This is a genomic window from Actinoallomurus iriomotensis, from assembly GCF_030269445.1.
GTDB lineage: Bacteria > Actinomycetota > Actinomycetes > Streptosporangiales > Streptosporangiaceae > Actinoallomurus > Actinoallomurus iriomotensis.
In genome coordinates, this window is the sequence record NZ_BSTJ01000005.1 from 225,067 (window position 1) to 452,331 (window position 227,265).

The following is a 227,265-nucleotide window of genomic DNA, read 5'->3' on the forward strand; positions in this document are numbered from 1 at the left end:
CGACCTTCCCCGAGGAGGAACGCGGCAAGGCGATCGGCGTGTGGACCGGCGTCGCCGGAGGCGGCGGCATCCTGGGCATGTTCCTGTCCGCCGCACTCGTGGACGTCGCCAGCTGGCGCTGCCTGTTCATCCTGCCCGTCGCGCTGGTCGCCGTCGCGCTCGCCATGGCCATGCGCGCGGTGCCCAACTCCCGCGAGCGCTCCGGCCACTCCTTCGACACCGTCGGCGCGGTGACTTCCGTCGTTGCCGTCGTCGGCCTCATCTTCGTCCTCCAGGAAGGCCCCGAACGCGGTTGGACCGCCCCCGCCACCCTGATCAGCCTCGCCGCCGGTCTCAGCGCCGCCGTCTGCTTCGTGGCCTGGGAGCTGCGTCGCCGGGACGCCTCCCTGCTGGACGTGCGCCTGTTCCGCGAGCGCGGTCTGGCCGGCGGGTCGATCACGCTGCTGACCGTCTTCGGCGTCCAGGCAGGGATCTTCGTTGTCCTCTTCCCGTTCTTCCAGGCCGTGCTGGGCTGGTCGGGCCTGCTGTCCACGCTCGCGCTGATGCCCATGGCCGTGGCGATGATGATGACCTCCGGCCTGGCCCCCAAGTCGGCCGCGCGCATCGGCTCCCGCGCCACCATGGCCGTGGGTGTCGCGCTGGCCGGTGCCGGCTTGGCGCTGATGGCCGGCATCGTGTCCGTCGACGGCGGATACCTGTCGATCCTGCCCGGCATGCTCGCCATGGGCGTCGGCATGGGCCTGTCCATGACCCCGTCCACCGAGGCCATCACCGGTTCCCTGCCGCGCGAGCGCCAGGGCGTCGCCTCCGCGCTCAACGACGTCACCCGCGAGTTCGGGACCGCCCTCGGTGTCGCCCTGCTCGGCGCGCTGGTGTCCGCCGGGTACCGCGGCTCCATCGACGGCAGGCTCGACGGCGTTCCGCAGGGCACCGCGCAGACCGCACGGGAAGGTGTCGCCAACGCCGTCGAGGCGGCCGGCGGTGCGGGTCCCCACGCCCACGAACTCGTGCGCGCCGCACGGCAGTCCTTCGTCGACGGCTGGCAGCAGGCCATGTGGGCAGGCGTTGTCGTGATGGGCGTCCTGTTCGTCTACATCCTCGCCCGCGGCCCGAAGAACACCGCCATCGGATGAAAAGACATTCCATGTCAACGTTTGAAGTCTTGACATGGAATGACATTCCACACCACTCTGAGCGCCTCGGACCCGGCCCTACGGGAGGTCGTTCATGGTTCAGCGCGATGGCTGGGCGGCGGTACGGCGGCGGGTGGCGCCGGTCATGCTGGTCACGGTGACGCTCGGAGTGTTCGTGGCGTACCGGCCCGCCACGGCGGGCGGCCAGACGCCTCCCGGCGCCGACCCCGGCAAGGCGACGAGCCTCGTACCGAACTCCGGCTTCGACGCCGGCGACCGTGCCGGCCATCCGATCGGCTGGGCCGTCGAGGGTGACGAGTCCGGTGCGAACATCGTCAACCTGTCGGCCTATCGCACCGCCGGCCTCGGCTCTCTGGAGGTCAGCGCCAGGGGCACGGCGGTCACCGTCTCCAGCGACCGGATCGTCGCCGCGGCCGGCCGGGAGTACCGGGTGTCCGCCAAGGTCAAGGGCAAGAGCGGCGAACCGGCCGCGCTCTCGCTCGACTTCACCGGGTTCGACGGCACCGACCTGGGCGACCACGCGGCCGCCCCGGAGTCGAGCACGGACTGGCGGACCGTCACCGTCTCCGGCGTCGCGCCGGCCGGCACCGCGAACGTGACCGTCCGCATCGCCGCCGGCGACGAGGGCGTGTCCTACTGGGACGAGGTGAACCTCGCCGAGGCGGCACCGGCGTACGACCCGAACCTCGGCTCGGCGCGCGAGCTGTTCCTCGACGACTACCGGATCGCCTCCTCCAAGGACGTCGGCCGGGTGGTGCATCCGGCGAGGAAGCTGCCCGAGCCGGTCATTCGCCCCGACCATCCGTGGGAGTCGTCGGCCTACACCTACGGCTCGGTGTTCAAGATCGGAGGCGTCTACCGGCTCTGGTACGACTGCAACAACGACGTCGCGCCCGGCTACTACCTGTGTTACGCCGAGAGCCGCGACGGCAGGACGTGGACCAAGCCGCTGGGCCGGGGGAGCGTCGGCTACAAGGACATCCCCGCGTCCAAGACCAACATCGTCATCGCTGGCGGTGGCACCATCGCCTACAACCCCGACGCGGCCCCGGAGCGCCGCTTCGCGCTGATGCAGTTCCACTCCGGCGTGGTCAACCAGACGCTCGGCTACTACGTGTACTTCTCCAAGGACGGCTACGACTGGACGCCGGGGGAGGACACGCCCGCGCTGCTCGACGGCGACGTGTCGCAGGTGACCTGGGATCCGCGTACGAAGCGGTACATCGCCACCATCAAGAAGCGGATGTTCACCTCGCGCACGCCCGGCATCTACGACCGGGCGGCGTTCGTCTCGACGAGCAAGGACTTCCTCACCTGGAGCACACCGCAGCTCGCGGTGGCCGGCGACCACGCCGACGACGGCGCGGCCGAGGCGCTGAACGGGCTGGAAGGGCAGATCTACGGCATGCCGGTGCTGCCGTACGAGAGCACGTACGTCGGCATCCCGTGGGTGTTCCTGACCACCGACTACGTCACCGGTTCGCAGGCGTCGGCCGGCGCCGGGCCGGTGCTGCCACAGGTCGCCTCATCGCGTGACCTGACCGACTGGAGCCGTCCGGTACGCGACCCGGTCATCCGGCCCGGTGACCCCGGGGCCTGGGACGACGGCGCGCTGTACACCTCCTCCAACGCGCTGGTGAGCGACAGGACGGTCACCATGTACTACGGCGCCTTCAACGCCGGACACGGCGGGCAGGACCAGACCGCGCCGAACCCCGACACCTATGTCGGGCAGACCGGCATGGCCACCTGGCGGCGCGACGGCTTCGTCTCCCTCACCAACGCCTCGACGCCGGGCGCCGGCGAGCCGGGGGAGCTGACCACCAAGCCGGTCGTCTTCCACGGCGACGCGCTCAAGGTGAACGCGGTCGTCCACTCCCGCGGGTCGCTGACCGTGGAGGTGCTCGACGCCGCGGACGACACTCCCGTCCCCGGTTACGCCGCGAAGGACGCGATCCCGGTCACGGGCGACCAGTACGCCGCGACGGTGCGGTGGAAGGGCGGCCGGTCGCTCGCGTCGCTGTCCGGCCGTCAGGTGCGGTTCCGCTTCCACCTCACCGGCACGGATCTGTACTCCTACTGGGTGCCGCCGGCCGGCTGACGGCGCCCTTTCGCCGGCGGATCGGCGACACGACCCGCTGATCGGCCACGATGCCCCCTTGACGTGGGGGACTCCACACCTCCATTGTGTACGTGAAATTTCGTTCCATGTCGGTGCGGATCCCCCCGGTTCCCCTGAAAACCAGACCGACTTTGCGAGGTTGCGATGGCAAGACGGTTCAAACACGGCGCTCTCGGCGCCGCCGTTCTCGCGGCCGTGTCGGCCGCCGCCTGCACCGGCCCGGCACCGGACTCCGCCTCCGGCAGCGCCTCCGGTAAGAGCGCTATCAACGTTTACCTCTATCAGGAACCGGCCGGGATCTTCAGCCCGCTGGCCCCCTCCAACGGCCCGGACAACCAGGTCATGTCGTTCCTCGACCAGGGACTGCTGGCCGTCGACCCGAACTACAAGCTCCAGCCGCAGCTCGCGCAGAGCTACGACGTCTCCTCCGACGCCAAGACCTTCACCTTCCACCTGCGCCAGGGGCTGAAGTGGAGCGACGGGCAGCCGTTCACCGCGCAGGACGTGCTGTTCAGCTACCGCCTGCTGGCCGACCCGAAGAGCACCAGCGCGACGGCCGGCAGCTTCGCCGCCGTCGAGGGCGTCAGCGACTTCGTCTCCGGCAAGGCCAAGACCATCTCCGGCTTCAGCGCCCCGGACGACCACACCTTCGTCATCAAGGCGGCCAAGCCCGACATCGGACTGCTCGCGCAGATCAGCGTCGCGTACGTCCTGCCCAAGCACGTCCTCGGGGACGTGCCGGTCGCCCAGGTCGCCAAGAACCCCTACTTCCGCGCCCCGAACGTCACGCTCGGGCCGTACAAGTTCGTGGACTACAAGACCAACCAGTACGTCCACGTCACCGCCAACCCGAGCTACCCCTCGCCGGCGAAGATCAAGGACGTCTACCTCAAGCCGATGACGTCCGACGTCGCCACCGCCCAGCTCGGCAACGGCGGCATGGACATCGCGTCCTTCTCCCCGGCCGACCTCAAGACCGTGCAGGGCTTCAAGAACATCGCCGTCCAGGAGAAGGCCGGCGCCGGATTCGTCCGCATCGCGCTCAACCAGAGCAAGTCCTACTTCAAGGACGTACGGGTGCGGCAGGCCTTCCTGTACGCCATCGACCGCAAGGCACTCGTCGCCAAGGTCCTCGGCGGCAAGGCGACCGTGCAGAACTCCGACTTCTTCGCCGGCAACACCCCGGCCGGGATCAACGAGTACGCCTACGACCCGCAGAAGGCCAAGTCGCTGCTCCAGGCGGCCGGCTGGGACTCGAACCGCACGGTCGAGCTCCAGTGGGTGCCCGGCCAGCGCGACCGGGACGCGACCACCACCATCGTGCAGAGCCAGCTCGGCGCGGTCGGCGTGAAGGTCAAGCTCAAGCAGGCCCAGGCGGCGGAGATCCCGACGACCTACGCCAAGAAGTCCTACGACATGACGCTCTACGGCGGCGGCAACTACGCGGTCGACTCCTGGAACGTCAACGTGATCACCGCCTGCGACCAGCAGTTCCCCAAGGGCGGCAACATCGTCTGGTTCTGCGACAAGAAGCTGGACGAGCAGATGGCCAAGGCCAACGGCACCGCCGACGACGGACAGCGCAAGGCGCTGTACGACCAGGCCGTGCTGGAGGAGAACGCCCAGGCCGACCTGATGTGGCTCTACGACCCGACGGGTCTGTGGGCGGTGAACAAGCGGATCAAGGGATTCCAGGCGGCCGGTTCGCAGGACAGCCCCTTCTGGAACCCGGCCGGCTGGTCTCTGTGACCCCGGCATTCCTGTCCGCCGAGACGGGCCGCGCGCCGACGACGCCGCGCGGCCCGGCCGGCCGGACCGTACGCACGAGGGGAGGACGATGGGCGCCTACATCATCCGGCGACTGCTGATCAACGTTCTGGTCTTCTTCCTCATCACCGTCGTGATCTTCTGGCTGGTGCACAAGGCGCCGGGCGACCCGATCGCGATGATGGTGCCGCCGGACCAGCTCAACGCCGGCAGCGCGGCCTTCATCGCCGCCAAGCGGCACGAGCTGGGCCTGGACCAGCCGCTGGTCGTGCAGTACTGGCACTGGCTGACCGGCGCGTTGCACGGCGACTTCGGGTACTCCCTGGTCAACGGGCGTTCGGTGACCTCGCTGCTCGGTGAGCGGTTCGGCCCGACGATCGAGCTGATGGGCACGGGCCTGCTGCTGTCGCTGGTGATCGCGTTCCCGCTGGGCATCGTCGCCGCGCTGCGGCGCAACACCCGGGTGGACTACGCGGCCACCGTGGTCAGCCTCGGCTCGGTGTCGATCCCCGCCTTCTTCATCGCGCTGATCGCCATCTACGTCTTCACGGTGAAGTTCCCGATCCTTCCCTCGTCCGGCATCTCGGACCCGAGCGCGCCGAGCCTCGTCGACTCGCTCCAGCACCTGATCCTGCCGGCGGTGATCCTCGGCTTCGCCAACTCCGGGCCGTACATGCGCTACGTCCGCAGCAGCATGATCACCGAGCTGGGCGCGGACTACGTGCGGACCGCCGAGGCCAAGGGCGCGACCCGGCGCCGGGTCGTGGTGCGGCACACACTGCGCAACTCGCTGATCCCGGTGCTCACCTACATCGCCGCGAACCTGCCGCAGCAGCTCGCCGGCGCGGTCGTCATCGAGCAGGTCTTCGCCTGGCCCGGCATGGGCCAGCTCGCGGTCAGCTCGGTCGGGCGGCACGACTACTCGGTGATCATCGGGTTCGCGTTGATCATCGCGGTGCTCGTGCTGATCTCGAGCCTGCTCGCCGACGTACTGTACACGCTGGTCGACCCGAGGGTGAGGCTGAATTGAGCGTGATCGAGCCCGCGGTGCTCGCGCCCGAGGCCGCACGCCGCTCACCCGGCCGCCGGGCCCTGCGCCGGTTCCTGCGGCACCGGATGGCCGTGGTCAGCGCCGTCGTGCTGCTGCTGATCGTGCTCGCGGCGGTGTTCGCCCGTCAGATCGCCGGCCACGACCCGAACACCACCGACCTGTTCGCGACCCGCGCCGGGCCGTCGGGCGACCACTGGCTCGGCACCGACGCCACCGGGCGTGACGTGCTGGCGCGCCTGCTGTTCGCCGGCCGGGTCTCGCTCGGCGTGGGCGTGGCCGCCGCGCTGCTCGCGGTCGTCGTCGGCACCGTGGTGGGCAGCCTGTCCGGCCTGCTCGGCGGCTGGGTGGACCAGACCGCGATGCGGCTCGCCGACGTGTTCATGTCCTTCCCCTCTCTGGTGGTCATGGTGGTGATCGCGGGCGTCATCGGGCCGAGCGTCACCGCGATGGTCATCGCCATCGGCCTGTTCCAGTGGCCCCAGTGCGGGCGGCTGGTCCGCGGCGTGACCCTGGCGGTGCGCGAGCAGGAGTACGTCCAGGCCGCGCGCGCCGCGGGCGCCGGGCCGCTGTGGCTGATCCGCCGCCACATCGTGCCCGCCGCGCTCCCTCCGGTGAGCGTGGTCGCCACCCTCGCGGTGGCCCAGGCGATCGGTCTGGAGGCCACCATGTCCTTCCTCGGCCTCGGCGTTCAGCCGCCCGCCGCGAGCTGGGGGAACATGCTCACCGACGCGCAGAGCCTGACGGTCATCTCGACCATGCCGTGGCTGTGGCTGCCGCCGGGACTGGCGGTCGCCGCGACGGTTCTCGCGGTGAACTTCATCGGCGACGGCCTGCGCGACGCCGTCGACCCCCGGCACACGTGAGAAGGAGGGCCATGACCGAGCGAAGCGAGGGAATCGAAGACGCGGCCCCCGTGGTCACTCCTCCCGACGAAGGAGGGCTCATGACCGAACGCAGTGAGGGAATCGAAGACGCGGCCCCCGTGGTCACTCCTCCCGACGAAGGAGGGCTCATGACCGAGCGAAGCGAGGGAACGAGCGAGCCCCCGCTCCTGTCGATCGAGAACCTCGTCGTGGACTTCGCCACCGACGACGGTGTCGTGCACGCCGTCGACGGTGTGAGCCTCGCCGTACGCGCCGGCGAGATCGTCGCCGTGGTCGGTGAGTCGGGCTCGGGCAAGAGCGTGACCGCCATGTCGGTCCTCGGCCTGGTCCGCACCCCGCCCGGCGTCATCCGCGAGGGCCGGATCCTGCTGCGCGGCGAGGACCTGCGCGCGGCGAGCGGCGAGCGGCTCCGCGAGATCCGTGGCGGCGAGATCGCGATGATCTTCCAGGACCCGATGACCGCGCTGAACCCGGTCATGACGGTCGGCCGTCAGATCGCCGAGGCGCTGCGGCTGCACGACCACGACCTCGGCGCGGACGACGCGCGCTCCCGGGTCGTCACGCTGCTGCGCAAGGTCGGCGTGCCCGAGGCCGAACGGCGGTACGGGCAGTACCCGCACGAGTTCTCCGGCGGCATGCGCCAGCGCGCGATGATCGCCATGGCCATCGCCAACGACCCGGACCTGCTCATCGCCGATGAGCCGACCACCGCGCTCGACGTCACGATCCAGGCCCAGGTGCTCGAACTGTTGCGCACCGCGCAGCGCGACACCGGGGCGGCCACCATCCTCATCACCCACGACCTCGGCGTCGTGGCGGAGCTGGCCGACCGGGTGATCGTGATGTACGCCGGGCGGATCGTGGAGGAGGCCGACGTCCGCTCGCTGTTCGCCCGGCCGCGGCACCCGTACACCGCGGGGCTGCTGTCGAGCGTGCCGCGCGCGGACCTGGACGGTGATCTGGTGTCCATCCCGGGCAGCCCGCCCAACATGATCGATCCGCCGGGCGGGTGCGCGTTCCATCCGCGCTGCCCGATGGCGCGCGAGCGGTGCCGCACCGACCGGCCCGAGCCGTACGACCTCGGCGACGGCCGGCGCAGCGCGTGCCACTACGCGGACGAACTGGACGAGGGCCTCGCCCTGTACGCGGCCGGAGAGGAGGCCGGGTGACGACGTCGGAGCTGCTGCGGGTCGAGGACCTGCGCAAGTACTTCCCGATCCGGGGCGGGGTGCTGCGCCGGCACCAGGGCGACATCCGCGCCGTCGACGGCGTCAGCTTCTCCCTGAACGCGGGCGAGACGCTGAGCGTGGTCGGGGAGTCCGGCTGTGGCAAGTCCACGACGGGCCGGATGATCGTACGCCTGCTGGAGCCGACCGGCGGCCGGATCCTCTACCGGGGCGAGGATCTGACCGCGGCCCGCGGCGGCCGGCTGCGCGAGCTGCGCCGCGAGATCCAGATCATGTTCCAGGACCCGCACTCCTCCCTGTCGCCGCGGATGACCGTGCACGACATCGTCGCCGAACCGCTGCGGGTGCACGGCCGCTACCGCGACGGCGGCGCGGCCCGGGTGCGGGAACTGCTCGACCTGGTCGGCCTGTCGGCGCAGTACGAGAACCGCTACGCCCATGAGTTCTCCGGCGGCCAGCGGCAACGCGTCGGCCTGGCCCGCGCGCTCGCGCTGGACCCCAAGCTGCTCGTGCTGGACGAACCGGTCAGCGCCCTGGACGTGTCGATCCGCGCCCAGGTGGTCAACCAGATGCGCCGCCTCCAGCAGACGCTCGGCCTCGCGTACGTCTTCATCTCCCACGACCTGTCGATCGTGCGGCACATCTCGCACCGGATCGCGGTGATGTACCTCGGCACGGTCGTGGAGATCGGCACCCGCGACCAGGTGTTCACCGCGCCGCGCCACCCGTACACGCGTGCGCTGCTGTCCGCCATCCCCGTGCCCGACCCGGAGCTGCGCGGCGAACGCGAGCGGATCACGCTGACCGGCGACGTCCCCGACCCGAGCGACCCGCCCTCGGGGTGCCGGTTCCGTACCCGATGCTGGAAGGCACAGGACATCTGCGCCACCGAGACGCCCGCGCTGACCGGCCGTACGGGCGATGGGCACGCCAGCGCCTGTCATTTCCCGGAGAATGACGTCGCGGCGGTCTCCTGACCGCTCGTCCCCTACGACTCTGAGACCCGAACCGCCCGTGCAGGAGGCAATTCAGGTGGCCGCAACATCGCGCCGCAAGCAGGCGCCGATCGACGAAGCGCGTCCCGCGTCGGCGAACTACCACGCCAACGCGCTGGCCCGCGGCCTCGCACTGCTCGAACAGATGGCCATGCGCCCCGAGCCGCCCACGCTCGGCGACTTCAGCGAGTCGACCGCGCTGCCCAAGAGCACCCTGGTACGCCTGCTGAGCGTGCTGTGCGAGCTGGAGTACGCCGTGCGCGTCGACGACCGGCCCTCGTACCGGCTGGGACACAAGGTGCAGCGGCTCGCGACGGCGTACGTCTCGTCGCTGGACCTGTCCGAGGTCGCCGGGCGGTACCTGCGGCCGGTGGCGGACAAGACCGGTCAGACCGCCAACCTCGGCGTGCTGGACGGCGCGCAGGTGCTGCACATCTGCGTGACCGAGCCGGACCGTCCGCTGCGGTTCATGGCGCCGCCGGGCACGCGCGACCACGCGTACTGCACCGGGCTGGGCAAGGTGCTGCTGTCCTACATCGACCCGGAACAACTGCCCGCCTCCACGCCCGACGAGCCGTTCCCGGCGTTCACCGAGGCGACGACCACGACGCTGGCCGAGCTGGCCGAAGAACTGACGATGACGCGTGAGCGCGGATACGCGCTCGACGACAACGAGCGCAGCGCCGGGCTGCGCTGCGTCGCCGTGCCGCTCCTGATCGGCGGCGAGTGCCTGGCGGCGATCAGCGTCTCCGGACCGTCGGGGGAGTTCACCGAACCGCAGCAGGATGAGTACGTCGCCGCGCTGAGAGCCGCCGCCGAGGGCCTGACCGCCGACCCGGACTTCGACGCGGCCCTGCGCATCGTGCACCGCTCCCTGCGTCCCGCCGGCTTCACCCCGGCCGGAGACCCGTGATCCGCGCCTACGTGAGGTCGTAGGGGGTCGGGTCGTGTCGCTCCCAGATCCGGCGAGATGCCTCTTCCGGGTAAGGCGAGGTCTTCGGCTCGATGTCCAGGACGCGAGTCAGTCGTCGCTCGGGCCGGTGGGCGGGCCATCCGGGGTCGCCGGTCGTGGCGAAGCGGACCCATGCCCGCCGCAGTTCCCGGGATACCGCCGAGACCTCCGGCGTCGGCCGGTCGCCGAAGAGGTGCCGGCCGGCGGGACTGTCCAACGTGCCGAACGCCAGGGGAACGTCGAGGCTGTGGCAGGCGCCCAGGACTCCGCCGGACGCGGGAGCCGCCATTCGCAGCTCGAACAGGAACGACGTGCCTCCAGCCGCTTGGTTCGCGTGGGCCAGCCGCAGTGAGGGCATCCGGAAGAGGGCATCGGAGTACACCAGTTCGAGCAGTTCTTCGGGGCTGGCCTGGGGGTAGGCGGCACGGTAGGCGTCGGCGCCGTCCGGTGGGGCGAACAGCTCCAGGGCTGTTCGAGCCTCGTCCTCAGTGAAGGTGCCCAGCCGCCCCATCATGACGCTGAACAGCCGGAACTCATCGCGGGTGTGGCCGACGAGGAGCTCGATCCCGCCCGTAAGGCCACCGGCCAGCGCCCTCCAGGGCGTTTCGGTGAGCACCACGCCGTCGAGGACCGGGCATACGGCGACACCGAGCTGCGAGAGCCGGCCCCAACGCTCGCGGTATCCGGGAAGGTCGAAACCGAGGGCGGTGAGCTCGCCGGCCAGGCGCGAGGGGTCGATACCGGACAGGGCTTCAACGTCAGGTGCCGCACCGACGCGGCCCGCGAGCGCGGCGGCGACGTCTTCCGCCAGCGCGCGGGTGCACAGCGTTCCCGGCACCGAGTGCACGATGGCCCTGCGGAACAACGCGTGCGCCCGCTTCATCGTCAGCAGGGCCGCGATCGACCCCGCCCCGGCGGACTGTCCCGCCACCGTGACCTGGTCGGGGTCTCCGCCGAAGGCGGCGATGTTGCGCTGTACCCATTCCAAGGCCGCGATCTGATCGAGAAACCCGCGGTTGGCCGGAGCGCCCTCGACGAGAACGAAACCCTCGGCCGCCACCCGGTAGTTGATGCTCACCACGACCAGGCCCGCGCTGGTCAGGGCCGCAGGGTCGTACATCGGATCGCTGGAGGCCCCCGCGATGTAGGCGCCACCGTGGATCCACACCAGCACGGGCAGCCCGGCCGACTCCAGGGCCGGGGTGCTGACGTTGAGCGTGAGCCAGTCGTTCCCGGCTGAGCTCTCGGCCGTCGGTCCCGCCTGGGGGACCACGGGGCCGAACTCGGTCGCCCGCCTCGTCCCGTCCCACCCCTTGACCGGGGCGGGCGCCTGGAAGCGCAACGGCCCGACGGGCGGCTGAGCATAGGGGATGCCACGGAACACCGCGTGCTCTCCCCGCCGGCGCCCTTCGACGAGTCCCTCCGCGGTCCGTGCCGTTGGTCGTTCGTACATGCCGCACCTTTCTCCTCGGACAGGCCCCCAGCTTTTATCGGTCACGTGTAATATGTCAACTGTATTGGAAAAGAGGAGGGTGACGATGCCCAAGCAGGTGGATCACCGCGAACGCCGCGAGACGATCGCCCGAGCGCTGTGGCGCGTAGTGGAACAACGCGGCATCGCGCACGCGAGCGTCCGTGAAGTGGCCCAGGAAGCGGGGATCTCCCACGGTGCGGTGCAGCACTACTTCGCCACCCGAGAAGAGATGCTGGTCTTCGCCATGGACTTCGCGTCCGAACAGACATCGCTACGCGTCGCCGAAGGCGTCAGAGGGCTCGGCGACCCGCCACATCCGCGTGACGTGCTCCGAGTGATGCTCACGGAGATGCTCCCGCTCCATCCCGACGCACGCGCGACGAGCCGGATGAGCGCCGCCTACGTCCTGGAGGCCCTGCACAACGCGAACATCCACGCACGCGCACGCGACGGGTTGACTCACGGCCGCGACCTCGTCGAGCAGATGGTCCGCCAGGCGATCGCCGATGGCCACATCGACCCCGACCGCGACCCGGCGACGGAGACCCACCTGCTCCTGACGCTCACCGGCTTGACCCCGCTCATCGAACTGGGTGTGATCGAGCCCCAAGAGGCCCTGACCGCCGTCGACCAGCACCTCGACCGGCTGTTCACCGGGAACGCCACCGACTCGCCCGGCAACGGCCGTTCGTCCGGCTGACGTCAGGAGCTCGTGAGGATGACGAGTTGCCGGGTCGCTCGGGTCATCGCGACGTAGCGGTCGACTGCGCCTTCGATGCCCTTGCCGAACGCGTCCGGGTCGATGAGGACGACCAGGTCGAACTCGAGCCCCTTCGACAGCTCCGGGGTCAGCGACCGGATGCGGGACGTCGTCCGGAACGTGGGATCGCCTATGACGCAGGCGATCCCGTCGGCATGTGCGGCGAGCCAGGTGTCGAGGATCGAGTTCAGATCCGCGGAGAATCCATGGACGACGGGGACGTCGCCGCTGCGGATGGAGGTCGGCACGTTGGCGTCCGGGAGCACGGCCCGGATGACCGGCTCGGCTTCCGCCATGATCTGTTCCGGCGTCCGGTAGTTGATGCTAAGGGAGGCCAGGCTGATCCGGTCGAGCCCGATCCGCTCGAGTCGCTCCTGCCACGACTCCGTGAACCCGCGCCTTGCCTGGGCGCGATCCCCGACGATGGTGAAGCTCCGTGACGGGCACCGGAACAGCAGCATCTGCCACTCCGCGTCGGTCAGCTCCTGAGCCTCGTCCACGACGATGTGCGCGAACGGGCCGGCGAGCAGGTCCGGCTCGGCGCCGGGCAGTTCGGACTCGTCGACCAGGGACACCTGGGCGTCCTGACCGCGCAGCATCGTGACCAGGCCCTCTCCATACGGGTCGGCGTCGTCGTCGGCCTCGATCAGGCTGTCGACGACCTGCGCCATGCGCTCGCGTTGGGCGGCGAGAGCCGCGGCATGGCGGCGCTTACGCAGCGACTCCTCCGGGTCGCCGAGTCGCTGCCGTGCCGCGTCCAGGAGCGGCAGGTCGGACACCGTCCAGGCCTGGGGGTCCTCGCGCTGCAGCCGCCGAACATCATCGGGACTGAGCCAGGGAGCGCACAGCCGCAGGTAGGCGGGTACCGACCACAGGTCTCCGACGAGGTCGGTCGCTTCGATCAGCGGCCACGCGCGGTTGAAGGTCGTGCGCAGCTCCCTGTTCCGTGCCAGCGACTCGCGGAGCAGTTCGGCCGAGACGTCACCGTCGTCGCCCACCGGGCCGTCGTGCTTGTCCACCAGGATCGTGAGCAGTTCATCCCAGATCTGGTCACGCGCCTCGTTGTGCGGAGTGCCAGGTTCTGGTGTTTCGAACGCCTCGGCCCAGTCCTCGGCGCTCACCCGGATGTCGGACCAGTGGGTCGTGACCGTCATCCCCTTGGTGGGCGGCTTCTCGTAGAACCTGACGGCCGGCTCGATCGCCTTCACCAGGTCCGCGGACGACTTCAGGCGGGCCACGTCCGGGTCGGTCTCGACCGTCGCCGCGGCTCCCTCCGCGACAAGGCCCCGCAGGGTGCAGGTCTGGACGCCTTCCTCCCCGAGACTGGGGAGGACGTCGGCCACGTAGGCCAGGTAGGGCTGGTGCGGACCGACGAACAGGACGCCGCCACGATGGTGGCCGAGGCGAGGGTCGGAGTAGAGGAGGTACGCGGCGCGGTGCAGAGCGACGACGGTCTTGCCCGTACCGGGACCGCCGTCGACGACGAGAGCACCGCGGGATCCCGCACGGATGATGGCGTCCTGGTCGGCCTGGATGGTGCCGAGTACGTCCCGCATCCGCGCCGACCGGTCGCTGCCGAGGCTGGCGATGAACGCGGACTGGTCGTCGAGCGCGGCGTGCCCTTCGAACCCGTCCGGGGTGAACACCTCATCCCAGTAGTCGCTGATGCGGCCGCGGGTCCAGCGATATCTGCGGCGGCTCGCCAGGCCCATCGGGTTGCCGTGGGTGGCTCCGAAGAACGGCTCGGCCGCGGGGGAGCGCCAGTCGAGCAGCAGCCGGCGGCCCGTACGGTCCGTGAGGCCGAGTCGCCCGACGTACACGGGCTCGGGGTCGTCCGTGCCGACCATGTGCCCCAGGCACAGGTCCAGACCGAAGCGTCGCAGTACGCGCAGGCGAGCGGTCAGCCGGTGGATCTCCGTGTCCCGCTCCAACGCCTGCGGACCCATGCCACCGGGCGCCTTGCGTTCGGCATCGAGGCGGTCGGACAGGTCGGCGATCGACTGCTCGATGCTCTCCGCGATGGCCGTGAAGTGTTGCTCATCGCCCGTGATCAGCGTCGGGTCGGCCTTGGCGGAGAGGCGGTCGGGAAGGTCGAACACGCTGGTGGTCATGCGGTTCACGCCTCAGCTCCGATTCGAGGTCGCTCGCGAACGTACGCGGGGGTCAGGGTTTCGCTGAACGCGGCCGACAGGGACTCGAAGTTCGGAGCCGGACCGTAGTGCGCCGTGCCGGCCCGATTACGCCGGCGGCGGGTGGTGCGGCGGCATCATGCCGGTCACCGCGAGCCCCATCACACGCATTCCGCATCCCCGATTTCCGTAGGCTCTGGCCTAGGCCGACGATTCTGCGGCACGACCCGGGTCTTGCCGCAAGCCCCCCGGTGCGCTATACGTTGGAAATGGAAGGGAGTGGGTCTCCCTTCCCTTCTTTGTTTTCGGGACGGACGACCTCCTCGCGAAGCGCCGTGGCCGGAAGCGGCGTCATCTTTCAGGTCTCACGGGCGCGTTCCGCCTTCACGGTGCGAGATTCATTTGGCGGGGCCCCCGTCCGAGGGCCCCGCCGGGCTCAGTCCCGGTCGCCGAGGTAGGCGACGGCCTCGATCTCGACGCGGACGTCGGGGTGACCGAAGTCGACCACGACGGTCGTACGGGCCGGGGGCACGGCGCCGATGCGGCGTGCGTACAACTCGTTGAACGGGGCGAACAGCGTCGCGTTCGCCAGGTAGGCGTTGACCTTCACCACGTCGGCCAGGCTCGCTCCGCCCGCACGCAGGACGGCCTCGACGTTGTCGATGGTGGCGTTCACCTCGGTGGCGAAGTCGCCGATGAACACCGAACCGTCTGCCGTCGTCGCGACCTGACCGGAGACGAACAGCAGGTCACCGGCGCGTACGCCGTGGCTCAGGGGGACGGCCGGGGCGGGGAAGTGCTCGGGGTGGATCGTGCGCATCGCGCTACCTCTCTCAGTCGGGTGCTCCGACCATACCGTTGACATGGAACGGTATTCCGTGTCGTATTCCGGGGGGATGCCGAGAGAGAGGGCACAGCCGATGTCCCGGACCACCAGACCCCTGAACCTCCTGCTCGCCTTCGTCCTCGCCGTCGCGGCGGCCGGTCTCATCGCCGGCCCGGCGACCGCCGCCGTCACGGTGCGGACCTATGAGACCGATCCGGTCGGCCAGGTGCCGTCCGGCTGCTCCACCCCGTCGGGCGCGGCGTCCGCCGTCGTCAGCTCCACCCGCGGGCGGGCCAGCGCGCGGTCGCTGCGGGTCGATGACCCCAGCACCACCACGATCACGAAGATCGCCTGTCCGCGGCCGGCGCAGCAGGGCGCGGAACTGAGCTTCTACGCCTACCCGGCCGCGCTGCCGAACGGCTTCATGGTCGACCTGCTCGGCCACCAGAAGAACGTCACCGGAGAGCAGCCGGTGTTCCACCTCGTCGTGGACGGCAACGGCCGGATCCGCTGGTACGACGCCGCCAACTGGACGCAGGTCGCGCCGGCCGGCACCGTGCCCCTCACCAAGTGGACCGCCATCGACATCCAGGTGCCCGCGGACATGAGCGCCGCGCACGTCTACGTCGGCGGCCGGTACGTCGGCGACGCCGGGCCGGTCGGCGTACGGGCCCTGGCGGACATCACCGGCTACCAGTTCTCCAGCGACGGCACGCCGACCTCGGGCGACGACGTCTACCTCGACGACGTCGGCTACGGCCCGGCGGTGAACACCCCGCCGCCCGGCTCCGCGCCGTTCACCGTCGCGCCGCCGGTCACCGTCGACCAGTCGACGACGCCGGTGCAGATGCCGAACGCCGCCGTCATCGTGCCGCACGGCACCGGCCGCAGAGTGCTGCTCGCCTACCCGGCGCACACCGACAGCTCCGCCACGAACGGCACGCGGTTCGCCTACTCCGACGACATGGGCACCACCTGGGTCGCCGACCAGGCCGCCAACCCGATGCCGGACGCGGCCTCCTACAACCTGACCCGGCTGCGGAACGGCGACGTTCTCGCCGTCTCGTACCACACGTACATGGTCGCCGGCTCGGGTGACCTCAAAGCCGAGGTCGACTCGAGCGTCTCCCACGACGGTGGGGCGACCTGGACCACCCGTACGGGCATGATGACCACCCCGACGGCGATGCGCACCATCTCCTCGGTCACCGACCGCCCCGGCTCGCCGCTCGGCGGGTTCGTGCTGGTGCACCCCGTGGTCGAGGACCCGGACGGCACGCTGTACCAGTCGGGGTACGGGTACTACGCGGACGACACCAAGTACCGGCAGATCGTGCTGAGGTCCACCGACGGCGGCCTGAACTGGACCGTCGCCGCGACCGTCGCGGTGAACCCGAACCTGACGACCGCCGCCGGGTACGAGGGCTTCTGCGAGGGCGCGCTCGAACGCGTCGCGGACGGCTCGCTGCTCATCGTCATGCGGATCGGCAGCTACCTGCCGATGTACGTCTCGCGCTCCACCGACGACGGCAGGACCTGGTCGGCGGCGACGCAGCTCGTGGCCGGCCCGGACAAGCAGTCCGTGGTGAGCGTGTACCCGTCGCTGAGCCTGCTGCCGGGCGGCCCGCTCGTGCTGATGGTCGGCCGCCCCGGCCTGGCGCTGCTCACCTCACCCGACGGCAGCGGTCGTACCTGGACCCGTCCGGTCGAGGCGGACTACCAGAACTCCGCGAACGGCGTGCTCCTGCCGACGGGCGCGAACACCATGATGGTCTTCGGCGACCGCGGCGCCAACTGGTCCCACCCGACACCGGACCCGTACTCGGTCTGGTCGCGCGTCGTGACGGTGAACCGATGAAGATCATGACGATCTACGCCCATCCGGCCGACACGATCACCAACTGCGGTGGGACGCTCGCGCGGCACGCCGCGGCCGGCGACGAGGTCGTGGCGCTGATCCTCACCCACGGCGGCCGGATCCACGCCAACCGGTACGCCGAGGAGTGGCGCAAGGACGAGCCCGACGAGTCCATCGCCGGCGCCGGCCTGGACCAGATCGTCGCGCACAAGAAGGGCGAGCTCGAACGCGCCGCCGAGATCGTCGGCATCGGCACGCTGCTGACGCTCGACCTCGACGACTCGATGGCCGTGGTGCGCGAGGAGGTCGTGGACGAGGTCGCCGCGGCGCTCGCGCGGGAGCGGCCGGACGTCGTCATCTGCGACTACCCGCAGAACCCGGCGATGACGGCCAACACGCACACCGTCGCCACGATGACCGCCCTGGCCGCCCTCGGACGCGCCGCGACCCAACTGAAGAACCTCGACGGCCGGGAGGAGACGAACGTCCGTCAGGTCTTCTTCACCTCGGTGCCGGTCGCGGTGACGGACGGGCTCAGCCTGTACGGCGTCCGCAACGACCTGTTCGTCGACATCACGCCGGTCGTGGGCACGAAGCTGGCCGCGATGGACTGCTTCGAGAGCCAGGGCTACGCCGGCCTGTTCGCCCGCAAGCTGGTCGAGTCGAGCAACGGCGAGTTCGGCCGCGCGGCGGGCGTCAACTTCGCCGAGGCGTACTCCCGCCTCTACAACGAGACCCACGAGCTGCTCCCGCTCACCGAGGCCGCCCTGCGCGCCGACCCCCTGACCCGGCACGTGGACTACTCGCGGATCGACGTACGGGCCCGCTTCCCCGCAGGCTGAGACACCTCGCCGAGCTCCTCCGCGACTGGGCGGAGGAGCTCGGCGAGGTGCGGGTGTCCCGCTCGATCAGCCGATCGGTGGTGCGAGGTATTCCAGGGCATAACCGTCGCCGGAGGGGGTTACGCGGGCGATGCCGGGTGAGTCGAGGTGGGCGCCGGCTACGAAGTGGTGTGGCCGGGTCAGTCGTTCGAGGAGCGCCGCTCGCGCGGTGCGGGCCTGGGACTGGTCGCCGTCGAGCTCCCAGGACACGTTCGGCTGATCGAATTGGAGCGTGGGAACGTGAACGGTGTCGCCCCAGGCGAGAAGGTGGTCGGTGCCGCTCCTGACCTCGTAGACGGTGTGACCGGGCGTGTGGCCCGGTGTCGGGATCGCGGTGGTCCAGTCGTTGATCGCTACCTTCTCCGACACGGATACGACCCGGTCGCGGATCGGCTCGAGCCGCCCCGTGAACACCGAGGTGTCGCCCGCGCCGATCCACACGCGCTCGAGTTCGGTGAACGCCTCTGAACCGTCCGGCGCGATCAGACCGCTGACGTGGTCTTCGTGCTTGTGGGTGATGGCCACATCGGTGACCTGCGCGCGGTCGATTCCCGCTTCGTCGAACGCGTCGTAGATCAATCCCATGGTGGGCTCGTGCCAGACGTTGGACGCGCCGGTGTCGATGAGGACCGACCGCGTGCCGTCGGTGACGAAGAAGGCGTTGACCGACAGCCGCAAGTTGTCGCCGGCCAACGGGACGGCGGCCGGCAGCTCATCGAGCGTGCGCCCATCCTCGTCGCGGAGCCGTGTCGGCGGCATGTCGATGTATCCGTCTCGCAACGAGATCACCTGCAGATCGCCGAATTCGAACGTGGCATGGTGCTGGCCACTCGAGATCAAACGCATGGAACCTCCGTCGTGGTGGGTGGACATCCCGTCTCCGATAGAAGAATCTATCTTCTTTAGGAGATCCTTACACTATGGGCCGGCGAGGTACCCATCGATCGAGGAGCATGGTGGCCAAGCAAGACGGAAACGCGGCCGAACCACAGCACGGTGACGAGCTGACCGGCGCGTTCGGCCGTAACGTGCGGCGACGCCGCGAGGAGGCGGGTCTCACGCTGGAGCAGCTGTCCACACAGTCGTCGGTCAGCCGGGCGATGCTGTCCAAGGTCGAACGCGGTGAGAAGAGCCCGACGATCGGCGTGGCGTCCAGGATCGCCCATGCGCTCAACGCGTCGCTCTCGGACCTGATCGGTGCGCCGGCCGCTGCCGCGTCTGGTGTGGCCGTTGTCATGCGCAAGAGCGATCGCCCCGTTTTCCGTGACCCGGAAACCGGCTTCGAGCGGCACATGGTGTCAGCGGCACCGGGCGCGGGAGGAGCCGAGATGATCGTCCACTACCTCCCCCCGCGGGTCTCTACCGGACTGCTGCCCGCGTATCCGCCCGGTACGGAGAAACAACTCCTGGTGCTCAAAGGCACCCTCACCGTCGCGATCGGCGGGATCGGCGAGACCCTGAACACAAGCGACTCCCTGTTCTTCCAAGCCGACACGGACCACGGCTTCGCCAACCGAACAGACGCTCCCTGCGAATACATCATGGTCATCTCGCGCAGAACCTGATTGGCCGCAGAGTCGTGTGGCTGATCGAAATAAGGTACGGGGATGGCTGAGCTGCACTCCTCGCCCACGTCGGATGAGAAGCTGATGGACGCGGCACGAGAGGGGGATCGCGGCGCGTTCGATCGCCTGGTGTCGCCCTACTATGGCGAACTCCACGCGCACTGTTATCGAATGCTGGGCGGAGTGCACGACGCCGAGGACGCGTTGCAGGACGCTCTCGTCGGAGCGTGGCGAGGCCTGGAGGGATTCGAGGGGCGCAGCTCAGTGCGGTCATGGCTCTACCGCATCGCCACCAATTCCTGCCTCAAGTTGATCAAGAAACGTCCGAAACGGCTGCTGTCGGCGGACTACCACCCGGCCAGATCCGCCACCGACGACCTTGGGCGCCCTGCGGCCGAGGAGTTCTGGATGGAGCCCTACCCCGAAAGCGCCTGGGGAGCGGAACCGGCCGATCCACAGGTCGTCTATGAACTGCGCGAGAGCGTGGAGCTGGCGTTCGTGGCTGCGCTACAGCACCTGCCGGCGACCCAGCGCGCGGTGTTGATCATGCGGGAGGTGCTGGCCTTCTCGGCGGCCGAGGTCGCCGCCGCGCTCGACACCTCGGTCGCATCGGTGAACAGCGCCCTGCAGCGTGCGCGGGGCAGCCTGGACCAGCGCGTGTCAGGCCAGAGTCAGCAGGCGACCTTGCGCGAGCTGGGCGACGAAGCATGCCGTGCGCTGGTGACAGACTTCGTCAGCGCGTGGGAGCGCGCGGATGTGCCCGCCTTGGTCGGAATGCTCGCCGAGAATGCTCGTCTCACCATGCCGCCGCTGCCCGCCTGGTTCGACGGTCCGGAAGACATCGGTACGTTCCTGGCCGAGCGAATCTTCGATCGATCCTGGCGGATGGTTCCGGCGTCGGCCAACGGTCAGCTCGCGTTCGTGGGCTATCGCGCGAGCGACGATGGTGCTCGGTTTCTGCTGGCCGGGCTCAACGTCGTCACGCTGCGCGGCGACCGAATCCTCGAGATCACCTCTTTTCTTGATCCCCGGATGATCGAGGCGTTCGGTCTGCCCGCAGAGCTGACCGACTGAAGCCCGACGGAACAGGCGCCCGGCGATGCGCCGAAACTCGTTGCCACCGGACCGATGAGTTCGGCGTTGACGCTGACTCCCTACCCATGAAAGGCGCAAAGAGCGCCTGCCGCGAGAGTAGGAGAACGTCATGCGCAAGGTCATCCTGTTCGTCAACATCACCATCGACGGTTACCTGTCCGGGCCGAACGGAGAGCTGGACTGGATGATGGTGCCCGACCCGGAGATGAACCAGACGTTCACCGACGAGCTGCGCGCCGAGGTGGACACCATCGTGTCCGGTCGCATCGCTCACCAGGCTTTGGACGCCAACTTCCGGGCCCAGGCGGCCGACACCGCCAGCCCGCCCGCGTTGGTGGACTTCGCCCACTGGATGATCAAGACACCAAAGGTGGTCTTCTCGCGGTCGCAGTCCGACGTCGGCGAGAACGCCCGCCTGGCCACCGCCGACATCCCCGAGGAGATCGCAGCGTTGAAGGCGCAGCCGGGAAAGGGCATGGTCCTGTTCGGCGGCGTCGACACCGTACAGCAGTTCGTCCAGCACGGACTCGTAGACGAGTACTGGATCAAGCTGTACCCCAGCGCGCTTGGCGAGGGACGGCCACTGTTCACCGATCTCCAGCAGCCCCTGAACTTGACCCTCGTCCACAGCAAGACCTACGACTCCGGCATCGTCACCCTCCGCTACACCCCGGCCTAACGGCGAAAGCGAATATCACGCCGGTCATCCGAAGAACACCGTATGACCGGCGTGATATTCGCCGGGGACATCAACGGCCGTCGCAGCGATCCGCTCAGTGGCGGGCGCGGATCGGCCAGCGGTCCACCACCTGGCCGTCCTCGACCACGTGCAGGCGGCTCCACATGTTCGTCGTCCCGCAGGCGTGGTTGGGGACGACGCGAAGAAGGTCGCCGGGGCGCAGCCGCGCCGTGCCCTCGCCGGTCAGGTAGCCATGCTCCTCGTTGCCGTTCGCGAAGAGCACGTCCTCCAGCGGCCGGCCCGCCACGTCGCAGACCGTGCCCAGGCTTCCGCCCGCGAGACCGTCGGAGCTCATCGCCTTGATGCCCGCGTCCACGATGGCGGTTCCCCGGCGTTGCGTGCTGACCACCCGCGTCAGCACGGTCTGGGCGCAGCGGTCCGGCGTCGCGCTGCCCAGCCGTACCTGGCCCGAGTCGTAGTAGACGTACGTGCCGGGCCGTGCCTCGGTGACGCCCTCGGCGAACGGCGCCGACGTCGCGCCCGGCGTCGAGCCGACCGACACGATCGGGCAGTCCAGCCCGGCGGCGCGCAGCTTCGCCGCGACCGAGGCCAGCAGCTCACCGGCCCGCGTGCCCGCCTCCTCCAGGGCCGTACGGTCCCCGTACGTGCCGAGATGCCCCTCGTGGGTCATGACACCGCGCAGGGCGAACCCCGGCAGCGAGGCGATCCGCGTCGCCGTCTCCACCGCGCGGTCCGGGTCGACCCCCGTACGGCCCAGACCGGTGTCGACCTCCAGCAGGAACGGCACGGCCACCCCGCCCGAGGCCAGCGGCGCGGCCACCTCCACCGAGTCCAGCCCGAGCGTCAGCCCGCCGCGCCGCAGCGCCCCGATCGCGAACGCCACCTTGGCCGGACCGACCGGCTGGTGCGCCCACAGCAGGTCGCCGACCCCCTCGTCCTGGAGCAGGCGCACCTCGGCGGGCGTGGAGCAGGTGAAGCCGATCGCGCCCTGGTCGAGCTGGCGCCGGGCCACCTCCAGGCACTTGGAGGTCTTGAAGTGCGGGCGCAGCGCGACCCCCGCGCCGCGCATGGCGGAGGCCATGGACGCCACGTTGCGGTCCAGCCGCGCCCGATCCACCAGCAGCGCGGGCGTCGCCAGCGCGTCGAGCGACGTCACGCCAGCCCCATCTCGGCCCGCGGGTCCCCGTCCAGCAGCCACTCGATCGTCGAGGACTTGATCGGCGGGAACCCGGACGGGTGGGAGGAGGCCAACGATCGCAGGCCCTCGACCGCCTCGGCCGGGGTCCACAGCGGGAAGTCCGAGCCGAACACCAGCTTGCTCACCACGTCCCACTCCTGGGCGCGGGCCAGCGCGAGGTACCCGTCCAGGGGCCGAGCCCACGAGGCGGACACGTCCGAGTAGACGCGCCGGTTCTTGCGCAGCGTCACGATCGTCTCGCGCTGCCACGGGTGGCCGAGGTGGGCGATGATCTGCACGAGGTCCGGGTGCCGCCGCGCCACCTCGTCCACGACGAGGGGGTTGCTCACCGACAGGTCGCCGGCCGGGCTGGGCGTCGCCCCCATGTGCCAGAGCACGACCAGGCCGTTGTCGGCGGCGGCGCGGTAGAAGGCGTCGTGCTTCTCGTCGCGCGGGTCGAACAGGGCCAGCACCGGGTACAGCTTGATGCCGCGCAGCCCCCGGGCCACCCCGTCGGCGAGCTGGTCGAGCACGTCCGGGTCGGTGGGGTCGAGCGCCATGAACCCGATCGTCTCGGTGGTCGTCTCGGCGCAGAACCGCTCGGTGAAGTCGTTCGGGGTGAGCACGCCGGCGGCGGTCGCCCGGATGCCGAACACGCACGCCGCGGTGACCGGGGCCATCGCCCGGTCGTACTCCTCCGGTCCGTAGTCGTGTGCCTCGTGGCCGTACACGGGTTGCCAGTGCTTCTCCCACTCACAGCCCCAGTGCTCGGGCCGGTGGCAGTGCGTGTGAAAGTCGATCAACTCAGTCTCCCTGCCCGGCGCGGAGCACCGCTCCGGGCCGTTCGCCGAGGTGGGTGCCGTCCTGGACGACGATCTTCCCGTTGACCAGTACGGCGCGGATGCCGTCGGGGTACCGCTGAGGATCGGCGTACGTGGCGCGGTCGCCGATCCGGCCGAGCTCGAACACGACGACGTCGGCGGCCTTGCCGGGGACCAGTTCGCCGCGGTCGGTCAGCCCGGCGCGGGCGGCGGCGGCGCCGGTGCACTTGCGCACCGTTTCGGCGAGGGGGAGCCGCCCGGTGCGGACGTGGTCGGCGAACAGGCGCGGGTAGCAGCCGTACGAGCGCGGGTGCGGCACGCCGGCGCCGGTCGGGCCGTCGGGGTCGAGCGCCTGACCGTCCGAGCCGATCACCGTCGCCGGATGCCGCAGGACGGCGAGCAGGTCCTCCTCGCTCCGCCCCCCGGCCACCATCATCACCGCGTTGCCGAACTCGGCGACCAGGTCCAAGGCGACGCCTGCGCCGTCGTCGGCCAGGTCCGCGACGGTCCGGCCCTCGACGCCGGGGCGGTCGGCCGGGATGCGGCTGACCGTGATGTCGGACCAGCCGTTCGGCAGGTCCCGCCACTCCTCGCGAATCCGGTCGCGTACGCCGGGATCGGCGAGCCGGTGCCGCATCGCCTCCTCGCCGCCGGCCTGGGCCCAGGCGGGCAGCAGCTGGGACAGCGGCGCGTTGCCCGCCAGGTAGGGGTACACGTCCGCCGCCACGTCGATGCCGCGGTCGCGGGCGGCGTCGATCAGCTCCAGCGCGCGGGCGACCTTGCCCCAGTTGCGCCGGCCGACCGCGATCAGGTGGGAGATCTGCGTGCGGCAACCGGTGGCCTCCGCGACGCGCAGCACCTCGCGTACCGCGTCCAGCAGGTGGTCGCCGTAGTCGCGGATGTGCCAGGAGAACAGCCGCCCGCGGGAGGCGGCGGTGCGCGCCAGCGCGGTCAGCTCCTCTTCGCGGGCGAAGGTCAGCGGGGCGTACATCAGGCCGGTGGAGACGCCGGCGGCGCCCGCGTCGAGCGCGTCGCCGAGCAGCCCGCACATCCGGTCCAGGTCGGCGGGCGCCGCCTCCCGGTCGCCGAAGCCGATCACCCCGGCGCGCAGCGGGATGTGCGCGACCAGGGAGGCGACGTTCACCGCCGGCCGCGCCGCCGCCAGCACGTCCAGGTAGCCGGGCAGGTCGGTCCAGTCCCAGCCGACCGACGGATCCAGGTCGAGGTACCCCGCCGCACCACGCAGCGCGGCGATGTCCCCGAGCACGGGCGTGACGCCGAGGCCGCAGTTGCCGATCAGCTCGGTCGTGACGCCCTGCCGGACCTTGCTGTGCGCGGAAGGGCTGGACAACAGAGTCAGGTCCGAGTGGGTGTGCACGTCGACGAACCCCGGGCACACCACGGACCCGGACGCGTCGAGGACCCGGGCGGCGGTCCGCCCGGCCAGATCGCCCACGGCCTCGATGCGCCCGCCGGATACCGCGACGTCGGCGGTACGCTCCGGCGCTCCCGTGCCGTCGGCGACGAGTCCGCCCGCGATCAGCAGGTCCGTCATCAGCGGACGGTGTTGACGAGGTCGCCCAGACCCGCGAGACGGGCGGTCATCCGGTCGCCGGCCTTGAGGAACCGGTTGGTGGCGAGACCGACGCCCGAGGGCGTCCCGGTGTAGATCAGGTCGCCGGGTTCGAGGGTCATGATGCGGGAGGCGAAGGCGATCTGCTCGGCCACGGTGAAGATCATGTCGCCGGTGCTCCCGTGCTGCATGACCTCGCCGTTGACCTCCAGCGAGATCTCCAGGTCCTGGGGGTCGGACACCTCGTCGGCGGTCAGCAGCCACGGTCCGAGCGCCGCGAACCCGTCGAGCCACTTGCCGTTCAACCAGTCGAAGAACCCCACCGCCGAGTCGTCGGTGTCGCGTTCGTAGCCGTAGTCCATGGCGCGCGCCGACACGTCGTTGCCGACCGTGTAGCCCGCGACGTGCGCGAGGGCCTCCTCGACCGGGATGTCCTTGCCTCCGCGCCCGAGGACGACGACGAGCTCGACCTCCCAGTCGATCCGGTCGCTGACCGACGGCAGCGCGATGTCCTCGCCGGGGCCGCTGATCGCGGTGGGCGGCTTGAGGAACAGGCGCGGGGAGATCCGCGACTTGTCGATCCGCTCGCCGCCGGTCTCGGTGACGTGGTCCTGGTAGTTGGCGGCGACCGCGAGGATCTTGCCCGGCCGCAGCAGCGGGGCGAGCAGCGTCACGTCCTCCAGCGGGTACCGCGGCGCGTCCGTGTCCGTGTCGGAGCGGCCCAGCAACGGCGCGACGTCGCCGGCGCCGAGGTCGGTGACGTGCGTGTCGTCGATGATCCGGCCATGGCGGACCTGGCCGTCCTTGCGGTAGGTGGCGAGCTTCACTGTCGGCCTTCCTGGGAGTCGGGGGAGAGGGGGACGGGCCGGCCGGCCTCCAGGGACCGCCGCGCCGCCTCGACCACGCGGATCGCGGCGAGCGCGTCCGCGGGTCCGACCTCGGCGGGCCGGCCGCCGGTGATCGCGGCATGTAGTTCGGTCAGCATGAGGGCCACGGTGTCCGGCCCGGTCCAGGCGCTCCGCACGCCGGTGGAGGTGCGCAGCGTGGCGCCGGGCTTGGTGGCGTCCACGTTCATCACCCCGTTCGAGCCGCTGATCCGGTAGCGGTGCACGGCCAGGCCGCCGGGCCGCAGGTCGGCCGTCCCGCTGATCCGGCCGACGGAGATCGTGCTGGTCAGTCCGCGGTCGTGGTCGAGCAGGAGCAGAGTGACATCCCCGCTCGCACGGGCGTGCACACGGCGTACGGGCTGCCCGACGAGGGCGGCGACGACGTCGATCGGGTACAGGCCGAGGTTGGTCAGCTCGCCGAGCGGGCACGGGTCGCCGCCGGCGACGAGGAAGTCCGCCTGGACGTTCCAGGGCAGGCCGACGCGCCCGGCGGCGACGGCGGCCCGCGCCGAACGGACCGCGGGAGCGAAACGCTGGTGGTGCGCCGGCATGCAGACGGTGCCGGACTCGGCGGCCGCGGCGGCGGCCGCGGCGGCCTCCTCGGCGGTCAGGGCGAGCGGCTTGTCGGCGAGCACGTGCCGGCCGGCGCGCAGCGCGGTGACGATCGCCGTGGCGCGCTGGTCCGGCGGCAGGCAGACGCTCACCACCTCGGCGGGGTCGTCCGCGAGCGCCGTGGCGAGGTCCGGATACGAGGGAACGCCGAGGTCGTCCGCGCCGACGGCGCCGACCACGGTGAAGCCGGGGTGGGCCTGGAAGGCGGGCAGGTACATGGCACGCTGGTGGTCCTGGCCACCGCCAAGGCCGCCGAAACCCGCCAGCAGGACGCGCGTCATACCCCGGCCTCCGTCAGGACGTCGTCGACGCGTACCGGCTCGCCGGTCGCGATGGACCGTTCGGCCGCCACGCCCATGGCGACGGCGAGTACGCCGTCGCCGGGTGTCATGAGCGGTTCCGCGCCGCCGATGGCGTCGAGCCACGCGCCGAGCTGGACGGCGAACCCGTTCGCGCCCGCGGGCGGGAGCAGCCCGGTGCCGGACTCGTCGGTGACGATGCTCGCCTCGGCGTCCCAGGGCAGGGTCAGCACGCCGTGCTCGCCGACGACGAGGACGTCGCGAGCCGCGTACGTGGCCGGGCGGTGGCCGCGGCTCATCTCGCACAGCGCGGTCGCGCCGCCCGCGAACCCGACCGTCATCTCCAGGTAATCGTAGATGTCCAGCTCGGCGGCGGTCTGCTTACGGCCTCGCGCGTACACCGTCTCCGGCCGGTCGCCGGTCCACCAGGTCACCAGGTCGAGCAGGTGGACGCCGTTGTGGAGCGCGTGCCCGCCGGAGCGCGCCGGGTCGAGCACCCAGGCGCGCCAGTCCGGCCAGATCCAGCCGCCGAGGATGGCCAGGCGCAGGAACTCGGGGCGGCCGAGGTCGCCGAGGCCCTCCTTGACCGCGCGTGCGTAGTCGTAGCAGCGATGGGTGTGGGCCGGCATGAGAACGCGGCCGGCGTCGGCGAACGCGGCGGCGATGCGGCGTGCGCCGGCGACGTCCGTGGCGAGGGGTTTTTCGATCAGCAGGTGCCGGCCGGCCTCGGCCACGGCCACCGCGATCGGGGCGTGGGTGTGGTTGGGCGTGCAGACGACGACCGCGTCGACCTCGGGACGGGCGAGCGCCTCGGCCAGGTCGGTCGACCAGGGGACGCCGCCGTTCGCGCGCGCCGCGGCGGCGGCGCGGCCCGCGTCGAGATCGACGATGCCGACGAGGCGTGCCCGCGGGTCGGCGTGGATCGCCGCGGTGTGCTGCTCCGCGATGAAGCCGACGCCCACGACCAGCACCCCGACTGACGCGGAATGATGTTCCATGTGAACGGATCCTGAAGTGCGGCGCGGGGGACTGTCAAGGGGCCGTCGGGCGATATGGACGAGGTCACACGCTGCGCGAACCCTTGACATGAAATGACTTTCCATGAAGGCTTCGGGCGGAACACAGCCGCATCCGGTGCCCGCCGCGACGGTGACCTCGCATGTGCCGGGCACCTCGACTTGGGGGCCTGTCCATGACTTCCGCGGACCTCACCGGCGACTCCTCGACCGGCGCCAAGCTGCTCAACACCGCCCGGGACGTGATCCCCGGCGGCGTCAACTCGGCGACGCGTCTGGTCGGCGCGCCGTACGTCCTCACCGACGCCTCCGGCGCGTACGTGACCGACGCCGACGGCCGCCGCTACCTCGACTACCACGCCGCGTTCGGCGCGATCCTGCTCGGCCACCACGCGCCCGAGGTCGACGACGCGGTGCGACGCGCCGTCGGCGACGGCATCGACCTGGCCGGCTGGGGCGTGACCGAGCCGGAGATCGAGCTGGCCCGCCTGGTCGTGGAGACGATCCCCTCCGCGGAACAGATGATCTCCGCGATGAGCGGCAGCGAGGCGGTCGCCCAGGCCGTACGGCTGGCCCGCGCGATCACCGACCGGCCGCTGATCCTCAAGTTCCAGGGCGGCTTCCACGGCTGGCAGGACGCGGTCGCGCGCAACGTGATCTCCGCGCCCGACCGGGCGTACGGGCGGGACCCGCTCTCGCGCGGCATCCTCGAGGACGCGATCGAGTCGACCGTCATCGCCGAGTTCAACGACCTGGACTCCGTACGCGAGCTGTACGAGCGGCACCCCGAACGCATCGCCGCGGTGATCCTGGAGCCGATCCCGCACAATGTGGGCGCGCTCGTACCGGAGGCCGCGTTCCTGGAGGGCCTGCGGGCGATCACCTCCGAGCAGGGGTCGCTGCTCATCTTCGACGAGGTCATCACCGGGTTCCGGCACGCGCTGGGCGGCTACCAGCAGGTCAGCGGGGTACGCCCCGACCTGACGACCTTCGGCAAGGCGATGGGCAACGGCTATCCGATCGCGGGGCTCGCCGGACCGCGCACGCTCATGGAGCGGTTCAGCTCCGCGGGCGGCGACGTGCTGCTCGCCGGTACCTTCAACGGCAACCCGGTCTCCTCGTCCGCCGCCATCGCCACCATCACGTACCTGCGTGAACACCCGGACTTCTACGAGCGCACGCACGCCCTCGGCGACCGGATCCGTACGGGCCTGGGCGCGATCACCGAGGAACTCGGCATCCCGGCGGTCCCGGCCGGCTTCGGCGGCGTTTTCGCCCTCTACTTCACCGAGGGGCCGATCCGCGGCTACCGCGACCTGCTCCGCGACAACGACGAGGCGTACGTCGCCTTCCACCGACGCATGACCGACCGCGGGTTCTTGATGCTCCCGCTGGCGCTCAAGCGCAACCACATCTCCGCCGCCCACACCGAGGACGACATCGACCGCACGCTCGAGGCCGCCCGCGACGTGCTGCGCAGCATCCGCGACGACGGCCTGCTGGGGTAAGGCTCAAGCCAGGCCACTTGCCCCAAGGGACCAACAGTCCGTCGCGGCCTCCGTGTGACATCCGTGACCGGGAGGGTGCGGCCCTGTGCCGACCGGAGCGGGGCCTATGCGGGAGAGGGCCTGCCCAGGCTGAATGTCAGAACACGATCGAGCGCCGCCTGGCCTGCGGGCCCCCATGTCGGCTTGCCGCCAGGAAGACCCCGATCCCCGTTCTGGCCCATAAGGATGAGGAAAAGGCTCTTCATGGCAGCCAATCCTCGGGCGCGCCGAACCGTCGCCTCGTCCGCATGCGCGTACACCTCGAAGAACCGTGAGCCCGCGCCCGCGGGCAGGAGCAGCCACGCGGCCGCGAGGTCCCACGCCGGATCGCCGGCGAACATGGCATCGAAATCAATCACGCCCGAGAGCGTCCCGTCCGAGACGACGACATTCGCGGGATGGAGATCACCGTGCAGCCATACCGGCGGGCCCTCCCACTCGGGGGCCGCAACAGCATCGTCCCAGACGTCCCGGACGTCCCGGACGTCGGCGGCAAAGCCGCCGGGGGCAATGGCTTGCAAGAACTTCTCGAAGCCGCCCGTGCACTTCTTGGGGTGATCGCCGCGGTCCGAACTGGCCGGTGCCTCGGCGGGCGCCTCCACGTGGAGCGCCCTGAGGAAGCCCGCCAGAGCATCGGCCGCGTGGTCGTCGCGGCTGATCGAGGCGCAGTCGAGTGGCTCGCCGGGAACCCACGTCATAATGCTCCAGGGCCTCGGGAAGCGCACGGACGGTTCGCCGATTCGCACAGGAGTCGGCACCGGGAGCGGAAGACGCGGGGCCAGGACAGGCAGCCACCGGCACTCCTTGCGCAGGAGATCCGGGGCATCTTCCGTACGCGGCATGCGTACGGCCAACTCGTCCCCAAGACGCCACATCTGGTTGCCCCAGCCGCCCACTACCTCGCGGATGGGCAGCCCCGCAAGGTCCGGATGCTGGTCCTTGAGAAGGTCGTGCACCAGATCTTCAGTGATCTCGATCGCAGCGTCGGCCATGCGAAGCCACAGTACGCAAGCCAGCAGGCGGATAGGCGACCGCGACGGCCTGGCCGCCGGCGCTGAACAGAAGCTGTCCGGCTTGCAGCAACACGAAATCGCGATCCCGGACGGTAATCAGCGGACACTTTCCGATGCGGAGGAATCAGGGGTCTTGGTAAGCGCGTCAATCTCGTGAAACTTCCTGGACAAGACCACCCGCAGCGTCATCATCAGTGCGGCCGAGCATACGATGCCTCCCGCCCAAAAGACTCCGCGGACGCCGCCCAACTCGGCCGTCGCCCCGGCGAGCGCAGCGCCCAACGGCATGGACCCCCAGCTGGCCAGCCGGCTAGCACCGCTGTATCGCCCCATCATCTCGTCAGGAACCACGAGGGCGCGCAGCGAGGAGTACGCCACGTTCCAAGCACCGCTGCCCACACCCCCCACCATCGTCGTCGCAGCAATCAAACCAGGCGAAGAGGACACCGCAGGCGTGCCCAGCAGTAATGCGTAACACGCCATCGAGCCGACGAGGACTACCCGTCGTCCCAGCCAACGACTCAGCAGCGGAGCGGCGAAGGCACCGACCACGCCACCGACCCCCAACGCCCCCATCAGCAAACCGAACGCAGACCTGGTCAGCCCCAACGGCCCGGGCGCGACCGCATAAACCACAATGACCGCGTTCCACGCCGCCCAGCACGCTCCCGCAACTCCAGCGGCCAAGAGCAGCATCCGAAGGACGCGCTCCTCCCACACGTACTTCACGCCCTCCCAGATCTCACCCCGCAGGCTCGAGCCCGCCGCCGACGGCACGCGCCCATGGGCACTGCGATAGCCACCAGTCATGATCACCAAAGCGAGGACGGCGACTGCGTAACCGATACCGCCGGCTCCCAAAGCGACCGCGGACCCCGACGCGGCCAGCACGCCACCCAGCGGCGGGCCCACGAACTCATTGGCCACGGTGTCGCTCGCGGTCAGCTTCGCGAACGCCGACTCCATGCGATTCCTCGGCACGACCATCTGAACCACTGACATCCGAGTGGTCTGCGAAAGCACCTGCCCGGTGCCGAGCAGCAACGCGGCCGCGTAGAGGCCGGCCAGCGGCAGCAGGCCGGCCAGTACACCGGCAACGAGTGCGGCAAGAATCACGACCCGAGCCAACGCCGTCATCATCATCAAACGACGCCGGTCCACGCGATCGGCAAGTGCGCCGGCCGGCAACGACAACAACAGCCATGGCAGGGTGTTCGCGAAGCTCACCCCGGTAACAAGTGCTGGTGAACGGGTCATCGAGACGGCCATGAGAGGCAAGGTCAGCTGAACTACGCCATCCGCGAGATTGGTGACCGAGCTCTCAGCCCACAAGGCCGCGAAGTTCCTTCGTCGGGCCAAAGTCGTACCGCGTGGCGCGGTGTGCCTGCGCATGGTCGGGGAGCCTGCAGCATCTGAACACGCCGGCCTAGACTTTCGATTGGAGACGAAACATGGCCGTTTTCCTGGTCGACGCCGACGTGCTGGCGCGGGCTCGCTTCGGAACGTCCCAGCTCGCCGAGACGATCGGAGCCCTGAGGATTCTCCATCGTCCGCAACCGCTGCCGTGGCACCGCGCGTGGCGGGACAGGCATGTCAAAGCCTTCAGCGACTATCTCGACAGCGACCCCACGGCGGCGGCAGTCGTAGCGCACGCGTTCTCACCCTCGTGGATGGCGGACTTCCTCACCGTGCCGCCAGAACGTCCCGGTCTGACCTTGGATGACGAGCTGGCAACGATGGAGTCATTGTCGGACGAGCGAATCCGCGCCGATCTGGAACGGGTGCGGGCGCCACTGGCCCCGGAGCTGGACAGCATTGGACTCGCGGGTCGAACGGCTAACTTGCTGCGCTGGATCTGGGAGCACACCATCGCCGAGGACTGGCCGCGTCGGCAACGGATCCTGCGCGCCGACGTCGTGTCACGAATCTCCCAGCTCGGCAAAGACGGGTGGTCAGGAGTCCTCGACGGCATGTGGCCGGGAATGCGCTGGCTCGGCGGCGGCGAACTGCAAGTCAACGAGCGGCCACACCCGCCACACGACATCCGAGGACGAGACCTCATCTTCATCGCGGCGCACTGCCGGACGGGCTGGGTCTCCTGGCGACTCCCCGACCGTTTCGGGATCATCTATCCGGTAACCGGGATCTTCGCGAGCACCGCTGTCACCACACCGGACAGTCTCGCCCGTCTACTAGGAAGCTCACGGGCCACACTCTTGCTCCATACCGCCGAACCGATCAGCACCAGTGGCCTGGCCGCCGCCACCGACATGCCACTCGGCACGGTCGGCAGCCACCTGCGCATCCTGCTGGACGCCGGCCTCCTGCAACGGCGCCGGTCCGGGCGAGAGGTGCTCTACTGGTGGACCGACTCAGCACACGCGCTCGTCTCGGGACGGCACCCGGCTGGGCAAGGACGAGTACCTGACCTCCTCCGATGAAGAGATCTCATCGACGGCACGATATCGACACCTGAGCCGCGTCCTCCGCCGCTGTAATGGCGGCCGTCGCTGAATCCGAATCGGGGCCTGCGGCTCAGGCCAACGGATACCCTCCTGCGGATCTCGGCTGACTGCACTCCCGATCTCAAGAGACCGCAACCTCCTCTCGCACACTCGGGACCGAGAGCTGCTCCGACGGGCGCATACCGCACACATCGAATACGTGCCTGGTACCAGCTCACGCACACACCAGCACCGGGCCTTCCGGCAGCACACGGCAAAGGCACGGACGACCGCTACGGCCCGGGAAACCCGGCACGCTCGCGAGCGCGGCCCCGAGCCTGTGCCACCCTTCCGGGCCGTGACGCGCGCCGCGCCTGCACGGCCGGGGCGTGCGGGCGCGGCGGGTTGTCGCCCGATGCTGTCGGCACCACCCGGCATGATGGCTGCTCGTCCGCCGCCCGGCGGGCAAAGGACACACCGAAGGGACGGACTCTGATGGCTCTGCCGACGATGACGCCGGAGCAGCGTCAGGCGGCGCTCGAGAAGGCAGCCGAAGCGCGTGCCGCACGAACCGCGATGCTCAACGAGGTCAAAGCGGGCAAGCTGAGCCTGGCCGCCGTGCTCGGTCGCGATGACGATACGGCGAAGAAGACCCGCGTCTCCCAGCTCCTTCGGGCGCTGCCCGGCGTGGGCAAGGTCAGTGCGGAAAAGGCCATGGCCGATGCCGGCATCGAGGCGAACCGCAGGGTCGGCGGGTTGGGCGCCCGGCAGCGTGAGGCGCTGAACGTGACGTTCCCCCAGCGGTAGCAGCGGGACGTGAACCGGCGGCGGCTCCACGGCTGCCGCCGGTCGGCGCGTGCGGCCGGACAGAAACGGCGGCCGCACGGCGACGCGTTCGACGTCGCCGCGGACGATGCGGATCGCACACGTCGGCGATGCGGCCGGGTCATCGGCGCTGGCGGCGGCCGCCGCGTTCGCCGATGCGCGGGTCGCCGTGCACACCGGCCGGTACGCCGACCCGGAGCGGTTGGTCGATGCCGCGCTCGCGTCGTTCCCGGAGAAGTGGTGGCTGGCCTACGCCCACGCGACCGGGGCCGAACTCGCGGTCGTGGCGGGATCACCCGACGCCGGCGAGCGGCTCGCGGCGGCCGGGTCCGCTGCCGCCGAGAACGACTGGGCGGCGGCCTGCCTGGCGCGCGCCACCGCCCGGCACACCGGTGACGTCCGGCCGGCGATCGAGTCGGTGACCCGGTGGGAACGCATCGGCGCCCGGTTCGAGCGCGCGGTCACGCTGATGCTGGTGCCGGGACGAGCCGAGCGGAACTTCGAGCGCTCAAGGCCACGGTGCCGGCTCCGTAGTGGATTCCGTGGTGGCCACGGATGTTCCCTCGGCGGCCGCTGACCAGACTCATGGTCATCCCGCTGAAGGCGGGGCGGATCCTTAGGAGGAGAGACCATGGGGAACGTTGCGTCGAGCATGTCGATGTCGCTGGACGGGTTCGTCACCGGACCGCACGACAGCCGTGAGCGGCCGCTGGGTGAGGGCGGTGAGGTTCTGCACGACTGGCTCGGGCCGGCCGGGACGCCTGCCGACCAGGCCGTGTTGCAGGAGATGGTCGATGGTGCCGGGGCGATCGTGATGGGCCGCCGCTCCTATGACTTCTGCGTCGGTGAGGGAGGCTGGGGCGAGGGCGGCCCGGCCGGTGACGTGCCGTGTTTCGTGCTCACGCATCGCGCGCCGGACCCGGCCGGTGTGCCGCCGGTGTTCACCTTCGTCACCGACGGGATCAAGAGCGCCATCGCGCAGGCGCAGGCCGCCGCGGGCGATCGTACGGTCGGCCTGCACGGTGCGACCGCGGCTCAGCAGGCGCTGGAGGCCGGCCTGCTGGATGAGATCCAGGTGCACCTGGTCCCGGTGCTGCTCGGCGGCGGGGTGCGTCTTTTCGACCTGCTCGGCGCGGGCCCGGTCGAACTCACCCGCGACCGGGTCATCGACGCCGGCAGCGGAGTCACCCACCTGCGATACCGCGTCAACCGGTAACGCCACGCCGGTCGAGCCGCCACCTCGCGGCCAGGCCGCCGACCGATGACGTCGCTCGGTCCACCCCGCCATAGGGACACTCTCGCTCGCACGAATACGAAGGAAAGCACATGAGCAACATCGGCCACGCCGCCGCTCCGTCCGCGACCGTCATGACCTCACCTCGCACCGTCCCGCTGTGGCGCACCGGCGGGCTCGCCGCCATCGCCGCCGCCCTGGCCACCACCGTCATCGCCGCCGTCGCCACGAGCGCGGGAGTGTCTCTGAAGGTCGGCGGCCAGCCGATTCCGCTGTTCGCCTTCACCCAGCTGACACTGGCGGGCGCCGTGATCGGCATAGTGCTGGCCGCGGCGCTGCGGCGCTGGGCCGCGGCGCCCAGGCGCACATTCGTGGCGGTCACCGCCGTTCTCACGGTGCTGTCGGTCGTGCCCGACCTCGTCGTCTCGGCGGCACCGTCGACCAGGGCCGTCCTCATTGCCGCCCACCTCGTGGCCGCGGCGATCGTCGTCCCGCTCGTCGCCCGCCGCCTGCCCACCCGCATCCGCTGACACCGCGAGGGAGGCACCTGATCACGCGGGCCCCACCGCCCAGCAGAGAGGTGGGGCCCGCGTCGTACTGATGCTGACGGGTTCGGCGTTCCAGTGCGCCGCGAGCGCCGCTGATCGTCCCGGGGGCTACTTCAGCGCGAGCGGGCTGATGGGGGAGCCGACCGCGCCGGCGACCTTGAGCGGTGGCGCGGTGAACAGGAACTCATACCTCCCGTCGTCCGCGCAGTCATCCGCCAGGGCCTCCAGGTCGAAGATCTCGCCGAGGGGGATGCCCACGTCGCGGAGCAGCACGCAGTGCACCGGGTTCGTGGCGGCGGGGTCCTCGCCGGGCGCGACTTCGATGCCCCAGTTGTCCATGGCCAGCGCCGCGAGGTCGTGGTCGCGGATCCACCGTACGCAGGCGAGGCCGAGTCCCGGTTCGGTGCTGATCCACCCGGCGCCGTCCCGCTCGGCGGCGAACTTCCCCCACCAGCCGGTCCGGACCAGCAGGATGTCGCCCGGACGGATCTCGGTGCCCTGCCGCTCGGCGACCGCGTCCAGGGTCTCCGGGCCGATCACGTGGCCGCCCTCCAGCCAGTCCACGCCGGAGTGGCGGGCGACGTCGAGCAGGACGCCTCGCCCGGTGACCCCGCCGGCGAGGGCGTCGATCGAACACCGGCGCGCGCCGTGCGGGCCGATCGTGTCCTCCGGGAAGCCGTTGTAGAGCATGCCGTCGTACCAGACGTGCGCGAACGCGTCCCACTGCGTGCCGGCCTGGAGCGGCATGACGACGTAGTCGTCGGACCACCTCGCGCCGCCCGGGTACTCCTGCCCCGCCCCGGTCTCGGTCATGAGGTGCAGCGGGGCGATCCGCCCGGGGAAGGCCGGCGGGCCGTCGGCGTCGAGCGGGACCCCCAGCTCGAACACCGCGCCCTTGCGCACCAGCCGGGCCGCCTCCACGATGTTCTGGGGCGTGATCAGGTTGGTGGTGCCGCGTTCGTCCTCGGCGCCCCAGCGGCCCCAGTTGCTGACCGCGGCGCCGATTCGGCGGAAGTCGGCGGGCGTCATGAGGCGGCCCTGCGCTCGTGCAGCACCGCCGCCACGGCCAGGTCCTCCCAGGCCATCCCGACGCTCTTGAACACCCGCGGTCTCCCGTCGTCGGCGACGGCCCGGCCTCGTACGAGGTCGGCCAGCTCGATCAGGTCGGCCTCGTCGACCGCCCCGTGGGCGAGGGCGTGGACCACCTCTCCGGCCTCGGTCACGGCCGCGGCCCGCGACTCGACCACCACGTGTGCGCCGGCCATGACGTCGTCGCCCAGCTCACGGGCGTCGGGGTGGTGCGAGCCCATCGCCACGACGAGGGTGCCCGGCGCCAGGAGCTCCGCCTCGAACAGTGGTTCGCGCGCGCTCGTGCAGCAGATCACGGCGTCGGCCTCGCGTACGTCGCGCGCCGTGCCGGGCCGGACGCGGAGTCCGTCGTCGGCGCAGCGGCGGATCAGCCGCTCGGTCCGCTCCGGGTCGCGCCCGACGACGACCACGTCGCGCAGGCCGTACAGCGCGTGGAAGGTCTCGATGTGCGCGCGGGCCTGCGGTCCGCTGCCGAACACGACGGCCGAGCGGACCGGGCGGGTCGCCATGTGGCGTACCGCGAGGGCCGACACGGCCGGGGTCCGCAGCAGGGTGAGCTCGGCACCGTCCATCATGGCGCGCAGCCGGAGCGTACGGGCGTCCATCAGCAGGTACAGCCCGGAGATCGTCGGGAGCCCCTCACGCGGATTGCCCGGCGCCAGGCCGAGGACCTTGACGCCGACGTAGTCGGCGCTCTCCGACGGCATCAGCAGCAGCTCGCCGTGGCTCGTCGGCCGGGAGACGCGTCCGGGTTCCGCGGAGGGCCGGATGTCGGCCAGCAGGGCCCGCTCCAGCGCGTCCACCAGGAGCCGCGCGTCGGTGAGCCGTCGCAGCCTCCGGGCCTCGATCACCTCGGTGCTCATCGGCGTCTCCCATCGTCGATCGAGATCTCGGCGTTCTCGTCCGTCGCCGACACCGTCACCATCCCCTTTCGTGGAAGCGCGTCGAAGTCCTCGGCGGACAGGACGACGATCGGCACCTCGATCGAGTACAGCTCCCGTGCGACGATCGCCGCGAGCGTCACGATCGCGTCGGGCCGCCGGAGCAGGACGGCCGCCGGCGACACACCGCGCCGCATCTGCTCGGCGAGCACGCTCGAACTCGAACTCGACCCGCGGCTCCCAGACATGACCAGCACCCGTCCGGCGGGCGAGGCTCCCCGTTGCGGGTGGTGCACGTCGGTGATCTCGCCGGTCGCCACGTCGGTGCCGCCCCAGAACGACAGCGGCTCGTCCAGGAGCAGCAGGGGAGCGGTCGCACACCCCGGGCTGAGCGGGACCCCGATCATGGCACCCGCCAGAGGCCGGGGTCGCGGACGACGCGCCCCGCGCGCGCGGACAGCACGCACTCGGGCAGCGAGGCGAACACGACGTCGATGCCGAGGTTGGTCGGGGCGTACCAGGCCCACTTCGCGGAGTTGGTCATCACCACCCGTGCAGAGGTCCGCAGGACCGGGGCGATGTAGGTACAGGTGTCGACAAGGATCCGCGCGCCGGCCCGCCGGCAGGCCGCGGCGTCGCCGTTGCGCTCGGCCTCGGCGAGGACGGCCCGGCTCGTGGAGATCCAGAACTCGATGTCCTCATCGAACGGCGGACCGTCGGCCACCAGCGCGGCGAGCGCGCGGAACTCGGCGACGGAGAAGTGCGGCGTGCCGACGCTGATCGCGTCGAGCCGCCCGTCCGGCGCCGTGGTGAGCTCGTCGCGAGCCGCGAGCAGATCCGCGGCGGTCACCTCGTGACGTCGTTCGGCTGCGCGCCCGCCGAAGGCGGTCGCGACATCGGGCGCCTCCGGAGTCAGGCCGACCGCGTGGAACAGGGCGACCCCGCCGGCCGAGGCCGCCGCGGCGCCGAACGCCTTGAGGCGGTCCTCGTCCGCGTCGCCGGGCAGGCCGGTCAGCACGGGGACGCGCGTACCCGAACGGCGGCCGACGAGATGGCCGAGCGCCGCCCAGGCGACGTCCGACGCGAACGCCCCGGCCGGCACCCGCGAGCAGTCGAACAGGACCTGGCCCGCGCGGTTCTCGTCCCGGTGCAGACCGACGTACGGCGCGGAACCGGTCACCGCGGCGCAGATGTCGGCGAAGTCGCCGTACCGGTCGGTGCGGGCGCCGAGGACCGAGTTGGCGAACACGATGGCGTTCGACTCCGCCCATGCCACGTGCCGCCCGTACGCCGGTCGTTCCCGGAGTTGGTACGGAGCGCAGGTCCACGTGGGTTCCGCGCCGAGCGCGACGTAACCGTCCATCAGCCGCCGGGCGTCCGCCCGATCGGCGGCGTCGCCGCGCACCACGCCCGGATGCAGCAGGTCCAGCGAGCCGACGTTGAGCGTCGTGGGAACGGCGACCCGGGCGCCGCCGGCGATCAGCCGCTCGACCAGGTCGATCCCCACCTGCCCGTGGAAGAGACAGCCGTCGACGTGCGCGGAGTCGACGGGGATCAGCCGGTCGGCGCCGAGCGCGCGGGCGAGCCGGACGATCACCCGCATGGCCAGCGCCGCCCCGTCGCCGCGACGGCCCGCGAGCATCTCCCGCTGCGCGGCCGTCAACTCCGGATCGCCGACGGCCTGCCTCATGCGGCCTCGCCCGCCCGTTCGCGGCTGTGGACGATCCGCCCGTCCTTGATGACCAGCCGGATCCGCGCGAGCGCGCCGATGTCGGTGCCGGGGTCGCCCTCGACCAGCAGCAGGTCGGCGAGCTTGCCGACCTCCACCGTGCCGGTGTCGTGCAGGACGTCCATGTTCTCGGCGGCGTTGCGGGTGGCCGCGCGGATCGCCTCCTGCGCGGTCAGCCCGTACTGGACCATGAGCTCCAGCTCGCGGACCAGATCCGTGTGCGGGTTGTACGGGGTGCCCGCGTCCGTACCGGCCGCGATCCGCAGACCGGACCGGACCGCCGCCACGAAGCTCTCGCGGTGCCGCTCCGCCTCGTGCACGGCCTTCTCGAACACCCAGGGCACCATGCCCGCGCTGTTCTCCGCGTTCACGATCGAGGCCACGGCGAGCAGGGTCGGCACGAGGTACGTGCCCTGCGCGACGGCGAGTTCGAGCGCCTCGTCGTCGAGGCGGATCCCGTGCTCGATCGAGTCGACGCCCGCGCGCAGGGCGTTCTTGATCCCCTGGTTGCCGATCGCGTGCACGGTGATCCGCCGTCCGGCGTTGTGCGCCTCCTGCGTCGCGACCGCCAGCTCTTCCCGCACCAGCCCGGTCTGCCCGGGATCGACGCCGGCGGTCAGGACACCGCCGGTCGCCATCGCCTTGATGAAGTCGGCACCGGCCTTGATCTCGGCCCGGGTCGCCGCCCGGACACCGTCCGCTCCGTCGGCCTCACGTCCGATGAAGTGGCCGTGGCCGCCGGTCATCGTGATCACGCGTCCGGCCGCCTTGACGCGCGGTCCGGGGATGAGGCCGTCGTCGATCGCCTTGGCCAGCTCGATCACGATCCCGTCGGCGGCGCCGCAGTCACGGACGCCGGTCACCCCGGCGCGCAGCGCCAGCTCGGCCATCTTGGCGCTCTTCAGCGTGGCGAGCGGCACCGAGTCCGACTCGATCTGCCGCGTGAAGTCCGGCCCGCCGTCGGCGGACAGGTGGACGTGCGCGTTGATCAGGCCGGGTAGCAGGCTGCATCCGGCCCCGTCGACGACCGCGTGCGGCGGAAACGACGGGGCGGAATCGGACGGGCCGATCCACTTGATCCGCCGGCCTTCGACGACGACCGCGAACCCGTGCCGACCCGGTCCGTCGTTGCCGTCGATCAGGTTCACGTCCCGGATCAGCAAGTCCGCCGCAACGTTACTCATGGGCCCTCCTCGTCCTGTATCACCGCTTTGATCGGATAGTGACAGGCGGCCCTGCGTTCGCGCGAGGGTAGAAGATCGGCCAGGATCGGCGGCTCCACCGCGCAGCGGGTCCGGTCCTCATGGGTCCTCGGCCCGTAGCGACATCGCGGGTGGAACACGCATCCGGACGGCGGATTCGCCGGATCGGCGGCGTCCTCGGTCGCGAGCCCGCCGGCCGCCGCCGGCGTCGACCGGCCGCTCGGGTCGGGCCGGCTGTCGCGCAGCAGCTCGGTGTAGGGGTGCGCGGGACGGGTGAGGACGTCGGTCGTGCCCTGCTCGATCACCGTGCCGAGATACAGGACGCTCAGGTCGGTGCACATGTACTGCGCGATCGCCAGGTCGTGGGTGATGAAGACGTAGGTCAGGCCGAGCCGTTCGCGCAGGTCGAGCAGCAGCTCCAGAATCTCGGCCTGCACCGAGGTGTCAAGCGAGGACGTCACCTCGTCCGCGATGATCACTTCCGGCCGGACCGCCAGGGCACGGGCGATGACGATGCGCTGACGCTGACCGCCGGAGAACTCGTGCGGCAGCCGCTTCGCGGCGGAGCCGTCCAGCGCCACCGATTCGAGCAGCTCGGTGATGCGTTCACGGTGGGCGCCGGCGCGAAGCCGCCCGCGCGGGTCGATCGCCTCGGCCAGCGTCCGCTCCACCGACATCCGCGGATCCAGCGAGGAGTACGGGTCCTGCGGGACCAGCTGGATCCGGCGCCTGGCCGCGAAGCGCTCCCTTCGCGACAGCCGCCGTACGTCGGTGCCGTCGAGCCGGACCACGCCTCGTATCGGGGTCAGCCGCCCGACCAGCACCTGGGCCAGCGTGGACTTGCCGGACCCGGACTCGCCGACGATGCCCATCGTGCCGCCGCGGCGGACCGCGACGTTCACGTCGTGCAGCACACTCCGCGAGCGCGGGCCGGAGCCGTAGCCGGCCGACACCCCCACGGCGCTCAGCACGCTCTCGTCGGTGTGGGTCATGACCGGACCTCCGCGGCGGCTGTCTCGACATGGCAGGCGACGGCGTTGCCCGAAGGCTCGGCGACCAGCGGCGGAACGATCTCGGTGCAGACCGGCACGGCGAGCGGGCACCGGGGCGCGAAGGAGCAGCCCGGGCCCTGGTCCTCGGCCGCCGGGGCGCGTCCGGGCAGCGGCACGAGCCGCGCTCCGTCCCGCTCCGACGCCGTGTCGGGTGAGGCGGCCAGCAGTGCTCGCGTGTAGGGATGCCGTACGTCGCGCCGGCGCAGGTCCTCGACCGACAGTTCCTCCACGACGCGTCCGGCGTACATCACGCAGATCCGGTCGCAGAGCGAGGAGACCACGCCGATGTCGTGCGAGATGAGGAGGATCGCGGTGCCGTGCGTCGTGTTGATCTGTTTCAGCAGGCGCAGCACGTCCGCCTGCACGGTGACGTCCAGCGCGGTGGTGGGCTCGTCGGCGATGATCAGTTTCGGTTCGGGCAGCATCGCCGCGGCGATCATCGCGCGCTGCCGCATGCCGCCGGAGAGCTCGTGCGGATACTGGCGCATCCGCAGCTCGGGCGAGGACACCCGGGTCTCGGCCAGCCGGGAGACCGCCAGGGCGTGGGCCTGCCGCCGGGACATCTTCGCGTGCACCCGGAGGACCTCTGTGAGCTGGGTGCCGATCCGCAGCGCGGGGTTGAAGCTGCTCGACGGGTCCTGGAAGACGATCCCCAGCTCGGTCGCCAGCCGGGCGGGCGGTGCCTTCGCCGGATCGGCCAGGTCGACGCCGTTCACGTTGAGGTGCGCCGCGGACCATTCCAGCTCGCGAGGCAGCAGCCGCGCGAGGGCGAGTGCGGTCAGGCTCTTGCCGGAACCGGACTCGCCGACGATCCCGACGATCTCGCCGGCGTCCACGGTCAGCGAGATCCCGTGGACCAGCTCCCTGCCGTCGGGCCGCCGGATCGACAGGTCGCGGACGGACGCCACCGGTGCGGCACCCCCGGCCCGGCTCGCGTCACCGGCCGTCGGCGGGTCGGCGGACCGGCGCACGGCGCGGTGCGGCCGCGACGTCCCGCGCGGGTCCATGTGCCGCACCAGGCCGTCGCCGACGAGCCCCGCGGCGAGGCCCGTGACCAGGATCGCCGCGGCGGGACCGAACGCCTCGCCGGGGTTGTCGTACAGGTTGCGCAGCCCGCTCGCCAGCAGGCTGCCCCAGTCGTAGGACGGCGGCTGGACGCTCAGTCCGAGGAAGCTGAGCCCGGAGACGGTCACCACGCTGGTCGCGAACCCCACCGAGGTGAGCACGAGCAGCGGCGGGGCGATGTTCGGCACCACGTGCCGGGTGACGACGCGGAACCGGCCCACGCCCAGCAGCCGCGCGACCGTGACATAGTCCCTCTCCTGCACCGACAGCGCGAGCCGGTTGGTCAGCCGGGCGAACTGCGGGCAGAACGCCAGGCCGATCGCGCCGACCACCGACGCGCGGCCCGGGGAGAGGATCGCGGTGAACGTCAGCGCGATGATGATCGGCGGGAACGACAGCAGCAGGTCGATGACCCGGTCGCCCAGCGTACGGACGGCCGGCCCGGCGGAAACGATCATCGCGCCCAGGAAGGTGCCGAGTGCCGCCGCGATCGCGGTCGCGGCGACCGCCATCTCGATCGTCGACCGCGTGGCGACGACGGTACGCCAGAACACGTCCCGCCCCAGCGCGTCGGTGCCCAGCCAGTGCGCGCCCGAGGGGCCCTGGCGGATGTCGCCGGTCAGCGCGTCGGCGCGCGCCTGCCACAGGATCGGCCCCGCGACGGCGACCAGAACGATGACCGCTGCCAGGACGAGGCCGACGAGCAGCATCGCCGGAAGCCGGGTACGTACGCCTCTCATGAGCGCGCCCCCGTCAGCACTCGTGGATCGAGCAATCCGAGCGTGACGTCGACGATCAGATTGATCAGCACGGCGACCAGGCCGAGCACGAGGATGATCCCCTGGACCTCCGGATAGTCGCGGCGCACGATCGCGTGCACGATCTCCGCGCCGGCGCCCGGCATGTTGAAGACGTTCTCGGCGACGACCGTTCCCCCGAGCAGCGCCACGAGGATGAGCCCGCCGAGGGTCAGCGTGCTGGTCACGACGTTGGGCACCACGTGCCGCAGCAGCAGGCGTGTGTTCGACAGCCGCTTGCTCATCGCCATCGTGATGTAGTCCTGCGACAGCACCGCCGCCGTCTCGTTGCGCACCAGACGGGTGAGGACCGCGGCCGGCGCGATCGCGATGGACAGGGCGGGCAGGATCATCGCGGTGGGTCCCGAGCCGCCCTGCACCGGCAGCCAGCGCAGGGTCAGGGCGAACACGTAGACGAGCACGGTGCCGGCGATGTACTCCGGCATGGCCCCGATGACCGAGGCGCCGACCCCGAACGACGACGTCGCGACGCGGGCCCGCCCGCGCTGCTGGGCCACCCCGACGGCGGTGCCCAGCGGTATCGCGACGACCAGCACGATGACCAGCGCGCTCATCGCCAGCTCGACCGTGAGCGGCAGACGCTGCGACAGCATCGACGACACCGGCTGGCCGGTCGTGAAGGAGGTACCGAGATCACCGTGCGCCAGGCCGCGGAGGTACGTCCCGAACTGCCGCCACAGGGGTTCGGTCAGCCCCAGCCGCTCACGGACCTGCCGCACCTGCTCCTCGCCGGCGGTCAGCCCGACGATCTGCCGGGCCGGATCGCCCGGCACCCAGCGCACGATCATGAACGTCACGACGATGAGGAAGGCGAGCACGGCGACCACACCGCCGAGCCGCCGGGCGAGGTAACCGGCCCACGGGGAGCCGGCCACCCGCCGGGCGAGTCCGCGGCGTACGGCCGGTGCGCCGGCAGCGGTCGTCGCCATCGTCAACCGCTCGCCTTGCCGACGCGGATCGACGCCGGTACCGCGAACCCGTTGAGGACGCTGCCGCTGATGCCGCCCGCGAACAGCACGTGCACCGGCGCGGTGGCCAGCGGCAGGACATCGTTGTTCCGCAGCAGCGACTGCTGGAACGTCGTCAGCGCCGCGCACTTCTCCTTGGCGGAGCTGGCCGTGGCCGCGTCGAACGCCTGCTCGGCGGCCGGGTTGTTCGTCGCGCCCAGGTTGAGCCCCTTGGGCGGCGCGCCGTGGACGAAGAACTGCCCGACCGGCAGGAAGCTCGACAGCCGGTTGCCGTACACGAAGATCGTGACGTCCCAGTCGTTCTTGCCGCTGAACAGGTCCGACACCCACGCCTGGTTGTCCATCGTGTGCACCGTCGCGGCGGCGCCCGCGGCCTGCAGGGCGGACATGATCTGGTCGTTCGCGGCACCGCCGGCCAGGATGTTCGTGCCGATGACCTGGAGCTTGACCCCCTTGAGCACCTTGGCCGCCGCGGCCGCGTCGTACTTGGGGATCTGCGCGGCCGAGCCGCCGTCGAAGCACTCGTAGGTGGATCGGCCGAGGCTGGAGATGAGCTGGCCGGCGCCGAAGCTCTGGACCTTGTTCAGCACGGAACGGTCCAACGCCTGGGAGATGGCGAGCCGGACGTTCTGCTGGGAGGTCGCGTGGCCGGCGGTCTCGTTGAAGACGAGCATCGTGTCGGACTGCGGTGACGCCTGAGCGCTGATCCCGGCGGTGGACTTGAACCGTTCCCACACGTTCGAGGTGAACGAGGCGACCTGGAGTTCACCGGTGGAGGTCAGGTTGGCCCGCGTGTTCTCGTCGTCGACGACCTTGAGCACCAGCTTCTTCGGCGGCTCGCCCGCCGCCTGGTCGGCGTACGCCGGTCCCCATGTGTGCTTCGCCCGGCGGGCCATCGTGTAGCTGGACCCGGTGACCTGCGACTCGGAGACGAAGGCGCCCGTGCCGGCGGACTTCGTCCGCAGGCTCGACGGGTCCTTCGTGCCCGCCGGGCAGACGATGCCGGCGTACGGACCGGTCATCCCGGGCACGAGGTCCGACCAGGGCTTTCCCGTGGTGATCGTCACCGAGTCGCCGGACGAGGTCGCCTTCGCCGTGTTGCCCGGGCCGATGGCCTGGCCGATGAGAGGTGCCTTGGTCGCGGGGTCGAAGAGCCGGTTCAGTGACGCCGCCACCATCGCGCCGGTGAGGGAGGTGCCGTCCGAGCAGGTGACACCGTTCTTGAGGTGGAAGGTGGCGGTCTTCTTCGTGGAACTCCACTTGTCCGCCAGGCCTGGGATCAGCTTGCCCGAGGGGTCGAAGTTGACCAGCGTGTCGTACAGGGCCGCGAGGGCGACCGCGTCCTGGAACGTGCTCGCCTGGGTCGGGTCGTAGCTGCTGACCGGACCGTCGAGCGTCATGGAGACGACGCCGTTCGTGACGTTCGGAGGCGCCTTGCCGCTGGACTTCGACGAACCGCCACAGCCCGCGACGAGCAGAGCACTTACGGTGACACTCATGACGACTGCCTGGTGCCCGGTTTTGATTCTCATGGTGGTCCTCGGGTGATCTGGCCGGATGAGAAGTGCGGCGCCCCAGAGCGGGCTCGGATCGCGTTCATCAACTGAACTCGTGTTCGGCCATGGTGACGATCTGGATATCCGATGTCAATATGTTGAACGCCAGACCGTTGGAAGCGGGCGTAACGCCCGGCGCGGGCGCGCGTCAGAAGGAGGGCGGCGTCATGGCGCCGATGAGCGCCGCGTTGTGGCCGGTGGCGTTGCGGTACCAGTGAGGCAGGTCGGAGTCGTAGGTGAGCGAGTCGCCCTCGTGGAGCGTGTACACGGTGCCGGCGACGCACACGATGAGCTCACCCTCGGTGATCATGATGCATTCCTCGCCGACGTGCTTGAACGGCGCGCTCTCGTTGCTCCACCCGGCGGCGATCTGCACCTTGATCATGCCGAGCCTGCCGTTCATGTGCGGCGTGATCAGGGTGTACTCGAGATTCTCGTCGGCCGTCAGCAGCCGCCGGTGCGCGCCGGCGCGGACCAGTGACCCCGCCTCGGCGTCGGCGAGGAAGAACCGGCCGACCGGCACGTCGAGCGCCTGCGCCAGCTTGACGAGCGTGGTGAACGACGGATTTCCCTGACCCCGCTCGAGCTGGCTCAACAGTCCGGGGCTCATACCGGCGGCCTGGGCGAGGGTGGCGATGCTCATGCCGGCGGTGCGGCGCAGCTCGCGTACGAGGTTCCCCACGACCGCCATCGTCGGCGCCGAGGCGCTCGAGTCGCCGGCCTGGGCCGCCCTGGTGTCGCGAGGCATGCGAACAGCCTGCCCGAGTGGGCAGGCGTCGTCAATATATTGAACAATCTGCCACGACGCGCGTCGTCCGCTCCGCACTCCTTGACGCCCGTCTTTTCGTAAGTATAGCTTACGCCACCTAAGCCACAGTAACGATGCGGTCGATCAATCCCACGAGCGGAAGGTCGGACTCCGTGGCCTCTACCAGCGTTTTCGACACTTCCCTCAGCGGTCTCCTCACCGGGCGGGTCGCTCTCGTCACCGGTGCCGCCGGGGCACTCGGCGAGTCGATCTGCCGCACCTTCGCGCGCGCCGGCGCCGAGGTCGTCGGCGTCGACCTGGTCGACGGCGGCGCCTGCGACTTCGTCGCGGACGTCGCCACGGCGGAGGGCAACCGGCTCATGGTGGCCGAGGCCGTTCGCCGCCACGGGCACCTCGACGTGCTGGTCCTCAACGCCGGCGTGCAGTTCGTCGCGCCGATCCCCGAGTTCCCAGAGGAGGAGTGGGACCGGCTCATGAACGTGATGGTCAAGGGCCCGTTCCTGGCCCTGAAGGCGGCCTGGGCGGAGCTGACCGGCCGGCCCGCGTCGCGCGTCCTGATCACCTCCTCGGTCTCCGGTCTGGTCGCCGAGCCGTTCAAGGCCGCGTACGTCTCGGCCAAGCACGCGGTCAACGGCCTGACCAAGGTCGCCGCGCTGGAGGGCGCGCCGCACGGCCTGACCGCCAACGCGGTCGCGCCCGGCTGGATGTCGACGCCGATGGTCGAACGCCAGCTGCCGGAGCAGATGGCCCTGCGCGGCCTCACGAGGGAACAGGTGCTGGAGCTCCTGCTCGACCGCCAACCCGTCAAACGCCTGATCGGCACGGACGAGGTCGCCGCCCTGTTCGCGTTTCTCGCCAGCGACCTGTCCTCCTCCGTGACCGGGGTCTGCCTACCGGCCGACCTCGGCACGCTCGCGTCCTGAAGCACCACCTTTACCGAAGGGATCGGTCATGTTGCGCGACAAGTACGAGCCGTGCGTCCTCACCGCGGCGGTGACGGGCGGCGACGTCCTCCCGAGCCAGAGCCCCCACATCCCGTGCGGGGCCGAGGCCATCGTCGACGAGGCGATTGCCGCCGCCGAGGCCGGAGCCACCTGCGTCCACCTTCACGCCCGCGAGCTCGACGGACGCCCGACCGGCGACCCGGCCATGTTCCGCGAGATCGTCACCGGCATCCGTGAGCGGTCCGACGTCGTCATCAACATCAGCACCGGCGGCACCCCCGGAATGCCCGAGGACCAGCGCCTCGCCGGCATCCGCGCCGGCCGGCCGGAGATCGGCACGCTGAACCTGGGGACGATGAACTATGAGGGCTTCCCGAACAGGGCGCGCTGGCCGAAGGTCCAGCACGCCTGGGAGCAGGAGGTCCTGGACAAGTCCGGGGAGGGCGTGTTCACCAACACGCTCGGCACCGTCCGCCGCTTCGCGGCGGAGTTCCGCGACCTGGGCGTCACGCCCGAGCTCGAGGCCTACGACCTGGGGCACCTGTCCATGGCCCGCTTCCTGCTCGACGAGGGGACCCTCGAGGCCCCCATCCGGATCCAGCTCGTGCTGGGCGTGCTCGGCGGGGCCGGCAACGCCCTGGACGACTTCTTCATCCTGACCCAGGCGGCCGACCGTATCCTCGGAGCCGACGCCGCGAGCATCAGCGTGGCCGCGACCGGTTTCCCGGGCGAGTTCCGCCATGTCGCGACCGCGCTGTCGTGGGGCGCCGACTGCCGGGTGGGCCTGGAGGACAATCTGCGGGTCCGTCGTGACCGGCAGGCGAAGACCAACGCGGAACTGGTGAACGTCGCGACCGAACTCGCCGACCGGCTGGCCAGGCCGATCGCGACGCCCGACGCGCTGCGCGCCGAGCTGGGTCCGTGGTACAAGGCGACATAGAGGAGTGGAAGCGAATTGGCTGCTCGCCGGCCGTCAGCGCATCAGCAGGGCGGCGACAGACGCCAGGGCCACTTCGGCGGCCCGGCCGCCGACGGCACCCGTGCCGAGGATGGCGCGCGTGCCGAGGAGGGCCCGGGCGAAGGGCCGCCACCGGTGGTCCCGGACAACGACACCGATGCCGACGCCGTCAAGGCCCTGCTCGGCCGCAACATCAACAACCTGCGGACCCAGCGCGGCATGGCGGTACGCGACCTGGCGGAGCAGGCCGGCGTCTCGGCCGCGTTCATCTCCCAGGTCGAGCACGGTACGGCGACGCCCTCAGTGCCGACGCTGGTCCGCATCGCCCAGGCGCTCCGGGCCCACATCGGTGATCTTTTCCAGGCGTCCCTGTCACGCAGCCAGATCGTCCGGCAGGACGAACGCGCGGCGTACGAGTATCCGGACCGCGGCATCACCGAGGCCCAGGTCAGCTCGGATCCCAGCGGAAGCCTGGAAGTGCTGTGGGTGAAGCTCGAGCCCGGCGGTGGAACCGGCCCGGAGCTGTTCGCGCACGGCGCGGACACCGAGTTCGTGTTCATCCTCAAGGGGCGGGTCGCCGTGACCGTCGGTTCGGAGGTCCACCGCCTCTCCGCCGGGGACAGCCTCACCTTCCCCGGCAAGGACCTGCACGGCAGCCAGAACCTGTCCCGCGGTTCCTCCGAACTGCTCTGGGTGCAGACCCCGGCCTCGTACTAGCCGGGGGTCCGCCTCACCCTGTCCCTGCGGTCGTCGGGAGACGCCGGTGAACCTTTCCGAGAAGCCGACCGGCTTCGTCACGATGCCCCAGGGCGACGTGGCCTACTGGCGCGTCGGCACGCCCGGCCGCCCACCCGTCGTGTGCCTGCACGGCGGGCCCGGCATGCCGCACTCCTACCTCGAGCCGCTCGCCCGGCTGGGCACCGACCGTGAAGTGATCTTCTACGACCAGGCGGGCTGCGGCCGGTCCGAGCGGAGGCCACCGCGGTCATCATGGTCGATCCCGTACTTCATCGAGGAACTGCGGACGGTCGTGGCCGCCCTCGGCCTGGGGGAATTCCACCTCTTCGGCAACTCCTGGGGCGGATGGCTCGCCCTGGAGTACGTGCTGGGCGACCCGCCGGCGATGCCGGTCTCGCTGCTCCTCAACAGCTCTCCGCCGAGCATCGCGAACTGGCTCGACGGGGTACACGCACTGCGCGCCCGGCTTCCCGAGGACGTGGTCCGGACGCTGGATGAGCACGAACGGGCGGGCACGGTGGGCTCACGCGAGTACCGGGACGCCTTCGCCGTCTTCAACCGCCGTCACATGTGCCGCGTACGGCCATGGCCGACGCCGCTCAAGACCGCGCTCGGCGGCTTCGGCGACGAGGTGTACGCGGCGCTGTGGGGGAGCAGCGAGTTCGGGCCGGTGACCGGGGCGTTGAAGGACTGGGACGTCACGCCACGGCTGCCGGAGGTGACCGTGCCCACCCTGGTGACCTGCGGACGGCACGACGAGGCGGTGCCGGAGCACATGGCCACGCTGGCGGACGGCGTCGACGGCGCCCGGTTCACCGTCTTCGAGCACAGCTCGCACATGGCGTTCCTCGAAGAGCCGGACGCCTTCCTCGCCGAGCTGTCGGCATTCCTCACCGGTGTCGAGACGCGGCGCCGGTCTCTCTCGACAAGGAGGGGACGATGAGCGAGCCCAAGGTCGGACGAGTAGGCCCCAAGTCGACGGCGGAGGGCCGGACCGCGGTGTGCTCCAGCGCCCATCCGCTCGTGACCGACGCGATGCTCGACATCCTGCGCGACGGCGGCAACGCCATCGACGCCGCCATCGTCGGCTGCCTGCTCAACGCGACGATCCAGCAGGACATGACCAGTCACGCCGGCACGGTGACGATGCTGTTCTGGCACGCCGAGCAGGGCCGGTGCTACGAGCTCAACAGCATGGGCACCATCGTGCCGGGGCTCGCGCCGTTCCGGCCGGTCGCCATCTCCTCCGGTCCGTACACCGCGATACCGGAGGGCCCCTGCGCGGTCATCCCCGGTTTCATGCCGGGCCTGAAGACGATGCACGAGCGGTTCGCGTCACGGCCGTGGGACCGGCTCTGCGCGCCGTCGATCCACTGGGCCGAAGAGGGGCACGAGGTCGACTCCTTCGAGCACCTCGTCCTGGGCCAGAGCGCCGAGCTGTACATGAACACCGATTCCGGGCGACGCCACTTCACCCCGGACGGCTACCTGCCGCAGGTCGGCCACCGCTGGCCGAAGCCGGAGCTGGCCCGGACGCTGACGCGGCTGGCCGCCGAGGGGCCGGACCTGTTCACCGAGGGGGAGTGGGCGCGGCTGTTCGTCGAGCGCGCGAACGAGGTCGGCTGGCCGATCGAGATGCGGCACATGCGCCAGGACGAGCCTCGATGGGGAGACGGCCTTCGCTACCGGCACCGCGACGTCGAGATCATCCAGCAGGCGCCGCCGGAGCGCCAGGCCGTCATGTCGGCGATGGTCCTCGGCATCCTCCAGGAACTGGGCGTCGCCGAGCTCGGGCACTACGCCGAGTCGGGGCGGTCGCTGTACTACATGGCGCACGCCCTGCGCCGGGCCGCGTACGAGACCGGGTTCATCAACGACCCGGAGGTGTTCGAGGACCCGAGCAGCGTGCTGATGTCGCGGGAGTACCACCGCGCGCTCGCCGCCGTGCTCCGGATGAGCCGTACCAAGGTGGACCTCACCGAGCATGTGCGGCTCACGTCGACGGCGGGTGCGCTGACCGAGGCGACCGGCAGGTCGAAGCAGTCCGTCGGAAGCTGCGAGCTCAGCGTCGTCGACGCGCAGGGCAACTGGGTCCAGCTCGTCAACACCGTGCAGGGTGGAGGAGTGCCGGGCCAGGTCATCGGCGGAGTACCGATGATCGGCAGCACCATGACGAGCAGCCTCACCGCGATGCTCGGCGGCTGGCTGACCGGCGGCGGACGCATCCGTTCGGTCATCGGCAACACGCTGGTCCTGCGTGAGGGCCGGCCGTGGCTCGCCCTCGGCACGCCCGGCATCCCGCACATCACGGTGCCGCAGGTCATGACGAGCATCCTCGAACACGGCCTGGACCCGTACGCCGCGGACGACGCGCCGCGCATGATGCCGCTCGCCGACGACTACTCGGTGACGGTCGAGAGCCGGCTGTCGCCCGAGGTCGTCGCCGAGGCCGCCCGCATGGGTGTCCTGGTCCGCCCGATGGCGCCGTACCAGTACCAGATGGGCAGCTTCCACATGACCTGGCGTGACGAGGCGGGCGCGCTGCACGCCTCCGCCGGCCCACGCCGCGCCGGACAGGCCGCCGGATTCTGACGGCCGGGTCACCGAGGGTCGCGGGTCAGGGTCGTCCAGCGCGGGTCGACGTGGCCCAGCCACAGGTCCTGGTCGTCTGCCAGCGGTCGTTTCAGCGGTAGTGGCAGGAAGCGGCAGGCGAACGTCAGTCCCACGTCGTCTCCGTCGCCGTACACGGTGTGGTTCCAGGCGTCGGCCGTGGCCGGAGGCGCCTGCAGCTGGAAGTAGGTGGTCCTGCGCGGACGGCGGGTGTCGGGATGGGGCCTGTCCTCCACGGTGACCCGCCGCACCACGGAGGCGGTGAGCAGACCGGTCTCCTCGGCGACCTCGCGCAGGACGGCGTGCTGTAGGTCCTCGCCGGAACGGACGCCGCCGGCGGGGACCTGGGTGCCGGCCTGGGGCATACCGACGTGGTCGAAGACCAGGAGCTCAGGGCCCGGCAGATGCCTGATCACATAGGCGGCGACGCGGATTCTAGGCCGGTTCACCCACGCATTCTCCGCCGCCACGGCATCACGCTCGGCGGATGCACGCGACGGCGGCGGCGAGTCGGTCATCGGATGCGGGGCTGGTCATGCTGGGACACCGGCCCGAGTTCGGCTTCGAGGCGGGAAAGGAGGCCGCCGAGCAGCGCGTTCAGCCGCGCCAGCCCGTCACGGTCGAGGGCGGCGTCGAACAGCCGCAGTTCCTCGGCGGTGCGCCGCGCCGTGGCCTCGGCCCAGTGCCGGCGGCCGCGTGCCGTCAACCGTACGGGGCGGCTGCGGCCGTCGGCGGCGGGCACCGGCTCGACGAGGCCGGCCCGCGTGAGGCGTTCGATCCGCACACTGATCGTTCCCGAGGTGAGGGCGAGCGCGTCGGCGAGCTGCTTCGGCGTGCGCTCATACGGCGGGCCCGAACGCTGCAGCACGGACAAGGCCTCCCAGTCGCCCAGCGTGATCTGCTGCTCGTCGGCGACGCGCTCCAGCAGCCGTTCGAACAACCGCGCGATCCGGCCGATCCGCTGCCGCGCGGCCTCCACATCGGGGTCGACCCTGGGAGGCATCTGATCCATCCACGTGGCGATGCCGGCGCCGACCGAGTCGATGGGTTCCACGGGTTTGGCACTTCCTTGAGTCTCAAAGTACTTTGTTTGAGTATCAAGGTAAATCTACAAGGCGCAGAGGATGTGCACCGAGCATGCCTGTCAACGGAGTCGACGAAGGCCCGCGCGTCTGGTTCATCACCGGCACCAGCACCGGACTCGGCCGCGCGATCGCGGATGCCGCCCTCGCACGCGGCGAACGTGTGGTCGCCACGGCGCGCGACCCGCGGGCGGTCAAGGACCTTGCCGACCGCGCCCCCGAGCACGTCCGCGCGTACGCCCTCGACGTCACCGACCCGGCCACGGTGACGGCCGCGGTCGCCGCCGGCATCGAGGAGTTCGGCCGGATCGACGTCCTGGTCAACAACGCCGGGCACGGTCTCGTGGGTGCGCTGGAGGAGCTGTCGGAGGAGGAGATCCACGCGGTGCTGGGCACCAACGTGCTCGGGGCCGCGACGGTGACCCGCGCCGTCCTGCCGCACATGCGGGCCCGTCGCAGCGGGCACATCGTGCAGATGTCCTCGGTCGGCGGCGTCGTCGGCAACCCCGGTCACGCGATCTACGCGACGTCCAAGTTCGCCCTGGAGGGCATGTCCGAGGCCCTGGCCGGCGAGGTCGGCCCCCTCGGCATCCGCGTCACGATCGTCGAGCCCGGCCCGTTCCGTACCGACTTCGCCGGCCGGTCGATGCGATTCGCCACCCAGATCGCCGACTACCGCGACACCCCGGCCGGCGCGATGCGCGAACGCTTCTCCGACCAGGACGGAGCACAACCGAACGACCCCGCCAAGGCCGCGCAGGCGATCCTGCGGGCGGTCGACGACGACACCTCGCCGCTGCGCCTGCCGCTGGGCCCGGAGGCCGTCACCCGCATCCGCCACAAGCTCCAGCGCCAACTGGCCGACCTGGACTCCTGGGAGGCGATCTCCCTCGACACCCGCTACCCCGACGCCTGAGCCACCTGCGCGTACGGCGCGACCGGGCTGCCCGACCCGAACTCCCTGGGCGTCGTACCGAGGGTGGTCACCCCCTCACCACGGGATGACGTCGTCCAGGGAATCGGGGCCGCGGAAGGCGCCGGTGGGGCCGTCGGAGGGGATCGTCGCGAGCAGGGCCGGGACGACCGCGCCGTCCGCCGGGGTGCGGTCGCCGCGGGGGAAGGGCGCGGCGGCGTTCTGGTCGGTCGGCACCAGGCCCGGGCCCGCGGCGTTGACCTTGATGCCCTCCGCACGGAGGGCGTTGGCGTAGATCACGGTCAGGGCGTTGAGCGCGGCCTTCGACGAGCCGTACGCGAGAGATCCCCGCGTCGACAGCGGGTTCGCCGGGTCACTCAGGAACGTCAGCGACCCGAGCCCGCTGGACATGTTGACGATCCGCGGGTTGGGGGAGCGGCGGAGCAACGGCACGCAGGCCGACGTGACAGTGACGACCCCGAACACGTTGACCTCGTAAACCTCGCGGAGCCGCGCGGCCGTGACGTCGGCGGCCCGTACGCCCCACTCGGTCATGATCCCGGCGTTGTTGACCAGTACGTCCAGCCGTCCCGCCTCGGTCTCGATCTTCTCGACGGCCGCCTCGACGGATCCGGGGTCGGTCACGTCGAGCCGTACGAACCGGACGTCCGGCCCGCCCACGGGTTCCTCGGCCGCCGCCTCCCGCGTCAGTTCCTCGACGGCCGAGTGGCCGCGCTCCGGGCTACGGGCGCCGAGGTACACGGTGAGGCCCTGCCGGGCGAGCCGGCGGACGATCTCCCGGCCGATGCCTTTGTTGCCGCCCGTGACAAGTGCTACTTCGCTCGCGTTCATGCGTCCCACCTCAGCCACCGACGCGCCGGAAGGAAAGGACCGGTCGGGTGCGGCCCCATACCCTGGCGGTATGCCGGAGCCGGAAATCCGTGAACTGCGCTATTTCTGCGCCGTCGCAGAGGACCTGAACATCACCCGCGCGGCCGAACGGCTCGGCATCGCTCAGCCGCCGCTGTCCCGGGCCATACGTCAGCTGGAGCGTCGGCTCGGGGTCGCCCTGTTCGATCGCAGCGAGCGCCGGCTGGCGCTGACCCGGGCCGGCGAGGTGCTGGTCCAGGAGGCGGCCGTCGTCCTCGGCGCTCTGGATTCGGCCGTACGCCGGACGCGGCGGGCCGGCCTTCCCGACCGCAGGCTCGTCGTCACCGCCAAACCGGGGGTGGCCACGGAGTTGCTGCACCGGGTCTGCGAGCGGTTCCGTGCGGAGCCCGACGCGCCGCAGGTCCAGGTCGTGCTGAGCGGGTTCGGCGAGCAGGCCGCCATGGTCCGCGACGGGCGCGCGGACGTGGCGATCGCCGCCTGCTTCGACGGTCACGGCCTCGACACCGAGCTGCTGAGCACCGAGCGACGCGTCGCCGCGCTCCCCTCGGGACACGCACTGGCCCGGCGCGATGTTCTCAGTACCGCCGACCTGATCGCCGAGCCGGCGCCCCGGTGGAGTGTTCCGGCGGTCGTCGACCGCGACCACTGGCTGGGCCATCCGGATCGGCCGGCCGACGGCCCGGTCGTACGGGACAGCGCGCAGTTGCTGGAGGTCGTCGCCCTGGGCCAGGCCGTGGCCCTGGTGCCCGCCTCGCTGGCCGCGAGGAACGTCCGGCCCGACGTGACCTACCGGCCGGTGCCGGACGCGGCGCCGTACCGGGCCCTGGCCCTGTGGCGGGCGGGCGGCCGCTCACCGTGGATCGCCAAGTTCGTCCAGACGGCCCTGGACGGCTCGCACTGAGGTCCCGGGCGGATCAGCGAGCGCCCGCCGTGAAGGCGGTGAGCAGGGCGCGACCGAAGTCCGATCGGCCCAGGCCACTGCCCGAGTTGGTGTGGCCCGCACGGCTCACGCCGATGCGGTCGAGTCCCCAGGCGTCGGCCAGGCGCCGCGCGGCATCGACGGTGCAGTACGGGTCGTCGTCGCTGGAGACGACCAGCCCGGGCACGCCGAGGGGCGTCGTGTCCAGGCCGGTGAACGTGCCGGCCTCGGCGGGGAAGGCGGGTCCCGCGCTGTCAGCCACGCGGTGTCACAGGCGGTCGGGGTGCGGGGTGCCCGCGCCGCGGAGCAGGGTGTCCACCACGAGCGTCGCGAGGGCGTCGGCGTCGTTCTCGTCCCGGTTCTGTGCGGCCTCGTGGATGAGGGCGTAGTAGACCCGGCGCGTCCACGCGATGTCGACGTCCGCGCGCAGAACGCCGGCGTCCCTGGCCCGGCGGAACAACCGTTCGCACGTGTCCCGTACCTCGCCGTGGACGCGCGCCACCTCCGGGTCGGCCGAGGTGGCCTGGCTCATCGCGAATCCCCAGCCGACCTTGACGCCGAGAACGTTCGCGGTCGTCTGGTAGAGGGCGACCAGCGGCGGAGCCGTGTCCGGGTGGGCGGCCTCGACCGCGGCGGCGAACCGCTGGGTGGCCCACACCGCCAGGGCGTCGACGAGCGCCTCGCGGGTGGCGAAGCGCCGGTGCACGGTGGTACGCGCGACGCCGGCGGCTTCGGCGATCTGCTCCATCGTCGCCGCGGGATCGTCGCTGAGGGTGCGTTCGGCCGCCTCCAGGATCGCCGTCATCGTCCGCTCGGCGTCCGCGCGCAGCGGCCGGGCCCCGGCGGGTGTCGACCGCCGCTGTGTCTTCATGGAGAGAGCATACGGCAGCGTCACAGTTCGCAGGCAACTTGCGTCATCAATGTTGCAACTTGTAGCGTCATCGCGTCCTTGATGATGCGCCTAGGGCGCTTTCGGAAGGTGGAACCCATGGAGTACACCCGCCTCGGCCGCAGCGGCCTTTCGGTGTCCCGGCTCGTCCTCGGCACCATGAACTTCGGGTCGCGAACGTCCGAAGAGGACAGCCACGCGATCATGGACCGAGCGCACGAGCACGGCATCAACTTCTTCGACACGGCCAACGTGTACGGCGAGCCGCAGGGTGAAGGCGCCACCGAGCAGATCCTCGGCCGGTGGTTCGCCCACGGCGGCGGCCGGCGTGACAGGACCGTCCTCGCCACCAAGGTCTACCTTCCGATGGGCGACCGGCCGGGCGACAGCGGGCTGTCCGCGCTGCACATCCGGCGCGCGTGCGAGGCGTCGCTCGAACGCTTGCAGACCGACCACATCGACCTGTACCAGATGCACCACATCGACCGGAGTACGCCGTGGGATGAGATCTGGGAGGCGTTCAGCGTTCTGCGCCAGCAGGGAAAGGTGCTCTACTTCGGCTCCTCCAACTTCGCCGGCTGGCACATCGCGCAGGCCCAGGAGGCCGCGCGGTCCCGGCACTTCCTTGGGCTGGTCAGCGAACAGTCGATCTACAACCTGATGTCGCGCTGGGTCGAACTGGAGGTCCTGCCCGCGGCGCGGGCGTACGGGCTGGGCGTGATCCCGTACTCGCCGCTGCACGGCGGTGTGCTCAGCGGTGTCCTGCGCAAGCAGCGTGAGGGGGTCGCCGCCCGCAGCGGCTCGGGCCTGTGGGCCGCCGCGTTCGCCGAGCGACGGGAGTCCGTCGAGGCGTACGAGAAGCTGTGCGCCGAGATCGGCGAGGATCCGGCCCACGTCGGACTGGCATGGCTGCTCGCGCAGGACGGAGTGACCGGGCCGATCGTCGGGCCGCGGACGGTCGAGCAGCTCGACGGCTCGCTGCGCGCGCTGCGGATCACGCTCGACGACGGCACGCTCGCCAAGCTGGACGAGCTCTTCCCGCCGCCCGCGCCCAACGGAGCCAAGCCCGCGCCCGAGGCGTACGCCTGGTGACCACTGGTCGGTGTGCTGTCGGGCCAGGAGGTCAGGTCGGGTTGGTGGCGAGCACGCAGGCGACGGGCGGGTCCAGGTCGAGGGTCCTGACCTGCGGGTCGGCGAAGCCGGCCCGGGTGAGCAGGTCCTGGAGCTCCTGGGCGGCTCGGACCGTGGTGTCTCGGGTGGCGCCGGGGCAGCGGGGCTGGCTGACGAGCGCGATGCGTCCTGCCGGGCGGAGCAGGCGGCGCAGTTCGCGCAGCCGCTCCACCGCATCGGGCCAGAACCCCACGGTGTTGACGGCGAGGACGGCGTCGAGCGGTTCGTCGAAGCTCGGCAGCCGCTCGACTGAGGCGTGCGTGAGGTGCACCCGACGGGCACGGACGGCGGCGGCGTTGCGGCGGGATGCCTGCCGGACCATGGCCTGGGAGTGGTCGATGCCGTAGACGTGGCCCCGGGTGGCGCGGCCGGCGAGTTCGGCGATGGCGACGCCGGGACCGAAGCCGATCTCGAGCACCCGGTCGGTCGGTTGTACGTCCAGCACCGAGACCGCCCAGATGTTGCGCTGCCGGTTGGAGGGGCGGTGTGCGAACATCCTGCCGGTCGCCCACCCGACGACGCCCCGGGGCTGATGGGCCTGTCGCACCAGATATCTGATCGCGCGTCGCTTGAGAGAGGTATCTGCCGTATGCATGATCACCAGCCAACGGCTTCAAGTACGCTTGAAGTCAAATGGGCGAGCAGCTGACGATCGGTGAATTGGCGAGCCGTACGGGTGTCGCCACCTCTGCTCTGCGCTACTGGGAGGAGCTCGGCCTGCTCCCGGCGCCGGCCCGGGTCTCGGGCCAGCGGCGTTATCCGCCCTCGGCGGTCGGGCTGGTCGGGATCGTGTTGTTGCTGCGGGACGTCGGTTTCACGTTGCGGGAGGTCAAGGCCTTCCTCGCGGCTCGTACGCCGGCCGGCGACGGCTGGCGGGAGCTGTACCAGCGCAAGCTCACCGAGCTGGACCAACGGATCGCCCAGGCTCAGGTGGCACGTACCGCCATCGCCCATGGCCTGGCCTGCCCGCACGACGACATCCTCGAGTGCTCCAACTTCACCGGCGGGGTCGCGGCGTTCCTGGCGGGATCCTCTCTCGAAGAGGCGCACGAGCAGGTTCACTCGCACTGACCCCCCGCGGCGTCTACTCGATCTCCGTGTCCTCGGGAGCACTTCTGGCGAGTGCGGCGAGCGTGGCCAGCGCCCGGGCGAGCGTGTCGGGCGGTGGTGCCGACAGGGCGAGACGAACGGCGTTGGGCGCGTGGGCCGCGACCACGGTGAAGGCCGCGCCGGGGGTGACCGCGATGCCGCGCCGGGCGGCGGCCGCGACGAACGTGTCGGCCCGCCACGGGGCGGGCAGCCGCCACCAGCAGTGGAACGCCTGCGGATCGGCCTCGACGGCGAACTCCGCGAGGTGTTCACGTACGAGCCGCTGACGTGCCGCCGCGTCGCGGCGCTTGATTTCCTGAAGGGCCGCGACCGTGCCGTCGGTGAGCCATCGCGTCGCGGCCTCGACCGCGAATCGCGGAGCGGTCCAGCCGCCCGAGCGCAGCGCCGAGGCGACCCGGTCGCCGACCGCCTCCGGTGCCACCGCGAAGCCGACGGTCAGCCCCGGGGCCACGCGTTTGGACAGGCTGTCGGCGACGATGACCTGGTCCGGCGCGAACGCGGCCAGCGGCGGCGGGCCGTCGCGCAGGAACGCGTAGATGCCGTCCTCGACCGCGTGGATCCCCAGATCCCGCAGGGCGGCGGCGACTTCGGAGCGCCGCCGTTCGGGCATGGTCACGCCGAGCGGATTGTGCAGTGTCGGCTGGAGGTAGACGGCGCGCAGCGGCCCGGCCGATCGGATGGCCTCCGGGAGCACCCCGCACTCGTCCATGGCGAGCGGGACCAGCGTGAGGCCGAGGCGGGCGGCGATGCCCTTGACCAGGGGATAGGTCAACTCTTCGACGCCGACCCGTTCACCGGCCGGGACGAGGGCCGCGAGCGCGGCGGCGATCGCCTGCCGGCCGTTGCCCGCCAGCAGCAGCCGCCCCGGATCGGGACTCCAGCCCGGACGGGACAGCATCGCGGCCGCGCCCTCCCGTACCGCCCGGGTGCCCGCCGCGCCCATGGGCGTGAGCGCGTCCGCCAGCACGTCCGGACGCAGCATTCCGCCCAGGCTTCGCGCGAGGAGCGCGGGCTGCTCCGGGGGTAGGGAGAAGTTCAGCTCCAGGTCCACCCGTGCGCGGGCCGGCTCGGCGAGCGCGGGTTCGCTTGACGGCGCGGCGGCGCGGACGAACGTGCCGCGCCCGACCTCGCCGACCGCGAGGCCGCGGCGGACCAGCTCGCCGTACACCCGCGCCGCGGTGGACCCGGCGATGCCGTGCCTGCGTGCGAACTGCCGCTGCGGCGGCAGCCGGTCTCCGGGCCTGAGCCGGCCGGTGGCGATCTCCGCCGCGAGCGCATCCGCGATCCGCCGATAGTCGTCCAATCCCGCCCTCGCTTCGACATTGCTTCGAGAGCAATTTTGCCATTGCACCGAGATATTGCTCTCAATAGCATCGAGTCGTCAAGCCGAGCAGGAGGGGCACACGGTGGGCACTTTCACCAACGGGCAGATCGCCATCGCCTATGACGACCACAACCCCGAGGGCGCCGAGCCGCCGCTCGTGCTCGTTCACGGCCACCCCTTCGACCGCTCGATGTGGGCGCCCCAGGTCCGGCACGTCGCGCGGGACGGGCGCCGGGTGATCGTCCCTGATCTGCGGGGCTACGGCCGGAGCGGTGTCGTCCCGGGCAAGACGCCGCTGCGGACCTTCGCCCAGGACATCGCCGGCCTGCTCGACCACCTCGGCGTCGCGGAGATCGTCCTCGGCGGCCTGTCCATGGGCGGCCAGATCGTCATGGAGTTCCACCGCCTGTTCCCGGACCGGCTGCGCGGACTCGTGCTCGCCGACACCACGCCGCAGGCGGAGACCGACGAGGGCAGACGGGTCCGCGACGCCATGGCCGACCGGCTGCTCCGGGAGGGCATGGGCGGCTACGCGGACGAGGTGCTGGCCAAGATGGTGGCGCCCGCCAGCATCCGGCGGTTCCCCGCGGTGGCCGAGCACGTCCTGGCCATGATGCGGGCGACGTCCCCGGACGGCGCGGCCGCCGCGCTGCGCGGCCGGGCCGAGCGCCCCGACTATGTGGCGTCGCTGGCGCGCGTCCGCGTCCCCACGCTCATCGTCGTCGGCGGTGATGACGAGTTCACACCGATCGGCGACGCGCGGCTCATGCATCGGATCATCCCCGGCTCCACGCTCGCCGTCATCGAAGGCGCCGCGCACATGCCCAACCTGGAAAGGCCGGCCGAGTTCAACGAGGCGCTGGGCAAGTTCCTCGCCTCGATCACCGGGATGGGATGAGGGCGCGGGCGAGGAGGCGCTGCAGTACGTCCTGTTCCTCCGATGACAGGGGCGCCAGGGGAGAGTCCTGGGACAGCAGGCCGAGGAGGCGTTCGCGGAGTTCGGCGCCCTCGGGCGTCAGGATGAGGTGTTTCGCGCGGCGGTTGCCGGGGTGCGGGTGGCGTTCGAGGTAGCCCTGATCTTCGAGGCGGTCGGCGACGAAGGTCGCGTTGGAGGGCTCGCAGCTCATCCGGTCGGCGAGTTCGCGCAGGGTCATGGGGCGGGTCAGCTCCCGCAGCGCGACGCCCTGCGAGGCGGTCAGCCCGAGGGTGGCCGCGCGGACGCGAAGGTGGGCTTCGATCTGTTTGGCCAGGCCGTTGACCAGCCCGCACAGCTGGCGATCGGCCTCGGTTCGGGTCTCGGGCTCCGCGGTCACGGCGTAAGTCTACTGCAACTCGAATGATTGCAATTAGAACGATTAGAGTTGTAACGTTCCGGTCGTGCCGCCACCCGGCGGCAGCCCCGAGCGTGAGGCAGGACCATGGCCACGGCCGTTTTCGACCCCGCGCGGTTGAGCCGCGCACCGCACCGTCGTTCGCTCCGCCTGGGCGACCTGACGATCAGCTACGTTCCCGACGGGCTCGTCCGGCTCAAGCCGCGCGGCTGGCTGCCCGCCGCCGACTGGGCCGCCTACCCGGACCACCTCGACGCCGACGGCTTCCTCGTCGCCGGCATCGGCGGGCTGCTGGTCGAGCGAGGCGACCGGGCGCTGCTGATCGACACCGGGTTCGGGCCGGAGTCCCACGAGGACGACCCGGCCGACCCGCTGCTGGGCAGGGTGTACGGCGGCGAACTGCCCGACGGCCTGCGACGGCTGGGCCGCGAGCCGCGCCGGATCGAGGCCGTCGCCATCACCCACCTGCACACCGACCATCTGGGCTGGACCTGGAGTGTCGAGCCCGGCGCCGGCGCCCCTCCCTTCGCGCACGCCACCCACTTCGTCGCGGCGCCCGAGTGGCACCGGCGCGAGTTGGCCGCCGAGGGCGGGGCGACCGGGGAACGCCTGGCCGCCTTCGCGCCGCGCGTCCACGCGGTCGAGGACGGCGAGGAGATCTTCCCCGGCGTACGGGCCTCGTTCGCGGCCGGGCACACCGTCGGCCACACCACCTACACCATCACCGGTGGCGGCCGGCGGCTCCTCGCCTTCGGCGACGCACTGCACTCGCCGGTCCAGGTCGCCCACCCCGAATGGTCGTGCGGGATAGACCACGACCCCGCGGAGTCGGCCGAGCACCGCCGCCGCCTGGTCGAGGAGCTGAGCCGCCCCGACACCATCGGCTACGGCGGCCACTTCGCCGACGTGGTCTTCGGGCGCGCCGAGCGCCGCCCCGACGGCCGGTTCACCTGGATTCCCGTCGCCTGAAACATTCAGGCATTTGCCTAAAAGTCTTAGGCATGCGCATAATGCCTGTCGGCAGACGGGAGGTTCGTTATGGTTCGAGCGGGGCTGAGCGCGGAACGCCTGACGCGTGCGGGGGCGGAGCTGGCCGACGAGGTCGGCTTCGACCAGGTGACCGTCTCGGCGCTCGCCCGGCGGTTCGACGTCAAGGTCGCGAGCCTGTACTCGCACCTGAAGAACTCCCACGACCTCAAGACCCGCATCGCCCTGTTCGCCCTGGAGGAGCTCGCCGACCGGGTCTCCGCCGCGCTGGCCGGGCGGGCCGGCAAGGACGCCCTCGCCGCCTTCGCGGACGCCTACCGCGACTACGCACGGGAGCACCCCGGCCGCTACACCGCCGCCCGGTTCAGGCTCGACCCCGAGACGGCGGCCTCCAGCGCGGGTGTCAGGCACGCGCAGATGACGCGGGCGATCCTGCGCGGCTACGACCTGGGCGAACCGGACCAGACGCACGCGGTCCGGATGCTGGGCAGCGTCTTCCACGGCTACGTCAGCCTGGAGGCGAGCGGAGGCTTCAGCCACACCGCCGTCGATCCGCAGGAGTCCTGGTCCTGGATCGTGGACTCCCTCGACGCCCTGCTGCGGAACCGGACCACCCCCTGACCTGCCGTACGGCACCGAACACTCGATCAGCAAGGCCAAGACGATGAACACCGAACACCCCTGGGTCACCACACCCATCCGCGAAGACCTCCTGCGCGGCGCCCTCGACGTGGAGCACACGGCGTACGGGCTGCTGCCGCACCGGCTGCCCGCCCGGGCCCGCCGCCAGATCCCCGACGAACAGCTGGCCATGGCCGAGGCCCAGCCTTCCGGCGTACGGCTGGCGTTCCGTACCCGGGCCACCACCGTCGAACTGGACACGCTGCCCACCAAGCGGGCCTACCGCGGGCTCCCGGTCCCGGCGGACGGTGTGTACGACCTGCTGGTCGACGGGCGGCTCGCCGCCCAGGCCACGGTCGGCGGCGGCCGGGTCCGCATGATCGACATGGCCACCCAGTCGGCCGAGCTGCACGAGGGGTCTCCCGGCACCGCCCGCTTCACCGATCTGCCCGCGCGCGACAAGGACGTCGAGATCTGGCTTCCGCACACGGAGATCACCGAGCTGATCGCCCTGCGCACCGACGCCCCGGTCGAACCCGCGCCGGACCGCGGGCGCCGGGTGTGGCTGCACCACGGCAGTTCCATCAGCCACGGCTCGAACGCGGCCAACCCCACCGCCACCTGGCCGGCCCTGGCCGCCGCGCAGGGCGGAGTGGAACTGGTCAACCTGGGGTTCTCCGGCAGCGCGCTGCTCGACCCGTTCACCGCCCGCGCGATGCGGGACACCCCCGCGGACCTGATCAGCGTCAAGATCGGCATCAACGTCGTCAACGCCGACGCGATGCGCCTGCGCGCCTTCGTCCCCGCGGTCCACGGTTTCCTCGACACCATCCGTGAGGGACATCCGGCCACGCCGCTGCTGGTCGTCTCCGCCATCCTGTGCCCGGTCCAGGAGGACACGCCCGGCCCTCTCGCGCCCGACTTCGACGGCGGGACGGTGCGGTTCAAGGCCACGGGCGACCCAGCCGAACGCGCCGCCGGACGGCTGACGCTCAACGTCATCCGCGACGCGCTCGCACAGATCGTCGAACAGCGCGCGGCCGACGACCCGGACCTGCACTACCTCGACGGCCGGGACCTTTACGGCGAGGCGGACCACGCCGAGCTGCCGCTGCCCGACGCGGTCCACCCCGACCCCGCCGGACACCGCCGCATCGGCGAGAACTTCGCCCGGCTCGCGTTCGGCGCCGGCGGCCCCTTCGCCGCCCCGGAGACGAGCTCGGCCATGCGGTAGTTTCCTGTCGCGCGAGCGGGAGAGAGGTGGTCGGTGATGTCGGAGAGCGTCGAACTCCTGTCGTCCTCTTCGCCGCCGGAGCTGCGCGGCACCGCGCCGGCGCGGACGCCTCACGAGCTGGCGAGCCTGCTACGGGCGTCCGGGATGGCCGAGGCCGGGCTGCGCGCGACCGCCATGTGGCTGGTCTCGGGCCGGCGCGAGTCGCCGCACACCCGTACCGCCTACATCCGGGACGTGAGCTGGTGGGTGCGGTGGTGCGCGGAGCAGGGCGGGACGCCCGCCGAGGCGTCGACCTCGATGGCGGACCTGTACATGGCGGCGCTGAAGGCGTCGGGGCTGGCGCGGGCCACCATCGGCCGGCGGGTGGCGGCCGTGTCCTCCTGGTACACCTATCTGATCCGCGAGCGGTGCGCGGCCCTCAACCCCTTCGAGGGCGCCGAGCGGCCACGGCTGAACACCGCCGACTCCGGCACCCGAGGGCTGTCCCGCGAGCAGATCACCTCGATCCTGAGCCACTCGGCCGCGCACGAGTCCGCCCGCACCTACGCGCTGCTGTGGCTGATGTTCGCCACGGCGGGCCGGATCAGTTCGGTGCTGGACGCGCGGATCGAGGACCTCAGCCAGGACCGTCACCATCAGGTTCTGGACCTCCAGGTCAAGGGCGGGCGGACCAAGAGGTTCGCCATCCCCCCGGCGGCGCTGGCGGCGATCCACGACTACCTCGCCGAACGCGGCCACCCGGACAACGGGCTGATCTTCGTGTCGCGGAACGACCGCCGGCTGGTGCAGTCCTACGTGTGGAAGCTGGTCAACCGGGTGGCCCGCGCCGCCGGGGTCTCGTACGGCATCTCGCCGCACTCGTTCCGGCATTCGGCCATCACCATCGCGCTCAGCGACGGCCGGCCCCTGCACGTCGTCCAGGACTTCGCCGGCCACGCCGACCCCCGTACGACGCGCCGCTACGACCGGGCCCGCGAATCCCTCGACCGCTCACCCGCGTACGGCCTCGCCACGTCCGTCGCTCCGGAGATGTAGCCGCGAGGCCGCGTCAGTCCGGTCAGGACCAGTGCCGCATCGGGCAACGTTCGCCCTGATGCGGCGCTAGAGGGTGAGTACGATCTTTCCCCGGGCGTGGCCGGTCTCGCTCAACCGGTGTGCCGCGGCCGTGTTCTCGATGGTGAAGGCGGCCGCGACCGGCACGGTGAAGCGGCCCTGCTCGGCGAGAGCGGCGGCCACGGCAAGTCCTTCGATCGCCTGCGGGTCCGCTCCCGGGCCCGCCGAGCGTGTTCGGTGGACTCCGTACTCCGCGGCGTTCATGTCGGCGATGGTCACCACTCGGTCCGGGCTTCCGGTGAGGTCCACCAGATCGGGCAGCGAGCCGGATCCGGCGCAGTCCAGGACGACGTCGACTCCGTCTGGTGCCAAGCGCGTCCGGCTTCAGCGCCCAGGCCGCCAAGACGGCGTACTCGGCGTTCGCGCCGCCGAGCTCCGCGACGTCGACGATGCCGAAGACCTCGTCGCCCGGCCGGATACCGGTTACCCCTGTGCCGACCTCGCCGACCACACCCGCGGCATCCATGCCGAGCACGTGGGGCAGGCGGAGCGGTGCCATTTCGCGGAACCGGCCCGCACGGAGGTGGCAGTCGGCGGGCGTGAGGCCCGATGCCCGCACGCCCACCCGGATGTGGCCTGGTCCCGCGTGTGGTTCCGGTACGTCGGCGACTTCCAGCACGCTCGCGGGACCGTACTCGGAGAATGTCAGCGCTCTCATGGCGTCGGACACGACGTCGCGGCACAGGCACGGCACGGCCTCGATCGATCGCCCGGGATGGCGTGAGGCGATGCCGTGGGTTCCGAAGCCCTGTTAGAGCACGGTCCGCACAGGCCCTAGTCCAGGCAGAACTCGTTGCCCTCGGGGTCGGTCATCACGATGAAGCCGGCGCTCATCGGGGGAGCGGGCTCGTGGCGCCGTACCCGCGTCGCCCCCAGCGCGACGAGCCGGTCGCACTCGGCCTCCAGTGCCGCCATCCGCTCCTGTCCCCGCAGGCCGGGGGCCGCGCGGACGTCGAGGTGGACGCGGTTCTTGGCGGTCTTGTCCTCGGGCACCTGCTGGAAGAACAGCCGCGGGCCGTGCCCGGCGGGGTCCTCGATGGCCGATCTCGTGTCGCGCTGCTCCGGTGGCACGCCGGCCCGCGCGAGGAAGTCCTCCCACGCGGCCAGCGGGTCGGCGCCCGCGGGCAGGTCGACTCCCGGCGGGCCCGGGTGGACGTAACCCAGTACCTCGCGCCAGAAGGACGACAGCGCCCGTGGGTCGTGGGCGTCGAAGGTGATCTGAATGTGGCGGCTCACTCGGGCTCCTCGTCTCATGACGGATGTCGGTTGGAGCCACCCTGGCACCTCTGGCGGACGGTATCGGTCCGCTATCTGGCAGGGTGTACGCGATGGACGGTGCGGAGCGGGGCACGACGGAACGGGTGTTCGCCCTGCTCGGGCTGTTGCAGCAGCGCCGGTCCTGGACCGGCCCCGAGCTCGCCGGCCGGCTCGGGGTCACCACGCGCACGGTACGGCGTGACGTCGAGCGGCTGCGCGCGCTCGGCTATCGCGTCCACGCCGGGCAGGGCGTCGGCGGCGGCTACCGGCTCGGCCCGGGCCAGGACCTGCCGCCGCTGCTCCTCGACGACGAGGAGGCGATCGCCACCGTGGTCTCGCTGCTCGCCGGCGCGGGTGGCGCGGCCGCGGGCGACGCCGCGCTCCGGGCGCTGACCAAGCTCGACCAGGTGCTGCCCGTCCGGTTGCGGCACGAGGTGCGCGCGCTCTCCGGCTCGGTGGAGTCCTTCGGCGCGGGCCGCGCGCCGGTGGACCCCGAGGTGCTCATGACCCTGGCGAGGGCCTGCCGCGACGAGGTCGAGGCCGGCTTCGGCTACCCGTCCGGGAACGAGGTGCGACGGCGGCGGGTCGAGCCGTACCGCCTGGTCGCCTCCGACCGGCGCTGGTACCTGTTCGCCTACGACCTCGACCGTGACGGCTGGCGCACCTTCCGCGTCGACCGGATGACCGAGGTGTCCGCGCGGACCTGGCGCTTCCGCCCGCGCGCGGCGCCCGACGCGGCGGCGTACGTGCAGGAGGGCGTGGCGAGCCGGGTCTACCCGCACCGGGCGCGCTTTCTCGTGTACGCGCCGGCCGGCACGGTGCGCGCGCAGATCCCGGCGTCGGCGGCCGTCGTACGAGAGCGGGAGGGCGAGCGGTGCGAGGTCGTCAGCGGCGCCGGCAGCCTGGACTCCGTGCTCATGCACGTGCTCCTGCTGGGGCACGCCTTCACGGTGCTCGACCCGCCGGAGCTGCGGGCACGCTGTCGCGTGCTGGCGGAGCGGCTGCGGTCGGCCGGTGCGGCGCCGGTGCCGGACCTGGAGAGGCCAACAGCCGCGGGAGAGGACGTGTGACGATGAGCGAGCCGTATCCGCCGATCGAGCCGTACGACCAGGGGATGCTCGAGGTGGGGGACGGCAACCTCGTGTACTGGGAGACCTGCGGGAACCCTGCGGGCAAACCCGCGCTCGTCGTGCACGGCGGACCCGGATCGGGCCGCGGCACCTGGACGCGCACCTACTTCGACCCGGAGCGCTACCGCGTCATCCTGTTCGACCAGCGTGGCTGCGGCCGCAGCACCCCGCACGCCGCAGATCCCGCGACCGACATGCGGCACAACACCACCGGGCATCTCCTCACCGACATGGAGCGGCTCCGGCGGCACCTGGGCGTCGACCGGTGGCTGCTGTACGGCGGCTCGTGGGGTTCCACGCTCATCCTCGCCTACGCCGAACGGCATCCCGAACGTGTGTCGGAGATCGTCATCTCCAGTGTCACCACCACCCGGCGCTCGGAGATCGACTGGCTGTACCGCGGGGTCGGCCGGTTCTTTCCCGAGCAGTGGGAACGCTTCCTCGCCGGCGCCCCGGGCACGCCCCGCGACGGGGACGTCGTCGCGGCGTACGCGCGGCTGATGGAACACCCCGACGCCGCCGTACGCGAGCGGGCGACGGCCGACTGGTGCGCCTGGGAGGACACGGTGCTGTCCGGCGAGACGAAGGGCGCCTCCCGCCCCTACGGCGACCGGCCCGCCTCGGCCCGGGTGGCGCTGGTGCGCATCTGCTCGCACTACTTCTCCCATGGGGCGTGGCTGGAGGAGGGCGCCCTGCTGCGCGACGCGCACCGGCTGGCCGGGATCCCGGGCGTCCTGGTCCACGGCCGGCTCGACCTGGGCGGCCCGCTCGACACGGCCTGGGAGCTGGCCCGCGCCTGGCCCGACGCCGAGCTGGTCGTCGTGGAGGACGCGGGCCATCTGGGCGGCGCCGCGACACGCGGTCACGTCCTGGCGGCCCTCGACCGGTTCGCCGCCCCGTGAGACCCGGTGTGCTCAGAAACCGGTGAGGGTGATCTTGCCGACGGCGGTTCCCGACTCCATGATCCGGTGGGCCTCCCGCAGATGGGCGGCGTTGATCACGCCCAGGTCCCGTGTGGCCGTGGTGACCAGGAGGCCCCGGTCCACCAGCCGCGCGATCTGGGTGAGGATGCGGTGCTGCGCCGCCATGTCCGGAGTCTGGAAGAGCGAGCGAGTGTACATGAACTCCCAGTGGAAGGAGATGCTCTTGGCCTTGAGCACGCCGATCGGCAGGGACTCGTAGTCGTCGATGGCGACGATGTGCCCGAACGGTTTGAGCAGATCGGCGTAGGCGGTGAGGTTGCGTTCGGTGCCGGTGGTGCTGAAGACGTGGTCCAGGCCGTACGGCGCCGGTCCGGCCAGCTGCTCCTTCAACGGCTTGTGGTGGTCGACGACGTGGTGGGCGCCCATGCGCCGGGCGAAGTCGACGGTCTCCGGCCGGGACGCGGTGCCGATCACGGTGAGGCCGGTGAGGGTGCGGACCAGCTGCGTCACCATGGCTCCGACGCCGCCGGCCGCGGCGGTCACCAGCAGCGTTCCGGTCTGGTCCAGGGCGCCGAGGCGCAGGCCGAGGCGTTCGAAGAGTCCCTCCCAGGCGGTGAGGGAGGTCAGCGGGAGCGCGGCCGCCTCGGTGAAGGAGAGGGTGGCGGGTTTGCGGGCGACGATGCGCTCGTCGACGAGGTGGTAGCGGGAGTCGGCGCCGGGCCGGTCGATCGCGCCGGCGTAGTAGACCTCCTCGCCGACCGTGAACAGCTCTACCTGGTCGCCGACCGCGACGACGGTGCCCGCCGCGTCCCAGCCGAGCACCTTCGGCTCGCCGCCGGGGTCGTTGTTCTGACGCACCTTGTAGTCGACCGGGTTGACGGCGACGGCCTCGACCCGGACGAGCAGGTCGCGCGGCCCGGGGCGGGGGACGGGCAGCTCGACGTCCACCAGGCTCTCCTCGTCGTCGACCGGCAGGCTCTCGCGGTAGGCGACGGCGGGCATCGTCGTCTCGATCGTGCTCACGGTGGGCGGGCTCCTCGTTCTGGTTCGGGCGGTACGGGACTCGGCGCTGCACGGACTCGCGCAGGTCGGTAAACCTATTCGTGCGGTAGTGGTTACCCGCAAGGGCCACAGGTACCCATTGGGTACCGTGGGCCGATGACGACGCGCCCCTCGGCTTCCTGCACCGACCCCAAGGACGTCTATGCCGCCGCCTGCCCCTGCCGCGACATGCTGGACCTGCTCGCCAACAAGTGGAGCGCCCTCGCCCTGGGAGCATTGGAGGGCGGTGCGCAGCGCTTCGGCGCACTGCGCACCCGCCTTCAGGGCGTGAGCCCGAAGGTGCTCACCCAGACTCTGCGCCGCCTGGAGGACCATGGCCTGGTCCACCGGGAGGTCTACGCCGAGGTACCGGTCCGCGTGGAGTACAGCCTGACTCCGCTCGGCGCCGACGCCTGCGTTCCCCTCGCCCACCTGCGTTCCTGGGTGGAGCAGAACATCGACCGCTTTCCCCTGGAGTCGTGATCTGGCGGCCGCAAAAAGGGTTGGACGGGTGATGCTCGGGCTTGTAGCGTGCCGTTGACCGTGACACCGCCCGAGGAGGTGAGACCCATGAACGCTGTAGCGATGTGGGTGCTCCCCCTTCCCGTCACGGCCGGGCGACTGACGTAGGTGTCGCCGGGAGCGCCTCACCAACAAGGCACTCCCGAAAGGCGACACCATGCACTCTCAACAGGTCACCACCGACACCTTCGACGTGATCATTGCTGGATGCGGGCCGACCGGTGCGATGCTGGCCGCCGAACTGCGGCTGCACGACCTGCGGGTACTCGTTCTGGAGAAGGAAACCGAGCCCAAGTCGTTCGTCCGCATCGTCAGCCTGCACATTCGCAGCATCGAGCTGATGGCGATGCGCGGACTGCTGGATCGCATTCTCGAACACGGAAGGCGGCGTCCGGTCGGCGGATTCTTCGCCGCCATCGCCAAACCCGCGCCCAAGGATCTGGATTCCGCGCACGCCTATCTACTGGGCATCCCGCAGCCGGTCCTCGAACGCCTGCTCGAAGAGCATGCGATCGAACTGGGTGTGCAGGTCCGGCACGGTTGCGCGGTGGCCGGTCTCGAGCAGGACGACGAGGGTGTGACCGTCGAGCTGGCCGACGGGGAACGGCTGCGTTCGCGCTATCTCGTCGGCTGTGACGGTGGGCGCAGTACGGTGCGCAAACTGCTCGGTGTCGGTTTCCCCGGCGAGCCCTCGCGAACCGAGACGCTGATGGGCGAGATGAAAGTGGGGGCGCCGCAGGAGGAGATCGCCGCCAAGGTGGCCGAAACCCATCGGCGATTCCAGCTCCGGCCCTTCGGCGAAGGGGTCTACAGCGTCGTGGTCCCGGCCGCGGGAGTCAGCGACCGTGCGGAACCGCCCACCCTCGAGGATTTCAAACGCCAGTTGCGCGCCATCGCCGGAACCGATTTCGGCGTGCACTCCCCGCGCTGGTTGTCTCGCTTCGGGGATGCCACCCGGCTGGCCGAACGGTATCGGGTCGGGCGGGTGCTGCTGGCCGGCGATGCGGCACACATCCATCCGCCCACCGGCGGACAGGGCCTCAACGTGGGCCTTCAGGACGCGTTCAACCTCGGCTGGAAGCTGGCCGCACAGATCCGCGGCTGGGCGCCGGAGACGCTGCTGGACACCTACCAGGCCGAACGCCGGCCGGTCGCCGAGGACGTGCTGGACAACACCCGCGCCCAGATGGAGCTGCACTCCACCGAACCGGGCCCACAGGCCGTGCGCAGGCTGCTCACCGAGCTGATGGACTTCGACGAGGTGAACCGCCATCTGATCGAGAAGATCACCGCGATCGGCGTCCGCTACGACCTCGGCGAAGGCCCCGACCTGCTCGGCCGCCGCCTGCGCGACATCGACGTGAAACAGGGCCGCCTTTACGATCTGCTGCATCGCGGCCGCGGCCTGCTGCTGGACCGCACCGAACGCCTGACCGTCGGCGGCTGGTCGGACCGGGTCGATCACCTCGCGGATGCCACTGCGGGACTGGATGCTCCGTGCGTCCTGCTACGCCCCGACGGCCACGTCGCCTGGATCGGCGACGATCAGCAGGACCTGGACGACCACCTCTCCCGCTGGTTCGGCGAGCCCGCCGGCTGATCCTGCCGCCGTTCACCCCCACCGGTGCGGCCCGCTTTGACCTTTAAGCCGGTTGAAGGCCGACAATCTCGCTCATGGACGACTCCGAGGGGTTCGTGAGCATCGGTGCCTTCGCGCACCGGGTGGGGCTGGCGCCGAGCGCGCTGCGGTTCTACGACGACTGCGGCGTGCTGCGGCCGGCGTTCGTGGACGAGGCGACCGGCTACCGCTACTACCACCCCGACCAGGAGCCCCGCGCCGTCCTCGTACGGCGGCTGCGGAAGGCCGGGCTGCCGCTGACCGAGGCGACGCTGGTGCTGGACGGCCCCCGGGCGCAGGCCCGCGCCGTGCTGGAGGAACACCTGGAACGGGCGCGGGAGACGGCCGCGGCGGCGCGGTCGGCGATCGAGTCGATCCTGCGCGACCTGGCGCCGGGCGAGCCGGTGTGCGGGGCGCGGGTGGGCGGCGCGGAGTTGGCGAGCGCCGTTCGCCAGGTCGCGCCCGCCGTGGCCGACCCGGCGGTCGCCGGGGAGTTTCCCGTGCTCGGCGGGGTGCTGGTCGAGCTCGACGGGCAGGAGCTCCGCCTGGTCGCCACCGACCGTTACCGCCTGGCGGTGCGCACGCTGCGGGCGGAGCTCGTCGAGGGCGGCCCGGGCCGGGTCGTCGCCGACGCCACGGCGATGAAGGGGGTCGCCGCCTGGGCCGTACGCCACGAGCAGGTCGAGGTGGAGCTCGACGGCTCCGGGGCGCGGGTCCGGGGCGGCGGCCGGGTACGGACGCTGCCGGCGGTCGAGGGGACGTTCCCCGACTACCGGATGCTCCTGGAGGACCGGCCCGCCGTACGGCACCGGCTGATCGCCGACCGGGCGGCGCTGCGGGACCGGCTCGCCGAGGCCGGTGAGACCGTCACCCTGCACGCCGAGGACCACCGCGTCCGCGTCGTCGGCGGCGAACCGCCCGAGGCCGCGGTGCCGGCGATCCGCATCGGCCCGCCGCTGTCGGTCGCCTTCGACCCGGTCGTGCTGGTCGCGGCCCTGGACGCCGGCGTGGGACCCGACGTCCTGCTGGAGGTCTGCGACCCGAGGTCGCCCGTTGTCGTGCGCTCCGCCGACCAGGGCAGCTTCACCACCTTGGTCATGCCGGTCCTGCCCCGGCCCGAACGACAGGCGTGAGGAGAGACACCGATGGATCCGCAGAACCCCGTCGTAGGGCTGTGCGCGGAGGGCATGCGCGCCGAGACCGAGGGCCGCGCCGCCGACGCACGCGCGCTGTTCGAGCAGGCGTGGCGTACCGCCGCCGACGACTACGAGGCCTGTGTCGCCGCGCACTACCTGGCCCGGCACCAGCCGACGCCGCAGGAGACGCTCCGCTGGAACCAGGAGTGCCTGGAGCTGGCGAACCGGGTCGGCGACGAGCGGGTCACCGGCTTCTACGCCTCCCTGCACCTGAACCTGGCCAAGGCCCACCGGGACCTGGACGAACCCCAGGAGGCACGGCGGCACTTCACGGCCGCGACCGCGCACGTGAACGACGCGCCGCCGGGCCCCTACGCCGACGGGCTCCGCTTCGCGATCGCCGAAGGGCTGCGCGAGGACGGCGCCGCCGAACGGGCGGACGACGACGCGCTGCGGGACCTGCTGCTGCGGCTGTGCGCGCGGCGGGACCTGCGGGCGCTCGGGCTGGTCCTGCCCGCCTACCTGGGTGACCTGGGGAGCGAGGAGGACCGGGCCCGGCTGGCCGGCGCCCTGCACACGCTGCACGCGACGCGGTGGCTGCCCGAGCAGGAGCAGGAGGCCCTGGGCCGGGTCATCGGCTCACTCACCACGGCCTGACGTCCGGCCCGGCGTTCAGGTCCGTCTGCGTGCGGTGGCGGCCAGGGAACCCAGAAGCCGGAGCGCCTGGCTGCTCGGGGAGGCCGGTTCGGCGTGGTAGACGACGAGTTCCTGCCCGGGGCTGGAGCGGACGTCGAAGGTCTGCATCGTCAACGTCAGCGTTCCGACGTCGTGGTGGTGGAAGCGTTTGCGTTCGAGTGCCTTGCCGCGGGCGTCGTGGTGGGCCCACAGTTCGGCGAACTCGGGGCTTTGGTCGAGCAGTTCGGACAGCACCCGCCGGATGCGCGGGTCGTGCGGTGCCTTGCCGTAGCCGAGCCGGAAGCCGGCCACGGAGTTGCGTGCGACGTCGTGCCAGTCACGGTAGAAGGCACGCGCGGCCGGGTCGGTGAACACGATGTGCATGAGGTTGCGCGAGTGCGACCAGTCGTGGAAGAGCGCGTCGGCGATGGCGTTCGAGGCGAGCACGTCGTAGGCGCGGTTGTAGACGATCGCGGGGTTGTCCGGCCAGGCGGCCATCAGCTGGAGGAGGCTCGGATCGACGCGGTCGGGTACGGCGGCGACCCGGGCGCGCGGGCTGAGCCCGGCCAGGCGGTACAGGTGCTCGCGGCCGTCCTCGTCGAGGCGCAGGGCGGCGGTCAGGGCGTCGATCACCTGCGCTGAGGGCGTGCGTTCGCGGCCTTGCTCGAGCCGGATGTAGTAGTCGACGCTGACACCGGCCAGCAACGCGACCTCCTCACGTCGCAGGCCGGGGACTCGCCGGTGGCCGACGCTGGGCAGATCGGCCTCGCCCGGCGTGACCTGGGCCCGCCGGGCGCGCAGGTAGGCGCCGAGGTCGGAGGGTGTCATACCGACATCGTATGAGCGCGGGCCGGCCGGTTCCTGGGTGCGTTGCTCCCAGGAAGAGGGCGTCCTCCCGCATCGGCTCGGCGGGGCCCAGTGTTGAGGTCATGCCGACGAACCAGACACAGGAACGCCGGGCGGCCGACGGCAAGGTCGTTCTCGTCACCGGGGCCAGCAGTGGCATCGGCGCGGCCGTCGCCGCCCGGCTCGTACGCGAAGGACACCAGGTGGTCGCCGGGGCGCGGCGGACCGACCGGTTGCGGGCGCTCGTCGAGGACACCGCGGAGACGGCGGCCCGCTCCGGCGGGTCCCTGCATCCGGTGCGGCTCGACGTGACGGACCGCCGCGACGTCGCCGCCTTCACCGAGGCCGCCCGGGAACGCTTCGGGCGGGTCGACGTCTTCGTCAACAACGCCGGGGTCATGCCGCTGTCACGGCTCGACTCCCTGCTGGTCGATGAGTGGGACCGGATGGTCGAGGTGAACGTCCGCGGGCTGCTGCACGGGATCGCCGCGGTCCTGCCTCACTTCACCGCGCAGGGTTCGGGGCACTTCGTGACGGTCGCGAGCATCGGCGCGCACCAGGTCGTGCCGACCGGCGCCGTCTACTCCGGCACCAAGTACGCCGCCTGGGCGATCACCGAGGGACTGCGGCAGGAGAGCGATCCGGCGATCAGGGTCACGACCATCTCCCCGGGAGTGGTCACCTCCGAACTCGCCGACTCCATCACCGAGGAGGGAGCCGCGGAGGCCATGCGCGCCTACCGGACGCACGCGATCGGACCGGACGCCGTCGCCGGGGCCGTCTCCTACGCCCTCGCCCAGCCGGCCGACGTGGACGTCAACGAGATCGTCCTGCGGCCCGCCCGGCAACGCTGACACCCCTACCGACGATCGAGCAGAGGAAACATGACCACCAACCAGAACCTCCCGGCTTCCTGGGACCTCGGCGGAAGGGCCGCCGTCGTCACGGGCGCCGCGCGCGGCATCGGGCACGCCACGGCCACGCTGCTGCGGGAGCGCGGCGCCCGCCTGGTCGTCACCGACCGTTCCCCGGCCGTCCGGGAACTCGCCGCGAGCGACCCGGGCGACGTGACCGCGCTCGTCGGTGACGTGGCCGACGAGGAGTTCGCGCGGTCGACCATGCGCGCGGCCACCGACCGGTTCGGCCGGCTCGACATCCTGGTCAACAACGCGGGCCGTACGCTGAACAAGCCGATCACCGAGACCAGCGTCGAGGACTTCGAGGGCATCCTGCGGGTCAACGCCGGCGGCAACTTCGTCCAGGCGCGCGAGGCCTTCCGGGTGATGGAGGCCGCCGGCGGCGGCGCGATCGTCTCGATCGCCTCGGTCTCGTCGGTCGTCGCGTTCGCCACGCAGACGGCCTACGCCGCCTCCAAGGGCGCCCTGGCCCAGATCACGCGGGTGCTGGCCATCGAGGGCGGCCCCAAGGGCATCCGCTCCAACGCCGTGCTCCCCGGAGTCATCGACACCGACATCATGGACGGCGTCGTGGACGACGGCCGGGCGATGCTCGCCTCGTTCGGCGACGCTCACCCGATCGGCCGGATCGGGCGTCCCGAGGAGGTCGCCGAGACCGTCGCCTTCCTCGTGTCCGACGCCGCGAGCTTCGTCACCGGCGCGCTCGTGGCCGTCGACGGCGGATGGACCGCCCAGTGAGCGGCCGCACCGGCGGCGGGGCCGTGTTCGTCGTCGGCGCGGGACCGGGCATCGGCGCCTCGGTGGCCCGCCGCTTCGCCCGTGAGGGCCACCCGGTCGGGCTCGTCGCCCGCGACCGGGCCCGCGTCGAGGGCATCGCCGATGACCTGCGAGGCGGCGGACACCGCGCCGCCGCGGCAACGGGCGACATCACCGACCCCGGCGACATCGCCCGGGCGCTCGGCGAGCTGACCTCGGCCCTCGGGCTCCCCGAGGTCGTCTGTTTCAGCCCGCTCCCGGACGTCCGCCTCATCCGGCCCGTCCTGGACACGACCGCCGAAGACGTCGCAGGCGCCCTGGCGCTGACGGTCGTGGGCGCCACCGCCGTCGTCCAGGCCGTCCTGCCGGGGATGCTGGAGCGCGGCTCGGGCACGCTGCTGTTCACCACCGGCGGCGCGGCCGTACGGCCCAGCCCGGAGCGCGCCGTCAGCGCGGTCGTCTACGCCGGGCTGAGCAGTTACGTCGACCTGCTCGCGCAGGCGCTGCCACCACGGGGGATCAACGTCGGCCGCGTCACCATCGTCGGCGCCGTGGGGCCGGGGCTCACCCACGAACCCGACGACGTCGCGGAACACCTGTGGCGCCGGCACGCCTCGCCGGCGGAGACGGTGACCGTACTGACCTGAGGTCAGCCCGCCTCGTCCGGCACGCCCACCGGCTGCTGGGAGCGGTGGCTCACGAGCCCCCGCTCGTTCAGGTCCTGCCCGCCGGCGGTCCCGAGCGGCGGGAACTGGAGGACATCGCCCGGCTGGGCCGGGAGAAAGGCGCGATGCGCGCGTTCGCCGCGTTCGGCGCGATGACGATGCCTCGCCCGCCGTGGATCTTCCGTTCCGCGGGGGGACAGGCGGCGCTCGTCCTCGCCGATCGGCTCGGTGTGTCCTGTGAGCGGTTCCCCGGAGGTCACACGGCTTACCAGCAGGGCCCGGAGGAGTTCGCGACTCGGCTCACCGCGATTCTGGCCGCCGACGTCACCGAACCCGACGACCACTTCGAACTCGGCCTGGCCGCGATGCTGGACGGCTTGCAGTCAGCGCAGGCCGCCAACACCGGATGAAGGCTCACGGCCGACGCGGGTTCTCGTTCCCTTGAGCAACCCAGCGATCGAACCGTCACGAGGTCCCGGCCGTCCGGTGCTGCTCAAGGGCCGCGTCACCGGCGGTGGTGTAGCGGGTGAGGGCGGGCACGGCGAGGCGGAGCAGGCCGGCGCCCAGCAGGACGGTGAGGCCACCGCCGACCGCGCTGACGGCCGGGGAGGTCAGCGAGGCGAGGGCACCGGCGCGGAAGTTGCCGACCTGGGGCCCGGCGGCGCCGATGACGAAATCGACGCCGGTGACCCGCCCGCGGAACCCGTCGGGCGTGGCGAGTTGCACGATCGTGGAGCGGACGATGACGCTGATCGTGTCGGCCGCGCCCGCGATGACCAGCAGCGGCAGGCCGAGCCACAGCGTGCGGGCCAGACCGAACCCGGCGATGGCGGCGCCCCAGACCGTCACGCTCGCCAGCAGGGCCCGGCCGGGCCGGGCGATGTGCCCGACCGCGCCGGACAGCGCCGATCCGGCCAGCCCGCCGACGCCGGGCGCGGCGGTGATGAGGCCCAGGGTGGAGGCGGCGCCGCCGAAGTGGGCGGCGTTCAGGGCGGGGAACAGCGCGAACGGCATGCCCAGGACCATCGCGTCGATGTCGGCGAGGAAGACGCCGGCCAGGATCGGCCGCCGGCGGATGAACCGCAGTCCGTCGGCGACGGCGGCGATGCCCGGCCGGGCCGGGCCGCCCTGCGGCGGCATGGCGGGCAGGCGTGCCAGCGCGTACAGGGTGCCGGTGAAGCTGACGACGTCGGTCAGGTAGCACAGCCGCAGGCCACCGGCGGAGGCGACGACCCCGGCCAGCGCCGGGCCGGCCATGAGGCCGACCTGGAAGGACAGCTGGGTCAGCGCGACCCCGGCCGCGACCTGGCCGGCGGGCAGCAGCCGCGGCACGAAGGTGCGGCGCGCGGGCGCACCGACCGTCCCGAGCAGCGCCTGGACGGCCACGAGTGTGTACAGCGGCCACAGCGCCCGGAGACCGGCGAACGCCTGGGCGGCCAGGAGCGTGGAGACCACGATGGAGCCGATGTTGGTGACCAGGACGAGACGGCGGCGGTCGACCGCGTCGGCGAAGGATCCGCCGAACAGCCCGAGCAGGATCATCGGCAGGCCCGAGGCCAGCCCGACCGCGCCGACGGCGGCCGAGGAGTGCGTCGTGCGGTAGATCTGCAGGGTCACCGCGAAGGTCGTCATCTGCCCGCCGACGACCGACAGGGACGATCCGACCCACAGGCGGCGGAAGTCCGCCGACCCGCGCAGCGGGCGGATGTCCAGTACCAAGCGGCGATGCCCGGCCACGTCTCATCCCCTCGATCCGCGTACGGTGGGTGCGACATGCGCACGATCACGCACTCCGGCGAGTACGAGCTGGACGTCCGGCGTTCGCGGTTCGTCTGCGCGCTCGCCCGCGTCACCACCGAGGCGGAGGCGCAGGAGTTCATCGCCGGGCGCCGCAGGACCCACCACGACGCGACCCACAACTGCACCGCCTATGTCCTCGGTGAGCATGGCGACCTTACCCGCAGCAACGACGACGGGGAACCGGCCGGCACGGCGGGGCGGCCGATGCTGGAGGTCCTGACGCGCCGTGAGCTGACCGGGACGGTCGCCGTCGTCAGCCGGTACTTCGGCGGCGTGAAGCTGGGCGCGGGCGGCCTGGTCCGCGCGTACGGGCAGGTGGTGGGCGCCACGATCGACCGGGTGGGGATGGTCGAGCGGCAGGCGGTGGTGACGGTGACGGTGGTGGCCGACCATGCTCTCGCCGGGCGGCTGAGCCGTGACCTGCACGCCTCGGCCTACACCCCGGCCGGGTCCCGGTACGGGGCGCGGGCCGAGCTGGACGTGCTGGTGCCGGAGGAGGAGCTGGCGGCGTTCGACGCGTGGGTGGCCGCGGCCGCCGGCGGACGGGTGCGGACCCGCCGCGGCCCGGTCGGACACGTGGACGTGCCGATCATCTGATGATCGTCGGATTGTTGCCAGAAGTTGTCAGGTACGGGCGGCAGGATCGAGGCGTTCCACCGACGAAGGGAAGACATCGATGACCGCCATAGCCTCGCTCGCCATGATCAACCTCGATTGCGCCGACCCGCGCGCGCTCGCGGAGTTCTACCACGGCGTCTTCGGCTGGGAGATCACGCACAGCGAGGATGAGTACGCCATGGTCTCCGACGGGCAGACCTCGATCGGGTTCGGCCGCGTCGAGGGGTTCGCCCCGGCGGACTGGCCGGCCGAGTCCACGCCCAAGCGTTACCACCTCGACCTGTACGTCGACGATCTGGACAAGGCGGTTGCGGCCTGCCAGGAGCTCGGCGCGACGCTGCCGGACACCCAGCCGGGCGGTGACCGCTGGCGCGTGCTGCTGGACGTCGCCGGGCACCCGTTCTGCCTGTGCCCGCGCGCCTCGTAGGCACGATGGTCACGTACGCGCCGTGTCCGGTTCGGGCCGGGCACGGCGCAGCGGGAGCAGCAGGGCGGGCAGCAGGGTCAGGGCGGTGAAGGCCAGCACCCACCGGAAGGCGGCGTCGAACGCCGCGGACGGCGCGCCGCGGTGGTGGGCCAGCCGGTGTTGCAGGATCGCGGTGAGCACGGCCGCGCCGACGGACGCGCCGACCGTCTGCACCGTGGTGATGGCGCTGGTCGCGCCGGGGATCTGGGCGGGCGCGAGCCCTTCGTAGGCGGCGGCCGAGACCGGGACGGCGACGGCCGCGACGCCCATGCCCCACACCAGCAGCACCGCGCCGAGCGCGACGCCGCCGGTGTGCGGGCCCACCCGGGTGAAGGCCAGGGTGCCGAGGGTGGTGATCGCGATGCCGGCCAGGACGACGGGCCGGGCGCCGATCCGGTCGGTGAGCCGGCCGGTGACGGGCAGGGCGAGCATGGTGCCCAGGCTCTGCGGGGCCAGCAGCAGCCCGGCGGTCAGCGCGCCGTGGCCGCGTACCTGCTGGTAGTACAGCGGCATCAGGATCATCACCCCGAAGACCGACAGCCGGGACAGGAAGTTCAGCGTCGAGGCGGCCGCGAAGGGCCGGTGGGCGAACAGGCGCAGGTCCAGCAGCGGGGCGACCCGCCGCCGGCGCAGCCCGTGGACGGTGAACGCGGCCAGCAGTACGACGCCGGCGGCCAGCAGCGGGATCCGGGCGGTACGGGCGGACACCCCGTACAGGGTCAGGGCGAGCGCGGGCGCCAGCAGCGCCAGGCCGGTCAGGTCCAGCCACCGCGCGCCGGGTTCGCGCGGCGGGGCGGCCGGGATGCCGCGCCGGGCGAGCAGCAGGGCGAGCAGGCCGATGGGGATGTTGACGTAGAAGATCCAGCGCCAGTTACCGGCGTCGATGATCAGGCCGCCGACCAGCGGGCCCAGGATGGGCGCCAGCTGCCCGGGCACGGCCACCAGGGCCATGACGCGCCCGCGCCGGTCGGGGCCTGCCGCCTGGGCGAGGATCATCATGCTCAGCGGCACGATCATGCCGCCGCCGACGCCCTGCAGGGCGCGGAAGGCGATGAGGGCGCCGGCGGACCAGGCCAGGCCGCACAGCGCCGAGCCGATGAGGAAGCCCGCCAGCGCGAACCGCCACATGGCGCGGGCGCCGAAGCGTTCGGCCAGCCGACCGGTGACGGGGATGACCGTCGCGATGGCCAGCAGGTAGGCGGTGCTGACCCACTGGATCGTGGTGACCGAGGTGTGGAACGTGCGGGTGAGGCCGGCCAGGGCGACCGCGACCATCGTCATGTCGAGCATCGCGGTGACGGTGCCGACGATGACGGTGATCCCGAGCCGGAGGAGGGCGGGATCGAGGCGGGCGGGCGGTGTGCGGGACGTAGTGTCGACCATGGAGGCGACACTACACCGTGCAGTGTAGAAGAGCTACACTCCACGGTGTAGCCGAGGAGAGGGGACCCGTGCCCGACACGACCGCCCTGCGTCCGGGGTCGCCCGCCAAGCGCGCCGCGATCATCCGCGCGGCGCTTGAGGTGTTCGTCCGCGAGGGGTACGCGCGCGCCAGCGTCGACGCGATCGCCGAGGCCGCCGGGGTCTCCAAGCGCACGATCTATGACTATTACGGCGGCAAGGAGACCCTGTTCCTGTCGGCGGTGCGCGAGACGGCGGCGGCGCAGGCGGCGGCCTTCGGCGGCCTGCTGGACCGTACGCTGGGCGAGGTCACGGACGTGGCGGCGGCGCTGACGGCGTTCGGCCGCGCGTTCGCCACGGAGATGGCCCGCTCGGCCGAACGCGCCGCGGTGATGCGCCTGGTGATCGCCGAGGCGTCCCACTTCCCGGACCTGATCCACGCCGAGCCGCGGGACCGCCCGGTCCAGAGCGCGCTGGCCGCCCGGCTGGCCGAACTGGGCGAGCAGGGCCTGCTGGAGATCGACGACCCGCTGGAGGCGGCCGAGTTCCTGGGCGTGCTGGTCACCGGCCCGGTCAACAACCGGTCCTGGTACGGCACGGTGCATCTGGACCAGGAGGAGATCGACCGCCTGGCCGCCGCGGGTGTCCGCGTCTTCCTGCGCGCCTACGGCCGCTGACCCTCGCGCGGCGCCCATCATCGGCGAACCATTCGCCGCCATTGCTCCCGACGTCAATGGTCTGTGCACTCAGCGTAAATGACGCCCGGGCGACTCCCGGTGCACAATCGGACTCATCTCACCGAACGCACCGCGGAGAAAACCGAAATGGGGGGTCACGCTCGACTTGATCCGCACTGACCACCGCTGAACACGTCCACATCTCGCCACGAGGGGAGAATTCGTTGTTCAAGATCCACGCTCTTGCCATCGCGACGATATTCGCGGCGGTATGCACCGCCATCGGGCCGGGAGCCATGGCGGCGAGCGACAACTCGCCCGTCACTCGAACGCCAAGTCCGGCCGAAGACGGCATACCGGAGACTTTCGCCGCACACCGCATGTCACCGGAAGAATGTGCGCACCTCCATAATGCGCACCCAGGTACGCCCTGTGGCACGCTCTCCGAGAAGACCGTCACCGAGTACGGCGTCACGATGCGGGCCGAAGATGAGCACGGCGTGGTCCTGGGCAGTCAGACGATCATCAGCGACCACCCGATCGGCGACGATGACCAGGCCGTCGAACCCGATCCCGTGTGCCGGAAAAGCGATGCGATGTGCGCCGATGGCGCCGGGTGGAAGGGCTGGAAGGCCTCCTCGGGCTGCCGCTCGGCCTACGCCTGGATCCAGGAGAAGAGCTCGATGTTCAGGACGGTCTTGTACCGGTACGAGCACGACATGTACTACTGCTTCAAAAAGAAGCGGATCACGTCGCACTCCGAAGACTCCAAGATCACCAAGAACGACGGCCAGTCCTACCTTCGTGGCACCAAGTACTTCCGCTACTTCTACAACTTCGCCAACATGGGAAGCAGAAGCGGCTATGCCAGCAAGGGCACCGGCTCCATCGAGCGGTGCTGGGTTCACTATGGTTGCGTCGGTGTCCACTATCCGCATGTGGACCTGTACGCCCATGCGGACGGAACCTGGTACTGGAGCACCCAGGTCTAGAATGTGATCGCAGAGCGGACGCAACCCGAACAACGCAGCAGGAGGTTCCCGCGCGAATAGGCGGGAGCCTCCGCAATCCGTGCGGAGCAATCGTGCGCATCCTCAAGACAGCAATCGCCTTCCTCGCCGTCCTCGTCCTGCCCGTCGCTCTCCTTCCTTTCAGCATCGGGCCCGGCGAAATCGCCATAATCGGCATTCTTGCCATACTCGCTGGATACATCACATACCAACGTTCTGCGCCGAAAACAGAACGACCCGGAGGAGAAGGCAACACCTCCGCGTAGCCCGGCGCGCGTGTACGGCGGTCAGGGCAGTACGACGACCTTCCCGGCGGCCTGGTCGTTCTCCATGTGGCGGTGGGCCGCGACGATGTCGTCCAGGCCGAAGACCCGGTCGAGGTTGGGCCGGTAGACGCCGGCCTCGACCTGCTGGACGATCCGCCGCAACAGGGTCGCGCCCGCGCCGCCCTTGAGATCGTCGCTGTGGAAGGCCGTGAGCCTGGTCCCGGACGGGATCATCGCGATCGGTTCGAAGTCCGGGATCAGCCAGCCGCTGAGCGAGCCCGCCACGCACACCGTCCCGCCGCAGCGGACCAGGCGCAGCGAGTCCGCCGCCGTGCTCGCCCCGACCAGGTCCAGCACGTGGTCCGGGCCGTCGGGCCAGATCGCGTGCACGTCGTCCGTCAGTGATCCGCCGGTGTCGAGGAGCGCGTGGTCGACGCCGGCCGCGGTGAGCGCGTCGGTCTTGTCCTGCCGCCGGGTCGTGGCCGCGGTCTCGACGCCGTAGCCGGCCGCGATCGACGCGGCCGCCATCCCCACCGAGGAGGTGCCGCCGCGGATCAGCAACCGTCCCCGGTCGCCCGGCGTGATTCCCAGCGCGTCCAGCGCGCCCTGCGCGGTCAGGTACGTCTCGGGCAGCGCCGCCAGGACGTCCCAGGGCAGCGTGGTGGCGACCGGCATGAGCAGCACGTTCGGCAACAAGGCGTACTCCGCGTAGCCGCCGTCGAACTCCCGGCCCATCTCGCCCATCACCGCCGCGACGGTCGTCCCGGCCGGCAACGCGGGGTCGGTGGAGACCGCGACGACTCCCACGCATTCGATCCCGAGGATCCGCGGGAACCTCACGTTCGGGGAGTGCCCCTGCCGGGTCCTCAGCTCCGACCGGTTCAGGCCCGCGCCCTTCACCCGCACCAGGCTCCAGCCCGCCCGGACCGCCGGGACCGGCACCTCACGGATCCGCAACACCTCCGGGCCGCCCGCCTGGACGCAGACCGCCGCTCGCATGGTCGTACCGCCTGAGTAAAGATCATCGTGCATGCGTCCACTGTCGCCGGACGGCACGGTGACCGGCCACCGGTAAAGTGCCAACTTATGCCCGTTGGCCGCCAACCTGCCCGACCTGGTCCGACGTCGCGGCTGTGGCCCTCCGGAGGGGCGCACCTGTGGCCGTCGGGGGGCACCAGCTCGGCGCACTCCCATCCACGCGGCCACCTGGTGTACGCGGCGCGTGGCGTCCTGTCGGTGTACACCGAGCGCGGCACGTCGATCGTCCCGGCCAATCGCGTGGGCTGGATCCCGTCCGGGTTCGCGCACTACCACCGCGCGCACGGCGACACCGACATGCGGATCCTGTTCCTGCCCGCGTCCCTGGCCCGGCTCATGCCCGGGCATCCGGCCGTGTTCCTGGTCTCGGACCTGGCCCGCGAGATCCTGCTCACCCTCACGGGGCCGCGCAATTACGACCGCGCGGCGGGCGGGTACGACCGGGCGGCGCGCGCTCGCCTCCGCCGCGTCCTCGTCGACGAACTCCCCGAGGCGCAGGAGCAGCCGCTCCAGCTGCCCGAACCCCGCGATGACCGGCTCCGGGCCCTCGCCCGGATCCTGTACGAAGAGCCGGCGGACAACACCTCTCTGGCCGAACTCGGGCGCAGGGCCGGTGCCAGCGCCCGCACGCTCAGCCGGTTGTTCCAGGGCGAACTCGGCATGACCTTCTATCAGTGGCGCACCCAGCTACGCGTCTACCACGCGCTCGTCCTTCTCGCCGACGGCCACGACACGACCCGCGTCGCCCACGCCTGCGGCTGGGCGAACCCCAGCGGCTTCATCGCCGCGTTCACCGACGTCATCGGCACCACGCCGGGCCGTTACCGGCGCCGCACCCCCTGATCGTCCGGGTTCTCACGTCGCCGGTGTGTCCGGTGTGGGGCGGATGTAACCGGGCGCGGCGTCCGGCGTCACACGCGAGAAACGGGCGTTTCGTACGTTCGGCGGCGCTGTCGGATGTGACGAGGGGGCCGTTCGTTGACCGTGAGGGACCCGCGGGCCATCGCCAAGGTGCGGACGGTCTGCTCGTACTGCGGGGTCGGCTGCGGGATGGTCCTGGACGTCGCGACGGGCCCGGACGGGCGCCGTACGGTGGTCAAGGCCGCCGGGGACAAGGCGCATCCGGCGAACTTCGGCCGCCTGTGCACCAAAGGGGCCACGACCGCGGACGTGCTGGCCGCGCCCGGAAGGCTCACCGCGGCGCTGGTGCGTCCCGAGCGCGGCGCCGAGCCGGCGCCGACGGGGGTGGACGCGGCGATCGCCGCCACGGCCGGGCGGCTGCGGGAGATCATCGACCGGCACGGCCCGGACGCGGTCGCGCTGTACGTGTCGGGGCAGCTGAGCCTGGAGGCGCAGTACCTGGCGAACAAGCTCGCCAAGGGTTTCATCGGCACGAACCAGATCGAGTCGAACTCGCGGCTGTGCATGGCCAGCGCGGGCACCGGCTACAAGCTGTCGCTGGGCGCCGACGGGCCGCCCGGCTCCTACCAGGACTTCGACGAGGCCGACGTGTTCCTCGTCATCGGCTCCAACATGGCCGACTGCCACCCGATCTTGTTCCTGCGGATGATGGAGCGGGTGAAGGCGGGCGCCAAGCTGATCGTCGTCGATCCGCGGCGCACCGTGACCGCCGACAAGGCCGACCTGTTCCTGCGGATCAGGCCGGGTACGGACCTGGCACTGCTGAACGGCCTGCTGCACCTGCTCGCCGAGGGCGGGCACCTGGACGAGGCCTTCATCGCCGACCGTACCGAGGGCTGGGAGGCGATGGCGGAGCTGCTGGCCGACTACCCGCCCGCCGCCGTCGCCGAGATCACCGGCATCCCCGAGCAGGACCTTCGTACCGCGGCCGAGTGGATCGGGTCCGCCGGGGAGTGGATGAGCTGCTGGACGATGGGGCTCAACCAGAGCACCCACGGCACCTGGAACACCAACGCCCTGATCAACCTGCACCTGGCCACCGGCGCGATCTGCCGGCCGGGCAGCGGCCCGTTCTCCCTGACGGGCCAGCCCAACGCCATGGGCGGCCGGGAGATGGGCTACATGGGTCCCGGCCTGCCCGGCCAGCGTTCGGTGCTGGTGGAAGCCGACCGCGCGTTCACCGAACGGCTGTGGGGCCTGGCGCCGGGCGCCATCCGCGAGGACGGCGCCGGCAAGGGAACCGTCGAGATGTTCCAGCGGATGGCCGGCGGCGACATCAAGGCCTGCTGGATCATCTGCACCAACCCCGTCGCCTCGGTCGCCAACCGCAGGACCGTCATCGACGGGCTGGAGGCGGCCGAGTTCGTGGTGACCCAGGACGTCTTCGCCGACACCGAGACCAACGCCTACGCCGACGTGGTCCTGCCCGCCGCCCTGTGGACCGAGACCGAGGGCGTGCTGGTCAACAGCGAACGCGACGTCACGCTCGCCCGGCCGGCCGCCGACCCGCCCGGTGAGGCACTGCCGGACTGGCTGATCATCGCCCGGGTGGCCTGCGCGATGGGCTATGCGGACGCCTTCTCCTACGCGAGTGCGGAGGAGGTCTTCGAGGAGCTCAAGGGCGCCTGGAACCCGGCGACCGGCTATGACCTGCGCGGCGTGACCTACCAGCGGCTGCGGGCCACCCCCGTGCAGTGGCCCGCCCCGGACCCGGGCGGCCCCGACCGCAACCCGATCCGGTACCTGGACGGGGACGGGCCGGTCTTCCCGACCGCGAGCGGCCGGGCGGTGTTCTTCGCCCGCCCGCACGTGCCCGCCGCCGAGATGCCCGACGACGCCTTCCCGTTCGTCCTCAACACCGGACGCCTGCAGCACCAGTGGCACACCCTCACCAAGACCGGCAAGGTCGCCAAGCTCAACCGGCTCAACCCGGCCCCGTTCATCGAGGTGCATCCGCGGGACGCGCGGGAACTGGGCATCGGCGAGGGCGACCAGGTGGAGGTCGCCTCCCGGCGCGGCCGGGCCGTGCTGCCGGCGGTGGTGACCGAACGCGTGCGGCCCGGCTGCTGCTTCGCGCCGTTCCACTGGAACGACCTGTTCGGGGAGTACCTGAGCATCAACGCGGTGACCAGCGACGCGGTCGATCCGCTGTCTTTTCAGCCGGAGTTGAAGGTGTGCGCGGTGTCGCTGGCCAAGGTCGCCGCGCCGTCCCCTGGTGGCATCCGGACGCTCGTGCCGGCCGGGGCGGCTTCGGCGGCGGCCGTCTTCGGGGTGCGGGACGTGGCCCCGCCGGTACTGACCGAGCCCGAACGCCGCTACCTCGCCGGGTTCCTGGAGGGGCTGGAGTCGGGGGCGCCGGGCGTTCCCGTGCTGCCGCCCACGGCGCCGTTCAGCCGGGACACCGCCCTGTGGGTGAACGGTGTCCTGGCCGGCCTGCGCTCGCGGGTCCCGTGGTCCGCGGACGAACCCGCGGCGGACGCGAAGGGCGCCGGCCGTGAGGTCGCGGTGCTGTGGGCGTCCCAGACGGGCACCGCCGAGGAGTTCGCCGCGATCGCCGCCGAACGGCTCACCGGCGCCGGGCACCGGGTCACCGTCCGTTGCATGGACGACGCCGAGCCGCGGTCGCTGCCGTCCGCCGACCTGCTGCTGATCAGCAGCACGTTCGGCGACGGGGACGCACCGGACAACGGCTCGGGTTTCTGGGACGCCCTGGCCTCCGAGGACCTGCCGCGCCTGGACGGGGCCCGCTATGCCGTCCTGGCCTTCGGCGACTCCTCCTATGACGACTTCTGCGGGCACGGGCGCCGCCTGGACCGGCGTCTGGAGGAGCTGGGCGCCGTACGGCTGGCCCCGCGTACCGACTGCGAACCGGACTATGAGGCCTCCGCCCAGGCCTGGCTGGAACAGGTCCTGTCCGCCCTGGGGGCTCCTTCACCGGCCGTGACCGTCCCGGGGCCCGCGCCCGCCGCCCGGCCCGCCGGATCGGGTGTCACGACGGCCCGGCTCACCGGCAACCGGCTGCTCAGCGGCCCGGGGTCGGGCAAGGAGGTCCGGCGGTTCACCTTCGACCTGCGCGACGGCGACGTCCCGCCGGTCTACCAGGCCGGTGACGCGCTGGGGGTGCGCCCGGTCAACTGCCCGGACCTGGTGGCCGAGTGGCTGGCCGTCACCGGACTGGACTCCGGCACCGCCGTCGAGCTCGACCGCGTCGGCGAGGTCCCGCTCGGGGAGGCCCTCCACCGGCACCTGGACATCACCAGGATCACCCCGGACCTGCTGCGTTTCATCACCGAACGCACCGGCGACCGCGAGCTGAAGAGGCTGCTGCGCCCGGACAACAAGGGCCAGCTCGCCCAGTGGTCCTGGGGACGTCAGGCCGTCGACGTGCTCGCCGAGCATCCGGTCCGCGCCACCGCCGGGGAATGGGCGCAGGTCCTGGGCCGCCTGCGTCCCCGCCTGTACTCGATCTCCTCCAGCCCGCTCACCCAGCCGCACGAGGTCGCGCTGACGGTCTCGGTCGTCCGGTACGGCAACCCCCGCGGCCGCGCCCGCAAGGGCGTCTGCTCGACCTTCCTCGCCGACGCCGCCCCCGGCTCCCCGATACCGGTCCACGTCCAGCGTTCCGCCCACTTCCGGCCCCCGTCCGATCCGGCCACCCCCATGGTGATGGTCGGCCCGGGCACGGGGATCGCGCCGTTCATCGGCTTCCTGCATGAGCGGCGCGCCCGTGGTCACCGCGCCCCCAACTGGCTGTTCTTCGGTGAGCAGCACCGCGCCGGCGACTTCTACTACCAGGAGGAGCTGACCGCCCTGCGGGACGAGGGCTACCTGGACCGGATCGACACCGCCTTCTCCCGTGACCAGCGCGCCCGGATCTACGTCCAGGACCGCATGCGCGAGCAGGGGCACCGGCTGTGGTCCTGGCTCCAGGACGGCGCCCACCTGTACGTATGCGGCGACGCCTCACGCATGGCCAGGGACGTGGACCGGGCGCTGCACGACATCGCCGTCACCCACGGCGGGCTGAGCGCCGACGGCGCCGCCGGGTACCTCAAGCAGCTCACCGCCGCCCGGCGCTACGTCCGCGACGTGTACTGACCGGGTGGTGCCTCAGGCCGGGTGGGCGGCATTGAGCCGGCCGGCTTCGCCGGCCCGGCCGAGCCGTTCGAGGGCGCGGGCGAGCGCGTGCGTCGCGGAGACACGCAGCGGCGATTCGGGCGGGGCGGAGTCGAACGCGGCTCGCAGCACCGGCTCGGCGAGGTCGGGCCGGTCGGCGTCGAGGAGGACGCCGCCGTGCAGCAGATCCATCTCCGCCGCCTCGGCCGGCCGGCCGAGTCGCCGGAACGCCGCCGCCGCGCGCGCGGCCCGGTCCGTGGCCTCCTGGGTACGGCCGGCGCCGGCCAGGATGTGCGCGGCGCTGCGGAAGGTCAGCGCCCAGCCGTTGGCCAGCTGCGCGGCGGGTTCGGGCGGCAGCGCGCGGGTGGCCTGTTCGGCCTGGGCCAAGGCGGTGAGGGCCTGCTGTCCCTCGCCGGCCCAGTGCAGGGACAGCGCCTCGGCCGCGCGGCACAGGGCGGTCAGGTGCGGGTTGCCGAGCCGGGCGGCGACGTCACCGGCCGTACGGTAGGTCTGTGCCGCCTTGGCGTCCTGGTCGAGCAGGTCGTGGATCTGCGCGGTGGGGATGAGGGCGTTGACGAGCAGCAGCGGGTCGTCCCGCGTGCGGGCGTCGCCCGCCAGCTTGTCGTACTCCTCCAGGGCGAGGGTGTGGTCGCCGAGCATGCGGTAGCCCTCGGCGAGCAGGAGGCGGTTGTCGTCAGCGATCCGCGGCCGGTCCAGCCGGCCGAGTTCGCGCAGCCGGTCCAGCCACGCGGCGACGTCGTCGGCCGCCTGCACGGCGTCCTCGATGCGACCGGCCGCGCGGTAGGCGACGGCGAGTTCGTATCCCTGCTCGGCGGTGTCGTCGTCGCGGGACCGGGCCTCGCCGACCGCGTCGATGAGGTCCTCCAGCGCGTCGGCCGGCCGTCCGGCGCCGATGAGCGCGAGGCCGCGGCGGTACCGCAGGTAGCCGCGGAGCCGCGGAGGCGCGGCCGAGGGGAGCGCGGCGAGTTCTCGTTCGACCATGGCGAGGAAGAGTCCCGGGGTGCCCGCCCGGTCGTGCGCCTTGCGCGTGGCCTCATGGGCGGCGACCAACTGGCCGGGGGAGCCGGCGGCGGTGAAGGCGCCCCGCGCGACGTCGGCCAGGGCCATCACCTGCGCGGGCGCGGCGTTGTCGAACTCGCGCCAGCGTGCCTCGGTGAGGGCCAGCGAGCCGATGAGGACCGCGTCGCCGGCGAGCCGGGCGTGGTGGGCGCCGCGGGCCAGCGCGCGGTAGGCGTCGTTGTCCTGCCGGGCCTGGACGAGCGAGCGGGCGTGCAGCAGCTCACCGTAGGCGATCATCTGGTGGTCGCCGGTGCGGTGGAGTTCCCTGACGGCCCGCGCGACCGTCTTCACCCCTTTCCTGGGCTGGTCGTGGCGGCTCAGCCAGTGACCGAGCCGGCACAGGCACACCAGGTGGCGCAGGTGGTCCCCGGCCTGGCGGTGGGCGTCGGCGGCCCACTGGAACCGGTTCTCGGCCTCGGCGTCGTCGTCGGCGGCGAGCAGTGCGGTGAGTTCGGTGTGCCGCGCGGCCAGGTGCGGCGGAGGCGTGCCGACGGCGTCCAGGCAGCGGCGTGCCTCGGTGTGCTCTTCTCGCTGCTCGTGCCATTCGGCCTGGTTCAGCAGCGTCTCGGGCGGTGTTCCGGGCGGGATCGGCGCGGGCCGGGGCGTTTTGCGGGCGGTCGGGGTGAGCGGCAGGAAGTCGGTGACGGGTGCGGCGGCCAGCCGCGCGCGGATCCGGTCGCCCTGGTGGGTGGTGCCGTTGCGCCGGTCGAAGCGGGCGGCCAGCTCCCGCGCGGTGGTCTCCATCTCCTGGTGCAGCTCCGCCAGGGTCCAGGTGAGGTCCGATCCGGACCCGCGGACGGTCTCGGCGCCCCGGCCCGCCTCGACGAGCCGCCGCAGCAGGACCGCCCCGGCGGTGGCGAACTCCATCTTGCCGTTCGGCCGGTTCAGCGTGGGGTAGCCGCCGAGGTGTTCCCGCAGCGCGGACAGGCCGGTCTCCTCGTTGCCGGTCAGCGCGCAGAACTCCACTTTCATGCCGCCGTACTCGAACCGGTAGACGTCCTGGTACATCGCCCGGCGGGCCCGGTGGAAGGCCGTGGCGGCCTCCTCGAAGCGGCCGGCGCGGGCCAGCGGCAGCAGCATCAGGCACTGGATGGGCGCGGGCGGCTCGGTGAAGGTGACCTGCCCGGACAGCACCGGCCCGGCCAGGGCCAGCGCCCGTTCGACCGAGGCGTCGTCGCCGCGTAGGACGAGCCGTTCGACCTCGGCCTCGAAGTCCCACACCGAGTCGGGGTCCGGTCCGCCGGCGGTCTTCCACGCCCGGTGGCAGCGTTCCTCCTCAGGCCAGTCACGGGCGAGCTGGGCGACCCAGCGGCGGGCGTCGTGGACTCGGCGCAGGCTGTGGCCGCCGGCGCGGAAGCGGCGTTCCATGTCCTCGAAGGCGCCGTAGATCTGGGCCAGGCTGATCTCGGGGAACTCGGCCATCGACTGGGCGATGTGGGCGTACCAGTTGCGCAGCGCGTAGTCCGCCTCCGGCCCGAACTCGCCCGGGCGCGCGTCGTACTCGCTCAGGCAGCGGGAGAACAGCGGGAACGCCTTGTCCCACTGCCGGCCGACGCTGTAGGCGTTGGCCAGGTCGCGGCGCGAGGCGAAGGCCAGCCGGTGCAGGCCGCCGGCGTCGGCGTGCCGTACGACGTCCTCCATCAGCGCGGTCTTCGCCTCGCCGTACCGCATCTGCCGGGCCTGGTCGAGCATGGCGGCCAGTTCGGCCTCGGTCCGGCTCATCGGGTGCCTCCGGCGGCCATCGCCCACTCGAGCAGGCCGAGGAACGAGTGGTTGAGCAGCGCGCTGTCCTGCGGCCGCAGCGGGTGGTGGCCCGACAGCAGCGCCTGGCCGTACAGGGCCTGGACGCCCAGGGCGGCCAGTGACGGGTCGGCGGCTTCGGCGACCCGCCGTACGACGGGGTTGCGCAGGTTGAGGATCAGCTGCGGCCGTTCGCCGGCACCGGTGGCGTCCACGGCGCCGAGGACGCCGGCCCACAGTTCGTTCGCGGCCGACCGGGCCGACCGCATCTCCTCGGCCTGGGCCGCGGCGCGGCTCAGCACGTACAGGGCGGGCAGCGACGGCGGGTCGAAGGAACGTGGCGCCACGTCGCAGCCGAGCGTGTGGAGGGTGTCGGCGGCGAGCCGCAGGAACGGTCGCAGCCGGGCCTCCAGGGCCGGGTCCGGCGGTTCGAAGTAGGTCGTCAGCTCGGCGGGTTCCAGGCGCCGTACGGTGATCGCCGGGTCCAGCAGCGGCAGCCGCCGCATGATCTCGATGTCGTAGGCGTATCCGCCGTTGACCAGGCCGAAGTTCTGCGCGCCGGCGACCGCGGCCAGCTCACGGAACTCATCGGCCGTCGCGGTGTAGCGCACGACCGGGTGGCGCCGGCGGAACTCGGCGAGGGTCATCGGCCCGGCCGCGGTCTCCATCGGCCACCAGCGGTCCACCACGCGCAGCATCTCCACGTCGTGCAGCGCGAGCGCCTTGACGCCCAGGTGGTGCACGGACAGGAACCGCTGGAGCCGGTCCGGCGCGGTGGCGGCGAGACGTACCAGCCAGTCGCGTACCTGTGCGCCCAGCGCCTCGCGGGTGTCGGCGAGCAGGTCGTCCTCATACAGCGCCTCGCGGCCGGCGGTCGGCCGCAGCTCGCCGGTGTCGACGACGCAGCGGACGAAGAACGCCCATTCGGGCAGCAGCTTGTCCACGCTGTCGGACAGCAGCATCCGGCGCAGGTACACCCGGTGTCCCGATCGGGCGGCCGGGTTGGCGGCCATCGGCAGCACGAACGCCAGCCCGGTCAGCCCGGCCTCGGGGACGGCCAGGTCGATCACGTCGAACGGGGCGAAGCCGAACACGCGCTCGGCGTACTCGCGCAGCGCCGCGGCCCGTACGGCGGGGGAGGGGTGGCGGTGCTGCCAGGGCAGGGCGCCGGAGTTCACCCGCCGGCCGCCGATGGAGATCTCCACCGGCAGCGCGTCGGCGTAGCGGACCGCCAGGTCGGCGACCATCGCGCCGGTCAGCCACGGCTCCATGCCGGGCCGGGGCCGGAGCGTCACCGTGGTTCCGGGTTCGGGCCGTTCCCGCGCGGCGGGCGTCACGCGGTACCGGCCGTCGGACCGGCCGGTCCATTCCACCGTCGGGCCGCCGCGGGCGGAGCGGGTCAGCACGCGTACCTCGTCGGCGACCAGGAAGCAGGACAGCAGTCCGATGCCGAACCGGCCGAGGAACTCGTGCCGCGCCATGCCGAGTTCGTCCCGTTTGGAGCTGCGGCCGATGGTGGCGAGCAGTTCGTGCACCTCGGGCTCGGACAGGCCGATGCCGCCGTCGCGTACCCGCAGCGTGCCGTCGCCGGTGGTCTCGGGCGGGTCGATGGCCACCACGGCCGGTGCGTCCGGGTCGGCCTGCCGGCGGGCGGTGATCGCGTCGACCGCGTTCTGCAGGAGTTCGCGCAGGTACACCTGGGGGGTGGTGTACAGGTGGTGGCTGAGCAGATCGACCACGCCTCGCAGATCAACCTGGAAGGCCCGCTCCACGCCCCGCCCCTCGTGCCCGTGTTCCCGTCAGGGAATCGTAGTGCCAGGCCGATCACCGGGACGCGGGTCACCACCATGATCCTTCAAATGGGACAATGCGGGACATGTCTCACCAGTCCGTGGCGAGGACGCGACGCGCCGCCGTCACGGCCGTCCTCATCCTGCTGGGTGCCCTCGCCGTGGTCTCGCTCGTCGCCGTCCTCGTCGTGACGCAGGCACCGGACGGCGTCCGTGACCTGCACGCCTACCAGCGGGCGGCACGCTGCCCGGCGGCCCCGTCCGGGTCCGCCGACTGCCGCTGGACCGAGCCGTTCACGGTGACCGGCGTCCATTACGCCCGCGGCCGCAACGACTCGCACCGCGCCTACCTGACCGGTCCCGACGGCAGGCGGTGGACGACGGCGTACGCCTCCGGCGGTCCCCTGCTGTACGGCATCGGCGAGGGCGACCGGGTCACCGGCACCCTCTGGCGCGGCCGGCTGACCGAGATCGCGACCGGGGGCATGTCCCAGGAGACGATGGACGCCCCGGCCGACATGCGCGCCCGGGTCCTCGTCCTCGCGGTGATCGTCATCCCTCCCGGTCTGCTCCTGGCGGCCGCGTGCGTGTGGCGGCTGTGCCGCCTGCGCGCCGCCCCGACGCCGGGTCTGGTCGCCACCAGGGGCCTGGCCGCCGGGCTGTTCCTCGGCCCGTTGTTCAGCCTCCTCCCGCTGGGCCACCGGGCCGAGAACCCGTGGTGGGTCACGGGCGCCTGGCTGATCATCGCCACCCTCCTGACCGTCGTGGCCCGCGTCTACGTCAACCAGAAACGCGACCACGAGGACGAACCCGCCCTCGGCGAGCGGCACGCCGCGGCGGGCTAGGAGCCGGCCCTTGGCCGACCAGCGGAACCGAATACGGGAGAAACGGCCGCACTCTTGATCATCGGTCGGTGCTCGTCCGCCGGGGCTGCCGACGGTCGCTACGATCACGCCCCATGCGCGTTGATCGTCACAGCGTTCCCCAAGAGTCCCTCACGTCCGCTCTGGCGGCCGTCCCCGAGCGGCTGGGCCGCGACACCGAGCTCGCCGGGAACGGCGGCCCGTTCGGCATCGAGATGCTCGCCGACATGCTGCTGGACTACGCGGCGGCGCGCACCGTCGAGATCGACCCGCGCGTCGAGACCCGCGAGACGTGGCTCGCGCTGACCTCGGCCGCGTCGCTGTACCGGGACCATGCGCGCGCCCAGACCGTCCCGGCCGGCGGGGAGGTCCGCGCCTTCGTCGACTACCTGGGCGTCGGGTTCGGCTTCCTGCAGGAGCGGGACGAGAGCCTGAGCGCGCACGACTGGGTCCGGGCCTACCAGGTCGCGCTCGCCATCGGGACGGACGACGTCCTGCTCGGCCTCTACCCGCTGGTCCAGTCCCTGCCCGAGGACGACGACCTTCAAGGCCTTCGCGCCTTCTGGGCGAAACAGCCCGCCGAGACGTACCCGGACTCCTCCGAGGGCCGGATGCTGCGCGCGATCGCCGAAGGCGACGCCGTCGCGTTCAACGCCGCCCTGGCCACGGCGCTGGAGCGGCACCGCGAGCGGGCCGGGAGGTACCCGCGCGACCTGATCGCCTGGGGGCCGCTGGCCCTGGCCGCGCTCGCGTACGAGGCCGAACTGCCGATCGAGGTGGAGTCCGGCTACCTTCCCGAGCGGCTGTTCACGCGCGCCGGGCCCAAGAAGCCGAGCGCGGACGGCCCGATCGCCCGCCCCGGCTTCGACGCCGAAGGCGCCGCCCGCTGGTTGGAGAACGTCAGCAAGCGCACCCAGCGGAAAGTGGAGCACGCGTTCAGTCCGGAAGTGCTCATCCAGTTCCGGTTCTCGGCGATGGCCGGTCCCGGGACGCACATGGTGATGGCGCTGTCGTTCCGCTCCGTACTGGACCCGCGCGCCGAGAGCGCCGCGTACATCGACGGGCTGGTCCTGGCGAGCGAGTCGTTCGCGTCGGCGTTCCGGCTGGCCTCGGTCCCGCGCGGCACGGCGATCGCCGTCACGCTGGGTGGACGCACCGAGGAACTGCCCGCGTCCGGGCCGAACAGCGACGCCTCCGACTGGATCTACGCGCGGGCCGCCGCGCTGGCATGGACGTCCCGCAGGCAGGCCGACATCGCGATCCTGGCCGCGTTCGACGCCGACGACCTTCACTCCACGATCCCGGACACCAACTCCTACGCGCGCGCGTGCCACGCCGTCCTGCGCGGACAGGACCCGCGTCCGCATCTACGGAACGCGCTGGCCAAGACCTCCGACGACGAACACTGGGAGTGCCTGCGCGCCCCCCGTGCCCGGCTGCTGGAGCGCATCGCCGAGGACGACGCGGACGGCTTCAACGCCGTCCTCGCCGACGCGCTCGGCCTCTACCGCGACTACTACAGCGCGGGCGACCGCATCGACGACCCGGACGGGCAGCTCTCCTTCGACGCGCTCGGACTCGCCTGCCTCGCCCACGACCGAGGCATCCCGGTGCGGATCGAGTCCGGCTACCTGCCGCGCGCGGTGATCGAAGGACTCAGCCGACGCTGAGGACCAGCCCGCTCGCCGAGACGCCCGCTCTCGGCCGTTCGGCTGTTGGTCAAGGGCCGAGTTCCGGCGGGCCCGTAACGCCGTCCGGTGACCGCGCGCAGGCGGCCTTCGGCGGTCCCGGCCGTAGGCTGAAGGGATGGCGCTGAGGATCGGGGACGAGTGGATCAGCAGCGACCGCTGCCCGCAGGTCGCCATGGCCATCACCGGCGAGGGCTGGGTCCTGTCCTGGCGGCGCGGGGTGTGGACCAGGGACGAGGCGATCAACGCGATGGCCCGTGCTGAGCACGGCGACCTGCACACCGACCCGGCCACCGCCGCCACCTGAGAGCCCGCCGATCCGCTGAGGCGGCGGCCGGTCGCCGCCTCAGCGCAGGACGGCGCGCAGTTCGATGTCGTCGTGGATCGCCGCCCAGCCGGCGTCCCAGCTGTGCCGCCGGTCGTCGGCCAGCACCGCCTCGATCGTCGCGACGTACCCCGAGGGCAGCTCCGTCACCTCCGCCAGATACCGCGCGGCCGCACCGGCGACGGGTTGCGCGGTGCCCTCGAGCAGGTCGGCGACGGGCCGGAACAGGACGTGCCCGCTCTCGGCGGTGTCCCCGGTGATCGCGGCGAGGGCGTGCGCGGCCTCGACGGCCGTCCACGGTTCCAGGGCGCGGGCGAGGAGGCGAAGGGTCGGGACCGACGCGGACGCGTGCGGGCCGAGGTCGGCGAGGCGGCGGGTGACGGTGTGGGCGTGGGCGTCGCCGAGGCGGGGGACCAGGGCGCGCAGCGCGGGCCCGGGGTCGCCGGTGACACGCCAGTACGCCCAGGGCACGGCGACGGCCGCCGCGTCGCGCGCGTACGGCCGGCTCAGTCCGTCGCCGGGGGCGTCGAGCAGGCGCCGCAGCGCGGGGGCGGCGGAGGCCGCGCCGGCGCCGATCGCGCCGAGCGTGTCGGCGGCCCAGTGCCGTAGCCGCCCGTCCAGGAGCCGGGCGACCCCGGGCGCCGCGGGGGCCGCGGCCGCACCCCACGCCTGGAGCGTCTGCAGGAGCGTACGGCCCAGGTCCTCCTCCATGTCCGGGCGCAGCCGCCGGAGGATCGCCGGGAGCAGCGCCGGCGCCCACCGCGCGCACGGCCGGAGGACCTGGTGGAGCCCCGGCGGCCACAGCGGGTATCCGGAGGTCTTGCCGGTGTGGGAGGAGTGCAGGGGGTAGCCCGGCCGGTCGCGGCCCACCTGTTGGGCCAGTGCCGGCAGGCAGCGTTCGTCGCCGGACCAGGCCAGGCCCCACAGGGCCACGTCGGCGGCCGCCGGAGACCTCCCGGTCCGCGCCGGGTCGTCCAGGTGCGCGGCGAACAGGTCCGCGTCCGGGCCACCGGGCTCGGCGTGCGCGGCCAGCAGGTGCAGGGCGCGGACGCGGTTCTCCGCGTCGGGGTCGCCGGCGCGTTCGCGCAGGGCGGGCAGGAGACGGCCGTGCCGACGCGAGAACGACAGCAGGTTCGCCGCGGTGCGCAGCGCGCCGGTGCGGCGGCCCGGATCGGCGTGGCCCAGCAACGCCAGGCAGATCTCCTCTTGGGCGTCCGCGTCCCGGTCCAGCCGGGACAGCGCCCACCACACCGTCAACTCCGGCGCGCCGGAGAACCGCTCGCTGCCGGACCACACCGAAAGATCCCCCGACAACGCCGTGAGCACGGGTTCGGTCGCGGTGGGACGGCCGGGCAGCGCCTCGCGGAGCGCGAGCGTGGCGGCGAACCGCAACTGCTCGTCGGGGTCGCCGAGCAGCCCGCGGAGCCACCCGAGCGTCTCGGGCAGCGTCGCGACGGTCAGAAAGCGGGTGAGCGCCCCGACGGTGAGGACCTGGTCGAGGCGGGTGACCCTGTCCTGGGCGGCCCACCGGTCACGCAGGGCGCCGACGACCGTGTCAGCGTGGGTGACCGCCTCCTCCAGCACCGACGTCACCGCCCGGCGTACCCGCGGATCGGGATCGTCCAAAAGCGCGATCAGCCGGGGCACGGCCCGGTCCCAGGCCGCGGTCCAGCCGTCGGCGACCGCGCGCGGACTCGCCTCACGGGCCTCGTAGGCGAGCCGCCCCACGCACTCCAGCACCTCGCCGCGGCAGACGACCCGCGGCGACCCGGCCGCCTCCACCAGGTACGGCAGGGCCGCGACCGCCGCCGAGCAGACGGCGCCGCCCTGGTGGTACAGCTCGTTCAGCAGGTCGTCGGCGGCCTCGGCCGCCGACGCCTCGTCCAGCAGCGCGCGAAGCAGCGACGGCATGTCGGCCTCGCCCCGGAACGCGTACGTCAGGTCACGCCACGGCACATGATCAAGACCGTCGAACATGCCGGGAAGGCTACCGGCGGGCCGCCGGTCAGGCGCCGGCCCGCAGGACGGCGCGCAGCGCGGTGGCGAGCCCGGCGGTGTCCAGCGGCCGCTGGTCGCTGAGCGCGCGCAGCAGGGCCCCGTCGATGAGGAAGGCCGCCGCCTCGGCCGCGCCCGGATCGGCGTACGCGCCGAGCAGATCGACCAGGCCGTCGAACCACGCGCGGGCGAGCGGTCGCAGTTCGGGCCGGCGGACCGCGGCCAGGTACAGCTCGGTCTCGGTCAGCGCGCGGTCGCGGTCGGCGAGGTACTCCTCGGTCAGCGCGGCCACGGTCGCCGCGACGTCGTCACCGGCCCGCAGGGCCTGACGCCAGGCGCGCAGGCCGTCGGCGGCGGAGCGGGCGGCGTGCGCCAGGGCGGCCCGGCTCAGGTCGTCCAGGGTCGCGAAGTAATAGGTTGTCGCCCCGAGCGGCACGCCGGCGCGGGCGGCGACCGCGCGGTGGGTCAGGCCGCCGACGCCGACCTCGGGGATCAGCGCGCACGCGGCCTCGATGATGGCGCGGCGCCGCCCCTCGGGGTCGCGGCGGCCGGTCAACGCGCGCCGCCCAGGTTCAGCACGACGACTCCGGCGATCACCAGCGCCACGCCGAGGGCCTTGGCGGCGGTGACCGGTTCGTGCAGGAACAGCGCGCCGATCACGACGATCAGCGTGGTGCCCAGCCCGGACCACACGGCGTACCCGACGCCGACCTGCATGCCGCGGGCGAGCGCCACCGACAGGGCGAGGAAGGATCCGGCGTAGGCGGCCAGGCACGTCACGGTGGGCCACAGGCGCGTGAAGCCCTGGGTGGCCTTGAGCAGGCTGGTGCCCAGCACCTCGGAGGTGATGGCCAGGCCCAGGAACACGTACGGCATGGGAGCCTCCCCGTTCGTGTACGAATGTACTAGTACGAAAGTACAAGTTTGCCGGTGGGCGCGGCGCTGTGCGAGCCTTTGGGCCTCGGCCTCCCCGGAAGGGATCGATCGTGACGCTCGGCATGGTTCTCGGCGACGTCTCCTCCCGCGCTTCGACGCGGGAGCGGTAGCCCTTCCCGCCCTCTCGCCTCACGCCCGTGCGCCGCACCGGGCGGAGTTCTCGCTGCTCCTCGTCGAAGTGCTCGTCGTGTCATCCACACGTTCGACCACGAGGAGTACCTGGTGCCCGCGATCCACTGGACCCAAGCCCGCACCGCCCAAACCGCCCGCTGGCATTCCGAGAACGCCTTCCCGCCGCCCGCGCGGGTCGTCGTCGCCGACGACCGGATGAGAGCCGCCACCGCCTACCGTCTCGCCTGTGAGGGCACGGCACTGCTGTGGCAGGGCGACTACCACGTCGCACGCCGGCTGCTGCAGGCGATGAACCGCCGGATCACGGCACCCGCTCCGGGCGACACCCCGCTGGAGTCCTTCCGCCGTCACCGCAGGTTCCGCGGCCACCGCGCCCGGGTGCTGAGCCGACTGATCGTCGTCCTGGACGACGATCACGCACTGGACCTGCGCCGGGCTCCGGACGTCCGCCGGGCGTGCACCGAAGCGTACGGCCCGCCGTACGAGCCGACGGCCGTGGCGCTCAGCGAACTCCTGGGCGTGATCGGTGCGCACCAGTGGCGCCTCAAGGGAGTGCGGGTCCCGGCCCTGGGCGCGCGCGTCCATCCGCACTACGGCGTCTTCTCACCCGTCAGGGGCGAGTACGTCGACCTGGTCGCCCGGGCGCCGCTCCCCGCCGCGGCGACCGGCCGCGCCTTCGATCTGGGCACGGGAACGGGCGTGCTCGCCGCCGTCCTGGCCCGCCGGGGGGTCGGGCACGTCACGGCCACCGACATCAGCGCCCGTGCGCTGGCCTGCGCCCGCGACAACGTCGACCGGCTGAACCTCACCGGTCGCGTCGAGGTGACGGGCCCCACCCTGTTCCCGGAGGGACGCGCCGCCCTCATCGTCGGCAACCCGCCCTGGATTCCGGCCCGGCCGACCTCGGACCTGGAACGGGGCGTCTACGATCCGGGCGGCGGCATGCTCCGCGGCTTCCTCGGCGGGCTCGCCGCCCACCTGGAACCCGGCGGCGAGGGCTGGCTCGTCCTGTCCGACCTGGCCGAACACATCGGCCTGCGGACCCGCCACGAACTACTGACCATGATCGAGAAGGCCGGCCTGCGCGTGGCGGGCAGGCTCGACACCAGGCCACGGCACCCGCGGGCAGCGGACACCACCGATCTCCTCCACGCCGCCCGCAGCGCCGAAGTGACGTCGCTGTGGCGCCTGTCGGGCACGTGAAGGGCCGTCGGACCCGTTGGTCCGACGGCCCTTCACGGCCCTTCACGGTCGGGAGCCGGTCGGCTGATGGTTCGTCCGCTGGCCAGGTCCTCAGCGCTCCCCACGACCGAGGGCGGCGACCTCGTGTACGGCCTCGGCGACGGCCCGGAAGTCCTTCTTCAGGATCGCGCCGTGGTTGCTGGCGACCTTCGCACCGATCTGGATGTTCGGGTTGCGGACGGTCACCGCCTCCAGGCTGGCGCGTATCTGTTCCTGCTCGTCACCGTGGCTCCCGAAGGAGGTCCCCGACGCGACCACGTACCGCACCGGGACGCCGATGTCGTCCAGTACGGGGCCCAGCTCCCGTTCGCGGGAGAGCCTGCCGAGTTCGATGTTGCTGTCGGCCTGCTGTTCGGCGGTCATCCGCGGGGTCAGACCGGTCGGGCGGAGCAGCGGTGTGAACCAGCCCATCCGCCGGAACAGTTTCCGGATCCGCTGTTCCATGGCCTCGTCGAGCCAGTCGTGGGGGAACGCGCCGTCGACCAGGACCGCGCCCAGGGTACGGCCGGGATTCCGGCCGGCCCAGTGCGCCGCGACGACCGCCCCGTAGGACCAGCCCACCAGCAGCGCCCGGTCCACCCCCCGGGCCGCCAGGACGGCGTCGACGTCCCGGACGGCGGCCTCGAAGGAGTAGTCCGCCGAACGCTTCGATCTGCCCCGCGCCCGCTCGTCGTAGGTGATGTGCCGCCATTCCGGTCCCAGCTCGGCGATGACCCGCCGCCAGTACCCCTGGGTGGCGAACTGGCCGTTGAGGTAGACCACCGGGATACCGGGACCGCCGGTGTCGGTGACGGCCAGGGCCGTGTCATCGACCGGCACCATGCCGGTCCACTTCGAGCCGGTCGTGGTGTTCGTGGTGGTGTCCGTCATGGTTCTGCTCCTTCAGAGGCTGCGGGCGGTGATGTCGCCCTGGGAGGTGGTGGCGTGGATGTCGAGTCCGGCGGTGCCGTCGTTCTTGAGGGCGTTGGTGACGCGGCCGTGGCTGGTGCCGGCGTCGAGGGCGGCGGAGACGCCGGCCGCGGCGCCGATGGAGATGTCGCCGGACTGGGTCTGGAGGGTGACCTTGCCGCCGGTGGCCTCGGCGATGGTGATGTCGCCGCGTGCGGTGGTGATCTGCGCGGAGCCGCCGAGGCGGCCGACCTGGATGTCGCCGTCGGTGGCGGTGAGGTGGAGGTTCGCGGTCTCGTCGAGCTTGATGTGGCGGTAGGCGCCCTCGAAGGTGACGTCGCCGAGGCGGCCGACGGTGCGCAGTTCGGTGCTGGCGGCGGTGGCCTCGACGTGGGAGCCGGCGGGCAGCTTGACCGTCACCTCGATGGAGCCGGACGGGCCGAGGTACTGGTTCTTGGCCGGGACCTGAATCCGCAGGACGCCGTCGGCGTACTCGGCCGTGGTCTGCTCCGCGGCTTTGACGTCGCGGTTCTTGGCGGGGTTGGCGGGCTGGATCTCGATGGTGGTGTCGGCCCGGTCGGCGGCGATCAGCTGGACCCGTCCGGCGGGGACGTTCAGGACGACGGTGATCGGGTGGGGGGTGTCGAACTTTCGCATCGTGTGTTCCTCGGTGCCGGTGTTGTTTCTGACATCGCAAACGCTACGTTGCCTTTCTAGAATCAGCAACATTCTCGTTGCACGTGAGATGTGTTTGCGCACGTGAAAGCGAGAAAATCGTTGCGGCGACCTTGATGCTTAACGCAACAGCGCACACCCATTCGTTGCGTTGGATTGGAAGTGAACGCTATGGGTGAAGCATGGCGGACCCTCGGCAGGCCGCGCTGCGGCCCGGTACCGGACGCGGCCCGCAGGCCGTATGCGAATAACGAGGAGATCTTTGAGCACGCGGGCCAACGTCGCCGTGTCCGATCTCGCTCTCCTTCACCGCCGGCGACACGGGTCTCGTACACCCCGGCCTGCGGGTCCGCTCCGGCCGGCCGGTGTTCCGGTAGACGATCCCCTAACGGAACACCCGCCACCGCCCCCACGGCGATCGCCCTTCGCCACTTGGTGGCTGGGGACGCGTTCGGGTGCGGCCGCACCCGAGGATCAGTGGAGAGCCCTGACCGGGATGGGGGCGATCAGCCGCGGGGCAGGGAGATGACGAATCGTCCGGCCGCGTCGATGGCGATGTCTCCGTCGGCGGTGCGGGCCAGTCGTCGGGCGAGGGCGAGCCCGAGTCCGACGCCGTCGTGGCCGTCGTCGGGGTTGGCGCGCCGGCCTGGTTCGAACACTGCGTTTCGGAGCTCCACGGGTACGCCGGGACCGTCGTCGGTGATGATGATCTCCACGTCGGCGGTGCACTCCACGGTGATCTGCTTCTGTGCGTAGCGGCGGGCGTTGTTGAGCAGGGGTAGGAGGATGCGCTCGACCAGGTTCGCGGGCACCCCGGCGGTCACGTCGTTGCCGGTGACCACGATCGGCGGTCCCTCGGTGTTGCGTTCGGCGAGGTCACGGGCGAGGTGGAGCGGCGAGCATCGGCCCCGGACCTGATCGGTGGGGATGGTGAGCATGGACTCACAGATCCGCTGCATGGTGGCGGCGCTCGCCGCGATCGCTTGGTGTGAGGCGTCCCGTTCGGTGGCGGTGCGGTTTCGCGTGATCAGCCAGTCGATCTCCGCGGTGATCTGGGCCAGTGGGGTCCGTAGTTCGTGTGAGAGTTCAGCGGTGAGTTGTTGTTCGTGGCGCAGGACGGCCGAGAGCCGATCGAGGAGCTGATCGAGGTTTCCCGCCAGCCCGGCGAGTTCGGCGGGACGGTGTTCCGCGCCGAACCGCTGATGGGTTCCGTGCTCTCCCCATCGCGCGGCCTGCTCGCTCATCTGTGTTACCGGCCGGAGTGCACCGCGAACGACCGCGCGAGTCAGCAGGTAGACGCCGAAGAGCAACAGCAGGGCGAGGACGGCGGAACCGGCCAGCACCAGACGGGCCAGGTCGCTGTAGGGGTCAAGATCAACCGCGCTGACCACCGTGCCCACTCGCCGGCCTTCGGACATCACCGGCAGCGAGTAAACCCTCCAGGCGTGCGGCGTCTTGATGTCCATGAAGGTCTTGCGCCGCCCGGCCATGCGGTCCGCACTCGCCTGCAGCCCTCTGGGCGCCCGAGGGCGCTCGATGGCTGTGTGACCCTGGTAGATCCAGACTCCGACATCCAAAGCGCGGTCATCGGATGGTTCCAGCACTCGGATATGGCCGTCCGGCCAGGTCTGCAGGGTCGCTGCCACGGCCGCCGCCCGAGTCCGCAGCAGGTCATCGGCCTGTCTACGTAGCTGTGCGTGAAGCGCCAGGTTGAAGCCCACGGTGAGCAGCGCGACCCAGCTCGCCGTCGTGGCCAGCGCGACCAGAGCGAGGCGGCCACGCAGAGTCGCCGGCGCCAGGCCCCTCATGCGAATCGGTAGCCGACGCCGCGAATGGTACTGATGCCCCGCTCACATCCGGCGTCACGGAGCTTGCGGCGCAGGCGGGTCAGGTACTGATCAAGGGTGTTGTCATTGACCTGGGCGCCTTCGGGCCAGGCCGAGCGCGCCAGGGCATGTCGCCGGACGACCGCGCCGGGGTCTGCCATCAAGGCGGCCAGCAGCCGGAACTCGGTGGGTGTAAGGGGCATCTGCGTGCCGTCCGCGGTCGCCAGGACGTGTGCGACCGGGTCCAGCCGCAGCCCGTCGACCTCGGTGGCCGCCTCGCGACCGGCTCTGCGCAACACCGCACGGACTCTGGCGGCGAGTTCGGCCAGGTGGAAGGGCTTGGCGAGATAGTCATCGCCGCCTGCGGAAAAACCCGAAAGCCGGGATGTGAGGCCGTCACGAGCGGTCAGGAAGATGACCGGCATGTCCAACCCGGCAGCGCGCATGGCCTGGCAGACGTCCCGGCCATCGGAGTCGGGCAGTCCGATGTCCAGCACGACCGCGTCGATCTGGTCATCTATCGTCCGCAGCGCGCCTGCTCCGTCCGCGGCTGTCAACACCTCGAAATGCTCCTCGCGCAGGCCCCGGGCGAGAACGTCACGAAGTCCGTGGTCGTCCTCGACGACCAGGACGCGGTGAGTGGTCACATCGTCAGGTTACGGACCCTCCGTAACCTGAGCCCACCTGCCTGCCGAAGCGCTCAGGTTTTGTTCAGACACGCCATGCCAGCCTTCCCCGATGACGACAACCCAGCAGATCCGGATGGGCGAACCGACCGGCCGGCAGTTGCTCAACAAGGTGCCTGAGGTCACGGTCTGGTTCTGGATCATCAAGATCCTCTGCACGACCGTCGGTGAGAGTTTCGCCGACTACATCAACGAAACCCTCGGCTTCGGCCTGACCAACACCATGCTGTTGTTCACCGCGGTATTCGCGGTCGCGCTAACGGTCCAGTTCCGTACGAAGCGCTACAGCCCGTTCCCGTACTGGCTGACCGTGGTGGTGGTCAGTGTCACCGGCACGCTGTACACCGACATGCTCACTGATAAGCAGCATGTCCCGCTGTGGTTGAGTTCGACGGTCTTCTCGGTCCTGCTGGCCCTCGTCTTCGGGGTGTGGTGGCTGCGCGAGCGGACCCTGTCGATCCACAGCATCACGACCTTCCCACGTGAGGCGTTCTACTGGCTGACCGTCCTGGTGACGTTCGCGCTGGGCACCGCCACCGGTGACTGGACGCTGGAGCTGACCAACTGGACACCCGCGCAGTCGGTGTTCCTTCCCCTGGGCCTCATCGCGTTGATCACCGGGCTGTGGAAGTTCGGCGCCAACCCGGTGCTCTCGTTCTGGCTGGCCTACATCCTCACCCGACCGCTCGGCGCCAACATCGGTGACTGGCTCGCCTCCCCGAAGGTCGCGGCCAACCCCGGCGACCCGGTCGGACTCGGCCTGGGCACCTTCATCACGAGCCTGATCTTCCTCGGCGCCATCCTGGCGACGGTCATCTACCTGTCGATCAGCCGTAGCGACGTCGCCGAGAGCTACGAGGCGACGCACGCGCCGTCAGTCACCACCAACCCGCGCCGGGAGCGCATCGCACTGGGAGCCTTCGGCGTGATCGCCGCCGGCACCGCCGCGCTGATGGTCTGGGCCCACAACCAGCCCCACGTCACCTGCGACCCGACCGGCCAGAGCGAGACGATGCCGGCCTGCCCGAAGCCGGCCCTGACCGGCGACCAGACGACCGCCGCAGTGGCGAAGTACGAGAACCTCGCCCAGACGGCGATCACCCAGGACCGGGCCGGGAAGGCCGCAGCCTCCCATGCCACCGTGCAGAAGATGCGCGATGACTGGGACGCCGACGCCACCTCGCTGCAGGCGGTCAACAAGAAGACCTGGACCCTGCTCGACAACCAGATGGACGCGGTCCTCAAGACGTACGCCATCGACCACGGCCACATCAAGCCGGCCCCAGCCGCCAAGCAGGAGAAGCAACTCAAGGTCCTGCTGGCCGACTTCAAGAGCCACCGCTTCTGAACGGGCGTGAAGCAGGCGGATCACCCGCCGCGTGACCTGCCCAATCTGCCGTTGCTGGTCGACCCCCTACCAGACGGGGGACAACACCCAAGGGCGTCGGAGCCCGCGGAGTCCTTTTACGGAGGATGTCCGTGGGTCAGGGGCGGTGGTGGGCGAGGGCGGCGTGGGGGTCCTCGGTGCCCGTACGGGCCGGGTCGGCGTGGATGAGGGCGGCGGTCAGGCGGGGCACGGCGTGCAGGAGGGCGTGTTCGGCTTCGACGGCGATGTGGTGGGCGGCGTGGAGGGTGAGTGATCCGTCCAGGACGACGGTGGCCTCCGCGCGGAGGCGGTGGCCGATCCAGCGGGTGCGCAGTTCGGCGACGTCCTGCACGCCCCGTACGGCGCGCAGCGCGGCCTCGGCCCGGTCGACGACGGCGGGGTCGACGGCGTCCATCAGGCGTCGCAGCACCTCGCGGGCGGCGTCCTTGAGCACGAACGCGATGGCGACGGTGATGAGCAGGCCCACGATCGGGTCGGCCAGCGGCAGGCCCAGGGCCGCGCCGCCGGCGCCGAGCAGGACGGCGAGCGAGGCGAACCCGTCGGTGCGCGCGTGCAGGCCGTCGGCGACCAGGGCGGCCGAGCCGATCCTGCGGCCGGTGCGGATCCGGTAGCGCGCCACCCACTCGTTGCCGGCGAACCCGATGAGCGCGGCGACCGCGACGGCCGGCAGGTGTGTGAGGGCGCGGGGGCCGGTCAGCCGGTCGATCGCGGTGACGGCGGCCAGCACCGAGGAGGCGGCGATGACCGCGACGATGACGACGCCGGCGAGGTCTTCGGCGCGCCCGAACCCGTAGGTGAACCGGCGTGTGGCCGCCCGGCGGCCGAGCACGAACGCCAGCGCCAGCGGCAGTGAGGTCAGCGCGTCGGCGGCGTTGTGCAGCGCGTCGCCGAGCAGCGCGACCGAGCCGGACCAGGCCGCGACGGCGGTCTGCAGCGCGGCGGTGAGACCGAGCACGGTGAGGGAGACCCAGAGGGTCCGCATGCCCTCGGCGGAGGATTCCATCGCCCCGTCGACCTTGTCGGCGGCCTCGTGACCGTGCGGGACGAGAAGGTGCCACAACCCGTGCCACAGCCGCGCCGCACGCCCGGCGCCGTCGTGGCGGTGACCGTGCCCCGCCGCGTGCGCGTGCGCGTGGTGGCCGTCGGGGTGCTCGTGCGCGCTCGAGCCCCGCGAACCGTGATGATGAGCATCGGTGCGGTGCTCACCGGCCCCGTGACCGTGGGCATCGATGTCCCGGCGGGCGGTCGTACCGGCGTGATGCTGCGGCGAGCCGCCGGCGAGGGTGTCACACACGTCTGGCACCTGCCCTTCTACGAAAGCACCCGGCCCCACGCCCCTCCCTCCCGGGGGCTCCAGCCCACTTCCAGTGTCCAGGGCGGGGGGTGGGGGGCGGAAGGTGCGGGGGACGGCTGTGGAAAACCTGCGGCGTCCGGTTGGACACCGTACCGCTCAGACTCCATTATGTGCGTATGAGCGCACGCATGCATCTATCAGGTGCGCATGGTTCGCAGGTACCGGCCGGGGAGCGGGTCGAGGCGGCCGTCGCGGTGCTCGGCCTGCTGGCCGACCGCACCCGGCTGGTCCTGCTGCGGCGGCTGTGCGACGGGGAGGCGGACGTGAGCACGCTGACCGAGGCCTGCGGGGCGAGCCGCACGTCGGTCAGCCAGCATCTGGCCCGCCTGCGCCTGGCCGGGCTGGTCACCACCCGCAAGGACGGCCGCCGGGTCGTGTACGCGCTGCGTCACGGGCACATCCAGCGGCTGGTGCACGAGGCGCTGAGCGTGGCCGACCACCAGCTCGCCCAGCTGCCCCCGCACGACTGAACCCGCGCGTGATCGGCTGCCGCTCGTGACGGTGCACACGCCGGTCGTCCCCGCAGGTCCAGACGGCCCCCGGACGCGTGGCACGGGGTGAGCTCCGGCATCCGACCGGCCGGGGGAGTGCGGACCTCATGCCGGCCGCCGACGAGCCCGTACGGCGCCCGTCCACGCAGCCTCGAGGCCGCCCCCGGTGGCGCCGAATCAACGGGTCTCCGTACGTCGAGCCGCGCCGGTGACCGGAGCGGTCAGGATCGGAGAAGCGCGCGCGGTGGAGGCGACGCTAGCGTGGCCGCCACAGGATCGAAGAGCGCCGCCCCGCCCCCGGCGTCACCGCAGGGTCCGACCCCGGCCCCGTGAGTCGAAGCACACAAAAACCGACATACTGCTCGTCGAGGCTGGTCAGATCGAGCCAGGCGACACCGACGGAGACCGCGAACGCGGCTCCGCCCGACAGATGGAGACAGGATTGAGCACGAACACCCCGCAGTCGCCTGCGCCGCACGCCGCCGACAGTCACGACCTGATCCGCGTGCTCGGCGCGCGGGAGAACAACCTCAAGGACGTCAACGTCGAGATTCCCAAGCGGCGGCTGACGGTGTTCACCGGGGTGTCGGGGTCGGGTAAGAGCTCACTGGTGTTCGACACGATCGCCGCGGAGTCGCAGCGGCTGATCAATGAGACCTACAGCGCGTTCGTGCAGGGGTTCATGCCGACGCTGGCGCGGCCGGAGGTCGATGTCCTGGAGGGGCTGACCACCGCGATCATCGTCGACCAGCAGCGGATGGGCGCCGATCCCCGTTCCACGGTCGGCACGGCCACCGACGCCAACGCGATGCTGCGGATCCTGTTCAGCCGGCTCGGCAAGCCCTACATCGGCTCACCTCAGGCGTTCTCCTTCAACGTCGCCTCGATCAGCGGGGCGGGCGCGGTCACCCTCGAGCGCGCCGGGCGGACCACGAAGGAGCGCCGCAGCTTCAGCATCACCGGTGGCATGTGCCCGCGCTGCGAGGGCCGGGGCTCGGTCAACGACATCGACCTGTCCCAGCTGTACGACGACGCCAAGTCCCTCAACGAAGGCGCGCTCACCATCCCCGGGTACAGCATGGACGGCTGGTACGGCCGCATCTTCACCGGCTGCGGGTTCTTCGACCCGGACAAGCCGATCAAGAAGTTCACCAAGCGAGAGCTGAACGACCTGCTCTACAAGGAACCGACCAAGATCAAGGTCGACAACATCAACCTGACCTACGAGGGCCTGATCCCGCGGATCCAAAAGTCGATGCTGTCCAAGGACGTCGACTCCCTGCAGCCGCACATCCGGGCGTTCGTGGAGCGGGCGGTCACCTTCACCACCTGCCCCGAGTGCGACGGCACCCGGCTCAGCGAGGAGGCCCGCTCCTCCAAGATCGAGGGGATCAGCATCGCCGACGCCTGCGCGATGCAGATCAGCGACCTGGCCGAATGGGTCGGCCGGCTGGCCGAGCCGTCCGTCGCGCCGCTGCTGACGGCGCTGCGCCACACCCTGGACTCCTTCGTCGACATCGGCCTGGGCTACCTGTCGCTGGACCGGCCCTCGGGCACGCTGTCGGGCGGTGAGGCGCAGCGCACCAAGATGATCCGCCACCTCGGGTCCTCGCTCACCGACGTCACCTACGTCTTCGACGAGCCGACGATCGGGCTGCACCCCCACGACATCCAGCGGATGAACGACCTGCTGCGGCAACTGCGCGACAAGGGCAACACCGTCCTGGTCGTGGAGCACAAGCCGGAGGCGATCGCGATCGCCGACCACGTCGTCGACCTGGGGCCCGGCGCCGGTACGGCGGGCGGCACCGTCTGCTTCGAGGGCACCGTCGAGGGCCTGCGGGCCAGCGGCACCACCACCGGCCGCCACCTCGACGACCGGGCCGCCCTCAAAGAGACGGTGCGCGAACCGTCGGGGACACTGCAGATCCGCGGCGCTTCACGGCACAACCTGCGCGACGTCGACGTGGACGTCCCCCTCGGCGTGCTCGTCGTCGTCACCGGCGTCGCCGGTTCGGGCAAGAGCTCGCTGATCCACGGGTCGGTGTCCGGCCGCGACGGTGTGGTGTCGGTCGACCAGGGCGCGATCCGCGGTTCGCGGCGGAGCAACCCGGCGACCTACACCGGACTGCTCGACCCGATCCGCAAGGCGTTCGCGAAGGCCAACGGCGTCAAACCGGCCCTGTTCAGCGCCAACTCCGAAGGCGCCTGCCCGACCTGCAACGGCGCCGGCGTCGTCTACACCGACCTGGCGATGATGGCCGGGGTCGCCGTCACGTGCGAGGAGTGCGAGGGACGCCGCTTCCAGGCGTCGGTGCTGGAGTACCACCTCGGCGGCCGCGACATCAGCGAGGTCCTCGCGATGCCGGTGACCGAGGCGAAGGAGTTCTTCGGCGCCGGCGACGCCCGCACACCGGCCGCCCACAAGATCCTCACCCGGCTCGCCGACGTCGGGCTGGGCTACCTCACCCTCGGCCAGCCGCTCACCACCCTGTCCGGCGGTGAACGCCAGCGGCTCAAGCTCGCCACCCACATGGCCGCCGACGGCGGCGTGTACGTCCTGGACGAGCCGACCACCGGCCTGCACCTCGCCGACGTGGAGCAGCTGCTGGGCCTGCTGGACCGCCTCGTCGACTCCGGCAAGTCCGTCATCGTCATCGAGCACCACCAGGCGGTCATGGCACACGCCGACTGGATCATCGACCTGGGTCCCGGCGCGGGCCACGACGGCGGCCGGATCGTGTTCGAGGGCACGCCCGCCGACCTGGTCGCCGCGCGCGGCACCCTCACCGGCGAGCACCTCGCCGCCTACGTCGGCGCCTGAACCACGACCGGCCCCGTACGGCAGGTCAGGTGGAGGCGAGACGGGCCCGCAGCCGGTCACGGGCGGCGGGCCACTCCGAAGCGATCATCGAGTAGCACACGGTGTCGCGGACCGAGCCGTCGGGCCGGATGCGGTGGCTGCGCAGCACCCCTTCGCGGCGCGCGCCGAGACGTTCGATGGCGCGCTGGAACGCTCGTTGCGGTGGTGGGTGTGCCAGCCCACCCGGATGGCACCCAGCACGTCGAACGCCCGCTCCAGCAGCAGGAGTTTGGCCTCGGTGTTCAGCGCCGTGCGCTGCCAGCGGGCGCCGATCCAGGTGTGCCCGATGCTCAGGCCGCGGTGTGCCGGTTCGATGTCGTAGTACGACGTCGTGCCGGCGACCCGCCCGGTCGCGAGGTCGATCTGCACCCAGGGCAGCCGGCCGGCGTCCACCGCGCGGACGTCCGCCTCGACCATGCGGCGCATCTCCGCGACGTCGGCCGGCTGCCGGACGTTCAGCCACCGCCAGACCTGCGGGTCCCGGCCCGCCTCGTACAGCCCCTCCGCGTGCTCGGGCCCGAGCGGTTCCAGGCGGACGTGCTCTCCGGCCAGCGACGGACGGTCGAACCATGCACTGCTGCTCATGGCCCGCACGTTATCGGCGTTGAAGAACACCCGAAAAGGGCGGGTCACGGCCACGGGAACCCGCCCGGCAGGGGAGTGGCCCCCCGATCCCGGCCCTACGTTGACTTCGAGCGCGCTCTAAATCCTAGCGTCGTGGCTCATGAGCACCCCCACGCCACCGGACACCACGGCCGGCAGCCGCAGACGCCGTCTCCTCGTCCTCGCGATCTGCTGCACCAGCATGATCGTCACCGTCATGGACATCTCCATCGTCAACGTCGCACTCCCGGCGATCCGCGCCGACCTGCACGCCTCGACACCCGGCCTGCAGTGGACCGTCGACGCCTACACCCTCGTTCTCGCCGGCTTCCTCGTCCTGGCCGGATCCGCCGCCGACCGGATCGGCCGCCGCCGCGTCTTCCAGCTCGGCCTGGCCGCCTTCGGGCTCGGCTCCCTCCTGTGCGGCCTGGCACCCGGCATCGGCTGGCTCATCGCCGCCCGCGCCCTGCAGGCCGCCGGCGGCACCATGCTCAACCCGGTCGCGATGGCGATCGTCGCCACCACGTTCCCCGACCCCGCCGAACGGGTCCGGGCCATCGGCGTGTTCGGCTCGATGACCGGCCTGGCACTCGCACTGGGCCCCATCCTCGGCGGCGCCCTCGTCGACGGCCTCGGCTGGCACTCCATCTTCTGGATCAACGTGCCGATCGTGGCCGCCGCGATCACCGCCACCGCCCGGTACGTGCCCGAGTCCCGCGCCGCCCGCGCACGCCGGTTCGACCCGGTCGGCCAGACCCTGATGATCCTCGTGCTGGGCGGCGTCGTCTACGCGACCATCGAATCCCCGACGCGGGGCTGGACCTCACCGGTCATCCTTGCCCTGCTCACCGTCGCCGCCCTCGCCGCACTGGGCATCCTCGCCTACGAACCCCGCCGCGCCGACCCGCTCCTGGAACTGCGCCTGTTCCGCAGCGTCCCCTTCAGCGCCGCCATCGCGATGGCGCTGCTGGCGATGTGCGGGTTCGGCGCGTTCCTGTTCGTCACCACCCAGTACCTGCAGAACGTACGCGGCCTGCCGGCGCTGACCACCGGGCTGTGCCTGCTCCCCGTCGGCGCGCTCGTGCTGGTGCTGTCCCCGCTCACCGGCCGGCTGGTCGCCACCCGCGGCCCGCGCGTACCCCTCGTGATCGCCGGCGCGACCCTGGCCCTGGGCGGCGTCGCCTCACTCGGCCTGGGACCGGCCACCCCGCTGCCGGCCGTCCTCGCGGCCTACCTGCTGTTCGGCGTCTTCCTGGGCACCGTCAACCCGCCCATCACCAACACCGCGGTCTCCGGGATGCCCCGCTCGATGACCGCGGTGGCCACCTCACTGGCCTCCGCCGGCCGCCAGACCGGCGTCACCCTGGGCGTCGCGATCGCCGGAACGGCCGTCGGACCGGCCCTGACCCGCGGCGGAACGGCCTACACCGGCGCCGAACACCGCGTGTGGTGGCTGATGCTCGGCCTCGGCGCCGGCATCCTCACCCTGGGACTGATCAGCACCGGACACCGCGCCCGGCACACCGCCACCCGGGCCGCGGCACTGTTCGACGGCGTCGACACCGGCCCGGCACACCACACCGCCGTCCCCGCCGCCGCCCCTGAGCGATAATCCCAATTCCATCGCGAAACCCGCCCCCGCGAAACCCGCCCCGGCGAAAGGCGAAAGACCATACGCAGCCTCCTGTTCACCCACCACGAGACCCCGCCCGAGCCCGCACCGGAACACCTCCACGACCTGAACCTCGACCAGGTCATCGAGGCGATCGCCCGCGACCACCACGGCGCGAACCTGGAAACCTACTTCCACCGGCCGCTACGCGACCCCGCCCTCATCGCCTTCCGGCAGGACGTCTTCCAGGACCTGCAGGAACCCGAGCTGCACCAGGCCGCCGAACGGTTCACCACCGCGATGGCCCGGACCCGCCGACGCCTCGAACTCATCCAGCGGATGAAACACCCCCCGCAGTCCAACCGCTGGTTCCTCGACATCGTCCTGGAGCACGAGACCACCGTTCTGCGGCTCCTCGACGGGCTGCGCACCGCCACCGCGCGGGGCCTGCGGGCCCTGCGCGAGGACCTCGCCGCGCACACCGCCACCCCCCGGTTCACCGAACCGGGGGAGCGGGCCCGGCGGCTACGCGACCGGCTCGCCCAGGTCCACTACGACCTGCTCCTACGCGGCGACACGATCACCATCGCCGCGCACGACCCCACCGACCGGTTCGACTTCGCCGACCAGGTCCTGGCCGCGTTCGCCCGGTTCCGCACCGACCGGCCACCCGCCGAGCCGCCCGCCCCGTCACCGGAACCGCCCACCGTCATGAGCCTGGACACCCTCGAAGCCGGCGTCCTGGACCTCGTGGCCGAACTGCACCCCGCCGTCTTCGCCGACCTCGCCGCCTTCCGTACCGCCAACCCCGCCCTCATCGACGAGCGACTCACCCGGATCGACCGCGAGCTCCGCTTCTACCTCGGCTACCTGCGGTTCATCGCCCCCCTGCGCGAAACCGGACTGCCGTTCTGCCGGCCCGAGGTCTCCACCACCGAAAAAGGCATGCTCGCCCAGGACGCCTTCGACCTCGCGCTCGCCGCCGCACTCACCCGCACCGGCGGGCACGTCGTCGGCAACGACATCGAACTACGCGACGGCGAACGGATCCTGCTGGTCTCCGGACCCAACCAGGGCGGCAAGACGACCCTGGCCCGCACCTTCGGCCAGCTCCACCACCTCGCCGCCCTCGGCTGCCCGGTCCCCGGACGCCAAGCCCGCCTCTTCCTGCCCGACCGGATCCTCACCCACTACCCGCGGACCGAGACCGGCCGCACCGGCAAACTCGAAGAAGAACTCCTGCGGATGCGCCGGATCCTCGACCAGGCCACCCCCGACAGCGTCATCGTGCTCAACGAGATCTTCACCTCCACCACCACCGAAGACGCCCGCGCCCTCAGCACCGCCGTGCTCACGGCCCTGTCCCGCCTCGACGCACCGTGCCTGTGGGTCAGCTTCCTCGACGAACTGTCCCGGCTCGACCCCAAGGCGGTGAGCGTGGTGAGCACCGTCACCGACGACGGCACCCGCACCTACAAACTCCTGCGCCGCGCCGCCGACGGACACGCCCACGCCCTCGCCATCGCCGAGAAACACGGACTGACCTACGCCCGGCTCACCGCCCGGATCAGCCGATGAGACCACGGCTGATGTTCCCCGACGCCGACTTCGCACCGGCCGCCGACACCGCGCCCCTTCACGACCTCATCGAAGACCTGGAACTGCCCGGCCTGTGGGCCGGCATGGCACGCGGCGACGGCCGACTCGCCCTGATCGCCCGGACCGCGACCCTGACCCCGCTGACCAACCCGGCCGCCATCGCCCACCGCCAGGACGTGCTCGGCGACTGCCTCCGCGACCCCGCGGCCGCCCGCGCCCTGTACGACCTGGCCGACGCGGCGGACACCGCCGGACAGGCCGGCACCCGCGCCGGCGCCAGGAACCCCGAGGTGCTCCTCAACCGGTCACTGCGCACCCTGGAACTGCTCTGCGGCCACCTGCGGACGCTCAACGCGTTCACCGCCGCCCACGCACCACGGTTCCGCTCGGCCGCCTTCACCCGCCTGTTCGAAACGATCCGCGACCAGCTCACCGACGACTACCTCACCGAACTCGAGGCGCTCGTGCGCCGGATCGACTTCGACCACGGCGTCATCGCCACCGCCCACCTCGGCGACGGCAACGGCAGCACCGGCTTCCGCCTGCGGGAACCACCCGCCAAAGGCCGCGGCTCCGCCACCTGGCGACGCCTCAAACGGTCCCGCCTCACCTACACCATCCCCGGCTACGACGACGACTGGCGCGTCCTGACCTCCTTCCGCGGCCGCGTCCTCAAAGTGATCGCCGACGCCGCGACCGAAGCCGCGAACGACGTCCGCGGCTTCTTCACCGCCCTACGCGACGAACTCGGCTTCTACATCGGCTGCCTCAACCTCGCCGAGACACTCACCGACCGCGGACTGCCGATCTGCCTGCCCACACCCCGCCCACCCGCCGACCACGCCCTCACCGCCCAGGACCTGTACGACCCCTGCCTCGCCCTGCGACACCACGGACCCGTCACCGGCAACGACATCACCGCCGACGAAACCGACCTCATCGTCATCACCGGCGCGAACGGGGGCGGCAAGACCACCTTCCTGCGCGGCGTCGGCATCGCCCACCTGATGATGCAAAGCGGAATGTTCGTCACCGCCCGCGCCCTCACCGCCTCGATCACCGGCCGCGTCCACACCCACTTCCGGCGCGAAGAGGACCAGACGATGTCCAGCGGCAAACTCGAAGAGGAACTCATCCGCATGAGCGCCATCGCCGACGCCCTCCACCCCGGCGACCTGGTCCTGTGCAACGAGTCGTTCATGTCCACCAACGAACGCGAAGGCTCCACCATCGCCGCCGAGATCGTACGGGCCCTCACCGACCTGGGCATCCGCGTCGTCTTCGTGACCCACCTGTACGACTTCGCCCACCGGATGCGCACCGACCGGCCCGCGCGCAGCCTGTTCCTCGGCGCCGCACGCGGCCAGGACGGCGAACGCCCGTTCCGCCTCATCCCGGGAGTACCCTCACCCACCGCCCACGCCGCCGACCTGTACGCCCGCGTCTTCGGCGAACCACTGAACCCGCCCGCCGAAGACACCTGAACGCTCAGGCCAGCACCGCGAGCTCCCCGGCGCCGATCCGCTCCCGCAACACGAACTTCTGCACCTTGCCCATCGCATTGGCCGGAATGGCGTCCGCGACATACCAGTGACGCGGCGTCTTGTGCGGAGCCAGCACCGCCCGCAGATGAGCGTGCAGCTCCGCGGCCGCCGGCACCGGCCCGGCCGGCACGATCACCGCGGCGACCTGCTCACCCCACTCCGGATCGGGCACCCCCAGAACCGCCGCGCCCGCCACACCCGGATGACCGGCCAACACCAACTCGATCTCCCGCGGATAGATGTTCTCCCCACCACGAATGATCATGTCTTTGAGACGGCCCGTGACACGCAGGAAACCACGCCCGTCCATGACCCCCAGATCACCGGTCCGCAGCCACCCGTCCGCGTCGACCACCGCCGCGGTCGCCTCCGGCATCGCGAAATACCCGTGCATCACCTGATAGCCGCGCGCCAGGATCTCGCCCTCCACACCGACCGGCAGCACCGCCCCCGCCCCATCGACGATCTTCACCTCCGCCTGCCACAACGGCCGCCCCGTCGTCTCCCGCCGATCCGCGACCCCGTCATCCGTACCGGTCTGCGCCAGGATCGGACTCAGCTCCGTCTGCCCGTACACCGTCGTGAACCGCGCACCGAACCGCCGCTCCGCGGCCTCCACCAACGCCGCCGGCACCGCGTCCCCACCCGACGCCAGAATCCGGCACCCACTCAGGTCGAACCCATCAAAACCCGGATACGCCAGCAGCGCCGAATACATCGCCGGCACCCCCGCGAACAGATCCGCCCGCCACTCCTGCAAAGCCCCCAGCACCAGCTCGGGCACGAACGACTGGACGAGCACCAGCGTGCCCCCGAACGAGGCGGTCCCCAGCACCGACAACCCGCACCCCGCCGTATGGAACAGCGGCAGAGCCGTCGCCCACACCCCACCCCGCGGAAAACCCGCACGCGCCAGGACATACGACGCGTTCGTCACCATCCCGCGATGGTGCAGCACCGCGCCCTTGGGAAAACCCGTCGTCCCCGAGGTGTACTGAATCTGCATCGGATCCCCGGGCCGCACCCGTGGCAACTGCCGCGCCGCGGTACCCCGGATGTGCTCCGCCCACCCGGTGAGACTCACCGTCTCCCGCAGATCCGGCAGCCGGTCACGCACCCCCGCCACGATCGCCGCCATGTCCGTGCCACGGAACGCGTCGACATGCACGACCCCCACACTGCGCGACTGACGCAGCACATACTCCAGCTCCGCCTCACGCAACGCCGGATTCGCCGTCACCAGCACGACCCCCGCCAGCGCCGCGCCATACTGCAGGATCACCCACTCCGGCACATTCGGCGCCCACACCGCGACATGCTCACCAGGGGAGAACCGGCTGCCCAGCCACGCCGCCGCCCGCTCGGCGTCCGCGAGCAACTCCCCGTACGTCCACCGGCGATCCGTACGCGCCGCACCCGTCAGCGCCGACCCCGCCGGAGCCACCTCGACGAGCGCCACGCGACCCGGATCCGCGGCCGCCACCCGCCGCAGCAGCTCACCCGCGGTCAACTCCAGCACCGGCCGCGACGTGTCGGCCGCCCAGTACGACTCGGTGATCACCGCGGATCCTCCAGATCACGCGCGGACGGCACCGGCCCGCCACCCTCGGGAATCCACCGGCCCGAGTCACGCCACCGGACCGCCTCGTGAAAACCGTGCTCGGCCGCGAACCGCTGGAACCAGCGACCCTCAGGGGAGTGACGGGCGATACCGTCGAACAGCGTCGCCAGAATCTGAGTGCCCTGCAGCCCCATGTTGTCGTACGCCTGATTGATCATGAGCTTCTGCATGACCAGCTGATTGACCGGCACACCGGCGATCCGATCGGCCAGCGCCTCCACCCGCTCACCCAGCCGCTCAGCCGGCACCGACTCCAGCACCAGCCCCCACTCCGCGGCCTGCCGGCCATCGATCGTGTCACCCGTCAGCAACATCCGCTTGGCCCGCTCGGCACCCAGCCGGTACACCCACATCGCCGTCGTCGGACACCCCCACACCCGCGACGGCATGTACCCGATCCGGGCGTCATCGGCCATCACCACCATGTCGCACGACAAGGCGATGTCACTGCCGCCCGCCACCGCGTACCCGTGCACCTGCGCGATCGTCGGCTTCAACGAACGCCACAACGAGAAGTACTCATCGGTATGACGCTTCATCATCCGGTAGTCCCTGACCGGATCCCAGGCCTCACCCTGCGCCCCGGCACCGCCCTCGGCATAGTCCTTCAGGTCATAACCGGAACAGAACGCGCGACCGGCACCCCGCACGATGATGACGTGCACCTCCGGATCCTCATCGGCGCGCTCCACCGCACGCGGCAGCGCACGGGCGAGCTCATCGTCGATCGCGTTGAGCCGGTCGGGACGATTGAGGGTCAGGTACGCCTTGCGGTCCTTCGTCTCATAACGGACGGTGTCGCTCACGGGCTCCCTTTATTCGATTAGCGTCGTACGGGTACGGCGTCAGAGCGGGCGGACACGGAGATTATGCGCCATCCACCCCGCGCCGATCAGCGGGCCACCGCCGCCGACGCCGGCAACGCGTACATCTCCACCGTCAACCCGACGAACGCCACAGCCGCCCCCACCCGGTACGCGGCGAACCCACCCGTCTTACGCAACACCACGGCATACACCGGCGTGGTCTCGTAACTGTGCCCGACGACCGTCACCGACCGGGCCGCCCCCGCCAGATCGACCGCCGCGCGGGGAAGAGAGAAACGCTCATGGTCGGCCACCGTGGCGTCGAACACATCCTCCACCGGCGACGCCGCGGCACGATCCGCCGTCGCCAACGGCACCGCACCAGACGGCATCCGCACCCTCCACGCGGCCGGATCGTAGACCGCGCCGTCCGTCAGATAACTCCACCGCACCCCGCCGATCGACCAGCGCCCCTCACGGGAACCGACCGTGGCCGCCCGCAGATCCACCACCGACACACCATGACGACCCAGAACCCGCAGCGTACGACCACCACCACCCGCCGGCCGCACCTCCAAAGCCGTGTCCGGATCCAGCCCGAACACACGCCGATGCCCCGTGTCGGCCGCCAGACGCACCGCACGCCCCAGCCGCCCGTTCGCGGAGAAATGAGTGTCGATCAGACCATCGGTGAACAAGCCAAAGCCACCCGCGGGCAGATCCGCCAGCACCCGATCGTCATCGAAATAGCCGACACGGCTCCCATCACGCAGCCCCTGATAACTGGCCCCACCGGTGACCATGTCCGGCCCCGACTGGATCTGCGCGCCGGCACTGCTGCCCGCGACCAGCGCACCCTGCGCGTACCGGGCCCGGATCGTGGCCATCAACCGCGTGTCGGTGTGCGCGGCACCGTGCAGCAACGTCGTGACCAGCCGATACTGATCACCACCGCCGAAGACGAACCCGGTCATCGAGGCGGCCTGCGCGGCGACCTCACGACTGTCGGCCGCCTTCGGATGATCCAGATCGACGGGGATCCACTGCACCGACCCCGCACCGTACCTCTTGAGGATGTCGACGTAGAAACGACCGTTGGTGACGCTGTTGGCCGCGCCGAGCCGGCCGGCCTGCGGGTCCTGACTCGGCGGAAGGGACGCCGCGGTGATCACACCGATACGGGCATGCGCGCCGCCCGCGTCCTGGACGATCCGCCGGTAGATCTCGGCGTTGTCATCCGACAACGCCCCACCGACCATGATCAAGGTGCCGTGCGGCGCGACGCTCGGACGCGGCGCCGCGGTGGTGCCGGACGCGGGGGAGGTGGTGGTCATCGTCGCCGCCAGAACGGTAGCCGCGGACAACATCAGCAGTCGTTTCATCAGGGGTCTCATCCGGGATGTGCGGCCGAAGCCGACCGGTGTCATTGGACCATTGACACGGCACTGCGGGCGGGGTCGTCACCGTCAGGTACGCGTATCCACCGGCCGCGGCAACGTCGCCGCGCGGTGAGGCGAGCTTCAGCCTACCCGCGAAAAACGACATAAGCGCAGGTCAGAACACGTGTTGCGCACTCTGCCACAGCGATGTGGCGCACGCTCACCGGCACCTATCGTGCTCTGCCGTCACAGGCGCCCGCCGAGCGCGACTCACGACGACGCGGCGTCCGGGGGAGAGGAGCTCAACAACGACTCCAGCACCCCGTACGCCGGACTCGAACCCGCCGCCATCCGCAACTCACGCGCCGTCGACTCCACATAGTGCTGACCCGTCGCGATCGACGAATGCCCCAGCAGCTCCTTCAACTCATGCGCCGACGCGCCGTTCTCCGCCAGCCGCGTCGCGAACTCATGCCGCAGCGTATGCACCAACGCACCACGCGACACCCGATCATGCACGCCCGCGTACCGGTAACACTGCGCCACCAGATACTGCAGACCACCGCGCCGCAACGGCCGATTCTTCGTATCGACCAGCAGGGGAGCGCTCAACGGAAGACCCGACAGCCCGAACCGCTCCATCCGCGACAGCAGATACGCATCCACCAGCCGCTCCAACGGCCCCTCCACCGGCACACTCCGCGTCTTACCGCCCTTACCGGTCAACCGCACCCGGCGATCACCGGGGGAGCCACCGAACGACCCCAGCGTCACCCCCAGCATCTCCGCCGAACGAGCCCCCGTCACCAGCGGAAACGCCAACGCCACCAGATCCCGTTCCACCCACGGATCCCGCGCCTCCCGCGCGCCCGCCGCGATCCGCTCCAGCAGCGTCCGCGCCGTCCCATCACCCTGAAACGGCTTCGGCGCCTTCGACGGCGCCTTCGGATGCGGCACCGCCGCCATCGGATTGCCCTCCACCAGCTCCTCGGCGACCGCGAAATTCATGAACCGGTTCCACGCCGACCACGCCCGCAGAATGCTCGCCGCCGCATGATCATCGGCGAACTCCGCGAACGCCGCACGCAACACCCGGCCCGACAACCGATCCACCCGAAGCTCCGCCGGCGGAACATCGCACAACCGCGCCGCGATCCCACCGATGATCCGCAGATCACTGTCATAACCGGCCAGCGTGCCCGCCGCCGGCTTCGCCGGCCGCAACGACAAGAAGAACTCCGCCTTCGCGTCCACGAACAACGTCACCGGCCACCTCCCACACCGCCCAGGGGACGCCCAAACCACTGTCAGCGACACGTATCACCGAGGCACGAATTTTCCCACTGATCACACCCCCGAGCCAGCGTGGCGGCGGTGAGTCGGGGGCCGCCGCTCAGCGCACCTCGACGTCGACGCCGCGCCGTTCGAGCACCTCGATGACACGTGCGTTGTCGAACCGGCGGAGGATCGGCGCCTCGCTTCCCGCGGTGTAGCACATACGCCGGCAGCGCAGCGTCCGCAGAGACGTCAGGCTCTCCAAGGGGGAGAGGTCCGCGTCGGGCTCGCCGTCAAGGCTGAGGTATTCGAGCGTCAGCCCGGCCAACGGCCGCAGGTCCCGCACGTTCTGGTACTCCAACTCGAGTTTCCGCAGCGAGCCAAGCCCGGAGAGCGGCCCGACATCGGTCACCGCTCCACCTCCGCGCAGGCTCAGCCGTCGCAGTGCGGCGCAGCCGGCCAGGGGAGTGAGGTCGCTCACCGCGCCGTCGCCGACGGACAGCGACTCCAGGTCCGGCAGGACCGTGTCGATCCCTTCCAGGGACTCGATGCGGAACTCGTCGGTCTCCCCATCCCAGAAGGTCCAGATGGCGTAGACGACCTCGTTTCCCCCCGCCTCCCAGACCAGCTCGCGCACCGACGCGCACTGCTCCGCGGTCACGGGGATGTCGAGCAACGCGCCGGCGACCTCATCGCGGTACCTGTAGTCGCGGTCGTCGTCGTCTTCGTCACCGGCATGCGCACGGTTGAATTCGTCGATATCAAAGGGAGGCAGCACCTTCGTCGCCATAAGCATGTCCAGCACCGCGAGCCGCAGATTCCGGTCCTCGAGAGCAGCAAGCGCATTCGCGATCATGGGTGAGACCGTATGCCTCAGGACCTCCGTCGAAGGAACGGCGAAACAGCGCCCATGCGACGGCCGTCAACCACCGGGGGAGCCATGTCAGCGGCCCGCAGCTTCTACTGGTAGCGGCACGTATCGTCAGGGCACGTATTCTCCCAGCGATTGCGATGGTCTGGCTGCAGGCCGGGGACGGGGTCGGTCTAGCAGGTCCGGGGCCGTGGTCGGCGTTCGTCAACCAGTACTCCACGAGGTTGGGCATCGAGGCCACGGGCAACGACTTCCTGCGGGGAGAGCTACCCGGGAGTCACGGTCGCCGACCTGTCCTGGAACTTCCCGACCGGGGGACGCGTAAGCGAAATGGCGCCCATCGTCGACGCCCGTTAACAGCCGGGAAGGGGGCGTGGACACCGCACAACCCGCGACCCTTCTTTCATGCATAATATAAATTATGCATGAAACGTGGTGGTTTCCGAGGCCGCCGCGCTGATCACGGCCCGGATCGGGTCCAGGCCGCACGAGGCGCGTCCGGCGTACGGGAACACCGTGCGTCGCGCCGGAGATGCGCGGCTCGCGGGCACCGACGTGGCCGGCGGGCTCGCCGGACATTCAGGGGTCGTCGCACACATGTTCCATGGAACGCCGGTGGATACGGACGGCGCCTTCCGCCTTTGATTCCGCCAGACGTTCGGCCGCCACGCCAGGTACCCGCGCGCCAGAGGTATTCTGTCCCCGCGCCTGGCATTCCCCACCCGACCGGGCGCTCGCCGGCAGAGTCTTATACCGAACAGAAGATGGATTCTGTCCGGTATAGGAAGTTCGTACCGATTTGCACTGACATGGACGAGTGGACGTCGAACGAGTACCCCCGGCTCGTTCTTGACACGGCTCAGTACGCTGCTCGCCTTCAAGCCGACAACAGCGCTGGACGTTGCTTCATCTGCGACCTCGTCGACGACGAGAACAGCGAGCCGGGCGCCCTGATCTATCAGGATGAGCTGTGCGTGGTCCTCTTCCCCAGCACGCCACGCCTGCTCGGCTACACCATGGTGGCCCCGCGTGAACATCACACCGGCGTCGTCGCGGACTTCACCGAGGATGACTACGTGGCCCTCCAACGCCGGATCCATCGCCTCGGCAGGGCCATCACCGCTCTGGTGCCGACGGAACGGCTCTACGTCTTCAGCTTCGGCAGCCACCAAGGGGTCGCCCACGTCCACTGGCACGTGGTCCCGCTGCCACCCGGGGTCCCTTTCGAAGAACAGCAGTTCAACGCCGTCAACCGGCCTGACTACCTGCAGATCCCCGCCAAGGAGCGGGCGGAGCTGGCCGCACGGATCGCGGCGGCGATGGCCGGCCACGATCAGTGACGCCGGCACCCCTTCCGCTCCCCCGCGCCCGTCGAGCGATCACCTGATGTCGGCGTGGGCGATCGGAGCCGGCGCGGGACTGGGGACGCTGAGCCTGCTGAGCCCGAACAGGCAGGTGGCCAGGGCCGCGACGGCGCAGGCGGCAGCGCAGGCGTATCCCCCGCGGGCGCCGGCGGTGTCGATGACCTGGCCGACGGCGGCCGAGCCGACGGCAGTGCCGACCGAGATCGCCGAGGTGAGCCAGGACATGGCCTCGGTTCGCCGATTCGGCGGCGCCTGTCGCGCGATGAGGCTGAACCCGCTGATCAGCATCGGTGACACGGCCAGCCCGGAGCAGAGCATCACCACGGCGAGCACGGTCAGTCCGGGCATCGCCCAGAACGTGGCCGTTCCCGCCGCGGCCGCGCCCAGGGTCAGCGTGAAACGGCGACGCAGCGAGGCGCGCCAGGTCCGCGATCCATACCACAGCCCGCTGGCCGCACTGCCCAGGGCGTAGCCGCCGAGGAGGAAACCGGCCAGCGGTTCGTGCCCGTGCTCTTGGGCGAAGGCGACGGTGGCCAGGTCGATCGCGGCGAGCATCGCGCCGAAGAACAAGCCCACCGGCGCCAGCGTGACCAGGCCCCGCGCGGGCAGCAACTGCCTGCGGACACCGCGCCCCGCCCCCGCTGGGATCACGGGCGGCTCGGTGGCACGCTGCGCGGCCAGCAGCAGCGAACCGGCCACGCACGTGGCCGCCGCCAGCTCCAGCCCCGACGCCGGATGGACCTCGGTGGCCAGCACGGTGACCAGCACCGGTCCGGTCACGAAGATCACCTCGTCGGCCACCGACTCCAGCGAGAACGCGGCCTGCAGCAGCGGCGAGCCGCCCAGGAGCGCGCTCCACCGGGCCCGTACCATCGAGCCGAGCTGCGGCGTGGCGGCGCCGGCCAGTCCGCTGCAGCCCATCAGCGCCCAGCCCGGTGCGTGGAGTCGCACACAGGCGATGAGACCGGCCGTTGACGCCGCGTAGAAGAGTGTCAGCGGCGGGAGCACCCGGCCCTGGCCGAACCGGTCGGCGAGCCGGGCGGTCAGGGGTGACACCAGCGCATATCCGGCCGACCCGGCCGCGGCCACCTCCCCCGCCAGCCGTACCGGCCCGTGATCGAGGCGACCAGCAGCACGGTGCCGAGGCCGACCATGCCGATCTGCATCCGCCCGGCCAGCCCCGCGGCGCAGAACCGCAGCGCGCCCGGGCTGGCCAGCGCCCTCCGATACGAGCCACCGCCACCTATGATCTCTGCCCCCACTCCCCGGAACGTGCGCATCACGATGGCGTGAGCGGTCAACCCGTCTCAACTCATTTGGCGCGTCGCCCGCACCTGGCGAGGTGGATGGTGTGCGGACCTGAGCGATCTCAGGGAGGCTGTGGCCCATGATGTTCAAGGGTCTGCGGAAATGGACCGGCGGCGAGGCGGTCGAGGTCGACACGCAGGTGCTCACCGGGGTCGTCCGGCCTGGTGACACCTTCACGGGGCAGGTGGTTCTCCGGGCCGTCGGGAAGGACGTCCAGGTGGAGACCGTCGTCCTGCGGGCCGTCGCCGAGTACGCGCATCTGGACACCGGTGAGGCCGAGACCGACGAGATCGGCTGTGAGTACCTCGACGGGCCGTTCGTCGTGCCAGAGGGATGCGAGCATCGGGTCCGCTTCTCGATGCGGCTGCCCTGGGAGACCCCGATCACCGAGCTGGCCGGGCAGGCGCTGGGACCGCTGGTGAGGCTACGGACCCTGCTCGAAGACGAGGACGCGCAGGACGACGCGGACCATGACCTCATCCACGTCGCCGCACTCCCCCTCCACGAGACGATCATGGACGCCTTCGCGGCGGCGGGCTGGACCTTCCCGTCCAGCCGGCTCGTAGGCGAACGCGTGCCCGCGGCGGACCAGATCTTCGACTTCCACCAGTCGTTCACGCTCGCCGAGCGCGGTCCCACCGGCGGCGGACCAGGCGATCTGGAGGTCGTCTTCCTCACCAACGCGGTCGGCTGCGAGGTGTTCGTCCGGTCTGCCGCGCCGGAGGGGCGGTACTGGAACGACAAACCTCCCGCCCGCCGCTTCGTCGCGGCACACCACGACCTCGACCGGGTCGACCGGTCCGCGGAGATCCAGCGCTGGATCCGCGAGATCGTGCATCGCTGACCGTTCGGCGGACGGGCCGCTCCCCCGGGCCCGTCTCGGCTGTCCGTCCCTCCCCCTACGGTGTCCGATCATGACGCCTGTTGAGGCATCGCCGTCCGGCCGGGGACGGCTCCCCCGCTTTACCTCGCCTGGCTCGCCGGAGTGCTCGCCTCCACGCTGCGCTGTTCTTGCTGTTCGGCGGTGCCGTCGGGGACCGGTTCGAGATCGGTCAAGGGCGGGAGCGTCAGGCCCGCCTCACCGTCTGTCGTTCCTGTCGCGCAGCCAGCGCTCGAATTCGGCGGCGACGATGCGCTCGTCATGCACGTCGGCTGCGTCGTCGGAGGCCAGCCAGACGATGGGCGGGCCCATCACCGCGGGCTCCAGGAGCTCCCGACCCTCGGGCACGGCGTCGCGTGGAAGCATCCCGGTGACGGTCGGACCCCCGGGCAGCAGCAGGTTGACGGTGACGTCTGTGTACCGCAGGTCGGCGGCCATGATCCGCGACAGCGCCTCGCTGCCGGCACGCGAGGGCCCGTAGGGGACGAACCCGGCTCGGTGCATGGTCGACTCGTTGATCGAGATGTTGACGATGCGGCCGCCGCCGGCGGCCAGCATCCGCGGCGTGACTTCGCGCGCCACCAGGAAGTAGCCGGTCAGATTGGTCTCGATCACCGCACGGAAGCTGCTGGCCGGCACCTCCCAGAACCCCTGTGGGTGCGTCATGAAGCGCGGGTTGACCGTGCGCATGCCGATCCCGGCGTTGTTCACCAGCATGTCGATGGCGCCGAGCCGTGACCACGCCTGGTCGACCGCCTTGGCCACCGACGACTCGTCGCGCACGTCCAGCTCGATGCCGACCGCACCCGGCAGCTTCGCGGCGACTGAGCTCGCATGCCGGCCGGATCGGCCGGTCAGCGCGACCGTCGCTCCCGCCGTTGCCAGGGCGGAGGCCATGGCGAGTCCCAGTCCGCTCGTCCCGCCGGTCACCAGCACCTTCATCGGGATACCTCCCTCCTAGGAACGGCCCGCCCTCGCTCGCCGGCGGTGGTCTTTGGCAATGTCGAAGCACTCATGACCACGACGCTAGGACTTCGAGCGTGCTCGAAGTCAAGCCGCAGCCGGAATCCGGGCCCGCTCGCTCCGACCCCCGTACGGACCTGAGCGTCGCCGAGGCCGCTCGCCGTACCGGGGTCAGCGTGCACACTCTGCGCTATTGCGAACGCGTCGGCCTGGTCGTAACTCCCATCGGCCGCACCGCCGGCGGCCGGCGGCGCTACCACCAGCTCGACCTCGACTGGATCGTCGTCTGCACCAAGCTGCGGGCCACCGGCATGCCCATCAAGACCATCCGCCGCTACGCCCAGCTCGTGTCCGGCGGGTACGGCAACGAGCAGGAACGGCTCGCCCTCCTGGAGGCCCACCGCGCCGACGTGACCGCCAAGCTCACCGAGAGACAGGAGAACCTCAGGGTCATCGACCACAGATCGACGTCTACCGAGGCCGCCTCGCCGTGGGTGGGCCCTGCCCAGCGGGTGCCGGCGCTGAGCAATCCCCAAGGTAGGGACGTGCCCCGGTCGTGGCGGTTTTTCGGGGAGGCGATGGGCGCGACCGGTCAGGCGGTCGGCGAGTGGGTGCGCCCCATCAGCGATGGGCCGCTGGGACGCCGCCGCGACGGCGACGTGGAACCGGCACCTGTCCGCTCTGACGTCCTTCATGACCTGGGCGCAACGGCAGGAACTGCTGGCGACCAACCCGGCCCGGCGCCTGGAGCGGCGCAAGCCCGTCCGCCGCGGTGACCGGTCCATCGGCCGCGCCCGCCTGCAGGCTCTGTTCCGCGACGACCGCAACGCGCTGCGCGAACGGGTGCTTGTGGCAGATGCTGTACGAGACCGTCACCCGAGCGGACGAGGTCCTCTCCCTCAACACCGAGGACCTCGACACCGAGTTCCGCCGCGGAGGTGTTCGTCCGGCCTGCCGCGCCGGAGGGGCGGTACTGGAACGACAAACCTCCCGCCCGCCGCTTCGTCGCGGCACACCACGACCTCGACCGGGTCGACCGGTCCGCGGAGATCCAGCGCTGGATCCGCGAACTCGACGGACGTGCGGGCGTCGGCTCAGCTCGAGCCGGTCAGTAGAAGGCGATCCCGATGCCCGCGCCGTCAACCCAGTCCCGTCTTTGAACGACCAGCACGCGACGGTCGGGCACCCGGCATCGTCCAGGACGTCGAGGTCGAACAGGAACGCTTGGTAGTCGTTCTGGCCGGCCTGCGCGATGAACCGTTCGGGGCCGAGGACGATCTCCGGGTACGAGTCGTGGCCCGGGTCGGCGAGCCGTTCGACCGCGATCGGGTTCACCGCTGGGGCCCGGGTCGTCGCGGTCGCGCGGCCAGGCGCGGTAGGCCAGAACCGCCCGGCCGTCTGGATCGGTCAGCAGGGCCAGTGTGCGGTCCCGGATGGTGGCGGTGAGGTTCGGCGCATGGTCGGCGACCGGAGCCCAGACCCGGTCCGGTGCGGCCGACCATCCGGCGTCAGGCTCGATGCCCCCCACGGGTCGGCGGCGAACGGCCGGTCGCCGACGCCGTCGCGGAAGAACAGACCGCAGACGGTGTACGCGACGCGGTTCACATATCGGATGACCTCCTGGATCGCCAGCACGCGGGAATCGCGGTGAGGCCGAGCCCGCGGAGATTCACCGATGTCTGGGCACTCCGTACGGCATCGGCGACGCGCGCCGCGGCCTGTTCCTGCGCCACCGCGTCGATGGTCATGGTGGCCTCCGCGTGTTCGATGTCCGGGGTCGAGCGCGCGCGATTACCGCCGATGCGACGTGCCGGCGAGCAGGGGCGCCGGATCTGTCGCGCTGCGGCGACACCTCTCCCCCGGGCCCGTCTCGGCTGTCGGTCCCTCCCCCTACGGTGTCGGGCCATGACGCCTGTTGAGGCTCCGCCGTCCGGCCGGGACCGGCTCCCCCGCTCTTACCTCGCCTGGCTCGCCGGAGTGCTCGCCTCCATGCTCGGTGACGTGGTCCTCTACTTCGCGCTGGGCTGGGCCGCGTCCGCGCACGGCGGGTCCGTCGCCGCTCTCGTGCTGACCGCGATCAACCTGCCACGGGCGCTGTTTCTGCTGGTCGGCGGTGCCGTCGGGGACCGGTTCGGCGCGCGGAGGATCATGTTGATCGGCGACAGTGTGATGATCGCCGTGACGGTGCTGCTGGCGCTGGTCGCATTCCGGTGGGAGACGGCGACCTGGGTGCTGGGCGGGGCGGGGCTGGTGATCGGCGTGGTGGACGCCTTCTACCTGCCGGCGTCCGGATCCATGCCCCGGCGGCTGGTCGGAGCGGAGAAGCTGCCCAGGGCGCTCGCGCTGCGGCAGACGGGCGGCCAGGTGGTCGCCCTGGCGGGTGGTTCGCTGGGTGGCCTCATCGTCGCGGCCGTGGGCCTTCCCGGGGCCGCGCTCTTCGACGCGGCGACGTTCGGGATCGTGCTGTGGGTGATGGTGTCGGTCCGTCCCGCTCGGCAGACCGCGAAGGCGGTCGTTCGCGCGGGTGCCTTCCGGGAGGTGGCCGACGGTCTTCGGGTCGCGTGGCGGGATCCGGTGTTGCGTGCCGCCCTGGTTCTGGTGGCGGCCGCGGCCGGGGCGTTGCTGCCGGTCATCTCGCTGCTGGTGCCTCTGCTGGCCCGGCATCGCGGGTGGGGGCCGGGCGCGGCGGGGGTCGTCGTGGCGGCGCAGAGCCTGGGCGTCATCGGTGTCGCGGTGCTCGTCGCCGGCCGGGGCGGCAGTGGGCGGCCGGGGCGGACCGCCGCTCTCGGTCTGATCATCGGTGGGTGTGGGACGGCTCTTCTCGCCTGCGCGTCCTCCCCCGTCGTGGCGGCGGGAGGTGCCTTGGTCGTCGGGCTGGGGTCGGGGGTCTTCAGCACTCACGTCGCGCCTCTGGTGCTCGCGACCACGCCCGAGTCTCACCTGTCGCGTCTGCAGGCGCTGCTGACGCTGGTGCAGAGCGCCGCTCTGCTGGTGATGAACAACGCTTTGGGCAATGTCGCCGCCGTGGCCGGTCCCGCGCTCACTCTGGGTGTTTGTGCCGGTGCCGCCACGCTCACCGGGCTGGGTGGTCTGCGCTCTCCGCGGCTGCGCCGTGCGCAGCCGGCTCGGTGACCGGCCCTCCCCTGTCTCTCTGGTGCGGATGTTCTTGTGTCGTGAGTGTTGGTTCGCTGGAAAAAGTCAACCTGCTTTACGTAGTAAGGTTCAGGAGGGAGGCCAGGACGGCGGCGTTGCTGCGCGGCACGTCCTTGGTGGCCGTCACGAGCACGACCCGCCGGTCGGCCGCCAGCTCCTTCAAGCGCCGCAGCGCGTCGGCGGCGGGAGGGTCGGCCAGCTCGGCCTCGTAGCGGCGGCGGAACTCCTCGTACCGCTCCGGGTCGTGGCCGTACCAGCGCCGCAGTTCCGTCGACGGCGCGACGTCCTTCAGCCACAGGTCCAGGTGCGCGGCCTCCTTGGAGACGCCGCGCGGCCAGACCCGGTCGACCAGCACCCGGTACTCCCCCGCCGTGACCTCGTCGTAGATCCGTACGACGCCGACCTCGCGCACCTACCACCTCCGCGTCGACGGCGCCGCCCGTCGGCGCCAGGGACCGTCCTTCCCGCCGGAGCACCTCGTGTATCGCCGGCCACGCTCGTCGAGGGCCCCTGGTCCTCATCCGGGTTCCCGGCGCAGGCGGGCCGGGTCGACTTCGGTCACGGCCGTCCTCCCGTCCAGCGCCCAGCCCTTCCCGTACGCTGCGGCGAAGGCTTCTTCGCCCAGCGCGGCGCGCCCTCGGCGGGTGAGTTCGCGCACCTGCGGATCGGTACGGTCGTGCGCGCCGCGCAGCCGGGAGGCGGCGCCGAGCAGGACGGCCGACTCGTGATGCCGCCCGTACGCCTCGGCGAGCGCGGCCGTACTCACCGCCACCACGGACAGGATCGGCAGGTCCCGGGTCTCCAGCGCCGCCGCGTACGCCTTTTCGAGTGCTTTTTCCGCGCCGGTCAGGTCACCCGTCTCCAGGCAGAGCGAGGCCCGTACGCCGTCGGTCAGCGTCCGTGCGTGGGCGCCGGGAAACGTGATGTCGCCGCCCAGACGCCGTTCGGCGTCGTCGAGCAGGTCCCGTGCCCGGTCCAGGTCGCCGAGCCGCACCCGGAAGGCGGCCTCCCACGCGTCGACCAGGGCCGGCATCTCCGGCGCGCTCGCGCGCAGCGCCCGTTCCCGGGCCGATTCGATCACCGCGATCGCCCGGTCGGTGTCACCGCGCCGCAGCCGCAGGTCGATCCAGCGCAGGTCGCTGAACACCTCGTCATCGAGGCTGACCGGGCCGAACTCACCGGCCAGCGACCGTGCCTCGTGCAGGTCGGCCAGCGCGCCGTCGAGGTCGCCGTCGTACTGGCGCAGCTGGGCGCGCATCGGCAGCGCGGTGGCCTGGCCCCAGCGGTCGCCGACCTGCCGGAAGCAGGCCAGGGCCGCCTCCACGTCGGCGCGCATCCCGTCGAGCTCGCCGCTGTTCTCGGCGGACTGGGCCCGGAACATGCGGGCCAGTCCGGACAGCCACATGTCGTCGCCGTCGGCCAGGTGCTCGGTGAGCGCGAGCGTGGTCTTCTCCTCCTGGAGGAACGCGAGCGGGAGCGCGGTGAGCGCGCCGTACGGGCCGGGCAGCTGCGGGTATGTGAGGAGCCGGTCGGCCAGCTCGCGTATCCGCGCCTGGTCGTCGGCGGTCGTTTCCGGCCGGGTGATGACCCGGTTGATCAGGTGGATCGCGTGGGCGCAGTCGCGGTCGGGCGTGGGCTCGGCGCCGGGTACCGCCAGTGCCTCGCCCAGCCAGTAGGCCGCGTCGGAGTGCCGGCCGGACATCTGCCAGTACCAGGTCAGGTTCAGGGCGAGAGCGGTCGCGGCGGTGGCGTCGCCGGTGTCGCATCGCCGGCGTAGGGCGGCCAGCGCGTTGTCGTACTCGGCGCTGCGGCCAGCGCGTTGTCGTACTCGGCGCTGATGACGCGCATGGCGGCCGGCTGGCCGGGTCCGCGCAGCTGCGGGTCGTACCGGGCGATCAGCTCGGCGAAGTGGCCGGCGGCCAGGTCACGGACGGTGCCGAGGTCGCCCGTCTCGGTCAGGCGGTCGGTGCCGTACTCGCGCAGCGTCTCCAGCATGCGGTAGCGGCCCGGGTCGGGCGCGAGCTGCAGCAGCGACCGGTCGACCAGGCCCGCGAGCAGCTCGGGGATCTCGGCGGCCGGCACCGCGGTGCCGGCGCAGACCGCGGTGGCGGAGGCCGGTGTGACGCCGCCGGGCAGGATCGAGACGCGTTCGGCGACCGTACGCTCGTGCTCGCTCAGCAGGTCCCAGCTCCAGGCGATGACCGCTCGCAGGGTGCGGTGCCGGGGCAGCGCGGTGCGGCTTCCGGTGGTGAGCAGCCGGAATCGGTCGGACAGCCCGTCGGCCAGCTCGGGCAGGGACAGCGTCCGCAGCCGGGCCGCGGCGAGCTCCAGCGCCAGCGGCATCCCGTCCAGGCCGCGGACCGCCCGCCGGATCTCGGGCAGCGTCGTCTCGTCCACGTCGAAGCCCGGGCGCACGGCCGCGGACCGCTCGGTGAACAGGCGTACCGACGCCGCCCGCCGGGCCTGCTCGACGCCGTCGTCCGGTCCGGGCAGTGCGAGCGGGCCGAGCGGCACCAGCGCCTCGCCGTCGACCGTGAGGGGTTCGCGGCTGGTGGCGAGCACGCGCAGCCCGGCGCATCGGGCCAGCAGTGCCGCGATCAGGTGAGCGACGGCGTCGATCAGGTGCTCGCAGTTGTCGACCAGCAGCAGGGTCTCCCGGCCGCCGAGCCGGTCGAGGAGGACGTCCAGCTCGTCGCCCTCGAGCCGCGTCCGGGCCTCGAACATCGCGCCGCCGTGCAGCCCGATCCCGGCGAGCACGGCCGCGCCGACCTTGGCCGGCTCGGTGACCGAGGTGAGGTCGATCAGCCAGGCGCCGTCGCGGTACTCGTGGCGGTGGCGGCGGGCGGCCTCGACGGCGAGGCGGGTCTTGCCGGCGCCACCGGGGCCGAGGACGGTGACGAGGCGCCCGGCGGCGAGGAGCGTGCCGATCCGGGCGAGGTCGTCGTCGCGCCCGATGAAGCTGGTGAGCGGCGCGGGCAGGTTACTTCGCCTGGTCTGCGCGGCGTCGGCGGCCGGGGCGGGGCGCTCGGCGCGCAGCAGGCGCAGGTGGCGCTCGCGCAGGGCGGCGCCCGGGTCGGTGCCGAGGACGTCGGCCAGGGTTTCGCGGACCCGCTCGTAGCAGGCCAGGGCCTCGGCCTGGCGGCCCTGGGCGGAGAGCGCGTCCATGAGCAGCGCGGCCGCCCGCTCGTGGACGGGATGCTCGGCAAGCAGAGCGGTCAGGCGGGTGGCGGCCGCGTCGGCGCGGCCGAGGGACAGCTCGGCGGCGGCGAGGTCGGCGACGGCCTCGGCCGAGGTGTGGGCCAGCCGGGTCGCGGCGGCGGGCGCCACCGCGGCGACGACCGTTGGCTCGGCGCCGGGACGGTCGCCCCACAGTGCCACGGCCTCGCCGAGCACGGCCGCTGCGGCGTTCGGGTCGCCGGCGTGCAGGCGGTCACGGCCGGCGGCGGCGAGTCGCTCGAACCGCAGCGCGTCCACGTCGGTCGCATCCGCCTCCAGCCGGTAGCCGCCCGCGGCCTGCGTGACGTCGCCGGCCGAGCCGAGGGTCCGGCGCAACCGCGAGACGAGGGCCTGCAGGGCGTGGGCGGGGGCGGCCGGCGGATCCTCGGCCCAGATCGCGTCGACCAGGGCGCCTTGGTCGACCGTGCGCCCGCCGGCGAGTGCCAGCCGTACGAGCAGGCGCCGCAGCCGCGCGCCCGGGACGGGCACGGCGACGCCGCCGCGAGACGTCTGCAAGTCGCCGAGCAGCGTGACGCGAAGCCGCGCATCCCCGTCCATCTCCCGATCTTCGCGCGCGCACCGTCGAGTCCCCAAATCACGGCGAGGACGGGGGTGTGAGCGTCGTGTGCCCTCCTGTCAGCGTCGCGTGTACGGCGTATGAGCGGCTCCCTTCAGTGCTGTCCACGCTCGGCGTGGAGGTCCGGCGTGGAGGTCCGGCGCGGCGTCACGGTCTCGGCCGTCGCGCCGGACGGTGAGCGCGAGTACGCGGCGCGCTGGCTCGTCGGCTGCGATGGCGGCCGCAGCGTCGCGGGAGTGCTCCGGAAGGCCGACGCGGCCGGGTGGCGCGCCCCCGGCACCGGCCACCGCCGGCAGGTCACCGGTCCCCGGCCGGGGACCGCACCGCTCCGGTTCGGGAAATGTCGGAGGGGGCCGCTAACTTCTGGGCAATGCGCCCTGCCGACGTCCGCCGTCTCACCGTCGATGAGGCGGCCGATCGTTATATCGACATGGTCCGTGCCAAGACCGTCACCGGTGCGCTGGCGCCGAGTACGGCCGAGGTGTACGCGCGTGACGTGCGGACGTTCACGGTGCTGGCCGGTGGTGACCGGGTGCTGGACGATCTGACCGGTGAGGACGTCGATGAGGTGCTGTTGCGGTTCGCCTCCAAGCCCGACGGGCGGCGTGGGGCGTCTCGCGCGGCCGCTGGGGCGGGGCAGGCCGAGGCGGTGCAGAGCGGCGCGTCACAGAGCCGGTTCCGCCGGTCGGTGTCGGCGTTCTTCCGTCACGCGACGGTGGCGGGCTGGGTGCAGCTGGATCCGATGCGGGCGGCGACGGTGGTGCCGCGCCGGCGGGGCGGGCTGCGGGCGGAGCGGCGGGCGTTGACGCGTGAGCAGGCGGAGGGGCTGCTGGGTACGGCGCGGGAGCTGGCCGTGGCATCACCACCGGAGGGGGGTAAGCGCGCCGATCAGCGTACGGAGCTGCGGGACGCGCTGATCGTGTTGCTGCTGGCGACGGTCGGGCCGCGCGTGTCGGAGCTGGTCCGCGCCGACGTCGACCATTTCTACGTCAACGACGGGGTGCGTTACTGGCGGATCTTCGGCAAGGGAGGCACGACGCGGGACGTGCCGCTCCCCCGTGAGGTCGCGGAGGTCCTGGACGCGCATCTGGCCGTACGGCGGGCCCGGGAGGCGGGTGGGAACGCGCTGCTGTTGTCGTGGCGGGGGCGGCGGCTGGCGCGCGGTGACGTGCAGGCGGTGATCGACCGGGTGCTGGCGCGGGTCGACCCGGAGTACCGGCGTGGGGTGACTCCGCACGGTCTGCGGCACACCACCGCGACGCATCTGCTCGCCGCGGCGACCGACATGGACGCGGTACGCCGGGTGCTGGGTCATTCGGATCTGTCCACGCTGGGTCGTTACCGTGACGATCTGCCGGGTGAGCTGGAGGCGGCGATGCGCGCTCATCCGCTGCTGGGCGCCACGTCGCCCGAGCCGGGAGACGTGTCGGCGGACTGAGCGGCGGTGTCGAGGCCACGGCCGGTGCTGCGGGGGCCCAGGATCGCCACGTCGAGGCAGAGGATGACCAGGATGACGGCCGAGCCGGTGAAGACGGTGCCGGCGCCGAGGTGGTCCAGGGCGTTGAGGGCGACGAACGGCAGCACGGCGGAGGTCGCGCGGGACAGGGAGTAGGCGACGCTGATGGCGCTGCTGCGGATGCCGGTCGGGAAGATCTCCGCCTGGTAGGTGTGGAAGGCGTTGGAGAAGACGTTGGAGGCGCAGGTGAGCAGGAACCCGGCGGTGACGATCAGCGCGGCGTCGCGGGCGTAGCCGAAGATCAGGCCGGTGGCGGCCATGACGAGCGCGGATCCGACGATGAGCCATTTGCGTTCGACGCGTTCGATGATCGGTACGGAGACGGCGGATCCGATCGGGTAGCCGAGGAAGGTGAGGGCGGCGTAGCCGAGGGACTGTACGACGTCGAAGCCCTTGGCGCCGAGTACGACCGGGGCGAGGGAGCCGAAGCCGTAGTAGCCGACGGTCTGCAGGATCTGGAAGCCCCAGAGCATGACGGTGCGGCGGCGGTACGGTTCGCCGAACATCCGAGCGAGGGACAGCCGTGTGACGGGCTCGTCGGGGATGTCCTCCAGGGGCGGCAGCGGGCCTCCTCCGGCCGCGGCGGCACGTTCGGCGTCGGCGACGACGGCTTCGGCCTGGTCGGGGCGGCCCTGGGCGAGCAGCCAGCGCGGTGACTCGGGCAGGCGTGCGCGCAGGATCCACACGATGAGCGCGCCGGCCGCGCCGAACACCAGGAGCCAGCGCCAGCCGTCGATCAGCAGGTGTTCGTCGGCGACGAACCGGCCGCCGAGGAACGCCGCGACCGGCACGCCGCAAAAGCCGATGGTGTAGGCCCAGGCGATGCAGCGGCCGCGGGCGCGGCGTGGCATGAACTCGCTGAGGTAGGTGTCGACGAGGGTGAGTTCGGCGCCGAGCGCCAGCCCGCCGAGGAACCGCAGCAGCAGGAAGAGGTCCAGGTTCGGAGCGAACGCGGTGAGGAGGGAGAACAGGGAGTACAGGCCGAGGTTGATCAGGAACATGCGGCGGCGGCCGAGCCGGTCGGCGGCGATGCCGAGCGCGATCGCGCCGACGAACATGCCGGCGAACGCGGAGGCGATGACGAGGGACTTCTCGTTCGTGCCGAGCTGCCACCGGTCGGTCAGGACGGCGCCGAGCACGCCGCCGAGGAAGACCTCGTACAGGTCGAAGAAGCTGCCCAGGCCGACGACGACGATCAGCGCCCAGTGCCAGCGCGTGAGCGGGAGGCGGTCCAGGCGGGCGCTGATCGATCGGCTGGTCGGCTCCTGGGGCACGGGCGGGCTCCATGTGCGTCGGGGTGCCGCGTATGAAATCACTTCGGCCGCCGATCGGGCCAATGCGTGTCCGGCTCGTGAGATGCGGGGCTACGTCGTGGCCGGTGACGCGGGCCCGAGTGGGCGGTCGATGATGCCGGTGGACTTGCCGGCGAGGGCCGCGGCGACGTAACGGTCGATGACGGGGACGCGGGCCAGTTTGAGGGCGGCTCGCCGGATGTGGAGCTGTGTGGTGGTGGCGGGGATGAACCAGCGTGTCCCGTTGCGGGCCACCTGTTGTTTGTCGGTGACCACCGGCCGCAGGGTCCGTTCGTAGCCGTCCAGCGCGGTCTCGATGGTCTTGGCGTGGGACAGGTGTTCGGCCAGGACGTAGGCGCCGGTGATGCCGAGTGAGGCGCCCTGGCCGGCCAGGAGGGACACGGCGTGGGCGGCGTCGCCGATCAGTGTGACGCGGTCCCGGGTCCAGGCCGGCATGTCGATCTGGGCGACCTGGTCGTAGTACACGTGTTCGGGTGGCGGGCAGGCGGCCAGGGCGCGTGGCGCCACCCAGCCGAGCGTGCCGTACTCGCGGCGGATCGCGGCGCGAGGGTCGGCCGGCAGGGAGGGGTCGGCGGTGCGGTGCACGGTGAAGACGGCGACGCGCTCGCCGCGGAGGCCGTAGAAGCCCATCTGCCGGTCGACGGTGTCGGTGAGGCAGAACTGGCCGGCCACCTGGGCGTGGACGCCGGCGTCGTCGAAGGAGTAGGCGGCGGTGTGGAAGCCCAGGTAACGCAGGAACCGACGTTCGGGTCCGAAGGTCTGGTCGCGGACGGTCGAGTGGATGCCGTCGGCGCCGACCAGCAGGTCGGCGTCGATCGTGGTGCCGCCGGTGAGGGTGACGGTGACGCCGTCGGCGCGGTTGTCGATGCCGGTGACGGTGGTGGCGTGGCGTATCTCGACGCCGGCGGGGACGTGGTCGCGCAGCGCGCGTTCGAGGTCGGGGCGCATGATGCTGATCAGGCGCCCGTCGACGATCTTGGCGAACCGGGCGAAGCGCATGCCGGCGCGGCGGCGGCCGTGCCGGTCCCGGTAGGTCATCTCTTCGACGTGGTGTCCCAGCTCGCGGATGCGGGGCAGGACGCCCATGGCCTCCGCGGCGTCGTAGCCGGGACCGAAGAAGTCGATCATGTAGCCCTGGGTGCGGGGGCCGGGCGCCTTCTCCACGACCACGACCGCGGCTCCGAGAGTGTGGAGGCGCTCGGCGAGGGCCAGGCCGGCGATGCCGGCTCCACAGATGATCACCTTCATGGGGTGTCTCCCTGTTCCGTGGCGGGGGGTCCGGGTTCGGTGGGGGCGACGAGGCGGCGCAGGACGGCCGTCAGGTCCGTCGCGTCCGGGCCGGGGCCGAGCGCGCGGTGCAGCATGATGCCGTCGATCGCGGCCGCCAGCACCGCGGCGGTCGCGTCGGGCGCCGGAACCTGGTGCTCGGCGAGCCGGCCGGCCAGCGCCCGGCGGAAGTCGGTGACGACCTCGCCCAGGGACCGGCGCAGGTCCTCGTCGCGGCCGGCGGCCAGATAGGTCTCGGCGAACAGCAGCGAGACCGGGTCCCGGCCGTCGTAGGCGGTCAGGAAGTCGATCATCAGGCCCAGTGCCTCGCCGGGCATGTGCGCGCGTTCCATGCCCGCGCCGGCCTGCTCGACCAGGTCGTGCATCACGGCCAGGGCGGCCTCGGTCAGCAGGGCCTGGACCGAGGAGAAGTGGTAGTGCACCACGCCGGGGGCCACGCCGGCCCGTTCGGCCAGCATCCGGGTGCTGACCGCGGCCCAGCCCCGCTCGGCGATCAGCTCGGCCGCCGCTTCCAGCAGCCGCCGGCGCGCTTCACGCCCGCGGTCCGCCGCCGTCGCGTTCATCGTGCCCGCCTTCTCGGTCATTCGCCCTGGGCGATCGTATTGGACGATTGCCCAAACTAGCACGCGACCGGCGGATGACAAGAGTGGTGCTGGTCAGGACCATGAGACCGGTTTCCACAGTGGCTGTGGAAACCCGGTGGGTAAGTGCGCCGCGGTACCCCCATAGGTGGTGATTTCCCCGGCCGATCTGTGGAAAGCCCTGTGGATAACCCTCACTCGTCCGTACGGGGACGGCGGGCGTCGGACACCGCCTGGCGCGGAAGCGCGTGCGGAGGGGCCTAGCGGGACTCCGCCGCGAGCCGCAGGCCGAGGCCGACCAGCACCACGCCGGACACCTGCTCGAGCCGCCGCCGTACCGCCGGGCGGCCCAGCGCCCGCCCGGCGCGGCCCGCCAGCCAGATCAGGCTCAGGTACCAGACCATGTCGATCAGCGCCCAGACCAGGGACAGCACCACCAGCACCGGCAGGACCGGCGCGCCGTGCGGGACGAACTGCGGCAGGAACGACACCGCGAACACGCCCGCCTTGGGGTTGGCGGCGTTGGTCAGCAGGCCCATGCGGTAGGCCCGCCACCGCGACACCGGCACCGCCCGCTCCCCCGTCTCCCCCGGCTGCGTCGCGGGCCGGCGGCGGGCGGACCACAGCGCCCGTACGCCCATCCACACCAGGAACACCGCGCCCGCGATCCGGATCGCGTCATAGGCGATCCGGGAGGCCAGCAGCAGCGCGGTCAGCCCGAACGCGGCCGCCAGCCCCCACAGCACGACGCCGGTCTCGTTGCCGAGCATCGCCGCCACGCCCGCGCGGCGGCCCCCGGTGACCGACTGGCGCACGATCACCGCGGTGCTCGGCCCCGGGACGAGGGCGACGACGATCGCGGCGCCGGCGAAGGCGAACAGTGTCTGGATCATCACCTCATGCTGACCCGGTCCGTTCGCGCGGGCAAGCACGTTTTCCCCGGCCGCCGGGCGGTTACCAAGCCTTACGGGGCCACCGGGCCGCCGTGCGCGGCGGGATTGATCGTCCCCGGCCCGCCGGTTCGGGACGGCTGCGGCGTCTTGGACTTCTTGCCCGACGGCGACGGTGACGGGAGGGGGCTGGACGGTGACGGCTGCGGCGGCGGGGGTGGCTGCACCGGCACCGTCGTGGGCACCTCCGTCGGCTTCGGCGGCTTCGGGGACGGCTCACAGGAGTACAGCAGCAGGACCAGCAGCCCCAGCAAGACCAGCAGCGCCGCCAGCGACGCGACCGCCGCCGCCAGGCCCTTGCTGTCGCGCGCGGCTGCCGGGACGGTGGCCGGCGCCGGGGGCGGCTGCAGCGCCGGGCCCTTCGGGCCGGACAGCCAGTACTGCTGGAAGCTGGGGCCGCCGCGCAGGCGCCGGCCCATCCCCCAGCCGCGTTCGAGCAGCACCGGTTTCAAGAAGCGTTCGGCCCCCGCACGGCCCTCCTCGTGCGCCGTGGCCACCCACGGCGCGCCGCCGTCGGACAGCGCCGCCACCACCGGGGACGGGCCGCCCGGATCGGCCGGGCGCGCGGCCGACGGAAAGGCGCCCACCCGCGGCGACTCGGCCTCCACCGCGGCGCGAAACCGGTCGCGGGCGGCCGCGTCGCCGGCGGCGGCGGTGGTCAGCAGCGCCACCTCCACCCGGCGCCCCTGCGGGTCCACGGCCAGATAGACGATGCCGGCGGCGGACTCGTGCAGGCGCGACTCCAGCCGGAACGGCCCGAGCTCGGCCGGGTCCCCGACCTGCAGCGGCTTGGGCATGTGCGGCCCGCCTCCCCTCGCCTGCGGCCTGGCGCGACACACTAACAGTCTCGGCGCTCGGCGGGTCTTCAGTCAGATCGCATAAGGTCGTGCACGTTGGCGCTGCACGAGACCCTGACCTTGAGGGACTACATGACCATCGCTGTAGGGGACATCGATCAGGCCGCGGCGCTGCTGCAGCAGAGCGTGGCCGAGGTCAAGAAGGTCATCGTCGGCCAGGAACACATGGTCGAACGCATGGTGATCGCTCTGCTCGCCCGCGGCCACTGCCTCCTCGAGGGGGTTCCCGGCGTCGCCAAGACCCTGGCCGTGGGCACGCTCGCGACCGTGGTCGGCGGGTCGTTCGCGCGGCTGCAGTTCACCCCGGACCTGGTGCCCTCCGACATCGTCGGCACGCGCATCTACCATCCCTCGACCGAGCAGTTCGACGTGGAGCGCGGCCCGGTCTTCGTCAACTTCGTCCTCGCCGACGAGATCAACCGGGCGCCCGCCAAGGTGCAGTCGGCGCTGCTGGAGGTCATGGCCGAACGCCAGGTGTCCCTCGGCGGCAAGACCCACCCGCTGCCGCGGCCGTTCGTCGTCATCGCCACCCAGAACCCCATCGAGTCCGAGGGCGTCTACCCGCTGCCCGAGGCGCAGCGTGACCGGTTCCTGATGAAGGTCAACGTGGCCTATCCGGGTGCGACCGAGGAGATGCAGATCCTGCAGCGGATGAGCGTCGATCCGCCCGACGCGACGCAGATCCTCGATCCGGGGAGTCTCATCGGCCTGCAGAAGGCCGCCGACGAGATCGCCGTGCACGAACTGGTCGCCGACTACATCGTGCGGCTCGTCATGGCCACCCGCGAACCCGAGCAGTACCACCTGTCCGATCTGCAGGGCGTCATCGACATCGGCGCGAGTCCCCGCGCGACGCTGGGCCTGGTCGCCTCCGCGCGGGCCCTGGCGCTGCTGCGGGGCCGTGACTACGTGCTGCCCGACGACGTACGCGACGTGGCCGTCGACGTGATGTCGCACCGCATCCTGTTGTCCTTCGACGCCATCGCCGACGGCATCGACCCGGTCGGCATCGTCCAGCGGATCCTGACGGCCGTGCCGCCGCCGCGTGTCGTGTGGAACAGCGAATACGCTTCATGACCGGTGCGAGGAGGTCCGACAGGCTCGGTGAGCTGGCTCCCGAGCGGTCCCTGCGGCGGCTCGAACTGGCCGTCACCCGCCGGCTGGACGGTCTGCTGCACGGCGAGCACCTGGGCATGCTGCCCGGGCCCGGCAGCGACCTGGCCGAGGCCCGCCTGTACCAGCCCGGTGAGGACGACGTACGGCACATGGACTGGGCCGTGACCGCCCGCACCACCGTCCCGCACGTCCGTGACCTGATCGCCGACCACGAACTGGAGGTCTGGGCGCTGGCCGACCTGTCCCCCAGCATGGACTTCGGCACCGCGGCCATGGAGAAACGCGACCTGGTCGTGGCCGCGCTGGCCGCGATCGGATTCCTCACCACGCGCCTCGGTGACCGTGTCGGCGCCTACGTCACCCACGGAGGGGGGCTGCGGCGCTGGCCCGCCCGTACGGGCCGCACGGCGATGTACGCACTGTTGCAGGCGCTGCTGGACGCGCCGCGCGCCGATCCCGGCGGCGGGCCGGGCCTGTCGCTGGCCGAGGGGCTCACGAGCCTGGCACGCGGGCAGTTCAAACGCGGCCTGCGGGTGGTGATCTCCGATTTCCTGGACCAGGAGCGCACCGGCGACGGTGAGCCGGCGTGGGCGCGTCCGATGCGGCGGCTCACCGCCCGCCACCAGGTCGTCGCCGTGGAGATCATCGATCCGCGTGAGCTGGACCTGCCCGACGTCGGCCCGGTGATGATGACCGACCCGGAGACCGGCGAGGTACGGGAGATCATCCTCTCGAAGAGGGTCCGTGCACGGTACGCCGCGGCGGCCGCCGAGCAGCGGGCCCGCACCCGTGAGGCCATCCGCGGCTGCGGGGCCGCGCACCTCGTGCTGCGCACCGACCGAGACTGGATCAGCGACGTCGCCCGCTTCGCGCTGCAACAGCGCCGCGTCGCCGGGCGCGCTCACCCGCAGCGGAGCCGCGCATGACCTTCCTGTCCCCCGGCCGGCTCTGGCTGTTGGCCCTCGTCCCGGTGCTCATCGGTCTCTACCTGGTCGTGCAGGCGCGGCGCCGGCAGGCCGCGGTCCGCTTCACGAACCTGGCGCTGCTGTCACGGGTCGCGCCGCGCCGCCCCGGCTGGCGCCGCCACGTCGCCGCGCTGTTGTTCCTGCTGTCGGTCATCTTGATGACCGTCGGGTTCGCCCGCCCGGCCAAGCCGGTGAAGGTCCCCCGCGAACGCGCCACCATCATCGTGGCGATCGACGTGTCGCTGTCGATGAAGGCCACCGACGTCGCGCCCAGCCGGCTCGACGCGGCCAAGGCCGCCGCCAAGAAGTTCGTGCAGGACCTGCCGATCCGCTTCAACGTCGGCCTGGTCAGCTTCTCCGGCAGCGCCTCGGCGGTGGTCGCGCCGACGTTCGACCGCGAGGCGGTCGGCCATGCCATCGACGGGCTGCAACTGGGCAAGGGCACCGCCATCGGCGAAGCGGTGTTCACCTCGCTGCAGTCGATCCGCTCGTTCGACGCCCGCGCCAACGAGGACCCGCCGCCCTCGCACATCGTGCTGCTGTCCGACGGTGACAACCAGAGCGGCCGGTCGGTCATGGAGGCCGCCACCGCCGCCCGCGCCGCGAAGGTCCCCGTCTCCACGATCGCCTTCGGCACCCCGTACGGGATCGTGGACATCGACGGGGAGACCGTGCCGGTGCAGGTGAACAAGGCGACGCTGCGCAACCTCGCGAACGACACCGCCGGCAAGGCCTACGAGGCGCAGGCCGGGTCGGAGCTGTCGGAGGTCTACCGGCACATCGGCAGCTCGCTCGGGTACCGCATCGAACGCCAGGAGGCGGCCTCGCAGTACATCCTCGTGGCGCTGCTGTTCGCCCTCGCCGCCGGCGGCCTGTCGCTGGTGTGGTTCCAGCGGCTGCCCTGAGGCGGGTCTCAGCGGCGTGAGGCGGGGCGTACGCCGCGCGCGACGTACCCGATGATCCCGAGCAGGAGCAGCACGCCGAGGCCGTCGCTCAGCCCCTCCCAGAGGCTGCCGAACAGGCCGTCGCCGCTGAGGAACAAGAAGGTCGCGAACACCGTCGCCGCCGTCCCGGCCGCCGGCACCAGCGCGTAGGACCACGGGTGCTGCTGCGCCCACGCCCGCGTACGGTCATACCCGCGGCGCAGCAGCGCGCCGCCGGCGCCGATGAGGAAGAACACCGCGAGCCCGAACGACAGCGGCCCGGCGAGGCTCAGGTGACCGCCGAGCAGGTGCAGCGCGAGATCGGCGCCGCCCGCCACCGCTCCCCCGGCCAGCGCGACCGCCCAGGGCCCCTGGGAGGCGGCCGACATCGCGATCCAGGTCGAGTCCGAACGGCTCGGTACATCCGGTTGATACGTCATATCGCGATGATGCGTCCTCCGGGCCCGGAACGCCATCAGGGATTCCCCCGACTCGCCCCTGATGCCACCCCCACGAGATCCACAGGAGATGCCTGCGCGAACCGTACGGTGATGGACAGGCCGCCCTCGGGGCGCGCGCCGGCGGTGAGGGCGGCGTGGTGGGCCTGGGCGACGGCGTCGACGATGGCGAGACCGAGACCGACGCCGTCGCGGCGGGAGACGAGCGCTCCTCCGGCGACCGCGAGGTCGAGGGCCTCCCGGCAGGCCGAATGCTGAGTGCCGGCGTCGGCGTCGGCGTCGGGATCGGCGAGGGTGACCTCGAGGAGGGTCCGCAGCCCGGCGAAAGGCGTGCGCAGCTCGTGGGAGGCGTTGGCGACGAAGTGACGCTGGGCGTCGAAGGAATCGACGAGAAGACCAAGGCGGAAACCACCCCGCCGGCGCGCGCCGGCCGCCCGGCCGTCGTCGGTGAGGTCACGTCCGCGCCGTAGCGCTGGTACGGTCGGCCGACGTGGGGGAGCACTACTTCGCCGGGCGTCCGCAGGCGCGCAGCCGGCCGGGCACCGTGGACCTCGTCCTGCCCGATCTGCACTTCCGGCTGGCGACCGACCGGGGCATGTTCTCCCCTGACCGCGTCGACCTGGGCACACGCGTCCTGCTCGACAGCGTGCCGGCCCCTCCCCCCGAAGGCGACCTGCTCGACCTCGGCTGCGGGTACGGGCCGATCGCCCTGACCATGGCGGCGCGATCGCCGCAGGCGATCGTCTGGGGTGTGGACGTCAACGAACGAGCACTGGAATGTGGGCGGGACAACGCCCACGCCGCCGGCCTTGACAATGTAAGGTTCGGCTTGGAGCAGGACGTACCGGCCGGCACCCGCTTCGCCGCGATCTGGTCGAACCCGCCGATCCGCGTCGGCAAGCCGGCCCTGCACGCGCTGCTGGACACCTGGCTGCCCCGCCTGGTCCCCGGCGGCCGGGCCCACCTGGTCGTGCAGAAGAACCTCGGCTCGGACTCCCTGCAACGCTGGCTGCAGGACCGGGGATGGCCCACCGAGCGCCTCACCTCACGCGCCGGCTACCGGGTCCTGGCCGTCACCAACCCCGAGAAGGACACACCGTGACCACCGCCGACGCCCGCAGGCAGCTGCGCGCCACCGACGTCAAACGCCTCAACCGCGGCTGGCGGCGCCGTACCGAGAGCCGTCTCGGCCTGCTCGTGGAGTCGGTGACCCAGCCGTTCAACGTCGGATCGATCATGCGGTCGGCGGCGGCGTTCGGCGTCGAACACCTGTGGCTGGCCGGCAACGCCACTCCCCCGACCCACCCGGGCGCCCAGAAGACCGGACTGGGCACCGAGCGGCTCGTCCCCTGGGAGCCCGCCGTGCCCGTCCCCGACGCCGTACGGGCCGCGCGCGAGGCCGGGTTCCGCATCGTCGCGATCGAGCTGACCTCCGACGCGCTCCCCCTCCACGAGGCGCCGCTGGACGGCGACGTGTGCCTGGCGGTCGGCGGCGAGGACCACGGCTGCTCCCCCGCCCTGCTCGGCGCCGCCGACGCGGTCGCCTACATCCCCCAGATCGGGCGCGTCGGCTCCCTCAACGTCGCGGTCGCCACCGCCATCGCGCTGGCCGAGACCCGGCGCCGTGAGTGGGCCCGCTGACCTCGCCACGGCGCCGGCGCGGGTCAGCCCTGTGACATGTAGGTGGAGAACTCCTCCAGCGAGATCTCACCGTCCCCGTTGGAGTCCATCCGCTGGACGACCTCCGCGGCCGTCTCGTCGGTGATGTCCTCACCGAGGGCCTTCATCAGCTGCTTCAGCTCGGGAGCCGAGATGTGCCCGTCCTTGTTCACATCGACGATCTCGAAGGTCGCCGCGTAGGCGCTGGTGTCCGCCATGATCAAGCCTTCCTGCTCGGAGACGCGGCCACCGCCGGCCGCAGCGCACGACAACCTAGTCCAAAAGCCGTAACCCAGAAGACATGGACACGAGGTCCCGGCGATCGGCTTTGCCGATGTCATCAGGGTGTGCGGACACAAGCCCGCGCCTTTACGAAGTAAGGTGAGTGGTGAATCGCCTTTCACGCCGCCGAGCCGCCATACTCGAACAGGTGTCACCGGAGTTTGTGTTCCTCGATCACCCCGGGCCCATCCCGTTCGCCCACCGGGGCGGCTCCCTGAACGGCCTGGAGAACTCCATGGCGGCGTTCGGTCGCGCCATCGACCTGGGCTACCGCTACCTGGAGACCGACGTACGGGCCACGGCCGACGGCGTGCTGCTCACCTTCCACGACGCCGATCTGCAGCGGGTCGCCGGACGTCCCGGCGAGATCGCCCGCCTCCCCTACGCCAGGGTCGCCGCCGCCCGCATCGGCGGACGCGAGCCGATCCCGCGGCTGGAGGACGTCCTGGGCACCTGGCCGGCCGCCCGCCTCAACATCGACGTCAAGGCCGAGAGCGCGATCGGCCCGCTCACCGAGGTGCTGCGCCGCACCGGCGCGTGGGACCGCGTGTGCGTCACCTCCTTCTCCTCCCGGCGGCTGAGACACGTACGCGCCCGCATGCGGCTGCTCGCCGGCCGCGACGTGTGCACCGCGCTCGGCCCCCGCGGCGTCGCCGCGCTGCGCGCCCACTCCGTCGCCGGGCCGCTGTCGGCGCTGCTGCGCACCGCCGCGACCGGCGCGCCGTGCGCGCAGGTGCCCTACCGGTTCGGCGGCACCCGCTTCATCACCCCCTCCTTCCTCGCCGGCGCGCACTCCCTCGGTCTGAAGGTCCACGCCTGGACCGTCAACGACCCCGCCGAGATGGCGCGGCTGCTCGACCTGGGCGTCGACGGCATCATCACCGACGACATCGAGACCCTCCGGGACCTGATGAGGTCCCGCGGCCTGTGGGCGACGGCCACCACATGACCGAGCGAAGCGAGGGAACCGGAAACACGCCCCGGTGGTCACACCCTCCCCACCAAGGAGGTCCCGTGGCCGAAGGAACCGAAGACACCGCCCGGTGGTCACACCTCCCGACGAAGGAGGCCCCGTGACCGAGCGACGCGAGGGAACCGAAAACACGGCCCGGTGGTCACACCCTCCGACGAAGGAGGCCCCGTGACCGAGCGACGCGAGGGAACCGAAAACACGGCCCGGTGGTCACACCCTCCGACGAAGGAGGCCCCGTGACCGACACCGGTGCCGCGGGCGAATCCGTCCGCACCGGCCCGCACGCCACACCCGCCGGCACACCCGCCGCCGTGACCGGCACCGTGGCGGCTCCGGACACCCTGCGCCGCGAACGGCGCGGCTGGTACTTCTACGACTGGGCCAACTCCGCCTTCTCCTCCACGGTCGTGACCGTCTTCCTCGGCCCGTACCTCAGCACCGTCGCCGGCGCGGCCGCGGACGCGCACGGCTGGGTCCACCCGCTGGGCCTGGACGTCCGCGCCAAGGCCGTCTTCCCCTTCGCCGTCACCGTCTCGGTGATCGCCCAGGTCCTGCTGCTGCCCGTCACCGGCGCCCTCATCGACCACACCGGCCGCAAACGCGGCACCCTGGCCCTGTTCGCCTACCTCGGCGCGTTCGCCACGATGGGCCTGTTCTTCGCCTCCGGCGGCCGCTACCTGCTCGCCGCCGGCCTGTTCATCCTCGCCAACATCGCGTTGGGCTGCGCCGACGTCGCCTACAACGCCTTCCTGCCCGACATCGCCGGCCCCGACGAACGCGACGCGGTCTCCTCCCGCGGCTGGGGCTTCGGCTACCTCGGCGGCGGGCTGCTGCTCGCCCTCAACCTCGTGGTGTACCTGCTGCACGACTCCTTCGGGCTGTCGCAGGCCATGGCGGTGCGGATCAGCCTCGCCTCGGCCGGCGTGTGGTGGGCCGCCTTCACCCTCATCCCGCTGCGCCGCCTGCGCGACCACCGCCGGGCCCGTACGGGCGAGAGCGCGTTCGGCGCCGTACGGGCCGGGTTCGCCCAGCTCGGCGTCACCCTCAAGGACCTGCGCAACCGGCCGGTCACGCTGCTGTTCCTGCTGGCGTTCCTGATCTACAACGACGGCGTGCAGACCGTGATCACGCTGTCGGCGACGTACGCGACGCAGGAGCTCGACCTCGGCCAGTCCGTCGTGATCGGCGCGGTGCTGCTGGTGCAGTTCGTGGCATTCGGCGGGGCGCTGCTGCTCGGCCGGCTCGCCGACCGGTACGGCACCCGCCGCGTCGTGCTGGCCTCGCTCGTCGCCTGGACGGTGGTCGTGGTGGTCAGCTACACGCTGCAACGCGGCTCGATCACGCAGTTCATCGTCCTGGCCGCCGTCATCGGCATGGTCATGGGCGGCACGCAGGCCCTGTCGCGGTCGCTGTTCTCCCACCTGGTGCCGCGCGGGCGCACCGCGGAGTACTTCGGGTTCTACGAGATCAGCGACAAGGGCACCAGCTGGATCGGCCCGCTGGTGTTCGCGTTCGCCCTGCAGCTGACCGACAGCTACCGCAGCGCGATCGTCTCCCTCGTGATCTTCTTCGTGGTCGGTTTCGTCCTGCTGGTCGCCGTGGACGTCCCCCGCGGCGTCCGCGAAGCCGGCAATCCCCTCCCCCGCCGCGTCTGAGCCGCCGCGCGGACGAGCGAAAACCACAGGGTTGGACCGGCTCTGAGGCGGGAATCTTGTGACGGTATCCAGCGTTGCTCCACTAACGAGAACGCAAGCCGTCTGGGAGGCACGTCACGATGGCCGAGCGCGCACTTCGCGGCACCCGACTCGGAGCCACAAGCTACGAGAACGACCGAAACACCGACCTGGCACCCCGTCAGGAGGTCATGTACGACTGCCCGAAGGGCCACCGGTTCACCGTCATCCTGGCCGCCGAGGCCGAGGTGCCGATGACCTGGGAGTGCCGGAGCTGCGGCGCCACGGCCCTGATGGTCGACGGGGAAATGCCGCAGTCAAAGAAGGGCAAGCCCCCGCGCACCCACTGGGACATGCTCATGGAGCGTCGTTCGATCGAGGACCTGGAGGAGGTCCTCGCCGAACGCCTGGCCGTGCTGCGGGCACAGCGCAGGAAGACCGCATAAGCCGAAACGATCGTTGACGGGCCGTGCCGCCAGACCCCTCGGTGGCGCGGCCCGTTGCCGTCGTCCCTCCTCCGCCGGAGCCCGGCCGGCCGCTCAGCGCGGATCACGGTCCTCCTCGATCACCTCGCCCTGGACGACCCGGTGACCGGTGTCCGTGCCGCCCGCAGAGCCGCTCTGCGGGCCCGGCTCGTGCCGGGGGCGGGCCATGCCGCCGAAGCCCTCGAATGAGGCCGCTGCGCGGCTCTGCGCGACGCGGACGCGGCGGCCGACGTAGACCGCCAGCAGCCGGCGTATCAGCGGGCGGGTGAACGGCAGCACGAACAGCAGCCCCGCGACGTCGGTGAGGAAGCCGGGCGTGAGCAGCAGAACGCCGCCGACCAGCACCAGCGCGGCATCGGCCAGCTCGCGGTCGGGCAGCCCGCCCTGGCGGAACGCCTCCGTCAGCGCACGCCAGGCCCGCCGCCCTTCCCTGCGTATGATCCACGCGCCGAGCACGCTCTCCAGGATCAGCAGAGCCACCGTGGGCCATCCGCCGATGGCGTGACCGACCTGAAGGATCACATAGATCTCCAGGACCGGAACCACCAGGAAGGCGATGACCAGCGTCGCGCGAAGCATGGCTCCATTGTGACCCGCCCGGCGCGTGGTTCGCGCGCGGCGCCCCGCATCGGAGGCCCGCGGCGGGGCCACTGTCACGGAACCGCGGTGAACAGTTCGTAGCTGTGGCCGTCAGGGTCGCGGACGTAGACGCCGCGCCCGCCGCCGAGATGGTTCACCTCCCGGTCCCAGCCGTTCGCCGTCCCCGAGCCGAACGCGATCTCCCGCGCCCGCCGCAGCCGCGCCAGGACGCCGTCGAACGTGGCGTCGTCGACGAGGAAGGCGTAGTGGCCCGGCGTGGCCCCGCGCCGATCGTCGAAGTCGAAGGTGAGGTCGTGGTTGATCCGCACCGGCGTGAACGGGCCGGTGTCGGCGCCGGGCCCGGGCAGGCCCAGCAGGTCCGCGAGGAACGCGGCCGAGGCGCGCCGGTCGGTCGCGGGCACGATCAGGTGGTTCAGCAGGACGGGCATGACGCCACTCCTCCAGGTGTATGCGATTCGCATGCAAATATACATGCGAATCGCACGCATTAGGATGGCGTCATGCGTTCCGATGAGACCGATGACAGCGGGCTTGAGAACGGCGGGTTCGAGAACGGCGGGTTCGAGAACGGCGGGTTCGAGAACGGCGGGTTCGAGAACGGCGGACCGGCCCTGTTCCGGCTCGTGCGGTTCTGGTCCCGCCGCTGGAGCGGCCTGGCCGCCGAGGAGCTGACCGGGCAGGCACGCCACGTCCAGCACATCCTCACCGTGGAGGCGGCGGAGGGCGCGGCGGACGCCGACGTGGGCACGATCGCGCGCCGGCTGGGCCTGGACCACTCCGGCGCCAGCCGCATGGTCCGCGACGCGGTCGCCGCGGGCTACCTCGTACGCTCCGCCGCCGAGCGCGACCGCCGGCGCGCGTCGCTGCGCCTGACCGCCGAAGGCCGCGCACTGCTGGAGGGCTCCCGGCGGTGGCAGCGCCGGACCTTCGCCGAGCTCACCGCCGGCTGGGACGACGCCGACCGGGAACGCTTCGCCGGCTATCTGCGGCGGCTCGCCGACGAGCAGGGCGCGTGAGGCGACGCGTCCACGCCGGCCGCCTTTACGTAGTAAGGTTCCGCGTCGTCACGGCGGCGCGGGCGCCTCAGGAGGGGTCGCGTCCCGCCAGGCGGCCCAGGCGGCCCTCCACGCCCCACCGGGTGAGCTTCACGAACGCCTCGACCATGATGTCGCGGCTCATCTTGCTCGCCCCGTGGGTGCGCTCGACGAACGTGATCGGCACCTCGGCGACCTTCAGCCCCGCCCGTACGGTGCGCAGCGTCAGGTCGACCTGGAAGCAGTAGCCCTGCGACGTCACGTCGTCGATGCCGATCTTGCGCAGCGTCGTGGCGCGGTAGGCGCGGAAGCCGCCGGTCGAGTCGTGGACGTGGAAGCCCAGCAGCAGCCGCGAGTAGGTGTTCGCGCCGCGCGAGAGCGCCTCACGCTTCTTCGGCCAGTTCTCCACCCGGCCGCCGCGGACCCACCGCGAGCCGATCACCAGGTCGTTGTCCTCCAGCGCGCTGAGCAGCCGGGGCAGCTCCTCCGGCTGGTGCGAGCCGTCCGCGTCCATCTCGACCAGCACGTCGAAGCCGCGCTCGAGGCCCCACCGGAACCCCGCGACGTACGCCGCGCCCAGACCTTCCTTGCCCGCGCGGTGCAGCACGTGCACATGGTCGTCCTCGGCCGCGAGGCGATCGGCGATCTCCCCGGTGCCGTCGGGACTCGCGTCGTCGGCCACCAGCACCTCGGCCTGCGGCACGGACGCGCGGACCCGCCCGACGATGCTCTCGACGTTGTCGCGTTCCTGATACGTCGGGATGATCACGAGAACCCGTCCGACGCCCTCCGTGGTCTCCACCCGCTAGGTCCCCCTGCTCGTCCGTGTCCTCCAGGCGGCGACGGCCGCCGCCGCGAACCCAAGCAGCGCCAGCGCCCATTCGGGGGTAGCGCCGAGATGATCGGAAAGCGTACGCGACGAGCGCAGGGGTACGCGCTCGACCTGCACAGCCGGTGTGAATTCCGTCGAACGATCCAGCACGCGGCCGTCGGGGGTGATGATGCCGCTGATGCCGCTCGTCGAGGCCACGAGCATGGTGCGGCCGTGCTCGACCGCCCGCAGCCGCGACATCGCGAACTGCTGCGGCGGCAGGCTGGTCCGCCCGAATGTCGCATTGTTCGTCTGCACGACCAGCAGCGGGTTGGCCGCCACGTCGCGCACGAGGCCGTCGTAGGCGACCTCGAAGCAGATCACATCACCGATCTTCACCGGCCCGAGGCGCAGGTTGCCGGCCGAGCGGCCCTTGACGAACTCCCCCACCATGTCGAAGCGGGTGATCACCTTGCGCAGGAAGCCGCGGAAGATCGGGATGTACTCCCCGAACGGCAGCGGGTGCCGCTTGACGTAGTAGGCGCCGGGGCCGGTCTTGGGGTCCCACACGATGCCGCGGTTCTCCACGTGCTCGCCGTCACCGTGGTCGATCACGGCGCCGACCAGCACCGGCACGCCGATGTCGCGGACGGCCGCGTCGATCACCTGGCGTGCCTGGGGGTCCTGGTACGGGTCCAGGTCGCTGGAGTTCTCCGGCCAGATCACGATGTCGGGCCGGGAGAGCCTGCCCTGGCGTACCTCCTCGGCCAGCTTGTGGGTCTCCCGTGCGTGGTTGTCCAGGACGGCCTCGCGCTGGCCGAGGAAGTCCAGGCCGGCGCGCGGGACGTTGCCCTGGACCACCGCGACCGTCACCGGCCTGCCGCCCGAGGGCCGCGGCACCAAGACGCCGGCCACGCCGAGGACCAGCACCCCGGCCAGCATGAGGGCCACGCCGCGCGGCCCGGCCGGCTCAGCGCCGGGAGACGCCGCGCGCCGCCGCCACAGCGCCAGCGCGGACGCGGCCAGCAGCCCGCCGGTGAGCGCGACCACGAAGCTGATCAGCGGCGCGCCGCCGAGCGGGGCGTAGCCGGTGTAGGGCGAGGCGGTCTGGCTGAAGGCCAGCCGCCCCCAGGGGAAGCCGCCGAACGGCACCCGGCCGCGGACGAACTCCTCGGTGATCCACAGCGCGGCCGTCCACAGCGGCCAGCCGGGCAGCCGGGTGGCCAGGGCGATGCCGGTGCCCAGCAGCGCGAAGTAGAGCGCCTCGAAGACGCTCAGGGCCAGCCAGGCGTCGATCCCGACCGGGCGCAGACCCTCGAACAGCGGGAAGCAGAACGCCAGCCCGTACAGCATGCCGAGCCCGGTCGCGGCGCGCGGGCGGCGGCCGCGCAGGAGGAGGGCGAGCACCGCGGCCGACACCGGCGCGAGCGGCCACCAACCGATCGGGGGGAAGGCCGCGGCGAGCAGCAGCCCGGCGAGAACCGCCAGGGCCGGTCGTCGCAGTCGTGGGAGAAAACCTCGCCGACGGGACTCATCGGCGACGCCGGGGGTCTCCTCGGCGAGCATGTCCTGCGCCACCAACGCTCCTCGTCCGCATCGTTCGTTCTTGCGGAACCGTATCGTCCGCGGGCCGCGCCGACGAATGGAAGGTGCCGGGGGTGCGCCGCGGCCGCCCGTGCCGCCGCGTGCCGATTCGCCCGGCGGTGCACTCCGCGCCGCTCACATCCTGACCCCACCGCGCCGCGCGGCGGGCGCCGTACGCGTGCCGGAACGGAAGAGAGCCCGGGCGGTCCCTTCGAACCGGACCCGTCTCGTCGGCGGCGAGCGCGTCGGTCCGTTGTCTGATGGGTGCCCAGGCTCTAACCGAGTCTCACCGGCGCCGGCCCGGGGTGCTCCCGGCCGGGCGCGCGGATGGCCTGCGTCTGGCTTTCGACGGTTGGCGCCGCACTGCGGCGCTGCCCTTCCCCCGTCACGGCGCAGGTGCCGCGGCGCCCCGGCCGGCCGGCCGGTACGCCCTCTGGTGGACGCCTAGGCAACTTATCGGTATCCGAAGCGATGTCAACCCATGCCGCGCGCGTCACGCACCGTCAGGAGGCGCCGGGGACCACGACCGTTCCGGTCGCCGTGAGGACCACCAGCGGTTCGGCCAGCACCTCCGCGGCCGACTCGCCCTTGTCCGGCAGCGAGCGGCACACCACTCGCGCCTCCAGCGCCAGGGTGCGGCTGCGGCGGCCCACGCGTGTGACGGTCGCGGTCGCCTCCAGCACGTCACCGGCCCGTACGGGGGCGCGGAACCGCACGTCCTCATAGCCGGCGAACAGTCCCTCGTCGCCGTCGGTGCGAATGCAGACCTCGGTCGCGACGTCGCCGAACAGGCCGAGGACGTAGGCGCCGTCCACCAGGCTGCCGCCGTAGTGCGCGTGGCCGTGCGGGACGTAACGCCGGTGCGTGACGGTCAGGCCGACCCGTGCGTCGTCGCTCACGATTCCTCCTGGGGGGTCCAGCTGGGCAGCAGGGCGTGCACCAGGTACGAGGCGACCTCGCCGGGGGTGGTGCCCTTGCCGAAGATGCGGTCGACGCCGAGCTCGGTCTCGGTGACGGTGTCGAAGCGCGGCCCGCCGGCGATGAGCAGCGGGCGTCCCATGCCCGGCCCGACGGCGGTCGGGTAGGCGGCGTGGAAGGCGGCGGCCATCTGCTTGGTGTTGTGGATGTGGGCGTTCTTCTGGGTGACGACCTGGGAGACGAGCACGGCGTCGGCGTTCTCGGCCTTGGCGCGTTCGAGGAGTTCCTCCACGGTCACCTGGGCGCCCATGTTCACGACCTGGATCTCGCGGTGGTACTCCAGGCCCTTCTCCCCGGCGAACCCCTTGACGTTGAGGATCGCGTCGATGCCGACGGTGTGCGCGTCGGTGCCGATGCAGGCGCCGACCACGACGAGGCGGCGGTTCAGCACCGTGCGGATGGCCAGCTCGATCTCCTTGGCCGGCAGCAGCGGGTACTCCCGCCCCTCGGGCACCTCGATGCCGGCGTAGTCGATCAGGTGGTTGACCTTGCCGTAGACGATGAAGAACGTGAAGTGGGGTCCCATCGCCTTGGCGTGCACGACGCTGGCCGGGTCCAGGCCCATCTGCCGGGCCAGGCCCAGGGCGGCCAGCTCGGCGCGCTTGCCGGCCGGCACCGGCAGGGTGAAGGACAGCTGCACCATCGCGTCGCCGGTGGTGTCGCCGTACGGGCGGATGATCGAGGGGAGGTCGGTCGCCTCCGGTACCCCGGTCGTGGTCTCGCGCTGGATCACCGCTGCACGCTCCCTGCGGGTGTCTGGGGCCGGTGGCCCGCGTGGGGGTCTTCGGTCTCGAGGATGTCCAGGGCCGGGCCCACGTAGCCGTCGGCGCGCTCGACCACGCCGTCCAGGCCCTTGCCGCCGTCGGCGGGCCGGCGCGTCACTCCGAAGGTGCCGTCGGCGATCGCCTGCAGGAGGGTGTCGTCGCAGATCCGCTCCAGCAGGTCGACCGACTCCGAGAGCACCTGCTCGGCGCGCTGGACGACGAAGCCGTCGGGCCGGGGCACGAAGTCCTCGGCCAGGGCGCCGCAGGCGTCCCGGACGTACCGGACGTTCTCCAGGGCCAGGTCGCGGTCGGACAGCCAGGGCGTGTGGATGCCCTCGGTCATCATGCCGATCAAGATGATCGACTGGCCGGTCATCACCCCGGCCAGGTTGAAGAACGCGTCCAGCAGGTAGCCGGCGAACACGTTCCCGGTCATGTGCTTGGTCGGCGGCATGTACTTCAGCGGCGCGTCCGGGAACAGCTCGCGGACCAGCTGCGCGTGGGCCAGCTCCAGCCGGAAGGAGTCCGGCAGGGCCGGGTTGATCTCGAAGGCGTGGCCGAGGCCGAGCTGGGAGTCGGCCAGGCCCGCCTCGCGGCCGAAGCGTTCGTTCAGCAGCTGGCTGACCACGACGGTGTGCGCGGCGTCGACCGCGTCGGCGGTGGTGAGGTAGTTGTCCTCGCCGGTGTTGATCACGATGCCGGCGCGGGCGTGGACCTGGCGGGAGAACCGCTGGTCGATGAAGGTGCGCCGGGGGTTGATGTCGCGGAAGATGATGCCGTACATGCAGTCGTTGAGCATCATGTCGAGGCGTTCGAGGCCGGCGAGCGTGGCGATCTCGGGCATGCACAGGCCGGAGGCGTAGTTCGTCAGCCGCACGTAGCGGCCCAGCTCCTTGGACACGTCGTCCAGGGCGGCGCGCATGAGCCGGAAGTTCTCCTGGGTGGCGTACGTGCCGGCGTAGCCCTCGCGGGTGGCGCCCTCGGGCACGAAGTCCAGCAGCGACTGGCCGGTGGAGCGGATCACCGCGACGACGTCGGCGCCCTCGCGCGCGGCGGCCTGCGCCTGCGGGATGTCCTCGTAGATGTCGCCGGTGGCGACGATGAGGTACACCCACGGCTTGGGCGGGTCGCCGACCTCGGTGAGCAGTTGGTCGCGTTCGGCGCGGCGGCGGTCGATGCGGGTGATGCCCTCCCGGGCGGCGGCGCGGGCGTGCGCGGTGGCCGCGGCGGCGTCGTCGCCGGAGGGCAGGCGGAAGGTCACCGCGCCCAGTGCGGCGGCCTGCGCCAGTGCGGACAGGTCGGCGTAGGACTCGCGGCGCAGGGCGTCCCAGACGGGCAGCGCGACGCCGTGTTCGAGGCCGACCTGGTCGCGTACGGCGTCGACGAGGTGGTTCACCCACGGGCGGCCGTCGGCGTCGGCGCCGGACAGGCCGGCCAGGCGCAGCTGCGCGCGTTCGACCGAGACGGTCGTGTGCGTGCGGGCCATCTCGATGACCGGCTCGGCGGCGCGTTCGGCGAGGCGGCGTGCCTTGGCCACCACCTGCGGATCCAGGTTCAGTTTGCCCATCACTCCTCCACCCGCTCCTTGAAGATCTTCGCTACGCCGGGTTCGGTGCGCAGCAGGTCCAGTGCCATCTGCGCGTGCCCTGGGGCGTACCCGTTTCCGATCAGCATGGTCACATCGGCGGCCAGTCCCTCGGCGCCGAGCGCCGCGGCCGAGAACGAGGTGGCCATCGAGAAGAACACGATCGTGCCGCCCGCGGCGGTGGCCAGGATCGCGCCGTGCTCGCAGCCGGGCACGTCGACGCAGACCACGGTGACGTCGGCCGGCGCGCCGACGGCGCCGGCGAGCGCGATCGGGTCGCGGGCGTCGGCGATCACGACGTCGTCGGCCAGTCCGGCCGCGCGCAGCCGCGCCGCCTCGGCCTCGAACGGGACCACTCCGATGGTACGTGCGGCACCGGCGCGGCGAGCCGCGGCCAGGGCCAGGGACCCGCTCTTGCCCGCGGCGCCGATCACCGCGACGACCGGCGCGGTACGGGCGGCGACGACGCCGTGGGTGAGGGCGGGCGCGCCGCAGACGTCCATGACGGCCAGGCTCAGCCCGGCGGGCAGGTCGGCCGGGAGTTCGGCGGCGATCGAGCGGGCGAACAGGATCGCGTGGCCCTCGGCCGGGACCTGCTCGCCGCGGCCGTCCCAGCGGCGCAGGTCGTCCTCGACGTGCAGCGGCGTGAGGGTCAGGGAGACCAGGGTGGCGATCCGCATGCCGGGCGTCAGGCCCAGCGGGGACCGCGGGCCCACCTCGTCGACCACGCCGATGAGCATGCCGCCCGAGCCGGTGACCGGGTTGTGCATCTTGCCGCGGGTCCTGATGATCTGCAGGACCTCGGCGCGGATGGCGTCCGGATCGCCGTCGTGGGCGGTGTGGAGCTGCCGGTAGGAGGCGGCGTCCAGGTTCAGGCGTTCGAGGCGTACGCGGACCTCGTCCTCGCGGATCCGCGGATCGGGATCCAGACGGCGGGCCGCCTGCGGCAGAACGCCGGGCGGCTCCAGGACCCGGTGCAGACCGACCGGAGAGCTGTTCATCCCTCACCTCAAGGTAGCGTGTAGTGGAATATCTGCTGGGGGAACCTAGTTTAGAGAAAGAATTTCCCGTATGGTCCCGCAGACAGTGAACATCATCCGCGATCTCCGCGACAGACTAGGGGTGAAGCTCGTGACCGCTCTCGCCGAAGACTCGGTGGTGTCCCTCGATGGCCGCCTCCAGCCGTACACGTACCAGCGTCATGAGCTGATCGAGCCCGACTGGCGTCGCTTCCCCGGCTGGCGCGAGGTCACCACGGCCGAGTGGGAGTCCGCGCAGTGGCAGCGCGCGCACTGCGTCAAGAACGTCCGCCAGCTGCGGAACCTCATGGGCGACCTGCTGAGCGAGGAGTTCTACGCCGACCTGGAGCGGGACCAGCGCGAGCGGGCCACCATGTCGATGCTGCTGCCCCCGCAGATGCTCAACACCATGAACGTCGACAGCACCGAGGCCTTCTACGCCGACCCCGTACGGCGCTACATGCTCCCGGTGTTCAGCGACCGGCGCACCGACTGGCCCTCGCACCCGTTCGCCAGCCGCGACTCCCTGCACGAGGCCGAGATGTGGGCGGTGGAGGGGCTGACCCACCGCTACCCCACCAAGGTCCTGGCCGAGCTGCTGCCCACCTGCCCCCAGTACTGCGGCCACTGCACCCGCATGGACCTGGTCGGCAACTCCACCCCGCAGATCGACAAGCACAAGTTCGCCCTCAAGCAGCCCGACCGGCTCGAGGAGATGCTGGCCTACCTGCGCGACACCCCGCAGGTCCGTGACGTGGTCGTGTCCGGCGGCGACGTGGCGAACATGCCGTGGGCGCGCCTGGAGGGCTTCGTCGACCGGCTGCTGGACATCGACAACATCCGCGACATCCGCCTGGCCACCAAGGCCCTCATGGGCGTGCCCCAGCACTGGCTGCAGGACGACGTACGCGCCGGCGTGGAACGCCTGGCCACCAAGGCGCGCAAGCGCGGCGCCCAGCTCGCCATCCACACGCACGTCAACGCCGCCCAGTCGATGACGCCGCTGGTCGCCAAGGCGGCCCAGGCCATGCTCGAGGCCGGCGTCCGCGACGTGCGCAACCAGGGCGTGCTGCTGCGCGGCGTCAACACCAGCGTCGAACAGCTGCTGGACCTGTGCTTCGCGCTGCAGGACAACGGCGTACTGCCCTACTACTTCTACCTGTGCGACATGATCCCCTTCAGCGAGCACTGGCGGCTCTCGCTCGCCGAGGCCCAGCGCCTGCAGCACGGGATCATGGGGTACCTGCCCGGCTTCGCCACCCCGCGCATCGTGTGCGACGTGCCCTACGTCGGCAAGCGCTGGGTGCACCAGGTCGCCGACTACGACACCGAGCGCGGCATCTCCTACTGGACGAAGAACTACCGCACCGCCCTGGAGGCCGACGACCCCGAGGCCCTGGAGCGCCGGTACGAGTACTACGACCCGATCCACACGCTCCCCGAGAGCGGGCAGGCCTGGTGGGAGGACCACGCCCGCGAGGCCGACGGCCGGGACGTCGGCCTGGCCGCGGCCAGCCGCGCCGCCTCCGAGGCCATCCGGGACGCCTAGTACGTCACCGGGCCGTGGCCGGTCGGGTCAGGAGACCGTGAACCCGTCGCAGCCGATGTAGTAGGCGTCTCCGTTCGGGTGCACGTGGTACCACACCACCGTCCACGTGCCCGTGCCGAGGTCGTAGGCCCAGTCCTTCGGCTGGGAGAAGTCCCGCGGGTAGTGCAGGGTCGCCCAGCCGTCGGCCCTCAGCGCGACCGGGCGCGTCGTGACGATCCCGGTGATCCGGTTGCCGCGCAGCGCCACCGGGGGACGCATCTCGGCCGCGACGTAGTAGCCGCTGGGCGCGCCGTCGGCCGCGCGGAACCCGACGTCGACGCTGCCACGCGGCGCGGCCGGTTCGCGCGGCGCCGTCCACTGCGCCCCCAGCGCCTGCGAGGCGCTCTCGGTCCGCACGGCGGGCGCGCATCGGCCGTCACGGGGCGACCAGGCCAGCGCCGCGAAGTCCGCGTCGGTCTCCTTGGAGAAGACGTCCGTGGGCGTCCCGGCGCCCGTGGGGCGGGTGGGTCCGCCGGTGACGCCCGGCGAACGGCCGGCCCGCGCCGTGCCCGATGACGAAGGGGAGTCGGTCGCGCCGCCGGCGCCCGGCAGGAACTGGAACAGCAGCACCCCCGCGGCGACGGCCGCCGCCGCGCCACCGCCGATCACCGCGAGCAGGGTCCGGCGGGAACGCGCGGCCGGGGCGGGCCCGGTGAGCACGCCGGTCGCCCGGTCGTGGCCGGAGGGCACGAGACCGTGGGCGACCGCCGTCGGAAGGTCGGACGGCGGGACCTCGGTCAGGTCCAGCAGCCGCCGGTACGCCGGGTCCTCGGTGATCGCGCCCGGGACGCCGCACAGCGCCGGCACCTGCCCCGCGGCGGGCCGCGCCGCGGGGTCCTTGTCGGCACACCGCGCGATGAGCCCGGCCAGGGCCGGATCGACCCCGGCCACGTCGATGGGCTCGTGAACGCTGCGGTAGATCACCCCGTGGGAGTCGCCCGCGCCGAACGGCGGACGCCCGGTGGCCGCGTACGCGAGCGTTCCGGCCAGCGCGAACACGTCGGCGGCCGGGCTCATCCGCTGCCAGCGGATCACCTCCGGCGCGAGATACCCGGGCGTGCCCGCCGCCGCGCCGGTGTGCGTGATCGCCGTCTGGTCGTCGCCGCGGGCGATCCCGAAGTCGATCAGGCGCGGACCGTCCGGGGCCAGGATCACGTTGTGCGGCTTGAGGTCGCGGTGCTGCACCCCGCGCGCGTGCACGTCGGCGAGCGCCTCACCGAGCGCGGCCATCAGCCGCAGGCAGGTCCCCACGGGCAGCGGCCCGTGCCGCGTCACGGCCTGGGTCAGGGTCGGTCCCTGGACGTACTCGGTGGCCAGCCAGTACGGGGGCGCGTCGAGGCCCGCGCCGACCAGCGCGGCGGTGAACGGGCTGCGCAGCTCACCGACGGTCGCCACCTCACGGCGGAACCGCGCCAGCGCCTCGGCGCTGTCGAAGTCGGCGCGGATCACCTTGAGCGCGACGTGCCGGCCGCCCGGGGACAGCCCGAGGTAGACCTGCCCCATCCCGCCCGCGCCCAGCCGCGCCAGGACCCGATACCCGCCGATCTCCGCCGGGTCGCCGGCGCGCAGTGCCTCCATGGTCGGGCGCTCCGTGGTGATCCGTTGGTGCACGCCGGTCGTGCGATCCGGACGATCTTAGCGATCAGGGATCGGTGCCCGGACCCGCGCCGGATCGGATCAGGTGCCCGCCGGACCGCCGCCGGGCACCAAGACGCCGTCGACGCGGCGGGGGATGCCCGGGCCGGCGTCGCGCAGCTCGGGCGGGAGCAGCGCCTCCGGGGCGTCCTGCCACGTGACCGGGCGCAGGAACCGCCGGATCGCGGTCGTGCCCACCGAGGTGTGCAGCGGGTTGGACGTGGCCGGGAACGGGCCGCCGTGGTGCATGGCGTGGCTGACCGCGACGCCCGTGGGAAAGCCGTTCCACACGAGCCGGCCCGCCCGCTCCCGCAGCACCGCGGCGAGCCGCGCGGGAAGGTCGGTCTCCCCCTCCCCGGTGTGGACGGTCGCGGTCAGGTTGCCCGGCAGGCCCGACAGGATCTCCAGCAGCGCTTCGGGCCCGTCGTACTCCACCAGCACACCGGCCGGCCCGAAGCACTCCTCCAGCAGCGGCCCGGCGAAGTCCTGCGCGCGCACCGTGAACAGCACCGGTGCCAGCGGCCCGTCGCCGGCGGCCAGGACCGCCACGCCCCGCTGCCCCGTCAGCCGGTCGACGCCGTCGCGGAACCCCTCGGCGATCCCGGCGTTCAACAGCACCGTCCCGCCCAGGTCACGTACGCGGCGGGCCGTCTCGGCGCGGAACCGCTCCCCCGCCTCCCCGGCCGGGACGAACGCCAGCCCCGGCTTGGTGCAGAACTGCCCGGCGCCGAGCGTGAACGAGGCGACGTACCCCTCGGCGATCTCGGCGGCGCGCCCGGCGGCGGCCTCGGGGGTGACCACCAGCGGGTTGAGGCTGCCCATCTCGGCGTAGAACGGGATCGGGTCGGGCCGGGCGTTCGCCACGTCGAACAGGGCGCGCCCGCCGCGGTAGGAGCCGGTGAAGCCGACCGCGCGGATCGCCGGATGGCCCGTCAGGTCCGTGCCGGCCCGGGCGCCGTGGACCAGTCCGATGGTGCCCTCCGGCGCCCGCGCCTCCCGTACGGCGGCGTCGAGCAGCTCAAGGCACAGCTGGGAGGTGGCCGGGTGGGAGGGGTGCGCCTTGGCCACGACCGGGCAGCCCGCGGCGAGGGCCGAGGCCGTGTCGCCGCCCGGCACCGAGAAGGCCAGCGGGAAGTTGCTCGCGCCGAACACCCCGACCGGCCCGAGCGGGACCAGCATGCGGCGCAGGTCCGGCCGCGGGCCCATCGGGGTCGGGCCGGCGTGGTCGATGGTCGCCTCGACGTAGGAGGCCTCGTCCAGGACCTCGGCGAACAGGCGCAGCTGGAAGCAGGTGCGGGTGAGCTCGCCGTTCAGGCGCTGCTCCCCCAGCGCGGTCTCGCGGTCGGCGACCGCCACGACCCGTTCCCGTGCCTCCTCCAGGGCGCCGGCCATCGCCCGCAGCAGCCCGGCGCGGCCGTGGCGGCCCATCGCCTCCAGTCCGGGGAAGGCCGCCGCCGCCCGTTCGCACGCGGCGGCGGTCTCCTCGGCGGTGCTCTCCTGCGCGACGGTGGTCACGACCTCACCGGTCCGCGCGTCGACGCTCGTTACCGCGGTCACCCGCGATCACTCTCCCTTCGGGACGGCCGGCACTCGCCTACGAGCGTGCCACTACGGCGTGCCGCGGGTGCGCGCGGCCCGGTACTCGGCCACCACCAGGTCGGTCAGCTCCCGCAGCGAGGTCTCCGCGGCGGCCTTGTCGAAGGTGATCTGGCCGTGCTGGAGCAGGTTGACGCGGTCGCAGACCTCCAGGACCTGCGCGTAGTTGTGCGCGATGATGATCACCGAGACCTCGCCGCGCTCCTTCAGCCCGCGGACCAGGTCCAGGATCAGCGCGCCCTCCTTGGCGCCCATGGCCGCGAGGGGCTCGTCGAGCAGCAGGATCTTCGCCTCGGAGTACACCGAGCGCGCCACCGCGATCGCCTGCCGCTGCCCGCCGGACAGTTTGGCGACCTCCACGTCGACCGAGGGGATGTTCACCCCCATGTCCTCCAGGTGCCGGCGGGCGAGCCGGCGCATGGCCCGGTTGTTCAGCAGCGGCCAGCGCACGCGCTCACGGCCGAGGAACATGTTGTGGTAGACGCTCAGCTCGTTGATCAGCGCCAGGTCCTGGTAGACGGTGTCGACGCCGAGGGAGCGCGCGTGCTCGACCGACTTGAGCGTCACCTCCTGCCCGTCGATGAGGATCCGCCCGGAGTCGGGCTGGTGGAACCCGCACAGGATCTTCATCAGCGTCGACTTGCCCGCGCCGTTGTCGCCGATCAGCCCGAGCACCTCGCCGCGCTCCAGGCGCAGGTCGATGTCGGTGAGCGCGGTCACCGCGCCGAAGCTCTTGGCCAGGTGCTCGGCCCGCAGCACCTCGGTCGGGAGTCCTCCTTCGTCGGAGGAAGGACCGGGCACACTGTGCTTGTCGATTCCCTCGCTCCGCTCGCTCATGACCGGCCCGCCCTTCGCAGCCTCGTCAGATGGACGTTGAGGATCATCGAGACGAGGATCGCCACACCCAGGATGATGTTGAACGGGTTCGCGCTGATGCCGATGAGGTTGAAGCCGTTCTGCAGTTCGGCCAGCACGAGCGCGCCGAGCAGCGCGCCGATCACCGTGCCGGAGCCACCGGCCAGGGCGGTGCCGCCGATGACCGCGGCCGACACGGCGGTGAACATCGCGCCGGTGCCGCCGGAGCTGGGGTCGATCGTGGACGTGCGGAACGCCTCCAGGATCCCGGCGAACGCCGCCAGCGCGCCCGTCACCATGAAGTTGCCGATCTTGATCCGGGCCACCTTGATGCCCGCCTCGCTCGCGCCCAGCAGGTTGCCGCCGACCGCGACCGTGTGCAGCCCCCACCGGGTGCGGATCAGCACGAGGTGGAAGAACGCCACGATCAGCACGCACCAGATCAGCTCGGACCAGTCCGCGTGCCCGAACCAGCCCGCCAGTCCCTGCGCCGCCGGCGGGATCTCCGCCGGATAGGCGTGGGACGTGGTGAGGGTGATGCCCTGCACCAGGAACATCGTGCCCAATGTCGTCACGAACGAGGGCACTCGCAACAGCACCGTCACCGCCCCGTTGACCAGGCCGATCACGGCGCCCGCCAGCAACGCCACCACGATCGCGATGATCGGGTACATGCCGTAGTAGTCGACCAGGTAGTGCATCAGGAACGGCGCCAGCGTGAACACCATCCCGGCCGACAGGTCGATCTCGCCGCTGACCAGCAACAACACCTCACCGACCGCGACGATCGCGTACGGGGCGGTGCCCTGGGAGATGTTCACCAGGTTGTCGTGGCTCAGGAACTCCGAACGGGCCGACTGGAAGTAGATCAGCAGCGCGACCGCCACGACGAGGATCGTCGCCTCGCGCCGCCGCAGGAACGCGTCGGCGGCACGGCCCAGCGGCCGCGGCGTGCGCGGTGCCGGCGTCTTCGCCTCGGGCGCCTCCGTCTCACTCACGGGGCCGCCCATCACTTGTGCGCGATGGGGCCGGAGTGGTTCAACAGCTGCTGCTGGGTACTGGAGCCCTCGAACCGGGTCTTGGTCGCCAGGTACGGCTGGACGTTGTCCTTGGTGACGAACAGCAGCCCGGTGTTGGTCTCCGACGGCGCGGCCAGCCCACCCGACAGCTTGTACAGCCACAGGTACAGCACCGGAAGGAACCCCTGCAGGTACGGCTGCTGGTCGATGGTGAAGTCCAGGTTCCCCGCGCTGACCGCCTGCAGCGTCGCGGGGTTGAGGTCGAAGCCGCCCGCGGCCACGCCCTTGCTCTTGAGCCCGTACTTGGCCACGACCTTGCCGACGCCCTCGGTGGAGCCGGCGTCGACGGCGAACATGCCCTTGAGGTTCTTGTGCCCCTGGGCGTACGCGTCGATGGTGGACAGCTCCTTGGGCAGTTCGGCGCCGCTGGCCACCGACGTGAAGTTGATCGGCTTGCCGGAGGCCTTGATGGCGTCCTTCGCGCCGTCGATGCGCGGCTGGATGTTCAGGGACCCCGGCGTCGCGATGAACCCGACCGCGTCACCCCCCTGCATGAGCGAGGCGATGCGCTGACCGAGCTGGTAGCCGGAGGTGTACAGGTCCTGGCCGATGTAGGCGAGCCGGTTCGAGCCGGGGTCGCCCTTGGCGCCGTCGGCGTTGTAGGAGACCACCGGGATGCCCGCGTTCAGCGCCTTGTCGATCGGCGCGCGGAACGCCGTCTTGTCCACGACCGCCACCGCGATGCCGTCGGCCTTCGCGGAGATCGCCGAGTTCAGCGCGTTGACCATCTGCGGCACGACCGAGTCCTGCGAGCCGGTCCACTGGAACTCACAGTTCAGCAGCGCGCAGGCGTCCTGGGCCCCGTACTGGGTCGGGGTGAAGAACGGGTTGGTCGTCACGTGGTTGACGAAGACGAACTTCCACTTCGGCGTCGAAGGGAAGGGCCCCACGCCGCCCTTGGCGGTCGAGCCGGCGTCCTTCTTGTTGCTGGAGGAGCACGCGGCGAGCAGCGCCGACGCGGCCGCGGCGGCACTGACCATGCCCGCTCCGCTGAGAAGCCGCCGTCGCGTCGCGCCCTCCAGGCCGAGGGTGTCGACGGCCTCTTCGACCTTGGGGTGGACCTGGGTCATCACGAACCTCCGGGATCAGTGGCGGTGGGCCGAGCACGCGCGGCGCCGACCTCAGGGACGCGCATCCCCCGCCCGCCCCCGATCCGGGCGGTTGTTCGGTATTTCGAACGTCGTTCGAACACCTTGCCGCGACCGTAGAATCCGGTGCCAGGCCTGTCAAGGACCGGCCGGCAGCAGCCGTGAGGACCCGCTCTCCACCGCGTCGGGCCGGTAGCGGCGGAGCATCGCCAGCCCGATCGCCGCGCGGCGGACCCGCTCCCGCGCGGTCGCCACGGCCACCGGCTCCAGGTGGCGGCCGGAGGGGTAGATTCCCGGGGCGTTGCGGACGGTGAACTTCAGGTGGACCGGCGCTGCCACCCGTACGATCTCGGGCACCTCGTAGTAGCGGACCGTCCCGCCGAAGTCGTCGGCGCCCTCGACGTACAGGTCCAGCGGCACGTCGACGGCCGCGCGGATCGCGGCGACCTGCGCGAGGCTCAGGTCGACCGGCAGGTTGACGGTGGTGACGCCGAGATCCTCCAGCAGCCGCGCGGTCGCGGGGTTGGCGGCCGGCAGCGACACCGACGACTTCAGGATCAGGTCGGGGGGCAGATCGCCGGTGCTCTTCATCCGGCCCAGCACCCACAGCTGGCCCACGTCACCGACCAGGACGCTGCGCAGCCCGAGCCCGACCGCGCGCACGACGTCCTCGATGCCGTACACGAGCTGGTCGGCGCCGCGCAGCGAGCCGGAGCCGACCGCACCCGACGAGGCCGTCACCTGCACGCCGACGTCCCAGGAGGCCCGCGGGCCGACGAACAGGCAGATCTCGATATCGTGCTCGACGCCGAGGGCGAGCATCTCCCGGATCTCCGCGTCGGTCTGCAGCATGATGCCGCTGCCCTGGCTGATCCGGTGCACCCGCACACCGTGCTCGCGGGCGGCCTCGACCACGGCGCGAAGAGCCGACGGCCCCTCCACCGAGGGGATCTCCACCCGGTACTGCCCGCCGTCGGGAAAGCGCCGGGCCGACTCCGGCGGCACACCGAGGTCACGCTCCGGCAGCCCCAGCGAGGACAGGTAGCGCCGGGTGGCACCCATCGGATCGACCGGACGGGCTGCGTTTCCAGTTCCCTCGCTTCGCTCGGTCACGGCGCCTCCCTGTTCGACATTTCGGACGCGATACGGACTGCTGCCGGCATCTGGACGGTAAGTGCGTGTTCTGCCAGCGTCAACGGCCGTTTCGCCGGGAACGCGACATGCACCGGGCGGCCGCGTGCCGTTGACACGGCCGCCCGGCCATGCCTAGCCTGCGCCCGAGATTTCGCACAGCGTTCGGCGGGCGGTGATCGGCGATGGGACGTACGGTGCCGGCGGTCACCCGCGCGCTCGACGTCCTCGAGCTGTTCCTCGACCGCCCCAGCCTGTCCGCCCCGGAGATCACCGAGCGTCTCGGGCTGCCCCGGACGACCGTCCACGAGCTGGTGACCACCCTCACCGACCGCGCCTACCTCATCCCGACCCCCGGCCAGCCGACCCGCTACCGGCTCGGCATGCGCCTGTTCCAGCTCGGCAGCGTCTTCGCCGAGCAGCTCGACCTCGCCCACGAGGCGCGGGAGGTCGCCCGGCGGGTCGCGGCCCACTGCGACGAGACGGTGCACGTCGCCGTCCTCGACGGCGCGGACGTCGTCTACATCGCCAAGGTCGACAGCACCCACCCGGTACGGATGGTCTCCGCGGTCGGGCGGCGCCTGCCCGCGCACTGCACCGGCGTGGGCAAGATGCTGCTGTCCGGCCTGTCGCCCGACGCCCTGGACGCACGCGTGCCGCGCGACCGCGACCTGCCCGGCATGACACCGCGCAGCATCACCTCCCCCACACGGCTGCGCGCCCGCCTGGAACGGATCCGCGAGGCCGGGCTGTCCTACGACGAGTGCGAGTCCAACGAGGCGGTCTACTGCATCGCCGCCCCCATCTACGACAACACCGGCGACATGGTCGCCGCGATGAGCATCTCGACGCCGAGCCTGCGCTGGAACGACGAACTCCGCGACCAGTGGAGCGAGCTGATCCGCCGCGGCGCCGCGGAGCTGTCCCAGCGGCTCGGGCACCGGCCGCCCTCTCCCTGACCCCGCGCCCCGATTCCGCCCCCGACCAGTGAGGAGGCCCCGCGTGCGCATCACCCGCCTGTCCACCCACGTCGTCGGCACACCCTGGCGCAACCTCACCCACGTCCTCGTCCACACCGACGAGGGCCTGACCGGAGTCGGGGAGGCCCGCATGCTCGGGCACACCGACGCGCTGCTGGGCTACCTGGCCGAGGCCGAACGCAACCACGTCGTGGGCTCGGACCCCTTCGACACCGAGGACCTGGTCCGGCGGATGAAGTACGGCGACTACGGCCGGGCCGGCGAGATCGTCATGTCCGGGATCGCCTGCGTCGAGATGGCCTGCTGGGACATCGTCGGCAAGGCCCTCGGCCAGCCCGTCTGGCGGCTGCTCGGCGGGAAGGTCCGAGAGCGGATCAAGGCCTACGCCAACGGCTGGTACACCGTCGAGCGCACCCCCGAGGCCTTCCACGCCGCCGCCACGAAGGTGGTCGAACGCGGCTACCGCGCGCTGAAGCTGGACCCCTTCGGCGACGGGCACTACGAGCTGGACCGCGCCGAGACGCTGCGCTCGGTCTCACTCGTCGAGGCGGTGCGCGACGCGATCGGCCCGGAGGCGGACCTGCTCGTGGAGATGCACGGGCGTTTCAACCCCGCGACCGCCATCCGGCTCGCCGGCCTGCTGCGCCCCTACGACCCCGGTTGGATCGAGGAACCCTGCCCGCCGGAGAACCCGCGGGCCCTGGCGAAGGTCGCCGCCCACACCGACCTGCCGATCGCCACCGGCGAGCGCATCCACGACCGCTTCGAGTTCCGCGAACTGTTCGAACTCCAGGCCGTCGACGTCATCCAGCCCGACATCTCCCACATCGGCGGCATCGCCGAGACCCGCAAGCTCGCCGCGACCGCCGAGACGCACTACGTCATGGTCGCCCCGCACAACGTCGGCGGCCCGGTGCTCACCGCCGCCAGCCTCCACCTGGCCGCCTGCACCACCAACTTCAAGATCCAGGAGCACTTCAACGACTTCGCCGACGCCGCGATCAAACAGGTCGCGCCGGGCCTGCCCGAGGTCGTCGACGGATACTTCACCCTGCCGCGGGAACCGGGCCTGGGGGTGACGCTCGACGTGGAGGCGTGCGCGCGGTTCCCACGGCAGCGCGCGAAGTTCGACCTGTTCGCCGAGAACTGGCACCTGCGCGACCCCGAACGCACGGCATCGCGCGACGCGGCGGGCGCATGAGCGGGCGACGCGAAGGCGCCTCTCCGGAGAAGCGGTGTCCATGAGCCGCGCGCTGGTGGTCCACGAGCCGGGAACGTACGAGCTGGTCACCGGGGATCCACCCGAGCCGGGTCCGGGCGAGGTCGCCGTACGGGTGGCCGCGGCGGGCATCTGCGGCAGCGACCGCGAGCTGGTCGAGGGCACCCGGCCCGCGGCGTTCGTTCGCTACCCGATCGTCCCGGGCCACGAGTGGTCCGGCGTCGTGGCCGCCACCGGCCCCGGTGTGGAGCCGCGGCTGACCGGACGGCCGGTGGTGGGCGAGGGCTTCCGCAACTGCCAGGTCTGCGACCGCTGCCGCGAGGGCGCGGCGAACCTGTGTTCGGCCGGGTACGACGAGACCGGCTTCACCCGTCCCGGCGCGTTCGCGGACACGCTGGTGCTGCCGGCGCGGCTGCTGCACGTCCTGCCGGACGGCGCCGACCTGCGCGCCGCCGCGCTCCTCGAACCCGCCGCCGTCGCCGCGGCCGCCGTCCTGTCCGCCCGGGTCGAGCCCGGCGAACGGATCGCCGTGGTCGGCGCCGGCACGCTGGGCGCCCTGTGCCTGCGGATGCTGTCGCTGTCCTCCCCCGCCGGGCTGGCCGCCACCGACCCGCGCGCCGGACGCGCCGACACCGCCCTGGCCTGCGGCGCGACCCGCTTCGAGAGCGGGCCGCTCCCGGCCGGCGGCTACGACGTGGTGGTGGAGACGGCCGGCGCGCCCGGCACCGCCGCGACGGCGATCGCCCTGGCGCGCCGGGGCGGCCGGGTCGTGCTCACCGGCATCCCGGGGCAGGCCTCCACCGTCGACCCGGTCGCGATCGTCGGCGGGCGGCTCACCGTCACCGGTGTCTTCGGCGCACCCCCGGCGGCCTGGACGCACGCGGTGCGCCTGTTCGCCGCCGGCCTGCTCGACCCCGGCCCGCTGGTCACCCACGAACTGGACCTCGCCGAGTTCGGCCGTGCGATGGACCTGCTGCGCGGCGCGGACGGCGACGTCGGCAAGGTCCTGTTGCGCCCCTGAGTCAGCGCCGGGCCGCCAGGTACTCCTTCACCTCCGGTGACGCCTTGGCGTACGCGCCGGAGTCGAAGGGCGGCTGCGGGTCGTACTCGATCGCGAGCTGGCACGCCTCGGCGACGGTCCGTCCCGCGACGAGCTCGGCCAGCCGCAGGGCCATGTCGATGCCCGAGGAGACCCCCGCGGCGGTGATGACGCCGCCGGGCTGCTCGACGACCCGCCGTGCCGTGTACGTCGCGCCGTAGGACTCCAGCTGCCCGACCGCGCTCCAGTGCGTGGTGGCCTCCAGCCCGTCCAGCAGACCGGCCGCGCCGAGCAGCAGCGAGCCGGTGCACACCGACGTCGTCCACCGCGTCGTGGCGTGGATCCGGCGGATCCACGCCAGCAGCGGCTCGTCGGTGACGCGACGCCGCGCGCCGGGACCGCCGGGCACCAGCAGCACGTCGGCGCGGGCGACGTCCGTCAGGGCGGCCGTCGCGACGAGGGAGAGCGAGCCGTCCCCGTCCGCGCACGGACCGGCGGCCTCGGCGGCGAAGACGACCTCGGCCTCCGGAAGCATCCGCAGGACCTCGTACGGGCCGACGGCGTCGAGCGCGGTGACGCCGTCGAAGATCGGGATGACGATGCGCACGGGCATGCCTTTCATCGAGGCCGGGGCCCTCAGCGGGCCGCGGCGCGGGCGGAGAAGTGCCGTCGGTACTCGCCCGGGGTGACCTGGACGGTGCGTCTGAAGCTGCGATGCATGGTCTCGACGGTGCCGAACCCGCAGGCGCGGGCCACCGACTCCAGAGGGGCCGCGGTGGTCTCCAGCAGCCGCCGGGCGGCCTCGACCCGTGAGTTTTCGACGTAGGCGGCCGGGGTCCGGCCAGTCTCGGCGCGGAAGACGCGGGCGAAGTGCCGCTCGCTCATCGCGGCGCGGGCGGCGAGGGCCGGCACGGTCAGGTCACCGTCGGGGTGGCCCGCGATCCAGCCGAGGACCTCGCGCAGCGGCACGCGTACCGGTCGTCGCGCGGCGAGCTGGGTGCTGAACTGCGCCTGTCCTCCGGGCCGCTGCACGAACATCACCAGCTGACGGGCGATGGCGCGCGACACCTCCGGCCCGTGGTCGTCCTCGACCATCGCGAGCGCCAGGTCCATGCCCGCGGTGACGCCGGCCGAGGTCCACAGGTCACCGTCCCGAACGAATATCGGGTCGGGGCAGACGACGGCCTCCGGATGCCGCTCGGCCAGCTCTCCGCAGCGTCTCCAGTGGGTCACCACGCGACGTCCGGCCAGGAGCCCGGCCGCGCCCAGGAGGAACGCGCCGCTGCACACCGACGCCGTACGCCGGGCTCCGCGGGCGGTCCGGGCGAACCAGTCGACCAGGCGCCGGTCCGCGCACGCCCGGTCGATCCCCTCCCCGCCGACGACGACCAGCGTGTCCACCGGGCCGGTCATCTCGTCGACGGTCATGGTCGGGGTGACCGGCAGACCGCCGCTGGAGGGGACCGGGCCGTGCGCGGCGGCCACGGTCTCCACGACGACGCCCCCGGTGATCCGCCCCGCCTTGGTGAACACCTCGTGCGGCCCGGTCAGATCGAGGATCTGAAACCCCGGGAACACGGCGAAGACGACGCGGCGGCTGGTCATGCCCCCACTGTGGCGGCGTCCGTCCGACGGCCGCAAGGACACGGAAATGACGATTTCCGCCATCGCCGAGCGACGATGGCCGCCGGGCCGGCCGTGGACAGGAGGGACCCGCTGTCCGTTTCGTCCGCTCGTAGGCCGTAACGTCACCTGGGTGAGCCATCCCATCGGCGCGAGCGCCACCGTCGACGAGCTGACCATCGACCCGCATCCGCTGCTCGCCCGGCTGCGGGCCGCCGAGCCCGTTTCCTGGCTGCCCGCGCTCGGCGGGTGGCTGGTCACCCGGCACGACCTGGCCCGCGAGGTCATGCGCGACGCCCGCACCTACACCGTGGACGATCCGCGTTTCTCCACCGCGCGGCTCATCGGGCCCAGCATGCTCTCCCTCGACGGGCCGGCGCACACTCGGCACCGTGAGCCGTTCGCCCGTACCTTCCGGCCCGCCGAGACGCGGGCGCGGTTCACCGCGTTCGTGGCCGCCGAGGTGGACCGGCTGGTCGGCGCGTTGCGGCCGGCCGGGCGGGCGGAGCTGCGCGCCGAGCTGGCCGGGCCACTCGCGGTCGCGGTCGTCGCCGAGGCGCTGGGGCTCGGCGACACCGACGCCGCGACCATCCGGTCGTGGTACGAGGCGCTCGTCGCGGGCGTGTCGGCCATCACCGCCGGCGAGGAGGCCGTGGTGCCCGAGGCGTACGGGCTGCTGCGTGCGCGGGTCGAGGAGGCGATCAAGGAGGGGCGGCCGTCCTCGCTGCTCGCCGAGGTGGCCGCACGGCCCGAGGGCCTGACCTCCGCCGAGGTCGTCGCCGACGCCGCCGTGCTGATGTTCGGCGGCATCGACACCACCGAAGGGATGATCACGAACGCGGCGGCGCACCTGCTCGGCCATCCGGACCAGCTCGCGCTGGTGCGCGAGGACCCCGCGCTGCTCGCCGGCGCCATCGAGGAGTCGGTGCGCATGGAGCCGGCCGCCTCGGTCGTGGACCGGTACGCCGTGCGGGACGTGCGGCTCGGCGACGCGGACATCCGTGCCGGCGACCTCGTTCGGGTCTCGATCGCGGGCGCGAACCGCGACCCGGCCGTCTTCGCCGACCCGGACCGCTTCGACATACGCCGCGAGGACGCCGACCGGCACCTGTCGTTCGCGCGCGGCCCGCACTTCTGTTTCGGCGCGCACCTGGCCCGCCTGGAGACCGCGACCGCGCTGGGCGCCCTGCTCCGGCTCCCCGGCCTGCGCCTGGAACACACCGACGGGCCGCGTGGCCTGGTGTTCCGCAAGCCCGCCGAGGTCCGTGTCCGCTGGACCTCGGCGTGACACGGCCCACCGCCTTTACATTGTAGATCAACTCGCGGTTCAGGCCCGTACGAGGAGCATGATCTGGTTGGCGGAGGCGGCCGTCCGCCGGTCCGCGAGCACGATCAGCGTGCCCAGGGCCCGGGCCAGCCGCCCCGCGAGGTCCCTCTCCTGCTGCCGTTGCAGCAGGGCGATCGCGGCCAGGAGCCCGGTCCCCGCGACCGCCAGGGCGGACTCGTCGAACGGAGCCCGGCGATCGAGGATCGGGGCGGCCACGGCGTGGGCGCGCACCAGGATCTCCCGTACCTCCGCACGGGCCGGGTCGTCCGACAGCTGCCGCAGGACCTCCCGGATCTCACCGCCCGGGTCCTCGGCGCCTCGCGCGGTCTCCGCGGTGGATCCGCCGAGGAGCTTGGCGACGAACCGCTCGAACGAGGTGCGCGCCTGGCCGTCGCCGGCCTTGGCGCCGCGCGGCGGGCTCGGCCACTGGCGCAGGAGCGCACCGGCCGCGGGGACGATGGCGGGCAGCAGGTCCGGGTCGGCGAGACCGCGGGCGATGTCGCAGGCGAGGGCACGGTTCAGGTCGCGGCTCAGCGCACGGCCCAGGTCACGGGCACGGGCCGCGGAGTCGGTGATCCGGCGCCGGCGCTCCAGGTCGTGTTCGGCGTCGTCGCCGCCGAGGAGGTCGAGGAGATGACGGGTGAGGTCGCGGGCGCGGACGACGGCGGAGTCGTGGGCGGTGTCCCGGTACGGCGGCAGGTCGAGGTCGAGGCGCCGGGCCCGGTCGCGGTCGAGCCGGTGCGCGCCGCGGAACGCCTGGAGCGGCAGGTCGGCCGCCCGCTCCCGCGCGTCGGCGCGGTCGAGGGCCCGCGTGTACGCCCGCGCCTGGTCGCGGCACCGCTCGAGGTCGTGCGCCAGGTCCGTGCCGTGATGTACGGCGAGGGCGCGCCTCAGGTCGCGGATGCGGTGGCGCATGAGAGGCGTGACGCCCGGATCCGGCCGGCTCAGGGCGTAGGTGAGATCCCCGGCCAGCGCGTGGGCGTGCGCGACGGCGGGCTCCAGCCCCTTGCCCTGGCGACCGCCGGCGGTGGCCCGATCGAGGACCAGCGCGAGGTCATGTCCTGCGGACAGCTCCCGCCAGAGCGCGGTGCCGAGGTTCATCGCGACGGCGAACACGATGTTGACCACCTCGGGGCCGGAACGGACGTAACGGACGTGCTGCAGGTCCGCGGCCAGGTCGAACACGAGGTCGATGACGCCGGCGAGATCACGGGCGCGATCCACCGTCATCATCCACTCGATCGCCGACGGCTCGAGCGGATCGGCGCGGAGGTGAGGGGCGAAGGCACGCGTGTAGGCCAGGAGATGGTGCAGGTCGCGGTCGGGGACGGGCCACGGGATCCGCGCCAGGCGCAACGCCGGCCGGATCGCCTCCAGGACCGTACCGGGGTAGCCGCCGAGCCGCTCCCGGGCCGGCGTGTAGGGCCACGGAACCCGGTCCGGCCGGTGGAGCACGACGCGGCGTTCACCGGCCCAGACGGTGTGCCGGCCGAGGACGGGCGTCAGGGTGGCGTCGGGATGGGCGAGTTCGGCCGGAGCGGGCAGCCGGTATGTGGGGCCCTCGTCGAGCAGGGTGTTGAGCCAGCCCACGAAACGTGCCGCGTCGTCGGCCCACATGCCGACGGCCGGGGAGCGTCCGGTGGCGCCTTCGCCGCGCGGTGGCGGCGGAGTGTGGCGTCCGGCCCCGCGCTCGTACAGGACGAACAGGTGGTACAGGTCGTGGGAGACCGGCTGGGCGCACACCGCGGCGGTGCCGTGCCAGACGATCTCCCGCAGGCCGCGCGAGGCGGTCACGGCGGCGATGAGCCGCAGCCGCCGGCGAGCCGCCGGGTCGTCGCGGGCGGGCACGTCCGCCGCCGTGAGGAGCCGGTTGAGCCGGGCCCGGGTGCCGGGGTCGATCTCCAGCGCCTCATCGGCGCAGTCGAACGCGAGCGCCAGCGCGTCGATGGTGCCGGACGCGAGGCAGGCGTCGATGACCGGTGTCGCGTTGCTGCCCGCGGCCCACAGCAGCGTGGTCTCCCGCCACCACGGATCGTTGACGCCTTCGGTGAGCAGGTGCAGGTGCTCGGCGGGCTCGGCGCGGATGTGGGCGGCGGCCAGGTACTCCTGCAGGCTGAGATGGACGAAGCCGCAGGCGCCGTGCTCGCCGCCGACGAGCACGCCGTTCTTGCGGACCTCCTCAAGGAAGATCGCCGGGGTGAGCCCCTCCTGGCCGGTGACGTGCCGCAGCGGCCCGCGGATCAGGTCCTCGGCGTCGGCGGCGGGCATGTCGCGGGTCCGCTCGCGCATCATCCGCAGCGCCAGGTGACGCATGACGCGCACCTTCTTGGGACCCTCCAGGCCGGTCGCGTCGGCGAGGTTCTTGGCCTCCTGACGCCGGTGGAGCAACGCGTCGCACATCTCCGAGTACAGGTCCGCGCGGCTGCGCGGCAGCGCGCCCCGGTAGCGGTGCACGTTGGCGATCATGGTGAGGAGCAGCGGGTTCGCGGCGAGCTCGTACATCGCCGGGCCACTCCTCAGCTTGCGCAACAGGTCGTCGGCCTGCCGGCGGGCGGCGGCCCGCACCGGCCCGCCCGACCGGTTCCGCGCGCGGCACTCGACGGCGTAGGACCAGTGGTGCAGGAACTCGGAGATCTGCTCCGCGGTGAAGCGCTGGACCTGCAGCACGTCGGCGTTGGGCAGCGGATTGGAGGAGTAGCCGTGCGGCCGGGAGGTGATGACGAAGGTGTTCGCGGGATACCGTTCGATCTGCCGGCGTATCCATCGGACGACGGTCGCGCGATCCCGGTCGTCGGCGATCTCGTCCAGGCCGTCCAGCAGGATCACGCACCGGCCCTTGTCCAGCCGCGTGCCCAGCCAGTTCGCCGGGATCCGGCCGTCCAGCCACCCGGCCGAACTCGCCACGTCCGGCAGGAACGGCGGCTGTTCGGCCAGGATCGACCGGACGTGGTCGCGCAGGTAGAGCAGTACCGGTAACTGCCGCCGGCGCCAGAACCTCCAGTGCCGACCGCACATCGCCAGGGCGGTGTGCCGGGCGAGCGTGGTCTTGCCCGACCCCGAGGCGCCGATCACCGCGAAGACCCGGCGTTCCCCCAGGAACGACTGCAACGGCCGTCGCGCTCCGGCCTGCTGCGGCGCCACCGGACCGAGCCCCGAGTCGCGCTCGGTCTCCTGCGGCGGGCGGGGCCGGAGGGCCACGTCCACGTACACCTGGCGCATCCGCAGCACGAACTCGCCGTGCGTCACCACCCCGATGGTCTCCATGTCGGCCACCGAGGCCCGGAGCTGCCGCAGATACGTACGCCGGCGGCCGAGCATCCAGCGTTCCACCGCGCCGGGCGGGGCCTCGGACCGGGAGATGTGCAGGGAGAGCACCGAGCCGAGCACCGTGAAGCCCAGCGCCAGGTACGCCCAGGTCCACCTGACGCCGGCGCCGGCGACGACCTGGTTGGTCGCCACTCCCCCGGCCACCAGGGCCGCCGCTCCGGCCATCACCAACATGCCGGCCTGCGTACGCTTCATCCGCTCCCCTGTCGATCGGCCCGCCGTCCTGGTGCCGCCGGTCACCACTTAATCGGTCACAGGCCCGGCGAATGCGCCATTCGCCGAACTTTCCGCAGCAGCCACGACCGAAAGAGCGAATGGCCTTTACGTTGTAGATCATCAGCGTTGGGGGCGCACTACCTGGACACTCCGTCGCGTACTGGACACAGCACTTTCCGGTCCGGATACTCATCTCATGGCAGGGCTTCCGGCACGCGCCTCGGATGCGGATCGCGATCGTGTACTCCGCGAGCTACGCGAGAGGGTCGCGGAGGGCAGACTGTCGCATGAGACGTTCGAACGGCGCGTCGAGTCGGCGCTGCGGGCCCGCAGCAACGCGGAGCTGACCGCGCTCGTCAGCGACCTGCCCCCGGCCAGCCGCCTGGTCCGCGGTCTCACCGGAGCCGTCACCTCACTGTCGTCGATGACCGCACGCCTGGAGGCCGCCTGGCGCGCGCCGCGCCTGCCGCGCTTCGCCCTCCCCCCGCACGACTGGTCGCGCCTGCTGATCGGCCGCGCGCCGGGCTGCCAGTTCGTCGTGACCGACCTGAGCGTCTCCCGGGTGCACGCCGAACTCCGCCGTGCCGGGGACAACTGGCTGCTGTCCGACCTCGGCTCGATGAACGGCACGCTCGTCAACGGCTACCGCATCGTCGCACCCACGCGCGTACGCCCGGGCGATGAGGTCACCTTCGGCAAGACCCGCTTCATCCTCGCCTGACGAGCGCGACGCGGCCACACGGCCGTCATTGCCGGTCCTTCGTCTCGGGGGCGACAGGGGCGTTGAGGTTGTACCGGATGCCCGCGACGCGGATCAGGAAACAGGCGAGGGCGGCCCCGAGCGCCGCGGGAAGACCGTAGACACCTGCGCGTACCGCCGCCACGGCGACGGCCGCGCCGACCAGGGCGGGGATGGCGTACAGGCCACTGGTGAGGACCGTGGGGACGCGACGGACGAGAACATCGCGGATCGTCCCGCCGCCGACGCCCGTGACGGCTCCCAGGATGACGGCCGGGGCGACGGCGAGACCGTACTGCAGGGACTTGGTCGCCCCGGTGACGCAGAACAGGCTCAGCCCCGCGGCGTCGAACAGCTCGATGTGCGGGGCGAGCCTCCGCAGCGGCCGGCTGAGGAAGAACGCGACCAGCGAGCCGCCCGCCGCCACCACGAGATAGGGCCAGTATCGGAACGTCGCGGGCGGCAGCGCGTCGATGAGGGTGTCGCGCAGGACCCCGCCGCCGAGGGCGGTCATCATGCCGAGCGTCAGCACCCCGACGATGTCGAGCCGGGTGGCGCGCAGGCCCGTGATGGCACCGTTGAGCGCGAACGCGAAGGTACCGGCGAGATCGAGCGCGAGCAGAAGCGGTGATTCGGACATGACCGTCAGCGTGCCTCCTCATCCGGCCGGCCACGAACCCGGCCGTGGACCTCAGGCGGCGTCATGACCCCCGAGGCACGCGTCGGCGTCGTCTGTGCCCGCTCATACCCGCCGGAAGCGCCGCCGGACACGGTCTCGGCTTGATAACACTGCGTGCCGGCCGTCTTGACGGCGTCCTCCGGCGGTCCTACTTTCACCGGCACGTTAGGAAAGTTTCCTAACGCCATTGCTCCCGCCGGAGTCGCCGTGTCCACGTCCAGCCCGGGCACGCCGGGCACCCCGAGGCTGCTGCGCGCCATCAACGACCGCGCCGCACTGAAGGTGCTGCTCGAACGGGGTCCCCTCACCCGCCCGGAGATCGGGACGCTCACCGGCCTGTCCAAGCCGACCGCCTCCCAGCTGCTTACCCGGCTCCGTGACGCCGGCCTGGTCGTGGCCGACGGCATCCGCGAGGGCGGCCCCGGCCGTACCGCCGAGCTGTACCGCATCAACGCCTCCGCCGCGCACGTCGCGGCGCTGGAGGTGCGCCGCGCGCAGATCCGCGCCTGCACGGCCGACCTGACCGGCACGGTGACCGGCCGCTTCGAGCTGCCGACGCCGGGACCGTCCGGCGGTGACGCGATCGCGCGGGCGCGCACGGCCGTGGAGGGGGCCATGGCGGACGCCGGGCTCGACCGGGTCGACCGCGTGGTCATCGGGGTGCCCGGCGCGGTCGACCCGCGGACCGAGCGGCTCGGTTACGCCTCCCACCTGCCCGGCTGGCACATCCCGGACCTGCTCACCCGGCTGCGCGAGGGGCTCGGCGTGCCGGTCGCCGTGGAGAACGACGTCAACCTGGTGGCGATGGCCGAACTCGCGCACGGCCAGGCCACCGCCACGGCCGACTTCGTGCTGCTGTGGGTCAGCGCCGGCATCGGCATGGCGATCGTGCTCGGCGGCACGCTCGTGCGCGGTGCCACCGGAGGCGCCGGAGAGGTCGGCTACATGCCGGTCGCCTCGGCGCCGATCATCCGCGAGCCCGGTCGCGCCAACACCGGCGGTCTGCAGGCCGTCGCCGGCGCGCCCGCCGTGATCAGGCTGCTGCGCGAGCACGGCTTCCGCGGCGGACGCGCCGACCAGATCGTACGACGGGCGCGCGAGGCGTACGAGGACGGCGACGAACGGGCCCGGGCGGGCCTGGAGGAGCTCGCCACCCGCCTGGCGACCGGCCTGGCCGCCATCGTCAGCGTGCTCGACCCCGAACTCATCGTGCTCGCCGGCGAGGTGCCCCTCGCCGGCGGCGAACCGCTTCGCTCCCTCGTGGAGCGTGAACTGCACACCATGACCATCCCGCATCCGCCGCTGCGGCTCAGCTCGGTCGACGGCAACCCCGTCCTGGCCGGCGCGCTGCACCTCGCACTCGGGGAAACACGCGAGGAGCTCTTCTCCAGCACCGTCCGTTAACCCCCGGCCGCGTACGGCCGGCGCCCGAAGGAGACCGGAGTGTCCCCACGACCATGGCGGCTCATCACCGCATCGATCATCACCGCCGCCGCTGCCACCGCGTGCACCGCGGGCGGCCAGTCACCCGCGAGCGGCGGCCCCAAGGCCGACGCGCCGCAGACGATCGAGGTCTGGCACGGCTGGAGCGCACCCCATGAGGTGAAGGCCTTCGAGGACGCCATCGCCGGCTTCCACCGGCTGCACCCCAACATCACCGTCAAGCTCGTCAAGGGTCAGGACGACACCAAGATCCTCAACGCGATCCGCGGCGGCAACCCGCCCGACGTGGTGTCGTCCTTCTCCACCAACAACGTCGGGCAGTTCTGCTCCAGCGGCGCGCTGCAGGACCTGACGCCGTACCTGAAGAAGGACAAGGTCGACCTGAACCTGTTCCCCAAGGCGGTGCAGGACTACACGCAGTACCGCGGCGACCGGTGCACGCTGCCGCTGCTCGCCGACGACTACGCCCTCTACAGCAACAAGGCGCTGATGAAGGGCAACCCGCCGCCCAAGACGATCAGCCAGCTGACCGCCCTGGCCAAGAAGCTGACCGTGCGGAACGCCGACGGCACGATCAAGGTGGCCGGCTTCATTCCGTCGGAGACCTACTACGAGCACGTGCCCGAGCACATCGCCGGGCCCAGCTTCGGCGCGACCTGGCTGACCGCCCAGGGGCGGGCCGACTTCGCCGCCGACCCGGCCTTCACGAAGTACCTGCAGTGGGAGAAGGGCCTGCTCGACTGGTACGGCTACGACAACGTCAAGAAGTTCATCCACTCGATGGGCCAGGAGTTCGAGGCCTCCAACCCCTTCGAGAAGGGCAAGGTGGCGATGGCCATCGACGGCGAGTGGCGCACCAAGTTCCTCCAGCAGGAGGCGCCGAAGGTCCAGTACGCGACCACGCCCACGCCCGTCGACGACGCCCGCGCGAACACCTACGGCGGCGGGTTCGTCACCGGCACCATCATCGGCATCCCGCGCGGCGCCCGGCACGCCCAGGCCTCCTGGGAGTTCGTGAAGTACCTGACCACCGACACCGACGCGCTGGTGACCTTCGCCAACGGCCTGGGCAACGTGCCCAGCACCATCCCCGCGCTGGCCTCGCCGAACCTCGACCTCCCGCCGCAGTTCAAGACGTTCCTCGACGTGTTCAAGAACCCGAACAGCTCGACCATCCCCTCCACCATCAACGGCGGCGACTTCATCGTGAAGTTCCAGAGCTTCGTGCAGGAGCAGTGGGAGCCCGGCAAGGTGACGAACCTTCGGCAAGGCCTCCAGGGCCTGGACAAGAAGGTGAACGACGCGCTTCAGCTGGCCGGCGGCTGATGGCCGCCGCACTGACGGCCAGGAGGGCGCCGGCGTCGCGGGCGCGGCGCCGGCACCGCCTCCGGGTGCTGGCGTTCCTGTCGCCGTGGCTGCTCGGCTTCACGCTGTTCTTCGCCTACCCGCTCGCCGCCACGGTCTACTTCTCCTTCTTCCGCTACAACCTGTTCCAGCTCACGCCGGTCGGGCTGACCAACTACAGGTTCCTGTTCAAGGACCCGTACGCCTGGCGTGCCATCAAGAACACACTCTGGCTCGTCGTGGTGATGGTGCCGCTGCGGGTGCTGTTCGGCCTCGCCCTCGCCCAGCTCCTCACCAGGATCAAGCGGGGCGGGAACATCCTCCGGTCGATCTTCTACCTGCCGTTCCTGATCCCGCCCGTCGCGGCCACCGTCGCGTTCGTGTTCGTGGTCAATCCCGGCACCGGGCCGGTCAACGGCATCGCCGCCAAGATCGGCATCCACCTGCCCGACTGGTTCAACGACCCGGACTGGACCAAGCCGGGCCTGACCCTGCTCGCCCTGTGGGGCATCGGCGACGTCATGATCATCCTGCTGGCGGCGCTGCTGGACGTGCCCACGTCCCTGTACGAGGCCGCGGCCATCGACGGCGCGAACGCCTGGCAGCGGTTCCGCCGGATCACCCTGCCGACGATCTCGCCGGTGCTGATGTTCTCGGTCGTCACCGGGGTCATCCAGACCCTGCAGTACTTCACCCAGGCGATGGTCGCCGCGAACGCCTCCCAGGGCAACGCCGACCAGGCCGGCACCACCACCGCTCCCGGCTATCCCGACGGCGCCTCGCTGACCTTCCCCCAGACGCTCTACAACGAGGGCTTCCAGCAGTTCAACATGGGCTACGCGTGCGTGCTCGCGCTCGTGCTGTTCGTCGTCGCCATGTTCTTCACGCTGATCCTGCTCCGCCGGTTCCACGCGTTCGGCGACGATGACTGAAGGGACGACGATGACCGGCACGACGCTCGCGACGCGGCGCGCTCCCGCCCTCGGCTCGCCGGCCCGGCGCCGGACGCGGAGGCGGGGCCGCCGGATCCTGTACTGGGTGGCGACCCACGCGATCGCGATCGCCCTGGCGATCATGTTCCTGGCGCCGCTGGTGTTCATGTTCCTCACCGCCGTGATGAGCAGCAACGAGACCCTCACGGGCGAGCTGTGGCCGCGAAGCTGGCACTGGTCCAACTTCGGCACGGCGCTGACCACCGACCACGGCGTGATGCTGCACTGGCTGCTCAACACGCTGCTGTACGCGGTGCTGGCCACGGCGTTCATGCTCGTCTCCAGCATCCCGGTCGCCTACGCCCTGGCGCGGTTCCGCTTCCGCGGGCGCAAGCTGGCGTTCGTGCTGGTCATCACCACGATGATGCTGCCGCCGCAGGTGACGATCGTGCCGATGTACATCGTATGGGCGCGATTTCATCTGACCGGCACGCTGTGGCCGCTGATCCTGCCGATGCTGTTCGGCGACGCGTTCTCCATCTTCCTGCTCCGGCAGTTCCTGGTGACGATCCCGGCGGAGTACGCCGACGCGGCGCGGGTCGACGGCTGCGGGGAGTTCGCCGCGATGCTGCGGGTGGTGCTGCCGATGGCGCGGCCCGCGATCGCCGCGGTCGCGCTGTTCCAGTTCTTCTACGCCTGGAACGACTACTTCGGCCCGCTCATCTACACCAAACCGGACTCGTGGACGCTGGCGGTCGGCCTGTCGACGTTCCGCGCGGCGCACCACGTCGAGTGGAACCTGACGATGGCCGCGACCCTGCTGACGGTGCTCCCGGTGATGGTGGTGTTCTTCCTCGCGCAGCGGGTGTTCATCCAGGGAGTGACACTGACGGGGGTGAAGGGATGAAGCTGTGCGTGGTCGGCGGAGGCTCGACGTACACGCCGGAGTTCGTGGACGGCCTCGCCCGGCTTCGCGACACGCTGCCGGTGTCCGAGCTCGTCCTCGTCGACCCGGACGAGCGCCGGCTGGAGCCGGTCGGGGCGCTCTCCCGCCGGATCCTGGCGCGGTACGGCCACCCGGGCGTGATCCGTACGACGACCGTCCTCGACGAGGGCGTGGAGGGCGCCGACGCGGTCCTGCTGCAGCTGCGGGTCGGCGGGCAGGCCGCCCGGCGCGTGGACGAGACGCTTCCACTCGGGTGCGGCTGCGTCGGCCAGGAGACGACCGGCGCCGGTGGGCTCGCCAAGGCGCTGCGCACGGTCCCGGTGGTCCTCCGCATCGCCGAACGGGTCGCCCGCCTGGCGCCGGACGCCTGGATCGTCGACTTCACCAACCCGGTCGGCATCGTCACCCGCGCGCTGCTGGACGCCGGACACCGCGCCGTCGGCCTGTGCAACGTGGCGATCGGGTTCCAACGGCACTTCGCCCGCGCGCTCGGGGTGCCGCCCGGCGACATCCGGCTCGGCCACATCGGCCTCAACCACCTGACCTGGGAACGCAGCGTCCACCTCGGGGAGGAGGACGTGCTGCCGAGGCTGCTCGCCGAGCACGCCGAGGAGTTCGCGGCCGACATCGGCCTGCCTTCGGCTCTCCTTCGGCGCCTCGGTGTCGTACCGTCCTACTACCTTAGGTATTTCTACGAACACGACGCGGTGGTGGCGCAGCAACTCGATGCGCCGTCGCGCGCCGAGGAGGTGGCCGCCATCGAAGAACGCCTCCTGCGGATGTACGCCGACCCGGCACTGGACACCAAGCCGGAGCTCCTGGAGCGGCGCGGCGGTGCGTACTACTCCGAGGCCGCGATCGACCTCGTCGCGTCCCTGTACGCCGACCGCGGCGACGTGCAGGTCGTCAACGTGCGCAACAGCGACCGGCTGCCGTTCCTGCCGCCCGAGGCGGTGATCGAGGTCCCGGCCCGCGTCACCGCGACCGGTGCCGACCCGCTGCCGGTGGACCCCGTCGAGCCGCTGTTCGCCGGCCTGATCGCCCACGTGACCGCGTACGAGGAGCTGGCCCTGGAGGCGGCGCTCAAAGGAGGTGTCGACCGGGTGACGGACGCCCTGCTCGCTCATCCGCTCATCGGGCAGGTGAGCACGGCCACCGACCTGGCCGACCGGCTCGTCGCGGCGAACGCGGCGCACCTGCCCTGGGCGGTGAGCGCGTGATCGTCGCGATCGACGGCGGGAACAGCAAGACCGACGTCGTGGTCCTCACCACCGGCGGCGAGATCCGCTCGACCGTACGCGGCGGCGGCTTCCGGCCCGTCGCGGACGGCGTCGAGACCGCCGTGGCGGCCCTGACCGACGCGGTCACCCGCGCGCTGGAGGCGGCCGGCCTGACCGCGCCGTGGCCGGTCGCCGACCACGTCTCGGCGTACCTGGCCAACGTGGACCTGCCGGAGGAGGAAGAGGAGTTCCACCGGATCATCACGGCCTGCAACTGGGGCCGCAGCGTCCGGGTCGGCAACGACACCTTCGCCCTGCTGCGCGCGGGCGTCACCGACCGGTGGGGCGTGGCCGTGGTGTGCGGCGCGGGCATCAACTGCGCGGGCGTCGGCCCCGACGGGCAGATCGCCCGGTTCCCCTCGATCGGCCGGGTGACCGGCGACTGGGGCGGCGGCCACCACCTCGGCGAGGAGGCCCTCTGGCACGGCGTACGCGCCGAGGACGGCCGCGGCCCGAAGACCGCGCTCGCCGAGGCCGTCGCCGCGCACTTCGGCGCCTCCAGTGCGCTGGAGGTCGGCCTGGGCATCCACTTCGGCGAGATCTCCGAAGAGCGCCTCGGCGAGCTGGCCCCCGTCCTGCTCAAAGTCGCGGCGTCCGGCGACGAGGTCGCGGCCCGCCTGGTCGAACGCCAGGCCGACGAGGTGAGCGCCCTGGCTACGGTCGTCCTGCGGCGGCTGGACCTGCTGAACTCCCCGGTGGAGGTCGTCCTCGGCGGCGGAGTGCTGGCCGCCCGCGACACACTGCTCATGGCCGCGATCCAGGAGCGCTTCTCCCGCATCGCGCCCCAGGCCAAACTCATCGTCGTCGACGCCCCGCCGGTCCTCGGCGCGGCCCTGCTCGGCCTGGACGACGCCGGCGCGCCCCCGGAGGCCCACGAGCGCCTTCTCGCCTTCTACGCCCGAAGCCCCGCCGGCCTGTGACCTCGGCGGGCGGCGGTCCCGGCGTCGTCCACACTGTGTTGTCGCGTCTTCCCCGGGCGCGGAACGACGCAGGACAATGAGATCGGGCCGGTTGGAGGACATTTCCGCATGTCCCCAGTCGCCGCAGGTCGCCGCCCAGAGCGTTGCCGCCGCCTGAGTCATCGCGCCGGACACCATGTCGGCGCCGCTCCGCCGGCCAAGACGTCTGCCGGGCAGGAAACCGGCGTCGGCCACGGCGCGTCTTGCGCTAGGAGGTCGCGCCGCCGGCTGGCGGCGCCCGAACCACGGCGGTGCCCGAACCACGGCGTCGCCCTTCCCAGCGTGCGGCCGCGCGGCGACGACGCGGGTCCGGTCTCGGCCGCCGCCCAGCCCGGTCGGTAGGTGACTCGCGCAGGGATCGGGACCCTGGGAAGGCCGCCCTGCGCCGACCGCACCCATGCCGTCCGGACGTGGCCTGCTCCGGGTGGGAGCGGCCGGGCTCGCGGCGGCCGCCCAGGCAGGCGCAAGCGGTGGGCGCCCAGGCGGCGCGGCCGCCACGATGGCCTCGCGGCGGAGCCATCGCTGAACCCAACTACGACACCGCGAGGTCGGCTGGTCGGTGGAGGCCTGCGCGGCGAGCTGGTCGCCGCCGACGCCCCGGCCGCCGCGCGGGCATTCCGGCCGCCGTGGGCATCCCGGTCGCCGCCGACGTCCCGGCCGGTGCCTGCGCCCGGCCGGCGTCCGACCCGTGCCGCCCAGCCGGCACGGCGGGCGGGCCCCACACCCGTCCGAACCCACGCGCAGGTGGGGCTCAACTTCTGGGAACGGGCGATCTTGGCGTCTGGGGGCGGCCGGTGGAAGCGCGGTGAAGTCCGTCGCCGGTCCCCGGTGGGTACGGCGGTGGCGCGGCTGTCGTGCCCGGGTGGCCGGGTGGCCGGGTGCTGGGGCGTGTCTCAACCGGGTGTCTCCAGCTTCCGGGCGAGTTCTTCCAGTGTGGCGAGATCCTCGGATGTGAGCCGGTCGACGAAATGGTGGCGGACCGACGCGAGATGGGCGGGAGCGGCGCTCTTCAACGTGTCCAGCCCCTGCTCGGTGAGCACCAGGAGGCAGCCTCGGCCGTCGGCCGGGTCGGGTGCGCGTTCGAGGAGACCGCGGGCCTCCATCCGGGTGGCGTGCCGGGACAGGCGGCTGCGGGACCAGCCCATCTTGGCGGCCTGCTCGTGCAGGGTGCTGGTGTGGTCGGGGCGTTCCGACAGCGTGCTCAGCACCTCGTAGTCCGGCTCAGAGAGTCCGGCGGACGCCAGATCGCGCGCCGTGCCCGTCTGGACGGCGATCACCATGCGGCGGAAGGCCCGCCACGCTCGCTCCTCGTCCGGGTTCAGCCATCGTACGGGTTCCGCCGGCAATCTCTTTGACATGTAAACAACATACCGCCTAACCTTCGTTTCCATGTCAACGAAAATGGTGCGTGTCCTCGTCGTGGTGTGCAGCACTCGCCCCGGCGCCTTGGGCCGGACGGTCGGAGAGTGGATGATCGAGACGATCACAGCTCGCGCCCTGGAGCTCGGCGTCGAACTCGTGCCGGTGGCCCTCGGCGACCTTGATCTGCCGTTCCTCGACGAAGAGCAGCATCCGTCGTCGGGTGTCTACCGGCACGAGCACACGCGGCAGTGGAGCGCGATCGTGGACGCGGCGGACGGCTTCATCGTCGTGACGCCGGAGTACAACTACGGGATGCCCGCGACCCTGAAGAACGCGCTGGACTACCTCAGTCGCGAGTGGGCCTGGAAGCCGGTCGGTTTCGTCAGCTACGGCAACACCTCGGCGGGCACCCGGTCCGTGCAGCACGCCAAGCAGGTGGTGACCACCCTGCGTCTGGTGCCGCTGGGCGCGACGGTGGCGATCCGCATCGGTGACGCGACCCAGAATGGGACGCTGAGTCCGAACACCGCTCTCGCGGGAGCGGCCGTCGGCGTCCTGGACGAACTCGTCCGCGTGGCGAATGCCCTACGGCCGATGCGCGAGCGGTCGGCGGCCGGAGCGCCGCCCGGACCGTTGCCGGGGTCCTACGTGCGGCGACTGACCCCCGACGACGCTCCCGAGGTCACCGTCCTGCAGCGGTGCTGCTGGGTGGAGGAGGCCATCGCCAACGACGCCTCGGCCGTCCCCGCCCTGCACGAGTCGCCGGAGCAGGTACGCGACTGGCTGGCGGCCTGGCACACCACGGGCCTGTGGCTGGACGGCCGGCTTCTGGGCATGGTGCGGGCCCGGCGCACCGAAACCGATTGGCATGTGGGCCGGCTCGGCGTCGTTCCCGACCTGCGGGGCCGAGGCATCGGGCGCTGGCTGCTCCGCGGCGCCGAGGCGGCCGCCGAGCCGAAGTGCCGTCGCATCGTGCTGTTCACCGGCACCGGCAGCCGCTACAACATCGGCCTGTACGAGAGCGAGGGATACCGGCGCGCATCACTCCCCGGCACCGACGGGACCACCCGTCTCGTCAAAGAGCTCGTCCCCTGAGATCCCCGCGAGGCCGCGCCGGGTGCTCGTACGGGCCCGCGGCCCGGCGCGAGGTGACGGCGGCGCCCACCGGCCCGTACAACGCCATGGCGGGACCTCCCCGCGGCCCCGGCGAGCGGGCCGGCGGCGACCATGGCCCACGCGGATGCCGAAGGCGACCTCAGAGCCTGCCGGATGTCCGCCCGGTGGGTCGGGCGGGACGCGGCCGCGCACACTACCCTGGGACCCATGCGCATGGTGACCGCGGCGGTCCTCGACCTCTGTTGTGTGCTGGCGTTCGTCCTGATCGGACGGGCCAGTCACAGCGAAGGCGAGACGCTCGCCGGGGCGGCGAAAACGGCGTGGCCGTTCCTCGCCGGCCTCCTGATCGGCTGGTTGGTGACGCGGGGCTGGCGGCGTCCCGCGGCGCTCCTGGCGACCGGTGCCGGGGTCTGGCTGGCGACCGTCGCCGCCGGGATGGCGCTGCGCGCCGTCTCCGGTCAGGGAATCGCCGCCACTTTCGTCCTCGTCGCGCTCGTTTTTCTCGGGCTGGCGATGTTCGGCTGGCGTGCCGTGGCCGGCCGGCGCATGGCGGCATGACCGCGCGGCCACGGACACCCCCCGCGGCGTCGGTCGCGGGATCCGGGGCGGCGCGGCGCCTTCGGTCGAATCCGGACCCTTGGCGATCATCGCCGCCACACATCCTCTACAGTGAAGTAAAAGTTCAGGTCCGTCGGCCCCGCGACGTCCCGTGTCGCCGACCCCGCACCGCGGACACCGACTCGCCGGCGCCCGGCACCGATGGATGAGGGCAGATCATGCACCAAACTCCGGCTCGTAGCCCGCACCAACCCCCGGCTCGCGCCCCGCACCGGCCTCGTCGCCCCGAGCCCGAGCCGCCCGAGCGCGACCTGCTGGCCAAGATCGTGCGTGGCACGCTCGCCGTCATCTTCGGCGGTTTCGGCGCTGGAATACTCCTGTTCCTGCTCGCCTTCCTGCTCAGCCTCTTCCTCGGCTGACCGGCCCCGCCCGAGGCCGCGCCGTCCAGAGCGGCGGGGCGAACCCGTGCCGGGGTGACCCCCGGCACGGCGACGTCGGCGTACGGCGCGGCGGCTAGAAGTTGATCATGTGGCCGGCCAGGCCGTGCAGGGCCTCCTTGACGGCCTCGCCCAGGGTCGGGTGGGCGTGGACGTTGCGGGCCGCCTCATGGACGGTCAGGTCCCACTGCTGGGCGAGAGTCAGTTCGGGCAGCAGCTCGGTGACGTCCGGACCGATGAGGTGGGCGCCGAGCAGCTCGCCGTACTTGCCGTCGCTGAGGATCTTCACGAAGCCGCCGGGGTCGCCCAGGCCGTGGGACTTCCCGTTCGCGGTGAAGGGGAACTTGGCGACCTTGACGTCGAAGCCCTTCTCGCGCGCCTGCGCCTCGGTCCAGCCGAAGCTGGCGATCTGCGGCTGGCAGTACGTCGCACGCGGGATCATGACGTAGTCCAGCTCCATCGTCTCCGCGTCGGCGATGGTCTCGGCCGCGACGATGCCCATCGCCTCGGCGGCGTGCGCGAGCATCAGCTTCGCGGTGACGTCGCCGATGGCGTAGATGTGCTCCACGCTGGTACGGCAGCGGGCGTCGACGTCGATCGCGCCGCGCTCGGTCAGCTTCACGCCGGTGTTCTCCAGGCCGTAGCCCTCGACGTTGGGGGCGAAGCCGATCGCCTGCAGGACCTTGTCCGCCTCCAGCACCTGCTGTTCGCCGTTCTTGGAGACGGTGACGCGCAGCTTCGGCCCGGTCTCGTCGATGCCCTCGACGCGGGTGGAGGTGAGCACGTCGATGCCGAGCTTGCGGTAGCGCTTGGCCAGCTCCTTGGAGACCTCCTCGTCCTCCAACGGGACGAGCCGGTCCAGGAACTCCACGATCGTCACCTTGACGCCGTAGTTGGCCAGGACGTACGCGAACTCCACGCCGATGGCGCCCGCGCCGGCGATGACGATGCTCTCCGGCAGGCTGTCGCTGAGGATCTGCTCCTCGAAGGTGACGACGCGCTCGGACAGCGTCGTGCCGGGCAGCAGCCGCGCGCTCGCGCCGGCGGCGATGATGCAGTTGCCGAACGTGATCTCCTCACCGTTGACCACGATGGTGTTCGCGTCGGTGAAGGACCCGCGGCCCTCGTACTCGGTGATGCCGTTCTTCTTCATGAGGTAGTGCACGCCCTTGACGCGCCCGTCGGCGACCGTACGGCTGCGCTTGAACGCCTCGCCGTAGTCGAACCGCACCTCACCGTCGACCTGAATGCCGAACGTCTTCGCCTCGCGCGTGAAGATGTGCGCCAGTTCGGCGTTGCGCAGCAGGGCCTTGGAGGGGATGCAGCCGACGTTGAGGCAGACCCCTCCCCAGTAGCGCTCCTCGATGATCGCGGTCTTCAAACCGAGCTGGGCGGACCGGATCGCGGCCACGTACCCGCCCGGCCCCGCGCCGAGGACGACGACGTCAAAATGTGTGCTCATGCCGAAAACGATATTGCGCCCGGCCACCCGACCGTACGTTCACCCCGGTACGAGCCCGGTGGCCGGGTGGCGATGAGCCCGGGTCAGCGCTCGCTGTCCAGGTGCGCCATCTGGGCGGTGGGGTACCGGTCGCCGGCGGCCGCACCGGCCGGGACGGCCTGCTCGACGGCGGCCAGGTCCTCCTCGGTGAACGCGACGTCCAGGGCGCCCAGCGCCTCGTTCAGGCGTTCGCGGGTGCGGGCGCCCACCAGGGGCACGATGTCCTCCCCACGCGCGAGCACCCAGGCGATGGCGGCCTGGGCCACCGACACGCCGCGGCTCTCGGCCACGCCGCGCAGCGCCTCGACCAGGGCGAGGTTGTGGTCGAGGTTCTCGCCCTGGAACCGGGGGCCGCGGGCGCGGAAGTCGTCCGCCCCCACCTGCCGGTCCCGGGTCCAGTGGCCCGACAGCAGGCCGCGTGACAGCACGCCGTACGCGGTGATCCCGATGCCCAGCTCGCGGCAGACGGGGAGAATCTCCTTCTCGATGCCGCGCGACAGCAGGGAGTACTCGATCTGCAGGTCGACGATCGGGTGGACGGCGGCGGCGCGCCGGATCGCCTCCGGGCCGGCCTCGGACAGCCCGATGTGACGGACGTGACCGGCCTGGACCATCTCGGCGATCGCCCCGATGGTGTCCTCGATCGGCACGGCCGGGTCCACCCGGGCCATCCGGTACACGTCGATGTGGTCGGTGCCGAGGCGGCGCAGGGAGTAGGCGAGGAAGTTGCGGACCGCCGCGGGCCGGCCGTCATAGCCGGCCCAGTTCTGCCCGGGGTCGCGCAGGGCGCCGAACTTCACACTGATCGTCACCTGGTCGCGATCGCGGTCGCGCAGGGCGTCGCGGATCAGCATCTCGTTGTGGCCCATGCCGTAGAAGTCGCCGGTGTCGAGGAGCGTGATCCCCGCGTCCAGCGCGGCGTGGATGGTGGCGATGCTCTCGGTCTCGTCGGCCGGACCGTACATGCCGGACATGCTCATGCAGCCCAGGCCGAGCGCCGAAGTGGTCAGCGATCCCAGGGTGCGCTCTCGCATGACTTCTCCTTGAAAACGGCGATATAGGGACTGATAGAGCAACGATACAGGCGAGTCGGACGCCACCGGCACGCGGGCATCATTGTCTTCGTGAGCGACATCGGTACCCGAGAGCGGATCCTGCACGCCGCCGCACAGCTGCTGGCCGAGTCCGGCGGCGCGCCGATCTCCACCCGCGCCGTCTGCGCGGCCGCGGGCGTCGGCGCCCCGACTCTCTACCACCACTTCGGCGACAAGGACGGCCTGCTCGACGCGGTCGTCGCCTACGGCTACGACCGCTACCTGGAGGGGAAGCGATCCCGGCCCTCCAGCGGCGACCCGGTGGAGGACCTGCGCCGCGGCTGGGACGCCCACGTGGAGTTCGGCCTCACCCATCCCGCCTTCTACGCCCTCATGCACGGCGCGGGCCGGCGCGCCGCCGCCTCGCGGGAGGGATACCAGATCCTGCTGGGTGAGACCGAGGCGGTCGCCCGCGCCGGCCGGCTGCGAGTGCCGGTCCGGGCCGCCGCGGACATGCTCCACGCCGCCAGTGTCGGCGTGACCCTCAAGCTGATCTCCGGGGACGAGCCCGATCCCGAGCTGTCACCGCGAACGCGCGAGGCGATCCTCGCCGCGGTCACCACCGACCAGCCCGAAGAGCGGCCGTCGTCGGTGTCGGGCATGGCGATCGCGCTGACGGCGGCCCTGGAGGGCCGCACGCCGCGCACGCTCAGCGAGGCCGAGTCGGCGTTGCTGCGCGAGTGGCTCACCCGCCTCGCCGTCGAGTGAGCGTCACACCGCCCGGTAGACGACGAACGACACGGCGATGTACTGCGCGACATAGGCCGCGACGGTGAAGGCGTGGAACACCTCGTGGAAGCCGAACCAGCGCGGTGAGGGGTCCGGCCGGCGCAGCCCGTACACCAGGCCGCCGGCGCTGTAGAGCAGGCCGCCCGCGCACACGAGCACGAGCGCGGGCACCCCGGCCCCGTCCAGCAACTGCGGCATGAATCCCGCCGCCACCCAGCCGAGCCCGACGTAGAGGGCGGTGTAGAGCCAGCGCGGCGCGCCCACCCACACGATGCGGAACAGCACGCCCGCCCCGGCGCCGATCCAGATCACCGCGAGCACGAGCGTGCGGCTGGTGCCGTGCAGGGCCAGCAGCGCGAACGGCGTGTAGGTGCCCGCGATGATCAGATAGATGTTGGCGTGGTCGAACCGGCGGAGCACCGCCTCGGCCCGCTCCGACCAGTGTCCCCGGTGGTAGATCGCGGAGACGCCGAACAGCAGAGCCGAGGTCAGCGCGTACACGGCGGCGGCGAGGCGAGCGGACAGCGTCGGGCCGAGTGCCACCAGGAGCAGGCCGGCGACCAGTACGACCGGGAACGTGCCGGCGTGAAGCCAGCCGCGCAGCCGGGGCTTGACCGACTGGGCGATCTCCCCCACCTTGCCCGGTCGTACCATGAGACGCCTCCCTCCGCGCCGCCGCGGCGGTCGCGACGTGGCACTCAGTATTCCGAACGCCGCGCCAGCCGTCTGCTCCCACCCAGCCGTGAGGCGAACTCGCTCTCCTCCTCGCCGCTCGTGGAGGCGGCCGTCACCACCTCTTCGACGACGGCGGCGGGTGCGGGCGCGGGCGCCTCCGCCAGCTCCGGCCGGTCGCGCAGGCGTTCGGCCGCCTTGCGCAGCGCCCGCTCCCCCACCAGCCGGCTCAGCTCCAGGCCGAAGCAGTCGAGCTTGTCGGCGTCGGTGAGGTCGTCGCGCGCTCGCAGGTCGGCGGCGAGCTCACCGAGGCGCTGCGCCTCCGCCAGCTCGTAGCGCCGGATGGCGTGGCTGCAGAGCTCGGCCAGCGCGGCGTGGTCGCCCGCGAACGACAGCCCGGCCAGGTCGTTGGTGGACAGGCGGCTGAGCGCGCGCTTGCGGTCCATCGCCGCGTCGACGATCTTGAGCAGCCCCGACAGCAGGAGGATCGGGCCGATGCTGACGCCCTTGTCCTGGGCGATCATGAACGAGGAGCGGAAGATCGCCGCGGAGCCCACCGCGGCGGCCATGACCTGGGCGACCGAGCCGCCGATCGCCGGCGCGCCGGCCGGCAGCGCGAAGCCCCAGCCCATCGCCTCGGCGGTGATCAGCGCCGCGGTGGAGGCCGAGGCGTTGACCGCGATGTAGAGCAGGCCGGACGGCGAGAACACCGCCGCGGCCGGCTTGTCCTGGTATCTGCCGACCAGTTCGGCGCCCCCGATGAGTGCGCCGAGCAGCGCGGCGAACAGCATTCTGGCGACCATCACGCTCCCTTGGCCCGTACCGGTTCCAGCCCCGTGGCGACGAACCGGCCCGCCGGGCGGGCGGCCTCGAGGAAGACCAGAAGCCACTCCCCCGGCCCCGTCGCCATCCCGTACCGCCGGCCGGGCGGGGAGTCCCTCGCCCGCAGGAACATCAGCAGCCAATCCCCTGAACCCGAGGCCGTGCCCCGGCGCATCCGCGAAGACATGCGGTACACCTTCGCGACCGCGGGGCCCGAAGGCGACGACTACGAACGGCCGGAGTCCGTATGCCCTGCGCATCGCACCGGCGCGGAAGGCTTGTGGCGAGTCCGTGTCATCACGTGGGATTCTTCGCATAGAAGGACCGCCACAGGGACACGATCTACCTGTTCAGAGGCGGGGCGGGCGGCCTTCGTACGGGGTGCTCAGCACGACCGTCGTGCGGGTCGAGACGTTGGCGGCGGCCCGGATCTGCTGCAGGAGCTCCTCCAGCGCGCCCGGCGAGGTGACCCGGACCTTCAGGATGTAGCTCTCCTCACCGGCCACCGAGTGGCAGGCCTCGATCTCGTCGAGGTGGGCGAGCTTCTCCGGCGCGTCGTCGGGCGCCGCCGGGTCGATCGGCTTGATCGAGACGAAGGCGGTGAGCGGCAGGCCGACGGCCTCGTGGTCGAGGACCGCGGAGTATCCCTTGATCACACCGCGTTTCTGCAGGCGGCGCACCCGCTGATGGACCGCGGACACGGACAGGCCCGTCTCGCGCGCCAGGTCGGTGAAACTCATGCGACCGTCGCCCGCGAGCAGTACGACGATCTGCCGGTCGATGTCCTCCACGCCTAGAACCTACCGTGACGCCCGGCCGGGAGCCCGAACACCGGCATTCCTGCGTTGCCCGGATATGGACGCACGCTCGCGTCCACCGGCGACGGCTTCAGTCGCCGGCCTCGTCACCGGCCTCCTCGCCGGCCGGGACGGGGGCTTCCGCGGCGGACGCGTCGCCCCAGATCGACGCGCCCGTCTCCGGATCGAAGAAGTGCAGCCGGGTCGTGTCGACGCGCACCTCGACGGAGTCGCCGACCTGGACCTGCGTACGGGGGCTGAAGCGCGCCACCACGACGGTGTGCGGCGTCTCGAGCGTGCCGAGCACGTCGGTGCCGGCGTCGCGGGCGAGCTCCTTGGTGTCCTCGGTCACGACCGTGGAGGCCTCCAGCCCGAAGTGCACGAGCACGTCGGAGCCCATCGCCTCGACCAGCTCCGCGGTCGAGGTGAGCCGGTTGCCCTCGGTCGCCTCGCTGAGCCGGGCGTCCTCCATGTCCTCGGGCCGGATGCCGACGACGAGGGAGCGGCCGATGTGCTCGCGCAGCGCGGGCCTCCGCTCCAGGACCTCGGGGCCGACGCGCAGCTCCTGCCCGCCGATCCTGAGCCGCGGGTCGGTCTCGGTGCCGGTCAGCTCGCCCCGCAGGAGGTTCATCGCCGGGGAGCCGATGAACCCGGCGACGAACAGGTTCGCCGGCCGGTCGTACAGCTCCTGGGGCGGCGCGACCTGCTGCAGCTCGCCCTTCTTCATCACCGCGACCCGGTCGCCGAGGGTCATCGCCTCGGTCTGGTCGTGGGTGACGTAGATGGTGGTGACGCCCAGGTCGCGCTGGATGCGGGCGATCTCGGCCCGCATCTGCACGCGCAGCTTGGCGTCGAGGTTGGACAGCGGCTCGTCCATCAGGAACGCCCGCGGCTCACGGACGATCGCCCGGCCCATGGCGACACGCTGCCGCTGGCCGCCGGACAGGTTGCGCGGCCGGCGGTCGAGGTAGTCCTCCAGGCCGAGCGTGCGGGCGGCCTCCTCGACCCGCTTGCGGATCTCCGCCTTGGGCACCTTGCGCAGCGTGAGCCCGAACCCGATGTTCTGCCGGACCGAAAGGTGCGGATACAGGGCGTAGCTCTGGAAGACCATCGCGACGTCGCGGTCGCGTGAGGGCACCCGGTTGACCACCCGGCCGCCGACGCTCACCGTGCCCTCGGAGATCGCCTCCAGCCCGGCGACCATCCGCAACGCCGTCGTCTTGCCGCAGCCGGACGGCCCCACGAGAACGAGGAACTCCCCGTCAGCGATGTTCAGACTGAGATCGTCGACGGCACGAGTGCCGTCCGGATACACCTTGCCGACCCCGGCCAGCACGACCTCTGCCACCGCGCCTCCTCAGACCGATATCCCGGCACGCGGAATAGAACGCGTGCCAGAGTCCTACCCCGCCCTCACGAAGGCCGCAAGACATCCCGTCGGAGTACGCGCTTCGTGAAGGGATCGTTATGTCGAGCGCGTCAGGGCGCGGCCGATGACGACGCGCTGAACCTGGTTGGTGCCCTCGACGATCTGCAGGACCTTCGCCTCGCGCATATAGCGTTCGACCGGGAAGTCCCTGACGTAGCCATAGCCGCCGAGCACCTGGACCGCGTCGGTGGTCACGCGCATCGCCGTGTCGGTCGCGAACAGTTTGGCCATCGCGGCCTGCGTGCCGTACTCCAGGCCGGCGTCGCGGCGTCGCGCGGCGCTCAGGTACAGCGCCCGGGCCGCCTCGACGCCCGTCGCCATGTCGGCGAGCAGGAACCGCAGTCCCTGGAACTCCCCGATGGGCCGGCCGAACTGCCGGCGTTCACGCGCGTACGCGACGGCCGTGTCGAGCGCCGCGCGGGCGACCCCGACGGCGCACGCCGCGATGCCCAGGCGGCCGCCGTCGAGGGCGGCCAGCGCGATGGGGAACCCCTGGCCTTCCTCGCCGACCAGGTCGCCGGCGGGCACCCGCACGTCGTCGAAGCTCACCTGCGCGGTGGGAGAGGAGCGCAGGCCCATCTTCCGCTCCGGCGGCGCCGCGTGGATCCCCTCGCCGGTCGCGGCGACCTGGAGGCAGGACACCCCGCGACTCTTGTCCGGCGCGGTGCGGGCGAAGACCGTGTAGAAGTCGGCCCGGCCGCCGTGGGTGATCCACGCCTTGGTGCCGGTCAGCCGGTAGACGTCGCCGTCGCGCTCGGCCCGGGTGGTCAGCGCGGCGGCGTCCGAGCCGGAGTGGGGTTCGGACAGGCAGTACGCGCCGAGCGTCTCCCCGCCGAGCATGTCCGGCAGCCACCGCTCGCGCTGCTCGGCCGTGCCGTGGCGCGCGACCGGGAAGCAGGCGAGCGTGTGCACGCCGACGCCCAGGCCGACGGCGAGCCAGCCGGCCGCCAGCTCCTCGATGACCTGCAGGTACACCGAGTACGGCTGCCCGCCACCGCCGTACTCCTCCGGATAGGGCAGGCCGAGCAGCCCGGCGCGGCCCAGCGTGCGGAAGACCTCGCGGGGGAACCGCCCGGCCTCCTCCTCGGCGGCGGCCCGCGGCGCGAGTTCGGCCGCGACGAGGTCGCGGGTCAGGTCCAGAAGATCACGGGCCTCCGGCGTCGGCAGGTCGCGTTCGACGATCGTTTCCGCAGGGCTCATCGTCCATCCGCCTCCCCGTCCCTCCTCGACGCTGAAGAGGGATCTCAGGGAAATAGTAGGACGTCCGAGTAACCAGGCTCGCCGCCGCCCGTACGAGCCGCCGCGAGGCGGGCCGCACGGGTGGCGGCGGGGCGCCCTACGGGGTCCGGTCAGGCGTCGACGATGACCAGGTCGCGCGTCACGCCGTTGACGCTCTCGTGACCGTCGGCGGTGCACACGACGATGTCCTCGATGCGGGCGCCGTGCGGGCCGGGGTAGATGCCCGGCTCGATGGAGAAGGCCATCCCCACGTCGAGCGGCTCGGTGTTGCCCGCGACGATGTAGGGCTCCTCGTGGGTCTCCAGGCCGATGCCGTGGCCCGTACGGTGGATGAAGTGCTCGCCGTGGCCGGCCGCGGCGATGACGTCGCGGGCGGCGGCGTCGACGGCCTCGGGAGTGACGCCGGGACGCACGGCGGCGCGGGCGGCGGCCTGCGCCTCCTGCAGCACGGAGTAGTAGGCGCGGAAGTCCGCGGGCGCCTCGCCGACCGCGTACGTGCGGGTCGAGTCCGAACAGTAGCCGCTCGGCATGGTGCCACCGATGTCGATCACCACCGGGTCGCCCGGCTGGATCACGCGATCGGACAGCTCGTGGTGCGGGCTGGCGCCGTTGGGCCCGGAGGCGACGATGACGAAGTCGGTCACCGCGTGCCCCTCGGCGACGATCGCCTCGGCGATGTCGCGGCCGACCTCGCGTTCGGTGCGGCCCGCCTTGAGCAGGCCCGGCACGAGCCGGTGCACGCGGTCGATCGCCGCGCCGGCCTCCCGCAGGGCCTCGACCTCGGCCTGACTCTTGCGCATCCGCAGCTCGCGCAGGACCGTGCCGGCGGGGACCTGCTCGGCGCCCGGCAGCGCGGCGCGGAACCGCAGCGCCATGACCGCCCACATGCGGTCGGCGACGCCGACGCGTGTCACGTCGCCGGGCAGGCGCGAGGCGACGAGTGCGAACGGGTCGTCGGTCTCGTCCCAGGGCACCATCTCCAGGCCGAGCTCACCGGCCTCCGACGCCTGCGCCGCCGGCAGCTCCAGCCGCGGCACGACCAGGAACGGGTCGCCGCCGGCCGGCACGACCAGGCAGGTCAGGCGTTCGAGCTGGATGGCGTCGTAGCCGGTGACGTAGCGCAGGTCGGGCCCCGGCGTGAGGAACACCGCGCCCAGACCCGACGCGGCGACCGCCTGCCGCGCCCGCGTCAGACGCTCGGGCTCGAAAGCTGATTTCGCACTGGTCAACGTGCCACCTCTCCTTGTTGCGGGCCTGCCGGAAATCTACCCGTCCCGGCGGGCCCCGACCGCCGGGACGCGACGGCGGGTGATCGCGGATGCCGGTGACCTCGGGCGTAGGAGATGATCGTGTGGTATCGCTGTGCGCGATCGCTTCATCGCGGAGCGTGTGAATCGCTAGGATATGGTGCACGGCTCACGCGATGAGCGCGTCGCCGGATCCCGCTTCGTATCCGCCACGACCCCGGAAACCAGGTTCGGTCCCCCTTCCGCCGCCCCGGAGCCACTACTGTGAGTGTCCGTCCGGGCGCAGACGATCACCTCGAAAGCGGTCACATGGGCATCCCTCACGACCACGACGGCTCCGGGGTCGAGCGTGCCGCCACTCTGGCGGACACCGTCGACCGGCTTCGGGCCGAGCTCGAGCAGACGCACGCCGTCGCCCGCCGCACGGCCATCCTCGAACAGGCGAAGGGTCTGCTCGCCGAGCGTCTCCGCTGCGGCGTCGCCGCGGCCCACGCCCATCTCCTGGAGATCGCGCACGACAGCGGTGTCTCCCCCGACGTCGCCGCCCGGTTACTCCTCACTCCCGAGCCCGGCGGCGAGGACGCGCCCTCTCCCGGCCTGCCGGCCTCCGGCCCGGCGGACGCCGATCTCGCCGCCCGGCTGCGCGCCGGCTCACGGCCACGCGTGACGCCGTCGCCCGGCCCCGCGCCGCCGGCCGCCGGCGACCTCGCGGCGCAGCTCGAGCAGACCCAGCGCATCGGCAACCTCGGCTGGGGGCTGTGGGACCTGACCGGTGGCCGGATCCTGTGGTCCGACCAGCTCTACCGCATCTTCGGCCGCGACCCGGCCGAGGGCCCGCTGCCCCTCGAACGCCTGGCCGAGCGGGTCGTTCCCGGTGACGTGCCGCTGGTCGTCCACCTGGTCCGCACGCTGCTCGACGGCACCGAGAAGGTCGACAACGAGATCCGCGTGCTGCGCGGTGAGGAGACCCGCGACGTACGGCTCATGGGCGAGCCGGTCCTCGACTCCTACGGCGTGCCCGCCGCCGTCCGGTGCGTGTGCCAGGACGTCACCCGCTGGCGGTCCGGCGAGCGGGCGCTGAAGGCCTCCCGCGTGCAGCTGGAGCGCCGCCTCATCGCCGCCGAGCGTCACCAGGCGATCGAGATGCAGCGGTCGATCCTGCCGCTGCCCGAGGGCATCGTCGAAAAGCCGGGTCTGCGCGCGGCCGTGCGCTACCTGCCGGCGGGCCACTCGGCGCGGGTCGGCGGCGACTGGTACGAGACGACGGCCATCGACGGCGAGGGCGTCTTCCTCGCCATCGGCGACGTGTCCGGGCACGGCCTGAACGCCGCCGCGGCGATGGCCCGGCTGCGCAACGGCCTGAGCGGCCTGGCGTTCTCCGGCGCGTCACCGGACCGGCTGCTGGGCTGGCTCAACCGGCTGGCGCTGCACTGGCCGACGTCCCTGACCGCCACCGTGATGGCGGGCCGGTACGACCCGGACGAGCGCACCCTCACCTGGGCCCAGGCGGGCCATCTGCCGCCCGTGCTCATCCGCGAGGGCAAGGCCGTCACCCTCGACCCGCCGGAGGGCATCCTGCTCGGCGCGATGCACGAACCGGAGTTCGCGGTGGAGACGACCTCGCTCGAGCCCGGGGACCTGCTGCTGCTCTACACCGACGGCCTCATCGAACGCCGCGAGCGCTGCCTGCAGGAGGGCCTGGACCTGCTGGTCCACGCGGCGTCCACCACCGGCTCCCGCGACCCGGAGGGCGTGCTGGACCACGTCCTGGACGCCTTCGGCGCCCCGAACCCCAACGACGACACCTGCGTGGTCGCCATCCAGATCGACTGACTCCGGGCGGGCCGCCCGTACGGTCGCGGCCACGGCCCGTCTCCTGTGACAGGACGGCGGGACGTCAACCGGCCGCGGCCGAGTCCTCCGGGCCGGGGGGCGCCGAAGCGGCGTCGGTCGCCTCGCCGGGCCGGTCGCCGTTCGCGATCGCCGGGGGCACGGTCTGGGCCCAATCGGCCCAGTCGGCCAGCGCCTGGTACATCTGGATCGCCGCCTCCAGGGCGACGCGCATGGACTTGGTCTGCATGCTGTCGCCGAAGTCACCGCGGTCCTTGGCCGCGGCGTACGTCCGCGCCAGGGCGGCGGTCTCGGCGAAGAACCGCTGCTCGCGCCGCAGATGCTCGCGCAGTTCGCCCGGCTCCATGAGCCAGAAGAAGAACGACCGCAGCACCGACTCGCTGCGCAGGGTGTGGTCGACGTCGCCCTCGGCCAGCCAGCGGCGCACCTCGGCCAGGCCGGCATCGGTGATCCGGTACGCCTTCCGGCCCCGCGGGCCACGGCTGTCCACCTCGATCATCCCGGCGTCGGCGAGCCGCGAGAGCTCGGCGTAGATCTTCGGGTGCTGGGCCGGCCACACCGGGCCGAGGGCCTCCTCGAAGCGCCGGGCCAGGTCGTACCCACTGGCCGGTCCTTCGGCGAGCAGCCCGAGCAATCCATGGCGCAGGGACAAGACGGCACCCTCTCCGGACTCGATCGTGGGCTCCATCTTGACATGTCCCCTGGACCACCTCGATGATTCACATGTCCCTAAGTACATGTCCGTATGAACATGTACCCAAGAACACGTGAGGTGGTTCATGGGCACGAACACGCGCGCCGTCTTCGTCACGGGAGCGGCCGGCGGCATCGGCACCGCCACGGCCGAAGCCCTCTCCGAGCGCGGGTACCGGATCTACGCCGGCGTCCGCGCCGAGGCTCCGCACCTGCGCGACCTGGCCGGCGTCGAGCAGGTGCGGATCGACGTCACCGATCCCGGCAGCGTCGCGGCCGCGGCCGGCGAGGTCACGCGGCTGCAGGACGGTGAGGGCCTGGCCGGTGTGGTCAACAACGCCGGCGTCATCGTCCAGGGCCCGCTGGAGCTGGTGCCGGCCGAGGAGCTGCACCGGCAGTTCGCCGTCAACGTCTTCGGGCCCGCCGAGGTCACCCGCGCGTTCGCGCCGCTGCTCCGTACGGGAGGCGGCCGTCTGATCAACATCAGCGCGCCGACGGCGAGGCTCGCGATGCCGTTCGCCGGTCCCATCTCGGCGAGCAAGGCCGCGCTGGACGCCCTGTCCGACGCCGCGCGGATCGAGCTCGCCGCGCAGGGCGTCGCGGTGATCACCGTTGTGCCGGGTTCGGTGGAGACCGGCATCTTCGCCAAGGCGAACGCGGCCGCCGAGACCGCCCTCGCCGCGGCCGACCCGGCGCGCCTGGCGCTGTACCGGCGGCGGATCGAGGCCGTGGACGCCGCCGTCGCCCGGATGCGGGGCGCCAAGCCGGACCGGGTCGCCCACACGATCGTCCGGGCGCTGGAGGCGAGCCGCCCCCGACCCCGGTACGCGGCCGGCTCCGACGTACGGCCCGCGCTGATCCTGGCCCGGCTGCCGTTCCGGCTCCGTGACCGGGTGGTGGTCCGGATGCTCGGGCTCGGCAAGGCCACGGCGGCCTGACCGGGCCGCCGCGGACCGAGGAAGCCAAGGGAGCACAGATGACGAACATCGCCCTGGTCACGGGCGCGACCTCCGGCCTGGGCAAGGCCGTGGCCACCGCGCTGGCCGAGGAGGGCCGGCACGTGCTGGTGCACGGCCGCGACGCCGAGCGGGCGACCGCCGTGGTGGACCGGATCACCGGTTCCGGCGGCAGCGCCGAGGTCTGTCTCGCCGACCTGAGCTCGCTCGAGCGGGTCCGTGAGCTGGCCGACCGGGTGACCGCCGGGCACGGCGCGATCGGGCTGTTGGTCAACAACGCCGGCGTGGGCGCCGGCCGGCCGCCGTACCGCCGCAGGAGGCTCAGCGAGGACGGCCACGAACTGCGGTTCGCGGTCAACTACCTCGCGCCGGTACTGCTCACCCGGCGGCTGTTGCCCGCGCTCGAGGCGGGCGCGCCCGCACGGGTCGTCAACGTCGGCTCGGTCGGGCAGGCACCGGTCGACCTGACCGACCTGGGGCTGGAGAGGCACTACTCGGGTGCGCAGGCGTACTTCCGCAGGAAGTTCGCGCTCGCCGCGTTCACCTTCTCCGTCGCCGAGGAGCTCGCCGGGCGTCCGGTCGCCGTCACCTGCCTGCACCCGGCGTCGATGATGAACACCCGCATGGTCCGGGAGTCGATGATGCCGCCGATGTCGACGATCGCCGGCGGCGTGCGGGCGGTGATGAACCTCGCGACGGGGCCGGCCGGCGCGACCGGCGGACGCTACTTCGACGGCGTGGACGAGGCCCGTGCCCACGAGGGGACCTACGACCCCGCGCTGCGCGACCGGCTGCGCACGGTCACCGCCGAGCTACTGGCGCCGTTCCTCGACGACGCGAGGGCGTCCGGGCGCTGACGGTCCGCCGGAGGCCGCGGGCATCATGGATCGCGTGGAACGGATGCTGACGGGCGTGCTGGTCGCGGAGAGCCCGCGGGAGGGCGGCGTGCTGAGCGGCGTCCCCCTCCAGGTGAGGAGGATCGAGCGGGGCCCGGCCCCGGAGCCGGAGTCCGGGCAGTCGCTCCGGTGGACCATTCTGGAGTTCGCGGCGCCCGAGGACGACGCCGGGCGCCTCGCCGAGGCGCTCGCCGCGTGCCTGGAGCCGGCGGGCGGCTGGTACGCCGACTTCAACACCGCGGCGGAGGCGTTCGTCGTCTTCGCCGGGCGCGTCTTCCGCTATCCACGCGGGGACGGGGCCCGGCGGGCCGAGGTGGCGGCGTACGCCCGTTCGGTCGGCGTGCCCGAGCCGCAGCTCGACCGGGTCGACTGACCCGGCCGCTCCTGTCGGTGGAGGCTGCCAAGATGGAGGCGTGGGTGGACTCATGCTGCTTGACACGCCGTCGCTGTACTTCCGCGCCTTCTACGGCGTACCGGAGTCGGTGACCAATTCCGACGGCACGCCCGTCAACGCGATCCGCGGGCTGCTCGACATGATCGCCCGGCTCGTCCGGGATCGGTCGCCGCACTCGGTGGTGGCCTGCATGGACGCCGACTGGCGTCCGCGGTTCCGGGTCGATGCCCTGCCGTCGTACAAGCTGCACCGGGTCGGGCCCGACGGCGGCGACCAGACGCCGCCCGCGCTCGGCGCGCAGGTCCCGGTCATCGAGGAGGTGCTCGAGGCGTTCGGCATCGCCAAGGTGGGCGCCGCGGGGTACGAGGCCGACGACGTCATCGGCACGCTCGCCACCGCCGAGCCGGGCGAGGTGGACGTCGTGACCGGCGACCGCGACCTGTTCCAGCTGGTCCGCGACGACAAGCCGGTGCGCGTGCTCTACACCGCGCGCGGCATCAAGGCGCTGCAGGTCGTCGGCGAGGCCGAGGTCACCGCCAAGTACGGCGTGCCGGGGCGGGCCTACGCCGACTTCGCGACGCTGCGCGGCGACCCCAGCGACGGGCTGCCGGGCGTGCCCGGCGTCGGCGACAAGACGGCCGCCGCGTTGATCACGAGATTCGGTTCGCTGGAGGGCATCGAAAAGGCGCTCGATATGGGCGAAACGTCCGGTTTTCCGGCGGGTAGCCGCCTGAAGCTGGAGAAGGCGCGCGACTACCTCCGTTCCGCGGAAATGGTCGTACGGGTGGTCACCGATATCCCCATTCCGGACATCGACGCGCGGGTGCCGCGCACGCCGCGCTCACCGGAACGCCTGGTGGAGCTCACGGACCGGTGGAGCCTCGAAGGTCCGGTCAACCGATTGCTGGCCGCCGTGAAAACGTCGGACGACTAATGCGCTGATTGCGTCATATGGCGCAGTGTTTCCGACCGCGCGGAGTTTTCATTTCACTGAGAGGCGCAGTGAAAGTTGCGCGACGGGGATCACTGAGAGGCGGCCATGACGACGATCCTCAGCAGGCGAACTCCGCCGTCCCCCGGGGATGACGGAGCGGCGTTCGGCGGCGTGAGCGCGATGTTCGGGATGGTGCGACGCTCCAACCACGCCACCGCCCTCGCGGGATGGATCGTCGCGACGGGCGCCATGGGCCTGGTCGTGCAGGCCGACACGATCCGGGCGGCGAGCGGGGCCCCGTACGGCGGCGTCCTCCTCCTGGCGCTGGCGCCGGTGCTCGCCGCCGGGACGGTGACCGTCGCCCTCCTCCTCCGCGCGAACCTCCTCATGTCGTTCGCGCAGGAGCGGTTCTATCGCTTCATCGCCGAGATCCCGGGCGACGCGCCGGAGCTGTGCGCCCCGGCCGTGCTGCAGCTGCAACGGCTGACCGCCGCCGTACGCCATCGCGAGACGCTCACGCAGCAGGCGCTGACGTGGGCGTACGCCGCGGGCATCGGCGTGCTCGGCTGGAGCGTCGCGGCGGAGGCGATGGCCCTTGGCCATTAGGCCATCACAGACCGGCCGGCATCCGGGTCATGGAAAAACCGCCCCACTCCCCATGCATCGGGTGCCGGCCTCTAGACAGCGTTCCCCTTCATTAGGTCCACTGTAAGAAATGAGGTTCAATAGCGAACCTCTGCCGGGACGGGCAGACGGGAACCTGGTGCAGGAGACCCTCGCGAACAGACAAGGTTTTTGGCAGGCACTGAACGAGTCCGAACGGACCGCGTTGCGCGCGGCCGGTCGGACTCGTGAGTATGCCGCCGGCACGCTCTTGTGCAGTCAGGGCGCCGACCCCGACCACGTCCTGGTCATCTTGGACGGGTGGGTCAAGGTGACGGCCGGGCGGGCCGACGGGCACGAGGTCATGCTGGCGATCCGCGGACCGGCCGACACGATCGGCGAGAGCGGCTGGCTGAACGGACGGCCGCGCTCGGCGAACGTCAAGGCCCTCAACCGGGTCCGTGCGCTCGCGGTCCCGGCCGAGCAGTTCGCGAACTTCCTCAACGGCCACGCGCACGCCGCGCAGGTGCTGGCGCGTGTGATGGTCGGCCGCATGGACGACGCCGACCGCCGCATGACCTCCCAGGTCGGCACGAGCGGCCCGAAGCTGCTCGCGCTGCTGCTGCTCGACCTGGCCGAGCGCTACGGCGTGCCGGGCCCGGACGGCGCCGTGGCGCTGCCGCTGCCGCTGACCCAGCACGAGCTGGCCACGATGATCGGCCGGGCCCGCGAGACGGTCGCCCGCGCCCTGACGGTGTGGCGCAAGGACGGCGTGGTCGTCACCCAGCGCATGCGGATCCTCATCCTGAACCCCGGCGCCCTGCGCGAGGTCGCCGAGGCCGAGGACGAGTTCTGAGCGGCGGACGGCGCCCGCGGGGCGGTCAGGCGACGGAGGAGTAGGCGACGACGCCGCGGCGCATCGCGTCCATCGCCTTGCCCGCCGTCCCTCGGATGCCGCTGTCGCGCGGGGCCGCCTCGGCGATCTGGCCCAGCAGGTCGAGCAGTTGCTTCACCCAGCGGACGAAGTCACCCGCGGTCAGGTCCGTCTCGCTGAGCACCGCGTCGAGCTGATGGCCGCGGGCCCACCGGTAGGCGGCCCACACGAAGCCCATGTCCGGGTCGCGCAGGAACGCCACGCGGTGGTCGCGTTCGACTTCGCGGAGGTCCTCTGCCAGGCTCACCATGTTCGCCAGCGCCTCGCCGACCGGGCCGGCCGGGATCCGCGGGGCCTTGGGGTCGTCGGTGCGGGACTCGTAGACGAGCGCGGACACAGTCGCGGCGAGCTCGGCGGCGTCCAGGCCCTCCCAGACGTTCTCGCGCAGGCATTCGGCGGTGAGCAGGTCCGACTCGCTGTAGAGACGGCCCAGCCGCCGTCCGGCGTCGGTGACGCGTTCGTCCTCCAGGTAGCCGAGCTGCTGAAGGACCGCGCACACCCGGTCGAACGTCCGGGCGATCACCTGGGAGCGGCCCTCGACGCGGCGGCGCAGGTCGGCGGTCTCGCGTTCGAGCCGGAAGTAGCGTTCGGCCCACCGGGCGTGGTCCTCGCGCTCGGCGCAGCCGTGACAGGGGTGTTCGCGCAGCCGCCGGCGCAACTCCTTGATCTCCGGGTCCTCACCGGCCGGCTCGGGCCGCCTGGCCGGGCGCGGCGCGTCGAGCCCGGCGGTCTTGGTGCGCAGCGTGGAGGCCAGGTCACGGCGGTGCTGGGGCGACTTGCGGCTGAACGACGCGGGGATGCGGACCCGCTCAACCGGCTCGACCGGGCCGCGGAAGTCCATCAGCGCCAGCTGCTTGACCTGCCGGTTGACGGTCAGCACGAGCGGTGACGGGTCGTCGACGCGCTTGGCGGCACCGGGTTCGAGCACGAGCGCGAACCCGGCCCACCGGCCGTTCGGCACGACGATGACGTCGCCGGGCCGCAGCCGCTCCAGGGACCGCGCCGCATCGGCACGCTGCGCGCCCGACCGCGCCCGCGCGATCTCCTTCTCCCGGTCCGACAGCCGCCGCCGCAGCCGGGCGTACTCCATGAAGTCGCCGAGATGGCACGTGGCGGCCTCCAGGTAGCCCTCCAGTGCCTCCTCGTTGCGCCGTAGCTGCCGTGCGAGGCCCACGACGGCCCGGTCGGCCTGGAACTGTGCGAAGGACTCCTCCAGGAGCGTACGGGCCCGCTCACGGCCGAACTGGCCGACGAGGTTGACGGCCATGTTGTACGACGGGCGGAAGCTGGAGTTGAGCGGGTAGGTGCGGGTGCCGGCCAGGCCGGCCACCGAGCCGGGGTCCACGCCGGGGGTCCACAGCACGACGGCGTGCCCTTCGACGTCGATGCCGCGCCGCCCCGCCCGGCCGGTGAGCTGGGTGTACTCTCCCGGCGTCAGGTCGGCGTGCGTCTCGCCGTTCCACTTGACGAGGCGTTCGATGACGACCGTGCGGGCCGGCATGTTGATGCCGAGCGCGAGCGTCTCGGTGGCGAAGACCGCCTTGATGAGCCCCTCGGTGAACAGCTCCTCGACGATCTCCTTGAACGTCGGCAGCATCCCGGCGTGGTGGGCGGCCAGGCCGCGTTCGAGGGCGGCCAGCCAGGTGCGGTAGCCGAGGACGTCCAGGTCCTCCCGCGGGATGTCGGCGACGCGTTCCTCGACGTGGGCCCGGATCTCCTCGGCCTCTTCCATGGAGGTCAGCCGCAACCCGGCGTACATGCACTGCTCGACGGCGGCGTCGCAGCCCGCGCGGCTGAAGATGAAGGTGATCGCGGGCAGCAGCCCGGCCCGGTCGAGGCGGTCGATCACGTCCGAGCGGGCCGGCGGCCGGAACCGCTGCGGGCGTGCCTCCCGGCGACGGCCGCTGCGGCGTCCCTGGTTGACCTTCGTGCGCCGCAGGTCGTCCAGCGCGAAGCGGCGCAGCGCCGGGTTGACCTTGGTGTGTTCGTCATCGACGAACAGGTCGTACAGCCGGTTGCCGGCCAGCATGTGCTGCCACAGCGGCACCGGCCGGTGCTCGTCGACGATCACGGTGGTGTCGCCGCGCACCTCCTGGAGCCACTCGCCGAACTCCTCGGCGTTGCTCACCGTCGCCGACAGGGCCGCGAGGCGCACGGAGTCGGGCAGGTGGATGATCACTTCTTCCCAGACCGCGCCGCGGAACCGGTCGGCCAGGTAGTGCACCTCGTCCATGACGACGTAGGCGAGCCCCGACAGCGTCGGGGAGGAGGCGTAGAGCATGTTGCGGAGCACCTCGGTCGTCATGACGACGATCGGGGCCTCCCCGTTGATGGTGTTGTCGCCGGTGAGCAGGCCGACCTTATCGGTGCCGTAGCGGCGCACCAGGTCGGCGTACTTCTGGTTCGACAGCGCCTTGATTGGCGTGGTGTAGAAGCACTTCTGCCCGTTGGCCAGGGCCAGGTGGACGGCGAACTCTCCGACGACGGTCTTACCGGACCCGGTCGGGGCGGCGACGAGGACGCCATGGCCGTTCTCCAGCGCACGGCACGCGTCGACCTGGAAGAAGTCGAGGTCGAAGTCGTAGAGGCTCTGGAAGTCCGTCAGCGCCGGCGTGTAGCCCGCCATACGCCGACGGCTCGCGGCATAGCGCTCCGCGGGGGTGGTCATGGTCCAAGCCTACGGAAAGCCGGGGGTGGGACGCGGCACGCCCCGACGATCATCAGCCTCCGGGCTGGGGCGCGTGTCGGGCCGTGATCGATGAGCATGCGGCTTCCGGGCGGGTGTCCGTCTGGGGAGGGCCCGGCGATCTGCGGCTACGCCGTGTGGGCGCGAGTGACCGGAAGCGATGCCGCGGACGGGCAGCGGGGCCCGCGGGCCCCGGCCGTGTGCGCGTCGGGACGGTGCCTCAGAGTACGGCGAGCCGGTCCACCAGCAACTCCACCCTCGGCTCGGTGTCCTGCGGCGGCAGCCGTCCCGCCCGGGTCAGGGTGGCCAGCCCGTGCAGGCCCGCCCAGAACAACTCGGTGAACAGCCCCGGGTGGACGCCGTCCCCGGCGACCTCGCCGAGGCTTTCCAGCAGGGCGGCGAAGGCGTCCTTCAGCGGTTGCGGGGTGTCCTCGTGCGCGAAGGCCAGGCCGCCGTCGAGCTGAAAGATGGCGTCGTAGACCGCCGGGTTGCGTGCGGCGAATTCGAGGTAGGCGCGGGCGAGGGCGGTGACCCGGGCGCGAGGTCCGTCCGCGGCGGCGGCCGCGGCCCGCAGCGTCGCGGCCATCTCGGTGGCGCCTTCGAGGGCGACGGCGCCGATGATCTCCCGCTTACCGCGGAAATGGCTGTAGAGGACGGGCTGGCTGTATTCGATGCGCTCGGCCAGCCGGCGGGTGGTGACCGCGTCCCAGCCCTGTTGCTCGGCGATCTCGCGGGCCGTCGCCAGGATGAGGCGTTCGCGGGCCGCCCGTTCGCGCTCCTTACGTTCCTGTACCGACACGACTCGATCCTAGCATCGCTAGACAATCAAGCGGCGGCAACCCGATGCGCGCCCTAGGAGCGCGGGGTGTCCTCCAGGTCCTCCACCTCGTCCAGGTCGCTCATGTCCAGCGGGGAGGCCTCGTCGTCGGACAGGTGGGCGTACGGGTCGGGCCGGGCGGCCTTGCGCCGGTCGTGGACGTAGGCGATCACCTCGGCGACCTCGAACAGCACGACGGTCGGCAGGGCCAGCGCCAGCATCGTGAACGGGTCCTGGCTCGGCGTGGCGACCGCGGCGAACACGAAGATGCCGAAGACGAGAGTGCGCCGCCACTTCTTGATCCGCGCGTGCGTCAGCACACCCGCGAAGTTCAGGATGACGACGAACAGGGGCAGTTCGAACGTCGCCCCGAAGATCAGCAGCATCGCGACGGCGTAGCCGAGATAGCTGGTGATCGTCACGATCGGGACGACGTGGTCCGGCGTGAAGCCGAGCAGGATGCCCAGGCCCTTGTCGAGCGTCTCGTAGGCCAGGAACGCGCCCGCCGCGAACAGCGGGATCGCTCCGCCCATGAAGACGTACGTCCAGCGCCGCTCCCGCTGGTAGAGCCCGGGTGCCACGAACGCCCAGAGCTGGTAGAGCCAGATCGGCGAGGCGAGCACCAATCCGATGATCAGGCAGATCTTGATCCGCAGCACGAACGGGTCGAGGATCCCGGTCGTGGTCAGCGCGCACTGCCCGTTGAGGCGGTGGGCCTGCGGGATCTTGCAGTACGGATGCTGGAGGACCCGCCAGATCGGATCGTAGAAGATCCAGCCGACGATGCCCCCCGCGACGATCCCGAGTAGCGCCTTGAGGATCCGGTTGCGCAGCTCACGGATGTGCTCCATGAGCGGCATGCGCCCATCCGGGTTCGGCGTTCGGGAGGCACGCCGCAGGGACTTCATCGCCGACATGTGATTGTGTGCTCCGGCTCGTCAGGATTACTTGCCGTGCTCCGTCTGGCGTACCGGAACGCCTTCTCTCACGGCGTCGTCCGCCGGGGCCTTCAGCTCCTGCGGACCGGCCTGCGCCTCGAGACGCGCGGCCTCGGCACGCAACCGCGCGGCCTCCGAGCGAGCGTCCTGCGACGTGTTCTGCTTCTCGTCATCGTCGCCGATCAGACCCTTGGTCTCGGACTTGAAGATGCGCATCGAACGCCCGAGCGAACGCGCCGCCTGAGGCAACTTCGCCGAGCCGAACAGCACCAGAATGACGACCGCGATGATCGCGATCTCCCACGGGCCAAGATCCATGACAGTCCTCTTCAGCAGTGGCCGGTTCTCCCCTGATCGTACGCCGTCCGGCCGGGTGGCTCACTACCCCGTTTCTTCCAAACGGCGCGCCGCGGTGCGCAGCGCCGAATGTTTTGGCGCGAGACGCCCCCTGGTGTGCTGGATTTCACGGCCGAGATCGCGAACGGCGAGGAAAACCTTGATCGCGCAGACGGCGATCACGACCAGCCCGGCGAAGGTCAGTCCGATGAACAACATCACCCACGGCACGGGCCCGAGACTACACGCCCCGTAGCGGGCCCCGCCCGCGGCGAGTCCCGGGCAGGCCCGGTCAGGCGTACTGATCGAGGGCGCGTTCGGCGTCGTCACGGACGCTCTCGGCCAGGTCGGCGGGGGCGACGATGGCGCCGTCGCCGGCCAGCCGCAGCGCCAGGCGGCGGACCCACCGCGTGTCGCGAGTGCGCAGCTCGACGCGCAGCCGGCCCTCCCCCAGCTCGGTGACGCTCTCGCAGGGGTAGTGGTCGGCGACCCAGCGCCCGGACGGCGTCAGCTCGATGATCACCTTGGTGTCGTCGGGTGACGGCCGGAACAGGCCGCGGTCGACGTCGACCGGCTCGGCCTCCTCCGGGATCCGCGCGGCGACGTCGAGGACCTCCAGCTCGACGATGCGGTCGAGCCGGAACAGGCGCACCGCCTCGGCCCGGCGGCACCAGCCCTCCAGGTAGGACCAGCCGTCCACCAGGAGCAGGCGCATGGGGTCGACGTCGCGTTCGGTGTTCTCGTCGCGCCCCGGCACGTAGTAGGTCATCCGCAGCCGGCGGCCCTCGTCTAGCCCGGCGCGCACCTGGAGGAGGATGTCCGGGCGCACCTCCACCTGCACCGACACCTGGCTGCTCGGCTGCGCGGCGTTGCCGGCGGCGACCTCCAGCTTGGCGATGACGCGGCTGAGCGCGTCGCCGTGCTCGGGGATCTCGGCGAGCGTGCGCAGCGCGATGAGCAGCGCCGCGGCCTCGTCCACGTCGAGCCGCAGCGGGCGGCTGATCGACTCGGCCTCGCTGACGACGATCTCACCGCCCTCGTAGGACAGGTCGATGGGGCAGTACGGGTCGGGCGCGCGCAGCTCGACGCACCACAAGAGGTTCAGGTCGTCGATGAGCTGCTTCTCGCTGACCTCGAACGCCGCGGCGGCCTCGGCGACGCTGACCGAGCTGCGCGAGACGACGTACGGGACGAGCGCGAGCAGACGCGTAAGACGATCCGCGGAGCTCATGAGCCCTCCTTCGTCGGAGGAGCGGTCCAGAACGCCGTGTTCTCGATTCGCTCACCGCGTTCGCTCATGCCAAAACCGCCTTAAGGTGCTGAATCATCGCGTCGCGTACGTCGGGCGGGCCGATGACGACCACGTCGTCGGCGAACCCGGCCAGGTAGTCCACGAGCCGGTCGACGTCGGCGAAGCCCAGTTCGGCGCGGTCCCACTCGCCCTCGTCGGGCCGTACGTCCGCGGCCCACCGGCGGATGCCGTGGGCGGCACCCTGACGCAGCCGCACCGTGGCGCTGCGGCGGTCCGGTGCCGGAGTGCTGCTGGCGGCCACGATCTCCCGGACGTCGACGCCGTCCGGCACCACGACCTCGCCGGCCGACCCGTCGCCGGAGACGACGCCGAGGATGCGGCTGAGGCGGAACACCCGCACCTGCCCGCGGTCACGGTCGTGACCCGCGACGTACCAGCGGCCGCGGCGGCTCACCACTCCCCACGGCTCCAGGTGACGCCGCTGTGGCGCGCTGCGCCCGATCCCCTGGTAGTCGAAGGCGACCGGCCGGCGGTCCCGTACGGCGCGCCACAGAGCGGGGAACGCCGGCTCGTGCGTGTCGACCCGCGGCTCGATGCCCAGAGAGGCGGCCTCGGCGGTGTCCACGCCGGCGGCGCGCAGCTTCAGCAGCGCCCCGGAGGCCGCCTCGGCGAGGCTGGCGCGCTGCCACACCCGCGCGGCCAGGCCCAGCACCGCGGCCTCGTCGGGCTCCAGCTGGATCTCCGGCAGCTCGTACGCCTGGCGCTGGATGCGGTAGCCGGTGTCCTCCTCGCCCTCGCTGCCGGTCTCCAGCGGGACGCCGAGCTCTCGCAGCTCCTCCTTGTCGCGTTCGAACATGCGCTTGAACGCCTCGGAGCCGTCGGGATAGCCCGGCACGGCCTGGCGGATCTGCTCCGCGGTGAGATATCTGCGGGTGGCCAGCAGGCACACCACGAGATTGAGCAACCGCTCGGTCTTGCGGCGCGACATCGGCACTCCTTTGGACCCGTCCCCGTGGCCTCCGACGCTACCGTTGGCGGGTGATCCGATGGCGCAAAGGCACGGTTGTCAACATACGCCGGGAGTGGCCCGGCGCGGTGGAACTCGACGTGGAGATCGACCACGACGGCGCGGCCCGCGCGCTGGCCTACCCGGCACTGGTGGGATCGCCCCAGGTGGGCGACGCGGTGCTGCTCAACACTACGGCGCTCGCCATGGGGCTTGGCACCGGAGGGTACGCCATGGTGGTGGCCCTACCGGACCGTTTTCCGCCAGATCCCTCGGGCCCGGGCCATCTCGTCAAGGCCCGCTACACGCCGCTGCAGGCGACCGTGCTCGGCGCCGACGAGCAGGACTCCCCGCACCACGAGCTGCTCCGCGAGGCCGACTCGGTCGACGGGATGCCGGTGATCGTCGCCGACCTGCACTCGGCGCTGCCGGCGATCGTCGCGGGTCTGCACCGCGACCGGCCGGGCACGCGTGTCGTCTACGTGATGCCGGACGGCGGCGCGCTGCCGTCGTGGTTCTCCCGCGCGGCCGCGGCCCTGCGCGAGGCCGGAGCCCTGGCCGCGGTCGTCACCACCGGGCAGGCCTTCGGCGGCGACCTGGAGGCGGTGACCCTGCACACCGGGCTGCTGGCCGCACGCCTCGTGCTGGAGGCGGAGGTCGCGGTCGTCGCGCAGGGACCGGGCAACCTCGGCACCGGCACGCGCTGGGGATTCTCGGGCGTGTCGGCCGGCGAGGCGGTGAACGCCGCGGGCGTGCTCGACGGCCGGCCGATCGCCTCGTTGCGGGTCAGCGAGGCCGACGCCCGCGAACGCCACCAGGGGGTCTCCCACCACAGCCTGACCGCCTACGGCCGGGTGGCGCTCACACGGGCCCAGGTGGTGGTGCCGGAGCTGCCGGGCGAGTTCGGCGCGCGCGTGGCCGCCGACGCCGCACCGCTCGGCGAACGCCATGAGCTGGTCAGCGTGCCGGTCGACGGGCTGGAGGAGGCGCTGCGCGCGTCGCCGGTACGCCTGTCGACGATGGGCCGGGGGCTGGATGAGGACCTCGCCGGCTTCCTGACCGCCGCCGCCGCCGGACGCCACGCCGCCGCCCTGCTCGGCTGAGCCGACCGGCCTCGAACGTCCGGCCGGGACCTTGCCGGATCGGGCGAATGGGCCCGGCCCGGCGCCTTTACGTTGTAGATCACGTGGCGGCGAAGGGTGCACGTCCCTGAGGCCGGGCCACGTCGCACAGGCGAGTCAGGGGCTCCCCGCCGGCGGTCGAGCGCCGGTGGGTTCACGTCGCAGATCCCGTAGCGGCGAGGGCGCCGTCCGGCTCGTACCGGTGGCGGAAGGTGAAGGCCTCCGGGGCCGGGCCCGCCTCGCGCAGGCGGGTCAGGCGGGACAGGGCCTCCTCCACCGACGGCAGGTGGCCCGCCGGTACCCACCACAGCACCGTGAACGGCTCCGCCATCCGCGTGAACCACTCGCGGCGGCGCCGGATGTACTCCAGGTGGTCCGAGCGGTACGTGAAGTCCCACAGGGCCTGGAACGACTCCCACACCGACAGGTTGACGATCATGTCGTCGCCGTACGGGCGGATCGCCGTCGCGTCTCGGCCCTCCTCGTCGACTAGGCGCCACACGAAGCCCGGTGAGTTGTCGGCCAGGGCGTTGATCGGCTCGAGGCCGGTCACGAAGCCGGCCGCCTCAGCGGTGTCGAGGGGATGACGCAGGCGTCCGACGTTGAGCTGTGCGAGGTGATGATCCGTCATGGGCGACAGCAGATCATCTGCGGCGCTCTATTGTCAATCATCATTATTTTTAGAAGTGATCTCCACACAGCACTCCCCCGGCCGTGCCCGCATCCGTGCCCGCAGCTCCGTCTCCCCCATGCCTTCGAGCAGGCCTTCCACCAGGGCGAGGTTCATGCCGCAGACCAGCGGCGGGAACTCCCGGGCCACCGCGTGGAACGGGCAGTTGCGCATCCGGACCACCCCGGCCGCGCCATCCGCCCGGTACGGCTCGTAGCCCTGCCGGGCCAGCACCTCCTCGACGCCGCCCTCCGCCGACTCCCCCGCCGTACGGCCGTGACGCCGCGCCACCCGCTCCAGGTCGCCCTCGGCCCCCAGCGACTCCACGACCTCCGCGAGCAGCGCCGCCGGCGTGCCGTAGTCACGCGGCGGCAGGCTCACGACGTGATCGACCGCGGAGCGCCGGTAGAGCTTGGCGGGCCGGCCCGCCCCCGGGCCGGACCGGCCGGGCGGACGGCGGAACACCACGTCGAGCAGGCCCGCGTCGGCCAGCCGGTCGAGATGGAACGCCGCCAGCGTCCGCTGGATCCCGGCCGCGTCGGCGGCCTCGGCCCGCCCCACCTCGTGATCCTGGGCGACCACGTAGTCGTACACCCGCCGCCGTACCGGATCACCCAGGGCCGTGATGGCCTCCACATCGCTCACGCGCCCGATTGTAGGAAGCGCAGCAGGAAGCGCGGCAGGGAGCGCGCCGCGGGTCAGTACGCGGCGATGATGTCGATCACGAACGCCAGCGTGTCGCTGCGCGTGATACCCGACGCCGAATGACCCTTCGCGCCGTACCCCGCGCTCGGCGGCACCACCACCAGCACCCGGCTGCCCACCGGTTTGCCGACGACCGCGCGGTCCCACCCGTCGATCATCTGCCGGGCGCCGACCACCACCGAGTCCGGATGGCCACGGCCGCGCGAGGACTCGAACGTCTTGCGGCCACGCCAGATCTGGCCCAGATCGTGATAGACCACGACCTGCTTGGCCTCCACCGGCCGGCCCGTGCCCCGCACGATCGTGCGCACGGTCAGCTTCGCCGGCGGGCGCGCCGACGGAATCGTCATCGACGGCACCGCGCCCGTCGTCACCCGCGGCAGGCCCGCCTCGGTCTGCTGCTCCGGCGTGCCGTGCGCGGACGCGCCGTTGGGGTAGACGGCCAGCACGTCCAGCACGAACACCAGCGAGTCGTTTCCGCCGATCTGCAGCGCCGCGTAGCCCTGCGAGCCGTACCCCTGTCCCGGCGGGATCACCGCCACCACCCGGCCGCCCGGGCGCTGCCCGGCCAGCGCCCGGTTCAGCCCCGGCACCAGGTGCCCGTACGGGAACATCGCCGGGCGGCCCGAGTCGTAACTGCTGGCGATCAGCTTGTGGTCACCGCCGTTCCAGCGGTACCCGACGTAGTTCGCCGCGACCAGGTCGCCGGCCGCCACCTTGGCGCCCTTGCCCGAATGCAGGGTCTTGACGCCCAGCTTGCCGCCGGGCGCCGACCCCGGGATCGTCACCGCCGGCTGCCGGCCGACCGCTCCGGCCACCTTCACCCCGTCGGGCGGCCCTCCACCGCTGCACGCGACAACGCACGAGGCGAGGAGGGCCAGCACGACCCACGGGGCGGCACGCCGCATACGCCGACCTCCAGCGACCGGGTGATCAGATCGCGTCGAGAATATCGACAACGAACACGAGGGTGTCGGTGCCCTTGATGCCCGCCTGTGGCGACCCGGTCGAGCCGTAGCCCTCCTTCGGCGGGACGATCACCAGCATCCGGCTGCCGATCTTCTTGCCCACCAGCGCCTTGTCCCAGCCCGGGATCACCTGCCCGACGCCGATCGGGAATCCGGCCGGAGCGCCGTGCTTGTAGCTGGAGTCGAACTCCTTGCCGGTGCGCCACAGCACACCGTCGTACTGACCGACCAGCGTCTGACCCTTGGCGACCGCCTTGCCGGTGCCCTCGATCAGCGTCTGGACCTCCAGCTTCTTCGGCGCCGAACCCGACGGGATCTTCACCGTCGGCGCCTGGCCCGGCGCGCCCGGCGTGACCTGCGGGAACTTCGCGTCGATCTTCTGCTGCGTGCCCTGCACCGACGCCGTCTTGCCGTAGGCCTTCAGCACGTCGACCGACAGCACCAGGTCATCGCCGGCACCCAGCTTCAGCGCCTGCGCGACCTGGTCGCCGACCACCTTGTACGGCAGGGTCAGCTCCAGCCGCGTGCCCGGCGTACGGCCCACGATCTCCTTGTCCAGCGCCGGCAGCCCGGTCAGCTGGCTCGCTGTGTTCGCGGCCGGCTTGTTCTGCTTGAAGGTGTCCAGCAGCGGCTCATGGGTCTTCTGGGGCTTGGCCGCCCACTGGTAGGCCACCAGGTGCGCGACGACGAAGTCGTTGGTGCTGATCTTCGGCCCGGAGCCGTGGATCAGCTCCTTGACGCTCTGCTTGACCGCCGGCTTGGCCTTGGGCACCGACACCGACGGCGCCTTGCCGAACGCGCCCTTGAACTTCACCGACGGCGCCGGCCTCGTCTCCCACCAGATGCCCGCGCCGATGAGCGCCAGCACCACGACCGCGCCCGCCACCGAGTAGATGATCTGACGCCGCTTGGCGGCCTTGCGCGTCCCCTTGCGCGGCGCCGAGCGGTTCTTGGAACCGAGCGCGTGCGGAGTGAACTCGCTACGGCTGATGTCCCGGGCCTGCGGCATCGTCACCTTCGGCCGGGCGTCCTGCTGGGGCTCCTCCTCGGTCCCCTCGGTCTCCGTTTCCTCGCGGCCTTCGACTTCAGACATCTTCTCCACCGTTTCGCGGGCATGACGACAGCACGAACGCACCCAACCTTGTAGCAGGCACCTAAAGGTAGCGTGAGAACGCGGTCACATTCCCGCGATCAACTTGTCGACACGGTCGTCCACCGAGCGGAACGGGTCCTTGCACAGCACTGTGCGCTGGGCCTGATCGTTCAGTTTCAGGTGCACCCAGTCCACCGTGAAGTCCCGGCGTTTCTCCTGCGCCCGCCGGATGAACTCCCCGCGCAGCCGCGCACGGGTCGTCTGCGGTGGCACCGACTTCGCCTCGAAGATCGCCAGATCCCGCGCCACCCGGTCCACCGACCCGCGCCGCTCCAGCAGGTAGTACAGGCCGCGCCCGCGGTGCACGTCGTGGTACGCCAGGTCCAGCTGCGCCACCCGGGGCGAGCTCAGCGGCAGGTCGTACTTCCGCCGGTACCGCTCGATCAGCTGGTACTTCGTCACCCAGTCGATCTCCCGCGCCACCAGGTCCAGATCGCCCGTCTCCACGGCGCGCAGGGTCCGCTCCCACAGGTCCAGCACGCGCAGCACCACCGGGTCCGCGCCGCGCCGGTCCACGAAGTCACGCGCCTTGTCGAGGTACTCCGACTGGATCTCCAGCGAACTGGCCTCCCGTCCGTTCGCCAGCCGGACCTTGCGCCGCCCGGTCATGTCGTGGCTGACCTCGCGGATCGCCCGGATGGGGTTCTCCAGCGTCAGGTCGCGCATCACCACACCGGCCTCGACCATGCGCAGCACCAGGTCGGTCGCCCCGACCTTGAGCAGCATCGTCGTCTCGCTCATGTTCGAGTCGCCGACGATCACGTGCAGCCGCCGGAACCGCTCCGCGTCCGCGTGCGGCTCGTCCCGCGTGTTGATGATCGGCCGCGACCGCGTCGTCGCCGACGACACGCCCTCCCAGATGTGCTCCGCGCGCTGGCTCACGCAGTACACCGCGCCGCGCGGCGTCTGCAGCACCTTGCCGGCGCCGCAGATGATCTGCCGTGTCACCAGGAACGGGATCAGCACATCGGCCAGCCGGCCGAACTCGCCGTGCCGTCCCACCAGGTAGTTCTCGTGGCAGCCATAGGAGTTGCCGGCCGAGTCGGTGTTGTTCTTGAAGAGATAGATGTCCCCCGCGATCCCCTCCTCGCGCAGCCGCCGCTCGGCGTCCACGAGGAGACCCTCGAGGATCCGCTCACCCGCCTTGTCGTGCACGACGAGCTCATCGACGCTGTCACACTCGGGCGTCGCGTACTCAGGATGACTTCCGACATCGAGGTACAGCCGTGCCCCGTTGCGCAGGAACACGTTGCTGCTACGGCCCCACGACACCACCCGGCGGAACAGGTAGCGGGCCACCTCGTCGGGTGACAACCGCCGCTGCCCGCGGAAGGTGCACGTAACGCCGTACTCGTTCTCCAACCCGAAGATGCGCCTGTCCACACCGCAAGGCTATGTGTCAGAGGACCGCAGTTGGTAGAGATCACGCCCGGCTGTACCGGTCACGAAAGCGCCACAACCGGCCGCGGATCGGACGAATGACCCCATCCTTGAGCCCACCGTGACCCCGGCCGGCGCCTTTACATTGTAAATCAAAAACGACGGCACCCGCCGTGACCTGGGATGATCACGACGGGTGCCGCCAGGGCCTTACTCGCCGGCGTCGCCTTCGTCGCCTTGGGAGGCGCCGCCCTCCGACGCCCCGCCGGCCTGCTCCGCCTCTTCCAGCAACTGCTTGATCCGCGCCGCCGGCAGCCTGCGGAACAACCGGTGGTCCCGGTTGCGGTCCAGCACCGCCACCTCCAGCTGACCCGCCTCCAGATGCCGGTCCGCGTCCTGCTGCTCCAGCGCGTGCACCCCGACCCCCAGCGCACGCGCGAGCGGCAGACCCTCCTCGAACCGGTCCTTCAGCGCCGACGCCACCTGGTCGACCTGACCGCCCATCGCGACATAACCCTGCTCGTCGGCGACCGAACCGTCGAACGTCAGCCGGTAGATCTGGTCCGACGCCACGTCCGCGCCCACCTCGGCCACCACGATCTCCACCTCGAACGGCTTGTTCGACTCGGTGAAGACCGTGCCCAGCGCCGTCGCGTACGCGTTGGCCAGACCCCGCGCCGTGACGTCACGGCGGTCGTACATGTAGCCGTTCACGTCGGCGTACCGCACGCCCTGCTGCCGGAGATTCTCGAACTCGTTGTACTTGCCGACCGCCGCGAACGCGATCCGGTCGTAGATCTCACTGATCTTGTGCAGGGCCCGCGACGGGTTGTCCGCCACGAACAGAATGCCGTCGGCGTACTGCAGCACGACCACGCTGCGGCCCCGTGAGATGCCCTTGCGGGCGTAGTCGGCCTTGTCCTTCATCGCCTGTTCGGGCGACACGTAGAACGGCATGGACACCGGTGGCGTTCCTCACTACTCGATCGTCATTGGTCGGCTGGTCATCGCAACGGCGCGGGCGGGCCGCCGGGAGCGCTCATCCGCCCCTGCACGACCGACTCCACCAGCTCACCGACCCGGCCGTCCGGCATCCGCCGGTAACCGTCCGCCGTGACCACCGAGATCACCGGGAAGATCCGGCGCGTCAGGTCCGGGCCACCCGTCGCGGAGTCGTCGTCGGCGGCGTCGTACAACGCGTGGATCGAGGCGAGAACCGCCTCCTCCTCCGACAGATCGGACCGGAAGAGCTTCTTCAGCGCGCCGCGCGCGAACACCGAGCCCGAGCCGATGCTGTGGAACTCGTGCTCCTCGTAACGGCCGCCGGCCGCGTCATAGCTGAAGATGCGGCCCGCCTCGCGCTCCTCGTCATAGCCCGCGAACAGCGGCACCACCACGAGCCCCTGCAGCGCCATGCCGAGGTTGCCGCGCACCATCGTCGCGAGCCGGTTGGCCTTGCCCTCCAGCGAGAGCGTGCGGCCCTCCATCTTCTCGTAGTGCTCCAGCTCGACCTGGAACAGCCGCACGACCTCCAGGCCGATGCCGGCCGTGCCCGCGATCGCGATCGCGGAGTACTCGTCGGCGCGGAAGACCTTCTCGATGTCACGCTGCGCGATGACGTTGCCCGCGGTCGCCCGCCGGTCCCCGCCCATCACCACACCGCCCGGGAACGTCACCGACACGATCGTCGTGCCGTGGGGGAAGTGCTCACCCGCGGACACGCCCGCCGGCAGCTCCCGGTTCCCCGGCAGCATGTTCGGCGAGTGCACCGCCAGGAACTCGGTGAACGACGAGGGGCTCTGGCTCGCGAACGCACCCGGCAGACGCCCCGGCGCGGAACCTTGCGACGTCACACGACTCCTTCCACTGACAGCGGACGCGATCGCCCCCGCTAATCAGACCCTACTGTCAGCGCGCCGTTGCGTGCATGCGTCATGATCCCTCCCCCGTCCGCTCACGGCGAACCCGGCCGAACGCGGATGGATGTGATCGCATGCGAACCGGCCGATCAGAGAAAGGCATACTCCGCGGGACGCGGCGGCTCGACGGGCCTGGGAGCGTCGTCATGAGGGTCGGAGAGGTCGAGGACGGCGAAGCGCGGCTCGATCGGCCCGGGGCCGGCCACGTCGACGTCGAACTCCCAGGGGTCCCCGGAGTCGTCACGCGCGAACGCGTGGAGAACGGCGAGGTCATGCCCGCCGACCTGCCCGATCTCCCAGCCGGGATCAATCACCGGCCCGTCGCGGCGAGGCCGCACCACGGTCACCTCGAACCGCCCGTCCGGCCCCCGTCGCAGCCCCGACAGCCCACCGGTGAGGTACTCGATCGCCCGCCGTAGCAGCCACGGGTTGTCATCGAGCTGCCCCATCCCACTATTGCAATTCCCGCAGAGGATCCCACGCACCGCGCCGCCGTTCACGTGGTCGTGGTCGACCACCGTCGGCGACGCCACGCGGCAGACGGGACACCGACCCCGCTGCTGCTCGACCAGCCGCTCGATCTCGTCCTCGCCGATCCCGTAGCGCCGGAAAAGGTGGGCCTCGCGATGGCTCGTCCCTCTTCCGCGGGCCGTACGGCGCGCCGCCGGGCCCGCGGAAGTGGATGTTCGCTCCAGGTAGTCCACCGCCTCGCGGATGACCGCTGGACCGTCCCTGAACTGCCCCAGGGCTCCGTTACACGAGAAACAGATCAACCCCCGCACCTCGCCTGTCGCATGATCATGATCAACATGCAACGAGCGGGCGCGGAGGCAAATGAGACAAACGCTCGCCTGACCGTCGATGATCTCCGCTACCTCATCTTCGGTGAGACCGTAACGATACTTGAGGAGGTAGCTCCTCTCGCTGCCGTGATTCTTCACCTTGTTGGCGACCGTCAGACGGTTGTGACAGGGCCGACAGTAAGTGGCGAGGCCATCTTTCTTCGACCGGTTACTCCCAAAGGCCGACAAGGGACGGATCTCGTCACATTGGGGGCAGTAACGCAATCCTTCCGGCACCTCCGGCCGCTCGCGCACCTGCTTTCCGCGTTCGGCCATCCGCTTGCGATAGCTCGCCTTGGAACGACGCCGGAAACATTCCTTGCAGTACTGCGCGAGACCGTCGGCCCGACGCTTGTTACGCCCGTACTCCGCTGCGTTCTTTTCTAAGCCCCAGTCCGGACACACTTTCCGCGATGGGAGTAAACCGGACAATTGCTGTCACTCTCCCCCTTTTTGGACGTAGCTCCTGACGAACTCCTCTGCGTTCTCTTCGAGGACCTCGTCTATTTCGTCCAGAATGGCGTCGACGTCGTCCGTGAGCTTCTCGTTGCGTTCCTGGACGTCTTCGCTGGGGGCGGTCTGGGTCTCGTCGACCTCTTCCTCGCGCCGGGTCGTCTGCCGCTGCCCGCCGGTGTCCCTCGTCGCCATGCTGCGCCTCCACTCCTGCCGAGAGACCTCGACTCTATCGTCGCCCGCCGACAACCAGTGGATCACTCACCGTGTCCCACCGTGGTCGGCGATCGGTCTCATGACGGCGTTATCACCACCGGCGATCCCTGCGAAACGGTCATACCGGTCACGACTGTGCATTGATCGACAGCGGGCCGCCGGACCGGCGCGTTCTGGGGCCCTCTGGGCGCTACTCCCCCGTCAGGGCGGTCACCAGGTCCGAGGCCGTACGGCAGCGGTCCAGGAGGGCGCCCACGTGCGCCTTGGTGCCCCTCAGCGGCTCCAGGGTCGGCACCCGCTGCAGCGACTCGCGGCCCGGGACGTCGAAGATGACGGAGTCCCACGACGCCGCGGCCACCGAGTCGGCGTACTGCCGCAGGCACCGGCCGCGGAAGTACGCGCGCGTGTCCTCGGGCGGGTCCTCGATGGCGGCGTCGACCTCGGCGTCGGTGGTGATGCGCTTCATGCGGCCGCGCGCGACGAGGCGGTTGTACAGGCCCCGGTCCGGGCGTACGTCGGAGTACTGCAGGTCGACCAGTTGGAGACGCGGGTGGGACCAGTCGAGGCCGTCGCGGCTGCGGTAGCCCTCCAGCAGTTCGAGCTTGGCGACCCAGTCGAGCTCGCTCGACAGCTGCATGGGGTCCTCGCCGAGGCGGTGCAGGACCGACTCCCAGCGGTCCAGGATCTCGGTGGTCGGCTCGTCGACGTCGGCGCCGAAGCGGTCCTCGACGTACTTGCGGGACTGCTCCAGGTACTCCATCTGCAGCTGCACGGCGGTCATCTTGCGGCCGTCGCGAAGGGTCAGCAGGTGTTTGCAGGACGGGTCGTGGGAGACGGCGCGCAGGGTCGCTACCGGCATGTCGACGGACAGGTCGACGGTGAGGAAGCCGTCTTCGATCATGGCGAGCACGAGGCCGGTCGTGCCGAGCTTGAGGAAGGTGGAGACCTCGCTCATGTTGGCGTCGCCGATGATGACATGGAGCCTGCGGTACTTCTCCGGGTCCGCGTGAGGTTCGTCACGCGTGTTGATGATGGGGCGCTTGAGAGTCGTCTCGAGGCCCACCTCGACCTCGAAGAAGTCGGCGCGCTGGCTGATCTGGAAGCCGTCGGTGCGGCCGTCGACGCCGATGCCGACGCGGCCGGCGCCGCAGACGACCTGGCGGGTCACGAAGAACGGGGTGAGGTGGCGGACGATCTCCGAGAAGGCGGTCTCCCGCTTCATCAGGTAGTTCTCGTGGCAGCCGTACGAGGCGCCCTTGTTGTCGGTGTTGTTCTTGTACAGCTGGATGGGCTGGGTGCCGGGCACCTGGGCGGCGCGGCGGGCGGCGTCGGCCATGACGCGCTCTCCGGCCTTGTCCCAGATCACGGCGTCGCGCGGGTTGGTGCACTCGGGGGTGGAGTACTCCGGGTGCGCGTGGTCGACGTAGAGGCGCGCGCCGTTCGTGAGGATGACGTTGGCCAGCCCGAGATCCTCGTCGGTGAGCTGGGTGGGGTCGGCGACCTCGCGTGCGAGGTCGAACCCGCGGGCGTCCCGCAGGGGGTTCTCCTCCTCGAAGTCCCACCGTGCCCGCCTGGCCTTGGCCGCCGATGCCGCGAGGTAGGCGTTGACGACCTGTGAGGAGGTCACCATCGCGTTGGCCCCCGGCTGACCGGGCACGGAAATGCCGTATTCGGTCTCGATTCCCATTACCCGCCGCACGCTCATAGACCTGAGCCTAATGCGCGATCGCCGTGCTCTTGCGAGGCGCGGCGGGATCGTGACCCGATTCGCCTTGTGGGGACGGGCTCAGGAGGGGTTCGAACGAGATGGCGGGGTGTGCTTCGGGGCGACGGCGTCCTCATGGCCGTTCCAGGTCAGGGTAAAGACCCGGCAACCGGAGCGGGGGACGTCGGTGGTGCTCGGGTATATCTCCCCCGAGGTGGAGTTCACCGGAGATCTGTGGTCGACGCGGCACGCGAAGTGGTTCGGGCGCCCGTACGGCGGAACCGGCGCCGTCGCGGGCGGCCGGCGTGGTGCCGGCCGCCCGCGACGAGCGGTTTACAGGTACTGACCGGTGTTGGCGACCGTGTCGATGGAACGGCCGGCCTCGGTGCCCTGCTTGCCGGAGACGAGCGTGCGGATGTAGACGATCCGTTCGCCCTTCTTGCCGGAGATGCGGGCCCAGTCGTCGGGGTTGGTGGTGTTGGGCAGGTCCTCGTTCTCGCTGAACTCGTCGACGCAGGCGGCGAGCAGGTGGTTGACCCGCAGGCCCTTCTGCCCGCTGTCGAGGAAGTCCTTGATGGCCATCTTCTTGGCCCGGTCGACGATGTTCTGGATCATCGCGCCGGAGTTGAAGTCCTTGAAGTAGAGGACTTCCTTGTCACCGTTGGCGTAGGTCACCTCGAGGAAGCGGTTCTCCTCGCTCTCGGTGTACATCCGCTCGACGACCCGCTGGATCATGCCGTCGACCGTGGCCTCGGCCGAGCCGTCGTGTTCCTTGACGTCGTCGGGGTGGAGGGGAAGTCCGGTGAGGATGTACTTGGAGAAGATGTCCTTGGCCGCCTCGGCGTCGGGACGTTCGATCTTTATCTTCACGTCGAGGCGCCCGGGCCGGAGGATCGCCGGGTCGATCATGTCCTCGCGGTTGGAGGCGCCGATGACGATGACGTTCTCCAGGCCTTCGACGCCGTCGATCTCCGAGAGCAGCTGCGGCACGATCGTGTTCTCGACGTCGGAGGAGACTCCGGATCCGCGGGTGCGGAAGATGGAGTCCATCTCGTCGAAGAAGACGATGACCGGGGTGCCCGCGGAGGCCTTCTCGCGTGCGCGCTGGAAGACCAGCCGGATGTGGCGTTCGGTCTCGCCGACGTACTTGTTGAGGAGTTCGGGTCCCTTGATGTTGAGGAAGAAGCTCTTGCCCTCGGCGCCGGTCTTCTCCGCGACCTGTTTGGCCAGGGAGTTGGCGACGGCCTTGGCGATGAGGGTCTTGCCGCAGCCGGGCGGACCGTAGAGCAGGACGCCCTTGGGCGGGCGGAGCTGGTGTTCGCGGAAGAGGTCGGCGTGGAGGTAGGGCAGCTCGACGGCGTCGCGGATCTGTTCGATCTGCGGACCCAGGCCGCCGATCTCCTGGTAGGAGATGTCGGGGACTTCTTCGAGGACGAGTTCTTCGACCTCGGCCTTGTGGATCTTTTCGTAGGCGTACCCGGAGCGCGTGTCGAGCATCAGCGAGTCACCGGCGCGCAGGGAGACTCCGCGCAGGGGCTCGGCGAGCTTGACGACGCGTTCCTCGTCGGCGTGCGCGATGACGAGGGCGCGTTCGCCGTCGGCGAAAACCTCCTTGAGCATCACGACTTCGCCCTGGGTCTCGAAGTCGAGGGCGGCGACGACGTTGAGCGCCTCGTTGAGCATGACCTCCTGGCCACGCTGCAACTCCTCGATCTCGATACCCGGGCTGACGTTCACCCGCAGCTTGCGTCCGCCGGTGAAGATGTCGACCGTGCCGTCCTCGCGCGCGGCGAGGAACGTTCCGAAGGCGGATGGCGGCTGCGCGAGGCGGTCGACTTCCTCCTTCAGTGCGATGATCTGCTCTCGGGCTTCCTTGAGAGTCGCCACGAGGCGTTCGTTCTGGCCCGTAACCGCGGCCAGGCTTGCCTGCGCCTCATGTAGGCGTTCTTCGAGTACACGTACTTGTCGGGGGGATTCCGCGAGCTTTCGGCGCAGCACGGAGATCTCCTCCTCGAGGAAGGAGACCTGCGTCTGGAGGTCGCGGACCTCCTTTTCGTGCTGCGCCTTACGCGCCCCGGCATCGTCACGAGCGGCCACGCTCGTCACCTCCTCAGGCAGAGACGACGACCTAACTGAAACCCTACCTATCCGGAGCGCCTCCGTAACATGGCCAACGGGTACTCGTGTCGTGGCGGGGTGGCGACGAGGTGCGGAAATCGGATGCTTTCGCAGGTCGGAGGCCACATGGGGTGGTGACGGCTCCGCTTGCGAAAATCCGCCGCCGGCCCTTTCCGGCGGCCACGCCGGACACGTGACCGATACGGGGCGGACACGCGCCTGACACATCGGGCACATAAGGGGGACGCCGAAGCGGCACGGACGGGATCCGCGTGGTCACGGTGGGTCAGAGGCCGCGGCCGGGGTCAGTCGAGCGGCGCGGGCGGTTCGGGAGTCTCCGGGGTCTCGGTGGCTTCACCGGCCTGGGCTCCCTTGGCGGGCCGTCGCCGGCGCACCGGGGGGCGTACGCCGTCGGCGAGGCGGCGTGCGGTGGCGAGGAAGCCGGTGTGGCCGACCATGCGGTGGTCGGGGCGTACGGCGAGTCCCTCGACGTGCCAGGAGCGCAGGAGGGTCTCGAAGGCGTACGGCTCGGCGAAGGCGCCGTGCTCGCGCAGGGTCTCCACGACCCGCGACAGCTGGGTGGTGGTGGCGACGTAGGCGCAGACGAGGCCGCCGGGGACGAGGGCCTTGGCGACGGCGTCGACGCATTCCCAGGGGGCCAGCATGTCGAGGACGACGCGGTCGACGTCGGTGTCGGTGAGGGCGTCCTCGAGGGAGCCGACGGTGAGCCGCCAGGCGGGGTGCGGGCCGCCGAAGTAGGTCTCGACGTTGGTACGGGCGATCCCGGCGAAGTCCTCGCGGCGTTCGTAGGAGGAGACCATGCCGTGTTCGCCGACCGCGCGCAGGAGCCAGCAGGTGAGGGCGCCGGAGCCGGCGCCGGCCTCGACGACGCGGGCGCCGGGGAAGATGTCGGCCATCGTGACGATCTGGGCGGCGTCCTTGGGGTAGACGACGGCGGCGCCGCGGGGCATGCGGAGCGCGTAGTCGGCGAGGAGCGGCCGGAAGGCGAGGTATTCGGTGCCGCCGGTGGAGCGGAAGACGCTGCCCTCGGGGCTGCCGATGATCTCGTCGTGCGGGATGGCGCCCTTGTGGCTGTGGTAGAGCTTGCCGGGCTGGAGGGTGACGGTGTTGACCCGGCCCTTGGGATCGGTGAGCTGAACCCTGTCGCCGGGACGGAACGGCCCGTGCGGGGCTGCGGGCATGGCGGAGCCGGCGGTCGGTTCGGTCATGGCTCCAGGCTATCGAGGTCCTGGGGGCGGCCGGACCGCCGGGCGGGTCAGGCGCGGGCGAAGGTCTTGGCGAGGTCCTGGGCGACGAGCACGCCGTACATCTCGCCGGTGGGCTCGACCAGGAGGTACTCCGAGGCGGGGACGCGGTTGACCGCGGCGACGAGGTCCTCGCCGGTGATGTCGGCGGACAGGATCATCCCGGGGTCGAGCGTGCGGGTGAGGGAGGCGGTGTCGACCCAGGGCCGCCGGTGTTCGGGGGTGGCGATGACGGCGGTCTCGCTGACGATGCCGACGGGGTCGTCGTCGCGGCCGACGACGACGATGGCGCCGGCGCCGGCCTCCTGGGCGCGGCGTACGGCCTCGGCGAGGGGGGTGTCCTGGGCGACGCTGACGGCGCGGCGGGCGAGGGCGCGGGCGTTGAGGAGGGGGATGCGGTCGCGGATGCGGGCGACGCGGATGGCCTCGCCGGCGCCGACCCAGATGAAGGAGGCGACGAGCGCGGCCCAGATGACGGTGAGCCAGCGGTCGCCGCCGCCGGTGGCCGAGAGCGCGGCGCCGAGGATGAGCACCGTGACGGCGACGACGCGGCCGGCCCAGCCGGCGGCGACGGTGGCGGTGCGCCGGCGCCCGGTGATCTTCCAGATGGCGGCGCGGACGAGCCGGCCGCCGTCGAGGGGCAGGCCGGGCAGGAGGTTGAACACGCCGACGATGAGGTTGGCGAGGGTGAGGGCCTCGATGAGCAGGACGGTGACGTCGGGCATGGGCACGAGCAGGAGCGCGGCGTAGCCGCCGACGGCGAGGCCGAGGGACAGCACGGGGCCGGCGGCGGCGACGAGGAACTCGCGGCCGGGCGTGCGGGGCTCCTCCTCGATCTCGGAGACGCCGCCGAGGATGTGCAGGGTGATGGCGCGCACGGGCAGGCCGAAGCAGCGGGCGACGACGGAGTGGCCGATCTCGTGGACGAGGACCGAGGCGTACAGCAGCACGGCGTAGGTGAGGGCCACGAGGTAGCTGACGGGCCGCTGGACGTGCTGGGCGACCTGGGGTTCGAACATGACCGTGATGACGATGGCCACGATGAACCAGGTCGGTGAGACGTAGATGGGGATGCCGAACGGGCGTCCCATGAGGATCCCCGGCCGAGCCGGGCCGGACCGAT

The 227,265-nt window shown here is 71.6% G+C and carries 217 protein-coding genes and 2 pseudogenes (2 of these 219 cut by a window edge); 101 read left to right on the top strand and 118 right to left on the bottom strand.

The window, feature by feature from the left end; all coding sequences use genetic code 11:
- The 8 genes from QSK37_RS21890 to QSK37_RS21925 form a co-directional block, all read left to right on the top strand.
- Positions 1–1,133 carry the 3' portion of an MFS transporter gene (locus tag QSK37_RS21890; protein ID WP_285624126.1) on the top strand. The gene continues 415 nt to the left of window position 1, outside the view, so the window shows 1,133 of its 1,548 coding nt (coding positions 416–1,548); its start codon lies beyond the left edge, outside the window; it ends in the stop codon at positions 1,131–1,133.
- 94 nt (positions 1,134–1,227) lie between these two features.
- Positions 1,228–3,255: a hypothetical protein gene (locus tag QSK37_RS21895; protein ID WP_285624128.1), complete on the top strand. Its 2,028-nt coding sequence runs from the start codon at positions 1,228–1,230 to the stop codon at positions 3,253–3,255.
- A gap of 165 nt (positions 3,256–3,420) precedes the next feature.
- Positions 3,421–5,025, top strand: a complete 1,605-nt coding sequence (locus QSK37_RS21900; RefSeq protein ID WP_285624130.1) for an ABC transporter substrate-binding protein — start codon at positions 3,421–3,423, stop codon at positions 5,023–5,025.
- 88 nt (positions 5,026–5,113) lie between these two features.
- Positions 5,114–6,073, top strand: a complete 960-nt coding sequence (locus tag QSK37_RS21905; protein ID WP_285624169.1) for an ABC transporter permease — start codon at positions 5,114–5,116, stop codon at positions 6,071–6,073.
- A 2-nt stretch (positions 6,074–6,075) separates the two neighbouring features.
- Complete coding sequence (locus QSK37_RS21910; protein ID WP_285624952.1) at positions 6,076–6,957, top strand: ABC transporter permease; 882 nt, start codon at positions 6,076–6,078, stop codon at positions 6,955–6,957.
- Between the two features lie 149 nt (positions 6,958–7,106).
- Entirely contained in the window at positions 7,107–8,147 is a 1,041-nt protein-coding gene (locus QSK37_RS21915; RefSeq protein ID WP_285624171.1) for an ABC transporter ATP-binding protein, read from the top strand.
- Positions 8,144–9,142, top strand: a complete 999-nt coding sequence (locus tag QSK37_RS21920; RefSeq protein WP_285624174.1) for an ABC transporter ATP-binding protein — start codon at positions 8,144–8,146, stop codon at positions 9,140–9,142. Before QSK37_RS21915 ends, QSK37_RS21920 begins: the two co-directional genes overlap by 4 nt.
- A gap of 55 nt (positions 9,143–9,197) precedes the next feature.
- The gene (locus QSK37_RS21925) at positions 9,198–10,073 is read left to right on the top strand and encodes an IclR family transcriptional regulator (protein ID WP_285624177.1); all 876 of its coding nucleotides are present in this window, start codon (positions 9,198–9,200) and stop codon (positions 10,071–10,073) included.
- Between the two features lie 7 nt (positions 10,074–10,080).
- Here QSK37_RS21925 and QSK37_RS21930 read toward each other — a convergent pair whose 3' ends face one another.
- Positions 10,081–11,565 (bottom strand): carboxylesterase/lipase family protein, encoded by a 1,485-nt coding sequence (locus QSK37_RS21930; RefSeq protein ID WP_285624180.1) that lies wholly within the window; start codon positions 11,563–11,565, stop codon positions 10,081–10,083.
- 85 nt (positions 11,566–11,650) lie between these two features.
- Here QSK37_RS21930 and QSK37_RS21935 point away from each other — a divergent pair, with 85 nt between their 5' ends.
- Positions 11,651–12,286, top strand: coding sequence for a TetR/AcrR family transcriptional regulator (locus tag QSK37_RS21935; protein WP_285624182.1), 636 nt, complete (start codon positions 11,651–11,653; stop codon positions 12,284–12,286).
- Between the two features lie 2 nt (positions 12,287–12,288).
- On the opposite strand, the gene helR is transcribed toward QSK37_RS21935, so the two are convergent.
- Complete coding sequence (gene helR / locus QSK37_RS21940; RefSeq protein ID WP_285624185.1) at positions 12,289–14,457, bottom strand: RNA polymerase recycling motor ATPase HelR; 2,169 nt, start codon at positions 14,455–14,457, stop codon at positions 12,289–12,291.
- 454 nt (positions 14,458–14,911) lie between these two features.
- Positions 14,912–15,295, bottom strand: a complete 384-nt coding sequence (locus QSK37_RS21945; protein WP_285624188.1) for a RidA family protein — start codon at positions 15,293–15,295, stop codon at positions 14,912–14,914.
- Between the two features lie 100 nt (positions 15,296–15,395).
- Between QSK37_RS21945 and QSK37_RS21950 the strand changes: the two genes are divergently transcribed.
- Together QSK37_RS21950 and QSK37_RS21955 are read left to right on the top strand one after the other, a co-directional pair.
- Entirely contained in the window at positions 15,396–17,159 is a 1,764-nt protein-coding gene (locus QSK37_RS21950; RefSeq protein WP_285624190.1) for a sialidase family protein, read from the top strand.
- Positions 17,156–18,001: a PIG-L deacetylase family protein gene (locus QSK37_RS21955; RefSeq protein WP_285624192.1), complete on the top strand. Its 846-nt coding sequence runs from the start codon at positions 17,156–17,158 to the stop codon at positions 17,999–18,001. Before QSK37_RS21950 ends, QSK37_RS21955 begins: the two co-directional genes overlap by 4 nt.
- Positions 18,002–18,067: 66 nt before the next feature.
- On the opposite strand, the gene QSK37_RS21960 is transcribed toward QSK37_RS21955, so the two are convergent.
- Positions 18,068–18,886 carry an MBL fold metallo-hydrolase gene (locus QSK37_RS21960; RefSeq protein WP_285624195.1) on the bottom strand — a complete coding sequence of 273 codons (819 nt, stop codon included), beginning with the start codon at positions 18,884–18,886 and terminating at the stop codon, positions 18,068–18,070.
- A 110-nt stretch (positions 18,887–18,996) separates the two neighbouring features.
- Between QSK37_RS21960 and QSK37_RS21965 the strand changes: the two genes are divergently transcribed.
- The 3 genes from QSK37_RS21965 to QSK37_RS21975 all read left to right on the top strand — a co-directional run bounded on the left by QSK37_RS21965 (position 18,997) and on the right by QSK37_RS21975 (position 21,379).
- On the top strand, positions 18,997–19,605 hold the full coding sequence (locus QSK37_RS21965) for a helix-turn-helix domain-containing protein (RefSeq protein WP_285624197.1): 609 nt from the start codon (positions 18,997–18,999) through the stop codon (positions 19,603–19,605).
- A 42-nt stretch (positions 19,606–19,647) separates the two neighbouring features.
- On the top strand, positions 19,648–20,679 hold the full coding sequence (locus tag QSK37_RS21970) for a sigma-70 family RNA polymerase sigma factor (RefSeq protein ID WP_285624199.1): 1,032 nt from the start codon (positions 19,648–19,650) through the stop codon (positions 20,677–20,679).
- A 130-nt stretch (positions 20,680–20,809) separates the two neighbouring features.
- Positions 20,810–21,379 carry a dihydrofolate reductase family protein gene (locus tag QSK37_RS21975; protein WP_285624201.1) on the top strand — a complete coding sequence of 190 codons (570 nt, stop codon included), beginning with the start codon at positions 20,810–20,812 and terminating at the stop codon, positions 21,377–21,379.
- 94 nt (positions 21,380–21,473) lie between these two features.
- On the opposite strand, the gene QSK37_RS21980 is transcribed toward QSK37_RS21975, so the two are convergent.
- From QSK37_RS21980 to QSK37_RS22005, 6 genes are read right to left on the bottom strand one after another with little or no spacing between them, the layout of a single operon-like run.
- A complete protein-coding gene (locus QSK37_RS21980; RefSeq protein WP_285624204.1) occupies positions 21,474–22,556 on the bottom strand; it encodes an alanine racemase in 1,083 nt (360 codons plus the stop codon).
- Positions 22,553–23,380 carry an amidohydrolase family protein gene (locus QSK37_RS21985; RefSeq protein ID WP_285624207.1) on the bottom strand — a complete coding sequence of 276 codons (828 nt, stop codon included), beginning with the start codon at positions 23,378–23,380 and terminating at the stop codon, positions 22,553–22,555. Before QSK37_RS21985 ends, QSK37_RS21980 begins: the two co-directional genes overlap by 4 nt.
- 1 nt (position 23,381) lies before the next feature.
- Positions 23,382–24,953, bottom strand: a complete 1,572-nt coding sequence (locus QSK37_RS21990; protein ID WP_285624210.1) for an N-acyl-D-amino-acid deacylase family protein — start codon at positions 24,951–24,953, stop codon at positions 23,382–23,384.
- Positions 24,953–25,798 carry a fumarylacetoacetate hydrolase family protein gene (locus QSK37_RS21995; RefSeq protein ID WP_285624212.1) on the bottom strand — a complete coding sequence of 282 codons (846 nt, stop codon included), beginning with the start codon at positions 25,796–25,798 and terminating at the stop codon, positions 24,953–24,955. Before QSK37_RS21995 ends, QSK37_RS21990 begins: the two co-directional genes overlap by 1 nt.
- A complete protein-coding gene (locus QSK37_RS22000; protein ID WP_285624215.1) occupies positions 25,795–26,751 on the bottom strand; it encodes a Gfo/Idh/MocA family protein in 957 nt (318 codons plus the stop codon). The genes QSK37_RS21995 and QSK37_RS22000 overlap by 4 nt, the downstream gene beginning before the upstream one ends.
- Entirely contained in the window at positions 26,748–27,767 is a 1,020-nt protein-coding gene (locus tag QSK37_RS22005; RefSeq protein WP_285624218.1) for a Gfo/Idh/MocA family protein, read from the bottom strand. The genes QSK37_RS22000 and QSK37_RS22005 overlap by 4 nt, the downstream gene beginning before the upstream one ends.
- A gap of 194 nt (positions 27,768–27,961) precedes the next feature.
- Between QSK37_RS22005 and QSK37_RS22010 the strand changes: the two genes are divergently transcribed.
- On the top strand, positions 27,962–29,293 hold the full coding sequence (locus QSK37_RS22010; RefSeq protein WP_285624220.1) for an aspartate aminotransferase family protein: 1,332 nt from the start codon (positions 27,962–27,964) through the stop codon (positions 29,291–29,293).
- Between the two features lie 104 nt (positions 29,294–29,397).
- Here the strand turns inward: QSK37_RS22010 and QSK37_RS22015 are convergent, their stop codons facing one another.
- Both QSK37_RS22015 and QSK37_RS22020 read right to left on the bottom strand, forming a co-directional pair.
- Positions 29,398–30,324, bottom strand: coding sequence for an aminoglycoside phosphotransferase family protein (locus QSK37_RS22015; protein WP_285624223.1), 927 nt, complete (start codon positions 30,322–30,324; stop codon positions 29,398–29,400).
- Positions 30,325–30,441: 117 nt separating this feature from the next.
- A complete protein-coding gene (locus tag QSK37_RS22020) occupies positions 30,442–31,737 on the bottom strand; it encodes an MFS transporter (RefSeq protein ID WP_285624226.1) in 1,296 nt (431 codons plus the stop codon).
- Positions 31,738–31,796: 59 nt separating this feature from the next.
- On the opposite strand from QSK37_RS22020, the gene QSK37_RS22025 reads away from it, so the two are divergent.
- From QSK37_RS22025 to QSK37_RS22045, 5 genes are all read left to right on the top strand, one after another.
- On the top strand, positions 31,797–32,786 hold the full coding sequence (locus tag QSK37_RS22025) for an ArsR/SmtB family transcription factor (RefSeq protein ID WP_285624228.1): 990 nt from the start codon (positions 31,797–31,799) through the stop codon (positions 32,784–32,786).
- A gap of 498 nt (positions 32,787–33,284) precedes the next feature.
- Positions 33,285–33,596, top strand: coding sequence for an integration host factor, actinobacterial type (mihF, locus tag QSK37_RS22030; RefSeq protein ID WP_285624231.1), 312 nt, complete (start codon positions 33,285–33,287; stop codon positions 33,594–33,596).
- A gap of 106 nt (positions 33,597–33,702) precedes the next feature.
- Entirely contained in the window at positions 33,703–34,191 is a 489-nt protein-coding gene (locus QSK37_RS22035) for a hypothetical protein (protein ID WP_285624234.1), read from the top strand.
- 54 nt (positions 34,192–34,245) lie between these two features.
- On the top strand, positions 34,246–34,830 hold the full coding sequence (locus QSK37_RS22040) for a dihydrofolate reductase family protein (RefSeq protein WP_285624236.1): 585 nt from the start codon (positions 34,246–34,248) through the stop codon (positions 34,828–34,830).
- A 110-nt stretch (positions 34,831–34,940) separates the two neighbouring features.
- Positions 34,941–35,378 carry a DUF6069 family protein gene (locus QSK37_RS22045; protein WP_285624238.1) on the top strand — a complete coding sequence of 146 codons (438 nt, stop codon included), beginning with the start codon at positions 34,941–34,943 and terminating at the stop codon, positions 35,376–35,378.
- 126 nt (positions 35,379–35,504) lie between these two features.
- Here the strand turns inward: QSK37_RS22045 and QSK37_RS22050 are convergent, their stop codons facing one another.
- The 10 genes from QSK37_RS22050 to QSK37_RS22095 form a co-directional block, all read right to left on the bottom strand.
- Positions 35,505–36,425 carry a cyclase family protein gene (locus tag QSK37_RS22050; protein ID WP_285624241.1) on the bottom strand — a complete coding sequence of 307 codons (921 nt, stop codon included), beginning with the start codon at positions 36,423–36,425 and terminating at the stop codon, positions 35,505–35,507.
- Positions 36,422–37,348 (bottom strand): ornithine cyclodeaminase family protein, encoded by a 927-nt coding sequence (locus tag QSK37_RS22055; protein WP_285624243.1) that lies wholly within the window; start codon positions 37,346–37,348, stop codon positions 36,422–36,424. The genes QSK37_RS22050 and QSK37_RS22055 overlap by 4 nt, the downstream gene beginning before the upstream one ends.
- Entirely contained in the window at positions 37,345–37,773 is a 429-nt protein-coding gene (locus QSK37_RS22060; protein WP_285624246.1) for an aconitase X swivel domain-containing protein, read from the bottom strand. Before QSK37_RS22060 ends, QSK37_RS22055 begins: the two co-directional genes overlap by 4 nt.
- Positions 37,770–39,056 (bottom strand): aconitase X catalytic domain-containing protein, encoded by a 1,287-nt coding sequence (locus QSK37_RS22065; RefSeq protein ID WP_285624247.1) that lies wholly within the window; start codon positions 39,054–39,056, stop codon positions 37,770–37,772. Before QSK37_RS22065 ends, QSK37_RS22060 begins: the two co-directional genes overlap by 4 nt.
- Entirely contained in the window at positions 39,053–40,279 is a 1,227-nt protein-coding gene (locus QSK37_RS22070; protein ID WP_285624248.1) for a metal-dependent hydrolase family protein, read from the bottom strand. The genes QSK37_RS22065 and QSK37_RS22070 overlap by 4 nt, the downstream gene beginning before the upstream one ends.
- Positions 40,276–41,289: an oligopeptide/dipeptide ABC transporter ATP-binding protein gene (locus QSK37_RS22075; protein ID WP_285624251.1), complete on the bottom strand. Its 1,014-nt coding sequence runs from the start codon at positions 41,287–41,289 to the stop codon at positions 40,276–40,278. The genes QSK37_RS22070 and QSK37_RS22075 overlap by 4 nt, the downstream gene beginning before the upstream one ends.
- The gene (locus tag QSK37_RS22080; protein ID WP_285624253.1) at positions 41,286–43,154 is read right to left on the bottom strand and encodes a dipeptide/oligopeptide/nickel ABC transporter permease/ATP-binding protein; all 1,869 of its coding nucleotides are present in this window, start codon (positions 43,152–43,154) and stop codon (positions 41,286–41,288) included. Before QSK37_RS22080 ends, QSK37_RS22075 begins: the two co-directional genes overlap by 4 nt.
- Positions 43,151–44,161, bottom strand: coding sequence for an ABC transporter permease (locus QSK37_RS22085; RefSeq protein WP_285624255.1), 1,011 nt, complete (start codon positions 44,159–44,161; stop codon positions 43,151–43,153). Before QSK37_RS22085 ends, QSK37_RS22080 begins: the two co-directional genes overlap by 4 nt.
- Positions 44,162–44,163: 2 nt before the next feature.
- On the bottom strand, positions 44,164–45,699 hold the full coding sequence (locus QSK37_RS22090; RefSeq protein WP_285624257.1) for an ABC transporter substrate-binding protein: 1,536 nt from the start codon (positions 45,697–45,699) through the stop codon (positions 44,164–44,166).
- A 205-nt stretch (positions 45,700–45,904) separates the two neighbouring features.
- On the bottom strand, positions 45,905–46,504 hold the full coding sequence (locus QSK37_RS22095) for a helix-turn-helix domain-containing protein (protein ID WP_285624258.1): 600 nt from the start codon (positions 46,502–46,504) through the stop codon (positions 45,905–45,907).
- Positions 46,505–46,677: 173 nt separating this feature from the next.
- On the opposite strand from QSK37_RS22095, the gene QSK37_RS22100 reads away from it, so the two are divergent.
- Genes QSK37_RS22100 through QSK37_RS22120 form a run of 5 tightly spaced genes read left to right on the top strand, consistent with a single transcriptional unit; the run spans position 46,678 to position 51,757 of the window.
- The gene (locus tag QSK37_RS22100; RefSeq protein WP_285624260.1) at positions 46,678–47,448 is read left to right on the top strand and encodes an SDR family oxidoreductase; all 771 of its coding nucleotides are present in this window, start codon (positions 46,678–46,680) and stop codon (positions 47,446–47,448) included.
- A gap of 28 nt (positions 47,449–47,476) precedes the next feature.
- Entirely contained in the window at positions 47,477–48,409 is a 933-nt protein-coding gene (locus QSK37_RS22105) for a beta-keto acid cleavage family enzyme (RefSeq protein ID WP_285624263.1), read from the top strand.
- A gap of 15 nt (positions 48,410–48,424) precedes the next feature.
- Entirely contained in the window at positions 48,425–49,144 is a 720-nt protein-coding gene (locus tag QSK37_RS22110) for a helix-turn-helix domain-containing protein (RefSeq protein ID WP_285624264.1), read from the top strand.
- Between the two features lie 46 nt (positions 49,145–49,190).
- Positions 49,191–50,108, top strand: coding sequence for a proline iminopeptidase-family hydrolase (locus tag QSK37_RS22115; protein ID WP_285624267.1), 918 nt, complete (start codon positions 49,191–49,193; stop codon positions 50,106–50,108).
- Entirely contained in the window at positions 50,105–51,757 is a 1,653-nt protein-coding gene (locus QSK37_RS22120) for a gamma-glutamyltransferase (RefSeq protein ID WP_285624269.1), read from the top strand. Before QSK37_RS22115 ends, QSK37_RS22120 begins: the two co-directional genes overlap by 4 nt.
- Positions 51,758–51,765: 8 nt before the next feature.
- On the opposite strand, the gene QSK37_RS22125 is transcribed toward QSK37_RS22120, so the two are convergent.
- Together QSK37_RS22125 and QSK37_RS22130 are read right to left on the bottom strand one after the other, a co-directional pair.
- Positions 51,766–52,224 carry an NUDIX hydrolase gene (locus QSK37_RS22125; protein ID WP_285624271.1) on the bottom strand — a complete coding sequence of 153 codons (459 nt, stop codon included), beginning with the start codon at positions 52,222–52,224 and terminating at the stop codon, positions 51,766–51,768.
- A gap of 65 nt (positions 52,225–52,289) precedes the next feature.
- Positions 52,290–52,829 (bottom strand): MarR family winged helix-turn-helix transcriptional regulator, encoded by a 540-nt coding sequence (locus tag QSK37_RS22130; RefSeq protein WP_285624273.1) that lies wholly within the window; start codon positions 52,827–52,829, stop codon positions 52,290–52,292.
- Between the two features lie 83 nt (positions 52,830–52,912).
- On the opposite strand from QSK37_RS22130, the gene QSK37_RS22135 reads away from it, so the two are divergent.
- Entirely contained in the window at positions 52,913–53,773 is an 861-nt protein-coding gene (locus tag QSK37_RS22135) for an oxidoreductase (protein ID WP_285624277.1), read from the top strand.
- 75 nt (positions 53,774–53,848) lie between these two features.
- Here QSK37_RS22135 and QSK37_RS22140 read toward each other — a convergent pair whose 3' ends face one another.
- A complete protein-coding gene (locus tag QSK37_RS22140; RefSeq protein WP_285624280.1) occupies positions 53,849–54,622 on the bottom strand; it encodes an SDR family oxidoreductase in 774 nt (257 codons plus the stop codon).
- Between the two features lie 70 nt (positions 54,623–54,692).
- On the opposite strand from QSK37_RS22140, the gene QSK37_RS22145 reads away from it, so the two are divergent.
- Positions 54,693–55,562, top strand: coding sequence for a LysR family transcriptional regulator (locus tag QSK37_RS22145; protein ID WP_285624282.1), 870 nt, complete (start codon positions 54,693–54,695; stop codon positions 55,560–55,562).
- Positions 55,563–55,575: 13 nt separating this feature from the next.
- Here the strand turns inward: QSK37_RS22145 and QSK37_RS22150 are convergent, their stop codons facing one another.
- On the bottom strand, positions 55,576–55,842 hold the full coding sequence (locus tag QSK37_RS22150) for an alpha/beta hydrolase (RefSeq protein WP_285624285.1): 267 nt from the start codon (positions 55,840–55,842) through the stop codon (positions 55,576–55,578).
- 6 nt (positions 55,843–55,848) lie between these two features.
- Positions 55,849–56,451, bottom strand: coding sequence for a TetR/AcrR family transcriptional regulator (locus QSK37_RS22155; protein WP_285624289.1), 603 nt, complete (start codon positions 56,449–56,451; stop codon positions 55,849–55,851).
- Positions 56,452–56,568: 117 nt separating this feature from the next.
- On the opposite strand from QSK37_RS22155, the gene QSK37_RS22160 reads away from it, so the two are divergent.
- Positions 56,569–57,561 (top strand): aldo/keto reductase, encoded by a 993-nt coding sequence (locus QSK37_RS22160; protein ID WP_285624291.1) that lies wholly within the window; start codon positions 56,569–56,571, stop codon positions 57,559–57,561.
- Positions 57,562–57,592: 31 nt separating this feature from the next.
- Here the strand turns inward: QSK37_RS22160 and QSK37_RS22165 are convergent, their stop codons facing one another.
- Positions 57,593–58,186, bottom strand: coding sequence for a class I SAM-dependent methyltransferase (locus QSK37_RS22165; protein WP_285624294.1), 594 nt, complete (start codon positions 58,184–58,186; stop codon positions 57,593–57,595).
- A gap of 86 nt (positions 58,187–58,272) precedes the next feature.
- Between QSK37_RS22165 and QSK37_RS22170 the strand changes: the two genes are divergently transcribed.
- Positions 58,273–58,710, top strand: coding sequence for a MerR family transcriptional regulator (locus tag QSK37_RS22170; protein WP_285624297.1), 438 nt, complete (start codon positions 58,273–58,275; stop codon positions 58,708–58,710).
- Between the two features lie 13 nt (positions 58,711–58,723).
- Here the strand turns inward: QSK37_RS22170 and QSK37_RS22175 are convergent, their stop codons facing one another.
- Positions 58,724–60,052 (bottom strand): aminotransferase-like domain-containing protein, encoded by a 1,329-nt coding sequence (locus QSK37_RS22175; RefSeq protein ID WP_285624299.1) that lies wholly within the window; start codon positions 60,050–60,052, stop codon positions 58,724–58,726.
- A gap of 103 nt (positions 60,053–60,155) precedes the next feature.
- On the opposite strand from QSK37_RS22175, the gene QSK37_RS22180 reads away from it, so the two are divergent.
- Complete coding sequence (locus tag QSK37_RS22180; protein ID WP_285624302.1) at positions 60,156–60,971, top strand: alpha/beta fold hydrolase; 816 nt, start codon at positions 60,156–60,158, stop codon at positions 60,969–60,971.
- Here QSK37_RS22180 and QSK37_RS22185 read toward each other — a convergent pair.
- Entirely contained in the window at positions 60,955–61,386 is a 432-nt protein-coding gene (locus QSK37_RS22185) for a MarR family winged helix-turn-helix transcriptional regulator (protein WP_285624304.1), read from the bottom strand. The two genes, QSK37_RS22180 and QSK37_RS22185, sit on opposite strands and share 17 nt — an antisense overlap.
- Before the next feature lie 105 nt (positions 61,387–61,491).
- Between QSK37_RS22185 and QSK37_RS22190 the strand changes: the two genes are divergently transcribed.
- The 4 genes from QSK37_RS22190 to QSK37_RS22205 all read left to right on the top strand — a co-directional run bounded on the left by QSK37_RS22190 (position 61,492) and on the right by QSK37_RS22205 (position 65,281).
- Positions 61,492–62,373 carry an MBL fold metallo-hydrolase gene (locus tag QSK37_RS22190; RefSeq protein ID WP_285624307.1) on the top strand — a complete coding sequence of 294 codons (882 nt, stop codon included), beginning with the start codon at positions 61,492–61,494 and terminating at the stop codon, positions 62,371–62,373.
- Positions 62,374–62,442: 69 nt separating this feature from the next.
- Positions 62,443–63,012: a TetR/AcrR family transcriptional regulator gene (locus QSK37_RS22195; protein ID WP_285575679.1), complete on the top strand. Its 570-nt coding sequence runs from the start codon at positions 62,443–62,445 to the stop codon at positions 63,010–63,012.
- Between the two features lie 43 nt (positions 63,013–63,055).
- A complete protein-coding gene (locus QSK37_RS22200) occupies positions 63,056–64,246 on the top strand; it encodes a GDSL-type esterase/lipase family protein (RefSeq protein ID WP_285624310.1) in 1,191 nt (396 codons plus the stop codon).
- Positions 64,247–64,282: 36 nt separating this feature from the next.
- Complete coding sequence (locus tag QSK37_RS22205) at positions 64,283–65,281, top strand: tyrosine-type recombinase/integrase (RefSeq protein WP_285624312.1); 999 nt, start codon at positions 64,283–64,285, stop codon at positions 65,279–65,281.
- A 66-nt stretch (positions 65,282–65,347) separates the two neighbouring features.
- On the opposite strand, the pseudogene QSK37_RS51485 reads toward QSK37_RS22205, so the two are convergent.
- Together QSK37_RS51485 and QSK37_RS22220 are read right to left on the bottom strand one after the other, a co-directional pair.
- Positions 65,348–66,017 (bottom strand): annotated as a pseudogene (locus tag QSK37_RS51485) (zinc-binding dehydrogenase).
- Positions 66,018–66,133: 116 nt separating this feature from the next.
- The gene (locus QSK37_RS22220) at positions 66,134–66,595 is read right to left on the bottom strand and encodes a VOC family protein (protein WP_285624315.1); all 462 of its coding nucleotides are present in this window, start codon (positions 66,593–66,595) and stop codon (positions 66,134–66,136) included.
- A gap of 92 nt (positions 66,596–66,687) precedes the next feature.
- Between QSK37_RS22220 and QSK37_RS22225 the strand changes: the two genes are divergently transcribed.
- The gene (locus QSK37_RS22225; protein WP_285624318.1) at positions 66,688–67,686 is read left to right on the top strand and encodes a helix-turn-helix transcriptional regulator; all 999 of its coding nucleotides are present in this window, start codon (positions 66,688–66,690) and stop codon (positions 67,684–67,686) included.
- A 2-nt stretch (positions 67,687–67,688) separates the two neighbouring features.
- Positions 67,689–68,648, top strand: a complete 960-nt coding sequence (gene pip, locus QSK37_RS22230; RefSeq protein ID WP_285624321.1) for a prolyl aminopeptidase — start codon at positions 67,689–67,691, stop codon at positions 68,646–68,648.
- Positions 68,649–68,660: 12 nt separating this feature from the next.
- Here the strand turns inward: pip and QSK37_RS22235 are convergent, their stop codons facing one another.
- A complete protein-coding gene (locus QSK37_RS22235; RefSeq protein WP_285624327.1) occupies positions 68,661–69,692 on the bottom strand; it encodes a zinc-binding alcohol dehydrogenase family protein in 1,032 nt (343 codons plus the stop codon).
- A gap of 135 nt (positions 69,693–69,827) precedes the next feature.
- Here QSK37_RS22235 and QSK37_RS22240 point away from each other — a divergent pair, with 135 nt between their 5' ends.
- From QSK37_RS22240 to QSK37_RS22255, 4 genes are all read left to right on the top strand, one after another.
- On the top strand, positions 69,828–70,193 hold the full coding sequence (locus QSK37_RS22240; protein ID WP_285624330.1) for a winged helix-turn-helix transcriptional regulator: 366 nt from the start codon (positions 69,828–69,830) through the stop codon (positions 70,191–70,193).
- A gap of 196 nt (positions 70,194–70,389) precedes the next feature.
- Positions 70,390–71,832: a rifampin monooxygenase gene (gene rox, locus QSK37_RS22245; protein WP_285624333.1), complete on the top strand. Its 1,443-nt coding sequence runs from the start codon at positions 70,390–70,392 to the stop codon at positions 71,830–71,832.
- A gap of 74 nt (positions 71,833–71,906) precedes the next feature.
- Complete coding sequence (locus QSK37_RS22250; RefSeq protein WP_285624335.1) at positions 71,907–72,983, top strand: DNA polymerase III subunit beta family protein; 1,077 nt, start codon at positions 71,907–71,909, stop codon at positions 72,981–72,983.
- A gap of 12 nt (positions 72,984–72,995) precedes the next feature.
- Positions 72,996–73,643: a hypothetical protein gene (locus QSK37_RS22255; RefSeq protein ID WP_285624337.1), complete on the top strand. Its 648-nt coding sequence runs from the start codon at positions 72,996–72,998 to the stop codon at positions 73,641–73,643.
- Positions 73,644–73,658: 15 nt separating this feature from the next.
- Here QSK37_RS22255 and QSK37_RS22260 read toward each other — a convergent pair whose 3' ends face one another.
- Entirely contained in the window at positions 73,659–74,489 is an 831-nt protein-coding gene (locus QSK37_RS22260; protein ID WP_285624339.1) for a helix-turn-helix transcriptional regulator, read from the bottom strand.
- 101 nt (positions 74,490–74,590) lie between these two features.
- Between QSK37_RS22260 and QSK37_RS22265 the strand changes: the two genes are divergently transcribed.
- Genes QSK37_RS22265 through QSK37_RS22280 form a run of 4 tightly spaced genes read left to right on the top strand, consistent with a single transcriptional unit; the run spans position 74,591 to position 77,255 of the window.
- Entirely contained in the window at positions 74,591–75,361 is a 771-nt protein-coding gene (locus QSK37_RS22265; protein ID WP_285624340.1) for an SDR family oxidoreductase, read from the top strand.
- Positions 75,362–75,391: 30 nt separating this feature from the next.
- Entirely contained in the window at positions 75,392–76,162 is a 771-nt protein-coding gene (locus QSK37_RS22270) for an SDR family NAD(P)-dependent oxidoreductase (protein WP_285624342.1), read from the top strand.
- Positions 76,159–76,827, top strand: coding sequence for an SDR family NAD(P)-dependent oxidoreductase (locus QSK37_RS22275; protein ID WP_285624344.1), 669 nt, complete (start codon positions 76,159–76,161; stop codon positions 76,825–76,827). Before QSK37_RS22270 ends, QSK37_RS22275 begins: the two co-directional genes overlap by 4 nt.
- Positions 76,828–76,871: 44 nt before the next feature.
- On the top strand, positions 76,872–77,255 hold the full coding sequence (locus tag QSK37_RS22280) for a hypothetical protein (protein ID WP_285624348.1): 384 nt from the start codon (positions 76,872–76,874) through the stop codon (positions 77,253–77,255).
- Between the two features lie 55 nt (positions 77,256–77,310).
- On the opposite strand, the gene QSK37_RS22285 is transcribed toward QSK37_RS22280, so the two are convergent.
- Entirely contained in the window at positions 77,311–78,582 is a 1,272-nt protein-coding gene (locus QSK37_RS22285; protein ID WP_285624350.1) for an MFS transporter, read from the bottom strand.
- Between the two features lie 36 nt (positions 78,583–78,618).
- Between QSK37_RS22285 and QSK37_RS22290 the strand changes: the two genes are divergently transcribed.
- Together QSK37_RS22290 and QSK37_RS22295 are read left to right on the top strand one after the other, a co-directional pair.
- Positions 78,619–79,242, top strand: coding sequence for an IMPACT family protein (locus QSK37_RS22290; RefSeq protein ID WP_285624352.1), 624 nt, complete (start codon positions 78,619–78,621; stop codon positions 79,240–79,242).
- A 79-nt stretch (positions 79,243–79,321) separates the two neighbouring features.
- Positions 79,322–79,690: a VOC family protein gene (locus QSK37_RS22295; RefSeq protein WP_285624354.1), complete on the top strand. Its 369-nt coding sequence runs from the start codon at positions 79,322–79,324 to the stop codon at positions 79,688–79,690.
- Positions 79,691–79,699: 9 nt separating this feature from the next.
- On the opposite strand, the gene QSK37_RS22300 is transcribed toward QSK37_RS22295, so the two are convergent.
- Positions 79,700–81,112 carry an MDR family MFS transporter gene (locus QSK37_RS22300; RefSeq protein WP_285624356.1) on the bottom strand — a complete coding sequence of 471 codons (1,413 nt, stop codon included), beginning with the start codon at positions 81,110–81,112 and terminating at the stop codon, positions 79,700–79,702.
- A gap of 68 nt (positions 81,113–81,180) precedes the next feature.
- Here QSK37_RS22300 and QSK37_RS22305 point away from each other — a divergent pair, with 68 nt between their 5' ends.
- From QSK37_RS22305 to QSK37_RS22315, 3 genes are all read left to right on the top strand, one after another.
- Positions 81,181–81,807, top strand: coding sequence for a TetR/AcrR family transcriptional regulator (locus tag QSK37_RS22305; RefSeq protein WP_285624359.1), 627 nt, complete (start codon positions 81,181–81,183; stop codon positions 81,805–81,807).
- A gap of 224 nt (positions 81,808–82,031) precedes the next feature.
- Positions 82,032–82,799, top strand: coding sequence for a hypothetical protein (locus QSK37_RS22310; protein ID WP_285624361.1), 768 nt, complete (start codon positions 82,032–82,034; stop codon positions 82,797–82,799).
- A gap of 92 nt (positions 82,800–82,891) precedes the next feature.
- Positions 82,892–83,083, top strand: coding sequence for a hypothetical protein (locus QSK37_RS22315; protein WP_285624364.1), 192 nt, complete (start codon positions 82,892–82,894; stop codon positions 83,081–83,083).
- A 21-nt stretch (positions 83,084–83,104) separates the two neighbouring features.
- Here the strand turns inward: QSK37_RS22315 and QSK37_RS22320 are convergent, their stop codons facing one another.
- Entirely contained in the window at positions 83,105–84,115 is a 1,011-nt protein-coding gene (locus QSK37_RS22320; RefSeq protein WP_285624366.1) for a zinc-binding dehydrogenase, read from the bottom strand.
- A gap of 54 nt (positions 84,116–84,169) precedes the next feature.
- Here QSK37_RS22320 and QSK37_RS22325 point away from each other — a divergent pair, with 54 nt between their 5' ends.
- Positions 84,170–84,964 carry an AraC family transcriptional regulator gene (locus QSK37_RS22325; protein ID WP_349497983.1) on the top strand — a complete coding sequence of 265 codons (795 nt, stop codon included), beginning with the start codon at positions 84,170–84,172 and terminating at the stop codon, positions 84,962–84,964.
- A gap of 141 nt (positions 84,965–85,105) precedes the next feature.
- Positions 85,106–89,140 carry a bifunctional nitrate reductase/sulfite reductase flavoprotein subunit alpha gene (locus QSK37_RS22330; RefSeq protein ID WP_285624954.1) on the top strand — a complete coding sequence of 1,345 codons (4,035 nt, stop codon included), beginning with the start codon at positions 85,106–85,108 and terminating at the stop codon, positions 89,138–89,140.
- A gap of 12 nt (positions 89,141–89,152) precedes the next feature.
- Here QSK37_RS22330 and QSK37_RS22335 read toward each other — a convergent pair whose 3' ends face one another.
- Positions 89,153–91,960, bottom strand: a complete 2,808-nt coding sequence (locus QSK37_RS22335) for a hypothetical protein (RefSeq protein WP_285624370.1) — start codon at positions 91,958–91,960, stop codon at positions 89,153–89,155.
- Positions 91,957–93,750 (bottom strand): HSP90 family protein, encoded by a 1,794-nt coding sequence (locus QSK37_RS22340; protein ID WP_285624372.1) that lies wholly within the window; start codon positions 93,748–93,750, stop codon positions 91,957–91,959. Before QSK37_RS22340 ends, QSK37_RS22335 begins: the two co-directional genes overlap by 4 nt.
- A 104-nt stretch (positions 93,751–93,854) precedes the next feature.
- Here QSK37_RS22340 and QSK37_RS22345 point away from each other — a divergent pair, with 104 nt between their 5' ends.
- The 3 genes from QSK37_RS22345 (at position 93,855) to QSK37_RS22355 (ending at position 96,626) form a co-directional block, all read left to right on the top strand.
- A complete protein-coding gene (locus tag QSK37_RS22345) occupies positions 93,855–94,613 on the top strand; it encodes a hypothetical protein (RefSeq protein WP_285624374.1) in 759 nt (252 codons plus the stop codon).
- A 113-nt stretch (positions 94,614–94,726) separates the two neighbouring features.
- Positions 94,727–96,301 carry an immunity 49 family protein gene (locus QSK37_RS22350; RefSeq protein WP_285624376.1) on the top strand — a complete coding sequence of 525 codons (1,575 nt, stop codon included), beginning with the start codon at positions 94,727–94,729 and terminating at the stop codon, positions 96,299–96,301.
- Positions 96,302–96,437: 136 nt separating this feature from the next.
- Entirely contained in the window at positions 96,438–96,626 is a 189-nt protein-coding gene (locus tag QSK37_RS22355; protein WP_285624378.1) for a hypothetical protein, read from the top strand.
- 39 nt (positions 96,627–96,665) lie between these two features.
- Here QSK37_RS22355 and QSK37_RS22360 read toward each other — a convergent pair whose 3' ends face one another.
- From QSK37_RS22360 to QSK37_RS22370, 3 genes are read right to left on the bottom strand one after another with little or no spacing between them, the layout of a single operon-like run.
- Positions 96,666–98,621: a hypothetical protein gene (locus QSK37_RS22360; RefSeq protein WP_285624380.1), complete on the bottom strand. Its 1,956-nt coding sequence runs from the start codon at positions 98,619–98,621 to the stop codon at positions 96,666–96,668.
- A 28-nt stretch (positions 98,622–98,649) separates the two neighbouring features.
- Complete coding sequence (locus tag QSK37_RS22365; RefSeq protein ID WP_285624382.1) at positions 98,650–99,195, bottom strand: TetR/AcrR family transcriptional regulator; 546 nt, start codon at positions 99,193–99,195, stop codon at positions 98,650–98,652.
- Entirely contained in the window at positions 99,192–99,515 is a 324-nt protein-coding gene (locus tag QSK37_RS22370; RefSeq protein WP_285624384.1) for a DMT family transporter, read from the bottom strand. Before QSK37_RS22370 ends, QSK37_RS22365 begins: the two co-directional genes overlap by 4 nt.
- Before the next feature lie 282 nt (positions 99,516–99,797).
- Here QSK37_RS22370 and QSK37_RS22375 point away from each other — a divergent pair, with 282 nt between their 5' ends.
- Positions 99,798–100,910: a methyltransferase gene (locus QSK37_RS22375; protein WP_285624385.1), complete on the top strand. Its 1,113-nt coding sequence runs from the start codon at positions 99,798–99,800 to the stop codon at positions 100,908–100,910.
- A 90-nt stretch (positions 100,911–101,000) separates the two neighbouring features.
- Here the strand turns inward: QSK37_RS22375 and QSK37_RS22380 are convergent, their stop codons facing one another.
- From QSK37_RS22380 to QSK37_RS22395, 4 genes are all read right to left on the bottom strand, one after another.
- Positions 101,001–101,819 carry an alpha/beta fold hydrolase gene (locus QSK37_RS22380; RefSeq protein ID WP_285624387.1) on the bottom strand — a complete coding sequence of 273 codons (819 nt, stop codon included), beginning with the start codon at positions 101,817–101,819 and terminating at the stop codon, positions 101,001–101,003.
- A 12-nt stretch (positions 101,820–101,831) separates the two neighbouring features.
- Positions 101,832–102,494, bottom strand: coding sequence for a DUF4097 family beta strand repeat-containing protein (locus QSK37_RS22385; RefSeq protein ID WP_285624390.1), 663 nt, complete (start codon positions 102,492–102,494; stop codon positions 101,832–101,834).
- A 524-nt stretch (positions 102,495–103,018) separates the two neighbouring features.
- Positions 103,019–104,320: a sensor histidine kinase gene (locus tag QSK37_RS22390; protein WP_285624392.1), complete on the bottom strand. Its 1,302-nt coding sequence runs from the start codon at positions 104,318–104,320 to the stop codon at positions 103,019–103,021.
- Positions 104,317–104,985: a response regulator transcription factor gene (locus QSK37_RS22395; protein ID WP_285624395.1), complete on the bottom strand. Its 669-nt coding sequence runs from the start codon at positions 104,983–104,985 to the stop codon at positions 104,317–104,319. Before QSK37_RS22395 ends, QSK37_RS22390 begins: the two co-directional genes overlap by 4 nt.
- A 91-nt stretch (positions 104,986–105,076) precedes the next feature.
- Between QSK37_RS22395 and QSK37_RS22400 the strand changes: the two genes are divergently transcribed.
- Positions 105,077–106,372 carry a COG4705 family protein gene (locus QSK37_RS22400; protein ID WP_285624397.1) on the top strand — a complete coding sequence of 432 codons (1,296 nt, stop codon included), beginning with the start codon at positions 105,077–105,079 and terminating at the stop codon, positions 106,370–106,372.
- A gap of 136 nt (positions 106,373–106,508) precedes the next feature.
- Here QSK37_RS22400 and QSK37_RS22405 read toward each other — a convergent pair whose 3' ends face one another.
- Complete coding sequence (locus tag QSK37_RS22405; RefSeq protein ID WP_285624400.1) at positions 106,509–107,705, bottom strand: cation diffusion facilitator family transporter; 1,197 nt, start codon at positions 107,703–107,705, stop codon at positions 106,509–106,511.
- A 176-nt stretch (positions 107,706–107,881) separates the two neighbouring features.
- Here QSK37_RS22405 and QSK37_RS22410 point away from each other — a divergent pair, with 176 nt between their 5' ends.
- Positions 107,882–108,235 (top strand): ArsR/SmtB family transcription factor, encoded by a 354-nt coding sequence (locus QSK37_RS22410; protein WP_285624403.1) that lies wholly within the window; start codon positions 107,882–107,884, stop codon positions 108,233–108,235.
- Positions 108,236–108,686: 451 nt separating this feature from the next.
- Positions 108,687–111,080 (top strand): ATP-binding cassette domain-containing protein, encoded by a 2,394-nt coding sequence (locus QSK37_RS22415; protein ID WP_432705583.1) that lies wholly within the window; start codon positions 108,687–108,689, stop codon positions 111,078–111,080.
- Between the two features lie 84 nt (positions 111,081–111,164).
- Here the strand turns inward: QSK37_RS22415 and QSK37_RS22420 are convergent, their stop codons facing one another.
- Positions 111,165–111,704 carry a GNAT family N-acetyltransferase gene (locus QSK37_RS22420; RefSeq protein ID WP_285624409.1) on the bottom strand — a complete coding sequence of 180 codons (540 nt, stop codon included), beginning with the start codon at positions 111,702–111,704 and terminating at the stop codon, positions 111,165–111,167.
- Positions 111,705–111,843: 139 nt separating this feature from the next.
- Here QSK37_RS22420 and QSK37_RS22425 point away from each other — a divergent pair, with 139 nt between their 5' ends.
- The gene (locus QSK37_RS22425; protein ID WP_285624411.1) at positions 111,844–113,334 is read left to right on the top strand and encodes an MFS transporter; all 1,491 of its coding nucleotides are present in this window, start codon (positions 111,844–111,846) and stop codon (positions 113,332–113,334) included.
- Positions 113,335–113,538: 204 nt separating this feature from the next.
- Here the strand turns inward: QSK37_RS22425 and QSK37_RS22430 are convergent, their stop codons facing one another.
- Complete coding sequence (locus tag QSK37_RS22430; RefSeq protein ID WP_285624413.1) at positions 113,539–113,682, bottom strand: hypothetical protein; 144 nt, start codon at positions 113,680–113,682, stop codon at positions 113,539–113,541.
- On the opposite strand from QSK37_RS22430, the gene QSK37_RS22435 reads away from it, so the two are divergent.
- Positions 113,674–114,912 carry a MutS-related protein gene (locus tag QSK37_RS22435; protein ID WP_285624416.1) on the top strand — a complete coding sequence of 413 codons (1,239 nt, stop codon included), beginning with the start codon at positions 113,674–113,676 and terminating at the stop codon, positions 114,910–114,912. The two genes, QSK37_RS22430 and QSK37_RS22435, sit on opposite strands and share 9 nt — an antisense overlap.
- The gene (locus QSK37_RS22440) at positions 114,909–116,417 is read left to right on the top strand and encodes a MutS-related protein (protein WP_285624418.1); all 1,509 of its coding nucleotides are present in this window, start codon (positions 114,909–114,911) and stop codon (positions 116,415–116,417) included. The genes QSK37_RS22435 and QSK37_RS22440 overlap by 4 nt, the downstream gene beginning before the upstream one ends.
- Positions 116,418–116,421: 4 nt before the next feature.
- On the opposite strand, the gene QSK37_RS22445 is transcribed toward QSK37_RS22440, so the two are convergent.
- The 5 genes from QSK37_RS22445 to QSK37_RS22465 form a co-directional block, all read right to left on the bottom strand.
- Positions 116,422–118,038, bottom strand: a complete 1,617-nt coding sequence (locus QSK37_RS22445) for an AMP-binding protein (protein ID WP_285624420.1) — start codon at positions 118,036–118,038, stop codon at positions 116,422–116,424.
- Positions 118,035–118,904 (bottom strand): crotonase/enoyl-CoA hydratase family protein, encoded by an 870-nt coding sequence (locus QSK37_RS22450; protein WP_285575581.1) that lies wholly within the window; start codon positions 118,902–118,904, stop codon positions 118,035–118,037. Before QSK37_RS22450 ends, QSK37_RS22445 begins: the two co-directional genes overlap by 4 nt.
- 86 nt (positions 118,905–118,990) lie before the next feature.
- A complete protein-coding gene (locus tag QSK37_RS22455; RefSeq protein ID WP_285624423.1) occupies positions 118,991–120,286 on the bottom strand; it encodes a cyanophycinase in 1,296 nt (431 codons plus the stop codon).
- Between the two features lie 267 nt (positions 120,287–120,553).
- The gene (locus QSK37_RS22460; protein ID WP_285624425.1) at positions 120,554–121,549 is read right to left on the bottom strand and encodes a tyrosine-type recombinase/integrase; all 996 of its coding nucleotides are present in this window, start codon (positions 121,547–121,549) and stop codon (positions 120,554–120,556) included.
- A gap of 127 nt (positions 121,550–121,676) precedes the next feature.
- Entirely contained in the window at positions 121,677–122,414 is a 738-nt protein-coding gene (locus QSK37_RS22465) for a DUF6892 domain-containing protein (protein ID WP_285624428.1), read from the bottom strand.
- 447 nt (positions 122,415–122,861) lie between these two features.
- On the opposite strand from QSK37_RS22465, the gene QSK37_RS22470 reads away from it, so the two are divergent.
- Together QSK37_RS22470 and QSK37_RS22475 are read left to right on the top strand one after the other, a co-directional pair.
- On the top strand, positions 122,862–123,074 hold the full coding sequence (locus QSK37_RS22470) for a hypothetical protein (RefSeq protein WP_285624430.1): 213 nt from the start codon (positions 122,862–122,864) through the stop codon (positions 123,072–123,074).
- 164 nt (positions 123,075–123,238) lie between these two features.
- On the top strand, positions 123,239–123,769 hold the full coding sequence (locus QSK37_RS22475) for an HIT family protein (RefSeq protein WP_285624432.1): 531 nt from the start codon (positions 123,239–123,241) through the stop codon (positions 123,767–123,769).
- A gap of 39 nt (positions 123,770–123,808) precedes the next feature.
- Here QSK37_RS22475 and QSK37_RS22480 read toward each other — a convergent pair whose 3' ends face one another.
- Both QSK37_RS22480 and QSK37_RS22485 read right to left on the bottom strand, forming a co-directional pair.
- Positions 123,809–124,849, bottom strand: a complete 1,041-nt coding sequence (locus tag QSK37_RS22480; RefSeq protein WP_285624434.1) for an MFS transporter — start codon at positions 124,847–124,849, stop codon at positions 123,809–123,811.
- A complete protein-coding gene (locus QSK37_RS22485; RefSeq protein ID WP_285624437.1) occupies positions 124,837–125,055 on the bottom strand; it encodes a hypothetical protein in 219 nt (72 codons plus the stop codon). Before QSK37_RS22485 ends, QSK37_RS22480 begins: the two co-directional genes overlap by 13 nt.
- A 125-nt stretch (positions 125,056–125,180) precedes the next feature.
- On the opposite strand from QSK37_RS22485, the gene QSK37_RS22490 reads away from it, so the two are divergent.
- Positions 125,181–125,945, top strand: a complete 765-nt coding sequence (locus QSK37_RS22490; protein WP_285624439.1) for a sporulation protein — start codon at positions 125,181–125,183, stop codon at positions 125,943–125,945.
- Positions 125,946–126,179: 234 nt separating this feature from the next.
- On the opposite strand, the gene QSK37_RS22495 is transcribed toward QSK37_RS22490, so the two are convergent.
- On the bottom strand, positions 126,180–126,923 hold the full coding sequence (locus QSK37_RS22495) for an SDR family NAD(P)-dependent oxidoreductase (protein WP_285624442.1): 744 nt from the start codon (positions 126,921–126,923) through the stop codon (positions 126,180–126,182).
- Positions 126,924–127,021: 98 nt separating this feature from the next.
- On the opposite strand from QSK37_RS22495, the gene QSK37_RS22500 reads away from it, so the two are divergent.
- Together QSK37_RS22500 and QSK37_RS22505 are read left to right on the top strand one after the other, a co-directional pair.
- A complete protein-coding gene (locus tag QSK37_RS22500; RefSeq protein ID WP_285624445.1) occupies positions 127,022–127,720 on the top strand; it encodes a MerR family transcriptional regulator in 699 nt (232 codons plus the stop codon).
- A gap of 162 nt (positions 127,721–127,882) precedes the next feature.
- On the top strand, positions 127,883–128,059 hold the full coding sequence (locus QSK37_RS22505) for a hypothetical protein (protein WP_285624447.1): 177 nt from the start codon (positions 127,883–127,885) through the stop codon (positions 128,057–128,059).
- A gap of 486 nt (positions 128,060–128,545) precedes the next feature.
- On the opposite strand, the gene QSK37_RS22510 is transcribed toward QSK37_RS22505, so the two are convergent.
- On the bottom strand, positions 128,546–128,692 hold the full coding sequence (locus QSK37_RS22510; protein WP_285624450.1) for a hypothetical protein: 147 nt from the start codon (positions 128,690–128,692) through the stop codon (positions 128,546–128,548).
- A 157-nt stretch (positions 128,693–128,849) separates the two neighbouring features.
- On the opposite strand from QSK37_RS22510, the gene QSK37_RS22515 reads away from it, so the two are divergent.
- Positions 128,850–130,076, top strand: a complete 1,227-nt coding sequence (locus QSK37_RS22515; protein WP_285624453.1) for an MFS transporter — start codon at positions 128,850–128,852, stop codon at positions 130,074–130,076.
- A 76-nt stretch (positions 130,077–130,152) separates the two neighbouring features.
- Here the strand turns inward: QSK37_RS22515 and QSK37_RS22520 are convergent, their stop codons facing one another.
- The 3 genes from QSK37_RS22520 to QSK37_RS22530 form a co-directional block, all read right to left on the bottom strand.
- Positions 130,153–130,509, bottom strand: a complete 357-nt coding sequence (locus tag QSK37_RS22520; protein WP_285624456.1) for a DUF488 domain-containing protein — start codon at positions 130,507–130,509, stop codon at positions 130,153–130,155.
- Between the two features lie 105 nt (positions 130,510–130,614).
- A complete protein-coding gene (locus QSK37_RS22525) occupies positions 130,615–131,799 on the bottom strand; it encodes a hypothetical protein (RefSeq protein ID WP_285624460.1) in 1,185 nt (394 codons plus the stop codon).
- Between the two features lie 20 nt (positions 131,800–131,819).
- Entirely contained in the window at positions 131,820–133,871 is a 2,052-nt protein-coding gene (locus QSK37_RS22530) for an AfsR/SARP family transcriptional regulator (protein WP_285624462.1), read from the bottom strand.
- Positions 133,872–134,260: 389 nt separating this feature from the next.
- Here QSK37_RS22530 and QSK37_RS22535 point away from each other — a divergent pair, with 389 nt between their 5' ends.
- Positions 134,261–135,328: a tyrosine-type recombinase/integrase gene (locus QSK37_RS22535; protein WP_285624465.1), complete on the top strand. Its 1,068-nt coding sequence runs from the start codon at positions 134,261–134,263 to the stop codon at positions 135,326–135,328.
- On the opposite strand, the gene QSK37_RS22540 is transcribed toward QSK37_RS22535, so the two are convergent.
- The 5 genes from QSK37_RS22540 to QSK37_RS22560 form a co-directional block, all read right to left on the bottom strand.
- The gene (locus tag QSK37_RS22540; RefSeq protein WP_285624467.1) at positions 135,274–136,680 is read right to left on the bottom strand and encodes an MFS transporter; all 1,407 of its coding nucleotides are present in this window, start codon (positions 136,678–136,680) and stop codon (positions 135,274–135,276) included. The genes QSK37_RS22535 and QSK37_RS22540 overlap by 55 nt on opposite strands.
- 90 nt (positions 136,681–136,770) lie before the next feature.
- A complete protein-coding gene (locus QSK37_RS22545) occupies positions 136,771–137,967 on the bottom strand; it encodes an FAD-dependent monooxygenase (protein WP_285624469.1) in 1,197 nt (398 codons plus the stop codon).
- Complete coding sequence (locus QSK37_RS22550; protein ID WP_285624472.1) at positions 137,964–138,590, bottom strand: TetR/AcrR family transcriptional regulator; 627 nt, start codon at positions 138,588–138,590, stop codon at positions 137,964–137,966. The genes QSK37_RS22545 and QSK37_RS22550 overlap by 4 nt, the downstream gene beginning before the upstream one ends.
- 257 nt (positions 138,591–138,847) lie before the next feature.
- A complete protein-coding gene (locus tag QSK37_RS22555; RefSeq protein ID WP_285624475.1) occupies positions 138,848–139,480 on the bottom strand; it encodes a LysE family translocator in 633 nt (210 codons plus the stop codon).
- 71 nt (positions 139,481–139,551) lie between these two features.
- A complete protein-coding gene (locus QSK37_RS22560) occupies positions 139,552–140,334 on the bottom strand; it encodes a hypothetical protein (RefSeq protein WP_285624478.1) in 783 nt (260 codons plus the stop codon).
- A 132-nt stretch (positions 140,335–140,466) separates the two neighbouring features.
- Between QSK37_RS22560 and QSK37_RS22565 the strand changes: the two genes are divergently transcribed.
- The 3 genes from QSK37_RS22565 to QSK37_RS22575 are packed head-to-tail and all read left to right on the top strand — an operon-like array spanning position 140,467 to position 143,380.
- Positions 140,467–141,471 (top strand): AAA family ATPase, encoded by a 1,005-nt coding sequence (locus QSK37_RS22565; protein WP_285575544.1) that lies wholly within the window; start codon positions 140,467–140,469, stop codon positions 141,469–141,471.
- The gene (locus tag QSK37_RS22570) at positions 141,468–142,436 is read left to right on the top strand and encodes a DUF58 domain-containing protein (protein ID WP_285624480.1); all 969 of its coding nucleotides are present in this window, start codon (positions 141,468–141,470) and stop codon (positions 142,434–142,436) included. The genes QSK37_RS22565 and QSK37_RS22570 overlap by 4 nt, the downstream gene beginning before the upstream one ends.
- Positions 142,433–143,380, top strand: coding sequence for a VWA domain-containing protein (locus QSK37_RS22575; protein WP_285624483.1), 948 nt, complete (start codon positions 142,433–142,435; stop codon positions 143,378–143,380). Before QSK37_RS22570 ends, QSK37_RS22575 begins: the two co-directional genes overlap by 4 nt.
- Positions 143,381–143,388: 8 nt before the next feature.
- Here QSK37_RS22575 and QSK37_RS22580 read toward each other — a convergent pair whose 3' ends face one another.
- Positions 143,389–143,838, bottom strand: coding sequence for a hypothetical protein (locus QSK37_RS22580; protein ID WP_285624485.1), 450 nt, complete (start codon positions 143,836–143,838; stop codon positions 143,389–143,391).
- Between the two features lie 284 nt (positions 143,839–144,122).
- Positions 144,123–144,239 (bottom strand): annotated as a pseudogene (locus QSK37_RS22585) (histidine kinase dimerization/phospho-acceptor domain-containing protein); the annotation flags it as partial.
- Positions 144,240–144,346: 107 nt separating this feature from the next.
- On the opposite strand from QSK37_RS22585, the gene QSK37_RS22590 reads away from it, so the two are divergent.
- Together QSK37_RS22590 and QSK37_RS22595 are read left to right on the top strand one after the other, a co-directional pair.
- Positions 144,347–144,958, top strand: a complete 612-nt coding sequence (locus QSK37_RS22590) for a class I SAM-dependent methyltransferase (RefSeq protein WP_285624487.1) — start codon at positions 144,347–144,349, stop codon at positions 144,956–144,958.
- The gene (locus tag QSK37_RS22595; protein WP_285624491.1) at positions 144,955–145,497 is read left to right on the top strand and encodes a TrmH family RNA methyltransferase; all 543 of its coding nucleotides are present in this window, start codon (positions 144,955–144,957) and stop codon (positions 145,495–145,497) included. Before QSK37_RS22590 ends, QSK37_RS22595 begins: the two co-directional genes overlap by 4 nt.
- A gap of 23 nt (positions 145,498–145,520) precedes the next feature.
- Here QSK37_RS22595 and QSK37_RS22600 read toward each other — a convergent pair whose 3' ends face one another.
- Positions 145,521–145,733, bottom strand: a complete 213-nt coding sequence (locus QSK37_RS22600) for an EF-hand domain-containing protein (RefSeq protein ID WP_285575525.1) — start codon at positions 145,731–145,733, stop codon at positions 145,521–145,523.
- A gap of 212 nt (positions 145,734–145,945) precedes the next feature.
- Between QSK37_RS22600 and QSK37_RS22605 the strand changes: the two genes are divergently transcribed.
- From QSK37_RS22605 to QSK37_RS22615, 3 genes are all read left to right on the top strand, one after another.
- Positions 145,946–146,746, top strand: coding sequence for a glycerophosphodiester phosphodiesterase family protein (locus tag QSK37_RS22605; RefSeq protein WP_285624494.1), 801 nt, complete (start codon positions 145,946–145,948; stop codon positions 146,744–146,746).
- 260 nt (positions 146,747–147,006) lie between these two features.
- Positions 147,007–148,425 carry an MFS transporter gene (locus QSK37_RS22610; protein ID WP_285624497.1) on the top strand — a complete coding sequence of 473 codons (1,419 nt, stop codon included), beginning with the start codon at positions 147,007–147,009 and terminating at the stop codon, positions 148,423–148,425.
- Between the two features lie 119 nt (positions 148,426–148,544).
- Positions 148,545–148,889 (top strand): RNA polymerase-binding protein RbpA, encoded by a 345-nt coding sequence (locus QSK37_RS22615; RefSeq protein ID WP_141963948.1) that lies wholly within the window; start codon positions 148,545–148,547, stop codon positions 148,887–148,889.
- A gap of 93 nt (positions 148,890–148,982) precedes the next feature.
- Here QSK37_RS22615 and QSK37_RS22620 read toward each other — a convergent pair whose 3' ends face one another.
- On the bottom strand, positions 148,983–149,507 hold the full coding sequence (locus tag QSK37_RS22620; protein WP_285624499.1) for an FxsA family protein: 525 nt from the start codon (positions 149,505–149,507) through the stop codon (positions 148,983–148,985).
- 74 nt (positions 149,508–149,581) lie between these two features.
- Positions 149,582–149,956: a VOC family protein gene (locus QSK37_RS22625; RefSeq protein WP_285624502.1), complete on the bottom strand. Its 375-nt coding sequence runs from the start codon at positions 149,954–149,956 to the stop codon at positions 149,582–149,584.
- A gap of 72 nt (positions 149,957–150,028) precedes the next feature.
- Between QSK37_RS22625 and QSK37_RS22630 the strand changes: the two genes are divergently transcribed.
- Entirely contained in the window at positions 150,029–150,544 is a 516-nt protein-coding gene (locus tag QSK37_RS22630; protein ID WP_285624505.1) for a MarR family winged helix-turn-helix transcriptional regulator, read from the top strand.
- A gap of 67 nt (positions 150,545–150,611) precedes the next feature.
- On the opposite strand, the gene QSK37_RS22635 is transcribed toward QSK37_RS22630, so the two are convergent.
- The 6 genes from QSK37_RS22635 to kdd form a co-directional block, all read right to left on the bottom strand.
- Entirely contained in the window at positions 150,612–151,364 is a 753-nt protein-coding gene (locus QSK37_RS22635) for a polyprenol monophosphomannose synthase (RefSeq protein ID WP_285624507.1), read from the bottom strand.
- 3 nt (positions 151,365–151,367) lie between these two features.
- On the bottom strand, positions 151,368–152,951 hold the full coding sequence (lnt, locus tag QSK37_RS22640) for an apolipoprotein N-acyltransferase (protein ID WP_285624510.1): 1,584 nt from the start codon (positions 152,949–152,951) through the stop codon (positions 151,368–151,370).
- Positions 152,952–153,460: 509 nt separating this feature from the next.
- Positions 153,461–153,856 (bottom strand): 3-aminobutyryl-CoA ammonia lyase, encoded by a 396-nt coding sequence (gene kal / locus QSK37_RS22645; protein ID WP_285624512.1) that lies wholly within the window; start codon positions 153,854–153,856, stop codon positions 153,461–153,463.
- Positions 153,853–154,668 (bottom strand): lysine 5,6-aminomutase subunit beta, encoded by an 816-nt coding sequence (kamE, locus tag QSK37_RS22650; protein ID WP_285624515.1) that lies wholly within the window; start codon positions 154,666–154,668, stop codon positions 153,853–153,855. Before kamE ends, kal begins: the two co-directional genes overlap by 4 nt.
- On the bottom strand, positions 154,665–156,266 hold the full coding sequence (kamD, locus tag QSK37_RS22655; protein WP_285624517.1) for a lysine 5,6-aminomutase subunit alpha: 1,602 nt from the start codon (positions 156,264–156,266) through the stop codon (positions 154,665–154,667). The genes kamE and kamD overlap by 4 nt, the downstream gene beginning before the upstream one ends.
- A complete protein-coding gene (gene kdd, locus QSK37_RS22660) occupies positions 156,266–157,285 on the bottom strand; it encodes an L-erythro-3,5-diaminohexanoate dehydrogenase (protein ID WP_285624520.1) in 1,020 nt (339 codons plus the stop codon). The genes kamD and kdd overlap by 1 nt, the downstream gene beginning before the upstream one ends.
- Before the next feature lie 70 nt (positions 157,286–157,355).
- Between kdd and QSK37_RS22665 the strand changes: the two genes are divergently transcribed.
- Positions 157,356–158,852 (top strand): KamA family radical SAM protein, encoded by a 1,497-nt coding sequence (locus QSK37_RS22665; protein ID WP_285624523.1) that lies wholly within the window; start codon positions 157,356–157,358, stop codon positions 158,850–158,852.
- A gap of 27 nt (positions 158,853–158,879) precedes the next feature.
- Here the strand turns inward: QSK37_RS22665 and QSK37_RS22670 are convergent, their stop codons facing one another.
- From QSK37_RS22670 to QSK37_RS22695, 6 genes are all read right to left on the bottom strand, one after another.
- Complete coding sequence (locus QSK37_RS22670) at positions 158,880–160,469, bottom strand: serine/threonine-protein kinase (RefSeq protein WP_285624526.1); 1,590 nt, start codon at positions 160,467–160,469, stop codon at positions 158,880–158,882.
- Positions 160,470–160,568: 99 nt separating this feature from the next.
- A complete protein-coding gene (locus QSK37_RS22675) occupies positions 160,569–162,083 on the bottom strand; it encodes an aldehyde dehydrogenase (NADP(+)) (protein WP_285624528.1) in 1,515 nt (504 codons plus the stop codon).
- A gap of 51 nt (positions 162,084–162,134) precedes the next feature.
- Positions 162,135–162,959, bottom strand: a complete 825-nt coding sequence (locus QSK37_RS22680; protein ID WP_285624530.1) for an ATP-binding cassette domain-containing protein — start codon at positions 162,957–162,959, stop codon at positions 162,135–162,137.
- Positions 162,956–163,975 (bottom strand): ABC transporter permease, encoded by a 1,020-nt coding sequence (locus QSK37_RS22685; protein WP_285575488.1) that lies wholly within the window; start codon positions 163,973–163,975, stop codon positions 162,956–162,958. Before QSK37_RS22685 ends, QSK37_RS22680 begins: the two co-directional genes overlap by 4 nt.
- Before the next feature lie 11 nt (positions 163,976–163,986).
- The gene (locus QSK37_RS22690; protein ID WP_285624532.1) at positions 163,987–165,126 is read right to left on the bottom strand and encodes a sugar ABC transporter substrate-binding protein; all 1,140 of its coding nucleotides are present in this window, start codon (positions 165,124–165,126) and stop codon (positions 163,987–163,989) included.
- A gap of 156 nt (positions 165,127–165,282) precedes the next feature.
- Positions 165,283–166,206 carry a U32 family peptidase gene (locus tag QSK37_RS22695; RefSeq protein WP_285624534.1) on the bottom strand — a complete coding sequence of 308 codons (924 nt, stop codon included), beginning with the start codon at positions 166,204–166,206 and terminating at the stop codon, positions 165,283–165,285.
- Between the two features lie 254 nt (positions 166,207–166,460).
- Here QSK37_RS22695 and QSK37_RS22700 point away from each other — a divergent pair, with 254 nt between their 5' ends.
- The 3 genes from QSK37_RS22700 to QSK37_RS22710 are packed head-to-tail and all read left to right on the top strand — an operon-like array spanning position 166,461 to position 169,495.
- Complete coding sequence (locus tag QSK37_RS22700) at positions 166,461–167,234, top strand: IclR family transcriptional regulator (protein ID WP_285624536.1); 774 nt, start codon at positions 166,461–166,463, stop codon at positions 167,232–167,234.
- Positions 167,235–167,277: 43 nt separating this feature from the next.
- Positions 167,278–168,456 (top strand): mandelate racemase/muconate lactonizing enzyme family protein, encoded by a 1,179-nt coding sequence (locus QSK37_RS22705; protein WP_285624538.1) that lies wholly within the window; start codon positions 167,278–167,280, stop codon positions 168,454–168,456.
- A 40-nt stretch (positions 168,457–168,496) separates the two neighbouring features.
- Complete coding sequence (locus QSK37_RS22710; protein WP_285624541.1) at positions 168,497–169,495, top strand: zinc-dependent alcohol dehydrogenase; 999 nt, start codon at positions 168,497–168,499, stop codon at positions 169,493–169,495.
- 1 nt (position 169,496) lies between these two features.
- Here QSK37_RS22710 and QSK37_RS22715 read toward each other — a convergent pair whose 3' ends face one another.
- Together QSK37_RS22715 and QSK37_RS22720 are read right to left on the bottom strand one after the other, a co-directional pair.
- Positions 169,497–170,126 carry a DJ-1/PfpI family protein gene (locus QSK37_RS22715; protein WP_285624544.1) on the bottom strand — a complete coding sequence of 210 codons (630 nt, stop codon included), beginning with the start codon at positions 170,124–170,126 and terminating at the stop codon, positions 169,497–169,499.
- A gap of 23 nt (positions 170,127–170,149) precedes the next feature.
- Positions 170,150–171,118 carry a GlxA family transcriptional regulator gene (locus QSK37_RS22720; RefSeq protein ID WP_285624546.1) on the bottom strand — a complete coding sequence of 323 codons (969 nt, stop codon included), beginning with the start codon at positions 171,116–171,118 and terminating at the stop codon, positions 170,150–170,152.
- A gap of 151 nt (positions 171,119–171,269) precedes the next feature.
- Between QSK37_RS22720 and QSK37_RS22725 the strand changes: the two genes are divergently transcribed.
- On the top strand, positions 171,270–172,424 hold the full coding sequence (locus tag QSK37_RS22725) for a cytochrome P450 (protein WP_285624549.1): 1,155 nt from the start codon (positions 171,270–171,272) through the stop codon (positions 172,422–172,424).
- Between the two features lie 39 nt (positions 172,425–172,463).
- Here the strand turns inward: QSK37_RS22725 and QSK37_RS22730 are convergent, their stop codons facing one another.
- Positions 172,464–175,985: an NACHT domain-containing protein gene (locus QSK37_RS22730; protein WP_285624552.1), complete on the bottom strand. Its 3,522-nt coding sequence runs from the start codon at positions 175,983–175,985 to the stop codon at positions 172,464–172,466.
- A 217-nt stretch (positions 175,986–176,202) separates the two neighbouring features.
- Here QSK37_RS22730 and QSK37_RS22735 point away from each other — a divergent pair, with 217 nt between their 5' ends.
- Positions 176,203–176,727, top strand: a complete 525-nt coding sequence (locus QSK37_RS22735; RefSeq protein ID WP_285575467.1) for an FHA domain-containing protein — start codon at positions 176,203–176,205, stop codon at positions 176,725–176,727.
- A gap of 25 nt (positions 176,728–176,752) precedes the next feature.
- On the opposite strand, the gene QSK37_RS22740 is transcribed toward QSK37_RS22735, so the two are convergent.
- Entirely contained in the window at positions 176,753–177,385 is a 633-nt protein-coding gene (locus QSK37_RS22740) for a trimeric intracellular cation channel family protein (RefSeq protein ID WP_285624555.1), read from the bottom strand.
- A gap of 246 nt (positions 177,386–177,631) precedes the next feature.
- On the opposite strand from QSK37_RS22740, the gene QSK37_RS22745 reads away from it, so the two are divergent.
- Genes QSK37_RS22745 through QSK37_RS22770 form a run of 6 tightly spaced genes read left to right on the top strand, consistent with a single transcriptional unit; the run spans position 177,632 to position 184,289 of the window.
- Positions 177,632–178,828, top strand: coding sequence for an ROK family transcriptional regulator (locus QSK37_RS22745; protein WP_285624556.1), 1,197 nt, complete (start codon positions 177,632–177,634; stop codon positions 178,826–178,828).
- Between the two features lie 39 nt (positions 178,829–178,867).
- Entirely contained in the window at positions 178,868–180,193 is a 1,326-nt protein-coding gene (locus tag QSK37_RS22750) for an extracellular solute-binding protein (protein ID WP_285624557.1), read from the top strand.
- Positions 180,193–181,143 carry a carbohydrate ABC transporter permease gene (locus QSK37_RS22755; protein WP_285575459.1) on the top strand — a complete coding sequence of 317 codons (951 nt, stop codon included), beginning with the start codon at positions 180,193–180,195 and terminating at the stop codon, positions 181,141–181,143. Before QSK37_RS22750 ends, QSK37_RS22755 begins: the two co-directional genes overlap by 1 nt.
- A 10-nt stretch (positions 181,144–181,153) precedes the next feature.
- Positions 181,154–182,050: a carbohydrate ABC transporter permease gene (locus QSK37_RS22760; RefSeq protein WP_285624559.1), complete on the top strand. Its 897-nt coding sequence runs from the start codon at positions 181,154–181,156 to the stop codon at positions 182,048–182,050.
- A complete protein-coding gene (locus QSK37_RS22765) occupies positions 182,047–183,309 on the top strand; it encodes a 6-phospho-beta-glucosidase (protein ID WP_285624562.1) in 1,263 nt (420 codons plus the stop codon). The genes QSK37_RS22760 and QSK37_RS22765 overlap by 4 nt, the downstream gene beginning before the upstream one ends.
- Positions 183,306–184,289 (top strand): N-acetylglucosamine kinase, encoded by a 984-nt coding sequence (locus QSK37_RS22770; protein ID WP_285624565.1) that lies wholly within the window; start codon positions 183,306–183,308, stop codon positions 184,287–184,289. Before QSK37_RS22765 ends, QSK37_RS22770 begins: the two co-directional genes overlap by 4 nt.
- Before the next feature lie 932 nt (positions 184,290–185,221).
- Here QSK37_RS22770 and QSK37_RS22775 read toward each other — a convergent pair.
- Positions 185,222–185,686, bottom strand: a complete 465-nt coding sequence (locus tag QSK37_RS22775) for a MarR family winged helix-turn-helix transcriptional regulator (RefSeq protein ID WP_285624567.1) — start codon at positions 185,684–185,686, stop codon at positions 185,222–185,224.
- Between the two features lie 31 nt (positions 185,687–185,717).
- Between QSK37_RS22775 and QSK37_RS22780 the strand changes: the two genes are divergently transcribed.
- The 3 genes from QSK37_RS22780 (at position 185,718) to QSK37_RS22790 (ending at position 187,783) form a co-directional block, all read left to right on the top strand.
- Positions 185,718–186,785: a bifunctional NAD(P)H-dependent oxidoreductase/GNAT family N-acetyltransferase gene (locus QSK37_RS22780; RefSeq protein WP_285624569.1), complete on the top strand. Its 1,068-nt coding sequence runs from the start codon at positions 185,718–185,720 to the stop codon at positions 186,783–186,785.
- A gap of 228 nt (positions 186,786–187,013) precedes the next feature.
- Entirely contained in the window at positions 187,014–187,364 is a 351-nt protein-coding gene (locus QSK37_RS22785; RefSeq protein WP_285575444.1) for a DUF3054 domain-containing protein, read from the top strand.
- 218 nt (positions 187,365–187,582) lie between these two features.
- The gene (locus tag QSK37_RS22790) at positions 187,583–187,783 is read left to right on the top strand and encodes a hypothetical protein (protein ID WP_285624571.1); all 201 of its coding nucleotides are present in this window, start codon (positions 187,583–187,585) and stop codon (positions 187,781–187,783) included.
- Between the two features lie 94 nt (positions 187,784–187,877).
- Here the strand turns inward: QSK37_RS22790 and lpdA are convergent, their stop codons facing one another.
- Both lpdA and QSK37_RS22800 read right to left on the bottom strand, forming a co-directional pair.
- Positions 187,878–189,263 carry a dihydrolipoyl dehydrogenase gene (lpdA, locus tag QSK37_RS22795; RefSeq protein ID WP_285575440.1) on the bottom strand — a complete coding sequence of 462 codons (1,386 nt, stop codon included), beginning with the start codon at positions 189,261–189,263 and terminating at the stop codon, positions 187,878–187,880.
- A gap of 83 nt (positions 189,264–189,346) precedes the next feature.
- A complete protein-coding gene (locus QSK37_RS22800) occupies positions 189,347–190,336 on the bottom strand; it encodes an aldo/keto reductase (protein WP_285624574.1) in 990 nt (329 codons plus the stop codon).
- A 90-nt stretch (positions 190,337–190,426) separates the two neighbouring features.
- Between QSK37_RS22800 and QSK37_RS22805 the strand changes: the two genes are divergently transcribed.
- A complete protein-coding gene (locus QSK37_RS22805) occupies positions 190,427–191,104 on the top strand; it encodes a TetR/AcrR family transcriptional regulator (protein WP_285624577.1) in 678 nt (225 codons plus the stop codon).
- Between the two features lie 3 nt (positions 191,105–191,107).
- Here QSK37_RS22805 and trhA read toward each other — a convergent pair whose 3' ends face one another.
- The 7 genes from trhA to QSK37_RS22840 all read right to left on the bottom strand — a co-directional run bounded on the left by trhA (position 191,108) and on the right by QSK37_RS22840 (position 197,313).
- A complete protein-coding gene (gene trhA, locus QSK37_RS22810; RefSeq protein ID WP_285624579.1) occupies positions 191,108–191,779 on the bottom strand; it encodes a PAQR family membrane homeostasis protein TrhA in 672 nt (223 codons plus the stop codon).
- Positions 191,780–191,823: 44 nt separating this feature from the next.
- Positions 191,824–192,600, bottom strand: a complete 777-nt coding sequence (locus tag QSK37_RS22815) for a hypothetical protein (RefSeq protein ID WP_285575427.1) — start codon at positions 192,598–192,600, stop codon at positions 191,824–191,826.
- Positions 192,600–192,806, bottom strand: a complete 207-nt coding sequence (locus QSK37_RS22820) for a hypothetical protein (RefSeq protein ID WP_285575426.1) — start codon at positions 192,804–192,806, stop codon at positions 192,600–192,602. Before QSK37_RS22820 ends, QSK37_RS22815 begins: the two co-directional genes overlap by 1 nt.
- 163 nt (positions 192,807–192,969) lie before the next feature.
- Positions 192,970–193,410 carry an Lrp/AsnC family transcriptional regulator gene (locus QSK37_RS22825; RefSeq protein WP_285575425.1) on the bottom strand — a complete coding sequence of 147 codons (441 nt, stop codon included), beginning with the start codon at positions 193,408–193,410 and terminating at the stop codon, positions 192,970–192,972.
- 97 nt (positions 193,411–193,507) lie between these two features.
- On the bottom strand, positions 193,508–194,764 hold the full coding sequence (locus tag QSK37_RS22830; protein WP_285624581.1) for an ABC transporter ATP-binding protein: 1,257 nt from the start codon (positions 194,762–194,764) through the stop codon (positions 193,508–193,510).
- A 117-nt stretch (positions 194,765–194,881) separates the two neighbouring features.
- Positions 194,882–196,045, bottom strand: a complete 1,164-nt coding sequence (locus tag QSK37_RS22835) for an acyl-CoA dehydrogenase family protein (protein WP_285624584.1) — start codon at positions 196,043–196,045, stop codon at positions 194,882–194,884.
- 149 nt (positions 196,046–196,194) lie between these two features.
- On the bottom strand, positions 196,195–197,313 hold the full coding sequence (locus tag QSK37_RS22840) for a M24 family metallopeptidase (RefSeq protein WP_285624587.1): 1,119 nt from the start codon (positions 197,311–197,313) through the stop codon (positions 196,195–196,197).
- 327 nt (positions 197,314–197,640) lie between these two features.
- Between QSK37_RS22840 and QSK37_RS22845 the strand changes: the two genes are divergently transcribed.
- On the top strand, positions 197,641–199,164 hold the full coding sequence (locus QSK37_RS22845) for a SpoIIE family protein phosphatase (RefSeq protein ID WP_285624590.1): 1,524 nt from the start codon (positions 197,641–197,643) through the stop codon (positions 199,162–199,164).
- A gap of 64 nt (positions 199,165–199,228) precedes the next feature.
- Here the strand turns inward: QSK37_RS22845 and QSK37_RS22850 are convergent, their stop codons facing one another.
- The gene (locus tag QSK37_RS22850) at positions 199,229–199,834 is read right to left on the bottom strand and encodes a PadR family transcriptional regulator (protein WP_285624593.1); all 606 of its coding nucleotides are present in this window, start codon (positions 199,832–199,834) and stop codon (positions 199,229–199,231) included.
- A 127-nt stretch (positions 199,835–199,961) separates the two neighbouring features.
- On the opposite strand from QSK37_RS22850, the gene QSK37_RS22855 reads away from it, so the two are divergent.
- The 6 genes from QSK37_RS22855 to QSK37_RS22880 all read left to right on the top strand — a co-directional run bounded on the left by QSK37_RS22855 (position 199,962) and on the right by QSK37_RS22880 (position 204,514).
- A complete protein-coding gene (locus tag QSK37_RS22855) occupies positions 199,962–200,813 on the top strand; it encodes an SDR family NAD(P)-dependent oxidoreductase (RefSeq protein WP_285624596.1) in 852 nt (283 codons plus the stop codon).
- A 38-nt stretch (positions 200,814–200,851) separates the two neighbouring features.
- On the top strand, positions 200,852–201,688 hold the full coding sequence (locus tag QSK37_RS22860; RefSeq protein ID WP_285624598.1) for an SDR family NAD(P)-dependent oxidoreductase: 837 nt from the start codon (positions 200,852–200,854) through the stop codon (positions 201,686–201,688).
- Positions 201,689–201,722: 34 nt separating this feature from the next.
- Entirely contained in the window at positions 201,723–202,100 is a 378-nt protein-coding gene (locus QSK37_RS22865) for a hypothetical protein (protein WP_285624600.1), read from the top strand.
- Between the two features lie 52 nt (positions 202,101–202,152).
- Positions 202,153–203,055, top strand: a complete 903-nt coding sequence (locus QSK37_RS22870) for a 5'-3' exonuclease (protein WP_285624603.1) — start codon at positions 202,153–202,155, stop codon at positions 203,053–203,055.
- Positions 203,056–203,160: 105 nt separating this feature from the next.
- The gene (locus QSK37_RS22875; protein ID WP_285583175.1) at positions 203,161–203,661 is read left to right on the top strand and encodes a hypothetical protein; all 501 of its coding nucleotides are present in this window, start codon (positions 203,161–203,163) and stop codon (positions 203,659–203,661) included.
- Positions 203,662–203,770: 109 nt separating this feature from the next.
- A complete protein-coding gene (locus QSK37_RS22880; RefSeq protein WP_285583178.1) occupies positions 203,771–204,514 on the top strand; it encodes a Crp/Fnr family transcriptional regulator in 744 nt (247 codons plus the stop codon).
- Positions 204,515–204,539: 25 nt separating this feature from the next.
- On the opposite strand, the gene QSK37_RS22885 is transcribed toward QSK37_RS22880, so the two are convergent.
- The 7 genes from QSK37_RS22885 to QSK37_RS22915 all read right to left on the bottom strand — a co-directional run bounded on the left by QSK37_RS22885 (position 204,540) and on the right by QSK37_RS22915 (position 211,609).
- Positions 204,540–207,260 (bottom strand): DEAD/DEAH box helicase, encoded by a 2,721-nt coding sequence (locus QSK37_RS22885; protein WP_285624605.1) that lies wholly within the window; start codon positions 207,258–207,260, stop codon positions 204,540–204,542.
- A 238-nt stretch (positions 207,261–207,498) separates the two neighbouring features.
- Positions 207,499–208,077: a TetR/AcrR family transcriptional regulator gene (locus QSK37_RS22890; protein ID WP_285624607.1), complete on the bottom strand. Its 579-nt coding sequence runs from the start codon at positions 208,075–208,077 to the stop codon at positions 207,499–207,501.
- Between the two features lie 53 nt (positions 208,078–208,130).
- Positions 208,131–208,955, bottom strand: coding sequence for a twin-arginine translocase subunit TatC (gene tatC / locus QSK37_RS22895; protein ID WP_285624609.1), 825 nt, complete (start codon positions 208,953–208,955; stop codon positions 208,131–208,133).
- 84 nt (positions 208,956–209,039) lie between these two features.
- Entirely contained in the window at positions 209,040–209,351 is a 312-nt protein-coding gene (gene tatA, locus QSK37_RS22900) for a Sec-independent protein translocase subunit TatA (RefSeq protein ID WP_285624612.1), read from the bottom strand.
- A 63-nt stretch (positions 209,352–209,414) separates the two neighbouring features.
- Complete coding sequence (locus tag QSK37_RS22905; RefSeq protein WP_285583187.1) at positions 209,415–209,600, bottom strand: hypothetical protein; 186 nt, start codon at positions 209,598–209,600, stop codon at positions 209,415–209,417.
- A 61-nt stretch (positions 209,601–209,661) separates the two neighbouring features.
- On the bottom strand, positions 209,662–210,600 hold the full coding sequence (locus QSK37_RS22910; protein ID WP_285624615.1) for a WYL domain-containing transcriptional regulator: 939 nt from the start codon (positions 210,598–210,600) through the stop codon (positions 209,662–209,664).
- A gap of 64 nt (positions 210,601–210,664) precedes the next feature.
- A complete protein-coding gene (locus QSK37_RS22915) occupies positions 210,665–211,609 on the bottom strand; it encodes a helix-turn-helix transcriptional regulator (RefSeq protein ID WP_285583191.1) in 945 nt (314 codons plus the stop codon).
- A 50-nt stretch (positions 211,610–211,659) separates the two neighbouring features.
- On the opposite strand from QSK37_RS22915, the gene QSK37_RS22920 reads away from it, so the two are divergent.
- Positions 211,660–212,730, top strand: coding sequence for a DUF3866 family protein (locus QSK37_RS22920; RefSeq protein WP_285624617.1), 1,071 nt, complete (start codon positions 211,660–211,662; stop codon positions 212,728–212,730).
- Between the two features lie 172 nt (positions 212,731–212,902).
- On the opposite strand, the gene QSK37_RS22925 is transcribed toward QSK37_RS22920, so the two are convergent.
- The 13 genes from QSK37_RS22925 to QSK37_RS22985 form a co-directional block, all read right to left on the bottom strand.
- A complete protein-coding gene (locus tag QSK37_RS22925) occupies positions 212,903–213,379 on the bottom strand; it encodes a DUF3291 domain-containing protein (RefSeq protein WP_285624619.1) in 477 nt (158 codons plus the stop codon).
- A 33-nt stretch (positions 213,380–213,412) separates the two neighbouring features.
- Entirely contained in the window at positions 213,413–214,063 is a 651-nt protein-coding gene (locus QSK37_RS22930) for a helix-turn-helix transcriptional regulator (protein WP_285624621.1), read from the bottom strand.
- Between the two features lie 53 nt (positions 214,064–214,116).
- Positions 214,117–215,031, bottom strand: a complete 915-nt coding sequence (locus QSK37_RS22935; RefSeq protein ID WP_285624623.1) for an FKBP-type peptidyl-prolyl cis-trans isomerase — start codon at positions 215,029–215,031, stop codon at positions 214,117–214,119.
- A gap of 25 nt (positions 215,032–215,056) precedes the next feature.
- Complete coding sequence (locus tag QSK37_RS22940; protein ID WP_285624625.1) at positions 215,057–216,184, bottom strand: FKBP-type peptidyl-prolyl cis-trans isomerase; 1,128 nt, start codon at positions 216,182–216,184, stop codon at positions 215,057–215,059.
- 84 nt (positions 216,185–216,268) lie between these two features.
- Entirely contained in the window at positions 216,269–217,627 is a 1,359-nt protein-coding gene (gene pafA, locus QSK37_RS22945) for a Pup--protein ligase (RefSeq protein ID WP_285583202.1), read from the bottom strand.
- A gap of 207 nt (positions 217,628–217,834) precedes the next feature.
- The gene (gene prcA / locus QSK37_RS22950) at positions 217,835–218,581 is read right to left on the bottom strand and encodes a proteasome subunit alpha (RefSeq protein ID WP_285624956.1); all 747 of its coding nucleotides are present in this window, start codon (positions 218,579–218,581) and stop codon (positions 217,835–217,837) included.
- A gap of 47 nt (positions 218,582–218,628) precedes the next feature.
- On the bottom strand, positions 218,629–219,378 hold the full coding sequence (gene prcB / locus QSK37_RS22955) for a proteasome subunit beta (RefSeq protein ID WP_432705588.1): 750 nt from the start codon (positions 219,376–219,378) through the stop codon (positions 218,629–218,631).
- A gap of 254 nt (positions 219,379–219,632) precedes the next feature.
- The gene (locus QSK37_RS22960; protein WP_285624629.1) at positions 219,633–220,790 is read right to left on the bottom strand and encodes an endonuclease VII domain-containing protein; all 1,158 of its coding nucleotides are present in this window, start codon (positions 220,788–220,790) and stop codon (positions 219,633–219,635) included.
- Positions 220,791–220,823: 33 nt separating this feature from the next.
- The gene (locus tag QSK37_RS22965; RefSeq protein ID WP_285624632.1) at positions 220,824–221,033 is read right to left on the bottom strand and encodes a ubiquitin-like protein Pup; all 210 of its coding nucleotides are present in this window, start codon (positions 221,031–221,033) and stop codon (positions 220,824–220,826) included.
- Positions 221,034–221,244: 211 nt separating this feature from the next.
- A complete protein-coding gene (gene dop / locus QSK37_RS22970) occupies positions 221,245–222,759 on the bottom strand; it encodes a depupylase/deamidase Dop (RefSeq protein WP_285624634.1) in 1,515 nt (504 codons plus the stop codon).
- A gap of 333 nt (positions 222,760–223,092) precedes the next feature.
- Complete coding sequence (gene arc, locus QSK37_RS22975) at positions 223,093–224,865, bottom strand: proteasome ATPase (protein WP_285624637.1); 1,773 nt, start codon at positions 224,863–224,865, stop codon at positions 223,093–223,095.
- Positions 224,866–225,182: 317 nt separating this feature from the next.
- Positions 225,183–226,106 (bottom strand): tRNA (adenine-N1)-methyltransferase, encoded by a 924-nt coding sequence (locus tag QSK37_RS22980; protein ID WP_285624640.1) that lies wholly within the window; start codon positions 226,104–226,106, stop codon positions 225,183–225,185.
- 47 nt (positions 226,107–226,153) lie between these two features.
- Positions 226,154–227,265, bottom strand: partial view of a site-2 protease family protein gene (locus QSK37_RS22985; protein WP_285624643.1) — the 3' portion only. It continues 25 nt past the right edge of the window; only the last 1,112 of its 1,137 coding nucleotides appear in the window; its start codon lies beyond the right edge, outside the window — the gene reads right to left on this strand; its stop codon occupies positions 226,154–226,156.

Coding starts and splice junctions, on each gene's coding strand:
- QSK37_RS21950 (WP_285624190.1), top strand. CDS start 15,396: ATGTCCCGGACCACCAGACCCCTGAACCTCCTGCTCGCCTTCGTCCTC.
- QSK37_RS21895 (WP_285624128.1), top strand. CDS start 1,228: ATGGTTCAGCGCGATGGCTGGGCGGCGGTACGGCGGCGGGTGGCGCCG.
- QSK37_RS22085 (WP_285624255.1), bottom strand. CDS start 44,161: ATGGCGACGACCGCTGCCGGCGCACCGGCCGTACGCCGCGGACTCGCC.
- QSK37_RS22095 (WP_285624258.1), bottom strand. CDS start 46,504: ATGCCTCGCGACACCAGGGCGGCCCAGGCCGGCGACTCGAGCGCCTCG.
- QSK37_RS22345 (WP_285624374.1), top strand. CDS start 93,855: ATGTCTCACCAGTCCGTGGCGAGGACGCGACGCGCCGCCGTCACGGCC.
- QSK37_RS22625 (WP_285624502.1), bottom strand. CDS start 149,956: ATGCCCGTCCTGCTGAACCACCTGATCGTGCCCGCGACCGACCGGCGC.
- QSK37_RS22390 (WP_285624392.1), bottom strand. CDS start 104,320: ATGAGGGGCCTGGCGCCGGCGACTCTGCGTGGCCGCCTCGCTCTGGTC.
- lpdA (WP_285575440.1), bottom strand. CDS start 189,263: ATGAGCACACATTTTGACGTCGTCGTCCTCGGCGCGGGGCCGGGCGGG.
- QSK37_RS22145 (WP_285624282.1), top strand. CDS start 54,693: ATGCCGGAGCCGGAAATCCGTGAACTGCGCTATTTCTGCGCCGTCGCA.
- QSK37_RS22160 (WP_285624291.1), top strand. CDS start 56,569: ATGGAGTACACCCGCCTCGGCCGCAGCGGCCTTTCGGTGTCCCGGCTC.
- QSK37_RS22835 (WP_285624584.1), bottom strand. CDS start 196,045: ATGAGCCCTGCGGAAACGATCGTCGAACGCGACCTGCCGACGCCGGAG.
- QSK37_RS21990 (WP_285624210.1), bottom strand. CDS start 24,953: ATGACGGACCTGCTGATCGCGGGCGGACTCGTCGCCGACGGCACGGGA.
- QSK37_RS22815 (WP_285575427.1), bottom strand. CDS start 192,600: ATGGTCGCCAGAATGCTGTTCGCCGCGCTGCTCGGCGCACTCATCGGG.
- QSK37_RS22580 (WP_285624485.1), bottom strand. CDS start 143,838: ATGACGTATCAACCGGATGTACCGAGCCGTTCGGACTCGACCTGGATC.
- QSK37_RS22915 (WP_285583191.1), bottom strand. CDS start 211,609: ATGTCGCGCCGCAAGACCGAGCGGTTGCTCAATCTCGTGGTGTGCCTG.
- QSK37_RS22385 (WP_285624390.1), bottom strand. CDS start 102,494: ATGCGAAAGTTCGACACCCCCCACCCGATCACCGTCGTCCTGAACGTC.
- QSK37_RS21945 (WP_285624188.1), bottom strand. CDS start 15,295: ATGCGCACGATCCACCCCGAGCACTTCCCCGCCCCGGCCGTCCCCCTG.
- QSK37_RS22740 (WP_285624555.1), bottom strand. CDS start 177,385: ATGTCCGAATCACCGCTTCTGCTCGCGCTCGATCTCGCCGGTACCTTC.
- helR (WP_285624185.1), bottom strand. CDS start 14,457: ATGACCACCAGCGTGTTCGACCTTCCCGACCGCCTCTCCGCCAAGGCC.
- QSK37_RS22065 (WP_285624247.1), bottom strand. CDS start 39,056: ATGAGGCAGGCCGTCGGCGATCCGGAGTTGACGGCCGCGCAGCGGGAG.
- QSK37_RS22570 (WP_285624480.1), top strand. CDS start 141,468: ATGACCGGTGCGAGGAGGTCCGACAGGCTCGGTGAGCTGGCTCCCGAG.
- QSK37_RS22015 (WP_285624223.1), bottom strand. CDS start 30,324: ATGGCCGACGCTGCGATCGAGATCACTGAAGATCTGGTGCACGACCTT.
- QSK37_RS22440 (WP_285624418.1), top strand. CDS start 114,909: ATGAGACCACGGCTGATGTTCCCCGACGCCGACTTCGCACCGGCCGCC.
- QSK37_RS22435 (WP_285624416.1), top strand. CDS start 113,674: ATGAAACACCCCCCGCAGTCCAACCGCTGGTTCCTCGACATCGTCCTG.
- QSK37_RS22670 (WP_285624526.1), bottom strand. CDS start 160,469: ATGGAGGCACTGCGCGCCGGCGACCCGGCGGAGATCGGCGGGTATCGG.
- QSK37_RS22845 (WP_285624590.1), top strand. CDS start 197,641: ATGGGCATCCCTCACGACCACGACGGCTCCGGGGTCGAGCGTGCCGCC.
- QSK37_RS22320 (WP_285624366.1), bottom strand. CDS start 84,115: ATGCACGATGATCTTTACTCAGGCGGTACGACCATGCGAGCGGCGGTC.
- QSK37_RS22190 (WP_285624307.1), top strand. CDS start 61,492: ATGGCCACGGCCGTTTTCGACCCCGCGCGGTTGAGCCGCGCACCGCAC.
- QSK37_RS22545 (WP_285624469.1), bottom strand. CDS start 137,967: ATGAAGGTGATCATCTGTGGAGCCGGCATCGCCGGCCTGGCCCTCGCC.
- QSK37_RS22720 (WP_285624546.1), bottom strand. CDS start 171,118: ATGACCAGCCGCCGCGTCGTCTTCGCCGTGTTCCCGGGGTTTCAGATC.
- QSK37_RS22040 (WP_285624236.1), top strand. CDS start 34,246: ATGGGGAACGTTGCGTCGAGCATGTCGATGTCGCTGGACGGGTTCGTC.
- QSK37_RS22020 (WP_285624226.1), bottom strand. CDS start 31,737: ATGCGCAGGCACACCGCGCCACGCGGTACGACTTTGGCCCGACGAAGG.
- QSK37_RS22260 (WP_285624339.1), bottom strand. CDS start 74,489: ATGACACCCTCCGACCTCGGCGCCTACCTGCGCGCCCGGCGGGCCCAG.
- QSK37_RS22300 (WP_285624356.1), bottom strand. CDS start 81,112: ATGGTCGACACTACGTCCCGCACACCGCCCGCCCGCCTCGATCCCGCC.
- QSK37_RS22035 (WP_285624234.1), top strand. CDS start 33,703: ATGCGGATCGCACACGTCGGCGATGCGGCCGGGTCATCGGCGCTGGCG.
- QSK37_RS22400 (WP_285624397.1), top strand. CDS start 105,077: ATGACGACAACCCAGCAGATCCGGATGGGCGAACCGACCGGCCGGCAG.
- QSK37_RS22090 (WP_285624257.1), bottom strand. CDS start 45,699: ATGAGTGTCACCGTAAGTGCTCTGCTCGTCGCGGGCTGTGGCGGTTCG.
- QSK37_RS22005 (WP_285624218.1), bottom strand. CDS start 27,767: ATGGAACATCATTCCGCGTCAGTCGGGGTGCTGGTCGTGGGCGTCGGC.
- QSK37_RS22715 (WP_285624544.1), bottom strand. CDS start 170,126: ATGCCCGTGCGCATCGTCATCCCGATCTTCGACGGCGTCACCGCGCTC.
- QSK37_RS22425 (WP_285624411.1), top strand. CDS start 111,844: ATGAGCACCCCCACGCCACCGGACACCACGGCCGGCAGCCGCAGACGC.
- QSK37_RS22690 (WP_285624532.1), bottom strand. CDS start 165,126: ATGACCCAGGTCCACCCCAAGGTCGAAGAGGCCGTCGACACCCTCGGC.
- QSK37_RS22370 (WP_285624384.1), bottom strand. CDS start 99,515: ATGCCGTACGTGTTCCTGGGCCTGGCCATCACCTCCGAGGTGCTGGGC.
- QSK37_RS22360 (WP_285624380.1), bottom strand. CDS start 98,621: ATGTTCGACGGTCTTGATCATGTGCCGTGGCGTGACCTGACGTACGCG.
- QSK37_RS21960 (WP_285624195.1), bottom strand. CDS start 18,886: ATGCGTTTGATCTCGAGTGGCCAGCACCATGCCACGTTCGAATTCGGC.
- QSK37_RS22070 (WP_285624248.1), bottom strand. CDS start 40,279: ATGAGTAACGTTGCGGCGGACTTGCTGATCCGGGACGTGAACCTGATC.
- QSK37_RS22875 (WP_285583175.1), top strand. CDS start 203,161: ATGACGACGATCCTCAGCAGGCGAACTCCGCCGTCCCCCGGGGATGAC.
- QSK37_RS22415 (WP_432705583.1), top strand. CDS start 108,687: ATGGAGACAGGATTGAGCACGAACACCCCGCAGTCGCCTGCGCCGCAC.
- QSK37_RS21915 (WP_285624171.1), top strand. CDS start 7,107: ATGACCGAGCGAAGCGAGGGAACGAGCGAGCCCCCGCTCCTGTCGATC.
- QSK37_RS22515 (WP_285624453.1), top strand. CDS start 128,850: ATGACGCCTGTTGAGGCTCCGCCGTCCGGCCGGGACCGGCTCCCCCGC.
- QSK37_RS22735 (WP_285575467.1), top strand. CDS start 176,203: ATGGCAGGGCTTCCGGCACGCGCCTCGGATGCGGATCGCGATCGTGTA.
- QSK37_RS22080 (WP_285624253.1), bottom strand. CDS start 43,154: ATGAGAGGCGTACGTACCCGGCTTCCGGCGATGCTGCTCGTCGGCCTC.
- QSK37_RS22555 (WP_285624475.1), bottom strand. CDS start 139,480: ATGATCCAGACACTGTTCGCCTTCGCCGGCGCCGCGATCGTCGTCGCC.
- QSK37_RS22055 (WP_285624243.1), bottom strand. CDS start 37,348: ATGAGCACCGAGGTGATCGAGGCCCGGAGGCTGCGACGGCTCACCGAC.
- QSK37_RS22135 (WP_285624277.1), top strand. CDS start 52,913: ATGCCTGTCAACGGAGTCGACGAAGGCCCGCGCGTCTGGTTCATCACC.
- QSK37_RS22155 (WP_285624289.1), bottom strand. CDS start 56,451: ATGAAGACACAGCGGCGGTCGACACCCGCCGGGGCCCGGCCGCTGCGC.
- tatC (WP_285624609.1), bottom strand. CDS start 208,955: ATGCCGCTCATGGAGCACATCCGTGAGCTGCGCAACCGGATCCTCAAG.
- QSK37_RS22575 (WP_285624483.1), top strand. CDS start 142,433: ATGACCTTCCTGTCCCCCGGCCGGCTCTGGCTGTTGGCCCTCGTCCCG.
- QSK37_RS22940 (WP_285624625.1), bottom strand. CDS start 216,184: ATGTCTGAAGTCGAAGGCCGCGAGGAAACGGAGACCGAGGGGACCGAG.
- QSK37_RS22800 (WP_285624574.1), bottom strand. CDS start 190,336: ATGCGAGAGCGCACCCTGGGATCGCTGACCACTTCGGCGCTCGGCCTG.
- QSK37_RS22710 (WP_285624541.1), top strand. CDS start 168,497: ATGAGCCGCGCGCTGGTGGTCCACGAGCCGGGAACGTACGAGCTGGTC.
- prcB (WP_432705588.1), bottom strand. CDS start 219,378: ATGCTGCCGGGGAACCGGGAGCTGCCGGCGGGCGTGTCCGCGGGTGAG.
- mihF (WP_285624231.1), top strand. CDS start 33,285: ATGGCTCTGCCGACGATGACGCCGGAGCAGCGTCAGGCGGCGCTCGAG.
- QSK37_RS22060 (WP_285624246.1), bottom strand. CDS start 37,773: ATGATCGGGGTCCCGCTCAGCCCGGGGTGTGCGACCGCTCCCCTGCTG.
- QSK37_RS22350 (WP_285624376.1), top strand. CDS start 94,727: ATGCGCGTTGATCGTCACAGCGTTCCCCAAGAGTCCCTCACGTCCGCT.
- QSK37_RS22560 (WP_285624478.1), bottom strand. CDS start 140,334: ATGCCCAAGCCGCTGCAGGTCGGGGACCCGGCCGAGCTCGGGCCGTTC.
- QSK37_RS21930 (WP_285624180.1), bottom strand. CDS start 11,565: ATGTACGAACGACCAACGGCACGGACCGCGGAGGGACTCGTCGAAGGG.
- QSK37_RS21935 (WP_285624182.1), top strand. CDS start 11,651: ATGCCCAAGCAGGTGGATCACCGCGAACGCCGCGAGACGATCGCCCGA.
- QSK37_RS22870 (WP_285624603.1), top strand. CDS start 202,153: ATGCTGCTTGACACGCCGTCGCTGTACTTCCGCGCCTTCTACGGCGTA.
- QSK37_RS22265 (WP_285624340.1), top strand. CDS start 74,591: ATGCCGACGAACCAGACACAGGAACGCCGGGCGGCCGACGGCAAGGTC.
- QSK37_RS22025 (WP_285624228.1), top strand. CDS start 31,797: ATGGCCGTTTTCCTGGTCGACGCCGACGTGCTGGCGCGGGCTCGCTTC.
- QSK37_RS22980 (WP_285624640.1), bottom strand. CDS start 226,106: ATGACCGAACCGACCGCCGGCTCCGCCATGCCCGCAGCCCCGCACGGG.
- QSK37_RS22790 (WP_285624571.1), top strand. CDS start 187,583: ATGCACCAAACTCCGGCTCGTAGCCCGCACCAACCCCCGGCTCGCGCC.
- QSK37_RS22680 (WP_285624530.1), bottom strand. CDS start 162,959: ATGAGCGAGCGGAGCGAGGGAATCGACAAGCACAGTGTGCCCGGTCCT.
- QSK37_RS21970 (WP_285624199.1), top strand. CDS start 19,648: ATGGCTGAGCTGCACTCCTCGCCCACGTCGGATGAGAAGCTGATGGAC.
- QSK37_RS22630 (WP_285624505.1), top strand. CDS start 150,029: ATGCGTTCCGATGAGACCGATGACAGCGGGCTTGAGAACGGCGGGTTC.
- QSK37_RS22780 (WP_285624569.1), top strand. CDS start 185,718: ATGTCAACGAAAATGGTGCGTGTCCTCGTCGTGGTGTGCAGCACTCGC.
- QSK37_RS22455 (WP_285624423.1), bottom strand. CDS start 120,286: ATGAAACGACTGCTGATGTTGTCCGCGGCTACCGTTCTGGCGGCGACG.
- QSK37_RS22695 (WP_285624534.1), bottom strand. CDS start 166,206: ATGGGTGCCACCCGGCGCTACCTGTCCTCGCTGGGGCTGCCGGAGCGT.
- QSK37_RS22530 (WP_285624462.1), bottom strand. CDS start 133,871: ATGGACGGGGATGCGCGGCTTCGCGTCACGCTGCTCGGCGACTTGCAG.
- rox (WP_285624333.1), top strand. CDS start 70,390: ATGCACTCTCAACAGGTCACCACCGACACCTTCGACGTGATCATTGCT.
- QSK37_RS22925 (WP_285624619.1), bottom strand. CDS start 213,379: ATGACGGATCATCACCTCGCACAGCTCAACGTCGGACGCCTGCGTCAT.
- QSK37_RS22490 (WP_285624439.1), top strand. CDS start 125,181: ATGATGTTCAAGGGTCTGCGGAAATGGACCGGCGGCGAGGCGGTCGAG.
- QSK37_RS22565 (WP_285575544.1), top strand. CDS start 140,467: ATGACCATCGCTGTAGGGGACATCGATCAGGCCGCGGCGCTGCTGCAG.
- QSK37_RS22755 (WP_285575459.1), top strand. CDS start 180,193: ATGGCCGCCGCACTGACGGCCAGGAGGGCGCCGGCGTCGCGGGCGCGG.
- QSK37_RS22295 (WP_285624354.1), top strand. CDS start 79,322: ATGACCGCCATAGCCTCGCTCGCCATGATCAACCTCGATTGCGCCGAC.
- QSK37_RS22410 (WP_285624403.1), top strand. CDS start 107,882: ATGAGCGCACGCATGCATCTATCAGGTGCGCATGGTTCGCAGGTACCG.
- QSK37_RS22120 (WP_285624269.1), top strand. CDS start 50,105: ATGAGCGAGCCCAAGGTCGGACGAGTAGGCCCCAAGTCGACGGCGGAG.
- QSK37_RS22700 (WP_285624536.1), top strand. CDS start 166,461: ATGGGACGTACGGTGCCGGCGGTCACCCGCGCGCTCGACGTCCTCGAG.
- kamD (WP_285624517.1), bottom strand. CDS start 156,266: ATGGGCAAACTGAACCTGGATCCGCAGGTGGTGGCCAAGGCACGCCGC.
- QSK37_RS22550 (WP_285624472.1), bottom strand. CDS start 138,590: ATGACCGAGAAGGCGGGCACGATGAACGCGACGGCGGCGGACCGCGGG.
- QSK37_RS22010 (WP_285624220.1), top strand. CDS start 27,962: ATGACTTCCGCGGACCTCACCGGCGACTCCTCGACCGGCGCCAAGCTG.
- QSK37_RS22760 (WP_285624559.1), top strand. CDS start 181,154: ATGACCGGCACGACGCTCGCGACGCGGCGCGCTCCCGCCCTCGGCTCG.
- QSK37_RS21955 (WP_285624192.1), top strand. CDS start 17,156: ATGAAGATCATGACGATCTACGCCCATCCGGCCGACACGATCACCAAC.
- kdd (WP_285624520.1), bottom strand. CDS start 157,285: ATGAACAGCTCTCCGGTCGGTCTGCACCGGGTCCTGGAGCCGCCCGGC.
- QSK37_RS22785 (WP_285575444.1), top strand. CDS start 187,014: ATGCGCATGGTGACCGCGGCGGTCCTCGACCTCTGTTGTGTGCTGGCG.
- QSK37_RS22255 (WP_285624337.1), top strand. CDS start 72,996: ATGGATCCGCAGAACCCCGTCGTAGGGCTGTGCGCGGAGGGCATGCGC.
- QSK37_RS21975 (WP_285624201.1), top strand. CDS start 20,810: ATGCGCAAGGTCATCCTGTTCGTCAACATCACCATCGACGGTTACCTG.
- QSK37_RS22270 (WP_285624342.1), top strand. CDS start 75,392: ATGACCACCAACCAGAACCTCCCGGCTTCCTGGGACCTCGGCGGAAGG.
- QSK37_RS22965 (WP_285624632.1), bottom strand. CDS start 221,033: ATGGCGACGAGGGACACCGGCGGGCAGCGGCAGACGACCCGGCGCGAG.
- QSK37_RS22240 (WP_285624330.1), top strand. CDS start 69,828: ATGACGACGCGCCCCTCGGCTTCCTGCACCGACCCCAAGGACGTCTAT.
- QSK37_RS22600 (WP_285575525.1), bottom strand. CDS start 145,733: ATGGCGGACACCAGCGCCTACGCGGCGACCTTCGAGATCGTCGATGTG.
- QSK37_RS22535 (WP_285624465.1), top strand. CDS start 134,261: ATGCGCCCTGCCGACGTCCGCCGTCTCACCGTCGATGAGGCGGCCGAT.
- QSK37_RS22420 (WP_285624409.1), bottom strand. CDS start 111,704: ATGAGCAGCAGTGCATGGTTCGACCGTCCGTCGCTGGCCGGAGAGCAC.
- QSK37_RS22615 (WP_141963948.1), top strand. CDS start 148,545: ATGGCCGAGCGCGCACTTCGCGGCACCCGACTCGGAGCCACAAGCTAC.
- QSK37_RS22140 (WP_285624280.1), bottom strand. CDS start 54,622: ATGAACGCGAGCGAAGTAGCACTTGTCACGGGCGGCAACAAAGGCATC.
- QSK37_RS22525 (WP_285624460.1), bottom strand. CDS start 131,799: ATGTCCGGCCGGCACTCCGACGCGGCCTACTGGCTGGGCGAGGCACTG.
- QSK37_RS22000 (WP_285624215.1), bottom strand. CDS start 26,751: ATGACGCGCGTCCTGCTGGCGGGTTTCGGCGGCCTTGGCGGTGGCCAG.
- QSK37_RS22465 (WP_285624428.1), bottom strand. CDS start 122,414: ATGATCGCGAATGCGCTTGCTGCTCTCGAGGACCGGAATCTGCGGCTC.
- QSK37_RS22935 (WP_285624623.1), bottom strand. CDS start 215,031: ATGCGGCGTGCCGCCCCGTGGGTCGTGCTGGCCCTCCTCGCCTCGTGC.
- QSK37_RS22665 (WP_285624523.1), top strand. CDS start 157,356: ATGGTCCCGCAGACAGTGAACATCATCCGCGATCTCCGCGACAGACTA.
- QSK37_RS22885 (WP_285624605.1), bottom strand. CDS start 207,260: ATGACCACCCCCGCGGAGCGCTATGCCGCGAGCCGTCGGCGTATGGCG.
- QSK37_RS22855 (WP_285624596.1), top strand. CDS start 199,962: ATGGGCACGAACACGCGCGCCGTCTTCGTCACGGGAGCGGCCGGCGGC.
- QSK37_RS22205 (WP_285624312.1), top strand. CDS start 64,283: ATGTCGGAGAGCGTCGAACTCCTGTCGTCCTCTTCGCCGCCGGAGCTG.
- QSK37_RS22380 (WP_285624387.1), bottom strand. CDS start 101,819: ATGACGGACACCACCACGAACACCACGACCGGCTCGAAGTGGACCGGC.
- QSK37_RS22730 (WP_285624552.1), bottom strand. CDS start 175,985: ATGAAGCGTACGCAGGCCGGCATGTTGGTGATGGCCGGAGCGGCGGCC.
- trhA (WP_285624579.1), bottom strand. CDS start 191,779: ATGGTACGACCGGGCAAGGTGGGGGAGATCGCCCAGTCGGTCAAGCCC.
- QSK37_RS21905 (WP_285624169.1), top strand. CDS start 5,114: ATGGGCGCCTACATCATCCGGCGACTGCTGATCAACGTTCTGGTCTTC.
- QSK37_RS22200 (WP_285624310.1), top strand. CDS start 63,056: ATGAACACCGAACACCCCTGGGTCACCACACCCATCCGCGAAGACCTC.
- QSK37_RS22335 (WP_285624370.1), bottom strand. CDS start 91,960: ATGAGCCGGACCGAGGCCGAACTGGCCGCCATGCTCGACCAGGCCCGG.
- QSK37_RS22170 (WP_285624297.1), top strand. CDS start 58,273: ATGGGCGAGCAGCTGACGATCGGTGAATTGGCGAGCCGTACGGGTGTC.
- tatA (WP_285624612.1), bottom strand. CDS start 209,351: ATGGATCTTGGCCCGTGGGAGATCGCGATCATCGCGGTCGTCATTCTG.
- QSK37_RS22820 (WP_285575426.1), bottom strand. CDS start 192,806: ATGTCTTCGCGGATGCGCCGGGGCACGGCCTCGGGTTCAGGGGATTGG.
- QSK37_RS22105 (WP_285624263.1), top strand. CDS start 47,477: ATGTTGCGCGACAAGTACGAGCCGTGCGTCCTCACCGCGGCGGTGACG.
- QSK37_RS22510 (WP_285624450.1), bottom strand. CDS start 128,692: ATGACCATCGACGCGGTGGCGCAGGAACAGGCCGCGGCGCGCGTCGCC.
- QSK37_RS22290 (WP_285624352.1), top strand. CDS start 78,619: ATGCGCACGATCACGCACTCCGGCGAGTACGAGCTGGACGTCCGGCGT.
- dop (WP_285624634.1), bottom strand. CDS start 222,759: ATGAGCGTGCGGCGGGTAATGGGAATCGAGACCGAATACGGCATTTCC.
- pip (WP_285624321.1), top strand. CDS start 67,689: ATGAGCGAGCCGTATCCGCCGATCGAGCCGTACGACCAGGGGATGCTC.
- QSK37_RS22910 (WP_285624615.1), bottom strand. CDS start 210,600: ATGAGCTCCGCGGATCGTCTTACGCGTCTGCTCGCGCTCGTCCCGTAC.
- QSK37_RS22495 (WP_285624442.1), bottom strand. CDS start 126,923: ATGAAGGTGCTGGTGACCGGCGGGACGAGCGGACTGGGACTCGCCATG.
- QSK37_RS22620 (WP_285624499.1), bottom strand. CDS start 149,507: ATGCTTCGCGCGACGCTGGTCATCGCCTTCCTGGTGGTTCCGGTCCTG.
- QSK37_RS22475 (WP_285624432.1), top strand. CDS start 123,239: ATGGACGAGTGGACGTCGAACGAGTACCCCCGGCTCGTTCTTGACACG.
- QSK37_RS22860 (WP_285624598.1), top strand. CDS start 200,852: ATGACGAACATCGCCCTGGTCACGGGCGCGACCTCCGGCCTGGGCAAG.
- QSK37_RS22250 (WP_285624335.1), top strand. CDS start 71,907: ATGGACGACTCCGAGGGGTTCGTGAGCATCGGTGCCTTCGCGCACCGG.
- QSK37_RS22045 (WP_285624238.1), top strand. CDS start 34,941: ATGAGCAACATCGGCCACGCCGCCGCTCCGTCCGCGACCGTCATGACC.
- QSK37_RS22195 (WP_285575679.1), top strand. CDS start 62,443: ATGGTTCGAGCGGGGCTGAGCGCGGAACGCCTGACGCGTGCGGGGGCG.
- QSK37_RS22775 (WP_285624567.1), bottom strand. CDS start 185,686: ATGTCAAAGAGATTGCCGGCGGAACCCGTACGATGGCTGAACCCGGAC.
- QSK37_RS22325 (WP_349497983.1), top strand. CDS start 84,170: ATGCCCGTTGGCCGCCAACCTGCCCGACCTGGTCCGACGTCGCGGCTG.
- QSK37_RS22880 (WP_285583178.1), top strand. CDS start 203,771: ATGAGGTTCAATAGCGAACCTCTGCCGGGACGGGCAGACGGGAACCTG.
- QSK37_RS22075 (WP_285624251.1), bottom strand. CDS start 41,289: ATGACCCACACCGACGAGAGCGTGCTGAGCGCCGTGGGGGTGTCGGCC.
- QSK37_RS21900 (WP_285624130.1), top strand. CDS start 3,421: ATGGCAAGACGGTTCAAACACGGCGCTCTCGGCGCCGCCGTTCTCGCG.
- prcA (WP_285624956.1), bottom strand. CDS start 218,581: ATGCCGTTCTACGTGTCGCCCGAACAGGCGATGAAGGACAAGGCCGAC.
- QSK37_RS22355 (WP_285624378.1), top strand. CDS start 96,438: ATGGCGCTGAGGATCGGGGACGAGTGGATCAGCAGCGACCGCTGCCCG.
- QSK37_RS22050 (WP_285624241.1), bottom strand. CDS start 36,425: ATGACGCCCGCCGACTTCCGCCGAATCGGCGCCGCGGTCAGCAACTGG.
- QSK37_RS22225 (WP_285624318.1), top strand. CDS start 66,688: ATGGACGGTGCGGAGCGGGGCACGACGGAACGGGTGTTCGCCCTGCTC.
- QSK37_RS22765 (WP_285624562.1), top strand. CDS start 182,047: ATGAAGCTGTGCGTGGTCGGCGGAGGCTCGACGTACACGCCGGAGTTC.